This is a genomic window from Desulfocucumis palustris (assembly GCF_002933875.1).
Classification (GTDB): domain Bacteria; phylum Bacillota; class Desulfotomaculia; order Desulfotomaculales; family Desulfocucumaceae; genus Desulfocucumis; species Desulfocucumis palustris.
In genome coordinates this window covers 1-171,086 of sequence record NZ_BFAV01000150.1, presented here as the reverse complement: position 1 = coordinate 171,086, position 171,086 = coordinate 1, and the positions used below count along the sequence as shown (strand labels likewise).

General features: G+C 47.9%; 139 protein-coding genes, 1 other RNA gene, 6 pseudogenes and 1 riboswitch. Of the genes and pseudogenes, 88 read left to right on the top strand and 58 right to left on the bottom strand.

Annotation, left to right across the window (positions count from 1 at the left end):
- Positions 1-187: 187 nt before the first annotated feature.
- On the bottom strand, positions 188-958 hold the full coding sequence (gene ddpX, locus DCCM_RS14035) for a D-alanyl-D-alanine dipeptidase (protein WP_104373011.1): 771 nt from the start codon (positions 956-958) through the stop codon (positions 188-190).
- Positions 959-1,314: 356 nt separating this feature from the next.
- Between ddpX and DCCM_RS14030 the strand changes: the two are divergent.
- From DCCM_RS14030 to DCCM_RS14020, 3 genes and pseudogenes are all read left to right on the top strand, one after another.
- Positions 1,315-1,503 (top strand): annotated as a pseudogene (locus DCCM_RS14030) (SelT/SelW/SelH family protein); the annotation flags it as partial.
- A 409-nt stretch (positions 1,504-1,912) separates the two neighbouring features.
- Positions 1,913-2,089: pseudogene (locus DCCM_RS19325) on the top strand (transposase); the annotation flags it as partial.
- A gap of 156 nt (positions 2,090-2,245) precedes the next feature.
- Complete coding sequence (locus DCCM_RS14020) at positions 2,246-3,136, top strand: XAC2610-related protein (RefSeq protein WP_231702777.1); 891 nt, start codon at positions 2,246-2,248, stop codon at positions 3,134-3,136.
- Here the strand turns inward: DCCM_RS14020 and DCCM_RS14015 are convergent.
- The 3 genes from DCCM_RS14015 to DCCM_RS14005 form a co-directional block, all read right to left on the bottom strand.
- Entirely contained in the window at positions 3,103-3,954 is an 852-nt protein-coding gene (locus tag DCCM_RS14015; protein WP_104373008.1) for a putative Ig domain-containing protein, read from the bottom strand. The genes DCCM_RS14020 and DCCM_RS14015 overlap by 34 nt on opposite strands.
- A 68-nt stretch (positions 3,955-4,022) precedes the next feature.
- A complete protein-coding gene (locus DCCM_RS14010; RefSeq protein ID WP_104373007.1) occupies positions 4,023-5,651 on the bottom strand; it encodes a M56 family metallopeptidase in 1,629 nt (542 codons plus the stop codon).
- Positions 5,652-5,661: 10 nt separating this feature from the next.
- Complete coding sequence (locus DCCM_RS14005) at positions 5,662-6,021, bottom strand: BlaI/MecI/CopY family transcriptional regulator (RefSeq protein ID WP_104373006.1); 360 nt, start codon at positions 6,019-6,021, stop codon at positions 5,662-5,664.
- A 451-nt stretch (positions 6,022-6,472) separates the two neighbouring features.
- Here DCCM_RS14005 and DCCM_RS14000 point away from each other — a divergent pair, with 451 nt between their 5' ends.
- Both DCCM_RS14000 and DCCM_RS13995 read left to right on the top strand, forming a co-directional pair.
- A complete protein-coding gene (locus DCCM_RS14000) occupies positions 6,473-7,111 on the top strand; it encodes a nitroreductase family protein (protein WP_104373005.1) in 639 nt (212 codons plus the stop codon).
- Between the two features lie 264 nt (positions 7,112-7,375).
- On the top strand, positions 7,376-9,931 hold the full coding sequence (locus DCCM_RS13995) for an HD domain-containing phosphohydrolase (protein WP_104373004.1): 2,556 nt from the start codon (positions 7,376-7,378) through the stop codon (positions 9,929-9,931).
- Between the two features lie 205 nt (positions 9,932-10,136).
- Here DCCM_RS13995 and DCCM_RS13990 read toward each other — a convergent pair whose 3' ends face one another.
- Both DCCM_RS13990 and DCCM_RS13985 read right to left on the bottom strand, forming a co-directional pair.
- Complete coding sequence (locus DCCM_RS13990) at positions 10,137-10,373, bottom strand: YkoF family thiamine/hydroxymethylpyrimidine-binding protein (RefSeq protein ID WP_104373003.1); 237 nt, start codon at positions 10,371-10,373, stop codon at positions 10,137-10,139.
- Positions 10,374-10,729: 356 nt separating this feature from the next.
- Positions 10,730-11,368: an HAD-IA family hydrolase gene (locus DCCM_RS13985; RefSeq protein WP_104373002.1), complete on the bottom strand. Its 639-nt coding sequence runs from the start codon at positions 11,366-11,368 to the stop codon at positions 10,730-10,732.
- A gap of 222 nt (positions 11,369-11,590) precedes the next feature.
- Between DCCM_RS13985 and DCCM_RS13980 the strand changes: the two genes are divergently transcribed.
- A complete protein-coding gene (locus DCCM_RS13980) occupies positions 11,591-12,244 on the top strand; it encodes an HAD-IA family hydrolase (RefSeq protein ID WP_104373001.1) in 654 nt (217 codons plus the stop codon).
- Positions 12,245-12,380: 136 nt separating this feature from the next.
- Positions 12,381-12,767, top strand: a complete 387-nt coding sequence (locus DCCM_RS13975) for a hypothetical protein (protein WP_104373000.1) — start codon at positions 12,381-12,383, stop codon at positions 12,765-12,767.
- A gap of 139 nt (positions 12,768-12,906) precedes the next feature.
- Here the strand turns inward: DCCM_RS13975 and DCCM_RS19320 are convergent, their stop codons facing one another.
- Positions 12,907-15,138, bottom strand: a complete 2,232-nt coding sequence (locus DCCM_RS19320; protein WP_104372999.1) for an ATP-binding protein — start codon at positions 15,136-15,138, stop codon at positions 12,907-12,909.
- Positions 15,139-15,535: 397 nt separating this feature from the next.
- Here DCCM_RS19320 and DCCM_RS13965 point away from each other — a divergent pair, with 397 nt between their 5' ends.
- From DCCM_RS13965 to DCCM_RS13885, 17 genes are all read left to right on the top strand, one after another.
- Positions 15,536-16,054 (top strand): Pvc16 family protein, encoded by a 519-nt coding sequence (locus DCCM_RS13965; RefSeq protein ID WP_104372998.1) that lies wholly within the window; start codon positions 15,536-15,538, stop codon positions 16,052-16,054.
- An 8-nt stretch (positions 16,055-16,062) separates the two neighbouring features.
- Positions 16,063-16,869 carry a hypothetical protein gene (locus DCCM_RS13960; RefSeq protein ID WP_104372997.1) on the top strand — a complete coding sequence of 269 codons (807 nt, stop codon included), beginning with the start codon at positions 16,063-16,065 and terminating at the stop codon, positions 16,867-16,869.
- A 135-nt stretch (positions 16,870-17,004) separates the two neighbouring features.
- Positions 17,005-18,699, top strand: coding sequence for a phage tail sheath family protein (locus tag DCCM_RS13955; RefSeq protein WP_231702776.1), 1,695 nt, complete (start codon positions 17,005-17,007; stop codon positions 18,697-18,699).
- Between the two features lie 46 nt (positions 18,700-18,745).
- Positions 18,746-19,180 (top strand): phage tail protein, encoded by a 435-nt coding sequence (locus DCCM_RS13950; protein WP_104372995.1) that lies wholly within the window; start codon positions 18,746-18,748, stop codon positions 19,178-19,180.
- 163 nt (positions 19,181-19,343) lie between these two features.
- Positions 19,344-19,718 (top strand): hypothetical protein, encoded by a 375-nt coding sequence (locus DCCM_RS13945; protein ID WP_104373018.1) that lies wholly within the window; start codon positions 19,344-19,346, stop codon positions 19,716-19,718.
- Positions 19,676-19,906, top strand: a complete 231-nt coding sequence (locus DCCM_RS19605) for a DUF6760 family protein (RefSeq protein WP_307718819.1) — start codon at positions 19,676-19,678, stop codon at positions 19,904-19,906. Before DCCM_RS13945 ends, DCCM_RS19605 begins: the two co-directional genes overlap by 43 nt.
- A 10-nt stretch (positions 19,907-19,916) precedes the next feature.
- Positions 19,917-20,375, top strand: a complete 459-nt coding sequence (locus DCCM_RS13935; protein WP_104372993.1) for a phage tail protein — start codon at positions 19,917-19,919, stop codon at positions 20,373-20,375.
- A gap of 121 nt (positions 20,376-20,496) precedes the next feature.
- The gene (locus DCCM_RS13930) at positions 20,497-25,863 is read left to right on the top strand and encodes a hypothetical protein (RefSeq protein WP_104372992.1); all 5,367 of its coding nucleotides are present in this window, start codon (positions 20,497-20,499) and stop codon (positions 25,861-25,863) included.
- Positions 25,864-25,888: 25 nt separating this feature from the next.
- Complete coding sequence (locus tag DCCM_RS13925) at positions 25,889-26,518, top strand: CIS tube protein (RefSeq protein ID WP_104372991.1); 630 nt, start codon at positions 25,889-25,891, stop codon at positions 26,516-26,518.
- Positions 26,519-26,522: 4 nt separating this feature from the next.
- Complete coding sequence (locus tag DCCM_RS13920; RefSeq protein WP_104372990.1) at positions 26,523-27,626, top strand: phage late control D family protein; 1,104 nt, start codon at positions 26,523-26,525, stop codon at positions 27,624-27,626.
- Positions 27,623-28,351, top strand: a complete 729-nt coding sequence (locus DCCM_RS13915) for a phage baseplate assembly protein V (protein WP_104372989.1) — start codon at positions 27,623-27,625, stop codon at positions 28,349-28,351. The genes DCCM_RS13920 and DCCM_RS13915 overlap by 4 nt, the downstream gene beginning before the upstream one ends.
- 78 nt (positions 28,352-28,429) lie before the next feature.
- Positions 28,430-28,831 (top strand): GPW/gp25 family protein, encoded by a 402-nt coding sequence (locus DCCM_RS13910; RefSeq protein ID WP_104372988.1) that lies wholly within the window; start codon positions 28,430-28,432, stop codon positions 28,829-28,831.
- Positions 28,832-28,874: 43 nt separating this feature from the next.
- Entirely contained in the window at positions 28,875-31,919 is a 3,045-nt protein-coding gene (locus DCCM_RS13905) for a putative baseplate assembly protein (protein WP_128739156.1), read from the top strand.
- A 26-nt stretch (positions 31,920-31,945) separates the two neighbouring features.
- Positions 31,946-34,195, top strand: coding sequence for a putative baseplate assembly protein (locus tag DCCM_RS13900; RefSeq protein WP_104372986.1), 2,250 nt, complete (start codon positions 31,946-31,948; stop codon positions 34,193-34,195).
- A gap of 30 nt (positions 34,196-34,225) precedes the next feature.
- A complete protein-coding gene (locus DCCM_RS13895; protein WP_104372985.1) occupies positions 34,226-36,328 on the top strand; it encodes a phage tail protein in 2,103 nt (700 codons plus the stop codon).
- A 50-nt stretch (positions 36,329-36,378) separates the two neighbouring features.
- On the top strand, positions 36,379-37,908 hold the full coding sequence (locus DCCM_RS13890; RefSeq protein ID WP_104372984.1) for a hypothetical protein: 1,530 nt from the start codon (positions 36,379-36,381) through the stop codon (positions 37,906-37,908).
- Between the two features lie 45 nt (positions 37,909-37,953).
- Positions 37,954-40,794: an eCIS core domain-containing protein gene (locus tag DCCM_RS13885; protein ID WP_104372983.1), complete on the top strand. Its 2,841-nt coding sequence runs from the start codon at positions 37,954-37,956 to the stop codon at positions 40,792-40,794.
- A 132-nt stretch (positions 40,795-40,926) separates the two neighbouring features.
- Here the strand turns inward: DCCM_RS13885 and DCCM_RS13880 are convergent, their stop codons facing one another.
- Entirely contained in the window at positions 40,927-42,432 is a 1,506-nt protein-coding gene (locus tag DCCM_RS13880; RefSeq protein WP_104372982.1) for a hypothetical protein, read from the bottom strand.
- A 157-nt stretch (positions 42,433-42,589) separates the two neighbouring features.
- On the opposite strand from DCCM_RS13880, the gene DCCM_RS13875 reads away from it, so the two are divergent.
- The 3 genes from DCCM_RS13875 (at position 42,590) to DCCM_RS13865 (ending at position 49,072) form a co-directional block, all read left to right on the top strand.
- Positions 42,590-45,349: an adenylate/guanylate cyclase domain-containing protein gene (locus DCCM_RS13875; RefSeq protein WP_104372981.1), complete on the top strand. Its 2,760-nt coding sequence runs from the start codon at positions 42,590-42,592 to the stop codon at positions 45,347-45,349.
- Between the two features lie 127 nt (positions 45,350-45,476).
- Entirely contained in the window at positions 45,477-46,016 is a 540-nt protein-coding gene (locus DCCM_RS13870) for a GNAT family N-acetyltransferase (RefSeq protein ID WP_165792170.1), read from the top strand.
- 23 nt (positions 46,017-46,039) lie between these two features.
- Positions 46,040-49,072 carry an MFS transporter gene (locus DCCM_RS13865; RefSeq protein WP_104372979.1) on the top strand — a complete coding sequence of 1,011 codons (3,033 nt, stop codon included), beginning with the start codon at positions 46,040-46,042 and terminating at the stop codon, positions 49,070-49,072.
- Positions 49,073-49,213: 141 nt separating this feature from the next.
- On the opposite strand, the gene DCCM_RS13860 is transcribed toward DCCM_RS13865, so the two are convergent.
- Complete coding sequence (locus tag DCCM_RS13860; RefSeq protein ID WP_104372978.1) at positions 49,214-50,491, bottom strand: radical SAM protein; 1,278 nt, start codon at positions 50,489-50,491, stop codon at positions 49,214-49,216.
- A gap of 265 nt (positions 50,492-50,756) precedes the next feature.
- A complete protein-coding gene (locus tag DCCM_RS13855; RefSeq protein WP_104372977.1) occupies positions 50,757-51,653 on the bottom strand; it encodes a LysR family transcriptional regulator in 897 nt (298 codons plus the stop codon).
- Between the two features lie 143 nt (positions 51,654-51,796).
- Here DCCM_RS13855 and DCCM_RS13850 point away from each other — a divergent pair, with 143 nt between their 5' ends.
- From DCCM_RS13850 to DCCM_RS13825, 6 genes are all read left to right on the top strand, one after another.
- Positions 51,797-59,905, top strand: coding sequence for an SDR family NAD(P)-dependent oxidoreductase (locus tag DCCM_RS13850; protein WP_104372976.1), 8,109 nt, complete (start codon positions 51,797-51,799; stop codon positions 59,903-59,905).
- Positions 59,906-59,989: 84 nt separating this feature from the next.
- Complete coding sequence (locus tag DCCM_RS13845; protein ID WP_104372975.1) at positions 59,990-60,979, top strand: DUF6208 family protein; 990 nt, start codon at positions 59,990-59,992, stop codon at positions 60,977-60,979.
- A 72-nt stretch (positions 60,980-61,051) separates the two neighbouring features.
- Positions 61,052-61,708 carry an adenylyl-sulfate kinase gene (cysC, locus tag DCCM_RS13840; RefSeq protein ID WP_104372974.1) on the top strand — a complete coding sequence of 219 codons (657 nt, stop codon included), beginning with the start codon at positions 61,052-61,054 and terminating at the stop codon, positions 61,706-61,708.
- Between the two features lie 62 nt (positions 61,709-61,770).
- A complete protein-coding gene (locus DCCM_RS13835) occupies positions 61,771-62,718 on the top strand; it encodes an MBL fold metallo-hydrolase (protein WP_104372973.1) in 948 nt (315 codons plus the stop codon).
- A gap of 357 nt (positions 62,719-63,075) precedes the next feature.
- Positions 63,076-63,753 carry an MBL fold metallo-hydrolase gene (locus DCCM_RS13830; RefSeq protein WP_104372972.1) on the top strand — a complete coding sequence of 226 codons (678 nt, stop codon included), beginning with the start codon at positions 63,076-63,078 and terminating at the stop codon, positions 63,751-63,753.
- A gap of 35 nt (positions 63,754-63,788) precedes the next feature.
- Positions 63,789-64,904 (top strand): aldo/keto reductase, encoded by a 1,116-nt coding sequence (locus tag DCCM_RS13825; protein WP_104372971.1) that lies wholly within the window; start codon positions 63,789-63,791, stop codon positions 64,902-64,904.
- A gap of 297 nt (positions 64,905-65,201) precedes the next feature.
- Here DCCM_RS13825 and DCCM_RS13820 read toward each other — a convergent pair whose 3' ends face one another.
- From DCCM_RS13820 to DCCM_RS13810, 3 genes are all read right to left on the bottom strand, one after another.
- Positions 65,202-66,428 (bottom strand): hypothetical protein, encoded by a 1,227-nt coding sequence (locus DCCM_RS13820; RefSeq protein ID WP_104372970.1) that lies wholly within the window; start codon positions 66,426-66,428, stop codon positions 65,202-65,204.
- 209 nt (positions 66,429-66,637) lie between these two features.
- Complete coding sequence (locus tag DCCM_RS13815; protein WP_104372969.1) at positions 66,638-67,123, bottom strand: hypothetical protein; 486 nt, start codon at positions 67,121-67,123, stop codon at positions 66,638-66,640.
- A 178-nt stretch (positions 67,124-67,301) separates the two neighbouring features.
- Positions 67,302-67,958: a glycoside hydrolase family 25 protein gene (locus DCCM_RS13810; RefSeq protein WP_165792169.1), complete on the bottom strand. Its 657-nt coding sequence runs from the start codon at positions 67,956-67,958 to the stop codon at positions 67,302-67,304.
- 190 nt (positions 67,959-68,148) lie between these two features.
- Here DCCM_RS13810 and DCCM_RS13805 point away from each other — a divergent pair, with 190 nt between their 5' ends.
- Positions 68,149-68,781, top strand: a complete 633-nt coding sequence (locus DCCM_RS13805; protein ID WP_104372967.1) for a LysE family translocator — start codon at positions 68,149-68,151, stop codon at positions 68,779-68,781.
- Between the two features lie 53 nt (positions 68,782-68,834).
- On the opposite strand, the gene DCCM_RS13800 is transcribed toward DCCM_RS13805, so the two are convergent.
- Entirely contained in the window at positions 68,835-69,542 is a 708-nt protein-coding gene (locus tag DCCM_RS13800) for a DUF3298 and DUF4163 domain-containing protein (protein WP_165792168.1), read from the bottom strand.
- Positions 69,543-69,603: 61 nt separating this feature from the next.
- Between DCCM_RS13800 and DCCM_RS19845 the strand changes: the two are divergent.
- From DCCM_RS19845 to DCCM_RS13780, 6 genes and pseudogenes are all read left to right on the top strand, one after another.
- Positions 69,604-69,755, top strand: a pseudogene (locus tag DCCM_RS19845) (relaxase/mobilization nuclease domain-containing protein); the annotation flags it as partial.
- Between the two features lie 139 nt (positions 69,756-69,894).
- Positions 69,895-70,224 carry a PadR family transcriptional regulator gene (locus DCCM_RS13795; RefSeq protein WP_104372965.1) on the top strand — a complete coding sequence of 110 codons (330 nt, stop codon included), beginning with the start codon at positions 69,895-69,897 and terminating at the stop codon, positions 70,222-70,224.
- A gap of 21 nt (positions 70,225-70,245) precedes the next feature.
- Positions 70,246-71,097, top strand: coding sequence for a pentapeptide repeat-containing protein (locus DCCM_RS13790; protein WP_104372964.1), 852 nt, complete (start codon positions 70,246-70,248; stop codon positions 71,095-71,097).
- Positions 71,098-71,111: 14 nt separating this feature from the next.
- Positions 71,112-71,630: pseudogene (locus DCCM_RS19760) on the top strand (ATP-binding cassette domain-containing protein); the annotation flags it as partial.
- 3 nt (positions 71,631-71,633) lie between these two features.
- Positions 71,634-72,056, top strand: a complete 423-nt coding sequence (locus DCCM_RS19755; protein WP_373855475.1) for an ATP-binding protein DrrA1-3 family domain-containing protein — start codon at positions 71,634-71,636, stop codon at positions 72,054-72,056.
- Positions 72,056-72,838 carry an ABC transporter permease gene (locus tag DCCM_RS13780; RefSeq protein ID WP_104372963.1) on the top strand — a complete coding sequence of 261 codons (783 nt, stop codon included), beginning with the start codon at positions 72,056-72,058 and terminating at the stop codon, positions 72,836-72,838. Before DCCM_RS19755 ends, DCCM_RS13780 begins: the two co-directional genes overlap by 1 nt.
- A gap of 111 nt (positions 72,839-72,949) precedes the next feature.
- Here DCCM_RS13780 and DCCM_RS13775 read toward each other — a convergent pair whose 3' ends face one another.
- The 3 genes from DCCM_RS13775 to DCCM_RS13765 all read right to left on the bottom strand — a co-directional run bounded on the left by DCCM_RS13775 (position 72,950) and on the right by DCCM_RS13765 (position 75,489).
- Positions 72,950-73,885, bottom strand: coding sequence for a class I SAM-dependent methyltransferase (locus DCCM_RS13775; protein ID WP_104372962.1), 936 nt, complete (start codon positions 73,883-73,885; stop codon positions 72,950-72,952).
- Positions 73,886-74,015: 130 nt separating this feature from the next.
- Positions 74,016-74,735, bottom strand: coding sequence for an AAA family ATPase (locus tag DCCM_RS13770; protein WP_104372961.1), 720 nt, complete (start codon positions 74,733-74,735; stop codon positions 74,016-74,018).
- 139 nt (positions 74,736-74,874) lie between these two features.
- A complete protein-coding gene (locus tag DCCM_RS13765; protein ID WP_104372960.1) occupies positions 74,875-75,489 on the bottom strand; it encodes a YigZ family protein in 615 nt (204 codons plus the stop codon).
- 207 nt (positions 75,490-75,696) lie between these two features.
- Here DCCM_RS13765 and DCCM_RS13760 point away from each other — a divergent pair, with 207 nt between their 5' ends.
- The 8 genes from DCCM_RS13760 (at position 75,697) to DCCM_RS13725 (ending at position 84,770) form a co-directional block, all read left to right on the top strand.
- The gene (locus DCCM_RS13760; RefSeq protein ID WP_104372959.1) at positions 75,697-76,137 is read left to right on the top strand and encodes a DUF6917 domain-containing protein; all 441 of its coding nucleotides are present in this window, start codon (positions 75,697-75,699) and stop codon (positions 76,135-76,137) included.
- 18 nt (positions 76,138-76,155) lie between these two features.
- Positions 76,156-77,619 carry a hypothetical protein gene (locus tag DCCM_RS13755; RefSeq protein ID WP_104372958.1) on the top strand — a complete coding sequence of 488 codons (1,464 nt, stop codon included), beginning with the start codon at positions 76,156-76,158 and terminating at the stop codon, positions 77,617-77,619.
- Between the two features lie 85 nt (positions 77,620-77,704).
- Positions 77,705-78,988, top strand: coding sequence for an FAD-dependent oxidoreductase (locus DCCM_RS13750; RefSeq protein WP_104372957.1), 1,284 nt, complete (start codon positions 77,705-77,707; stop codon positions 78,986-78,988).
- Positions 78,989-79,122: 134 nt separating this feature from the next.
- The gene (locus tag DCCM_RS13745; RefSeq protein WP_104372956.1) at positions 79,123-79,371 is read left to right on the top strand and encodes a hypothetical protein; all 249 of its coding nucleotides are present in this window, start codon (positions 79,123-79,125) and stop codon (positions 79,369-79,371) included.
- Complete coding sequence (locus DCCM_RS13740; protein ID WP_104372955.1) at positions 79,368-81,188, top strand: cobalamin B12-binding domain-containing protein; 1,821 nt, start codon at positions 79,368-79,370, stop codon at positions 81,186-81,188. The genes DCCM_RS13745 and DCCM_RS13740 overlap by 4 nt, the downstream gene beginning before the upstream one ends.
- Positions 81,185-82,264: a lysine 5,6-aminomutase reactivase subunit KamB gene (gene kamB, locus DCCM_RS13735; protein ID WP_104372954.1), complete on the top strand. Its 1,080-nt coding sequence runs from the start codon at positions 81,185-81,187 to the stop codon at positions 82,262-82,264. The genes DCCM_RS13740 and kamB overlap by 4 nt, the downstream gene beginning before the upstream one ends.
- A gap of 136 nt (positions 82,265-82,400) precedes the next feature.
- Entirely contained in the window at positions 82,401-83,807 is a 1,407-nt protein-coding gene (locus DCCM_RS13730) for a hypothetical protein (protein WP_104372953.1), read from the top strand.
- 231 nt (positions 83,808-84,038) lie between these two features.
- Positions 84,039-84,770 (top strand): FCD domain-containing protein, encoded by a 732-nt coding sequence (locus DCCM_RS13725; RefSeq protein ID WP_104372952.1) that lies wholly within the window; start codon positions 84,039-84,041, stop codon positions 84,768-84,770.
- 23 nt (positions 84,771-84,793) lie between these two features.
- Here the strand turns inward: DCCM_RS13725 and DCCM_RS13720 are convergent, their stop codons facing one another.
- The 6 genes from DCCM_RS13720 to DCCM_RS13690 all read right to left on the bottom strand — a co-directional run bounded on the left by DCCM_RS13720 (position 84,794) and on the right by DCCM_RS13690 (position 90,203).
- The gene (locus tag DCCM_RS13720; protein ID WP_165792167.1) at positions 84,794-85,348 is read right to left on the bottom strand and encodes a 1-acyl-sn-glycerol-3-phosphate acyltransferase; all 555 of its coding nucleotides are present in this window, start codon (positions 85,346-85,348) and stop codon (positions 84,794-84,796) included.
- A 238-nt stretch (positions 85,349-85,586) separates the two neighbouring features.
- On the bottom strand, positions 85,587-87,542 hold the full coding sequence (locus tag DCCM_RS13715; protein ID WP_104372950.1) for an endonuclease MutS2: 1,956 nt from the start codon (positions 87,540-87,542) through the stop codon (positions 85,587-85,589).
- Between the two features lie 403 nt (positions 87,543-87,945).
- Positions 87,946-88,131, bottom strand: coding sequence for a hypothetical protein (locus DCCM_RS13705; protein ID WP_104372948.1), 186 nt, complete (start codon positions 88,129-88,131; stop codon positions 87,946-87,948).
- Positions 88,132-88,157: 26 nt separating this feature from the next.
- On the bottom strand, positions 88,158-88,877 hold the full coding sequence (locus DCCM_RS13700; protein WP_104372947.1) for a hypothetical protein: 720 nt from the start codon (positions 88,875-88,877) through the stop codon (positions 88,158-88,160).
- 7 nt (positions 88,878-88,884) lie between these two features.
- On the bottom strand, positions 88,885-89,559 hold the full coding sequence (locus DCCM_RS13695) for a PspA/IM30 family protein (RefSeq protein ID WP_104372946.1): 675 nt from the start codon (positions 89,557-89,559) through the stop codon (positions 88,885-88,887).
- 248 nt (positions 89,560-89,807) lie between these two features.
- A complete protein-coding gene (locus tag DCCM_RS13690; protein ID WP_231702775.1) occupies positions 89,808-90,203 on the bottom strand; it encodes a DUF350 domain-containing protein in 396 nt (131 codons plus the stop codon).
- A 313-nt stretch (positions 90,204-90,516) separates the two neighbouring features.
- Between DCCM_RS13690 and DCCM_RS13685 the strand changes: the two genes are divergently transcribed.
- Entirely contained in the window at positions 90,517-91,632 is a 1,116-nt protein-coding gene (locus DCCM_RS13685) for an FUSC family protein (protein ID WP_104372944.1), read from the top strand.
- A gap of 85 nt (positions 91,633-91,717) precedes the next feature.
- Here the strand turns inward: DCCM_RS13685 and DCCM_RS13680 are convergent, their stop codons facing one another.
- The 3 genes from DCCM_RS13680 to DCCM_RS13670 form a co-directional block, all read right to left on the bottom strand.
- A complete protein-coding gene (locus tag DCCM_RS13680) occupies positions 91,718-93,295 on the bottom strand; it encodes a methyl-accepting chemotaxis protein (RefSeq protein ID WP_231702779.1) in 1,578 nt (525 codons plus the stop codon).
- Between the two features lie 382 nt (positions 93,296-93,677).
- A complete protein-coding gene (locus DCCM_RS13675) occupies positions 93,678-94,316 on the bottom strand; it encodes a response regulator (protein WP_207655606.1) in 639 nt (212 codons plus the stop codon).
- Positions 94,317-94,336: 20 nt separating this feature from the next.
- Positions 94,337-95,461, bottom strand: a complete 1,125-nt coding sequence (locus DCCM_RS13670) for a sensor histidine kinase (protein ID WP_104372941.1) — start codon at positions 95,459-95,461, stop codon at positions 94,337-94,339.
- Between the two features lie 500 nt (positions 95,462-95,961).
- On the opposite strand from DCCM_RS13670, the gene DCCM_RS13665 reads away from it, so the two are divergent.
- The gene (locus tag DCCM_RS13665) at positions 95,962-97,134 is read left to right on the top strand and encodes an MFS transporter (protein WP_104372940.1); all 1,173 of its coding nucleotides are present in this window, start codon (positions 95,962-95,964) and stop codon (positions 97,132-97,134) included.
- 74 nt (positions 97,135-97,208) lie between these two features.
- Here the strand turns inward: DCCM_RS13665 and DCCM_RS13660 are convergent, their stop codons facing one another.
- From DCCM_RS13660 to DCCM_RS13640, 5 genes are all read right to left on the bottom strand, one after another.
- Positions 97,209-97,895, bottom strand: a complete 687-nt coding sequence (locus DCCM_RS13660; RefSeq protein ID WP_104372939.1) for a response regulator transcription factor — start codon at positions 97,893-97,895, stop codon at positions 97,209-97,211.
- Positions 97,892-99,073: a HAMP domain-containing sensor histidine kinase gene (locus tag DCCM_RS13655; RefSeq protein WP_104373017.1), complete on the bottom strand. Its 1,182-nt coding sequence runs from the start codon at positions 99,071-99,073 to the stop codon at positions 97,892-97,894. Before DCCM_RS13655 ends, DCCM_RS13660 begins: the two co-directional genes overlap by 4 nt.
- A gap of 116 nt (positions 99,074-99,189) precedes the next feature.
- Positions 99,190-99,651 carry a Fur family transcriptional regulator gene (locus DCCM_RS13650; RefSeq protein WP_104372938.1) on the bottom strand — a complete coding sequence of 154 codons (462 nt, stop codon included), beginning with the start codon at positions 99,649-99,651 and terminating at the stop codon, positions 99,190-99,192.
- A gap of 37 nt (positions 99,652-99,688) precedes the next feature.
- Positions 99,689-99,949 (bottom strand): 4Fe-4S dicluster domain-containing protein, encoded by a 261-nt coding sequence (locus tag DCCM_RS13645; protein WP_104372937.1) that lies wholly within the window; start codon positions 99,947-99,949, stop codon positions 99,689-99,691.
- A 47-nt stretch (positions 99,950-99,996) separates the two neighbouring features.
- Positions 99,997-100,683, bottom strand: a complete 687-nt coding sequence (locus DCCM_RS13640; RefSeq protein WP_104372936.1) for a hypothetical protein — start codon at positions 100,681-100,683, stop codon at positions 99,997-99,999.
- Positions 100,684-100,917: 234 nt separating this feature from the next.
- Here DCCM_RS13640 and DCCM_RS13635 point away from each other — a divergent pair, with 234 nt between their 5' ends.
- From DCCM_RS13635 to DCCM_RS19315, 4 genes are all read left to right on the top strand, one after another.
- Entirely contained in the window at positions 100,918-101,499 is a 582-nt protein-coding gene (locus DCCM_RS13635; RefSeq protein WP_104372935.1) for a biotin transporter BioY, read from the top strand.
- Between the two features lie 84 nt (positions 101,500-101,583).
- Positions 101,584-102,339, top strand: a complete 756-nt coding sequence (gene bioD, locus DCCM_RS13630; RefSeq protein ID WP_104372934.1) for a dethiobiotin synthase — start codon at positions 101,584-101,586, stop codon at positions 102,337-102,339.
- The gene (bioA, locus tag DCCM_RS13625; RefSeq protein WP_104372933.1) at positions 102,302-103,666 is read left to right on the top strand and encodes an adenosylmethionine--8-amino-7-oxononanoate transaminase; all 1,365 of its coding nucleotides are present in this window, start codon (positions 102,302-102,304) and stop codon (positions 103,664-103,666) included. The genes bioD and bioA overlap by 38 nt, the downstream gene beginning before the upstream one ends.
- A gap of 223 nt (positions 103,667-103,889) precedes the next feature.
- A complete protein-coding gene (locus tag DCCM_RS19315) occupies positions 103,890-105,176 on the top strand; it encodes a DUF4397 domain-containing protein (RefSeq protein WP_231702774.1) in 1,287 nt (428 codons plus the stop codon).
- A 4-nt stretch (positions 105,177-105,180) separates the two neighbouring features.
- Here the strand turns inward: DCCM_RS19315 and DCCM_RS13615 are convergent, their stop codons facing one another.
- Positions 105,181-105,897, bottom strand: a complete 717-nt coding sequence (locus DCCM_RS13615; RefSeq protein WP_104372932.1) for a zinc dependent phospholipase C family protein — start codon at positions 105,895-105,897, stop codon at positions 105,181-105,183.
- Between the two features lie 204 nt (positions 105,898-106,101).
- On the bottom strand, positions 106,102-106,818 hold the full coding sequence (locus tag DCCM_RS13610; protein ID WP_165792166.1) for a PHP-associated domain-containing protein: 717 nt from the start codon (positions 106,816-106,818) through the stop codon (positions 106,102-106,104).
- A 238-nt stretch (positions 106,819-107,056) separates the two neighbouring features.
- Here DCCM_RS13610 and DCCM_RS13605 point away from each other — a divergent pair, with 238 nt between their 5' ends.
- The 10 genes from DCCM_RS13605 to DCCM_RS13560 all read left to right on the top strand — a co-directional run bounded on the left by DCCM_RS13605 (position 107,057) and on the right by DCCM_RS13560 (position 117,734).
- The gene (locus DCCM_RS13605; protein WP_307718818.1) at positions 107,057-107,449 is read left to right on the top strand and encodes a response regulator; all 393 of its coding nucleotides are present in this window, start codon (positions 107,057-107,059) and stop codon (positions 107,447-107,449) included.
- Positions 107,442-108,329: a cyclic di-GMP-binding domain-containing protein, MshE-related gene (locus DCCM_RS13600; protein ID WP_104372930.1), complete on the top strand. Its 888-nt coding sequence runs from the start codon at positions 107,442-107,444 to the stop codon at positions 108,327-108,329. Before DCCM_RS13605 ends, DCCM_RS13600 begins: the two co-directional genes overlap by 8 nt.
- A 528-nt stretch (positions 108,330-108,857) precedes the next feature.
- Complete coding sequence (locus DCCM_RS13595) at positions 108,858-109,700, top strand: IclR family transcriptional regulator (RefSeq protein ID WP_165792165.1); 843 nt, start codon at positions 108,858-108,860, stop codon at positions 109,698-109,700.
- A gap of 81 nt (positions 109,701-109,781) precedes the next feature.
- On the top strand, positions 109,782-110,822 hold the full coding sequence (locus DCCM_RS13590; RefSeq protein ID WP_104372928.1) for a TAXI family TRAP transporter solute-binding subunit: 1,041 nt from the start codon (positions 109,782-109,784) through the stop codon (positions 110,820-110,822).
- A 78-nt stretch (positions 110,823-110,900) separates the two neighbouring features.
- On the top strand, positions 110,901-111,344 hold the full coding sequence (locus tag DCCM_RS13585; protein WP_165792164.1) for a DUF1850 domain-containing protein: 444 nt from the start codon (positions 110,901-110,903) through the stop codon (positions 111,342-111,344).
- A 15-nt stretch (positions 111,345-111,359) separates the two neighbouring features.
- Positions 111,360-113,276, top strand: a complete 1,917-nt coding sequence (locus DCCM_RS13580; RefSeq protein ID WP_104372926.1) for a TRAP transporter permease — start codon at positions 111,360-111,362, stop codon at positions 113,274-113,276.
- 43 nt (positions 113,277-113,319) lie between these two features.
- Positions 113,320-114,240: a CoA transferase subunit A gene (locus DCCM_RS13575; protein ID WP_104372925.1), complete on the top strand. Its 921-nt coding sequence runs from the start codon at positions 113,320-113,322 to the stop codon at positions 114,238-114,240.
- Positions 114,241-114,252: 12 nt separating this feature from the next.
- Complete coding sequence (locus DCCM_RS13570; protein WP_104372924.1) at positions 114,253-115,104, top strand: CoA-transferase subunit beta; 852 nt, start codon at positions 114,253-114,255, stop codon at positions 115,102-115,104.
- 182 nt (positions 115,105-115,286) lie between these two features.
- Positions 115,287-117,137 (top strand): methyl-accepting chemotaxis protein, encoded by a 1,851-nt coding sequence (locus tag DCCM_RS13565; protein ID WP_104372923.1) that lies wholly within the window; start codon positions 115,287-115,289, stop codon positions 117,135-117,137.
- Between the two features lie 117 nt (positions 117,138-117,254).
- Positions 117,255-117,734, top strand: a complete 480-nt coding sequence (locus DCCM_RS13560; protein WP_104372922.1) for a CBO0543 family protein — start codon at positions 117,255-117,257, stop codon at positions 117,732-117,734.
- Between the two features lie 4 nt (positions 117,735-117,738).
- Here DCCM_RS13560 and DCCM_RS13555 read toward each other — a convergent pair whose 3' ends face one another.
- The 3 genes from DCCM_RS13555 to DCCM_RS13545 all read right to left on the bottom strand — a co-directional run bounded on the left by DCCM_RS13555 (position 117,739) and on the right by DCCM_RS13545 (position 119,876).
- Complete coding sequence (locus DCCM_RS13555) at positions 117,739-118,113, bottom strand: helix-turn-helix domain-containing protein (RefSeq protein ID WP_165792163.1); 375 nt, start codon at positions 118,111-118,113, stop codon at positions 117,739-117,741.
- 116 nt (positions 118,114-118,229) lie between these two features.
- Positions 118,230-118,317: riboswitch (cyclic di-GMP riboswitch) on the bottom strand.
- A gap of 70 nt (positions 118,318-118,387) precedes the next feature.
- On the bottom strand, positions 118,388-119,521 hold the full coding sequence (locus tag DCCM_RS13550; RefSeq protein ID WP_104372920.1) for an acyl-CoA dehydrogenase family protein: 1,134 nt from the start codon (positions 119,519-119,521) through the stop codon (positions 118,388-118,390).
- Between the two features lie 4 nt (positions 119,522-119,525).
- The gene (locus DCCM_RS13545) at positions 119,526-119,876 is read right to left on the bottom strand and encodes a helix-turn-helix domain-containing protein (RefSeq protein WP_104372919.1); all 351 of its coding nucleotides are present in this window, start codon (positions 119,874-119,876) and stop codon (positions 119,526-119,528) included.
- A gap of 298 nt (positions 119,877-120,174) precedes the next feature.
- Between DCCM_RS13545 and DCCM_RS13540 the strand changes: the two genes are divergently transcribed.
- Complete coding sequence (locus DCCM_RS13540; RefSeq protein WP_104372918.1) at positions 120,175-121,764, top strand: acyl-CoA dehydrogenase family protein; 1,590 nt, start codon at positions 120,175-120,177, stop codon at positions 121,762-121,764.
- An 81-nt stretch (positions 121,765-121,845) separates the two neighbouring features.
- Positions 121,846-123,360, top strand: a complete 1,515-nt coding sequence (locus DCCM_RS13535; RefSeq protein WP_207655605.1) for a class I adenylate-forming enzyme family protein — start codon at positions 121,846-121,848, stop codon at positions 123,358-123,360.
- 99 nt (positions 123,361-123,459) lie between these two features.
- On the opposite strand, the gene DCCM_RS13530 is transcribed toward DCCM_RS13535, so the two are convergent.
- The 3 genes from DCCM_RS13530 to DCCM_RS13520 form a co-directional block, all read right to left on the bottom strand.
- Positions 123,460-123,783 (bottom strand): DUF3909 family protein, encoded by a 324-nt coding sequence (locus tag DCCM_RS13530; RefSeq protein ID WP_104372916.1) that lies wholly within the window; start codon positions 123,781-123,783, stop codon positions 123,460-123,462.
- Positions 123,784-123,984: 201 nt separating this feature from the next.
- Positions 123,985-124,884 carry a DMT family transporter gene (locus tag DCCM_RS13525; protein WP_104372915.1) on the bottom strand — a complete coding sequence of 300 codons (900 nt, stop codon included), beginning with the start codon at positions 124,882-124,884 and terminating at the stop codon, positions 123,985-123,987.
- Between the two features lie 96 nt (positions 124,885-124,980).
- Entirely contained in the window at positions 124,981-125,334 is a 354-nt protein-coding gene (locus DCCM_RS13520; RefSeq protein ID WP_104372914.1) for a DUF5658 family protein, read from the bottom strand.
- Positions 125,335-125,652: 318 nt separating this feature from the next.
- Between DCCM_RS13520 and DCCM_RS13515 the strand changes: the two genes are divergently transcribed.
- From DCCM_RS13515 to DCCM_RS13500, 3 genes are all read left to right on the top strand, one after another.
- A complete protein-coding gene (locus DCCM_RS13515) occupies positions 125,653-125,967 on the top strand; it encodes a demethoxyubiquinone hydroxylase family protein (RefSeq protein WP_104372913.1) in 315 nt (104 codons plus the stop codon).
- 881 nt (positions 125,968-126,848) lie between these two features.
- Positions 126,849-127,397 carry a SiaB family protein kinase gene (locus DCCM_RS13505; protein WP_104372911.1) on the top strand — a complete coding sequence of 183 codons (549 nt, stop codon included), beginning with the start codon at positions 126,849-126,851 and terminating at the stop codon, positions 127,395-127,397.
- A 13-nt stretch (positions 127,398-127,410) separates the two neighbouring features.
- The gene (locus DCCM_RS13500; RefSeq protein ID WP_104372910.1) at positions 127,411-127,800 is read left to right on the top strand and encodes a DUF1987 domain-containing protein; all 390 of its coding nucleotides are present in this window, start codon (positions 127,411-127,413) and stop codon (positions 127,798-127,800) included.
- A gap of 158 nt (positions 127,801-127,958) precedes the next feature.
- On the opposite strand, the gene DCCM_RS13495 is transcribed toward DCCM_RS13500, so the two are convergent.
- The 4 genes from DCCM_RS13495 to phnD all read right to left on the bottom strand — a co-directional run bounded on the left by DCCM_RS13495 (position 127,959) and on the right by phnD (position 132,932).
- The gene (locus tag DCCM_RS13495; RefSeq protein WP_128739153.1) at positions 127,959-128,585 is read right to left on the bottom strand and encodes a hypothetical protein; all 627 of its coding nucleotides are present in this window, start codon (positions 128,583-128,585) and stop codon (positions 127,959-127,961) included.
- An 82-nt stretch (positions 128,586-128,667) separates the two neighbouring features.
- Positions 128,668-129,375: a glycosyltransferase family 2 protein gene (locus DCCM_RS13490; RefSeq protein ID WP_165792162.1), complete on the bottom strand. Its 708-nt coding sequence runs from the start codon at positions 129,373-129,375 to the stop codon at positions 128,668-128,670.
- 144 nt (positions 129,376-129,519) lie between these two features.
- Complete coding sequence (locus DCCM_RS13485) at positions 129,520-132,015, bottom strand: bifunctional diguanylate cyclase/phosphodiesterase (protein ID WP_104372907.1); 2,496 nt, start codon at positions 132,013-132,015, stop codon at positions 129,520-129,522.
- A gap of 29 nt (positions 132,016-132,044) precedes the next feature.
- Positions 132,045-132,932 (bottom strand): phosphonate ABC transporter substrate-binding protein, encoded by an 888-nt coding sequence (phnD, locus tag DCCM_RS13480; protein WP_165792161.1) that lies wholly within the window; start codon positions 132,930-132,932, stop codon positions 132,045-132,047.
- 544 nt (positions 132,933-133,476) lie between these two features.
- On the opposite strand from phnD, the gene DCCM_RS19520 reads away from it, so the two are divergent.
- Both DCCM_RS19520 and DCCM_RS13470 read left to right on the top strand, forming a co-directional pair.
- Positions 133,477-134,310, top strand: a complete 834-nt coding sequence (locus DCCM_RS19520; protein WP_104372905.1) for a methyl-accepting chemotaxis protein — start codon at positions 133,477-133,479, stop codon at positions 134,308-134,310.
- A gap of 158 nt (positions 134,311-134,468) precedes the next feature.
- Positions 134,469-137,816, top strand: coding sequence for a UvrD-helicase domain-containing protein (locus tag DCCM_RS13470; RefSeq protein ID WP_373855467.1), 3,348 nt, complete (start codon positions 134,469-134,471; stop codon positions 137,814-137,816).
- 90 nt (positions 137,817-137,906) lie between these two features.
- Here the strand turns inward: DCCM_RS13470 and DCCM_RS13465 are convergent, their stop codons facing one another.
- Positions 137,907-138,116 (bottom strand): hypothetical protein, encoded by a 210-nt coding sequence (locus DCCM_RS13465; RefSeq protein WP_104372903.1) that lies wholly within the window; start codon positions 138,114-138,116, stop codon positions 137,907-137,909.
- Between the two features lie 384 nt (positions 138,117-138,500).
- Between DCCM_RS13465 and DCCM_RS13460 the strand changes: the two genes are divergently transcribed.
- Positions 138,501-139,871: a methyl-accepting chemotaxis protein gene (locus DCCM_RS13460; protein WP_165792160.1), complete on the top strand. Its 1,371-nt coding sequence runs from the start codon at positions 138,501-138,503 to the stop codon at positions 139,869-139,871.
- On the opposite strand, the gene DCCM_RS13455 is transcribed toward DCCM_RS13460, so the two are convergent.
- Positions 139,868-140,194, bottom strand: a complete 327-nt coding sequence (locus tag DCCM_RS13455) for a winged helix-turn-helix transcriptional regulator (protein ID WP_104372901.1) — start codon at positions 140,192-140,194, stop codon at positions 139,868-139,870. The two genes, DCCM_RS13460 and DCCM_RS13455, sit on opposite strands and share 4 nt — an antisense overlap.
- Before the next feature lie 120 nt (positions 140,195-140,314).
- Between DCCM_RS13455 and DCCM_RS13450 the strand changes: the two genes are divergently transcribed.
- From DCCM_RS13450 to DCCM_RS13435, 4 genes are all read left to right on the top strand, one after another.
- The gene (locus DCCM_RS13450) at positions 140,315-140,857 is read left to right on the top strand and encodes a nitroreductase family protein (protein WP_104372900.1); all 543 of its coding nucleotides are present in this window, start codon (positions 140,315-140,317) and stop codon (positions 140,855-140,857) included.
- A gap of 777 nt (positions 140,858-141,634) precedes the next feature.
- On the top strand, positions 141,635-144,283 hold the full coding sequence (locus DCCM_RS13445; protein ID WP_207655604.1) for a molybdopterin-dependent oxidoreductase: 2,649 nt from the start codon (positions 141,635-141,637) through the stop codon (positions 144,281-144,283).
- Position 144,284: 1 nt separating this feature from the next.
- Positions 144,285-144,659, top strand: a complete 375-nt coding sequence (locus DCCM_RS13440; protein ID WP_104372898.1) for a TusE/DsrC/DsvC family sulfur relay protein — start codon at positions 144,285-144,287, stop codon at positions 144,657-144,659.
- A 10-nt stretch (positions 144,660-144,669) separates the two neighbouring features.
- The gene (locus DCCM_RS13435; RefSeq protein WP_104372897.1) at positions 144,670-145,827 is read left to right on the top strand and encodes an aminotransferase class V-fold PLP-dependent enzyme; all 1,158 of its coding nucleotides are present in this window, start codon (positions 144,670-144,672) and stop codon (positions 145,825-145,827) included.
- Positions 145,828-145,918: 91 nt separating this feature from the next.
- On the opposite strand, the gene DCCM_RS13430 is transcribed toward DCCM_RS13435, so the two are convergent.
- The gene (locus DCCM_RS13430; RefSeq protein WP_104372896.1) at positions 145,919-146,482 is read right to left on the bottom strand and encodes a beta-class carbonic anhydrase; all 564 of its coding nucleotides are present in this window, start codon (positions 146,480-146,482) and stop codon (positions 145,919-145,921) included.
- Between the two features lie 140 nt (positions 146,483-146,622).
- The gene (locus tag DCCM_RS13425; RefSeq protein WP_104372895.1) at positions 146,623-147,552 is read right to left on the bottom strand and encodes a bifunctional helix-turn-helix transcriptional regulator/GNAT family N-acetyltransferase; all 930 of its coding nucleotides are present in this window, start codon (positions 147,550-147,552) and stop codon (positions 146,623-146,625) included.
- A 230-nt stretch (positions 147,553-147,782) separates the two neighbouring features.
- On the opposite strand from DCCM_RS13425, the gene DCCM_RS18730 reads away from it, so the two are divergent.
- Positions 147,783-147,929 (top strand): hypothetical protein, encoded by a 147-nt coding sequence (locus tag DCCM_RS18730; protein ID WP_165792159.1) that lies wholly within the window; start codon positions 147,783-147,785, stop codon positions 147,927-147,929.
- A 152-nt stretch (positions 147,930-148,081) separates the two neighbouring features.
- On the opposite strand, the gene DCCM_RS13415 is transcribed toward DCCM_RS18730, so the two are convergent.
- Together DCCM_RS13415 and DCCM_RS13410 are read right to left on the bottom strand one after the other, a co-directional pair.
- Entirely contained in the window at positions 148,082-148,519 is a 438-nt protein-coding gene (locus DCCM_RS13415; RefSeq protein ID WP_104373014.1) for a VOC family protein, read from the bottom strand.
- 20 nt (positions 148,520-148,539) lie between these two features.
- Entirely contained in the window at positions 148,540-149,019 is a 480-nt protein-coding gene (locus DCCM_RS13410) for a hypothetical protein (protein ID WP_104372893.1), read from the bottom strand.
- Between the two features lie 466 nt (positions 149,020-149,485).
- Between DCCM_RS13410 and kamA the strand changes: the two genes are divergently transcribed.
- The 3 genes from kamA to DCCM_RS13395 all read left to right on the top strand — a co-directional run bounded on the left by kamA (position 149,486) and on the right by DCCM_RS13395 (position 152,167).
- The gene (kamA, locus tag DCCM_RS13405; RefSeq protein WP_104372892.1) at positions 149,486-150,757 is read left to right on the top strand and encodes a lysine 2,3-aminomutase; all 1,272 of its coding nucleotides are present in this window, start codon (positions 149,486-149,488) and stop codon (positions 150,755-150,757) included.
- A gap of 12 nt (positions 150,758-150,769) precedes the next feature.
- The gene (gene ablB / locus DCCM_RS13400; RefSeq protein WP_104372891.1) at positions 150,770-151,657 is read left to right on the top strand and encodes a putative beta-lysine N-acetyltransferase; all 888 of its coding nucleotides are present in this window, start codon (positions 150,770-150,772) and stop codon (positions 151,655-151,657) included.
- A gap of 114 nt (positions 151,658-151,771) precedes the next feature.
- Positions 151,772-152,167: a hypothetical protein gene (locus DCCM_RS13395; RefSeq protein WP_104372890.1), complete on the top strand. Its 396-nt coding sequence runs from the start codon at positions 151,772-151,774 to the stop codon at positions 152,165-152,167.
- A 133-nt stretch (positions 152,168-152,300) separates the two neighbouring features.
- Here the strand turns inward: DCCM_RS13395 and DCCM_RS13390 are convergent, their stop codons facing one another.
- From DCCM_RS13390 to DCCM_RS13370, 3 genes are all read right to left on the bottom strand, one after another.
- Positions 152,301-153,221, bottom strand: coding sequence for an MBL fold metallo-hydrolase (locus DCCM_RS13390; protein ID WP_104372889.1), 921 nt, complete (start codon positions 153,219-153,221; stop codon positions 152,301-152,303).
- A gap of 1,030 nt (positions 153,222-154,251) precedes the next feature.
- The gene (locus DCCM_RS13375; protein ID WP_104373013.1) at positions 154,252-155,757 is read right to left on the bottom strand and encodes a sensor histidine kinase; all 1,506 of its coding nucleotides are present in this window, start codon (positions 155,755-155,757) and stop codon (positions 154,252-154,254) included.
- A 68-nt stretch (positions 155,758-155,825) separates the two neighbouring features.
- Positions 155,826-156,536 (bottom strand): response regulator, encoded by a 711-nt coding sequence (locus tag DCCM_RS13370; RefSeq protein WP_104372886.1) that lies wholly within the window; start codon positions 156,534-156,536, stop codon positions 155,826-155,828.
- Positions 156,537-157,737: 1,201 nt separating this feature from the next.
- Here DCCM_RS13370 and pgsB point away from each other — a divergent pair.
- From pgsB to DCCM_RS13345, 3 genes are all read left to right on the top strand, one after another.
- Positions 157,738-158,955 (top strand): poly-gamma-glutamate synthase PgsB, encoded by a 1,218-nt coding sequence (gene pgsB / locus DCCM_RS13360; protein ID WP_104372885.1) that lies wholly within the window; start codon positions 157,738-157,740, stop codon positions 158,953-158,955.
- Positions 158,956-159,140: 185 nt separating this feature from the next.
- Positions 159,141-159,593: a poly-gamma-glutamate biosynthesis protein PgsC gene (gene pgsC / locus DCCM_RS13355; RefSeq protein WP_104372884.1), complete on the top strand. Its 453-nt coding sequence runs from the start codon at positions 159,141-159,143 to the stop codon at positions 159,591-159,593.
- Positions 159,594-159,862: 269 nt separating this feature from the next.
- Positions 159,863-160,711, top strand: coding sequence for a poly-gamma-glutamate hydrolase family protein (locus tag DCCM_RS13345; protein ID WP_104372883.1), 849 nt, complete (start codon positions 159,863-159,865; stop codon positions 160,709-160,711).
- 80 nt (positions 160,712-160,791) lie between these two features.
- On the opposite strand, the gene DCCM_RS13340 is transcribed toward DCCM_RS13345, so the two are convergent.
- Together DCCM_RS13340 and DCCM_RS13330 are read right to left on the bottom strand one after the other, a co-directional pair.
- Entirely contained in the window at positions 160,792-161,532 is a 741-nt protein-coding gene (locus DCCM_RS13340; protein WP_104372882.1) for a poly-gamma-glutamate hydrolase family protein, read from the bottom strand.
- A 427-nt stretch (positions 161,533-161,959) separates the two neighbouring features.
- A complete protein-coding gene (locus DCCM_RS13330) occupies positions 161,960-163,957 on the bottom strand; it encodes a C40 family peptidase (protein ID WP_104372880.1) in 1,998 nt (665 codons plus the stop codon).
- 310 nt (positions 163,958-164,267) lie between these two features.
- On the opposite strand from DCCM_RS13330, the gene DCCM_RS13325 reads away from it, so the two are divergent.
- Complete coding sequence (locus DCCM_RS13325) at positions 164,268-164,555, top strand: hypothetical protein (RefSeq protein ID WP_104372879.1); 288 nt, start codon at positions 164,268-164,270, stop codon at positions 164,553-164,555.
- A gap of 295 nt (positions 164,556-164,850) precedes the next feature.
- Here DCCM_RS13325 and DCCM_RS13320 read toward each other — a convergent pair whose 3' ends face one another.
- Positions 164,851-165,174 carry a nucleotidyltransferase domain-containing protein gene (locus DCCM_RS13320; RefSeq protein WP_104372878.1) on the bottom strand — a complete coding sequence of 108 codons (324 nt, stop codon included), beginning with the start codon at positions 165,172-165,174 and terminating at the stop codon, positions 164,851-164,853.
- A 298-nt stretch (positions 165,175-165,472) separates the two neighbouring features.
- Between DCCM_RS13320 and DCCM_RS19750 the strand changes: the two are divergent.
- Positions 165,473-165,786 (top strand): annotated as a pseudogene (locus tag DCCM_RS19750) (DUF3375 family protein).
- A gap of 87 nt (positions 165,787-165,873) precedes the next feature.
- Here the strand turns inward: DCCM_RS19750 and DCCM_RS13310 are convergent.
- Entirely contained in the window at positions 165,874-166,344 is a 471-nt protein-coding gene (locus DCCM_RS13310; RefSeq protein ID WP_104372877.1) for a hypothetical protein, read from the bottom strand.
- Positions 166,345-167,140: 796 nt separating this feature from the next.
- On the opposite strand from DCCM_RS13310, the gene DCCM_RS13300 reads away from it, so the two are divergent.
- The 3 genes from DCCM_RS13300 (at position 167,141) to DCCM_RS13290 (ending at position 168,951) form a co-directional block, all read left to right on the top strand.
- Positions 167,141-167,968, top strand: coding sequence for a hypothetical protein (locus DCCM_RS13300; protein ID WP_104372875.1), 828 nt, complete (start codon positions 167,141-167,143; stop codon positions 167,966-167,968).
- Between the two features lie 71 nt (positions 167,969-168,039).
- The gene (locus tag DCCM_RS13295) at positions 168,040-168,465 is read left to right on the top strand and encodes a rhodanese-like domain-containing protein (protein WP_104372874.1); all 426 of its coding nucleotides are present in this window, start codon (positions 168,040-168,042) and stop codon (positions 168,463-168,465) included.
- Positions 168,466-168,519: 54 nt separating this feature from the next.
- The gene (locus DCCM_RS13290) at positions 168,520-168,951 is read left to right on the top strand and encodes a hypothetical protein (RefSeq protein WP_104372873.1); all 432 of its coding nucleotides are present in this window, start codon (positions 168,520-168,522) and stop codon (positions 168,949-168,951) included.
- Positions 168,952-169,866: 915 nt separating this feature from the next.
- On the opposite strand, the pseudogene DCCM_RS19305 reads toward DCCM_RS13290, so the two are convergent.
- Both DCCM_RS19305 and ssrA read right to left on the bottom strand, forming a co-directional pair.
- Positions 169,867-170,463 (bottom strand): annotated as a pseudogene (locus DCCM_RS19305) (tyrosine-type recombinase/integrase); the annotation flags it as partial.
- A gap of 527 nt (positions 170,464-170,990) precedes the next feature.
- Positions 170,991-171,086, bottom strand: a transfer-messenger RNA (tmRNA) gene (ssrA, locus tag DCCM_RS19840); the annotation flags it as partial.

Genomic DNA, 171,086 nt, shown 5'->3' with positions numbered 1-171,086 from the left:
ATGAGTACGCCTCCGCTTGAGGCCTTGCCGCGCCTTGCATCTGGAGCTTTTTGAACGGCCTCGGGCGGTAGTTTATCAACACGTTTATTGCTTTTTTAATGTGTTTTTCAACACTCTCCTAGGTAGCGCGCCGGATTGGGAATTAAGGTGTTGCCGCGGGGTTTAAAACCCGGCCGCCCCGTATTTTCTAAAAAGCCTCAAAGGGTATATCCAGAAGGGGATATTTCATGGCATCGGTATCTTCAAAATGCCACCATTCCGTGCTTATCCTCTTAAAGCCGTGCTTGAGCATTATATTAGCAAGCAATTCCCTGTTTTTTATTTGTTCGTCGGGGCAATTCCGGTAATTAATATGCGCCCTTTCGGTAAATTCGTCGAAACCCGAGGGCATTGCCAGTTCTTTGCCGTCATTGTCAACCAGGGTAATGTCCACCGCCGCTCCCCTGTTGTGTTTGGACCCCCTTTGGGGGCTTGCCAGATATGTTTTATCCCGGGCCGCGTCCCATAATTTTTTTTGAGCCGAGTACGGCCTGTAAGCATCGAATATTTTAATCCTGTAGCCAAGCTGCTTGAAATCATTATTGGCTTTTATGAGCTTCGCGGCGGTATTTTGGTGGATGATGCATTTGTTGAGGGTATATATTTTTTCGCCGGTGAAATTGTCTCTGCCGGCATATTTAAGATCTATCACAAAGGAGTCGTCCAGAGCCTTCAACTCCACCAGGCCATTAATTATCACGGGCTTTTCCGGAGGGTCTTTTGGGGTTTTGGCAATGCCGGTCTCAGTTGAAGCATTTCCCACCGGAGGTTTATGGGAGTATTCAATGCCTTTGGGCGGCGCGCCCGTCTTTTCCACCGGCAGGGTCGGGGGGGAATAGCCTTCAAATAACAATACCGCCAGAGAAATTATTCCCGCCAGTAAAACTGCGGCGGCTGACATGGGACCGTGTTTTTTCATTTTTACGCTCCTTTAAGCAGGGATAACGCTTTTTTGTTTTTGTGTTTACCGGCGCAGGTGCGGGCGTTACTCAAAATGTTTCCTAAAAATAATGCAAATATTTTACCAATTACTTCATAAATATTGCATCAAAATTTCTGTGGCCGCTGCTGTTTAATTATGCACCGGTAAAAAATGTTTGCGGGGACCGGTAATGCCCGGGGTATGAAGGTGTAATATTATTGATAAGTACAGCTTGTTATGTTAGAATAACCTGGAAAAAAACGAATTTCAAGCAAATCAGCACGGGGGTGTAAAGCATGCCGGTAGATGCCAGGGTGTCCATAACATATTGCACTTCTTGAGGGTACAGGGCAAAGGCGGCCGGTCTGGCCGATAGGATGAGGAGTGAGTTCGATATAACCGATATAACGCTGGTGCCTTCCAGCGGAGGGGTCTTTGAAGTAACTGTCAATGACCGGCTTTTGTTTTCCAAGCGTCAGACGGGCAGGTTTCCAAACGCCGGTGAGATTGAGGGAATGCTTGCCGAACTGGCAGGTTCATAAGTTTGGAATATGCCGGTACAAAAAAACCGCGCCGGGGAAAGGCACGGTTTAATAGGGAAACTTGTTGAACCATAACCCAAAACGACACGGAAAAGAGAGAAGTCACAGATTTGTGGCTTCTTTTCTTTGCCATATAGAGTAAAACAGGCTGAGAGAATTAGGCGGGGTATCATAGGGACAAAAAGTGAACCGGGTATAAATCCCTGTGATGGGCCGGACAGTTTCGGCTGTCCGCCCAGCTTTTTGCCTATGCTGGGAGATGATTTTCTCCGGTGAGGAGATGCTGGCAAAGATGATGATGGATTAAGGGGTAGTGCAGAAAAGATTGTGTAAACCCCCATTGTCAGATAAGATAAAACTGATGATGGGGGTATTAACATGGCAGGAAAAGAAAAGCAAGCTGCGGCAGATGATTGAGGAATACGGCATCAAAGACTTAAACGACGTGCACGAGTTTGTGAAGATGCTGACCGCCGAGACGATACAGGCGGCTCTTGACGCCGAGCTTGACAGCGAATTCGGGTATTCAAAATACGACTACAAGAACAAGCAGACGGACAACAGCCGGAATGGTTATTCAAAAAAGAATTGAGGAGTAAAAAATGGAAAATGAACAAACATCAATTCACGATTTTGACTTAAATTTAATTTGTGAATTACATGTAGGGTTGGAACGGCAAGGGCAGGAATTTGTCAGGCAGTTTTGAACTGCGAATTATTTATATAATGCAGGGTGATGGGCATGAAAAAAAGCATCTATGTTTTGACTTTGCTTATACTCTTTTTGGGTATAAGCGGCTGTAATGTTCCTCTGGCGGGCGACACGAAAAGTATATACAGTGCCTCAGGCGTCGAAGAAAGTAATATCGAATCGCCCACACCTCCCACGGTCTTAGAGCCGACGGATACGCCTGACCCCATGCCGGGACTACATACATACGAAATTCAGGCCCGTTTGCATGAGAGTATGCCTGAATATCGTTTTGTGGCGACAGGGGTGGTACAGGGACCGGATGAATGGATGTACGGCTTTGTTATGGGCCTTAATGTCTATGACGAAAACGGCGAATCCATCCTATCGGCGGATTTTTCGGAGATTTCAGATGGCAAGGTAGTCGGTTACCACGTCTACAATGGAATGATGGACACAATGGGACTTCACGTTACGGATGTGAACTTCGACGGATATAAGGATGTGATTATCCTGAACACGTTCGGGGGCGCACACAGCAATACATGGTATGACTGTTGGCTGTGGGATACGAAAACATCATCGTTTGTAGCGTCAAAATCATTTGCTGAAATTTGTAATCCCGCGCTTGATGCGGAGAAAAAGTGTATTTACTCAGCCGGAGGCTCAGGTGCAGCATATTGGGGTGGCAGGATTTATAAATTTATAGATGGTGAATACGTCGTTACGAATGAATTGGATACCGATTGGAACGGATTAGTGGAAAGGGAGCTTATAAACGGGAAAATGGAGATTGTCCGTGAAGTGTCCTACGGTGAGGACAATCAAATTCTTGAAAGAGAGCAGGAATACTATAGAAACAGCGAGCTGTGGCAATTAGACCATCCTCATTGGTATTGGCTCGGCGGTCACCACGCCGACCAATGGCTGGATGGAGTATAAACAGAATGGGAAACTGACAGAGCCTGGGTGTCATTACCTGAGGCGTTTGTCGCCGTGACACTGAAGTTGAACGTTCCCGGCACAGAGGGCGTGCCGGAAAGGTCGCCGTCGCTCTCGAGGTCAATACCGTCAGGCAGGCTGCCGCCGGATAACATCCAGACGATAGGCTCGTTGCCCGTCGCGGTGAGGGAATATTCGTACTCTAAGCCCAGCGTTCCATTCGGCAGGTTGACTGTGATAATGGCAGGTGCGATACTGGCTTCAATATTAATGGTGTCTGCACCGTCATACGTATACCCGTCCCAGGTTAAGTTGTCTTGAGGATAATAGAGGGTGAAGCCTGATTTGCAATTATCAAAAACGCTGTTCCCAAAGGAAGTGGGCCTGTCACCCAAAAACCACGCGTTGTCCAGGTTCGCGCAATCAGAAAACGCGCTGATTCCAATGGCTTGCACACTATTTCCAAGTATCAGTTTTCCATCAAGAGCGCTGTTGCAGAAAAATGCATAGTCGCCTATGGAGGTGACGGTGTATGTAATCGCATCCTGTGTCACCGTTTCGGGAATGGTGAGGCTGCCGGAACCGGTGCCGCTGATTGCCGGATTCCCGTACTCCCCTGCGCCCACCTGTCCGGGGGCTGCGGAGCATCCTTCGGAATCACCCGGACACTTTATTTTAACCGCGCCCTTAATCCCGCCGTTGGCGCAATAGCAGTTGAACATCCGGCCGGTAAGGCCCCGCATGTCCGCTGCTTCTTTAACACTGGCGCAAGCCGTCTCACACCCCGGACATGTGTTGTTATGCCTTTTATATTTCATTTTTAGGGAATTTTCAAGTATGCAAAAAATATTGTGGCCTTTTCAGGAATTGACTTAGCAGTGTGCTGTCAATATTTCACCGCCACGCTATTCAAGGTTATCTCATTATTACTCTCATTCATGGAAAAGGTTATGTCAATCGAGCGGGATGAAATTAGCTCTTTTGTATTTTGAGATTCAATTAAATCCGCAATAATTGCTTTGTTTTTCCAGTCACCGTTCTCCCATTGGCCCATGCCGCCCAGGATATGTGTATTTGACGTCAACCCGGGATCATCATTCGTACCTGTGGTTCCATAATTATACTGCAGCAATTCCGCACGATAATGATTACCTTTCGATAATTTTTCCAAAGCAACAACTTCGTAAGCACTGTTACCGGAATACGCTATTCCACCCGGGATGTACCTGTTGCCTGCCAGTGTAAAATCCTCTGTGCTTTGATGCGTAATAACAGCTTTTGTACCAAAAATGCTATGAATATTCTGCTCAACATCCTCTATTTTCATGGCACCGCCACGGCTATACCCGCTTTTGTACAGGTAAAGCAGTACATCATTCCAAGAAGCGAATACACCATTTTCAGCATACTGTGGAATAAAACGCAATTCATATTTACAACCCAAATCATTAAAAAACGTTAATATTTCACCGGAAATTTCAGATGTGTTTTTCAATATATTGGTGTTTGTTTTATTTAAGCTTTGTTGTGAACTGCCACTATTAGCCTGAGATACCCTGGAAGTTGCGAATATTATGACGGTACCCGCCACCAATAAAATTGCTGCCGCTATCATAATACGGGAAGATTTTTTTAGCTCCATAATCGACACAACCCTTTCCTCAATAGCATTTTTGCTAAAATTGTTCACAAGAGGGTTAAGACGGTTCTTCTTTTCCTCCAACCCGATCAGGGTCAGGGCATAAGCCGATTTTGTCGTTTCCCCGAATGTCCGCACCACCGTTTCATCACAGGATAATTCAATGTCGCGGTTCGCCAGCACATACATCACCCACACAAAGGGATTGAACCAATGCACACACACGATGGCGGTCAGCACCAGCTTTGTCAGCGTGTCAAAGCGCCGGATATGCACAAACTCATGGGTAAGGATGTATCGCAGCTTCGTTTCGGCTGTCCAATCGGTTTTCCTGGGAAGAAGTATTACAGGCCGGAATACCCCATAGGTCAGCGGAGCCTTGATACAGCCGCTTTGCCGTATTTGCACGGGCCGGCGCAAGGGGTGTTCCCGTAGCCAAAGGGCCGCAAAGTCGTTTTCAACAGGCAGGGACATTTTGAACTCCCTGCAGCACTTGATATACGCCACGATGAAAAACAACGCGCAGGCGCACATCCCAATAAGCCAGATAATTTCTACCGGTGAAACGGATACGGGTGCCGCGCCCATTCCAACACGTTCTCCCGCCTCGGGCATATTCACCATGTTGGGGATGCCGGTCATTTCCATAGGAAAAGATACGGCTGTTTTTCCCGCAAGCAGATGCTTTGCCATATCGACTCCCGTGTAAAAGCTGAAACGGGACGGAATGGAAAACGGTATGAGCAAACGGCAGATCACAACGCCCCACAAGACAAGAAACGTATTCTTGGGCAGCTTGCGCAGGGTAAGGGCACGGATAATCACAACTGCTACAATCAGGACGGACGCGGAAAGGCTTAATTGCAGGATGTCCATATCCACCGCCTCATTTCAGGCTGTCGACAATTTTCTTCAGCCTCTCGATTTCCCCGGCGGACAGGTTTTTCCTGTTCAACAGGGAAGCGAAAAGCAAATCCGCGGAACCGTCAAACACCTTGTTAATCAGCTCCGTTGTTTCCTGCTCCTGCACCTGCTCTTTTGGAATTAAGGCATGGCATAGAAAATTCGGTTCCCCGCGCTCAATCGCGCCTTTCGCAATACATCTTTTGATAAGCGTATAGGTGGTGTTCATATTCCAGCCTACCCGCTCTTTGAGAATATCCGAAATTTTCTTGGCCGTCATATCGCCCTCTTTCCAAAGAACATCCATGACCTTCAATTCTGAATCAAACAGTTTGATTTCCATGTCAACCTCCTAACTACTCTGGTAGTTTCATAGATATATTTATACTACCGCAGTCGTTTCAGGTTGTCAACACTACCTGAGTAGTTATTGTATCGCTTTAACCTCCAATACATTCGTAGCCACTGTTTCCAGCGTTTTTGCAATACCGTTTGTACAATGTCTATTTTGGGGCTGTGGCAAATAATATTGCTTTCTGGTTTTCATAGGCATAATAGTATTGTATAATAGGCGTACATATGTTCTGAATAGTGGAGCGGCTATGCTGAGAATAGCCGGCGAAGTATTCAAATAGGTACTTTCCTGTATGCTATCACGGCATTTGTGAACTCGGCCCCTGTGCCGGCTAATACTTTAAAGCCCTGCCATGCGGCATAATATTAACGCAGGTGACTTTACTGAAAATTATCCCCAATATAGACTCGATGAATTTTAAAATAATGGAGGGATTGTCATGTTTGAAGGTATTAACGAACAGCACGGCAGAGCATTGGACGATATTCTGAAAGCCCGGCGCACGGTAAGAGCGTTCAGTCCCAAGGCGCCGGGCAAAGAAGATATTGAAGCGGTAATCCGGGCGGGTCTAATAGCGCCTTTTGGAGCATTAGCCGTGGCCGGTAAGCCGGATTTCAGAAAAGTAATTGTAATTCCGAATTCTTCACCGGTTATTGTAACAGCGGCAAATATTATGAAAAACCGGGCAGGTCATTTTGCCGGCGAACTGGAAAAGAAAATAGGTTTAGCTCCTTTTGTTCAAAATCTTAAACGGGTTGCTCAACAAGGTGTTCCCGGTGTGGGTAACGCGCCCTACTATATTATTGTGGGTGAGAGAAAAGGGACTCCGCCCGTTGCGGCTCAATCCATTAGTTATTGCTTGCACAATATGTGGCTGAAAGCCACATCTCTGGGAATCGGCTTTCAGCTTGTTAGTGCGACTGCGCAAATGGATAGCGACCCCGAATTCTGTAAATTATTAGGCTTGCCCTGTGCAGAGTATGCGCTTGACGGATGTGCCTTAGGCTATCCGGCGGAGGGTTACCAGCCACCTCAGGTTGACTATCCGGATTATGATATTTCGGTAGCCTGGCTATAGGTTACTTGGAGAGGAGTAGGCTATTTGAAACGGTCTACTCCTCTTTTTACTATATTATCTCTGTTAGAGCGGTTTTTAGGTAAATAATGCAAAATGCGAAAAGAGCCTTTTTTGTGAATACATAATGCAAAAGTTTGCCGTTCCGGGGTTATGCACAAGGAATCCGGCCGGTTTTGTAGAAACAGACATGTGAAACATGGCACTATGTGTCGATTTATGTAGTAATCCGGATGGCCCCATCATTGAAACCGGAAGGTATTTACAATGAAAGGTTTTAATTTTTCAGGCATACGCTTTCGATTGTTGCTGCTGGTTGTGCTGGCGGTTTTACCCGCCTTCGCCCTGACTGTCTACACGGCGTCGGAGCAGCGTGAGCAGGCCAACTCAATGGCCCGGAGAGAGGCCCTGGGGCTGGTGCGCATGGCTTCGGGGGAGCAGGAGGAGCTGATTTCCGGCGCCCGTCAGCTGCTGGAACTAATGGTTCAGCTGCCCGATGTGCGCGGCGGGGACAACGCGGCCTGCAACAGGCTGTTTGAAAAAGTATTGTCCCAGCATCCCCACTATGTAGCTTTTGGATTGATTAAACCCGACGGCAGTGTTCTAAGCGTTCCGGTGGCGTCCGGGCCGCTGAATCTGGCGGACCGTAATTATTTCAAAAAAGCCGTTGCCATAAAACAATTTGCCATAGGGGATTATCAAATTAACCGTATTACGGGCAAACCGACACTTACCCTGGCCTGTCCGGTGGTGGACGGCGACCGGGCCATTGCCGTGCTTTTTACATCCATAGATTTGAATTGGCTGAACCGGCTGGCTTCAAAGACCGATTTACCCCCGGGTTCATCTATTGTCATGATAGACCGGAACGGCACCGTTTTATCCCGTTATCCAAACCCGGAAAAATGGGTGGGAAAAACAATGCCCGAGGTGTCCATAATTAAGACCGTGCTGAGCCTGCAGGAAGAGGGAACGGTAATGAGCACCGGCCTGGAGGGCACCCCCAAGCTTTATGCCTACAAGCCCCTGGAGGGAATCGGCAGGGACGCGGGGATATTCATATATACCGGCATACCCAAAGATATTATTTTTGCCGGCGCCAACCGCATATTGTATCGCAACCTTGCGGCCATGGGGCTGTTCGCCGCTATAGCGGCTTTTTTAGCCTGGTTTGGCGGGAAATTGTTTTTCCTGCAGCGCATAAAAGCCTTGCTGGAGACAACCCGGCGGCTGGCCCGGGGAGATCTGAACGCCCGGACCGAGCTGCCTTACGGCGGTGATGAACTGGGGCAGCTTTCCAGGGCCTTTGACGATATGGCCGTGGCGCTGGAGCAAAGGGATTTACAGCTGGGCGAGGCGAATGCCCGGTACCGGGCGCTGGTGGAGCAGATTCCCGCCATTACCTATATTTCCACCGCGGGCAGTGCCATAATAATAAGATATATCAGCCCGCAAATAGAAAAAATTTTGGGCTATAAAGCCGCTGAATTTATTGACAACCCGGGTATGTGGCTGGATAAAATTGTCCCGGAGGACCGCCGGCAGGTACTGGAGCAGAGGCAAACCTTCCACGCCAGCGGCAAACCGCTCAGCTCCGAGTACCGCATGCTGGCCAGCGACAACCGGGTGGTCTGGCTGCATGACGAGGCCCGGGCGGTAAGCGGCGCAAACGATGGACCTCAATTTATGCAGGGAGTTATACTGGATATAACCGGGCACAAAGAAGCCGTGAAGCATGCCCAGCTGCGCTATGAGAGGCTGCAGGCCCTGCGCAGCATAGACCTGGCCATTACCGGGAGCCTGGACCTGCGGGTCACATTTAACGTTATTCTTGATCAGGTTACCTCCCAGCTTGGTGTAGACGCTTCCTCCATCATGCTGTTAAACTCGTATACACAGTATTTGGAATTTGCCGCCGGGAGGGGATTCCGCACCGCCGGCATTAAAAATACTGTCCGGCGAATGGGAGAGGGGAATCCGGGCAATGTGGCGATGTTGAGGCAAAACATTCACATCCCCAATCTCCAGGAAGCCAGGCAATCTTTTAGCAGGTACGAACTTCTTCTGGGAGAGGAGTTTGTTGCTTATTATGGAGTCCCGCTTATCGCCAAGGGGCAGGTAAAGGGCGTGCTGGAGATATTTCACCGGTCTTCTTTGAGTCCCGACCAGGAATGGCTGGAATTTTTGAATACCCTGGCGGGGCAGGCCGCCATTGCCATAGAAAACGCCTCGCTGTTCAACGACCTGCAGCGCTCCAACATTGAGCTTACCCTGGCCTACGACGCCACAATCGAGGGGTGGGCCCGGGCTCTGGATTTAAGGGACAGGGAAACGAAAGGCCACTCCCGGAGGGTAACGGAAATGACGGTATGTCTGGGACAGGCCATGGGTATGAGTGAGGCGGCGCTGGCACACGTGCGCAGGGGAGCCCTTTTGCACGATATAGGCAAAATGGGTATTCCGGATCATATTCTGCTGAAGCCCGGGCCGTTAACGGATGAGGAATGGGAGGTCATGCGCCGTCATCCGGTTTACGCTTATGAAATGCTGTCCCCCATAGCTTACCTGCTGCCGGCGCTGGACATACCGTACTGCCATCATGAAAAATGGGACGGAAGCGGCTATCCCAGGGGGCTGCGGGGAGAGCAGATCCCCCTGCCGGCCCGAATTTTCGCCCTGGTTGACGTCTGGGACGCCCTCTGCTCGGATCGCCCCTACCGCAGGGCCTGGCCTAAGGAAAAGGCCAGGGAGCATATAAAATCTCTGGCCGGAACGCATTTTGACAGGGATGTGGTGGAGTTGTTTTTAACTATGGAGTGGTAGGATGTTAGAAAACGACTTACCAAAAAAATTCCTTTGAAATAATGAAATCAGCCGGTTTGGCCCGGCTGATTTCATTATTTGTGCTTACGGGTGCTAATGTGAAAGGGGAATATTTAATATTTTCCCTCCGGCGTAAAAGTTTACAATGTTTTATTATTTTGTGTGTTGTTATATTGTAAACTCCGGCGGGAAGGGTTTAGGAAAGCTATCCGGCCGAATTTGATATGGTTACCACCATATTTACTTCGCTGCGGCTGCCGGCCTGGTTAAACAAGGTCTTTAAACCGGCCCATACTTCTTCTTCCGTTCCTTGAAGCCTGGTGGAAATTGGGCCGGTGTTGGCATTCAGGCTGTGGCCGGCCAGTGCTTCCAGGGAGTCATTTATAATCTGGCTGGCGTTTGTTGTTTTTTGCGGGTATAATGATACTTCCGCGGTTATCACCGTTACGCACCTCCGTTAATTTACAGTATATTTATATTATGCTGGGTATTTCTGTTTTTATTTATTATCCATTGTGGAAAAAGATTATTATAATAGTTGTGGAGATGAATACACGGGATTGAACCCTGGAGTGCGGGTGTAATAGCGGCGAAGTGCCGGAACCGGAAATGTTGAAACTTTCCCCGGGCAATTCCGGACTGCCCGGGGGACTTTCGGCCAAACCATTTAAGGAATTGACAGGTAAATACCTGAAGGAGCCCTGGAGGGAGCTTGATAATTATATTGGGTACCGGGTCTTATACTGAAAAGTTGGCAATTTTGGTGAGATTATGGGGGTGCCCGAAATTATGCGGCATTCACTTGTTTTTTAAAGACTCAATTATACCTATAATGTCCAATGGCTTCTGAGCAAAAAAGTCGGGAACGGCTTTAAGCAATAACTCCCTGGAATCGTATCCCCAGGCTACGGCAATTATCTTGATGCCTGTTTTTTTGCAGGCCACAACATCCCTGTACTCGTCACCTATATATATTACTTCATTCTTTTTCAGGGCATATTTATTCAAAAAGTTTGACAGGGTTTTATCCTTGCCGAAAAGATTATTCGAAGAAAAAATGTTGTCAAACATTTTTATATTGTGGTTATTTAGAAAAAGATTGATATTGTCAACGGAATTTGAGGAAATAATGCTGATGCCATAGTCCGCTTCTTTCAGCTGCACAATTATATTGCCGATGCCTTCTATTAATCCAAAGTTGTTGATTATTTTACGGTAATCCTTGGTGAGCTCCAGTTTGAGCATGGGAATTTTGTAAAGGGGCAAATTTATTGCCTTGCATCTGTCCACGAAGGACAGTGTTCTTAAATATTCCAGCTTTTCTTTATTTATTTTTTGGTATTTATGTTTTTCAGCCAGTTCGTTAAGCAGTTTGACGGCTGAATCCTTTGAGTCGGCAATGGTTCCATCAAAATCAAAAATAATATGCTTTATCATGATAATTTACCCGGGTTGTTTTTATTTATTATATAACCACTATTTACTTGCAATAGTCCGGTAATCCTGGACAGCTTTCAAGGTTTGGAGAACAGGTTAATTATAACATTCCCTTCCGCTATAGTACATAGCCGGGGAGAGTGCCGAACCAGGTAAGGGCTATATTTTTTTACCGCTATTTATCTAAAAATTAACAATTTCTAAAACAGGGGGGAAAAGAAAATGGCTTTAAAAACATTGCTTTTCGATCTGGACGGTACCCTGATGGATTCAATACCGCTAATTACCATTACTTTCCGCAGGGTATTCGATTATTACGGTATTCCGTGGGAAAAGGGGGAAGTTTTGAGCACCATCGGTCTTCCCCTGAGAGAGGTGGCGGAGCGCTATTTGCCCGGGCGGGCAGGGGAGTTTATGGAGAAGTACACCCTGTTCCAGAAGGAAAAACAGATGGATTATATTAAACTGTTTCCCGGGGCGCTGGAAGCGCTGGAGACCGTTAAAGCATCCGGTTACAGTACCGGCGTGGTCACCTCCAAGCGCAGGATGCCTGCCCTGACCGGCCTGGAAGCAACCGGCCTGAATAAATATATGGATGTGGTGGTTACAGTTGATGATGTGTCAAAGCCCAAACCAAACCCCGAACCGGTTTTAAGGGCTTTGGAGCTGTTAAACAAAAAGCCGGAAAACGCGGTTTACGTGGGTGACAGCTGGTACGACATAAAGGCCGGTAAAGGGGCGGGCGTGATCACCATGGGGGTAACCTGGGGAATGGCCTCCCGGGAAAGGCTTATGGGCGAGGGGCCGGAATACATCGTCGATTCATTTGTGGAATTAATGAATACTTTAAAAGATATTGATTATAAAAGAAGTTGACTTAAAGCATCGGCCTGTTGGTATAATTCCGATGATGTGTCAGATAATAAGGAGAGGGGACACACCTTCTAAGGTTTCCTTGATTGACAATTCACGAAGGAACGTCCCCAATTTATATTACGGAGGTGGTAACCCAGTGCACCATTGCAATCCTTTTATTCAGCACGCCATGCATCATGGGCAGAGGTTTTTAAACGATACCGGCAAAGCGGTTGGTGTGTCCCAATCCCTGGTTTCCGCCTGTGACGAAATAATCCTTGCCATAAACTCCGGGAATACCCAGGGAGCTGTTGTGGCCGCGCAGAATGCCAGAAACATGGCGGTCCAGGTGGCCCAGTACACCCAGGAAGTAAGCCGGGCCATAAACGAGCGCATGAATATGGCCACATATGTCATGGGCAGGATTCAGCAGCATATTAATGAGATGTCGTCAGCTTTACAAAGCATGAGAATGGAATCGGGTTATTATGGAAATCCGGCGCAGGTTTCGTGCCAGTCCGCCATGTCTCCCTATATGGCCTAAAGAGTTTCTCCACTGGGCTATCGGAGTAATGACGGTAACCGGGAGGGAAAAAGCCGGCTTAACGCCGGCTTTTTCCCTCCCTTAACCCGGGGCACAAACCTGTCACGGCGTTAAAAGGTTCGCTCTTTAGGAGGGAATATTATAATAAGTAATTATAATATTCCCCAAGATCCTCTTTTAAAAAAATCTTGCCTATTTTGCGCAGTTCATATTTGGCCGCCCGGATTATATGTTTCATGCCGATGCGCTCGGAGGCTTCGGCAGCCAGAAACGCGGCGGACACCACTATATTTTTTATGTTGCCCCCGGCTATTTCAAACCTCCCGGCAATAAAGTCAAAGTCTATGTCGTCATCCAGAGGCGCTTCCGGAGGAAACATCGACCTCCATATTTTTTCCCTGTATTCGGCATCCGGAAAAGGAAACTCTATTACAAAGTTGATTCTTCGCATAAAGGCCTCGTCAATGTTCTGCTTGAAGTTGGTGGCCATTATGGTTATTCCGTCATACTCCTCCATCTTTTGCAGCAGAAACGCCGTTTCTATGTTGGCGTAGCGGTCATGGGAATCCTTTACCTCGGAACGTTTTCCGAATAAAGCGTCGGTTTCGTCAAAAAACAATATGGCGTTGCTCAAGTGGGCCTCGCGGAAAATCATTTGCAGGTTTTTTTCAGTCTCACCGATATATTTGCTTACCACCTGGGATAAATCAATTTTATAAAGCTCCATGTACAATTCCCTGGCCACCACCTGGGCCGACATGGTTTTTCCCGTTCCCGGCGGACCCGAAAAAAGCATGCTTAAACCCTTTCCATAAGAGAGCTTTCGCTGGAAGCCCCACTCTCCATAGACCACATGCCGGTATTTCATCTGATTGCAGGCGTCGTGGAGCAGTTCTTTTTGTTCGGGAGGCAGTATAACATCGTCCCAGGTGTATTTAGGCTGTATCCGGGACGCCCTTTTTTCCAGTTTATGCTGTGCCTGCATATAACAGGCCTTATATAACTCTTCGGTTTTAATGTGGCCGTCTTCCGTATGGCGCCAGTAGGAATTGTTTTGTGCCGTGATTAAGGCGTCCTTTATCTGCCCGGGGGTAAAGCGGAATTTGCCCGCCAGGGTTCCCCAGTCGACTCCGGCCTCAAACCGGAAGCCTTCGGAGAAGCGCTCCCATAGCCGCTTTCGTTCAGATTCTTCGGGGAGGCCCAGTTCAATATCAATTATCAGGTGTTCCCTGCCAAAATCCGACGGTTTCCAGGGGCTTTCGGACAACAGGAATACTATTCCCGCGAACGTCTTTATTATTTCAAATAATTCTTCAATTTTTTTGCGGGCCGCACCGTCCTCCTCCAGCAAAACATTAAAGTTGTCAAAGCAAAGCACCACCTGCTGTAAAATTGCCTCCCGGCCGATTGTTTCCATCAGGCGGGAAAAAGGCGACTCGGAGCCTGCCACCCTGGTCAGGTCGATGATCATCAAGGATTGGTTGAAATAACGGCAAAAATGTTTGACCTGCAGTTTTTTGCCCGCTCCGGAAGTGCCGTTGAGGTAAAAAACGATGTTTTTGTTTTCAGGGGCGTTATTACTGTCGAAATTTGTCTCAACAAATTTTCTGATTTGGTCCTGAATATCCCGGCCCAAAAGCAGCGGGTCAATTTCTTCCCCGGGATATGAGATTTTCGCGCAGGAGCTTATGGAGTCATCCACCTGGCCGGAGTTTAGAAAAAAATTCATGATGCGCTCGTCCAGTTTCAGTATTTTTGCAAGGGAGGTGCCGGCTGAAGGGAGGGCGTCCTCCTTTTTTAAAAAAAATCTGTTCAGTTTTCCCTTTGGGGCAAAGGACATCCGTGCCGCAAGCCTATCCCCGGGGGTGGCGCAGAGAAGTCTCATGGCCAGGTCGATGGTGGGATTTTTACATGTGACATCGTCCTGTAAATAGGCGTATAACTTTTCATATTTGCGGTGCAGTTCCACCGCCAGGCAAATTATTATGCACTGTTCCTCGAAGGAGGAAAGGTTAAAAATGTGCGACAGATAAGATAGCGGCAGAAATATCCCGCTTTCGGCGCTTAAACCGCGCCTTTTTTGTATATGCGATTCCAGCCGGGACAAATTTTCCACTAATTCATTGATTTCGGGATCGTTCCTGTTTTTATCCCCCGGGGCGTTTAATAGCTGATATACTTCTTCTTCGGGTATGACCAGACCCCTGAATTGTTCATACGGGTTTTCAGTCCGGTTTGATTGCTGTGAAAGCAGAAGCATATTTATTTTTATGTCCAGTAGTCTCAATTCGTCCGCAACATGTTCCCAGCCGTCGCCGTATGGCAGGTCGGGGGCTGGTTCTAGCGGGTCGTTAGCAAAGGTTTTTAACATTTTAACACCACGGTTTTTTGTTTTTGAGGATTTGACTTTAAGGCAGCAGCCGGCCCGGAAGGATAAAAAGCGTTTTTACGTATTCCTGCTATAAAAAAGTGGTACCACAACCATTTCAGCATTGTGCTCAATATTTCGACATCGTATTACTATTAACCTGTAAAATATTAATATTTATCCAGATTCCGATAAATTTTAGTAAAATTTAAACTTCTTTATTTTTTTTTATGATAAAATGTTGGTGACCGCATGTAAAGCACCTTATGGTTATAGCAGCACATAACCTTGGTGTATTCGTCGCGGTTTTGTTTTTTGCGGCCCGAATATTTCCCCTTTTCTTCTAAGGTGGTAGATTGCCATAGGCGGATATACGGTTATTGCCGATGTTGGCAATACAATGCTCAAACTTTTACGGGACAACATGGTTCCCGAGCCCGTTTCCAAACCGGAAATGATTGGCCTTTGCTCCCCGGCGGACAAGGGCGATTTTTTAATCACCCTGTATCCTTACAACATAGAGGAGAGCGGGGAGTCCCGGAATAACGACATGCGCAGTGTTGGAACGGGACAACTGCAATATCCTCCCCTGACAGTATATATTGACTATCTATGCACCACACACTCCATCGCGGACCTGAAATCCAGAATGCTTGACGAAAGCCGCATCTTAGGCAGGCTCATGCAGGTCTTTTATGATAACGCCATTATAAAAAGCGCGCTGCTGCAGGGAAGCCTGGCGGAAAAAAACGAGCAACTGCGGATTACTTTAAAAAAAATAAACGTGGACGAGATGAACAAAATATGGAATTTCCCCAATGTGCCCTATAAATTATCAGTGGGCTACAGGGTGGGCCCGGTCAACATCGACTCCACCCGGACCAGGGCCACCAGGCGTGTGATGGGAGTAGAATCGTAGGGGCCGACATGGAACATTATTATAGCTTGAAAATAAGCACCAGGGTTTCCCTGGTGGTTTGCACAGTGGATGATTATACCGCCGGACTGCGTTCCGGCGGAAATATAAGTGTTTTACTAAAGGAATATCCCCGTAAAAAGCCGGTTCGCAAACCCGGCGGTTATTACGTGTTTACTGATCTGCCGGGAGATTCGTACAGTGTTCTGGTTCGTTCGGATGTTTACCTGGAAGAGGAGCTTTTTATTAAGCCCGGAGAAATTGACCCGAACAACCCCAGGGCCTACATAATTCTTAAACCTTGTTCCCACTACCCCTTTCCGGAGGGAGCGACTTTAATCCGCGCTTCCCTGCGGGATGCGGATGGCCGGGTGCCACGGGACGCTGTGGTAAAGGCGTCCATGCTGTCCGAGAATTGCGCCAGGGCCAGATTATCCGGAGAAAAAGCCGGTAAAGGGGAAGAGGCCATTTTTCTGACTAATATTGCCGGCGGAATGTCGGCGGGTGATTTCTACCTGCTCAAGGATAAGGCCGACGGGCGGCAGGAATACTGCCGCATAGCCGCCCTGGAGGCTGATACCAGGCGCTGCCGGCTTTATGAGCCGCTACGGTTTTCTTATTCCCGGGGAGCGCTGCTGCTGCCGGTTTTTGAAACCCGCCCCGATGAGCGGGGAGAGGTTGTTATTTGCTTCAGGGAACCCTGCCCGGATAATTTTAAGGTGAAATTACAGTTTAACCACGGCAAAAATTTATTTGAAAAGGAGTTGGATATAGAAGGAGGAAAAACTACTGTTCTTGGCTTTATAAATTTGGGATGAGTCTTTACATGCCGGTTAGTTAACTACGAGAGGAGGGAACTGGTTTCGGTTTTTATGCGAATATATTAATTATATTTGTATGAACAAATTTGAAACCGGGTATACGTGCCTGAATATTTATCTCCTGGAGTTTACATGGAAGAGTTTGAAAGCGGCGGCAGGCCGCTGGAGGGGGTCAGCACCAGCACCGCCGGATTTATTGGCCTGGCGGAAAGGGGAGCAGTTGAGGGACTTCCGGAGCTGGTTACCAGTTTTGCTGATTTCCAGAGAAAATTCGGAGCTTATTTATCCGAAAACGCTTTTGGCGAATACCGTTTTCTTGCCTACGCGGTTGAGCATTTCTTTATTAACGGCGGCGGGCGCTGCTATGTGATGAGGGTTGCGCCCTCCGACGCGAAACCAGCGGCGTTCACAAACGATGTCTTATCGGTAACCGCGAAAAATCCCGGCGCCTGGGGGGACAAGCTCCGGGTAACCGTTGTTCCTTCCAGCAAGGCAAAAACACAGATTTATGAAATTGCGGGGGAAAACAAATATCGCGTTAAAAACAGCGCCGGCTTCAATCCCGGTGATGTGGTGGTATTTAACGACGGTGAGAACAAGCAGTACGGCCAGGTTGTTACAGCCCAGGATAATGTTGTAACTCTTACGAATAATTTGGACGGAGATGTGGTTGATACCGAACTGGTTCCCGTTAAGACTTTAACCACCTGCGAATTCAGCATGCAGGTGATTTACAAGGATGAGGCGGAGGTTTTCGAAAATGTCTCACTGAACGTCTCCGCGGCCAATTTTGTGGAAAAGATAATACCCCGCTCTAATCTGATCAGTGTTGGTTTTAAAGCGGCCGGCGCCGGTGAAGAGGAAAGCCCGGTAAAATCCCCCTTTGAATTAATATCAGGCATAAAAGAGGATAATGGTAGCTTTATTATTTCACTGACCGGGGGCAGCGACGGCTCCGTGTCCAGCATTACGGCAGCCGACTTCATGGGCGAGGACAAGGGTCCGGGCAAACGCACGGGCATCCAGGCCTTTATTGATAATGACGAGGTCAGCATTATGGCCGTTCCCGGGGTAACCATTCCCACGGTGCAGTTGGCCCTGGTGGCCCATTGCGAGAACACCGCCAGCAGGTTTGCCGTGCTGGATATCCCCCGGGAAAAGAAAAAAGTTGCGGATGTGGAGACCCATCGCAATATTTTCGACACCACCTATGCAGCCATGTATCATCCCTGGCTCCAGGTTTTCGATCCCCTGGAAAAAAGGAATATTTTCATACCTCCCTCGGGATCCATGATAGGCGTTTACTCCAGGTCGGACCAGACCAGGGGAGTGCACAAGGCGCCTGCCAACGAGGTGGTGCGCGCCTGCGTGGGGCTGGATTGCCAGTACAACAAGGGTGAACAGGACATATTGAATCCCAAGGGCGTAAATTTAATCCGCTATTTTACCGGGCAGGGTATCAGGGTTTGGGGCGCCAGAACCTGCAGCTCAAATACACTTTGGAAATACATAAATGTCAGAAGGCTGTTTATTTTCCTGGAGGAGTCCATCAAGCGGGGTACCAACTGGGTGGTATTCGAGCCCAACGATGATAAACTGTGGGCTAGGGTTCACAGAACCATTGACGCCTTTTTGACCAGGGTGTGGCGTGACGGGGCACTGATGGGCACCAGCGCCGGAGAGGCTTTCTATGTCAAGGTCGACCGCTCGACCATGACCCAGGACGATATCGACAACGGGCGGCTGATATGCATCATTGGAGTTGCGCCGGTGAAGCCCGCGGAATTTGTAATCTTTAGAATCACCCAGAAAACCAGCGAGCAATAACTGCTGGCTTAAAATCAGATAGTAATAGTTTGGAGGGATAAATCAGATGCCTGGTGAACGCAAAGACCCTTATAGGAATTTTCGTTTCAGGGTTGAGGTTGAGGGTATAGAGCAAGCTGGATTCAGCGAGGTGACGGGCTTTGACGCTTCCATAGATGTTATTGAATATCGTGAAGGCAATGAAGTGATTACACCCAGGAAACTCCCCGGCCTGGCAAAATACAGCAATATCACCCTGAAATGGGGCGTTACCGACTCCATGGATATGTACAACTGGATATCTTCAGCAATTGAAGGCACAGTTGAACGCAAAACCGTCACCATCATTGCCATAGACGAAGAAGGCAACGATGTGGCCACCTGGCAGGTAATTGAGGCCTGGCCGGCAAAATACACGGCCCCGGATTTCAACGGCACCGGTTCTGAAGTGGCCATCGAATCACTGGAACTTGCCCATGAGGGTATGACCAGGACTGCGTAAAACCAACGCATGCAAGAGGTAGGAATGGGAGCCATTGCCTTTGTCTCTTTTTTCTTACCTCTTGTTTTGCAAAAAGAACAAACATTTTACTTTCTCTATGGCAATAATAAGAATTAAATTTAAGAGCATAAATTATACCGGCATAATGATTGGGGGAAATGCTATGGCTTTTCAAACCGAATTTGAATTTGTGCTGCCCAGGGGTTATATAGACGAAAGCGGCAACCTGCACAAAAAGGGTATCATGAGGCTGGCAACGGCCGCGGATGAGATACTGCCCATGCGCGACCCCCGGGTCCAGCAGAATCCGGGCTATCTTACCATTATTCTGCTGACCAGGGTTATTACCAGGTTAGGTGACTTAAAAGCCCTGGATACAAAGGTTGTTGAGAAGTTTTTCACCTCCGACCTGGCTTTTTTACAGGACTTTTACCAGCGCATCAACGAAATGGAAGCTCCCCGGGTGAAAGCCGTGTGTCCCAAATGCGATCATGAATTCGAGACAGAAGTAAATTTTTTGGGAGAGACAAGGGAATAGCAGGCTATCCCGTCAAGCGCATATATGAGGAGGCTGCCTTTATAGCCTATTATTTCCATTGGTCTCATGATGAAATAATGTCCATGGAGCACCGGGAGCGCAGAAAATGGTGCGAGGAGATTTCAAAAATCAACCGCAAGCTTAACAGCGAGCCGGAAAACGTATTTGACGTGTTTAATAAGAGGTGACGGGCGCCTTATGAATCCGATAACTGCTGCATATTCATTGGTAACCGATCCCGCGGGGTCTTTCAGGTTCTGGGTGGAGATAGACGGATTGCTGGTTGCCGGATTTACGGAGGTTTCCGGCCTCCAGTCGGAGGTGGAAGTGGAGGAGTACCGTGAGGGCGGCGTGAATGAATACGTGCACGTGCTGCCCAGAATCACCAAGTATCCCAATATAGTATTAAAACGCGGGGTCACAAGCTCGGATAATCTCTGGGGTTGGTATGAAAAAGTCACCGAGGGCAGCATACAGCGCAAAAACGGCTCCATAATACTGCTCAGCCAACAGGGGCTTGAGCTGTGGAGATGGAACTTTTACGACGCCTATCCCACCAAATGGATTGGTCCGGAGTTGAATTCCTCCGGCAATGATGTTGCCGTGGAGACCCTGGAAATAACCCATAAAGGTTTGAAGGGTATAGCCAGCAGGTGACGGGAGCGGTGTTTCGGATACAGTTGGTAGGGCTTTTAAGGTAGAAATGTCTGTTTCAACAATTACAGGCTTTGGGGCCGGATATTGCCGGTTCCGGCACGGCGCAAGGGGATAATGAAGTGTGAGCACACCGTCAGGCATTTCATTTGCGGAAAAAATACTGAGCAAATACAGCACTGCCCGGAGAGACATCTGGAGCAGAGTCTCCCTGGTTTACAGGGAGGAACTCAACCATGCCCGGAATGAACAATCTCCTTTAAATCAACTGCTGTTAAATATCCGGCTCACATTAAGGCAGAAAGAAGAAAACACCGTTTTCCTCTCCAAAGGGTTCACTCTATATCAGCTAACCAAACTGATTAATAAACATTTGAGGCAATTTAATACCCTCGGGAGCAGATTAAAGCAGCCCCGGGAATATGACTTTTATATAAAAAGGATTGAATATAATTATCCGCTTGCGGCCGCCGGCATACTGCATGGTCAAAGGGATGGCAGGATTGACGGTTACCGGCCGGCTCCGGATGAATCAGGCGCGGATTTCCCGCCAGGGAGTATCAGGCGGAAACCAGCCGTTTTGAACAGGCCGGAACCGCCGGGAGGTTTTCAGCCGCCTGCGGGGAGAAGCCGCCCGGGAAGTGGTTATTTCCACAGCCCTTATGCCGGCCAGGCCGGTAAAACACTTCCGGCGGGCAGGAGTGTTCCGGAGGGAGTTCCGGTTTTGGGGATGCCGGGGGTATTGCGGTTTTATCATAGCTATGCTGACGTTTTAATGCTCCGGGGAACGGAAACCCGGTCCGGAGCAGGTTATGGAGAGCCGCTGGCCGGGGAAATTACGCCTGCGGGAGGGAATTTCGCGCCGGCAGCGGGTAAAATATTAAAATTTGTTAATTCAAACGCTATTATAAATAGTTTAATTCAGCTCCCTTTCACTGCGGGCCGGGAAGTTGTCCCGGGGCATGCCCTTTACCTGCGGGGCGCCGGGCGGCCCGGCGCTTTTCCGGAAACTGCGGGGCTGCCGGCATTGCCGGCGCCGGGCGGCGGTTTAATAATGTTTTCCGCCGGAAAGACCGTCAATAATCATAAGCGGGAGGGGGGCCCGCCCCGGCCGCTGTTCCATACAATGTCCGCCGCTGTGCTCATGTCTCACAGGGACAGCTTCCACCCCGGGCAGCCGGGTCAGGGTCCGGCGGAAGCCTGGCGGGGCGACGGCATAAAATTTGCCGGGAAGGCCGGGCCGGGCGGGAGCGGATTTACACCCGCCGGCCAGTATAAAACCGCCGGCTCTTTAATGGAAATCAAATTTGAAAAGCCGGAACCATTGTATGCGGCGATTGTCGCCGGTCTTAAAGCAATAAATGTATGCAAGGGCATTTTAAATAGAGCGCATCAAATGCAGGCAGGCCGGCAAGGGGCCGGGACCGCTGCTGAAACCGGAGCGACCGCCGGGGGTTCCGGGCCGCCTCCGGAAAACAGTCCGGGGGGGAGCGGCTGGCGCGGGATTTTGCTGTCAGCCCCGGTCCGGCAAAACAGGAGAATTTTTTTTCAGAGGTTTTTAACAGGTAATACAGGTAATAAAGGAGCACGGACAGCCGGCAGCCGGTTTTTTTATCCGCTCTCCTTGTCGATAAGGCCTCCGGGCGGGGCTGTAAAGGAAATAATCCCCGGACAGCCGGTAAAGCCGGTGTGGGAAAAATTTTCTTTAAAAACAGATGCTAAAGCTTTATACATATCCCGCATGGGAAAAAGATTATTTGCGCCGGGGAAAACGCTGAAAGACAGCCGCCGCGGCCACGGAACCATAGCTCTGCCCCGGTTCACACAGGTCAGCCGGCGTGGGGCGGTATTATTGCCGTTGGAGAGCGTGCCGGTTAAGGGAACCGGCAACCTGTGGGGTCTGGTGGAAGCAGCCCCGGGCGAGCCGGGGAGGGAAAAAACAGCCCTCGTATGGGCGGGTAGGGCATCCGGCGCGGGCATTGACGGAATAGCCGGTGTGCCGGGAGCCTCTTTTACCACCCATGTGCTGGAAATACTGCGCGGCTGGGCCGCAAATAATACCGTGCTCCGGCGGGCCATGCAGCCGGGGAGGGGAAAAACAGCCCTCGTATGGGCGGGTAAGGCATCCGGCGCGGGCATTGACGGAATAGCCGGCCGGCCGGGAGTCTTTTTAACCACCCATGTGCTGGAAATACTGCGCGGTAGGGCCGCAAATAATACCGTGCTCCGGCGGGCCATGCAGCCGGAGAGGGAAAAAACAGCCCTCGTATGGGCGGGTAAGGCGTCCGGCGCGGGCATTGACGGAATAACCGGCAGGCCGGGAGCCTTTTTAACCACCCATGTGCTGGAAATACTGCGCGGCAGGGCCGCAAATAATACCGTGCTCCGGCGGGTCATGCAGCCGGGGAGGGAAAAAACAGCCCTCGTATGGGCGGGTAAGGCGTCCGGCGCGAGTATAGATGGAATAACCGGTGTGCCGGGAGCCTCTTTTACCACCCATGTGCTGGAAATACTGCGCGGCAGGGCCGCAAATAATACCGTGCTCCGGCGGGTCATGCAGCCGGGGAGGAAAGAAACAGCTTCCGTATGGGCGGGTAAGGCATCCGGCGCGGGTATTGACGAAATAACCGGTATATCGGGAGTCCCTTTAACCGCTCCTATGCCGGAAATGCCGGGCGGCTGGGCCGCATATAATACCGTGCTCCGGCGGGTTATGCAGCCGGGGAGGGAAAAAACAGCCTCCGGAGGGGCAGGTAAGGTCCCCATCGCCGGCATCGACGGAATAACCGGCAAGCCGGGAGCCTTTTTTACCATCCTTATGCTGGAAATGCTCCGCGGCGGGCCTGTATATAAAACCATTCTGCGGCATATGTCAAGGCAGGAGTGGAAAGAAACGGCCCCGGGATTTTTTAAGATGGCAGACGGTCTTCCCGGACCGGCGAAGGCGCGGGCCGGCGTCACCCTCCAAAAATATCAAAAGCAATATCTGCTGCAAGGGCTTAATTACAATGGGACAGATAACGAACAAGGAGAAAATTATCTTCCCAATTACAAGACGCTGCCGGAATCCCGGGGGCGAAGGACGGTTTCACGGGGTGCCGGTGAAATTCCGGCTGAAAATACCCTTTTGGATAGATTTTTGAGCGGCTCATTGACAGGTGTCCTGCTCATTAACATATACAGACGGCTTCTGTTTAAAAATTACCGGACGCTAATAGCCGGGAAAGGCGCAACAGAAAGAAAAGGGGGCCGGGGTCGGCTTAATGCGCCCGGCTTGCCGGATACATTTACCGGTTACCCCTGGCCGGGAATAAACCGGCGTGAGGTTATAGAAGCAAAGCGGCATTACCTCGTTGAGAGATTTACGGTTCCAACGGCGGGCCGGCGGAGATTTCCCGCGTCGGCTGCCGGAACAAGGGTGGAAATAAACGGCGGCGTTCCGGAGCATTTTCTGCTGCTGCGGCAAGCCGCAGGTTCCGACGGAATCAGCCCGGAAAATAATTACCGGGAAAACCGGAGTTATCGGCTGGAAATTAATGCAACCCGGCATTTCCGGCAGAGCCTTATTAAAAAGTTAACTCTTTTGCGGCATAAAGTATTGTCCATATTGCGGGGCGGTTTGTCCGGGCAGTTAATGAAGGCCGCCGGCGGAGCAAGTGAGGACGGCGGCAGCCCCGGGGCAAAGGTCCGGTACGCGCCGGACAATACCGGATATAGTCTCCTCCGGACGGATAAGAGCCGGGAAAAAGGGGAGAAAGGGAGCGGCCCGTTTACGGTCCGGAGAGAAAAATACCGGTGGGAAGAAACAATAAAAGGTTTACTGCGGCTAAAATTCATGCCGTCTGTTCAGGAATTTATAAAAGCGGCGGATTTATCGCCATATAACAGGGTTGGCGGCTTGAAGGCCTATGAATACGGCTTTGGGCCTGACGGTGAATTGATGCCTGAATACCCGGCGTATTTTGACGGCGGTAAAGCCTTTAACACACCCGGGATATATATGAGCGGTTTCCCTGGTTTGACATTGCCTCAGTCCATGATACCGGACGGGAGGCGCTTTCCGATAGATAATTTTACTGCGGCAGCAGAAATCCTCAAAATATTCCCGGTGACAGCCACCGGAGCAAGAATGGAGAAAAATAGCGGCTATCCCGGCCTGTTCCTGCAATTGCGGCAAGGTTCCAGATTTTCCGGGAACAGCTTTGAAAATAATTTCCAGGCATACCGGGAATCCCGGGTGAAAATATTAACAGCCCGGCATTTCCGGGAGAGCCTTCTTAAACAGCCGGCTGCCGTACACCGCGAAGCCCGGGCTTTTCTAAGGCGCGGCCTGTCCGGGCATGGAATAAAGGCGGCTGGTGAAACACGTAAAGACTTCGGCAGCGCCGGGGCAAAAGCCCGGGACACTTTAGCTTATTCCGGATATGACCGCCGCCGGGCGGAAAAAACCTGGAAAAAAATAGAGAGATCAATAATGCCGGAGGAATTGCGGCCATATAAACGGATTGCCGGCTCCAGGCGGCAGGCGTCCCCTATTGGGCAGGCGGGTGTGACAGCGCTTCCATATGCGGGAAAGGCTATTGCCAGCGATATCATTAATATACCTGTAATATATGTGAATCCGGCCCGGCCGGAGGGGATAAGAAAGGAATCCGCCGGGTGGAGTCTGAAGCTGTATTTTAACCGCGGAGGCGGGACTTTTGAGTCAATCTTCCCTGGACAGAGGGACGCCGTCACCGGATTGCCGGATAAAGCGCCCGGCGGTCACACCGGAAGAGAGCGGGCAAAAGGCGGGATAAGGGGTATTAATGACGCCCTGCGGCGGGTGTTGTATAAAGCCCTGGCTTTTTACAGGGCAAAGACAAAACAAACGGAACTATTATACCGGAAAAAACAGCCGGCCGGCAATAATGCGCCCGGGACAGTTTTGTTTCCCGGTGAATATAAATTGGAATTTAACGCTCCGGCGGGATTAACCGCTGCTGCCGCCGGAATACCCCCGGCGGAGGAGGCCCGGCGGCTTGCCGAAGGCAGCCTGGCAAAAGGCGGGCCGGGGAGGTTCCTTTTCCCCGGCGGCACGGTAATGTCCGGCAGGAAATTTATCCTTAACCTTCGCCAGGGTATCAGTATCACCAAAACATACCATATGGAAAGGCGTTTCCATGTGCACACCGTGATGCGGAGAGTAAAAACAATCCGGGAAAATCCGGAAGTTTTCCGGGAACAAAGAGCGCCGCTGAGAGAAACCCTTTCTCCTTATACGGCCATGCCCAGTCTGGATTTCAGAAAACCATTGACAGCCGGGGAAAACAGCATTCCGGGGGATAGGGCACAAGCCCCGAAAAAACAGGTTCAAACAGAGGTATACATTGATAAGCCGAACATGCAGGCCGGTAAGGAAGCAAAGATAGATATCAATAAAATAGCTCAAAAGGTTTACCTGGAAATTGAGAAAAAATTTAAATCCGAGCGGCAGAGAAGAGGATTTTAAAAACTAGTCGGAGGAATGATGGCTGATGGCTCTGGAAAAGGCCACCATAATTGTTCATGAAGGCAGAAAAAAGGGAAGAATTACGGTTTTGTTCAATCCCGGCGAATATTCCCTAGAAGACAGCAACAACTTCGCCCTGGAATATCATATCGGCCAGCCGCTACCCGTGGCGCAGTTCATGGGGGGAACCGGCACCACCCTGACCATGGATTTGTTCTTTGACACCTACGAGGACAGAATTGATGTGAGGAATTACACAAATCAAATATCGGGGTTGCTGGACAGGGACAGCGATCTTCACCGGCCTCCCCTGGTGAGTTTTGCCTGGGGCTCGATGGACCCCTTTAAGGGAGTTGTGGAAAAGGTAACCCAGAAGTTTACAATGTTTCTGGATTCAGGCACGCCTGTAAGGGCGACGCTTTCGGTAACCTTCAGACAGTGCCAGAGCATTACCGAGCAAAATCAGGCTAGTCCGCTGCAATCCTCCGACCGCACCAAACAAAAAACCCTTAAACAGGGAGACCAGCTTTGGATGATTGCCGGCGAGGAGTACGAAAATCCCTCTTTATGGAGGGAAATAGCCAGGGCCAACGGAATTGACAACCCGAGAATGATTGAGGCCGGGAGGCACTTAATTATCCCCCCTCTGGAGTGAAGTGATGAGTGACTTAACCCTTGATACCCAAAGTTATTCCTTAAGTGATCTGGACAGAAAATACGGCAATTTCCAGGTGCCGGGCTTTGAAATAGTCCTTGAAGGGAGCAATCTGTCCAGGGAAGGTGTCGGAATTTCCTCCATAACGGTGGATACCAGCGTTGAAAAGGCGGATTCATTTTCTTTCACCGTGAGCAACGCTTTTGATGAAACAAACAGGACTTTTAATTGGCTGGATAAATACTTCCTGGTGGGCAAATATCTTAAAATCAATATGGGTTATATGGACAAGCTGGTTACCGTTTTTGACGGTTTGACAACTTCGGTGAAATTTGACTTTAACCCGGAGGAAAGCCCCAAGGTTATAGTATCGGGAATGGACAGGACATTTTTGTTGATGAAAGGCATAAAGTCCCGTTCCTTTAACGATAAAAAACACAGTGATGTTGTCAGTACCATAGCCGGGGAGCACGGTTTGAGCGTCGGCAAGGTGGATGACACGTCGGTTCAATATAAAATTATCGAGCAAAGCCGGTCCACCGATTACCAGTTTGTGTCATGGATGGCCCGGGAAAATAATTACGAATTTTTCGTGGTGGGCAAAAAACTATATTTCAGGAAATATACCGGCAGCACCCCGGTGGCAACCCTGGAATGGGGCAAAAACCTGCGCAGTCTGTCGGTGGAGATTGACATAGCGGACCAGATTGGTGCCGTTGAAGTCAGGGGCTGGGACGTTGCCCAAAAGAAAGAGATTGTAGGGCAGTCGGGCAGTGTAAGCAAGCTTGGCAGCGGGTCCGCCACGGGACCGGATGCGATTAAAAAGCTATGCGGCTCCGGCAGCAAGGAATATGAATATGACGGCACAGTGCCTTCCGCTGCCGCGGCCCAGCAAAAAGCCACGGCCATTTTAAACCAGCGGGCAATGAAGCTGGTTTCCGGAAGCGGGGAGATGATGGGGACTCCCGAAGTCCGGGCCGGCCGCTTTATCAAGGTGGCTCAATTGGGCAGCAAATTAAGCAATAACTACTATCTAACCTCGGTTAGCCATGTAATAGACGAGTCCGGATATATAACGTCTTTTACCATAGGGGGAAATGCTTTTTGAGTATATATGATTCCCTGTCGGGTCTCAACGTTCCTGCCAATAAAAAAGTATACGGGGTTATGGTTGGAGTGGTCACCAACAACAAGGACCCGGAGAAGCTGGGCAGGGTAAAGGTAAAACTTCCCCTGAGGGAGTGCCAGAATGAAACATTCTGGGCCAGGATGGCGACCCTGATGGCGGGCAACAATATGGGGAGTTTTTTTTTGCCGGAAGTAAACGATGAGGTTCTGGTGGCTTTTAACGAGGGAGATCTACACCAGCCCTTTGTAATAGGGATGCTTTGGAATAACAAGGATAAACCCCCGGAAACAAATGAAGACGGCAAAAACAATATCCGTAAAATAAAGTCACGCAGCGGGCATGAAATTATTTTCGGCGACGAGTCAAGTAAGGAAAGCATTACTATCAAAACCTCCAAGGGACACACGGTTACAATGGATGACTCGGGCACCGGCAAAATAGAAATTAAAGACAAAGACGGAAAAAATACTATAACCATAGCGTCCGGCACCAACGAAATCACCTTGAACAGCGACGCGAAAATTAATTTAAAAAGCAAGTCCAATTCCGTTCTTATCGACTCAATGCAAAACAGTGTCACCATCGAAAGCGCCATGCAGCTAAAAATAAAATCCCAGAAAATTGACATAGAAGCAGGCGGAATGATGACTGTTAAATCCGGAGGAATGTTGACTATTCAGGGCTCAATGGTGAAGATTAACTAGCCTGGTTGATTATGGCGGAACAGTTGACCCGGGGTGATTATCTCAAGGCTCACTTATATTCGAGAAGGTAGTGGTAACGTGCCAAAGAGTTTTTTAGGAAGAGGCTGGAAGTTTCCGGTGGAGGTCGACCCCAAAACAGGCAGGATTAAGCTTTCGGAGTACGAGGAAGACATTTCCGAGGCAATCCGGATTATTCTTGCCACTTCCAAGGGAGAGCGCGTGATGCGCCCGGATTTTGGCTGCGGGGTACAGAGCTTTGTTTTCGGCCTGACGGATACCACGACCCTGAAGCTTTTTGAAACCGAGGTGAAACAGGCCATCATGGCCTGGGAACCCAGGGTTCAGGAAGTGGAGGTTAAAATTGTCTTCGACCGGGACACTCCCGGTAAATTGCTCATTAATATACAGTACATTGTGCGGCTGACCAATAATTTGTTTAATCTGGTATATCCTTTTTATTTAAGTGAGGGTGTCAGTTAAAAATGTTATTTTTACGGGCCAATATAAAAGTGTGGGTGAGAATATGCAGCCTCCGTTAATGGATTCCAGGGACATAAATGCCTTGATTAACCACATGAAAAATATGTTTCCCTTTTACACGCCGGAATGGAGGTTTACTCCCGGGGACCCCGATCCGGGAACCGCGCTTTTTTTAATATTTGCCGATATGTTCCAGGAAAATATAAAACGGTTCAACAGGGTTCCACTGAAAAATTTTATAGCTTTTCTTAATATGTTCAACGTTTCGGTTATGCCCGCAAAGCCGGCCAGGAGCTTTGTATCCTTCCGGCTGAGCCCGGGGGCGGGAGAGCCGGTGTTTATCCCTGCGGGAACCCAGGTTTCGGCCGAAGGGCCCGAGGGCGAGGCCATTATATTTGAAACCGAAAAAAATATACTGGCCACCCCCTCCTCCATGGTGGCCGCGTTCAACACCGGCCCCGCCCTGGACAGTATATTTAAAATTAGCGAGGACTTTTTTGCCGTCCAGGAAAACGGCGAAAAGCCCGCCGTCGCCCTGTTTGACTTCTCCGGACCGGATAACCTGCAGGAGCACAGCCTGTATCTGGGGCACGCCGATTTGTTCAATATCAGGGAAACCGCCCTGGTGGAACTGGAAGTTAAAAATTCCTTTAAACGCTATAAGGAGCCTTCCATTTGCCAAAAGCTGGTCCAGGGTGAATATACGCAATGGTCCTATCGGAGCGGAGAAGGATGGCAGCCCTTTGACCAGGTTTTTTCCAGGGGCAACAAAATTATACTGAAGAAAGCGACCCCCGGGCTTATCGAAAAAAAGGAAGTACAGGACATTCAAAGCAGATGGATTCGCTGCCGGCTCAAAGATATGAAAATTCACCAGCTGTCGGAGATAGAAATTGACGGCCTGGGGCTGAGTGTTGATTATTGCGACTGTGAACAAAAGGGCGGCGTCACTCCCGACATGGCCTATTATAACGATGTGCCCAGAGATACCGGGGGGTTTTACCCGCTGGGCGAGTTCTTTGTTTTATACGACATGTTTTACCTGGCCAGCCAGGAGGTATTTTCCAAAAAAGGTTCGCTGGTTACAATTAAATTTATCCTTGGCCACCGGAATAACGTGATGAAGAATGACCCGCCCGGGGGTCCCGAATACAAAGACATTATGAAAACCAGGGACTTTGCGGAGCCCCAGCTGCCCGAGGTATCGGTATTGACCGTGTCATGGGAATACTGGAACGGAAATGGCTGGATTAAGCTTTTTTCCCGCAAGGAATACGAGGAGATATTCTACCACCCCCGTGACGGGGAAGTGGATCTAACCTTTAATTGCCCCCTGGACATGCAGGAGACTTACGTAAATGATCAGCTTAATTACTGGATCAGGGCCAGGGTGTTAAGTATCGAGAACGTTTACACAATTCCCTCGGTTTACCGCTCGCCCTGGATCGAGAATATCAAGCTTACGTACAGATACCATGAAGTCAAATGCCCGCTGGACTGCTGTATGCTCCATAACAACATGGAATACCGGGATATGACAGCCGCCGCGGGCAGCGGCGGACAGCTCTGGCAGCCCTTTTATTCCCTTGAAAATAAAAAGCCCGCCTTTTACCTGGGGTTTGACAGACCGCCGGTAAAAGGACCGCTGAGTCTGCTGTTTTCAATAAAACAGCAGAAAAATAACGGTGAAAAGCCCATTTTGGAATGGGAGTATTTGAGTGGCGCGGGCGGCCGCCTTGAATGGCTTCCGTTAAAGGTAACGGATGACACAAAAGCCTTTACCAGGAGCGGCACCGTTGTTTTTGCCGGGCCCCAGGATTTTGCCAGGAGCAGTATCTTTACCAGGGAGCTTTATTGGATTCGCATCGTGAATCTGGACGGCAGGTTTGAACTGAACGAAGCTTCCCAAAAACCTCTGGTTAATGGAATTTACATGAATTCCGCAGGGGTCGTGCAGCACCGGAGCATTAAAAATGAAATGATTGAGACCGTCGCCGGGCAGGATGACAGGGAATACCACCTGAGCATGTTTCCGGTAATTTCCGAGGAAGTATGGGTCAATGAGGCGGAGCATCCGGCCCTGGGCCAGCCGGATATTCCAACCGGCAAAACAGAGGGGGTTCAGGTTGTAAAAGACCCCATAGGAAATATTCTGGAACTCTGGGTCAAGTGGGACCCCGTGGAGGATTTCGGCGGCTCAGGCCCTGAGGACAGGCATTATATTATAAACCGCATCACCGGCGCCCTTCGTTTCGGGGACGGCAGGAACGGCAGGATCCCACCATGCCTGGGGAGGGACAACGTAAAAATAAACTATAAAATAGGCGGAGGCGCCCAGGGCAATGTGGGCTCCTTTGAAATAAACAGTCTTCAAAATTCCATAGTTTTTGTGGACCAGGTTATAAATCCGGAGCCCTCCGGGGGCGGGTGCGATACCGAGACCCTGGAAAGGGCCATGCAGCGCGGCCCCCAGTATTTGAGGCACCGGAACAGGGCGGTGACAGCGGAGGATTTCGAATGGCTGGCCAGGGAGGCTTCCCAGGATATTGCCAGGGTTAAATGCCTTCCCAATATTAATACCTGGGGTAAAAAAGAAAGCGGCTGTGTGGCTGTTGTGGTTGTTCCAAAAGGAGCGGGCAAAGGTTCCCCCTTTTTTCCCGCACTGAAGCGGCAGGTGGAAAGGTACCTTGTGGAAAGGTCGGCCGCCACGGTTAGCTTTCAAAATAAAATTCAGGTAATTGAACCTGTCTATCTGGAGATATCCGTTCACGCTCACCTCGCTGTGAATGAAGCGGATTACGTGGCCGTTACTGAAAAAGAGGCCCTGGAGAGGTTAAACAGCTTTCTGGACCCGCTAACGGGCAATTTTGAGGGCCAGGGCTGGGAAATAGGGCAATATCCTCACATATCGGTATTTTACACCCTGCTTAAAGCAGTGAAAAATGTTAATTTCATTGAAAATGTTTCAATCGTGGTGGATAAAGTGGAAGAAGGGGTACGTTCCGAAATTAATCCGGGTTCGCTGGGTGATTTGCCCCATGGCATGGTAATGAACGGAAGACATTTGGTAATTGTCAATATGTTATAGCTTTATTTGAATAGGAGGGGTTGCCGGTGCTGCCCTTGCCGGATTTGGACGACCGTTTTTTTAAACAGATTGTTGAAGAGTCCAGGAGAAAAATTCCCAGGCTGGCGCCCCAGTGGACGGATGAAAACTATCACGATCCCGGGATAACGCTGATAGAGCTGTTTGCCTGGCTGACGGAAATGCAGCAATATCATTTGAACCGCATTACCCTTAAGAGCGAGCTCAAATTTTTAAAACTTTTGGGGATGCGGCTTGGGGATGCGGCTCCGGCCAGGGCGGATGTCACCTTTGACGGCGTAACCGAGCCTGTGATGCTGCCCCGGGCCGCCAAACTGGAGGGCGCGGACAAGGTATTTGAAACTGAAGAGCCGCTGCTCCTGCTGCCCGCCAAAATTGAAAAGGTAATTGTTTACGATAATAATGATTCCTATGACTATACCTCCATCAACAGCCACAGGGGGGTTACATATTTTGCCTTCGGCCGGGAGGCGGCGGTGGGAAACAGGCTGTACATAGGCTTTGACAGGGCGCTGCCGTTAAACAGGGATATACGTTTGACCGTCAATCTTTTCGATGGCTATCCGGTATCCCTGGTTTGCGGCGGGGTGCCGGGTCAGGGCGTAATTCCTTCCGCCGCTGTGTCCTGGAAATATTACGGACAGGGCAGGGGACCGGAGGACGTCCCGGGCTGGTTTCACCTGCAGGTCACCGGGGATGGGACGGCGCATATGTCCCGCAGCGGCGGTATTACCTTCCGGGTTCCGGCGCCCATGCGGCCCGCGATAATCCACCCGGCCGGCGATGCCAGCCGTTTCTGGATATGTTGCACCGTTGAGGAGGGCGGATATGAGGTTGCTCCCAGAGTGGATGGTATAACTCTGAATGCGGTTTCCGCCGTTCAGCGGAATACCCTGAGCAGTGTTTTTGCCTTTTCCGGAAACGGAAAGCCCGGCCAGTCCTTTGAAGTGGAGCATTATCTGGCCTATTACGGTATTAACAGGGTGCAGGTCCGGGACGGCGAGGGCAACTGGCGCCACTGGAAAAGAGTGGAGGATTTATTCACGGCCTCTTCGGAAGCATTATGCTATACGCTGTCAAAAAATCCGGACAGCAAAAAAACGGTTTTGCTTTTTGGTTCCGGGGATAAGGGAGCCGTGCCCCCCCAGGGCGAAGGCAATATCAGAATGATTTCGTTTTTGCCCGGGTTTGCCGGCAAAAGGATTTTGGGCAGGAGCAACGGGCTGCCCAACCAGTCTTTTAATCTATATGAATACCCGGTGGCCGGGGAGAGCTTAATGATACAGGTGGCTGCAAAGCTGCCCGGTTCCGGAGAATTAGTATGGCGGGACTGGGAGCGGGTGGAGGATTTTGATCTTTCCGGCCCCGGGGACAGGCATTATATACTGGATCCCCCCACAGGAGAAATACAATTCGGAAACAATGAGCAAGGCGCCGTACCCGGGCCCGGGGAAGAGGACGACATATGTGTCATAGCCCTTCAAACCGGGGGCGGCGGCGATGGAAACCTAAAGGAACATGAAATCAATACAATTATTGAAAGGCCGGAAGAGTTAAGAGAGGTTGGGGTTACCAATCCGTTGCCCGGGTCAGGAGGGACTGACAGGGAAACCATTGATGACGCCAGGAGGCGGCTCCGGGCAGAATTTAAAAAACAGTACCGGGCTGTCACCTGTGAGGATTATGAAGAAATTGCCAGGTCCACCCCCGGGTTGAGGGTAGCCAGGGTAAAGGCGATACCTCTTTTTTCTCCGGGGTTAAAAGACTATCCCGACAACAAGGCGCCGGCCCAGGTAACGGTGGTGGTGGTTCCATACAGCGAGCAGAGGAAGCCGGCCCCCGGTAAAGGTTTTCTGCAAACGGTAAAAAGACACCTGGACAAACACAGAATGATTACCACCGAGCTGCACGTTATCCCTCCCGAATATATTAAAATTTCAGTGCACGCGGTGGTGGTTACCGCTTCGTACATAAAACTGGACCCCGGTAAAATTGTGGAGGAACTGGACCGGTTTCTGGACCCCCTGGATGAAAGCGACGGCTTTCGGGGCTGGGTTTTCGGCCGGACGGTATACAAGGGGGATATTTACGGGGTTATAAACCGTATAGAAGGCGTGGAGTATATAAAGGAACTGTGGCTTAACGCGGAAGGCGTGGGAATACGCAAGGAAATGAGCGGTGATATTAAAATTCCCCCCCACGGGCTGGTGTATTCCGGTGAGCATGAAGTTGAGACGGTGAGCCGGAGGGAAATGTAATAAACCACAGGAGTTTGAGGTGTTAAATAGGTGTATGGAGAGGTTAATTTCTTTTCAGTAAACAAAAAAAACGACTGGGAAAAGGGATGGGCCGACAATATCCATTTCGGGGATGAAGGCATATCATTGAAGACCGGACGGCAGTACGTGCTGTCAAGGTTCATCGGCTTAAGGAATTTAATGCCCCATACCGGGATAAATGATATGGCGGTGGAAAACAACGGTCTGTTTTATTTGCTGGATGACCGGGCCGGGCTGTGGGTTTACGATTATCGCAGCCGTCAGAACGATGCGCTGTTAAAGGAGGGCCACGGCTTATTCACCGGGCAGGCCATGGTAGCCCTGCTCGAGGATGTTGTGCTGGTGGCTGATCCCCTGTCGGAGCATAAACTGACTGCCTTTTCCCCGGCAAACGGGCAGATGCTCTGGAGTTTGGACAGCTTTGAGGATAATTCCATTTTCCCCCTGGGGATGGCCGGCGACGGGCGGAATAATCTTTACGTGGTAACGCCCCTGGGGATAAAAGCGGGCGGTTATGCTGAAATTTTTTCCGACAATCCCCCGGGAATATTAAAAATTGATTTATCCGGAAAAATAACGGATGTTTTTTCCCACCGGGAATTTTTGCTTCGCCGGCCGGCCACAGCCGCCCGGCGGGGGAACAGCCTTTTTACAGCGGTATCCGGGGACGGGTTTGTTTATATTCTGGATTCGGAGGCAAATTCGGTATATGTCTTTTCTCCCAAGGGCGAACTCAGCCTGCAGTTCCAGCCGGGCTTTTCCATAAAGTCCTCCGGCCTGGCATTGGACTCGGACAACAATATTTACCTGGGAGACGGGGACAGGTCCGGCCGGGAAGCCGAGGACGGGAGGTTTATACACAAATTTGACCGGGATGGCCGGTATATTGGAGTGGTGCCGGGCTTTAGAGGCGGTTCGGACAAACTCCTGACGGATGATAAAAACAACCTTTACGTATGGAACGGAGAAGACAGCTCCATCAGCATTCTGGAGCAGAGACAAAAGATACGCGGAAGCGGCTCGGGGCTTCCCCGGGGGACATATTTTTCCGCCTCCCTGGACAGCACCGTTGAGGAGATGCACTGGCACAAGCTTTTACTGGAAGCGGAACTGCCTGATAATACTCAAATTGTTGTTTCGCACTATTGTTCCGACAGCAAGAACATTTTATTTAACGAAAAAACAATCAACATGGATGATTTTATAAAGGACGGCTCAATATCCGCCCGGGAAAAGATTGCTCATCTTTCCGGCTGCTGGTCGCAGCCGGTGGTTAACCCCGGTGACGCGTTGTTTCACGGAGCCAGGGGACGTTATTTGTGGCTGAGAATCGAGCTTATAGGCAGCGGTGATAAGACCCCGGTTTTGAAAAAAGCAAGGGTTTATTATCCCAGGATGTCCTATCTAAGTTATTTGCCCGCGGTATACCAGGAAGACAATAATAGCCGGGATTTTCTGGAAAGATATCTGGCGATGTTTGAATCCTTTTTAATGGACATGGAGGAAAAAATAGAAGGGGTCGCAAAATACTTTGATCCTGACGCCGTGTCCGGACCTTTCTTGAAGTGGCTGGCCGCCTGGCTGGCAATCGTGCTGGACGACAGCTGGAGCGAGGAGCAGCTTCGCCTGTTTATCAAGAAATCACCGGAGTTGTACAAAAAGCGCGGCACAAAGCGGGCCATTGAGGAAATAATTGAAATATATACGGGGCAGAAACCGTTTATCATAGAATATTTTCAGTTCAAATATTTAAAAGACAAACCGGAAATGAAGGGACTGCTGGCAAATCTGTACGGCCTGGACCCATATTGTTTCACGGTGCTGATAAAAAAAGAATGCGTGGAAACGGAGCAGCGGCTGTTGGCGGTTCAAAAAATACTCGACCGGGAAAAACCGGCTTTTACGGAAGCCAGGCTTGTGGTGCTGCAGCCGTGGATCTACATGGATATGCACACTTACCTGGGCATTAACACTTACCTGTCCGAGTTGACCCTGCTGCGCCTTGATCAGAGGTCCGCAATACCGTTTAACACCGTGCTGGTGGATGTCGACATGGACAATCGCCTGGGATTGCATTCCCGCATGGAGATAGACGCGAAAGTAAAGTATTAAACCTGCGCCCATGTTAAATTTTGATAATTTGATTGCAGGAGGGAATTCCTATGAAAAATCCCCGTTATTACCCCTTTGAAAGGAACCGCTATTTTTACGGCAAACTGCTGACGGTCCGGGATTTTGAATCCGAACAGAAATATTTTAACGACAAACGGCGTTTGGTAAACAGGCTGCTTTTTGGAAGCGGAGTGGTTTGCGGATTGCAAGTGGTTGCCATCGACGATCAGACCATTTCCGTGGAAGCGGGGGTGGCCCTGGACTGCTCCGGCAGGGAAATAGTGGTCTCGTCGCCGGTTACCCAGAAGCTGTCCATGATCGACGGTTTTCTGAACAATGAATATGCCAAAAACGTATATCTGTGCATTGCCTATGACGAAAACGGAAAGGAGCCCGTGCACTCGGTGGCCGGGGCCTCAACCAGTTCCGAAGAGGTCAGCGAATATAACCGCATTCAGGAGAGTTACAAAATTTTCGTAAAGGAGGAGGCTCCGGACCCTTCCTCCATAGGACTGACCGATCTTGTGGAAGACAACCGCCTGATTTACCAGGACTCCCAGGTAAGGATCAGGCAGAAAACCCCCCGCTATGTCAATCCCGGTGAGGATCTTGAAATAACCCTTATTGTTGAGAAAACATTGCAGACCCCTCAAATTCAAGTTGAATACCAGGTGGAGTCGGAGCACTTTTACCCCGAACAGGGAGGCGTTCTCAATATATCCTTCACCGAACCGGAATACGGGCAAAAAACCGAGTATTCGGCCTCTTTCCAGGTAAAAGCCGGCGACTATTCGGATATTATCGGCAGAATCGCGGTGAAAGACCGCAGGGTTAACCTTAGAATTGGAGACAAGCAGCTGGATATTGAAACGGATTGCTCCAACGAGGTGCATATAGTTGAGGGTTCAATAAAAGAAAGAGTACTGCGCAGCTATTTTGACCTTCCACTGGAGCAGTGCCTCCAGTGCGCCGGGGAACAGTGCATTTACCTGGCTAAAATCAGCCTTTTGCATATGGGCCGCACTTATATTATAGAAAGGGTTGAAAACGTTCCCTTCGGGGAGTATGTTTACAATGCCTCCGTATTATACCGCCTGGGTTTACTGGAGACCGACCGGTATGGAGCGGATTTCTCCTCAAAGCTGGCAGCCACCTTGCTGGATGAGGACTTGCGGGACAACCAGTTAAATGTCCAGCCGGATACGGTGAGGGAGCAGCCCAAGGTTTTAGATATAAATACGGGTGTGGCGGTAATAGACCTGGAATCCAACGCCAAGGCGGGCAGAAGTTATTTTTCCGAAGAGATTGACCATGGGCTTGGTTTCGGCCCGGTGCTCATAGTAACCGGACTTGAGGAGCACGATAATATGCTGCTGGGGGTGGAGCAATACAAAGAGCAGATTTTTTACGGCGCAAGCGAGGTGTTTCAGAAGAGTTCCTTTGAGTCCACGCTGCCCCCGGTATCAATCGGCACCGTTGCTTTTCCCGGCACAGGCACCTTCCGGGTGGGGGTAAGGCTGCAGGCCGGCTCAAAGGTAACCAAAATTCCCGTCAGGTGGTGGGCGTACAGAAGACCTTAAATTTCAACATAGCCAATCATTTAGCAAAGGAGGTGTGAATATGTCATGGCGGGTCTAGCTGCCGGTGTAATGGACAGAGCCCCGGCTTTAAGCAAAAGCAAAAAACCATCCAGCCGGGAGAATACCGCGGCCACCAGACAGCCCACGGGCAATCATCCGGTTTTACAGCTCCAGGCGGCGGTGGGCAACCGGGCGGTGCTTCAGATGATGCGGTCCGGAACACTGGGTAATTCTATTTCAGGCAACGGTGTTGTCAGGAATATGCCGGCAGCGGTGCAGGCCAAAATGGAGAGCGCTTTCAACACGGATTTTTCCGGCGTTACCATTCATGAGGGAACCCGGGCCTCCTCCATCGGCGCCCAGGCCTATACCCAGGGCAGCGACATACATTTTGCCCCCGGTCAGTTCAATCCCGGCACCGCTTCAGGGCAAAGACTGCTGGGTCACGAACTTGCCCACGTGGTGCAGCAGCGGGAAGGACGGGTATCCGCCCCCCAGGGAAAAGGCCTGCCCATAGTGGCCAGCCCGGCGCTGGAGGCCGAAGCCGACAGGTCCGGGGAAAGGGCCGCCAGGGGACTTCCGGTGCAGGGCAGGCTGCCGGTGCAGCTGAAGCAGGATAGCGGGCATATGCGGGAAAAAAGCAGCTGTTCCTGCAATCCGGGGATCGGGGCGGCATTAAGGCAGGATTCCCGGACTCCCATTCAGGGCAACTGGTTTACAGACCTTTTCTCCCGTAAAAAGAAGGAGGAACAGGAAGACCAGCCCCGGAAGGAAGAAGGGCAGCAACAGGATGACCTGGAGCCCTCCCGGGAACAGCAGCAACAAAAGCCGCCGGAAAACAGCGAGCGAAAGAAAGAAGCCCCCGAAGGGTCTCAAAAGAATGAAGAGGAGTCCCAGCCGGTTATCGGAAAGCCCGAAAACGTGGTAATAGGCGGAGGTCATCAGCCGTCTTCGGACGATATAAAGCTTAAGGCGGATGAAATTGAAGACCCCGAGAAGGCCTTGGAGGGCTACCTGGATTACTCCGCGGAAAATGTAAAGCAAATGGGCAGGCATGAATTTAAAATTCACAGGTACAGGGATTACCTGGAGGGCGACCTGGACTTTGTTTTACCGGCCGTGGCACAGTTTAGAGCCCTGAATGAGCGCAAGGCAAAGCTGCAGCAGGAAACTTCCGGCTCATCAGGCCAGTCCGGGGGCGACAAGGAAAAGTCCGCCGGGCGGGAAACGGATAAACAGAAGTCTGAAGAACTCCGCAAAATTGACAAGGACCTGGAGACCATAAAGGATTCCCTATGCGGGTCAAGGGAAGTCGAGGACGAAAAAGGCGAGAAGAGCAAGGTGAGAGGCGAAGAGCCCGAGCAATCCGAGCTCAACGCCAGGAATAGATACGACCTGGCCCGCAGGGCCGAAGCGGTGGTGGATGCGGAAAACCCCGTGGTGGGTTATGCTTACGACAGAATTAAAGAATACAGGGATGAGATCAAAAATTTCAAAAAGACTGCCAAAAAAGCCAAGAGCGACATAGAGCGCCGGGGTATGAACAATAAAATAGCCACCCTGGCCAAAAGTTACAAAAAGGATGCCGCCAGGCTGGCGAAGCAGTCCAGTTTGAGTGAAAGCCACGTGGCGGTGAAGAGAAAGCAGCTTAAATTCGCCAAGGCAACCGTCAAGGGTGTGCTGGGCAGGGGATTGACCTTCTGGCAGTACATGAAATCAAAACTTTTCTACGGTATTTTATCCGCCGGTCTTTCCGCGGTCACACTGGGGGCTGTGGAAATTGACACCCAGAAGAGCAAGGGCGGATATGACAAAAAGTCAAAGGTTGTATTCAGTTACTGGAACAACTGGAAAAAGGACTATAATGAATTCAAGGCCATAGCAAAGGCCAAACCCTTTGGAAGCCTGACCACGGCCCACCTTTTCCTGAAGGGCGTGGGAGAACTGTTTATCAAGCCGCTGCGCAACCTCTTTACAGGGGTGGCCACCGTGGCGGGACTGCTGTCGCTGATTCCGCCTCTGGCTCCGGTTTGCGGGTCCATAGCGGCCGTGTGCACCACGGCGGCGGTTATACTGGCCATGGCCAAGGGAGCGCTGGACGTGCTGCTGACCACCTGGAATCTATTAACCCTGGCCATGAACAACAACCCCAGGAATACCGATCTGCTCAGGGCCCAGGCCACCAGCACCGCGGTTAACGTGCTTGTGGACTCAGCCCAGGTGGGGTCAGGCGTGGCGGGAGCCGCGGTGGGCAACGCCTTGGGAGGTAACTACAGCAACTCCTTTGACGTGATGCGCACAGGAAACCTGTCCCTGGGCGGTTCCGGCGACGGAGGCCTTTTATCAACAGCCCTGAGGTCCGGGACCAAGCAGGTAGCCACCCAGGGCACCAAAATGGCGGGTTCTGTTGGCTCCGGCCTCAGCCAGGTTGAAAGCATGGGGCCCGGCGCCAAGGCCAATTTCAAATTCAGTCAGGAATCCCAGCAGGAAAGGGAGCCGGGGCATTTGAGATACCACGCGCCCCAGGAGTCCGGGGACAATCCCGGCTGGATGAACGAAGAGATCAGGAAGGACAGGCAGATGCGGGACGAGGCCCAGCGCGGGCTGGCCAGGAAAGCGGGAATTCAGCTGGCGGGACTGCTGAACGACACCAACAGGGCCGCGGGCAAGTCCAGCAAGGCGGAGGCCGATGCCAACCTGGTGGACAGCAAGACCAGGTCCGAGGCCGGCAAGAAAGGCAACCCGTCCGACATACAGGATGCCGACAAGGATAATACCAAGGGCATGAAGGAAAGCGTCAGATCGGGCTCCGGGTCTTTGAAGGAGCTGGCTGACAATTTGAAGGACGGGATAAAACTGGCCCAGGAATTGGGAAAAGCCAGTTAGACCCAAAAAGGCCGGCAGGAAAAGCAATATCACAGCAATAAGCAAAGATAGCCGTTATAAACGTTAAAAGGGAGGAATACAGGGTTTGCCTGTATTCCTCCCTTTTTAGTGCGCCCGGCATGGGCGCGGTATTTACATTGATCCGGGAGTTTGCTCAGTTTTTTCAGGTACCGGCTCCTTTTCAGCCGTGCCGGTTTGCAGCGCCGGGGCCTGGCTGCCTGTGCCGGCCTCAGCGCCGGCTTCAGCGCCGCCGGTGGTGTCGCCGGTGGTATCGCCGGCGTCAGCCGCGGTTCCGGTGAACAAGCCGTTTTCAAAGGTCCCCTGGCACTGTACGGAGCCGTCCGGATTAAACAGGACCCCCTCCCCGCCATATTTCCCGGCCAGGAAAACACCCCTGTATTTTACATTGCCGTCGGGATAGTATTCCGTTCCTTCCCCGTTAAGATAACCGCCTTCAAAGGTTCCTTCGCATACAACCTGGTTGTTCCGGTCGAAAATTTTGCCGCTGCCCGCATAATCACCATTCTCAAACTGGCCCTGGTAATACAGCATTCCTTTATTATCACATAGTTTTCCCAGGCCGCAGTAATCACCGTTGGCAAATTCCCCCTGGTAAAAAAGAACTCCCTTTTCATCGTACAGTTTTCCCTGGCCGTTATAAACCCCGTTGCCGAATTGTCCGTCATATTTAATTTTTCCGCCGGGGTGGTACAATTTTCCCTGGCCGGAATAGGTGGCGTTCTCAAACTGGCCCTGGTACAACAGCACTCCTTTTTCATCGTATAATTTTCCCTGTCCGTGATAGTTGCCGTTGTTGAATTCTCCCTCGTATTTTATTTTTCCGTCGGGAAAATACAGGGTTCCCTGGCCTGAAAAGGCGGCATTGCTGAATTCACCCTGATATATCATATTGTTGTTTTGGTCGTATAGCTTTCCCTGACCGTTGTATATGCCGTTGTTAAACTGCCCTTCATACTTAATCTGTTCTTTTTTGGCATTTTCAGTGAGCAGGAATTCCTTGCCCTGCCCTGAATATGCCCCGCTGCTGAATTCACCGTAATAAACCGGTTTTCCCTTGTCGTCGAATAATTTGCCGTATCCGTTATAAACGCCGCCCAAAAAGCCGCCCTGGTATTTTATGGTCTGGTTTAAATTGTATAGTGTTCCGGAGCCGTTCATCAAACCCTTTTCAAATTGTCCCCGGTACACCAGCACGCCTTTTTCGCTGTATTGGCTTCCTGTGCCGTTATACAACCCGTCAGCCAGTTCGCCTTCATATACCAAAATATTGTTTTCATTGTACACCTTCGCTTTTCCGGTATGTTTGAGCTGTTCCTTCGCCTTCTGATATAGGATGGCCGGTTTATCCGTAAATACCCTGGGCAAAAATTTAACGCCGCAGAAAGTTAAAAATAATATTATGAGCACAATGAGCACAATGAACCTTTTTGAAACGTAATAAGAGCCTATTTTAAAATAATCTTTTATTGACGAGGGCTTTGTATCAATAAATTTTTTAATTCCCGTTTGCAGTGCTTTAGCTATTACTTTTGGTAAATTTTTTAATTTTCTCAGGGGCACTATTATTATTTTATTAATGATAGGTTGAACCAGGGACCTTAAAATCTTATCAATCAAAATAAATACACCTTCAATATACAAATTTATGCCCTAATTTTACAATAGGCAACAATCCTGAGCAATACACTTTGTTAAAATTTGTCTAAATTAATTGAAATACAGTAATTATAGCGGTAAAATAAATATCAAAAGGTTTGGAAACTGAGGTGCAATAATGAAGAAAAGCAAATTATTGCTGGGATTTGTATTATTGACAATTGTAATATTGAGCTTTTTACAGTTAAACTACAGGGATTTTTTTGAGGAATCGCCTTTTAAAAGGAAAATGACATTTGAGAATCTGTCGTTTATAATACCGGATTCCTTGAACAATATTTATACCATCGACAAATCGAGAAAGAGAATTTTAAAAATTGATAGTTCGGGAAAACTGGCCTATGCAATAGGCAGGGACAACAGATATAAAGACGCAGTGTGCCTTTATACGGAGCTGTCCGTGGACAGTAAAGGTTTTCTTTACGTGCTTGACACCAATCTGGACGCAAGCGGGCATTATGTAAATTCGGAAGAAATAGTTCGCTATACTCCTGAGGGGCGGTTTGACGGGGTGATTTACCGGGTGGATTACCCGGAGGCGAAAAGGCCCGTTCGCACGGGACTGCTGCAATCCCTGGCCATAATAGATGAAAATATTTACTTTTACAGTGTGGAAACCAATAATTTGTTGTTGAACAAGCTTAGCCTTGACGGCAAAAGAGTTGAAAATCTGTTTAACGTATCAATGACACGGGATATGTATTTATCCAACGTTACCGGTTACAGGGTCGGGTCAACCTTCTACAGCACCAAGAGGGGAGAAATATTCAGGGTTGAACCCTATGGAGAATCCGTTCTGCTGTATGCCGGCGGCGGTGATGGCGGCGCCTTCAGGTCCATACCCAAGTATCTTAACGCCGGGCCGGGAAACGTTATATATTTCGCGGACGTGGGAAAAAGGGAAATAAACAGGATAACCGCGGAGGGCATGAACGTCCGGGCGGACACATTGATTTCAGCCGACAGGCTTTCAGCGCAGGGTATCGACATTCCCTTTACCGGCCTGGCCAATGTTGCCGTGGCGAAGGACGGCTCCCTTTATACCGGGGCAGCCGACCAGGTTATTCATGCCCGGCCGGACGGCAGGGTGGAGCTTGTTCTGGATAGTTTTAAATATCCCGCAATGAGCATGGTGCTAAAGCTGCTTTTCTGGCTGCTGCCCCTGGTTACCGCCGGCCTTATCTGCTGGGGCGTCAGAATTCTTTATATTGACATTATGCAGCGGAGGGTTTCGCTGATAATTAAACAGATTGCCGTCTTTGTTCCCTTGATTGCCATTTCCCTGGCTCTGGTGGCGGGGGTGGTATACGTTAAATTTGCCCAAAAAATTGAAGATGAGCTTTTTGCCAAAATGAGCATACTGGCCAATATGGGGTCCAGAACCATTGCCGGGAATGAGCTGGAAAATATTACAATACCAGAGCACTTTATGAACGGGGATTACCAGGTGGTCAGGGAGCGGGTGCACTCCATGCTGGAAGAAAACTCCGGCAAAACAGCGGATGAATTTTATGGGGTGGTATACAAGGTTGAGGATGGCCGGGTGTTTGAAATTATGGTTTACGATGACAGTGTAAGTCCCTATTATCCCCTTGATTATGGGGCGCAGGATTATATAAAGGTGCTGGAAACCGGCAAGGTTGCCACCGTTATAACCAGCGACCCCGACGGAAGCTGGATGTTCGCCCTGAGTCCCCTGTATAATCCCCAGGGTAAGGCGGTGGGAGTATATGAAACCGGCATGGATTTAAACGGTTTCATTCAATATAAAAATAATTTGCTGTTGAGTATAGGCAAGACCATTGCCCTGGCTATTTTCATAATAGTTATCGCCTTTTTAATAATGACCTATTTGTTGCTCAAGTCAATCAGGGTTTTGCGTGACGGGGTCAACGAGGTGGCCGGCGGCAACTGGAATGTCGAGGTCACTGTGAACACCAGGGATGAAGTGGGAGATTTAAACGAGGGTTTCAACAAAATGTCCGAGCATATACGAAAATACATATCGGACATCACCCTGTTGAACGAATCTTATCTTCGTTTCGTACCCCAGCAGTTTCTAAGTTCTCTCAATAAGGAAAGCATAGTTGACGTTCAGCTGGGTGATCAGGTTAAACAGCAGATGTGCGTTTTGTTCACCAATATTCGTTCATTCTTTGTTATGGCAGATTCTTTAACGCCGGAAGAGAGTTTCAACTTTATAAACTCCTTTTTGAAAAGAATCGGCCCGGTAATACGAAATAACGGCGGATTTATAGGCAAATACCTGGGTGCCGGAATAATGGCGGTATTCCCCGGCGGGTCCCGGGATGCCATGAATGCCGCGGTGCAAATGAGAGCGGAGCTGGAATTGTTTAATGAACAGCGAAAAAGGTCGGGCTATAATCCCATAGATATCGGTATAGGTATCCATAAAGGGCCGCTGATGCTGGGTATTGTGGGGGAGGAAAAGCGGCTGGAGGGCGCGGTTATCTCCGATACGGTCAATTTGGCGGCCACCATAGAAAAACTTACGGAAAAGTTCGGCACTTCCATTCTGGTTACAGAGGACATGCTTGATGATACCGTAACGGAACAATTCCAGTATCGCTGGCTGGGACTTGTCCAGGTGGAGAACAAGGAAGAGCCGGTCAGGATTTACGATGTGTTCCAATGCGACCCCGGGGTGATCAGGAGGCTGAAACAGGAGACCAAGGAGCTGTTTGAAGAAGGGATTATGTTCTACCAGGACGGGCGATTTTATGATTCCCGAAGCAGGTTTGTGGAAGTTATCAGAAATAATCACTGGGATGAGGCGGCCAAGATATATTTCTTTTTATGCGACGAATATTTCAAAAAAGGCGCTCCGGAGGAATGGAGCGGCACTTTGACGGCTTAGACCGGACAGGTTTATATTTTTATTCCTGATAATTAATTGATCATCTAACAAATAATTGACGTAATTTTCTTTTAACTCCAAGCAGCATTTATTTGTTAATGATTTGGATTAAAAGGAGATGTGTCAAATGCATAACGCTTTAAACCTTAATACCTCTAAAGACACGGACAACTATTATATCTGCGAGGTTACCACCCCGGAGGAAGCTAAAAGGGCCTCCGACTTCCTGCTTTCCCAGGAATCCTTTGACGCCAGATTGACCCCGGGGGAGGAGGAAGACGCCAGAAACCACCCCCTGCTGAGCCTGCGGGAAGAAAAGAGCAGATACTGGTATATGGAAAACGAAAGGGGAGAAATTATTGCCGTTAACGGGGTGAAGGAGGATGAACATAAAAACAACGGGTACATTGGAGCATTCCTGGCTGTCTCTAAAAGATGCCGGAACAAGGGCATAGCCGCCAGGATGTTTGATATAATGCTGGATTTTATCAGGGATAAAGGAGGGCGATATCTTCTGATTGATACCTCTGACCGGGATGAGTACAAAACCATAAGATATTTCCTGAAAGCCAGGGGCTTTCAGCAGGTGGGCTATTTCCCCGAGTACTACTATCCGGGGGAAGGAACCTATTGGTATTATAAAAAAATGGATGACCTGGTATTGTAATTTTTTATCACCTGGAGGCTGTCATGAGTAGAAAAGCTTATGGTTATATAGCGTTGGTAGGCGCTTTTATTTTACTGCCTTTTTTAATGTACCAGATTAAAGATACTTATTTTCAAAACCCTTTCGATAAAAATCTGCATTTTGTCAATCCCTCTTTTATTACGGCGGATACGTCCCACAACATGTATATAATCGACCAGTCCATGAAGAGAATCGTGAAGACAACAGCCAACGGGGATGTGGTTTTTTCTATTGAAGGCGGCAATAGGGAGACAGGCAGTTTTTTTTATGCCAGTGAACTTGCTGTTGACCCGGCAGGCTATTTTTATGTTTTAAACCGGGTGCTGGATTCCGACGGGGCCTTTGTGGAAAAAGAGGAGATAATCCGGTTTAACTCAAAGGGTAAATATGCCGGCACAATATACAGCAGGGAATACCCCGAAGGCGGCAGACCCCTGCGGGAAGGCTGGATAAGTTCCCTGGAATGCCGTGACGGCAGCATCTACTGCTGTTTCAAGGGGCAGGGGGATGTGGAAATGTATACAATACCCCTGGACGGGAGCGGGAATGCAAAGGCAAAAAGAATCTTTTCCCTGGAAAATGCAAGGGTTATGCTGGTGGATGTCAAGTGTTCGGGACAGGAGGGCAAATGCGCCTATACCACCAAAAAGGGAGAAATATACACTGTGGACGGGAGCGGGAATTCCACCCTGCTTTATTCGGTGAGCGGCAGCGGAGAGGCGGGGGGAGCCTCTATTCCCTGGAAGTTAAATATGGACGGCGGGGAAAACCTGTGCTTTGCCGATTTGGGGGTAAGGAAAATACGCAGTATTGATGTCTCCTCCGGAGAAATCAGGGACCTGCTGTCCCCGGACATTCTGAAAAAACAGGGGTTTGAAGAAGAATGCCAGGCTTTTTACCAGTTTTACCATGGCGCGGACGGTTCACTTTTTACCATCAATAACGGCAGAATTATTTATCAGGGCGAAAACGGCGCCATAGTTTTCTACGGCGACAGCGCCGGTTATCCCGGGACGGTGGTGGCGGGGAGAATTTTGGCCTGGCTGCTGCCCCTGGCCTGGCTGTCTGTTGTGGTATTGATGCTCAGACGCCTATATATTGATGTGCTGAAAAGAAACTTTCCCAGAACCGCGGTTCAGATAGCTTTCATTTTTATTACCGTGACCCTTTCGGCGGGAATTGTTTCAGATATGCTTTTTAAAAGTTTTTTCACCCGTTACGAAAATAAAGTGCTGGATAATCTTGCACAAACGGTGCAGCTGGCGCCCTCGGTAATTGACGGCGATGCCATACAGAGGATTGATAATCTGGAGCAGTTCATGGGCTGGGATTATAACTCCGTAAGGAGACAGCTGTTTAAAATATTTAATGATAACCAGGACCCGTGGAACGCCGGGCAGTACGGCGCCTTGTACAAGGTGGCGGACAACAAGGTTTACGCCCTGATGTTCTATGACGACAGCATCGGCACTTATTACCCCATTGATTTTGATTATAAAAATTCGAAATACATGCCGGTTTATGACCGGGGTAAAATCATCACAATCAAGGAAAGCGACGCCGACGGCGACTGGATATACGCCCTGGGGCCCATTTATAATTCCCGGGGTGAAATCGTGGCCATGGTGGAGGTGGGCACGGACCTGTTCGGGTTTGTTGAAGAGAACAAAACCCTGGTCAAAAATATAGTTATAGACATGGCTACCATACTGGTGGTTTTAATATTCGTGCTCACCGAGCTGTCCATACTGGGGGGCATATTATCCGGGCGCAGGGCCGGCCCCGGGAAGGATACGGGGCCGGGAGCGCCGGGGCTTCCGGACGGGGGCGTGGATATAGTGCGCCCGCTGGGCTTTATAATGTTTACCGGAACCTTTATGTCGGTTTCCTTTATTCCGGTGCTGATGAAAGATTTGTACCAGCCGGTTTTGGGACTGCCGGAAAGCGTGGTGCTGGGACTGCCCATCTCGGCGGAAATGTTGTTCGTGGCGCTGTTTTCCGTATTGGCTGGCTATATGATTGACGCCAGGGGCTGGAAGCCGGCTTTTCTCACGGGCATGGTGGTGCTGGCGGCGGGCACGCTGCTGTCCGGCCTTACCCACAATCAGTTTGTGTTCATTTTTTCCAGGGCCGTGGTGGGTTCCGGTTTCGGCCTGGCCATAATAGCCCTGCAGACTTTTGCCATGTCCGGTTCCACCGAGGAGGAGAAAAATAAGGGAATCGCCTTTCTTACCTCCGGTGTCTTTTCCGGGATGAACGTGGGGGTCGTGGTGGGAGCGATGCTGGCCGAAAGGATGGGGTTTTCCAATGTGTTTTTCGCGGCATTTGGAATAATCGCCCTGGCAGGTATTTTTGCCTATAAAATGATTCCAAATTTAATTGTCTCCTCCCGGGAGGCTGTGGTGGAAAAGGTTTCCCTGGCCAAGGTGGGGCATTTTTTCAGCAACCTTAACGTGCTGGCCTTCTTTCTGCTGATTTTTATACCGGTTTCCATTTGCGGCATGTTTCTAATGTACTTTTTCCCGCTTTTCGCGGAAGAATCCGGCATATCGTCCTCCAACATAGGCCGCGCCTTTATGCTCAACGGACTGTGCATTATTTATCTGGGACCTTTTTTGACCAAATATATAGCCAAATACCTGGGTGCCATGAAGTCGGTGGTGGTTTACACCCTGCTGGTGGCCGGAGCCATGCTGCTGTTCGCCAACCAGGGGACGGTTACGGCCGCCTTTGTGGCCATAATAATACTGGGGATAGCCGACAGCTTCGGAATTGCCCTGCTTATAAACTACTTCGCGGGTCTCAGGGCTGCTTCCGAACTGGGCCAGGGCAAGGCAATGGGCTATTACAGCCTGGTGGAATACGTGGGCCAGATGCTTGGCCCCATAGCCCTGGGCTGGATGATGATTATGGGAGCGGAAAAGGGAGTGGGGATAGTGGGAATAGCCCTGTGCGCGGCATTACTGCTGTTCGTGCTGTTGTCCGGAAAGGAAAGAGCCGTCCGGTCCGGGGACAAAGACGGCATGGCGGCGTGACGGGATTGTGTGCTATTAATCTACCGGCTTTTTTGTTAATTCCCTGCGTATTGAATAGTCCAGGAAAAAATATGCCAATGTTTAGCCGGCAATCCCGTCATATTCCGGACAATATGAATTGGCGGCAACAATGTATTGTCATTAAAGCCGTTGGATCAAATAAATATAAACAGACATTTTGCTTTGTTCCTGCAGTTTATTGATCAAGGGCAGTAATTCGCGTTTTTTGGGGCTGTCTTTTAAGGGTGAAAGATATATCGTCCCTTTGCCCTGGGCGGCTACAGATGTGTCGCGAAGTAACGTTTTTAGGGATTGATAATGTTCATCGGACAATCCTTTTCCGATAAGAAAATTGGCAGTAACCTCAATATTTTTATAAGTGGCATTAATATCAAGCATCCTCTTGAAAGCTTCACAAACAGATGATTCATCCAGTGGTTTTCCAATGTATGCCAGAGTCGGCGTATCATTGGATTCCATCCCGATGTTGATGTAGGTATAAAAAGGGAGCTGATTCAGTTTTTCAAATAATCCATTTCCGGACTTAAGGAGCGAATGCACGCTCCCGAATAAAAAAAGCGAAGGTGTTATGTCCCCATACCTCCCAAGCCCGAAAGCGCTGTAGGCTTCAGAGGCGGAATCGCAAATCAGAGCTTCCCCGGCCGCAAGGGCATCATGATTGCCTAAGAAGAGCCCGCTATAGTTCTCAATGTTTCGGCCATAAAAAGCCTTTAATTCACCAATTTGTTTCATGATATTAAATCTGGAGCGCGGCTGAAAATTGCTCGCCGATTTAACACAACAGAAATTGCAGTGATAAAGGCATCCGTCCGCAATAATAAGCGGGATAATCTCATAGTCGACATGACGTGTGTCCGGAGGCAAAACCGACACCTTTTCACCAATGATCTGATTTAGCATCCGCGCTCTTTCGTACAGCACACCATCATGATTTTCTATGATGCGTTCTATCAATTCCTTAGCTTTTGTATATAGCCCGTCTCTGGTTGATACACATAGGTTGCTGTACAATTGAGCCCATGCGGCAATTGCATTCATAATCCTGGGATCCGACAAATAGTTGATCTCCCAGATTGAGTTGCTTGGATATGGAAGACAAGGCAAATAGTATTCTCCCAACCAAGAATTTATGCCATTGTTACCGCTACGATCACCGACGGTATAGTACACCCAGTCATTGCCGGCAGTTCGTTTTAACTGCTCCGCCGGATGAGGCCAGCTTGTATTAAGGCCTCTGATAAACTTAATTTCACCATTCAGATTGAACAGGAATTCGTATTCGGATGTAATTATCTCCGAGTACCTTCCGTATCGAAGCGGGAAACTCGCCTTTGAAATACGGGTGGGGCCTTGTTTTTCAACACTGATTGCAAGATTGTTAAGATGGAAAGGCTTCATATTTATACCCATTCCTTTCGCTTTGCCCAAGGCGCAAAACGGTAGGAAACGCCTTAAAGCCGTTGTCCCCGGGCTTGTTTTATATTAAACAGTATTGTTGGGAAATACAGGCATCTAAAAAACTAAACATTGCTGCAGGCTTTTGCTAAAAGTGAATTAATTATGAATGTTTTAACTCCCCGGGCGGGAGTTTTTTATTCTCAGGGCGGCTATACATGATAAATATATTCCAATAGTGTTAACGGCATCCCCAAAATAGTCGTCCTTAGCTCACCCTGTTGGCCAGTATCTCCCTGGAGTGCTTTAGAAAGGCTGAAAGGGCGGGTGAAATCCATTTATCCTTGTGATAAACAATCTGAGTATTCATATCAAAATCTGCGCCCTGCAATTGCAGGTCCGTCAGTTCGTTTCGGTTCAACTCCCCCTCTACGGCCATTCGTGGCAGCAATGTGATACCAAGCTGCTGGATAACACACTTTTTTATGGCTTCAATGCTATCGAACTCCAGAACTGTCCCCGGCTGAACCCCGGCTTTATACAAAACCTTTTCAAAGGCATCCCGGTAGCCGCAGCCTTCCTCGCATAAAATCAATGTCATTCCCTGAATATCCTGGATTGTTACTGGGATTTTTCCGGTAATAGGGTGGTGGGGGCTGGAAACCAGAGTCATTTGTTCAAATAAAAGTATTTCTGACACAATGTCGGGAAAGTTCATCTCACGCCCCAGGAAGAAGGCAACATCAATCTGGTTGTTTCTTAGTAAGGATGTTATTTCTTTTGGGTGGCATTTTTTTACGATCAATTCTACATTCAGATAGTGATTATGAAAATGGTGGATCAAAGGCGGCAGGCGAACGGCGGCTAGCGTTTCCGGCGACGCTATAATCATTGTTCCGCTGGGATTTAACAAATCTGATACCGCCTCTTTAGCATCGTAAGACAGATTTATAATTTTTTCAGCATATTTTATAAATCGTTGTCCTTTTTGTGTCAGGACCACTTGCCGGCCCAGTCTCTCAAAAAGCTTGATTCCCAGTTCGTTTTCCAGGGAACCCACCTGCCCTGTTATGCTTGATTGTGCATAATCCAATATTTCCGCAGCTTTGGTAAAGCTGCGTGTGCTTGCCACTGTGACAAATGCCTTTAATTGACGTGTATCCATTAATATCACTCCTACCTGCAAAATCGGAAAAACCAATTAATCCCATCGGAAATTCCGTGAAATTTATATTTATATATATGGTAATATTTCTTAAATAACTTGTCTATTACCATATAAAATAAATATTGTAAGGAGGGATAAGAGTGGAAGAAAAAATATACAATAAATTCGGACTTTGTCTTTTCGAGATCCTTAAGAATTGTAAACAATCTCCTGATAAAAAATTTTTTACTTATGAAGAGGAAAATGTCAAGAGCGAATTTCTTACTGGAGAAACACTTGTTCAAAAAACGGAAATCCTGGGCAGTATTCTGCAGCAACACGTAAAACCCCAGGGAAAAGCAATTCTGCTCCTTCCCCAAGGACTGGCATACATTTACGGTCTCACGGCCTGTTGGTATGCAAATATCGTGGCGATACCGTTTTCAGTTCACAGCAGGGTGCCCAAAGAGCAGGATATAGAAAATATCAGCCGCATTCTTAAGGATTCAAAAGCGGATTGCATTATAACGAACAGCAATTTTAAAGAATTTTTACATACAAAAGACGTTGCCGGTTTCGTTTCCATATTGAACGTTGATGAACTGCCGGATTGTTCCGGTGTTGTGGGCGCGAGGCTGCAGGGACCGGAAGACCTCGCCTTATTGTTATATACCTCGGGTTCCACGTCTCAGCCCAAAGGGGTTATGATAAATCATAGGACCTTAATGTATCAGGCCGCTTCACCTCGGTGGAGAGTAAATAGTAATAGTCGTGTTGTGGCATGGATATCGCAATCCCATGCTTTCGGCCTGAATTTTGCCATCCTGGGACCCCTATTGCACGGCGCCACCTGTGTGCTGCTATCACCAAGCAGTTTTCTGATGAACCCGGAATATTGGTTTCGAATGATTGATAAGTATAAAGCTACTCAAACCGGGGCCCCTAGCTTTGCTTTTGACTACTGTTGTTCTACAATAGACAGCTCGGCCGTTGAAAATATTTCGCTGCATTCCCTTCAAGCGATTGTATGTTCAGGAGAATTCATACGCAAGCAGACATACGAAAATTTCTTGGCAAAATTTGGAGCTTTGGGAATTGACGAGAGGATTTTTTGCCCTCTTTATGGACTTTCGGAATTATGTCCGGTTACCAGTAAAGCCCCGGGAGAATCTATCCGCTGTCTCTCTCTGGAGATTAACGGTTTAAAAGAAAATAAAATAAGGCACACAGACCTCGAAGATAGAAGATTTATAACCAGCTGTGGAGAGATCGAAGAGCCTAATAAAATAATAATTGTTAATCCGGAAACTTGTGAGCTTTGCGCACCGGATGAGATCGGTGAAATCTGGATCAAATCTCCCGCTAAAGCGTCGGGATATCTAAATCGTGAAAAGGAAACGGAAAGTACGTTTTGGGGTATCCTTAAAGATACAAAAGAGGAAGGATTCTTTCGATCGGGGGATCTTGGATTTATCGAAGATAACAATCTATACGTTGTCGGCCGTGAAAAGGAAGTTATTATTATCCATGGCAAGAATCATTATTCAGTTGATATTGAATCGACACTTAAAAAGCATCTCCCCGAGCTAACCTTGCCGGGCGCCGTATTCTCCTATGAAATAGATGACCAGGAAAGAGTAGTGGTATTTCAGGAAATCGATACATTAATTAGCGTAGACGAGTATAAAAAAATAACACAAAAAATGCTCGGAGCCGTATCTAAAATTCATGGGATTGAAATATACGAAATAGATTTGTTTAAAGAGGGAGACTTACCTCGTACAACCGGCGTTACGAAAGGCCAGAGAAAGGTTTGGCGCACTTTATATGCCAAACAGGAGTTGCGGCCAATCTTCAGGTATTGGCGTGGCAATTATGAGTTGCAGTCCCAGCCTAGGGAGCAAATTCCCCTTTCGGAAAATCAAAAAGGTTTTCATCCGGATTCCAGCGCTGAACTCGTCCAGAGAACGCGGCAGTACCTGGTGAAAATTTTCTCGGAGTTAATGGAAATATCCAGTAACCAGTTGGAATTGAACACTCCGCTGGAAAACTACGGCATCGATTCCTTGCTCATTACAAAACTCAATTTAAGAATCGCCAGGGATGTGGGCGATGTTTCGAAAACGCTGTTCTTTGAAGTCCGTACCCTGTCAGAGACCGCGTTATATCTGGTTGCGCACCATGCCCCCCGGTTGGAGGCCTTCTTCAGGGGGAGTGAAGTAGTGGAAGATTTTGCCTCCGCACCACCGGCTACATCCATGGCCTCATCCAGGCGCGATGGGGCAAATGTTCCGGGGGAGAGCGCGAAATATGATTATGGTGTTTGCGCCGATTTGGCACAGGGTGATGCGGAAATCGCAATCATCGGGCTAAGCGGCCGTTACCCGATGGCCAAAAATCCAGCTGAATTTTGGGACAACCTGGCGTTCGGAAGAGACTGCATCACTGAAATCCCCTCGGACAGATGGGATTACCGAAGAATTTATAACCCGGATATAAAAAAATCCGGGAGCAGTTATTGCAAGTGGGGAGGGTTTATCGAGGGCTTTGCCCAATTCGATCCCCTCTTTTTCAACATATCACCTAATGAGGCAGCCATGACCAATCCACAGGAGCGCCTCTTCCTGCAGATCGCCTGGGAAGTCATGGAAGACGCCGGATATACCCGAACTGCATTAAAGGAGAATTACCAGGGAAATGTCGGAGTATTCGTCGGAACCATGTATGCTGAGTACCAGTATTATGCGGTTGAGCGATCTTTGCGAGGAGAAAATATCGCTTTCAATACGTCTTATGGCTCCATTGCAAACCGTGTTTCCTATTTTCTTGATCTTAACGGTCCCAGTATGGCCATCGATACATTTTGCTCTTCATCCTTTACGGCGCTGCATCTGGCCGCCGAAAGCATCCGGAGAGGGGAATGCAAAATGGCTATTGTGGGCGGTGTAAACTTGAATCTTCATCCCAATAAATACCTCTGGATCTCCCAGTTGAAAATGGCTTCTGCTCAGGGATACTGCAAACCGTTCGGCAAAGGCGGCGACGGGTTCGTTCCCGGTGAGGGCGTTGGTGCGGTTCTACTCAAACCTTTGGATGTGGCCAGGGCGGATAATGACCATATTTACGCCGTAATCAAGTCCACAGCAATAAACCACAATGGAAAGACCAATGGGTACACAGTTCCAAGTCCTCAGCTGCAAGCCGATTTGATTCAGACCGCCCTTAAACGCGCCAGAATCGATACCCGCACCATTAGTTACGTCGAAGCACACGGCACTGGAACATCTCTGGGAGACCCCATTGAAATCGAGGGTCTAACCCGGGCCTTCAGGAAGCATACACAGGACCGTCAGTTTTGCGCAGTAGGATCAGTAAAATCAAACATCGGCCATCTGGAGGCCGCATCAGGGATTGCGGCACTGACCAAAGTACTGTTGCAAATGAAACATAAAAAGTTGGTACCTTCAATTCATACTGAAGAGTTAAATGAGAACATCAGGTTTGAGGATTCGCCTTTTTATGTGCAGAGAGAATTGGCGTCCTGGGAACGTCCCTTCGCGCAAGTAAATGGGGATCGCGTATTCTACCCCAGGAGAGCCGGCATTAGCTCCTTCGGCGCGGGTGGCGTCAACGCCCATATAATTATAGAGGAATATCAAAACCAGGCACCTGTCTCTGAAATTTGTCATCCAACCCCCCAGATCATCCTTCTCTCCGCCAAAAATGAAGCCCGCCTTACGGCCGGAGCTAATCAACTGTACGATTTTATTTGTAATAATGGCGACATTCGTTTGATTGACGTGGCTTATACCCTACAGGTGGGACGGGAGCCAATGGAAGAAAGACTGGCCTTATTGGCATCGGATTTAGAGGACCTGCGCAAAAAACTAAAAGCCTTCCGCCAGGGAAAGAAGGATATTGAGGACCTGTATTTGTGGAATTCCAGAAGTCATGTGGGCGATTATAGCTTTCTTCTTGAGGGGGCAGAGGGTGAGGCGTTTATTCGCCAGCTGATTCAAAACCGGAATCTCTTGAAACTTATCCAACTATGGGGAGCGGGGGTGCATATCGACTGGAAAGAGTTGCACTGGAATTGCCATCCCAGACGTGTTTCACTGCCAACTTATCCTTTTGAGACTAACCGCTACTGGCTCCCGGAAGTCGATAAAATCATTGCCAGCGATAAAAATAGAGCCAAATTACTTTTTGAACACGAAACCTTACCCAGGCTTTCGTCTGATTCTTCCCAGCCGGTAAAATCCCCGGAATCTTACCCGGACATTCAATATTATACAAGGGAATGGAAGGAAAAAACACCTGACAAGCTGGCTTCCAGAGAAATTGCAAATGAAAGGGACATTTTGATTTTCGGGGACGACGATGGTCTGTTCGACACGCTTCAGAGAAAGCTTTCCACATCAAGAATCGTCCGGGTGAAATCTGGCCGGTCATTTTGTTGTGAAAACGATGGCCTATTTCACATTGATCCTGCAAAACCGGAAGATTACGAAAGGTTATTCTCAGAACTTGAGAAATCAGGTATATCCCTAAGCAGCATTATCCATTACTGGTCGTCTGAGCGGTTCAACGGAAGTAATAAATCAGTTAAGCAGCAACTTACTCAGTCGGTTTATTCCATCTTTTGCATATGCCGCGCGCTATTTTCGCTTTCATTGGAAAAAGATGAAAAACGGGTCAGGCTGCTTTATGTATTTGAATCAGATCCCGATGGCGGACAGCCTTTCTATGAGGCTGTATGCGGTTTAGCCAGAAGTATTCAGCTGGAGACAACCAGGCTGAAGTTTCAAACCTTGGAGTTCGCTATCCCTAGAGATGCCTTAGGTACGCCAGTGGATGTATTGGCACAAGTCGTCTCTGAGAACCTGGGTTCCCCAGGAGAAGATTATAACGAACTGAAATATCTAAATGGAAAACTGCTCATTAGCGGATTGCGGGAGTGGACGCCAGGCTCGCTGAAAACCGGTGAGCGCAGTGAGTTCATTCCGTTCAGGGAAAATGGTCTTTACCTGGTGACAGGAGGCGCTGGCGGACTTGGGCTCATTTTCTCCCGCTATCTGATTCAGGAGCACCGGGCAAAAGTTGTGTTGGTGGGGCGCTCCGAAAAGAATTCTGCGATACTCGAAAAGCTGAACCGGATTGATCCGCACCAGGGCCAGGCAGTTTACTACCGTGCGGACATTTCCAGAGAAGAACAGGTTGAATCCCTTATCTCCGATATTAAAGCCCAATATGGAGAAATAAATGGCGTGTTTCATTGCGCCGGGGTAATTAAGGACGCCCTTGTTTACCGCAAAGGACTGGAGAATGTAAATGAAATCCTTGCACCCAAGGTTCAGGGGACTATCTATTTGGATAAATTCCTTTGGAAGGAAAATCTGGACTTTTTTATCCTGTTTTCTTCCGCAATCTCCCAATTAGGGAACATTGGACAGAGCGATTATGCCTATGCCAATAGTTTTTTAGACTCTTTTGCCAAATGGCGGGAATGGATGCGAAGCCAAGGGCGGCGACACGGACAAACGGTTTCCATCGGTTGGCCATTATGGGAGAACGGCGGGATCGCTGTGGATGAAAACTCCAGACTTCGCTTCAAACGGGCTTGGGGGATGTCGCCCCTCAGTACCGAAGACGGACTAAAGGCAGGGGAGACCATCATCAGGGAAGGTCTCTCCCAGGTGATGGTAATGGCCGGAGACAGCGCAAAGTTCCGTCAGTCACTGCCCTTGGCCGCAGTTCAACAGACCGGGCAGGAAATGACATCAAAAAAGCCGTTTTTGGCAACAGGCGAGAAAGAGACGGTTACACCCGCACCTTTTGATTTAAACGAAATAAACCAATTCCTGCGAGAGCAGGTCTCGGTGATTACCGGGATTGCTCTGGAGGAAGTAGATGATGAGGCGGAGTTCTGGGATATCGGCATCGACTCGATCCTAGCCATGCAAATACTCGAAGCCATTGCGGATAGATTTGGATTAAGACTTTATCCCACAGAGTTGCTGCGTTATAACACTATCAAAACACTGAGTGCATACACAGGGCAGGAGCTGGTCCGAAGCAAGGTAAACGAAGTGGCTGTCAGTAAAAGCGCAACCCCACGTCTATGCTTTATTCTGAGTACGCCGAGAGCAGGTTCGACATTACTTCGGGTTATGCTAATGGGACATTCACGTATATTCGCTCCTCCTGAACTACATTTATTACATTTTGATTCGCTGGGTGAACGAAAGAAAAACCTAACGCAATCCAATCAGGCTTTTCTTAGAGAAGGGCTGATCGAAACCATAAAAGTTTTGGAAGACATCGACACGGGGAAAGCCCTGGAAATAATGGAAGAACTGGAAAATAAGGACGTATCAATAGCGGAAACCTACCGCTATTTGACGGGCAAGGTGGGCGATCGGATCCTGGTGGACAAGTCCCCCACTTACGGTGAGCACTTGGACACCTTAAGAAAAGCGGAGACAATGGGATTTAAGCCTTTCTACATTTTTCTGGTTAGACACCCTCTCTCCATGATGGCATCCTTTGTGAACAACCGGTTCGATCGAATGCTGAATATCCGGGAAGAGCCGTGGCAATACTCGAAGCAACTTTGGGTGAAAATCAATGCGAATATCATCAGGTTTCTTACTGATATTCCAAATGACCGAAAAATGTTAATCCGGTTTGAGGATTTGGTCAGCGCATCCGAACAGACAATGAGAGAAATATGTAACAGGCTTGATTTGAGTTTTGAGAACGAGATGCTCAAACCTTATCAGGGTGAACGGATGACCCATGGGCTTCACCAACAGTCAATCACAATCGGCGATCCCGGATTTCTCAGGCACAAAGCCATTATGCCTGAACTGGCCGACGCCTGGAAATCTCACGCCAACAGACTAAAAGAATTGGAACTTGCAACGATTAAGTTGGCCCGGGAACTGGGCTACACTTTGGAGGCGGATGATTCCGGCGGCGCGGAGTTGCCGCTCTCACCAGCCCAGCAGTCCATCTTTAATCGTTTGGGGCCGCATCCCCACTGGGGGGTTGTGGAGCACTTGCGCATCAGGTTAAATGAACCGCTGGATTTGGCCCGGTTCAACGAGAGTCTGAAAAAGGTGGTTAAAAAGCATTCCGTATTGTCATACTCGTTTATTGAAAGAAATAAGACGTTCATTCAGTGTGCGCGGGAATCCGCCGAACTTTGCTTGGATTACAGGGAGCTCAGTTCGTGTGCCGCGGAAGATATAGGAACACGTTTGAAAGAAGCTGAATCTGAATTGATCGGGCGCCTGAGAATTGAAACAGCGCCTTTGATGGCAATCTGTGCCGCAGCCTTGGGTAATAATGAATATGCGGTGGTGGCGGTTTTTCACATGTTGATCGCGGACGGGCGGACGTGTGAAATCATTTTAGAGGATATATTCCGGTACTACTACGATTCCAAGGCCACAGTTTTACCTGTCGATACCAGGTTTGCAGATTATATGGCATGTATCGAAAAGATGAAAAAAGATCATGTGGAGGATAATTATTTGCAACTGTGGTTGGATGAGGTTAAAGGTGGTACAACAAGAATACCCTATGATTACAACGAAAAATCCATAAAAGGTGAGCCGGTGGAAATATACTACGAAACCTTTACCTTTGAAGAATTACTGATTAACAATCAGGTTGGTAAAGGAAAGGTGTTTCTTTACTTCTCAGTTGGTCTCTATCGTTATCTTTCGACGTTGACCGGCCAAATGAGGCCAATTATCACCCACCGTTTTCACCGCAGGAATTTAGCGGAAATAGGATCTTATTTTGATGTGGCCGGACGCTTTGCCGGTGATGTTCCGCTACGTTTGACGGTTTCTCCCAAGGGTTCCACGAAGACCCTGATAAGTAGTTTTCAGAAACGGTATAGTGAAATTCCACATCAAGGGCTGACATATGAAATACTCGCCAACGACGGCAAGGTACCGACCGCGGCAGAGTCGGCGCCGATTTTACTGAATTTTCAATACGGTTATCCGCGTATACCTTTAATGACTAAATGTAAATGGCATCAATACGAAGATGCTTCCGACGCACAGCCCTATGACATAGATTTGATTGTGAGAGTGCGTATGGACTCGATTAGAGTAATTGTCAAATATCCGGGTAAACGCTATAAGCACCAAACCATTGAAAAACACTTGAGATCCTGGATCGCCACCGTAAGGGATATTATTGCGGAAGATACTAATTATACAGTGCCCGATATGTTCGCGGATAATAGTTAGTTAAGCTTTTTTTCCAGGCACATATAATAAAATCCTCAAACATGAGTGACGCAAGGCAGTACAGGAGCTGTGAGGGGTGGTTATATGCGACGGATCGTAAATTGGTTCAGCATACCGTTTCAAATTGTAATTTCGGCGTGTTCTTATGGTTTTGTTTATGTTATGCGCTGGGTTCTGCGAAAGATTAACAAGGAAGGCGGCATAATGTTGCTGGGAAAGCATGAGTCTCTTTCCTGGCAGGGTTGGTCCAAAAGCCAGACAAGGACCTGGGGACTTCCCTATGTAATGATTGTCGCGCCCAGGTGGAATCCCCACTCGGTACAGCACCATGTGGGCCCCCTTGAGGTAAGCGGTGAAATCCTCATCCATGTGGAAACAGCCCGAAAGTCCGCCAAACAATGGATCATTTCCTTCTACAGGCATGGAAGAGAGGTTAGTACCCTGAGTTCGATGAAATGCACCAATCATGATTCATGGCAATCGGTCATGTTGACGCCGGGGACATATGCAATTTTTTTGCGCTATTACAATTGGGATAAAAATGGCGAATGTCCTGCTGTAAAAATCGACAACAAATTACAAATTCCACCCTGTCCGATAGAGCCTGAAATAGAAAGTTATGAAAAGTTTATGAGTGATCTGAAGCACCGTGGAAATGGCTTCTATTGTTTTTTGCATTATTACGTTTTAAAAACCCTACAATGGCACAAGCATTTGCCGGGCAAATTTGTGCGAAAAGCCTATTTGCCGTTCGGTAATGCGGGGACCATCTTTTACTATGGGCTTTTGGATAAGGGAGAGGTCCTGCAAATCGATTATCCTCAAAGTCTATCCGAAAAAGCCAGTGTATACCTGGTTGTACTTGATACATGCGGTTTTCCGGTATTCTGGCTTATGCTTGCAAAGACCCGGTTCGTATCCGATGAAATGCCACGAAATGGGACATATCTCATAAGAATTATCTACAACAAGTTTAAGGATTATCATGCTGCTGTGCGTAATATTGAATACTGCAATTTCCATGTAAAGGAGGGGAAATATAGAATTTTGAGCATAAAGGATAACGTTGGTTGATATTTTGGAAGGATGTCTGATACAGATAAAATAAAATCGATCTGGTGATTAAAGCGCTATGTGGAGGATGCTATGAACATTGTTAAAGCGATTAATGTTGTGTGGCACGATAATCATCTCGAGTGTGGAGAGCGGGAAAAGAGCCTCGGTCAACAAGGCTGTACTATTTGGCTAACCGGCCTTCCTTCATCCGGTAAGAGTACGATTTCCTTTCTCCTGGAGCGGGAACTCATAAAGCGCGGATATATAACCTATGTTTTGGATGGGGACAATATTCGGCATGGTTTAAATAAGAACCTCGGGTTCTCCAAGGAAGACCGCGAGGAGAATGTTAGGCGTGTGGGTGAGGTGGCAAAGCTTTTTGCCGACGCCGGATTAATAGTCGTAGCAAGTTTAATTTCACCTTATCAAATGCAGCGTAATTTTGTCCGGAATCTTCATGAGTCAGTGGGGCTTTCCTTCATTGAGGTATTTGTTGATGCGCCTCCTAATATTTGCGAATGTCGGGATCCTAAAGGTCTCTACAAGAAGGCGCGAATGGGAGAACTGAAAGGATTTACCGGAGTTGATGACCCATACGAGCCTCCTGTATACCCGGAAATCGTAGTGAAAACGGCCGAAAGTCCCCCCAACAAATGTGCGGATAAGATTATTACTTATCTGTTGGATAATGGATACCTTAAATCTGAATATAAATATGAAGCTAACCCACCAGGTATATTGGTGTGAATATTAGCGATAAGTAGCAGGTACTTATTCACGGGCATATTTTCAAAGGAGGTATAAAGAAAATGTTTAGACTGGGTATGAGCATGTTTAGGAAGTTATTTGTTGTACCGGTCATGATTGCAGTTTTGCTAATCACCTGTCAGGCAGCTTTTGCGCAAGATCTAGTAAAGGTTGCTGACAATGTTTACGCCTTTATTGCGCCGAGCGATGGACCCGCGGACAGTTATGGTGCTAATGCCGGGGTTGTCATCGGAAATAATGGAATCGCAGTGGTCGATACTCTAATGTCCGCAAAAAACGCAACACGGTTCATTAACGACATACGGTCTATTTCGGATAAACCAATCAAGTATGTGATTAATACCCATTATCACATGGATCACACGTTCGGCAATGCAGAGTTCGCTAAAATAGGAGCAACCATTATCTCACAAGAAAACGCCAGACAGAATATGGAAAAGTACTTACCCTATGAGTTGGCACATTTTCAGAATTTTGGATTAACACAAGATGAAGTGGAAGGAACGACTATCGCTTACCCCACCGTAACGTTTCAAAATAAAATGGGTTTAGATCTAGGCGATCAGGAAATCCAGTTAATTTATCCCGGACCATCTCACACCGATGGAAATATTCTGGTTTACGTGCCTAAGGCCAAAGTACTCTTTGCCGCGGATATTCTGGTTACAGATTACTATCCAATGTTAGGGGATGCCGATATCAATGAATGGGTTAAAGCACTCGACTTTATTAACACATTAAATGTTACCAGTATAATACCGGGCCATGGCCCTATATCCACCCCAAAGGATGTTACTGACATGAAGGAATTTCTGCTTGCTTTTGATCAGAATGCCAAAAAGTTGTGCGCGCGTTCAACGGATTCTGATTTCATTGCCAGTACTATACAGAATTTGTTACCGCTGAGACATCATTCCGCACTTTGGATCAAGCCAAGCATTGAAATAAAATATCTTAAGAATTCCAATAGTATAAATGTTAATGAGTAAGTTTATGTGACCGTCAAACTGTTACCTTCAGATTGGCGGTCACACCGCATAAAAACCGTGCCGTTTCGCATTTGATTGCTACTACCCCCAACCACCTTGTGCTGATAACCCATATCAGCCTCCTGATAAATCCAGACCTAGTACTAAGCACGTTAAAATCTCACCAACACAGTGTGTAGATTGGATTATGGGGTATATAATGCATAACTGATGCTTAAAGTCTGAATATAACGGTGGGCAATCCCTCTCTGGTTAAGGATTAGTGGTTTGTTAATACTGAAGCTATAATGTGACATGTTTTTAGGGCATACCCTTCCCAGAGGGGAAAATTATAAATACGTATAGGTGTGTTGTGTTATGAATAACAAATATGACTTGCATCAAATTAATACATTTCATTTTGGTTGGTCTAATTATTCTTATATTGTTTTTGATAACATGACTAGATCTGCTATGGTTGTCGATCCTGCATGGGATCTTAAAAAAATAACTGACATATTAAACCATTTAAACGCGGATTTGGTAGCAATTTTTTTAACTCATTCTCATTATGACCACACAAACCTGGTTGACCCTTTAATTAAAATGTTCAATCCTGCTGTTTATATGTCAAGAAAAGAAATTGATTACTATAAATACTGGTGTAGTAATCTGATTGCCTTAGATGATGAGGAGAAGATTAGCGTAGGAAGAATAGATGTTTTTTGCTTACTCACACCTGGACATACAGCCGGCGGGATGAGCTATTTGTTACCTTATAGCATGTTTACCGGAGATACCATTTTCGCCGAGGGGTGTGGCATTTGTAATTGTAACGGCAGCTCGGCAGCTCAAATGTTTGAAAGCATTCAAAAAATAAAATCCCAGGTACCGGATCATGTGCGGATTTATCCAGGGCATTCATATGGTAAAATTCCAGGACAATCCATGGGAAATCTTAAAAAGGAAAATTTTTATTTCAATATTGATAAGAAAGATTACTTCATTAATTTCCGAATGAGAGGAAATCAAAAGAGTTTATTTAATTTTCGATAGATACTTACAAATTATTGAGGCAGGAGAGGACTCAAATGATACAAAAAAATAACATGGATTTTATTGTGCCCAAGCGAGCATTCGGCAATACTGGAGTTAAAATATCGAAACTCTGTCTTGGTGGAGGATCCTTTGGAAACACAGACAGCCAAGCTTTGCTGGATGAAGCCTTGAGGCACGGCGTGGATTGCTGGGAGATTGTTTCATTTACAGGAAAAGTATATGCTGAATACTTCCGGAAAAATCCCGGGATACGAGAAAGAGTTTTTTTGTCTGGAAAAGTTTATTCAACAGATCCAGTTGTCATGCAGGAACAGTTGGACAAAGTTCTCAAAGAGAATGGAACGTCCTTTATAGACTTTTTAGCAATACATTCAGTGGATGACATCAAGACGCTCAATAATGATGTAAGAAAATGGGTTGAGAAAGTCAAAAAGGAAAAAAAGATTCGATTTTTCGGATTCTGCACCCATAAAAATATGGATAACTGCCTCATCGGCGCCTCTGAGCTCGGTTGGATAGATGGAATTCAAACGTTTTACAACTATAGGATGCAGAGTATTAAAAGCATGGAAGACGCTTTGCAAAAGTGCCATGGAAAAGGCATTGGCATATTTGCTGTTAAGTCCATGGGGTTCTGTGTTCAGAAAAAAACCGAGCTGCAGAAGCTTCCGGGCAAGGAAAAGATAGATTTATTATTGGCAGGCCATAATATATCCTTTGAGCAATCAAAACTAAGGGCGATTTGGCAGAATCCTTCTTTAACATCAATCTGCTCTCTCATGCCTAACTCAGCTATTTTACAATCAAATGTTTTGGCGGCTATAGATGAGAATCCACTAGACCCTGAGATTTTAAGATCGTTGGTGGATTATGCAAATGCCACCGGAAAATATTTCTGTAGGCGCTGTGGCGCATGCGAAACAACAAATACCGATAAGATACCTATATTTGACATTATGGAAATGCTCATGTATTTAAGAGGATATGGTATTATAGAGCGGATTGCTCAGAGGTTTGCACAGATACCAAGTGGGATTCAGAGTAAAATAGATAGTAGCGATTATTCGAGTGCCGAAAAAATATGTCCTCAGAAAATGCCGATAACACGACTCATGAAGGAAGCCTATCTGGAATTGCACAAAGAGTGATATAACGCGGTCATAAATTTAAACCATACGTTTCCGGGTGGTGACAGCTACGCTGGTATTGGTCTAAAGGAAAGGGGACGCACCTCTATCTAAGGTTAGGGGACACACCTCTATCTAAGGAAAGGGGACACACCTCTCTTTGGAGCATGGCTTTAAGGTCAGAGGAATGTCCCCAATGTATATGGCTTTAGGGTCAGAGGAATGTCCTCAATGTATATAACTTTCCTGGCCGGAGGAATGTCCCCAGCGTATGTCCGGTGGGGGGATAACCCCTTCCGAACCCAGGGCTTACTTATATTAAGCCGCGTCCCTGAATACGGGCTTTTGATCCATGGTTAATGTTTCCTCGCTGGTCCTGTAACCCTCTTTTTCAGCAGTTACCGTAAAGGTATATTTTTGGGAAATCCCCGGCGGGTATGTAAAGAACCAGGTGTACTTATCATTATCAACCACCGCCGGTGTTCCATTTACATAAACATTCGCCCCGGCGGTGGTAGTGCCCTTTATGGTCAGCTCCTGTTCACCGGATACCTGGTCCACGGTCAGGGCCAGTTTGGGCATCAGCCTGTTAACCGTTATGATTTGGGACGATTCTTTTTCTCCCGGCCGGCCTGCGCAGACAATTAAGGTGTTGGGTCCAAATTCCGGCAGGGGGGCTCTAATTCTGAAATTACCTGTATCATCCGCCGCTACGCTGCTGTCCTCCACACAGATATCCGCGCCCGGGGGCGCCTGGCCGGTAAGATATACGAACCCGGACTCGGTCTCCTCGGGTTGCGCCACGGTTAAATCAGTGACGGAAGAAATGCTTACATTAACAAGCTCCGAGGCTTCCTGCCCGTCCACATTCACAACCCTTATATTAACCGGTGTTTGAAATTCATCGGGAAAATCCGTGGATTCCTTTTCGGCCAGTTGCAATATTTTATAACTTCTCACATTCAAATTTTCTTTGCCGGTTCTGGTGTGGTAATTGCTTACCAATCCGTCTATATTGATTTTATTAAGGGGATCAGTAACAATAGAAAATATTTTCACCCTTTCGTTATTAATAACATTGTCCGCGACATTGACTTGCAAAGTTACCGGCAGCTTCGGTTTTTCCAGGGTATAGAAATAATTTTTGCTCAAGCCAACGGGAGATTTAACCTTAAAGTGAATTTTATTTTTTCCATATTTTAATTCGTTGGGGAGAATTTTAAATATCGCTTTACCAGTGGCATCCACGGCTTGTTCCTGATCATTGTTGGTGGTAACCAGGCTGTCCCCCTGGGCCACGGATTCTATCACGAAGGTTTTATCTTTGTACATTGTAACAGTGCTGCCCCTGACGGCTTTTGTTTCTATCTCAATCAATCTGCCCCCGGCATCCCCCGTAATTTTGTGAGTGGCGGCGAAGGTTGGCCGGTGATTGTATATGTATGCGGAAATGAAAATTGTCAATAAAAACAGGGCCGATAATAGTATTTTTTTTCTGTTTGTTTTAACCCAATTTATTCTTTCCGCGGTTAATATATTATTCAAGAAATAGACCTCCAGGTAGCCTTTTTAATATATATTAATAGGTTAAATTACCTCTGGCAACCGTTTAAAATTAAAATTAACCTTAATCTTTTATATGTGGACAATAATTTTAACCGGCACAATAAAATCCAGGCTGGAAAAGCCTGGATTTGAGATCCGGGGCAGCTCTTTTACAACCGGTAAGGGCGGTTTTGTAAAATTCCGGCCCTTCAAAAAGATAAATTAGCAATTCTGGGCTTCAGTCCATATACCGTTAAAAAATCCTCCGCCCACTTTTCCGCATCCAGTTCAATCAGCCGCATCTTACTGGGAAGGAATCTGGATAACCGGCTGTATTTTTTGTGCTCTCCGGTGTAGTACTGCCAGAAGTGCCTTAATTCATGCGCCAAAACATGGAGAACTTTCCTCTCGAAAAGCCTGCGGGAGAATTTGCATATTCGTGGCAACCTGATCCAATCTAAAAAATTTATCCAAAGCATGTTAAAAGGATATAGTATTATAACGGCTTCTTGTAATTGGGTTTTTTCATCATCTTTAAAAATAGCAAAGCACATTCCCAAAGCGTCATCATAAGATTCGGATATTTTAAATTTAAGGTAGCCGGGCTGTTCTTTAAAACCTAGCTTATTTAATATAACCGGGGTGTTTTTATTAATTATTTCAGATGTTAATGATAAAATATCTTTTTTAGTCATTTTATGGCCTCCTCCTATTGCTTATTTTTGGAATTGTGTTCAAACCATGTTTGCAACCATAAAATGGGGTATTACTGTTGAGATGCGCACTTCTATCATTATTAATACGCAATTTCGCGCTTGAGGTAACCGGTAATCCGCGATAAAGCAAAAACCGCCCTTGGGCGGTTGAATTTTTTTATGTGCGGCGGACCCTTTTGGCCAGGCATAGCCGGTTTAATTTAGCGGTGTCTCCGTGAAATTCGTTCATATCCACATTTCCCTCAATGCCGGAGACCCGTCCCTTGTCCGTAAATTGCAGGAAGAGCCATGATTTCCAGACCGGGGAATCCGGCGGCTGCCGGTGGTGGTAGTGGGCAAGCCACAAAGGAACATCACTTAAACCATGATCCAGGTAATCCTGGATAAAGTGCCAGTAGGAATATAAAATTGGCCCTGCTCCGGACTCTTCTTTTACTATATCAATCCAGACCCTTACGATATCCGAAATTTGTTTTTTGTTTAGCCCCTTATTTTGCTCTATGTCTATCACCGGGGGCAAATCCAGAACTCCAAAACCACCGTGCTTTTTGATGACGTCAATGAAATGCCTGGCTTCTTTAACGGCGTCCTCCGGATCCGACGGGGTGCAGAAATGATACGCCCCCGTAAGGATTCCCGCCTCTCCGGCCCCCCTCAGGTTTTGGGAAAATTTATTATCCTCGTAATCCACTCCTTCGGTGGCTTTAATAAAGGCGAAAGAGATTCCGTCCTTTTTTACCAGGCTCCAATTAATATCGCCCTGCCAGCGGGAAACATCGATTCCCCGGGAATTTTCAACACTTCTTTCCTGCATTGCGGCACCCCCCTGCCTGCGCTGTTTGTTAAATAGAATATGCCGGCAGACCGGGTTATGGCCATTCCAATTATTAGAGATTGGGGCAACTGTCAGGTACGAGTAGGGCTTTTTTAGAGTATAATTATTAAAATGGTCCATAAGAAAGCACCGGCACTGTTTAATTTTCACTAAGGAAGGGACTCATAAAATGTTCGGTATTGAAAATTACGGCGTTTTTCTCTTTTCCGGGATTCTGCTGAATCTTACCCCGGGTTCGGATACCATATACATTTTAGGCCGGAGCATGGGGCAGGGCAAAAAGGCGGGGGTAATATCCGCCCTGGGAATTTCATCGGGAGCTTTAATACATACATTGCTGGTGGCTTTGGGATTGTCGGTGATATTGGCCAGGTCGGCTATAGCCTTTAACCTGGTTAAATACCTGGGCGCCGGGTATTTAGTTTATCTGGGAATTAAAACACTGGCCTCAAAGAAAGAAATTGTTGTGGAAAAAGATGAGGAAAGCCGTGCCGGTCTAAAAAGGATATATTTTGAAGGTATTATAACAAATTTACTAAATCCCAAAGTGGCTCTGTTTTTTCTGGCGTTTTTACCCCAGTTTGTGGACCCTGCCAATAATTACGGCGCTACGCCCTTTCTGCTCCTGGGCCTTACTTTTATAACCACCGGAACAATATGGTGCGTATTATTGGCGGTCTTTTCATCCTTCATGACAGATAAGATAAGAGGAGAGAAAAGAATATCCATATTGTTAAACAAACTTGCAGGTATAATATTTATCGCATTAGGTATAAATCTATTACGCGCAAAAATTAATTAACAGCTCAATAACTTAGGTACCAGTTCCTAAGTTATTGAGCTGTTTTTTTGCTTTCACCCGGCCTGGGGATGGGCCGCCGGTATTTTAAACTCCGGCATGCCGGCCGCAAAGGGCGCAATTTCATAGAGCCCATAATAGACCACAATATGGTCGTCCCCACCTATATAAAAGGGCTGGTCCTGTTCAATCGGCTTGAGAGTATCCAGGGCGTCCGGGAAATACATGTCCCGGTTGGCTTCTATTTGCTTTTTGATTTCCTGTGTAACCAGCATCCGGTAATTTTCATCGGGTTTGAAGAAATCCCCTATTTGCAGTTTTTTGCCGGATTCCGTATCAATATTGAGTGTTTCCCGGTAGGTCATGCCGTGGGCCCCGCCGGTGTAGGTGCCGTATTCCACGTTAATGCTCAGTAACCCGTTCTTATTATAGGGCACTGTAAATGATGTAACCACCGAATAGGTGTGAAAGAGTTCTCCCTGATTTTTTTGATCCTCCCTGGCCTGGGCTTCCAGATTCTTTTTCAGTTCAAGTGCTTTTTGGGCAAATGTATCGTTTAATTCCGTCTGCAACGAGGTGTCCCGCAGGCCTGAAATAACCGGAATCTGCAGTGACACCTCAATCGCTTCCGATTTTTCCTGAACCTTTTGGGTTTCTACCTTAATCATGCCGGCTGCCGGCTGAGTTTTTTCATTGCCGCAGCCGGCCATTAAAGTTGCCGTTAACAGGGCCATGAGCAGTACGAACAGAATTTTCCTGGACATATTTTGACCTCCTCGCTGACTTGTCAGAAACAAATTATAGCATATACCGGGGTAAAATAACCATAACCACATTTACTACAATTCCACTTCAATAGATTATACCCGCAGGTTTCGTAACTTTGGGAACTCCACCTTTGCCTTGCGCCGGCTTTCCGACCGCATTTGCTTTGAAACGCCCTATCCGATATTGAAAATCCCAAGCCGCACAGCAAAATACAAGCAAGGCAATTGTATTGACACTTGCCTTGCTTGCCGTTATTGAATAGCTCCAAATTTACCGGGAAGAATATCCGTCATATTACCTTGACAGTCATGGTAATATGGTCTATAGTGTATTCAAAGAGGTGTAATAATGATTGATCCAAAGATCTCCTCAGATTTACTCAGAGGGCATACGGATACTATGATTTTGAAAATTTTGCAAAGCGGTGACCAGTACGGCTATGAAATCGTCAAACTGATCCAGCAAAATTCCGGCGGCGAGTATGAACTAAAGGAGGCCACCATGTATTCCAGCCTCAAGCGCTTGGAGAGTGACGGCAACATCACCTGGTATTGGGGTGACGAAACCCAGGGCGGCAGGAGGAAATACTATAAAATTACGGAGAAAGGCAAATTGACCTATGCCGAAAACAAAAAAAACTGGGAATACGCCAAGCGCGTATTGGACCAATTGCTATAACAGAAAGGTGGCAAAGTAAAAATGAACGAGAAATTAAATCAATATTTGAACGGCGTGTTTTCTCCCTACGAGGGGCTTCGCACCGTGGAAGAGCTAAAGGACGAGTTGCGCCGCGACCTTCAGGAGAAGCTGAACGACCTTAAAAAGCAAGGTTATGACGACGAAACGGCTTATGCCAAAACTATTGATTCCATTGGCGATATTGAGGAAACCATCCGGGATGTGGCCGATGAGGCGAGATCGCTGGAACGGAAAGTGCTGACGAAATTTTCGGCAACCAACCTCCCCGGTTCCGATTTCAGAAATGTAACGGTACATGGAGGCAATTTTAACTATAGCGCTCTGAAAGAGGCGGACTTCAGCGGCTCCGACCTTACGGGCAGCACGTTTCGGGCCAGCGATTTGAATGGCGCAATTTTTGACGGGGCGAACCTGACCGATGCAAACTTCACAATGGTGTCGTTGCAAAACGGAAGCTTCATCAACAGCATTCTTATCCGGGCGAATTTTGACAGTTCCAATCTCTGCGGCATAAAGCTTGATGGGGCTAACCTGACCGAAGCGAAGCTGACAAAGGTTGGATTAAAAGGTGCGAAGTTTCAAAACTGTGTGCTTCACGGTACGGATTTTACCTATTCCGATCTGAGCGAGGTTTGCTTTGACGGGTTTGTGCTAAACGGCACGGTTTTCAATAAAACCTACCTTGTGGGTACGTCCTTTCGGGGCGCGACACTGCGAAATGTCTCTTTTTATAACATCGGCAGAAAGTCGCTTCGCAAGGCGAGCTTTGACGGCGCGTCAATGGATAAGCTGACCTACGCCCTTCTGAAAAGCGGCGGCGAGGCGAATTTAACCAATGTTACAATCATATAAGGAGGAAAAGAAAAATGGTACAAACCAGTGCCGCAATTTGTGCCAATAGACTTGAGAAGTCCTATAAGAAACTAAGGGTACTCAAAAAGGTGGATTTCAAGGTGCAAAAGGGCAGCATTTTCGCCTTGCTGGGTTCCAATGGCGCGGGCAAAACCACCACAATTAAGATTCTGACAACCTTACTGAATCCAGACAGTGGAAATGCGCAGGTGGGTGGCTTCGATGTTGTTCGGTAGCCGGAGCGTGTACGGGAAGCAATCAGCCTGACCGGGCAATATGCCGCCGTGGATGAGATTTTGACCGGGCGGGAAAATCTGCGCATGATCGGAAAGCTGCGCCACCTGTCCGATGTCAACCATAAGGTGGATGAGTTGCTGAAACAGTTTGATTTGCTGGATGCCGCCGACCGGCCTGTTTCAACGTATTCCGGGGGTATGCGACGCAGGCTGGACCTGGCTATGAGCTTGATTGGTACTCCAGCCATCATCTTTCTAGACGAGCCGACTACGGGCTTAGACCCGCAAAGCCGCATCGCCATGTGGAAAAAAATCAGAGCCCTGGCTCTAGCCGGAACAACCGTATTTTTGACCACGCAATACTTGGAGGAGGCGGAGCAGCTTGTCGACCAAATCGCTATTCTCCATAAAGGAAAAATCATTGTGCAGGGAACAGCGGCGGAACTGAAAAAGCTGCTCCCCCACGGGTATATTGAGCTGCGCTTTCACCAGGAGAATGCCGCACAAACGGCGCTCAAAGTCCTGAACACATACCAGGCGAACTTTAATGAGGAAGCCATGGCCATTACAGTTACCACCGACGGCAGCGCAAGGCAGATGGCTGATGTCTTAAACCGGCTGGAGGACGCAAATGTTCCCGTTGCGGAGTTTTCACAAAAATTGCCGACCTTGGAGGATGTGTTCCTTGCACTTGTTGATAACAAACAGAAGGAGGCAAAATAATGGAAACCGCTGCAAAATCCAAACACTATTTCAATGATGTAGGTATTATGACAAATCGATGCATGTGCCACGCGTTTCGAAGCGTGGACACGATCATCACCGTAATCGCCATGCCGGTCATGTTTATGCTTTTGTTTGTCTATGTGTTCGGCGGGGCAATCAACATCGGTCCGCAAAACGGCAAATATATCGACTACATGCTGCCCGGCATCCTGCTCATGGCCATCAGCAGCGGCGTGGCTTATGCCGCTGTTCGCCTGAACAGCGACGTTACGAAAGGAATCTTTGAAAGGTTCCATTCCATGCCTATTGCCAAATCATCCTTGCTTTGGGGGCATGTGCTTACCTCGGTTGTATCCTGTGCCATTTCCTTAATTGTTATCGTATTGATTGCCCTGCTCATGGGTTTCCGGCCGTCAGCCGGAATTGGCGCCTGGCTGGTTGTCACGGGAATTTTGTTGCTGTTTACGCTTGCCACCACTTGGCTGGCGGTGGTATCCGGGTTATTGGCAAAAAGTGCGGAGGGCGCCGGTGTTTTCGCCTATCCGCTCATGTTCCTGCCATTTATCAGTTCGGCCTTTGTTCCCACTGAATCCATGCCGGGGCCTGTCCGGGCTTTTGCCGAAAACCAGCCGGTTACCTCCATCGTCGAGGCTGTACGCTCCCTGCTCATGGGGCAGCCGGTAAGCAATGAGCTTTGGATTGCGCTGGCATGGTGCCTGGGAATTCTTTTTGTAGCTTATATATTCGCAATGCGGGCTTACAGACATAAAGTAGCTTAATGTTCGCAAGTATTGCAGGTCCGCCCCGGCGATGGGCCAGCGCATAGGATAATGATACTTACGGTTTGAGCGCTTCACAGCATTGACCGTCGCGCCATCAGCATGGGGCGGCTATTTTTTAGTCGCTGTAATGACCTGTCTCTCAGCCACGGTATCCAGCCGGATATCGCCGAAGCCGGAATTTTCCAGCCAGCCGGTGAACTGTTCCATGGTCCAGGTGCCGCCGTTGCCGGTATTGACCAGCATATTCACGCCGAACACCGCTGCAAAGGGGCTGGCGCCCCGGACGAACTCCACTATGGCAATGCGCCCGCCGGGTTTTAAAACCCCCGCGGTTTTTCTGATCAATTCCTGGTTTTCCTCTTCACCCACCATGTGGTTGATATTGCCCAGATAAGCCAGATCAAAGGGACCTTCGGGCAAGGCCACGTTGAAATCCCCGGCTATCATTTCGATACCTGCGGCCGCTGCCTCTTTTCCCATCATGGACACCACTTCAGCCAGATCCAGCACGGTTACGGCGGCTCCCAAAGCGGTAAAAGCCCTGGCATAGAATAACGGGCCTCCTCCTATATCCAGTACCCGGGTATTCCGGGGGGAGCCGGACAGCAAAAATTCCCCCATGGGCCGGGCGCTGCGCCGGGCGCCTTCCTGCATGGCCGCCATAAAGTAAGCTGTGGTAACTGGAGTGCGTTTTCTGGGATGCGGTTTGCCGGTGGCTATTACCTCCGGAAGATGTATCCAGGATTTGAGCAGCTCGTAGCGGTGCATAAAGGAAAGACCCGTATAATTGGGGGCGCCGGGAGTGAAAATCATATTTCTGGCATCCCCGGAGAGGGCGTACGAATGGTCTTGCCTTGTAAGGTAACCCAGCGCCGCCATGGCCTCCAGCACTGTCCAGACAGCCCTCTGGTCCGCTGTTATTTCCGCCGCCAGTTCGGCGGCGGTCATCGGCCTTTTCTCCAGGGCGTTGATAATGCCGGTTTCCACCGCCGCTCCCATAATTAATAAATCAAAGGGGACTGCCATTATATTTTTGTCGGGCAAATTTATCCTACCTCCAGTCGGTTTAGTATTGTTGTCTTTATAATGTGATATTTCCTCCGGGCCGGCAAGGCTTATTATGTAGTTTTGTGAAATTCCATTTGTTGATATGCATGGTGAAATGCCGATTTGGTCAGAGATTATTTAAATATTTATCCCTGTTGTTTAGAAAATCCCTATAAACCAGGTAGTGCTCGGTTTTCTCATAGGGCACCTGTTTAACCGGGATATGATCGAAACTGTAGATCGTGGCTCCGGGGAGGGCAAGCAAAATTGGAGAGTGGGACGCGATTATAAACTGGGAATGTCCGGCCAGGCTCATTTCCTTTAATATTTTTAACAATTCCAGCTGTTTCCCGGGAGACAAGGCATTTTCCGGCTCGTCCAGCAGATAAAGACCTTTAATTCTGTATCTGCTTTTAAAAAATGCCATGTGATACTGGCCGTGAGATTTTGTCAGCAGGTTTTCTCCGCCGTAATACTTTAGAATGCCGGGGTCGGCCTTGGCCCACCGGTCTATATTATCGGCAAAATTACGGAAATATTCGGAGGCAAAAAAGGAGCCGGGCACTGTGCCGCCGGACCACACAATATCCATATATTTGTACAAATCCTCCGAATACCTTGTGTTATGGTTTTGGCCGCTGTCTTCATCTTTCCATATGTGAATATTGCAGGCCCGCGCCAAAGCCTTGAGCAAGGTGGACTTGCCGGAGCCGTTTTCTCCTATAAAAAAGGTTACCGGTGTGGTGAAAACTATTTTTCCGGTGGCATTAAATACATCCAGGCAAAAAGGATATTCCGCCCTGGAAGGATATTTTTCCTGTAAAAGGTTGATTTCCGTTAGATGCATTGTTGAGGACCCCTTGTTTCATTGATAATATGCTTTATTTTATCACTATATGGCAAATACATCCAGCAAGTAATATTTATCCGGCTGCCGGCCTGCAAGACCCGGTTCTCACTTATGTTCGACCGGCCCGGCTTTGCGGCTATAAATAAGCGAACCCCCCTGTATTAATCTCAGCCCGGGCCGAGGTCATATCCACAACCCTTTTGGATACCGCCTCAGCCTTTTCCGGCCGTATATGAAAATTTATATGAACTCTCTGGCCGTAATTAATATTAATATTTGTCGCTCCGGAGTTTTCCAGCTCATATTTGACAGGTCCCAGCCACTGGTAGTCCAGGTTTATAGCCACCTCCCTGTATAATAGTTTTTCAACCACCGCGGCCTTTTCTATGGCCTTTGAGGCGGCCTCGCTGTAAGCCCTGACAAGCCCTCCCGCTCCAAGCAGTATGCCTCCGAAATATCTTGTCACAACCAGGGCCGTACAGGTCAGCCCCTTGTACCTGATTACTTCCAGGATGGGCTTGCCCGCGGTTCCGCCGGGCTCGCCGTCATCGCTATACCGCTGTATCTGTTCATTGATTACATAGGCAAACACATTATGGTTGGCCCGGCTGTGTTCTTTTTTTACTTGATTTATACAGCCCATGGCCGCTTCTTCATTATCGACCGGAAACGCCGAAGCGATAAAACGGGATTTTTTAATAATGATTTCAATTTGAGCTGCCTTGCCAATGGCAACAAGCCTGTCTTTCATAATAATAAATCACCCTTTTCACCGGCTTTGGGCTGCCGGACTCTTGTCTTAACATTCTACATGACCAATCCCTCTAAAGCACTAAAAATTATGGAGCGGCCGGCCACGGTCCCCGAAAGATGGCAATAAAAACCACTATTAAAATAGTAAGAATAGATATATAATTTACCCACAAAACACTCATCAGTGATGAGGAGTTGATTTTGAATGGTGGAACCTTATCAGTCCGGTTTCTTTAAAAGCAATCCATACGCCGTGAAAAGGGAGGTGCAGGGCAGGCTTGCGGTGGTTTTACGGGGTAAGCTGGATAATCGCGGACTTAATTTAATTACCCCCATATCCAGGGCGGTTCAAAAAAATGAAATCCATGAGTTGATACTCACCGATGAAGAGGGAGCGGTTCCTGGAAGCAGGGTCGATGGCATAGCATACCTGGGTTTTGTGGAGATAATTACCGGCGGGGTTTTGGTGGCGGGTGACGAATTTATATGTAACGGTGAATTTCTGGGCAGAGTTGCCGGTTTTGATGAAACTCACCTCCCCAATCACCTGAATATAGTTATATCTTCTCATAAAAGAATTGACGGAATGGAACTGGAAGTCCCGCTGGAGGCCGTTATTGTGTTCAGGCAAAATCAGCGCGAATAAATTTCGGAGGTGCGCCAAATGGATAAACCAAAGTTCAAATTTCAGCTGTACAAACAGCTTCAGGCAAATATTCCGAATATTTACACAGAAGCCAAAAAAGCTGCGGATGAAATAGGCATACCCCAGGATATAAGAGGTAAATTCGGATTGACCGGCGCCATATCCGGGTGCCCCGCGCCCCTGCGGGAAGATATTATGAAAGCCGGAGAGAAAGGCGCTTTGGAAGTAATTCCCCTGGCCAAATTAATGGATGAAATAAGGGAAATTGTGAAGGATGTTTATGGGGATGAATACGACGCCGCCGCCACCAGCACCTGCGAGGCGGGTATCTGGGTGTGCTATGATGTGCTGTTTTCCCCTCCTCTGCTGGGCAGGGGCGATAACTACCGGGCCAGATATATAGCCCCCTATGAAAAGCACCTGCACCACCAGGGCAGTTACGGCCGGCCTTTTCCGCCGCGCTTCAAGGATATATTCGCGGACAGGGGCTCCACCGCCGGCGAACTGGGATTTTACGGCAAAAGGCAAAACAATCTGGATACCTTGATCGTGCCCCTGGCCGGGGCAAAATATGATGTTCACGGAATCAAATACCATCCGGTGCCCCTGCTTACCGGGGTGGACCCCCGGGCTTCCATAGAAAAAATAGCCTTCCATGCCGAAAGCCACAAAAGTATGCTCACCGGAATAACCTCCCTTGGATATGAAACACCTGGTTACGGTTACGGTGTTAAGGATGAGCAGGGCACTCCGGTGCTTCAAAAATTGTTGGGACAGCTGGCGCATAAATACGATATTCCTTACGTGGTGGACAACGCCTGGGGACTGCCCTTTGTTGGCTTCGATCCCAGAAAAACCGGGGCGGATGTGGTGGTATACAGCATGGACAAGGCCACCGGGGCCGCCACCAGCGGTTTGATTATAGGGAAAGAGGAATACATGGTTCCCATCCGGCGCGCCCTGGGCCTGCACGGCGACCGCTGGGGAACTACCGCCTCTTACGGCAAAGCCGCCTATGTTACTTTCGACCCGGGCAAAGAGGCGCTGCTGACACAGATACAGGCTTTAAAAGTGCTGAGGGACAATCCTGAAAAACTGACCGGGCCGGTGGACGAGCTGGAGAAAATAGTAAAAGAGGAATTTTCAAAGCTGCCTGCCGGGCTGCTGGAAGGAATAATAATTTCCAAGTCCTACAACTCCACGGCGGTGGAAATAAACTACGAGGGCACCTGGAAAAATGGGGCGGCGGGAATACCCATCTTTTCCATTGAGGATATGTATGCCGGGAGCAATATATTACAGTCCGGACTGGCGCAAATGGGTATCATTCCCACAGTGGCCTATGACGGCAATATATATATTTCCCCGGGGCTGGGCACCACGGACGAGGCTGGCGGGCTTTTGGACAGGGAGACCCGCTACGCCGTGCGGGGGCTGGTCCGGCTCATTGAAATAGTTTGCAAATATGCCGGAATATTATAGGCGGTGAAGGTGAGTCAGCGAGTCAAAGAACCGTCCCCTGACTCACCGACTCACACCCTGACATTAAAAAGGAGGCCTAAGTCATATGGTACACGTGGTGGTGGTCGGAGGCGGCTGGGCTGGCGCCGGCGCTGCCCTGGCGGCGGTCCGGGCGGGAGCCGGGGTAACTCTCCTGGAAAGAACCGATATGCTGCTGGGGACCGGTCTGGTGGGCGGAATAATGCGCAACAACGGCAGGTATACCGCAGCCGAGGAATCCATTTGCATGGGAGCCGGCGATATATTTGAGGTGGTGGACCGGGTGGCGAGGCATAAGAACGTTGACTTTCCCGGGCACAGGCATGCCACCCTGTACGATGTGGCAAGAATCGAGCCTGCCATAAAGGGTCTGCTTATTGGCAACGGCGTGGATGTGCGTCTCAAATGCAGGGTAAAGGATGTCAAACTGGACGGCGGGCGTATCCAGGGAGTTGTGCTTGACAACGGAGATGTGATAACCGGAGACGTGTTTGTGGAGGCCACCGGCAGCGCAGGGCCCATGAATAACTGCACAAAGTACGGAAATGGATGCGCCATGTGTGTTTTACGCTGCCCGACCTTCGGAGGCAGGGTGAGCATAGCCGCCAAGGCGGGGGTTAAAGAATTTATGGCCAGGAAGAGCGACGGTTCCATAGGGGCCATGAGCGGTTCCTGCAAACTCTTTAAAGAATCGTTAAGCCGTGAAATCACGGAACAGCTGGACCAAACCGGCGTGGTGGTGATACCTATTCCGGAAAATTTAAGAAAAGGCGAGGGGATACTGGCTAAAAAGGCCTGCCAGCAGTATGCCCTGGCGGACTTTGCCGAAAATGTTATTCTGCTGGATACGGGGCACGCAAAATTAATGGCTCCCTTTTACCCGCTGGAATTATTACGGCAGATCCCGGGTTTCGAATACGCCAGATATGAGGATCCCTACTCCGGGGGCATGGCCAACTCCATACGCTATCTGGCTCTTTCCCCCAGGAACAACGCCTTGCAGGTGGAGGGGGCGGACAACCTTTTCTGCGGCGGCGAGAAAGCAGGCCCGCTGGTGGGCCATACCGAGGCCATAATCACCGGCACACTGGCCGGGCACAACGCGGTGAGATACGCCATGGGGCTGGAACTGCTGGAAATCCCAACGGAGCTGGCCACAGGAGACGCCATTGCCTATGTCAACGAACAGGTGAGGGCCGGCCAGGGGCTGTCCATGAAGTATACATTTTCCGGCTCGGTTTACTTCCAGCGCATGGTGGATAAGGGTTTCTACACCACGGACATTGCTCTTATCAGGTCCAGGGTGAATCTGGCCGGCATGACCGACATATTTAAAAATAGGCTCAATTAAAGGCGTCCCCCCGGTTTTTCCCTTTAACGCGCCCCGGCGCCTTTAGATTTCCTGTTGCCGTGACTAGAGCTTTGCTCCCCGAAGTTTCATTAATATTGTTTTCGCGAATCGATTTTCCGGGAGGAGGAGCGCGTATGTCCCGCATACTGGACCGCGTTATGGACGGCATGGATATTGAGACCTTTATAATATGTGTGAGCGAGGATGAGGGACGCAGGCTGACTCTCCAAATGTTCAGGGAAATGGGTTTTACCGATGCCGATATAGTATTCATTCAATTCCAGGGACCCGGGGTGCGGGTCCGTGCCCGGGCCTATGTTCACCGCCCGGGCGACAACTACGGCTGGCTGAAAGCGGGCCCGGTAGAGGGGGATGTGAAATGACCCCCAGGACAATATTGCTGGCGCCCATTGACCCGGTTCATGACGTGGGATTAAAGATGATCAGGCGGGGACTGAAGGAAGCGGGACACAACACCATTTTGCTGCCTCCGGATTTGCCGCCGGAAGAAATTATCCAGGAAATTATAAATAAGCGGGCCGACACTGTTTTATTGAGCAGGACACTGGGCTACGGCGTGGCCGAAATTCTGGCCCGGTTTGTGGACCTGGCTGATGCGCTGGGGGTTAGGGAAAGGGTCAAACTCGGCATAGGCGGAATGGCCATCCGGCCGGAGCTGGCCGCCGAGCTTGGCTTCGACGCCGGCTTCGGCCCCGGCACCACGGTGGAGGAGGCCCTGGCCTTTGTGGAGGACAGGGAGTATGTTCCGGAGCAGGGTAAAAGGGACAAACAAAAAAGAGATTTAACCGCTTCCTATACTTACGCTTACGGGAACAGCGTCATAGCGGAACTGCTCGGGCAAATAACCGGCGGGATACTGGCATGGGTGCAAAACAAAACCTCCCCCGGGGTGCTCAGGGCCCGGGCCCGGGAGGAGTTATGGGATGTCCGGCGCTGGCGCGGCTATGGCAAAATGACTGAATTCCTGAAGGAATACCCCGGATTATGCGGTGAAATGACCCGTAATTTTTACCTGAAGGGTATCATGCATCCTAAAACCAGGCGTTTTACCAGGGAGGAAGTTGCCGCCCTGGAGAACTATGTAAGTAAGACCAAAGAGAGGATGACAGTGCCCGGACTTCAGCACAGTTTGAAAAAACCCATGGTTTTCAATCAGTATGGAACCGGCTGCCCCTTTATGGATACGGGGCATATCAAGGTCAGTGAGGCCTGGGGGGCCGACGGGGTAATTCATTTTGACCCTTCCTGGGGCGCCAGGACCGAGGGCTTCATGGACGGCTTCCTCACTCACCAGGAGGACGGCACAGTTATCACCCCGGCCAACCTCAACAGAATAAAACAATCCCTGGAGCCCGGCACCCTGTGGCAGATCCGCGCCCACAGGGGATTGAACACCCCGGAAACGGCGGTGCTGGCGGGGAAGTTCCAGGCGGACTTTACAAAGATCAATATTTGCTACGGAGCCCTGGGGGCCGGCACAGATCCGGCCAGGATGACGGTGGACGGCGTTGCCGCCATTAAATACGCCGCCAAATACGGCCTTCCCTTTGATATTGTAACCAACGAGGAGCTATGCGGGGTGCCCGCCCATAAGGCCTTCGCGGGAATGCTGATTAGTTGCGCCCTGGGGCTCAGGCTGGGTGGAAAACCTGTTCTCCAGCCGCTGTTCTGCTATTCTCCGGAAGTTATGGTGGAAGGGTGGATGAAGGATAATTACGTTGATTTCAACGTGGCCAAGGTGCTGGCGTTGCGACGGATTATTGACGCCCCCCTGTGGCCCGGAGCGCCCATAGGCTTTCTGACTCACACCGAGGACCGCATTCAGTCCTCCGCTTCCACCGCCTACCACGCCAGTCTTGCCGCCATGCTGGGGGTGGATGCCGTGACCATAGCCTCCTCGGACGAGGCGTATTCCGGGGGTCCCATCAGCGCGCCCTCCAAAGTGGACACTCTCCGGGCGGTGGGAGAGGGATTCAGGTTCTTCGGGAATATGAAGCTGGAGCCTTCCCCCCAGGCCCTGGAATGGAGCTGGCAAATTGAAGAGGATATAGCAAAGGTATTGCGGCAGGTATCGGAAAGGGGTGATTTCGTGGGGGCGCTGTATGACGGTATTTTGGGCAGCCGCGAGGATGGCGCTTACCCGGGCAGAAACGGAAAAGACACAGTGATGAACGTATGAAGCCGCTTACCATTGGCATTGCCGGGATCGCTAAAAATACCGGGAAGACCACCACCGCCAGGGCGCTGCTGGAGTATTTCCAGAACCGCGAAATCAGCCTGGGTGTAACCAGCATAGGTTATGACGGTGAAAGGACCGACAATATAACGGGCCTGCCCAAGCCGAGAGTATTTTTAAAAAAAGGGAATCTGGTGGCCGTATCGGAAAAATGCCTGTCCGTGAGCACCGCCAGGGTGAAAGTGATGAACCGGATGGATATTCCAACCCCGCTGGGCAGCATTGTCTCCGGCCGGGTTGTTGAAGAGGGTCTCCTGGTGCTGGCCGGACCCAATCAAAGCAGGTATTTGCGGACAATCCGGGACTGGATGTACAGGCACGGAGCGGAAATAGTCCTGGTTGACGGCGCCCTGAACAGAGTGGCCCCGATGGTGGAGACCGACGGATTTATACTTTGTACCGGGGCTTCATATGATACGGATATGGACAGGCTGGCCCTGGAGACGCGCGGTATCGAAGTTCTTTGCAATCTGCCGGGGACCGTGGAAATACCGCCGGCTGTTGCTGCCGGCGGAAAATCGGTTCTCTGGGATCAAAATGGCCGTATTTTGGCCGAACTGCCGGCTTTTCTTTGGGAGCCGGGGCCATTGGCAATTTTAAACGGTCTGCCGGCCCGGGCCGGGGGCTTTTACCTCCCGGGAGTGATATCCTCCGGCTGCCTGGAAGCTATCAGGCGGATGACCATACCCGCCGGTTTTAAATTTGTTTTTGAAAATCCGGTAAAGCTTCTGCTGGGCGGCAGCGTGGTGACGGCGCGACTTTTCGTGGAAGATGTGCTGGAAAGGGGGGGGAAGGTCTTTTACCGCCGTTCCCTGCCCCTAATCGCAGTCACGGTAAATCCTTTTTATCCGGGTTATAAAAATGAGACTTGCCGGTACCTGCCGGCCTTTGTTGACGGGGAGGTGCTGCTTTCTAAAATAAGGGAGTCAGTTGATGTTCCGGTTTTTAACGTGGTTAAGCAGGGTCCTGAAGAACTGGGCGGGCTACTGCTGGTTCTTGGCCGGCAAGCTGCTTGTTAAACAGCCGGATTGGCCGGTCAGGTGTTTTTTAATAAGTTGAGGTTTCTGAAAATTCTTTATATAACCATGGGATACCCCGTTTTGTTCAACTTTTTTAAAAAAAGCATAAATATAAACAACAGATGGGGGAAACAAAATGGCAGATTTGAATTTTACGGCGGTTCACTGGCTTTATATTTTTGGGGTGATAGTTGTTATTGCAACTATGGTTTTGAGAAAAAACGTTATAATACCGTGTATACTTTTTACCTTTGCCATAGGACTTGTTTATAAGGGAAGCGTAATCGGCGGCATAACAACCATTTTTAACGCCAGCATCACCGCCGCCACAGGACTTTTCAGCATATTTATGATTATCAGCGTGATGGTGGCGCTGCTGGCGGCGCTGGAGGTGACCGGGGCCGATAAGGTAATGGTTAAGCCCTTAAAGGGTCTGATGAAATCTCCGCTATCCGCTTACCTGGTGATTATTTTGGGCACTGCCTTTATTTCGCTTCTTTTCTGGCCCACGCCCGCCGTGCCGTTAATCGGGGCGCTGCTGATTCCGGTGGCCATGAGGTCCGGCCTTCCTCCCATCATGTGCGCGGTGGCCATTGCCCTGGCCGGTCAGGGCATGGCCCTGGGAGGAGACGTGGTGATTCAGGGGGCTCCCGGGCTTACGGCAAAATCCGCCGGGGTGGCGGTGGAGATGGTTACCTCCCGGGCGGGACTTTTAACTGCGGTCACGGGAATTGTGGCCATTACCGTGGCCTGGTTTATGAACAGAAATGAAATAAGGCTTTATGCCGAAAAGGTTAAAAACGACCAATCCTCGGGTTATAACATAGTTGAACAGGCCGGGGGCGTGGAAAAAACCTCCGATGGAGAGCGGTATGGAAATTTTGCCGCGGCCTTGATGGGTATTCTGGTAATAGGTGTGCTGGTTGCCCTTTTCGCCTTTAACATAAAGGGGGGAGACGCTTCAGCCCTGCTGGGGGGAGCGGCCCTGCTGGTGATAATAATTACCTCTCTGCTGGTTTATAAAGTTAAGGGAATGGATAGCGTATCCGATTTCCTGGGGGAAGGACTGGGTTTTGCCTTTAAGGTGATGGGACCTATTATTCCCATTGCGGGATTCTTCTTTATCGGAAGCCCTGATTCCGCTCCGGTAATCCTGGGGCAGGGGGCGCCGGGCTATCTTTTCGACGCCGGCAATGCCCTGGCCGCTGTGATAAGCCCCACAGGATTTTTAGCCGGTTTTGGCCTGTTGATACTGGGGGTGATTACCGGTCTTGACGGTTCGGGCTTTTCGGGCCTGCCCCTGGTGGGAACACTGGCGGCGGCTTTGGGAGGGGGCAATGCGAATGTTGCCGCCACCCTGGCGTCCATAGGGCAGATAGGCGCCATCTGGGCGGGCGGGGGCACCATTATCGCCTGGTCCTCCCTGGTTGCCGTGGCGGGCATAGTGGGGGTTCCGGCGCTGGATCTGGTGAGGAAAAATTTTATCCCCGTTTTGGCGGGAATGTTTGTTTCAACAATGGTGGCGGTACTCTTGATGCTCTAGAAGTAAGGGGACACGCTTTTGACTGCTTGTGCGCATGATGTTTATCGAACTCAAAGCGCCCCGGCACGGTCCGGGGCGCTTCTTCGCGGAATTCCCGCGGCCCCTGTTGACAGCCGTCCCTTTGACAATCCAGTTCGGTTCTGTTACAAAAACAAACACTGGTATATAATGTATCTTAAGCTTACAGCAAGAAATCCAGCATAATATTTGTAATAATTTGGAGTGATCTACATGCCGGCTGAAAGAGAAAAACAGGAGTTTGAAATATTATCCATACTTGAAGAAGCAGGGGAGCCGCTGGGCTCCGGCCAATTAAGCCAGCTCTTAAACGAAAGGGGCCTGGAGGTAAGCGAGGCCACGGTGGGGCGTATACTCAGCGAAATGGACAGGAAGCAGCTTACCATAAAGTTGGGTTTCCAGGGACGTGTAATATCCGCCGGCGGCAGGGACAAACTGCAGGAATTCAGGAGTGCCAGGCACCGTCAAAAATATGGCAACCGCTTTATAGAAACATTAAAAACAAAGAAAAAAGAAGATCTGATTGACATACTCGTGGCCCGGCGGGCGATTGAAAGGGAACTGGCCAGGCTGGCCGCCCTTCACGCCACTGACATGGAAATAAGCCTGCTGGAAGCTGTTTTACGGGAACAGGAGCAGTATACCGCCCAAAAGCAGATGACCGCCGAACAGGATGTCAGATTTCACAGGCTGGTGGCCATCGCGGCAAAAAACAGGGTTCTGGCCGCGGCCCTGGATTTAATCAGGCATGACGGCCAGCTCTCCCCCATACTGGAATACATCCGCACCCAGGTGGGGGGGAAATTGGCCGTGGGGCACGGCAAAGTTTTAAAGGCCATTAAGGAACGCGACCCGGATGAAGCCGAAAGGGCCATGATGGAGCATATAGAAAGCCTCATAGCAGACGTGCAGAAATATTGGAGTTCTCAGGAGGATAATATATAAAAGCTGTTGTGGTGAGCCTTTATTTATATTATTTCCAGATTGTAGTTCAGGGGATGTCTGGGAGTTATGTCCCTGTAGAATTCAAACACCGGCTGCATATCTTTGACCAAATCGCCTGTGGGATAAAGAACCGGACCGATACAGGCAATCTTCTTTTTATAGTCAAGATAACTTAAAATAATGGGCACGTCAGCGCCCAAAGCGGTATGATAAAAACCTGTTTTCCACTTTCGTACCGTTTTCCTGGTGCCTTCGGGCGAGATTAAAATTTTTAATTCCTTCGATTTGCTGAACAGTTCCACTATATCATTGACCATATTATTTGACTTTTTTCTATCCACCCCAAAGGCGCCGGTGGCTTTAAAAAAAAGCCCCAGGGGAAAAAACATCCAATCCTTTTTTATCAGGTAATGCACCTTAATGTTCATTTTATAACAGGCGGCCCTGGCAATATAAAAATCGTGATTGCTTGTGTGAGGCGCCGCCACAATAACGCATTTCTTAATTTCCGGCGGTATACCGCCGGTTGTTTGCCAGCCCATTATTTTCAGTAAAATACTTGAAATCAATTTTATCATAAATGAATTTACCTTAAGCTTGTTATTTGAGTCGAAGAGATTGAACACAAACATTTGACAATATTTTATTTAATTCGCTACATTCCGACATTTTCCTGTTTGAGAAATTTTTTATTGCAACTTAATTTACAAGCATAAAAACAGACCGCCATTTACGGCGGTCTGCCAGGTACTTTAGGAGGCCGGGAGCGGACTCGCCTCCAAAAAGAAATGACCCGGGAGTCGCCCGGAAAAGTATTCACCGGTTGTCTGTGGAAGTTATGGTCAGGCCTTTAACGTGCCTTTTGCTCATTATTTTACGTTTTTTCCTATTTTCTTTGGTTTCCAGCACGATGTCCAGATCATAGTTTTCGGGGTATAGCTTTTCGGCCTCCACATGCAGGGATAGTCTCTTATGGTTGACTTTCAGCTTTCGCTTCAGCACCATCACACCAACTTCCCCCTTGCTGTTGATCTCTTCATAAACTATTCCGGTGCGCCCCATGCCGCTGATAAAGACACAGTCCCCCACCTTAAAGGTACACATGGCTTTATGCTCTTTAAGCCGCCGGGCTTTTTCAATTTTGCCGCCCAGCTCCAGATGGCGGGGCTGCTCCGGTTTTTCCTGTTCCGGGGCTTCTTCTCCGGGGGCGGAAACGGACTGGACTGTCTGGTATTCCTTGCGCTCTTTATAAGTTATTTCATGGGCCCTTTCAATAAGTTTCCTGTCCATCCCCAGCCGCAGGGCTATCAGCAGCGCGTTGCTCTCCCCGGCCTGCCCCAGCCTGAGCCGGTATAGCGGCTGCAGGGTCTCAAGGTCGAATTCCATGCAGCCCAGGGTAAAGCCGGGTGTTTTCGCGGCGAAGGTTTTAATTTCACTGTAATGGGAAGTGACCAGCAGAGTGGCTCCGGCCTGGTGAAGACTTTCCAGCACAGTGATGGCGAGACCGGTGCCTTCCTGGGGATCCGTGCCCGCTCCCAGTTCGTCCAGCAGCACCAGGGTGCCTTTGCCGGCCTGCCGCAGAATGTTAATGATATTGCGTATATGGGACGAGAAGGTGCTGAGGGACTGTTCTATGCTCTGGCCGTCTCCTATATCCGCCAGAACATCTTCAAATATGCCGAATTCGCTGCCCTCCTCCACCGGCGGGTGCAGTCCGGCCTGCACCATCAGCGTCAGCAGTCCCACCGTTTTTAACGCCACGGTTTTTCCCCCGGTATTGGGGCCGGTGATTACCAGCGCCCGGTTTTCGCCTCCCAGGCTCACACTGAGCGGCACGGCGGAGGCGCCCAGGAGCGGGTGCCTGCCCCCAACAATGTTAATCGCCCTGTCATGGTTGACCTTGACCCTCTTTCCCCCCAGGGCCTTGCTCAATTTTCCCTTGGCAAAGGCGTAGTCCAGCTGCGCCATGGTTTCAAGGTTCACCGACAACTGCTGAAGGCAGCTGTTAACCAGCTCCGTTAAGGCGGACAGCACCCTGAAAACTTCTTTTTCCTCCTGCAGCCCCAGGAGATTGAGTTCATCCTGAAGCCGGGATACCTCCAGGGGCTCGATGTACACGGTGGAGCCGCTGGAGGATGTGTCCAGCACCTGGCCGCCGATATTCCTGCGGCACTCGCTTTTTACCGGGATCACATAACGCCCCTGCCGGATGCTGACCAGGCTTTCCTGCAGGAAGGGCCTGTAGGCGGGGGATTTAATAATGTCCTCCACCTTGCTTTTTATCCGGTCTTCAAGGATGGTTATCTTTTTACGGATTTTAGCCAGCTGGGGGCTGGCCTTATCATCCACCAGGCCGGCCCGGATGCACCGCCTTATTTCGTCCGCCAGGGCGGCCAGTTCGTCAATGGACAGGGAGTAGGAGCACACCATGGGGGCTATATGCTGTTTTTCTTTGAGAAAATATTTTAATCTTTTGCACTCTTCCAGAAAACCCCTGAGCAATTCCAGTTCTTCCGGGGCCAGGGTCATTCCCTTGCCCGGCTTTTCCAGCAGGGCTTCTATTCCCGTGAGGCTGTGCAGCGGTATGCTGGAGTACTGGTCCAGGATGGCCCGGGCCTCGGTGGTTTCCGCCTGCCGGTTTTCTATCACCGGTTTATAAATGGAGGGCTCCAGTTCTCCCAGCATTTTCTTTCCCCTGGCTGAGACCGCGAAGTCAGCCAGCTTTTCCTTAATTTTGTTAAATTCCAAGGTTGCCATGGATTCTTTGTGCATTTTATTAAATCCCCTTTCGAGTATTTGGATATAAAAAAGGCCATAAACGGATACACATCCGTTTATGGCCTTATAAAAAAGTCAACCTTTAAATACCTGTCAGCCTATTCCCTCCGGAAAGGAGAGGAAGGCGCAAAAATGCCGCGCCACACCGGCACGGCATTTCTATCCGCGTTAATTGACTTAAAGCCCGTGTATCCTTAACCAGCACCCGAAGAAACCCGCAACAAAACAAACCCTTGGGGGTTTTAGCATTTTCTTCAGGCCCGCCCCAGCGGTCCAATATAAAATTGGCTAGTTAAGAACAACCCCGGACATACTGTCAAACTCCCATTACCAATATTGTTGCTATTATATACAAAAGATCGGCGGCCTGCAAGGCGCCCCGGGAAAATTTTCGTCCTTACTTTAAAACCGCTATTTCCCTTTGCAAATCGGTATTCACCCAAATACCGTCAAATCCCACGGGGTCAGGGTCCGCCACCGCCACATATATCCACTTGCCCTTAATTTGGGTAACCACGCCGTCAAAGCCGTTTTCCTCACCGTCCCTGCGGATGAAGACACGCTTTCCATTTAAAAATTCCAATAAAGTTCACCTCCGGCCGGGGTAATTTAATTATGACGCAAAAGCCTTTTGTTTTTAATGAAAATGATTACACCGCCCACAACAAAAAGCAGTATTATCCAGCTAAGCAGCCTGGGGGCAAAGAAATGGTAGCCCCAGGGGGTGTAGTAATAGTTGGGCTGAAAGAATAAGTGTGCCATCCAGGGCAGCCCCCAGTAATAGTTGTGGTAATAATACGGCGGCCTGGGCGGCGAGCCGAAAATGCCCACCGGGGATTTGGACGGGTATTTATCCAGCCCGCCGGTGGAGTAGGTCTCCCTGTTCCAGCTGCCGGAATAGGAGCCGGTGCCGGTGCCATAGGAGGTTTTGCCTGTGGAATAGCCCTGCTTTCCCGTATTGTAATCACTGTACAGGGTAGGCGGGCTGTTTTGGCGGGGGGTGGAAAATCCCCCGCCTTCCGAAGTGGTATAACCTTTTCCGTATGAACTTGTGCCCCCTCCCGGGGAGTCAGCCGGGGCGGAGGGGGTTGTTTTTACTGCGCCATCCCCGGAGGCGCTGCCGGACGGCTTGCTGCCCTGGGAGAAGTCGCTGAAGAAGCCGCCGGATTTACTGCTGCTGGAGTATCCCTTGGCACTGCTGGAAAAGCTTTTTCGCCCCCCGCCGGAGAAGCCTCCCTTGGCCCCCTTGGCCAGCGCCGGACCGGCCAGCAGGGAAAGGATAAAAATTGATAATATGCACAGTGTGATTGACTTTTTAAATTTTAGCAAATCTCTATCAGTCCTTTTTAGACAGCTCTGCCTTCATTCTTGCAAGTTCGTCCTCCACAGACTGTTTTTGGGCTTCCTTTTTTAAATTCTCAAACTCGTCTTCCACGGTGTTGTTGAGAGACAGGCTGGTAGCCCTTGCCTCCGCCTCCATTCTTGCCACTTTGTCCTTCATCCGGTCAAAGTCGCCCAGGGCACTGCTGCTGGCAACTTCCTTTACCGCTTCCCCGGCCTGTTTCATGGCCTGGGCCCGGCGCTGCCGCATTATCAGGGCGTCCTTTTCAGCCCTGGCTTTACTTAGCTTTTCATCCAGCAGCCTGTAATTTTCCCGCAGTTCCGCAACGGCGGTTTGCTGTTCAGTTAATTGAATTTTAAGGTCTTCCAGGGTTTTTTCGGCGGTTTGCTTTCTGTCCAGGGCAATTTTGGCCAGATCATCCCTGTTTTGCTGGATTGCCACTTTGGCCTGGGTCATCCAGGAGGTGATTTCCTTTTCCGCGGCTTCCATCTTTTGTTTTAGCAGCAGCTCATCCGCAACTGCCCTGTTAACCTGTACGTTGAAATCCTTTAATTCCTCAGTAGCCTTTTCTATATACAGATTTAGCATTTTTTCGGGATCTTCGGCTTTATTGAGCAAATCGTTCAGGTTGGCCTCCAGCAGGTCCTTGAATTTTTTAATAAATCCCATTTAATCAATCTCCCCCTGTTTTTTATTTGCCCCGGCCGGGGAATCTGGTTGCGGTAATAATATATCTTACCCGGGTAAAACACAAACTCCGTGCCGGCCGCTTTCAGGTAACGCAGACCCGGGTTGATTTGCCTGGTCAGGGTAGTATTTTCGCTCTGCGAAAATAACGCTCAATCGCGATAAAGCTCCTTCTTTCAACTGCGACAGGGGACGGTTCTCGGCTGTCGCAAAAAACTCAGATTGGCCCCTTAAGATATGCTGGCGCCTATGACAAAACTGGCGGCCACCGAAAAAACCATGGACAACAGCCCCACGGCCGTATTGCCGGAAGCAATTTCCCGGTTGACGTTTAATTTGGGTGTTAACCACTCAAATAGCAAATATACAAGTATTAACAGCACCGAGCCGGTAAGTCCCCAGATAATAGTCTCAGCCGCGCCGGTGCTGCTGAGCACCGAGAAACGGATGATATTGGCCACGCCCAGCACTTTTCCCCCCAGGGCCAGGGCGGCGGCGGTATTGCCCTCCGCTATCTCTTTCCAGTCGTTGTATTTGGTGACCCGGGTGAAAATAAAAATGGTAAATAAAATAATCAATAAACCGGTTAAAAAACAGGTCAGGGAAGATTCCAGCTGAACCAGCAAAATTATACGCACCTCCCGCAGCATTTCTTTTAAGCGAGCATACCATGTGTATTATAACAGGAAATACCCGTGGGTTGCCACGTTTAAAAATTTAGATCGGCGGTATTATCTCGCTAACAGCCTGAATATTTATGCTTGCCATTATTTTTATGATTGGGTATTATATGATTTATTAAATTAACTGCCCGGTTAACGCCCTGTGGCGTGTTAAATACTACCGGACACAGGCAATGAAGCCTGCCTGAGCAGTTTTCAAGGAACTGTTCCCGGCGGCTTCTTTTATTATTCCTTATTACTTTGCGGGGGTCTGTAAATGAAAGTGGGAACCAGGATAATTAAAACTGGAATTGCGGTAATTATTACAATGTATTTATGTAAAATATTCAACCTGGAGCCGGCGCTTTTTGGGGCTGTGTCCGCGGTGGCCAATATGCAGCCAACGTTGTATTTAACCCTTAAAAAAGCTAAAGAGCAGGTTATTATCCATATCATAGGTGTTAGTCTGGGCCTTGCGGCCGGGTATGTTCTGGGGGCAAATCCTTTTATCATGGGTGCGGTGACAGTTTGCATAATAGTCCTATACACCAGACTCAAGCTGCAAGGCGGAATATTAATGGGCATAGTGGCGGCTTTATTTGTTTTAAGTTCCCCGGCCAGCCAGTTTTTAGAGCACGCTTACAGCAGGTCCTTTGTGATTTTTATCGGTCTTTTTGTGGCAATGACAGTTAACGCCATCCTGTGGCCGCCGAAATATGGTTATGCTTTTGTGGAAAAGTTACGCCGGTGCAACGAGAGCTCGGTGGATTATTTTTGCCGGGCCGTTCATGATTTTATAAGACTGGATAACGAAGAAATACCGCTTCCGGAACAAAAGAGAAAGGAGGTTGTCAAACTAAACGAAGAATGCCGGGTTATCGCGGAATATTATAGGAGCGAGAAGAAAAGTTTCGGGGACGGGTACGATTTAATCGATCCAAATGATTGGTTTGTTGTGGCGGAAAGATTATTAATTTATAATGACTCCCTCAGGGAAAAGGCCGATCAAATTTACCAATTATTGCCTTACAGGCTTGAAAGGCGCATAAAAGCCGGAGCCCCTCCCATTAGCGGCGAATATAATTATATGTTGGAGATTTTAAAAAATGGCTGTGCCACTATTGAAAGGGTAAATAAAAAGCTGCGGACTTCAATTTGCGAAAAAATTTCCGTGGACCAGGAGAGAATCAGCGAGGAGCTTTGGGAAGAACTGAGGGAGGCAATTGAGGAATGGCAGCCCAGGCTTGCCGGCAGCTATTATATTCACGCCTTGATAGAGATTTCCGTGGTGGCCAATGAAATCAGGTGGCTGGCCCGGGAGGGGAAGAAACTCCTGAAAATGTCGGCTGACTTGAATGCTTCGGGGGGTGCCGCGCCCCAATGGGTAAATTAAAGGGGATGCGGGAATTCCGCAGCCCCTTTAACTAAAGATGTTAGGGAATCAATTGCACGATGTAACCTGTTTCCCCGAATTCGGGCTATACCTTGAATTTACCCACCAGCTGGCTCAGTTCCTCGGCCAGAACGGACAAGGAATCCGCGGAGGCCGAAACCTCTTCCATGGCTGCTGTCTGTTCCTCTGTGGAGGCGGCCACGTTTTGCACCCCCGCCGACATTTGCTCCGTTCCCGAGGCCACTTCCTGGATTTGTGAGGTCAGATCCTGTACCGCGCTGATAATTTTTTTAAAGTTTTGCCCCACTTCCTGAACCACCCTGGTACCGGCCTCAACTTCCCTGCCGCCTTCGGACATGTTTTCAACAGCCCTCTGGGACTCCAGCTGGATGGCGCTGACCAGGCCGCTTATTTCTTTTGTGGCGCTGGCGGACTGCTCCGCCAGCTTTCTGACCTCTTCGGCCACCACGGCAAATCCCCGGCCCTGCTCTCCGGCCCTGGCAGCCTCGATGGCGGCGTTAAGGGCCAGTAGGTTGGTTTGGTCCGCAATGCCGGTAATCAGCTCGACTATTTGGTTGATCTCCCGGGTTTTTCCGTTTAATCCGTCGATAGCCCCGGAAACATCCCGGGTGGTGACGGCAATGGCCTGCATTTGCCGGGTAATGCCCTCAATGCCCCGGTTGCCTTCGCCGGCGTGCTCCTCTGTGGCCTCCGAGGCTTCTGATATTGACTGAACATTGGCGCTGACCTGTTCCACGGTGCCGGCTATTTCAGTCATGGTGGCGGCGTTTTCACTGGCCCCGGCGGAGGTTTGCTGGGCGCTGGAATTCAGCTGCTGGGCCGAGGCCGATACGGTAGCCGACTTTTCCGCTATATGCCGTACCAGCTCCCGCATTTGGTTAACCATGGTCTTAAAGGCGGTGGCCAGATTTCCTATTTCATCCCTGGAATTGACGGCTATTTCGGAGGTCAAATCCCCCGACGCCGCCACTTCGGCCACCCTGACCAGATCCGCCACCGGGCCGGTTATGCCCCGGGTAATAAAGAAGGCAACCAGCAGGCCCAGCAGTATGGCTGTCCCGCCCGTGGCCAGCATCTGCGTAAAGGCTTTTTTGTAACTCTCCTTTGCCTCGTCATAACGCATTTTGGTGCGGCCGTCGGCATAAGACTCCAGTTCCCGGAGGCCGTCCCTCCATTTTTGCATTTCCGGATCGGATTCGGCCATCAGCGCCGCTGTGGCCTCCGCCTGTTTGCCGGATACGGCCAGATCGACTATTTTGTTGTTTATTTCTCTGGTTCTTTCCTGGTACTCGCTGGTTTTAGCCAGAATTGCCCTGCCCTCATCAGTGGACACTAATTTTTCCAGCTCTGCCTCTGCCTGGTCGTATTGCTTTCTGGTCTCTTCAATTCTTGCCAGTTCCTGCTGTCTGGAAGCGTTGTCCTCCAGCAGGGTGATGGAGCGGATAACCCTGGAAACCACGTGAACCGAATCCATCATGTCATTTGCCAGATCCACTTGCAGGTTGTTTACGTTGACAATACGTTCCAGCTTGTCGTTGATTGCCCTCATTTGGACAACCCCGATGGCTATTATGACTGTCATGAGCGCGAATACCAGTGCAAAACCAAGTCCCAGGCGGACACCTATTCTCAAATTTCCCATTTTCAATGTGTAATCCTCCAATAATTATTATCCCGAATCCCGGCCACTTCAAAAAAGGTTTTAACAGATGAAAACTATCCGGTTTCAGCAGCGTTAAATCAATCTTTACGGCAGCCCCATCTGCCGTAAAAATTCCTGTTATCATGAGCGTTATTCCGACAAAAAACCCCTACATCCCCAAATATTTTACATCCAATGTAATACCGGGGAATATAGGGGTTTTCCTTATCTTTTTAACGTATAAAAGTACTAATTTTGCTTTTAATTCAGGCTTATTAATTCCTTTTAGATCCTTATTTTTGTCACCCGGATACCCCTGTTAACATATTTGCCGGTTTATGCCGGAAGTTGGAGATGAGTATAAACAGGCGGCTTGTTTACCCTAGATTGAGGTCAATCCCTCCCTGACGGCGTATTTAACCAGTTCGGGCAGATTATACAGGCCAAGCTTGTTCATTATTTGACTGCGGTGGGCTTCCACGGTTTTTTTGCTCAGGTTTAGCATTGAAGCGGTTTCAACGGTGGTTTTCCCTTCGGCGATGAGTTGAAGAACCTGGCGCTCCCTGGCTGTTAGTACCGAGCCTGTATAATCGCTGCTTTTTATTAAATGTATATATTCATTTATAACAGTTCTGGCTATGCCCGAACTTAAATAATAATTATTTGCTTTGACGGTATGCAATGCCTGAATGAGCTCGTCGTAGTTGCAATCCTTGGCAAGGTACCCGGAGGCTCCCGCCCGGAGCATTTTTTTCAAAGACCACTTGTCCGAGTACATGGTCAGGGCTATTACCTTTATGTTGGGGTTTTCAGAAGTTATTTTCCGTGTGGCGTCAACACCGTTTAGATTTGGCAGCGAGATATCCATTATAATAAAATCCGGGGAAAGTTCCCGGGCCAGTTGCACTGCCGTAATTCCATCCTCGGCTTCGGCAACGATTTCCACGTCTTTTTGTCTTTCTATCAGGGTGCGAAGTCCATCGCGCATTATTTTGTGATCATCCACCAGTATCAATCTCATAGCTATTACCTCTCAGGAAATTACTGTCGCCAGGCCTTAAGGGCGATGAGAGTGCCGTTTCCGCGGCTTGACTTTATTGTCATATGGCCGCCCAAATGATGCAATCTCTCCCGCACACTGAACAGGCCAAATCCGCCGGCTGACCCAAATTTCTTTTTTAATTGAGTGATATCAAAACCAACACCGTCGTCTTCCACGGTTATTTCATATTTTCCGACGGTTACCCTGGCTTTCCCGGCATTTGAATGCTTTACAATGTTATTAAGCAATTCGCGAACACATTTAAATAGAATAACCCTGGTTTCGTCTTTAATTGGAGCTATTTCCATCTGTTTTTCAAAGCTTATCGGTATGCGGTGTCGTTCCTGGAATTGATTGCACAACCATTCCAGGGCTTCTGAAAAGTCAACGTCATTGAGAGTGGGGAGGCTCAGGTTAGTTATCAGGGATTGGGTGTAATTTATCGCCTCATCTATGAACATAGCGATTTGATCAATGTTCCCGGTAACACCTAAGGGAAGCTGGGACTGTTTTAACAGTCCCAGCTTTATCTTGGCGGCGGCCAGGGACTGGCCGATATTGTCGTGAATGTCCGCTGCCACCGACCGGCGCTCCCGCTCTTCCACAATGGACAGTTCAGCCGCCAGGGACCGGAGCTCCTTTTGATAATTTTTTAATATTTTTTTGATATACTCCTGATCGGTTACGTCATGAAAAAGCTTTAACCTGGAAAAGCCCTTGCCGGTTACCACGGAAGTGTCATGAATGCTATAGGTTTTGTCTGTTTTGGCGGAGTGCCATTTCCAGTACACTGGCTCTCCGGCGAGCACATCATTGTTTCTGCACCATTGGCAGATCTCCCGGCCGCCGTTAAAATACTCGTAGCATTTTCTGCCGTTAACAGGGCCAAACTCTCTTTCCAATACCGGGTTGATGTATTCAATATCATAGTTGCCGCTTAACAAACAAACACCGTCATCCATGGCGTTCAGGATGCTTTTAAACTTATTCCATCCTGCCGCCAGCTCTTTTTTTATTCGCCGGCGCTTGGTGATTTTTCTGGTTTGTTTCGTTATACCCGCCTCCATTAATTCCACCATATTTGGAATACAGCGAAATATTCGCAGCTTTGCCGCACTTGCCATACCCCCATTCAAATAGAAAGTGTAACAGTTTTTTACCGTTCGGGTGCCGAATAAATAACAATATGGGAAAGTTGTTGTTGGTTGGGGTCTTGGCGGTGTATCGTATGGGGACGCTACACGGCAGGGTTTTGTAAAGGAAAGCCAGGCGCTCGACAAATATTTTAGATGGATAATAGATTAATTCCTGCTTTATGTTTAGTTAAATTTAACAAGTTTTAGCGGGACAGGTAAAATATATGAAAGATGGCAGAGTGTAAGCCTTACAGCCATAGCTGCCAAATTACCGAAAAAGTGGCGGGTTTTATTTTAATGGAGAGCAAGATTTTTAAATAACTGTTTCCGGGGATATAGCCCGGCATTCCAAACACAAGAAAGGAGGGCCTGAAGGTATATGGGCGCAAAAATATAAAAATTATAACATTGCGGATAGCCGGGAATTAGCTGTATAATTTGCCTGATTACTTTCTTTTGGGAATTATGTGCAAAGGGGGCAAACCGTGATGAGCGAGGAATTTCGTCTCTGGTCCAAAGATTTTGTTTTAATCTGCCTGGCTAATTTTTTTTATTTCGGAAGCTTTTACTTTTTAATTCCGACTTTGCCCCAGTATGTGGATATGATAGGCGGCTCTCCCGGCCAGGTCGGACTGGTAATGGGCCTGTTTACCCTGGCTTCCGTGATTGTCCGGCCCTATTTGGGGAATATGGCCGACCGGCATGGCCGTAAGATTTTGATGCTTCTGGGGAGCGGGTTCTTTATATTGTTTCCGGTAATTTATAATCAAGTCCAGTCCTTTGTTCCCCTTTATCTGGCGCGGATTGCCCACGGACTTGCCCACGCCAGCTTTCTGGCCGCTTCCATCGCCTATGTCGCGGATATGGCTCCGCCCCAAAGGCGGGGAGAGGTAATGGGCGTCTACGCCACCTCCAACGTGGTGGCCATGGCTCTTTTCCCCGCCCTGGGCACGGCTGTCATTGAAGATACAGGCAGCTTTCCATATCTGTTTACCCTCTCGGCCCTCACTGCCGCCGCCGGCTTTCTGGCGGTGGCTCTTCTGGGCGAAATACGCTCCCAGGCCGGCCGGGACATAAAGCAGGCGGGCATATGGGAGGTGGGCAGGCGGCGGGAAGTGCTGATACCATCCCTGGCGCTGTTCAGCGGGGCTACCTCTTACGGAGCGGTGATCACTTTTCTGCCGCTTTTTGCCCCCCAGAGAGGACTGGCTGATTTCGGCCTGTTTTTCACCGTTTATGCCGTCAGTACAATATTAAGCCGGGTGATGGTGGGAAAACTCTCCGACCGGATCGGCCGGCGCAAGGTGATCCTGCCCTTCATGGCGGTGCTGGCCCTGGCCGTGTTCCTTTTCCCCTTCCTGGGGAGCCTGTGGCTGCTGGCTCTTATCGGGGTTCTTTTCGGATTGGGATTCGGCGCCTTCATGCCGGCCCTTAACGCCCTGGTGGTGGATTATACCTCCCCCAGTGACAGGGGCAGCGCCCTTGGTTTCTTCACCGCCTTCATGGATGTCGGTATTACCACCGGCGCCATGATACTGGGACTGGTGGGGGGAAGGCTGGGTTACCCGGCCATGTTCAACCTCGGCGGAGCCATCATATTGGCCGGAATATTTGTCTTCGCGGTTTACATGAAGCCGGCTGAAAGAAGTGCCTCCCGGTAATTTAAACAACCCGGCTAAAAACATCCGGATACCGGTGAATGCGGCGGCGGATATCGGCCTGCCGCCGCCCAAAATTATGAATTAAATCTGTATCCCGTCCCCCATAACGTTTCTATGAATTCCGGGTTTGACGGGTCTTTTTCTATTTTCTTTCTTATCTTCTGGATGTGAACGGCCACGGTTGCCGTATCGCCATAATAATCATCTCCCCAGATGGTGGTGAGAATATGTTCCTTTGAAAAAACAATATCGGGATTGGAGGAAAGAAACAATAAAAGTTCGTATTCCTTGGTGGTCAGCTGGACTTCTTTGCCGTTAATGTAGACTTTATGGGCCGCTGAATTTATTTCCAGTCCCCTGTGGGCTATAACACCGGTGAAGACGCTGTTGCCTTTGAGACGCTGATATCTTTTAATATGGGATTTTATCCTGGCCACCAGTTCCCCGGGGCTGAAGGGTTTGGTTAAATAATCATCGGCGCCGTACTCCAGTCCCCTGATTTTATCGATATCTTCGCTCTTGGCGGAAACGACAATTACCGGGATGTCCAGCTTTTCCCTGACTTTTTGTATTATTTCATAGCCGCTCTTGTTGGGCAGCATCAGGTCCACAATGATAACGTCATAATTGCAGGAAAGAGCCTTAAGCAAACCCCGGGCTCCATCCTGCACAATATCCGCAACGTAGCCGTTTAATTGCAAATAGTCCCTTTCCAGTTCTGCAATATTAATGTCATCCTCAATGATCAATATGCGCTTCATTCATAAACACCTTCCCCATTCAATCCAGCCGGGAGCGTTATATTAAAGCAGGTGCCCAGGCCTTCCCGGCTGGAAACGGTAATTGTTCCCCCATGGGCCTCCACCAGTTCCCTGGCGATGGCCAGCCCCAGCCCGGTGCTCAGCAAATCCTTTGTGCGTTCATTGTCAATGCGGTAGAATCTGTTGAAAATGTAAGGAAGTTTGTCTTCTGAAATACCCGGGCCGTTGTCGTCCACGGCAATGCAAATATAATCTTCCTGTTTATATAACCGGGTTTTTATTATTAAACCTTCTTCCGGCCCGTATTTTAAAGCGTTGCCTATAATATTTCTGACGGCCTGGTGGATTCTCTTTCTGTCTATGCTAACAGGCAAATCCTGTTCCATTTCATCAGCATATGTGAATTGCAATTGCCTTTCTTCCAGTTCATATTTGAATTCTTCCATCAGGTCCTTCATAAAAGCCCTTATTGATACCTTTTCAAATTGAAAATTCAATTTCTGCATATCCAATTTAGAAAACAGGAACAGATCATCTATCAGTTTGTTGACGTAAACTATATTACGGTATATTATCTGGAGATATTTATCCTTATTTTTCGCCGGCAGGCCGTCACCCTCCACTATTGCTTCTATATAGCCCTGTATTGATGTAATGGGCGTCTTTAAATCATGGGAAATGCTGGCTATGAGCTCCTTCCTGTTTTCTTCGTATTCAGACTTTATTTTTTCGCTTTCCCGCAATTTTCGGGCCATATGGTTAAATGCGTCCACCAGGAGGCCAATTTCATTTCTCACGTTGCACTTTACTTCCACCTGGTAGTTGCCCCTGGCAATTTCCTCCACTCCATTTTTAAGCTCTTCAATGGGTTTAAAAATTCTTTTTTCCAAACGCAGAAGAAAGAAAATCTGTGCTACTTCCTTTGCTATAAGCATTATCGCAATAAAGATTATTATTGCTTTAAGGCCTCCCAGATTGATCAGCAAAAACAGTATTATCAGGTTAAACAACAGGGCGGCCGGGCGAAAATATTTAATGGATTTGTGCATCCGGTGAAATTCCCTGTGATATCTGCGGCGGCGCTCAATCTTATCAAAAAAATGATCAAAATCCTTCCGGTTTCCACGGCGGCGTTCAATCTCCGCGAAAAAATGCCGGTGTTTGTTTCCGTTATCCATATCAATCACCTGTTGTCTCTCTTATATAGCCTTATATCATTATATATCTCTTTGGAGCACGGCAGCCACACAATCCTTTTAATTGGCCCGGGGTTTAAAACAAGGAAGACCGGTGCTTAGCCGGTCTTCCTTGTTAATGTATTGGGCCTGCACCCTTCACAGAGTCCAAATATGTTAAGATGATGATTTCCCGTCTTGAATTTGTGCTCCTGGTTCAGCACGCTCTCCAGGGTGCCCGTCAAATCCCGGTCAACTTCAATAACCTTGCCGCAGCGGCTGCATATTAAATGGTGGTGCCGGCCGTCCGGCCCCGGGGGACAATATTCGTAACGCCTGCGGGCGTCCCCAAAATCAATGCTCTGAATTATACCGGAGAGTAGAAATATTTCCAGGGTCCGGTATACCGTGGCCAGCCCCGTATCCGGGGCTTTTTGTTTTACCAGGCGGTATATTTCCTCAGCGCTCAGGTGTTTATCCCTGTTTTCCAGCAGCACTGTCAAAATATGTTTTCTGCGGTCGGTTAATTTATATTCACCGGTTTTCAGCTTTTCTTCCGCATTGGAAATAAGGCTATTCATTATTCACCATCCCTCTTATTCCCAATATAACCAGATCCTAAAAAATATAGTATGGCGCCAGTTTGGACCCCTTTAGGGATATTATCGCCCCTGCCCGGCACGCTTTTTCGCATGCCAGGCAGCCGGCGCAATTTTTCGGGTTAACTATGCGGACATGTTTGTGAAAGATAAAATTGACTTTTCCCAAAACCCCCTTGGGGCAAACAGACACGCATTTCCAGCAGGCTTCACAAAGCCCGGTGTTTATTGCTATATAAGCAGTTGCGTTTTGTCTGTGTCCATGGTGAGGCCTCCTCATTTCACCGCCCCCGTTATTCACTGTTTACCTGGTGATTAATAGTCTTATCACCGGTTCAGGCGCAATTCCGCCTTTATATTCATAAGATGCACCTGATTTAGTTCACCTTTTTTTTCTCCGTCAAGGGTTAAAAGGATTTCTTCCACCTCGTTGTTCTTGTTAATCAAAATATTTAAGCTGCCAGTGGGATTTTCCAGGGCGGAAAATTCTTTCACGGCGCCGTGAAAGTCATGGTGACGGGCCATTTTTTCGTGCTGTAATTTTTCCTGGATAATATTTTTAATATCCTGGCGGATTTCATCAAAATTAAGGGAAAGTAAAATGTTTTTATTCTCCTGTTCCTCAACTTTCAGGCTGTTTAAAATATTTAACAATAATCCGATCCTGCTCAGCTTTTCCTTCATTCCGCAACGTTTTAAGCCTTCCATATGATTAAACTGGTGGCCGTGGCAGTGGTGAAAGCGCATGTGGCTCATAAAGCCGTGGTGGCAGCGTCCCGGTGTGTGCGTGTTAAATTCGGTGCTGCTTTCATGCTTTACTTTCTTTCCCTCATGTTCAAGCTCAAAATTGATTTTTGCCTTTGTCTGTCCATCGGTCATGTTTTTTTCAAACTCATTGTTAAAGTCCAGTATTTTAACCTGGTCCTTCCTTCCCTCCACGCTGATGGCGCCGCTGCAAGAATCCTTTTCTTTCATTGTCATAACCACATCGTACAGAAGCTTGATTTTATTCATTATAACGACCTCCTGTTTTGTTGATGAGGTCATTATAAGGGGTGGTTTTAAACCGGCTTTAAACCATTTATAAAAACTTTATAAAAAAAAATAAAATATTTATACCTATCCGGCGGGGCCGGCTCCCGGGTTTCCCCCGGGATAACATGATGGAAACCGGTGTATGTCATGGTTGACATACCGTAGCCGGTTAATTATATTTAATGTTAACCAGCTGGCCACTGATGGTTAACAATGGGGGTGAGTGATGTCAATTTAACAACAAAACAAATGGCACTGGTGTCCATGTTTGCCGCCCTGACCGCAGTGGGCGCTTTTATAAAGATACCGGTGCCATACATACCTTTTACCCTTCAGTTCTTTTTTGTGATCCTGGCCGGCCTTCTGCTGGGGTCCAGGCTGGGTTTATTGAGCCAGATCATATATATCGCGGTGGGATTATCGGGATTGCCGGTTTTTGCTTCCGGTGGCGGTATAGGTTATGTGGCGCAGCCTACCTTTGGCTACCTGCTTGGATTCGCGGCGGCGGCCTTTGTGGCCGGCCGGATAAATGAAAAGTATTCCAGGGACAGCGCGGCCTTTTACTTTGTTTGCTGCCTGGCGGGATTGGCGCTGGTATATGTTGTGGGGGCGTTGTATTTATATCTGGTTATGAATTACCTTGCCGGCACCGCTTTCACAGTAAAACAAACTCTCTGGTTCGGGGTTGTCATATGTCTGCCCGGGGATTTGCTGCTTTGCGCGGCGGCTTCCTCCCTGGTTCAAAAAGTGGCGAAAAGGGTGCGGCACATTTCCGGCGGGGCGGCATATAAGTGAGCCCCGGATTCGGAAGGGGTTATTCACAGACTTTCAAGGATGGCGTCTCGCAGGCTGTTAGCCGGATAAAGGAGGGAGCGTAAATTGGGCTCGGGGATATTTATAACCGGAACGGATACCGGGGTTGGTAAAACTGTGATTACAGCCGGGCTGATGACCGCCCTGCTAAAAGCGGGCATTGACGCGGCGGCCTTTAAACCGGTTCAAAGCGGAGCAAAGCGAACAGGAAAGGGCCTGGTGTCTCCGGATGCGGCATTTTATCTCAGGGCGGCCGGGGTATCCGCCCGGGAGTCGGATTATAGTCTTTACTGCCTGGAGCAGCCCCTGTCTCCGCACATTGCCGCCGAGCTGGATGGAATAACCATTGTAAAGGAGCCCATCATAAAAAGATGCAGGGAATATCTGGACAGGCACCGGGTGTTGCTGGTGGAGGGAGCGGGAGGGATTTGCGTCCCGCTGAACCGTTCCGGCTTTTTGATGGCCGATCTGGCCCGGGAACTGGATTTTCCCCTGCTGGTGGTGGCCAGGCCCTCCCTGGGCACCATCAACCATACTGTTCTGTCCATAAAATACGCGCAGATGACAGGTTTGAGGGTGGCGGGGTTTATTTTTAATAATTTGCGGCAAGGGGCCGGCTTGATGGAAAAGGATAATGCCGAGATGATTGAATTACTGACCGGTGTTCCCCTGCTGGGAATGGTGCCCCATTTGCCCGGACTGGATGTGGATGGCGGTATTGCCGGTCCCCTGGCGGATACAGTGGGCCAATATTTACAATTAACGGAAATAGGAGGATTGTTTGATGAATGTGCCGGCAGCACAGCTGGAAGAATGGGATAAGGAATATGTCTGGCATCCTTTTACCCAGATGAAGGCTTACCGGAAGGAAAAGCCTTTAATTGTGGAGCGGGGTGAGGGGAGTTATCTCTTTGACATAGAAGGCAACAGATACCTGGACGGCGTTTCCTCCCTCTGGGTCACGGTGCACGGACATAATAACGGCGAGCTTAATAAGGCTATCAAGGGACAGCTTGAAAGGGTGGCTCACAGTACATTGCTGGGGCTGGCCAACGTTCCCTCCATATTGCTTGCCAAAAGGCTGGTGGAGATTACCCCCGGCGGTTTAAATAAAGTTTTCTATTCCGACAGCGGCGCCACATCGGTGGAAATTGCCCTGAAGATGGCGTATCAGTACTGGCGGCAGCAGGGGAATGAGGAGAACCGGAATAAAAGGAAATTCATATCTCTGGTTGAGGCATATCATGGCGACACCATAGGCTCGGTCAGTGTGGGCGGCATGGATTTGTTTCACAGCACCTTCAAGGATCTTCTGTTTGAAACCGTCCATGCTCCGGCGCCCTATTGCTACCGCTGTTACCTTGGCAAACAAAGGGGCGGCTGCCGCCTGGAATGTATGGATGAGGTTGAAAAAATTGTACAAAGGCATCATCAGGAGGTGGCGGGTTTTATCATTGAGCCCCTGGTTCAGGGCGCAGCCGGCATGCTGGTGGCGCCGGAGGGATATTTGTCCGGGGTCAGCCGGTTGTGCAAACAGTATAATATTTTGCTTATTGCCGACGAGGTGGCCGTGGGGTTCGGGAGAACGGGGAAAATGTTCGCCTGCGGGCAGGAGGAGATAGAACCCGATATCCTGTGCCTGGCCAAGGGCATTACCGGGGGATATTTGCCCCTGGCGGTGACCATGACCACCGACCGGGTATATAACGCTTTCCTGGGAGAGATTGAGGAGTTTAAAACCTTTTATCACGGTCACACCTATACCGGAAATCCCCTGGCCTGCGCGGCGGCGCTGGCCAGCCTGGAACTGATGGAAAAGAATAATTTCATGGGCAGGCTCCGGGAAAAGATTGCATTTATTACCGAAAGACTAAAACATTTTTACTCACTGGAGCATGTCGGGGATATACGTCAGAGGGGAATGATGATAGGTATTGAGCTGGTTTTGGACCGGGCAACCAAGGAACCCTATCCTCCCGGCGCCGACCTGGGCCACCGGGTAATACTGGAGGCCAGGAAAAACGGGGTTATCATCAGGCCTTTGGGTAACGTGATTGTCCTTATGCCCGTGCTGTCCATGGGGATGCCGGAATTGGAAGAGCTATTGAATGTCACCTATAACGCCATTAAAAGTATAACCGAAGACTAAAACCTGTGATTTACATAATCCTGTTTAAGGAAGCTTTTGTGCCGGAATGATGAAATGCTCCCGGCACATTGATAATTTCAGCGGGGCAAAAAAAGACCGCGCTTTAATAGCTTGACGGGAACCGTGGATGATTTGTTATTAATAAAAGGTACGCCGGACCGGTGATGGCATATTATGTATTATGCAATACCAAAATCTGTATCGGAAAGGCGCTGATATCAGTATGTCATCCTACATTCGTGTACTGAATGCTTCTCCGGACGCACCTCCTTTGGATGTTTATGTTAATAACAAAGCTGTGGCCAGGGATCTGTCCTACCGGGATTTCACGGAATACTCGTCCTTCGGGCCCGGAGACTATGACGTTAAGGTTTATCGGGCCGGTTCGGAAGACACTCCCCTGGTGGACACGTCACTAAACCTGGCGGACAATTCCATTATTACCCTGGCAACCGCGGGAAAACTGGCCGACATTGAAGTGCTGCCCATTTCAGACAAGCCCGGGTCCATGAATTCGAACAGGGTTAATATTAAATTTGTCCATCTTTCCCCTGACGCCCCCGGCGTGGATGTTACCACTGGCAATGGAACCGTTTTGTTCAGAAATGTTTCTTTTAAAGATATCACTGAATATACCGCCATCAGCCCAGGCACCTACACCTTGCAGTTAAGGGAAGCCGGTTCAAATGATGTGCTATTGACTGTTCCAAACCAGTCATTCTCCGGCGGCAGGGCTTATAGCGCCTACGCCGTGGGGCTGGCCGAAGGAGAGCCTTCGCTGCAGATGCTGACACCCCTGGACGGCAGTTCATACCTGGTAACGGATGGAAACGGGCAGAACGAATCGGTGCTGGATTCCAAGCAGGCCGATGTTAACGGGGACGGGGTTTTGGACACTGTGTCCCTGACCGGAAATAAATCCGGCGGGGAAAGCTCCTTCGCGGACGACATCAGATTGTGCGTGCGGGATGGAAAAACAGGAGGTGATACCTGCGCCGCTCCCCCCTTTAACGCCGGTTATAACGCCAATTTGTTTTTGGGGGATTTTACGGGAGACGATATTTCCGATATTTTGGTCCGCATAGAATCCGGGGGCAGTGGAGGTTATTTGTACGGGTATGTTTATACCATGAGGAATAACAATCTTGTCAAGATTTTCGATAGTGAGGATTTTAATGCGGATAGTCGATATAATGCTGTTTTCAGGGATAATTACAAGGTGGAGGTCACCGGGGCCAATACAAATCAAACCTATACCATTGACCTGAGCGGCCGTAAAAGCGATTATTCCGACATATATGACCAGAATGGCAGATTAAAAAGGCCGGTTACCGGAGAGGTGCTTGGATTGGGCGGCCTCGAACCGGTGGATGTCGACAATAACGGAGATTTTGAGCTTGTCGCCTCTCAAAGGATAATCGGAAGAAATAATGCCGATACCCTGGGTTATCTAAAAACAACTTTGGATTGGAACGGTTCAAAATTTATTAAGAAAAGTGTGGACCCCTAAATTATTAAGCCGGCAGGCTGTCAAATTGAGGATTCCGTCCGTCCCGGCGTGGCGCTGAGGGATTTACTCCGGCACAGCTGAATAGGTTTCCGTCAATATCCGGGCACACATTGGCCTGGTTCAGAAAATACAGCCAAAAACCGGCTGTAATACGTTGGGTATAAGGAAGAAGGTATTCCGTGGCCTTATGGTAATGCAAATCGCTGCTCCTGTCGCTGACAAGGTCAAAAAGGCCGTAACTTACGGAGGCACACTCCTTTAGCCAGCTAATGGGCCGCAGGCCCTTGTTGTAAATTCCTCCTCCGGTTACCGGGTAATCATTCTTTCTTTTCTGAACCCACCTTTCATAGTGGGAATGTCCCAGCCCCACCGAACACCTGGCGTGATGAGGTTCGCAAATATCCTGGAGCAGATGGGTCACCGCCCCTAGAAAAAACATGGCCTTTCCGTAGTGACCCCGCCGCCACATTTTTAATGCCCGGGCGAAGAACCGTTCGAATATTACATTGGCGGCGGCAACACCCGGCAGGCCGGCGCCGGTTCTGACATTGTAAAAATGGTGCAGGCTGCTCCAGCCGCTGTCAGCCCAGCATACTCCAAGATCAATCTCCCTGCCGTAGGCCTCCAGCAGTGCCGATGCCGCGATGTGCCCGTCCGACTCCAGAATCAGCCGGGCTTGCCTGTTGCACATTACATGCGTGGTACAGAACCCCAGGTCCACTGTCAGGGTAATCCTTCCGGTTGCCAGAACATATTGGCATAAAAAATTCAGGGCTGATGTTATCCGTTGTGCGGCTGCCAGTTAAATCTCCCCCCTGTGGCGTAAATATTTAAGCCGGGGGTATCATAGCACGTTATTGTCAAATTTCTTCATTTTTTTCTTTAAAATTAGGTTCTTTTTTAGTTTGGAAAAATATTATGCTCCTTAATTGAAACGGCAGCAATTGAGAATCCGGCGGTGCAGGGCGCCGCCCCTGCACCAGGTTGTTTTTTTCTCTCTCACAGCCCTTTTTATTTTTTCAAAATCAGGGCCGTTCCCGGCGGGTATGATATTATATAGCCTTCCCAACTGCAGCCAGTGGTGGGCGTCGCTCCCGGCCACCACCGCAACCCCTGCCTCCCTGGCCTGATGGTGGACATAACCTGCTTTGGACAATTCTCCGGCATTGATTTCAAGGGCGTCAAGCCTCTTGAGAAGAGGCCCCATTTTCCACAATACCTTTTTGGCCCTGCAGGGATGCGCGCCGATACGTAAAAATCCCAGGTCCTCGCTGGCGTCCAGCAGATCCTTAAAGGGGGGAAGGTTATTCCCGTCCAGGCGGCCAAGCCTGCTTTCAAGCTGTTTAAGCCCTTGGGCGGAACCAATCAGTAAAATATCTCCCCCCTCGGCTATGGTCACTTCCGCTCCGGTCAGAAGGCGCATTCCTTTCCAGCAGAGATTGCCGGACCCGTTTAAGCCCAACTTTATGAGGCATTCCACAATATCCCAGAAATCGTGCGCGTCCATGTGCTCCGTAACGGCCAGCACATCGAGGCCCAGGCCTTTTGCGGCGTTCAGACGCCTGATAAGCTGCGGCCGCCTGAATTTTCCCCCGGCCAGCAGCTTAACGTGACAGTGAAACTCAGCCTTTAAAAAGTCCATTAAAACCCTCCGTAAATTTATCATCGGACAACGGGCGTCTACTAAATATATATAATGCCGGGATGTCAAAACAGTGTTATATTTATAATAAATGATTATTAAGACAATGGGTAAGGGTTGCAAATTTAACCCGGAGTGTAAAAAAAGATTAATCAGGCAACATTTAATATTTATTTTAACTATTGTTAAAAAGTATTTAAATTTAGCCCTATAAAATTATGACGAGGAGGTTGATATTTTGGACGCCAGGAGCTTTAAGATTATGTTGTGTGATGATTCGATACTTGTACGGAAAAAACTTAAAGAAAGCATTGAAAAATGCGGAAGTTTCACTATCCTGGAAGCTTCCGACGGGCAGGTCGCCGTGGATATGTACAGGGAACACCGGCCCCATTTGGTGTTTATGGACATAGTCATGCCTTCCCGGGACGGCATTGACGCCCTGCGGGAGATAAAGGAGTACGACGGCGAGGCCAGGGTTGTAATGCTTTCTTCCTCCGGCACAAGGTCCAACCTGGCCAAGGCCGTGGAAGCGGGAGCTTTGGATTTTATTCAAAAGCCCTGGGAGCAGGCACAGATTATTTCCATTATCGCCAGAGTCGTAAGGGAAAGAGAGGTCCAAAATGTTTAGCGGATATTTTGGCAATTATTTATTAAACCGGGGACTGCTCACCCTGGAGCAATTAAAGGACGCCCTTGATTTGCAAAACTCCGTTCACTTAAAACTGGGTGTGCTGGCCGTAAACGCCGGTTATATGACCCCCGCCCAGGTTTATGAAATACACCAATTACAGCAAAAGGCTGATAAAAAATTCGGTGAGCTGGCCATTCAGTCAGGTTATCTGGACGGGGAAAAACTTGAAAGCCTCCTGGCAACCCAGAAACAGGGGCACCTGCTACTGGGACAGGCCCTGGTGGATAGGAACTACCTTTCCCTGGAACAGCTTCTGGAAGCCTTTGAAGCTTATAAAAGGGATTGCAGGCTCTCGGACAAGCAGTTCCAGGCCCTGCTGCAGGGGGATACGGATGAGATTGTCAAAGCCCTGGTGGATTTAGGGGACTCCCCCCTGGGAAACGTTTATTCGGGCTACATTTCTTTACTGGTCAGAAATGTGGTCAGGTTTTTGGGGGAAAGCCCCAGGCTGCAGGACAACCCGACTTTGCCGGATTATTCGGATAAAATGCTTGCCTGCCAGGAAATAGGCGGTCCCTTTTATATGTTTACAGCCATGGCCGCCGGCAGAGATACATATCTGGATATTGCCGGAAGGTATGCCGGAGAAAAATTCGTGGATGACAGCGAACTTGCCCGGGCCTCCTTCGGGGAATTTCTAAATTTACATAATGGCATATTCCTGGTTAATATGTCCAACTGCGGTACCGAACTGGAAATGAAGCCCCAGGAAGTGCATAACGGACAGGTTCCAACGGGCCTGCGGGGAGGCCGGAGCATTTCATTGCACCTGTCGAAAGGAAAGTTTGAGCTCATACTGCACGGTAAAGGGCTATAATCAAAATTGCCACGGTTTAAAGTCCCGGCCCGGCGGCCTTGAAGCAATACCGGCGGCTCCAACAATATTATAATCCATAAACTGATTAAACCCGGCCAATATAAATGTTATATGGGCCGGGTTAACTTTTTGATTTTTGACCGGGGTCATCTTTTAACCGTTTCCGGCATTTTCGCCATACCTGCAGGAATAAATCCGGGATGAGTCTTACGAAGTTTTGCACTGTGAAATACGGGTTTTATTTTAATAAGAATCATGCCTTGTCCCAGGTTTGCTCCAGGGTGAAATTAATTGTCGAAAACTCGCGTTGGAAAAACCAGGAGTCATTTTTTTTAGCTGGTTTCCGGCAGGGGCAAGATTTCACGGGGTTCCGTGAGCATAATTTTCTTCGGCTTGGAAGTTGTTAAAATAAAAATTCAAAATTGAGTAAATATTTGAAGGATTTTTTATATTTCTGTTAAATACAATAAGTAGCAAATTATGAAAATATTGTTTCATCTGGTGAAACTTACTGGGGGGGTGATGCTGTTGAACGATTTGGAGTCATCAACGGGGGGCAAATATGCTTCAGGCGTGAGGGCGGTGGAGCGGGCCGCGGATATTTTGCTTGCCCTGGGAAAAGGAGATAAAACCCTGACTGAAATCAGCGCGGGTTTGAACCTGAATAAAACAACGGTGTACAGGCTCCTTGGCACGCTGCAAAAAAAGGATTTTGTCCTCAGGGACCCGGAAACCGGCAAATATTACCTGCACTGGGGCTTGATCGGACTGTTCAGCGCAGGACAGGAACAGGCCCAGGGGTTGGTGCAGAATGCCTTTCCCTTTATGGAAAAACTTTGGAAGCTGACCGGTGAAACGGTCACCCTGTACATCAAAAAGGGCTATGACCGGATATGTGTATCGGAAATAGTCAGCGAGCATCCGCTGAAGTTTTCAGTGGGAGTGGGAACGGTGGTGCCGATAAACGCCTATTCCGGTTCCCCTGGAAAATTGTTTCTGGCCTACATGACCAGGGAGGAAGTGACGGATATTTTAAATCATGAAAAGACAAGCCATGGTTTTAAAGTCACTGATCAGGGCTTGCTGCTAAAGGAACTGGGGGAAATAAAGCAAAGGGGGTGGGCTGTCAGTTACGGGGAAAGGATCAAAGGGGGCTCCAGCCTGTCTGTTCCCGTATGGAATGGATACGGGGATGTGATAGCTTCTCTGAACATACTGGGGCCCTATGCCAGGCTGAACGAAGATGTTTTATTAGGGTACCTTGACTTGTTGAAAGAGTGCGCCCGGGCCGCTTCCGTTCGACTTGGCGGTTCACCGGACAAAATCTGGGGAGGTGGTGAAGAGCATAACCTTTTTTATGTAAAGAGATAGACGTCTGTGAAATTACTGGGTTTGTATTGTTTAAAAAGCCAACTTTTTCGGGGGACAATATTTTATCGGGAGGGAACAATAATGTTTAGTGCAAGAAAGTTTAACCTTTGTGCCGTGGCGCTGCTTATTGCCCTGTTATCCCTGATCCTGGTCGCGGCGGGTTGCGGCGGAAGCGGCGGCCAAGGCGGAAGCGGTGAGCAAGGCGGAGCCGCCAAGGTTGAGAGAATTTCCGTTGCCACCGGCGGTACGGGCGGCACTTATTACCCCTATGGCGGGGGAATGGTGGGCATCATCAACAGCAAGGCCGAGAACGTTGAAGCCACCGCCGAGGTAACCGGGGCCTCTGTTGAAAACGCCAGGCTGCTGGACAGCGGAGAGGCGCAAATGGGCCTGTTGATGAACGACGTGGTGTACCAGGCCTACAAGGGTGAAAACCAGTTTGATAAACCCATTGAATTGCGCACCTTCATGGGCATGTACGCCAATATCATGCATGTTGTCACCCTTGCCGACGGCAGCGCCAAAAGTATTGCGGATATTAAGGGCAAAAAAGTTTCCGTGGGCGCTCCGGGCAGCGGCACCGAAAACATGTCCAACCAGATTTTTGAGTCCCTGGGCATTAAATACGACGACTTCCAGGTGATGCGGCTGTCCTTCTCGGAAAATACCGAAGCCCTGCGGGACCACGTAATTGACGTGGGCGTCTGGTCAGTGGGCGCTCCCACCTCCTCCATCATGGACCTGGCCACAACACATAAAATCCGCATCCTACCCTTCACCGATCAGGAAATGGCCAAGATTACCGAAAAATACCCCTACTATAATGCCACGGTTATTCCCGCCGGCACCTATTCCGGAATCGACCAGGACGTTCATACCCCCGCTGTTTGGAACAGCGTTGTGGTGCACAAGAGCATGTCCGAGGAACTGGCCTATAAACTGGCCAAAGCCCTGTTCGAAAATAACGCCGACCTGGTGGCCGTTTACGCCGGCGCCAAGGAAAGCACCCCTGAAAACACCATCGCCAGCGCCGTTGTGCCCCTGCACCCCGGTGTCATAAAGTACTTCAAGGAAAAGGGAATTGACGTTCCGGACAACCTGGTTCCTCCTGAAATGAAGTAAATGAAGAATGCTTTGCATTTAAACCGGCCTTCAGAAAAAAAGTGTTCTGGGCCGGTTCTCCTCCTTTTTTTGGTGGCGGTGATTTTAATTGTTACCGCGGTCCTGGCCCGGGGGATGTTGAGCCGGACAGTTCTGGTGGTCCGGGATGCCAAAACGGGCCAGTCCCTGGAAATAGGCCCCGTGGACCAGGGGGAATCCTTTGAACTTCATTACATTCACTCGGTGGATAAATTGCCCGTTCGCGATTTTTTCCTTTGTCGAAACGGCGGTCTGGTTTTGGAACAGACCAGGTGCCTTTCCTTCGGAGCGGGCCTGGGCTATGCCGGGCAAGGCGAACTGAAAGGCGAAAAGGGCTGGAATATTATAGACAATATGGATAGGAAGGTGGGAACCCTGCCCCTTCGGGTGGGCACCATAGCGGACCATAAAATAATATACAGGGGCAGGGAGTTTCATCTGGCGCAATTTTTTGCGCCCAAGTCACTGGTACTGATAGGTGTTGAACACAGATGGCGTTTTTAAGGGGGGGCATATACAATGACCAATGACATTGGCGGTAAAGCAAATGACGCGTCGCGCAATAAAAAACTCACCTCTGCCTTGATAGTAATTACTGCCCTGGCTTTGACCTTTTTCCACCTGTATACTGCCGGAGTTTCCATGTTTGGCGCCTGGATTCAGCGGGATATACATTTGACCCTGATTCTGGTGATAGTTTTTCTGCTTTTTCCCATGAGGCGCAGGGGAGACATGGAAAAAGCGTCTATAATCGACTACTGCCTGGTGGTTCTCGCCCTGGCGTCCGGGGCATATATTGTCCTTTTTTACCAGGATATAGTGATGAGGGCCGGCGCGGCCAGCACCACCGACATTGTTTTCGGCGGAATTATGATTCTGCTTATATTGGAGGCCACCCGCAGGGCCACGGGCTGGGTGCTGGTTTGCATAGCCGGCGTATTTTTGCTGTACAATTTTATCGGCCCTTACATACCGGGTCTGCTGGGGCACAAGGGCTACTCCCTGAGCCGCCTGATTTCCCAGCTGTATCTCACCACCGAGGGTATTTTCGGCGTGCCCCTGGGTGTGTCGGCAAGTTATATATTCCTGTTCATATTCCTTACTTCCATGCTGGAAAAGCTGGGGATGGGGCAGTTCCTGCTGCGCCTGGCCATGGCCTTAATGGGCAGGTTTACGGGCGGGCCGGCCAAGGTTGCGGTGCTGGCCAGCGGTTTCATGGGCTCCATTAACGGCAGCGCGGTGGCCAATGTGGTGGGTACGGGCACATTTACAATTCCCCTGATGAAAAGCAACGGTTATAAACCGCACTTCGCGGGAGCGGTGGAGGCCTGCGCTTCCTCCGGCGGGCAGCTGATGCCCCCCATAATGGGCGCCGCTGCGTTTATTATCGCGGAGTTTCTGGGTATTCCCTATATCAACGTGGTGGTTGCGGCAATTATCCCGGCGGCGCTTTATTACCTCTGTGTTCTTTTTGGAGTCCATTTTGAAGCCAGCAAACTTGGCCTGAGGGGGCTGCCCAGGAAGGAACTGCCCTCGGCCAGGGCGGTGCTGAAAGAGGGCTGGTATTTTCTGATTCCCCTAGGGGTGCTTATATTTTTCCTGGCGGTGTTGCAGTATACTCCCATCAGGTCAGGTTTTTACGCCATTATAAGTATGTTCCTGGTATCCCTTGTCAACAAGGACAGCCGTATCAACATCGAACGTTTTAAAGACGGCGCGGTGATAGCCGCCCACAACACCGTCACCGTGGCGCTGGCCTGTGCCGCCGCCGGACTGGTGATTGGCAGCATTAACCTCACGGGGGCGGGCCTGAAGATCTCAGCGGCCATTGTGGCGGCCTCCAGCGGCGTTCTCTGGCTGGCCCTGCTGCTGACCGCCCTGGTGGCGCTGCTCATGGGCATGGGGCTGCCCACAACCGCGGCGTATATTGTTACCGGAACCATGGCCGCTCCCGCCCTGGTAAACCTCGGGGTACTTCCGCTGGGAGCCCATATGTTTGTGTTCTACTTTGCCATCATATCCGCCATTACCCCCCCGGTGGCCCTGGCGGCATATGCGGCAGCGGGCATAGCCAAGGATGATCCCATGAGGATCGGCTTTACCTCCTGCAGGCTTGGCCTGTCGGCTTTCATCGTGCCCTTTTTGTTTGCCATGGAGCCCGCCCTGATTGGTGTGGGGGACACCATGCACATTGCCTGGTCCTTTACAACCGCGCTGATCGGCGTGATGGCGCTGGCGGGTGGCAATATCGGTTATGTTGTCACCAAAACATACTGGTGGGAAAGGGTTCTGCTGATTGGCGGGGCGCTGTTGTCCATGCACCCGGGGGTTTACACCGATATTGCCGGTATTTTAATGATAGCCGCAGCCCTGGCAGCCAACTTTACCAGGGGCAGAAAAGCAAATGCGGCGGTTCTGCCGGAGATTAACGGTTGATTGGCAGGGTCGAAAAGCTCATTTACAGGGGAGGATACGGGTTTTGACTGAAAATAATACCGGGAATAAACAGATGACCTTAAAAGACGCCATAGGGAAATTTGTGAAAGACGGCTGCAGCATCACTTTCGGAGGATTTATCGGCAGGGATTGCGTGGCCGCGGTGCATGAAATAATCAGGCAGGGCATTAAAGAGCTCACGGTTATTGATGACAGCAAAACCGATATGATGGATTTGCTGGTGGGCGCCGGGGTGGTAAAAAGATGGGAGGGAGCCTACCTTGGCTACGGGGCCATCGGATTGGCGCCCAATATCAGGCGGTCGGTGGAAGAAGGCATTCCCTCAAAGATTGAAGTGGAAGACTGGTCCAATGCGGGGGTCAGCATGCGCTATCTGGCCGGCAGCCTGAACGTGCCCTTTATGGCCACCAGGTCGATGCTGGGAACCGACATTATAAAGTACAACCGGCGGATTAAGGTCATTAACGATCCCTTTGAGGGAGAACCGGTGGCCCTGGTGCCGGCGGCTCATCCGGACGTGGCCGTTATTCATGTGCAGCGGGCGGACGCCATGGGCAACGCCCAGGTATGGGGTTTCACCGGTAATGATGAAAACAAGGCCCGGGCCGCCAGGCATACCATAATTACTTGTGAGGAAATGGTGTCCACGGATGAAATAAGACGCCGGGGCAACATGACATTGATTCCCTTTTATTGCGTGGATGCCGTGGTTCAGGTGCCTTACGGCTGTCATCCCCAGTCCTGTTACGGCTATTACGCTTACGATGTGCTGTTTTGCGGGGATTATCACCAGGCGGCCAAGGACAGGGAAGAATTTATGCGCTGGCTGGACCGTTACGTTTTTACTTCAAAAGACCATGCGGCTTACTGTGAAAAGGTTGGCTGGGGCCGGCTGCAAAGTCTGATGACAATGGAACGCCATTTCAACCGTATCCCGGGTTAAGGAGGTTGCAGAATGGATAATCAGAGATATACGGCTTCAGAACTGATGGCTATAATGACCGCCAAGGAATTCAGGGACTGGGAAGTGGCCTTCGTGGGAATAGGCATTCCCCTGGTAGCCGGCATAACCGCCAAGCGTTTTCACGCGCCAAACCTGAATATAGTCTATGAATCCGGCTGCATCGGGCCTCAAAAATACAGGGTTGATTTCAACGTGGGAGATTCCTCGGCTGCCGACGGGGCCCTTTGCCTTACCTCCGAATGGCGGGTTTTCAGCGACATGCAGTGCGGATATTATGACGTGGGCGTCCTGGGCGCCGCCCAGGTGGACAAGTTTGGCAACCTGAACACAACGGCAATTTTTGGAGACCGGGATTACTGCTTGCCCCTGGTTCGCCTGCCGGGCAGCGGCGGCGGCAACGATATAGGTTCCAATATCGGCCGGGTGGTGGTGATGCTCAGGCTGGAGCCCCTGCGTTTTGTGGAAAAGGTTGATTACATCACTACTCCGGGCTTTCTGGACGGGACGCCGGAGGCCAGGAAAAGGGCGGGCCTTCCGGGCAGCGGACCCGTGGCCGTGGTCACCGACAAGGCGCTTTTCAGATTTGATTCCTCAACCCGGGAAATGTACCTGGATACCATTTATCCGGGTGTGGACGCCGGTGAAGTAAAATCAATGGTGGGCTGGGAAATTAAAATAGCGGCGGAGCTCAAGGTGGCCCCGGAACCTGAAGACCGGGAGCTTGCCGCTGTGCGGGCGGCGGATCCCGCCAATCTGATCATGGGTGGCGCCGCGGCGCGCAAAAGCCTGGCCAGCCTCGACGAATACATTGATTTGACAATAAGAAATTCCGGTAGGTTCTGAAATAGTTACCATAGCAGGAAAATGACGAAATATGTCGATAAAATTTGCCACTAAATGCAGAAATTTGATTTTTTGTGGAGGAAATGCCGTTTTTTCATTGAAAAAAACAAAAAGGATGTGGAAATGAAAAACAATACGCAGGCGCGGCGGATATTGTCCCGCGCGCGGAAAGGTGTGATAGGGTGAACAGCATTAAAAGCAAGCTGATTGTCATTATTGTTGCGGTGCTGGTACTGGGGCTGGGGGGAATATCCCTGCTTAGCTATCAGAAGACCAAGGAGATTCTTTTGGGCAATGTTGAGCAGTCCATGGTTTCCCAGGCGATATCCTCCGGCAGTGAGATCAGCCTGTGGCTGGAGGCCCGGAAGTCCGAAGTGGCCATGCTGGCCAACTCCCCCATCATTTTAAAGGGCGGCAGGGAGGAAATCATTTCCTATATGGCGGGGGAGGTTAAAAGAAACAGTTATTATGAGACTCTTTATGTTTCGGATAAAACCGGAGCCTACTTTAACTCCAATGGAAAAACCTCCAGCGTGGCGGACAGGGATTATTTTAAGCAGGCAATGTCCACCGGGGAGATTGCTGTTTCGGATCCGGTAATATCCAAAACCACGGGCAGCACCATAGTGGTGGTGGCGGTTCCCATTATCAGGAACGGTGTGGCTGACGGAATTGTGGGCGGCACCGTGATGGTAAAAAGCCTGGTGGACAAAATCAATTCCATCAAGGTGGGTGAAACCGGCTACGCTTACATGATGCAAAAGGACGGGACAATTATCGCCCACCCGGACAAGGAACTGGTGATGAAATACAACCCCCTGAAGGAAGAAGGCGCGGATCCGAAGCTGGTGGAGGCCGCCCAAAGAATGACCGGGGGTGAAACGGGGATTATCCTTTATAATTACGATAATATGGATAAATTCACGGCCTTTGCCCCGGTGCCGGGGATGAACTGGTCCCTGGCGGTAACCGCCCCGGTGGCGGAGCTTTCGTCCCAGCTTGCCTCGCTGCCCGTCACCAGCGCGGTGACCGCCCTGGTGTTCATCGCGGTTATCGGGGCGTTCTCGGGTGTGCTGATGTCCAGGATGACCGGAAGTCTGCGCCAGCTGGCGGATGAGGCTGTCAGGATAGGCGACGGCGACCTTACCAGGGATATAGCAATAAAATCCGGTGATGAGATAGGGCAGTTGGCCGGCACTTTCAACACGATGCAGGAAAAACTCAAGAAAATCACCGGGCAGTTTCAGGAAAAATCCCGGGCGCTGGCCATGTCCTCCGGCGAACTTTCAACGGTGGCTGAAAATGTTACCGCCGGGGCCACCGAAACCGCCTCCACCGCGAGCGAGATGGCTGCCACGGTGGAGCATGTGGCCGCCAGCGTCCAGCAAATAGCCGACTCCTCGGTCCGGGCGGCGAGCTACGCGGAGGAGGGCAACAGGGGAATACAGGGCATCACCGAGCAAATGTCGGCCATACAGAAGGCCACCGCGGCCAGCGGAGAAATTATCAACGGGCTGAACGAATCTTCGGTGAAGATTTCCCAGATAGTGGAGCTGATTACCCAGATTGCCGAGCAGACCAACCTGCTGGCCCTAAACGCGGCCATTGAGGCGGCCAGGGCCGGGGAGCAGGGCCGCGGGTTCGCGGTGGTGGCCGAGGAGGTAAGGAAGCTGGCCGAGCAGTCCGCCGGGGCGGCAAAGGAGATTTACACCCTCATTACGGCCATACAGGAGGAGTCCGGGAGAGCCGTCCGGAGCATGAAAGAAGGTTCCGAGCAGGTGGAGGCCGGAACCACGGTGGTACGGGACGTGGGCGGTACGCTGGAAAAGATTATTACCGCCGTGCGGGAATTGGCCGGCGATATCCACTCCGTGGCCGAAGCGGCGGAGGAGATTTCCTCGGCTGTGCGGGACGTTGCCGCGGCGGCGGAGGAGCAGACCGCCACCATGGAAGAGGTATCCTCAATCACCCAGAGCCTGGCGGGATTATCCGACGAACTGGAGAATTTATCCAGGCAGTTTAGGTTGAAATAGTCATAAGGGAAAAAGCCGTTAAGTTATGACCGCCGGGTGAAGCCGGCGGTTTAATTTTTGCGCCGGTATGAAATTATATTGTAGTGGGCAAAATTACCGGGTAATGGAGGAGGGACTATGTCGCTGGAAGAATGGGTTCAATACGGGTCAATGGTAATAGCGGTCACGGCATTAATAATAAAAAGAACGGGTATGAAAGAATTCGTGCCTGTTGGGCTGTTTGCCAGCTTTTACGCCAATCTCTGGTGCATTGTGGCGGCAACGTATCACTTGTGGCATTTTCCGTCGAGAATAATTACGGCTTTGGAGGATATTTCCGTTCCGGCTAATTTCGTGGTTGTCCCCATTATGGCCATGTTTTGGGTGAGATATTGTCCGTTGCGTTTGAGGGAAAAACTATTATGGGCCTTCATAGCCACCGGCGTTTTAACTCTCACGGAGTTCTTATTAGAGAAATATAGCGATGTTTTAATGTACCAGGGAGGATATAACTGGTATCATTCTTATTTGTTGTGGTTTTTTAGCTGGTTTGTCTGGTATGGCTTCCACATATGGATAAATAATGGCAGGAGGGATATGGACAGCCTTTTTAAATGAAAATCTAAGAAGCGCCTACCGTGTTATTATTTGCGGGCTGCCCGTATAGCTTGTTAACAAGCCGGACCCACCAGGGACGGGAAACAACCGCAGGTTCCTCCATGGCCGGAGCATCCTGGGCCCATGTTTTTTCAGGCAGCAGTTCTGCCAGCGCATCTTTTTTTATTTCCAGAAAACGGGCGTAACTTCGAATAAAGTGTATTGCGTAAACAACTTCCATGAGTTCCTCAAGGCTGTTGTTTTCCATGGCCATCAGGTATTTAACCCTGATTTTTGTGATCTTCTCAACATCCTGGAAGGTCAGTCCTTTCTTTTCCCGCTCCTGCTTTAACAATGTTCCCGCGTTTATTGCAATCACCCCTTTAAAGTAAGGGTACACGCCTTCCCGGGTTGATATATTCCACCGATTTTAACAACTTGGCGAAGGAATGCCCCAAATTATTAAAGCCTTTCTTCCCATGATGAAAGAAAGGCTTTTTTGCATGCATAATATGTCACAGCAACCTGGCAGTCATAGCATAAAACAAGCCTTAGACCCATGGCTTTGCGTCCCCGTCTTTCGACGAGTTTGCCTTTTTTTCTTGTCCAAATAATATTATAACATAAAAATTTTGAATTAAAAGTCGTATTTTGGTTATTTTGTCAAAATCTTTTTACAATAATGATGCTATTATCATTTGCTGCACGTTATCAGTGCCTCCCACAATGCTGCATACCTTGGCATCCCGGAAATAGAGGCTCAGAAGGCTTTCCTCCGTGTATCCAAAAGCCCCCATGATATCTATGGCCCGGGCGGTAACCGACTGCCCGACTTGGCCGGCAAATAATTTGGCCATGGAAGAGGCCCTGGTGTAATCCCCTTCCTGATCTATCAGCGAACATGCCCTCCATACCATGAAGCGGGCGGCATCAATGGAAGTTGCCATTTGCGCCAGGGGAAAGGACACCCCCTGGTTGGAAAAGATGGGTCTGCCAAACTGCTGCCGCTCCTGGGCATAGGCCAGCACCAGCTCGTGAGCGGCCCGGGCTATGCCCACCTCGATGGCCCCGATCAGAGAGCGGCCCAGGTCCAGGGTATGGTTTAACAGCAGATAGGCGCTGTCCGCGTCTCCCACAATGTCGTCCCCGGACACCCGGGCATTTTGAAAGTGCAACTGAGCCGTGTTGGCATATCTGATTCCAAGGGTCTTCCGGTTTTTTACCAGGTCAATCTGCTCCCGGGGCACCACAAAAAACTGGCAGGCCGCCCCCCGGCTTTTGCCCGGGTTGGTGCATACCGTGACAAAATTGGCAACGGCGCCGTTAACAACATAATCTTTTGTGCCCTGGATGTAATAATACCCGTCCCTGAACTGCGCGGTGGTTTCCATTCTTTCAATGTCGGAGCCTCCCTTCGGCTCTGTCAGGGCAAAGGAGGCCAGAGCCGGTTTCTTTTCGGCGAACATTGGGAGAAGACGTCTTTTTTGCTCCTGGCTGCCTGCGATTATTATGGGCAGCAGGCCGTGCATTGTCCCCACCATGCAGGCCGCCAGCCCCGCGCAGGCCGCGGCGATTTCCTCGATTACCAGGGCGGTGCTTACGTAATCAAGTCCCAGCCCCCCGTATTCTTTGGGAAGCAAGGGGGCTATGAGGTTATGTCCGGCCAGCGTCCTGATATAGTTCCAATTAAAGGTATCATCGTTTTTCCGGTCCATTTTCAGAACGGTGGGACATATCTCCTCCCGCATTAAAGAACGCACCGATTCCACCAATTCCACCTGTTTTTGAGTCATCTCGAATTCTATCACAGGCTCACTCCTCTCTACGGGATTTTAGCCAGCGGATGTAGTCAATCACGGACTTGCGGTCTTCTTTGGGCAAATCGTTTAATTCCATCATGATCTGCAGCAATTCTTTGACCTCGTTGTACCCGGCTTCCGGAGGGTGTAAATCCATATCAATGGGCAGGGAAAAATAATCCATGGGTTTGCCCAGGGCATCGGCTATTTTTTGCAGCTGCGGAAGGTATACCCGGCGCTTGCCCTTTTCGTAATTGGAAAGGGTGGCCTGGGATATGCCCAGCATATCCGCCAGCTCCGTCTGGTTTAAGCCTGCTTCTTCTCTGGCAATGGTAATTCTGTACCCTATTTCCTTGTACTTCATACTGTTCTCCATTCAAAGAAATGTACATAGATTAGTATATATAATAAATATTACACTGAGTTCTATGCATTAACAAGCTGGAATTGTCCGGATGACCCGGGTAATGTGCGGGAACGCTTTGTAATATATATTAATAATCATTTCAGTTCCCGGGTGTTCCGGCCTGCCTGGTAAAAGGGGGCAAGGCCCGAAATAGCCTTGACTTGATAATGGCCCCACCCTATAATTAAATAAAGGTTAAGTAATAAATATAACTATTTATTACACGGAACTATTTCAATATTAGGAGGTCAAAATCATGTCATTTCCTGACAGAAATAATCCCTATAATTTCGACGAGTATCTTCAATGGCGGGAAAGTGTTGATTATTATGCCGATGACCCCTTTATCCAAAAGGTGGTCAAACACTTTACCGGTCCGGAATGGCAAATTGTGGACCGGGAGGCCCGCTCCGTTTCCCGCAAAGCTTCTTTTCGCTGGAGGAAAATGGCGGATGACATCGCCTGTCCTGAGAAGCGGCCTTACATGGTTCACTACGACGGTCATAAACACAGGATCGACCGCATTGTTCGCCCTGTGGAGACACAGATTATGGAAAAGGAAATTTTCTCCGAGGGCATTTTTTCCAGCAGCACGTCTCCATGGGTTAAACTGGTGAAAATGTATATAATCTACCAGAACGGAGAAGCCTGCGTAGCCTGCCCGCTTACCTGCACCGAGGGCATGGTGGAGATATTGAAAAAAAATGCCGGCACCGAGGAAACCCGGCAAATTCTCCGTCATTGCCGGGAAGGAATAGATGGAGACTTTGCCATCGGGGCGCAGTACCTTTCGGAAATTCAAGGCGGCTCGGATGTTCCGGCCAATGTGCTGGAGGCGGTTCAGGAGGAAGGACAGTGGAGGTTGTACGGGGGTAAGTTTTTCTGCTCCGCCACCCATGCCGACTACGCCATGGTTACCGCCAAGCCGGTTGGTTCGGAGAAGGTCGCTCTTTTCGTGGTGCCGTCCTGGCTGCCTGGAAACAAGGAAAAGGAAATTCGCAACGGCTACACCATTGACCGCATTAAGTGGAAAATGGGCACCAGCGAGCTGACCACCGCCGAACTCACTTTTAACGGCGCGCTGGCGTATCAGGTGGGACCCCTGGAACGGGGACTGGCCAATGTGGTAGGCGTGGTGCTGACCTATTCAAGGCTGACCGTGGGCCTTTCTGCGGCCGGTTTTATGACCCGGGCAACCAGGGAAGCCAAAAAATACGTGGAATTCCGTGAAGCCTTCGGCAGCAAAATAAGTCAGTTTCCATTGGTGGCCGGTCAGTTGCAAAAGATTGACCGTTTGACAAAACAGACTGTGGCCGGCGCCTTTAAAGTATATCATCAGTTTTTGCAATTGGAGGAGGAGTTGCGGGGAGGCCTGGCCGGTGATGACAGCGGGAAAAGAAGACAGTTCGATATCCGGGAGCTGATTATGCTGCAAAAGATTGCGGCCTCCTGGGATTGCACGGACGTCATCCGCCTGGCCATGTCCCTGTTCGGCGGCCACGGGGTTATGGAGGATTTTTCAGCCCTGCCCAGGCTATATCGTGATTCCGCGGTAAACGAGCTGTGGGAGGGTCCCCGTAATGTTCTGCTCATGCAGATATTTCGGGATCTTCAAAGGGCGGCCGGCTGGTACCGGCCCGGAGATTTTGTGGCCAATATACTAAAGGGCTCGGAAGAATCGGTTATTGAAAAATTCCAGGCGGAAATCAGCCAATTGCTGGCCTGTTCCCAGTCCCGGGCCGATGAACATTCCATGGAAATATATCAGCGCTGGGATAATTTCTGCCAGGATCTATTTCACCAGTATCAGTTAAACGCCCTCAATGAGGTGGAGCGGAGCCTTTAATGGCAGGGCCGGTCACTGTGGCAGGTAATTTTAAAATCTGTAATGCCGTGCGGGAACAACAGCTTAAAAGGAGGATTGCACGTGAATAGCAAAATTAACATCGGGGGTATGCTGGCCAACCGTGCTTATTTATCGCCCGAATTAGAGTGCTTTGTGGGGGAGGGAGTCCGCTATACCTTTAAACAGGCCAACCAGAGAGTCAATCAATTAACCCATTATCTAAAGGGCAAAGCAATTTATCCCGGGGACCGGGTGGCCATCCTTGGCAAAAACAGGCACCAGTACGTGACTTCTATTTTCGCCATAGCAAAGGCGGACGCCGTCACGGTGCCGCTGAACTGGAGGCTTCATCCCGCGGAGATGGAATACATACTGAACAATAGCGGAACGGCCTGCATTATTTATGATGAGGAATTCGCGCCGGTGATCGACCAACTCCGCTCCCAAACCGGGGTGCGTGAATTCATCCGCATCGGCGGCCGGGGCGGGGACACCGGCTTTGAGGAAGCCCTGGCCGGGAGTCCCGATGGCGAGCCTTTATTTGTATCCGGTGACCAGGATACGGCTATCATTATGTACACTTCCGGAACCACCGGCAAACCCAAGGGGGCTATGCTGACTCACAGCAACCTGTTTTTTGTCACGGCGGGACACTGTCATACCATCAACTGGAAATACAAGGACCGTTTTCTTTCCATCGCCCCGCTTTTTCACATCGGGGGACTTGCTCCAATGATAACCAATATACACTGCGGGACCACCACCGTATTTTTAGCTGATTTCGATCCGTTCAAGGTATGGGAACTGGTGGAAAAGGAGCGCATCACCCACATGATGACTGTGCCTCTAATGACTGCGGCCATGCTTAAGGTTCCCGGCCTGGGGCAAAAAAATCTGTCCTCGCTGGAGCATATTGTCTGCGGGGGCTCCATGGTGCCGGAGGGTATATTTACAGAATACCGCAAACTGGGAATAGAGGTGGAAAATGTGCTGGGCACCACCGAATATGCGGGCGCGGTGACATTCTGGACGCACGATATGGGCTGGGATAAGCACACCTCGGTGGGCAAACCGGTTTTTCACGGCGATGTAAAAATAGTTGACCCGGAAACCCGCATCGAATTGCCAAACGGTCAAATCGGCGAGATATGCATCATGGGGCCCCAGCTCTTTAAGGGATATTGGAACAACTCCGAAGCCACGGACGCTGTTCTGGCCGGCGGCTGCTACTATTCCGGCGACCTGGGGCTAAAGGATGAACAGGGATTTATTTATGTGGTTGACCGCCTTAAGGATATGATTATCAGCGGGGGAGAAAACATTTACCCCGCCGAACTGGAGGCCGTTATCGCCGGGCATCCCGGGGTTGCCGAGGTGGCTGTGGTGGGCAAAAAAGATCAAAAATGGGGAGAGATTCCCGTGGCCTTTGTGGTAAAATCAGCCGGGTCGGAGCTTACCGAAAATGACGTTATGGGAATTTGCCTGGACAGGCTGGCCAGGTTCAAGTCTGTAAAAGAGGTGGTTTTTCTGGACTCCCTCCCCAGGAACGGGGTGGGTAAATTGATGAAGCACATGCTCCGGGATCGTTTAAATTAAAGTTCGGCTGCCTCTCATACCCGGCCGCTCCCGTGGAACATGCCGGGCAAAAAACCGCCTCTATGGGCGGTTTTTTTAACAACAAAGGGCAGTGGAAAATTAACCAATTAACCCCAATTTTTTGGCCAGTCCGGCAACTCTTTCATTTTCAATGCTGTAAATAACCAGCACAATATCGTTTACTTCCAATTTTAATTTAATATAATCATTATTTACATGATCAAAGCCCATATAATACTGCAGATTGGTATAATTATCCCTTTTGGTATGGATAACCAAATCCCCGTTGGCATTGAGGCTATACTCAAAGTAGTAAAGTTTACAATTATAATTGTTTTTAAATTCAATCTTCTGTGCATCGGTCAGAGTTTGCAATTGAACGCCATTAATATATTCTTTAATTGTTTCAATTATAGCCTGCATTAGTTACCCCCCCAACATAAAAATCCTTATTATTATATGTAATAACTAAAAATTAATCAAGTGCGACAGGGGACGGTTCTTTGCTGTCGCATTTCCTGTGTTTTGCCGCTCATTTATGGGGATGACGGCCGGGCTGTTGATTCATTTGCAGGAATGGGTCCCGCCAAGGCTCAGGGCCTGGCCGGTATTTATGGGCCAGTTTCACGGCTCATTTTTTTCAGCGCGTACACTGCCTTGCCTTTCCGTTGCCACCACATACAGGGAGCTGAATATTACAAATAGACCACCTGTTACCTGCATCCCGGTCAACCGTTCAGAAAACAGCAGAGCTGAAAATGCAATTGTGACCAGTGGTTCAATCATACTTAATATTGACGCTTTTGTTGAGCCAATTATCTCTATACCCCGGAAAAAAGTAATAATGGCCAGGATAGTTGAAAATAGAGCAATTCCCATAATGGACATCCAGGCTTCCGGGGAAAGATTAAAATTAATGCCGGAGGCGGATAGTCCCATTATTAAAAATGACATTGAAGCAAATAGAGTGACAAAAGCGCTTGTTACCATGACCGGCAACTGTTTTACCACCCGGTTGCCCAATACTATGTAGGCGGAGTAAACCAATGCCGCGCCAAAGGCTAATATTGCCCCGGCAGGATTAATACTGTTGAAGGCGGTGCCCAACACCATGGTAAGTCCTATGGATGCAATGACAATGGAAACAAAAACATGTTTTGTCAACATCTCTTTAACAGCCAGGGATGAAAGCAGGGCCACAAATACCGGATAAGTATAAAATAACAGCACTGCCAGGGAAGCGGGTATTAATTTCACGGCTAAAAAATAAAAATTCGACTGGAGTGTATATAAAATGCCTCCAAGAATAAATAAATATAATATTTGCCTTTTGGTTAATATTATTTTTGTATTTGTCTTCAGAATATATAAAAAGAAGAACACCGTGGCAATTATAAAACGCAGGAAAAGCAGCGTGGTAACATTTGCCCCGCCTTTATAGGCATATATGGCAAAAACCGGTATTAATCCGAAACCCACGGCAGACAAAAAAATAAGACCGGAACCCCGGTAAAATTGATTCAAGGAGCTTCACCCGATTCTTGACTGATATGCCTATTTTATAACAACTGACTATAAATATAAAGAGCCGATAAATGGATGAAAAATATCCCTTCCGGGTCAGCAGCCGGTCATCCCCGGCGCGCCCGGGACCGGGAGTACCGCGGGATACTTTAAAATTGAATGGGGCGGCAGGCTGCCGGACGCAATAATGTGGCAGGCGATAACTCCAAGGTATAAAACCGCCACGCAGCGTAGTGCCCATTTAGCTGCCGCAGGAGTTTTCCCGGATAAAAAGTAAAGGAATACCAGCATCAGGAGTGTCCAGCCATTCTTAATTATAAAGGATACCCAGAAAGGCTGGGCCATGATAATGGCCATGAGCGGGTTTGCTTCCCCTCCGCCCCGGGATAAATACAGGGAAGTTAACAGATGGTCCAAAACACAGCTTACCATAATAATGGCATAGGGCATAAACATCACCGCTTTTATGGTAATGATAGATGCCGTTATTTAACATCATCCCCGCTGATGATTTAAATAGATGATTTTTAAAAATCATACCCTGGCGGGAACCGGGCAAATGATTTTGATTATAATGACCTTGTCCGGCATGATAAATTATTGAAATTAAAACACTATTATTGACATGGGCAAAGGAATTAAGACTCTGCAGCGGGAGTCCGGCGGGTGGAGCATGGTTTCGTAAGGGCGTATTTTCAACGGGCTGACAGCACATATTTTTAGCTTGAAGACAAATAATAGTAAAAAATATACGAGGTGAAATTGGAAATGGTGCAAATAGGAAATCCTTTTGTTGCAAATGTACCCAAACAATTGTCTGCGGAAGAGCTGGTCCAGGCCCTGCGTGTGGATTTGGCGGGGGAACTGGAGGCTATAATCGGATATGAAGCACATGCGATGGCCACAACGGACGAGAGGGTGAAAAAAGTTCTCTACCATATCGCCGATGAGGAGAGGCAGCATGTCGGCGAATTGCAACAATTAATTTATCTTTTGAATCCAAATGAGCAAAATCATGTGGAAAAAGGCAAGCAAGAAATTATAGAGCAGCAATCCCGGGGTTTTCAGCCGCCGATGCAGTGAATTACCGGCGCCCTGCCCACAAGGATATCAAGCAATTAGCTCACCGGAATTAAAAGCAACGAACCGCCTTCAGGCGGTTTGTTGCTTTTAATTCCGGTGATGCGGATTACTCTTTCCGGCTGGCATGGCGGAGGGGAAATCATTGTTCTTTTTTTTTATACCTGGTAAATATTAACAGACAACTTTGGCCTCTGCCCAGATACGGTTAAATATGTTATAATCTGTATATACGGCACCATGGAAGGACTGACAAAATATGCATCCCCATAATCTTTATGGTATAAAAAAGCAGCTTGTTAATTGGGGTTATCCGCAGCGCCTGGTTAATAAAATGAAACCGGTGAGGATCCTGAAATGCTACCAAAAAGAAAGGGAGCTTCAGGATTACCAAACTTTCAAGGAAAAGGAATATTATTTGCTCCAACTGCTAAAAAACCGGGCAGAGAGGAGCCCCACCCTTTGCTCTCGCTTCGCGGGTAAGGAAGGCTAAAATTGTGGGGACTTCAACGACGGGTATTAATATATTGATGCGGTCTTCGATAACCTTTTGGAAGACCGCGTTTTTTTCTAAAAGGCAAAATCCGCCATGACGTTAAGGAGCTTTGTCTCCGGGCGAAAGCCGACAAAATATATATTTTTAGCAAAACCCTAAAGGGGAAAAGTAACCAGCCTAGAATTTATAATTACCAAAATTCATTTTACAGGAAAGTTTAAGTCTGGAAAATATATGGTATATGCCCTGGTTGTTTTAATGATAATATCGATTTTAGTCATATGCGTCGCCTGGCTGGAACGGGCGGCTCCCGGGCAAGGGGCGGCGAGGCACGGAGGGATGATTTTACTTTATCCGGTTTAAGGCCATGAAAAAAGGAGGAGATTTAATGAGCTTTGATTTGCTTAATTTTTATGAAGAAATCAAGAAGGACGGCATTATGTTCTGCTATAGCGGCCCTATTTCACAATCCACCGTTGAAGGGATTGGTGAAACGCTTCGTATTAACATGAAATTGGAGGATGCGGGTATAACAACGGCCAACACGGTTTTTTCCATATTTGTTGAGCAAATGCATAATATATTAAATTATTCCGCAGAAAGGATAGGGCAGGACAGCGAGTCAAGACAGCAGCTCAGCCTTGGAGTATTGGTAATCGGGCGTGAAGAAAAGGACTTTTATGTTTTTTGCGGCAACCGGTTGCTAAATGAAGATGTGCCGAAGCTCAGAGAAAGAATTGAATCTATACGCTTCCTGGACAAGGATGAACTTAAAGCGATTTATAAACAGAAGCGCAGGGAGAGTTCTGATTCGGACAGCAAAGGGGCCGGTTTGGGCCTGATTGAAATGGCAAGAAAGGCAGAAAAGCCAATTGAATATGAATTCAGGCCATTAAATGAGATATATACATTTTTCAGCATTAAAGTTGTGGTTTAGGGGGGGTTGTTAAGTGGAAAAATTAATCATAGAGAAAACAAAATCATCGCCTTATATATTTTTTAATCCAGAGGAGCGCCTGCTGAAAATATATGGAGAATCTTTTCCCGAAAATGCGGCAAAGTTTTATGCTCCGGTATTAGACTGGGTAAAAGACTATCTTGAGCAGTTGGATGGGCAGGAGGTCAATGTTGAAATGGAAATTATCTATTTCAACAGCAGCACCTCAAAGGTCTTTATGAATTTTTTTCAAATGCTTGATGATGCGGCGGCAGAGGGAAACAAGATAACTATCAATTGGCGCTGCCACGAGGAGAATGAGGCAGCCATAGAATGTGGCGAGGAGTTCATGGAGGATTTGGAAAACGTACCCTTTAACATCATGGTCTTTAAAGGAGAATAATGGGTTTTGAACCGTTGCTGGGGGAGGACGGACAAATGCCCGGAGATGCTTATCCGGGCAGGGGATCACACTTAACAAATCTCGCCGGTTCCAATATCCGGTACGTTTTGCAGGCCTGCCATTCATGAATTCAGATACATCAGCCCATCAATAGCCCTTTACCTGGCTACGAACCTGGCTCCTTTTTTCAGCTTTTTGTTAATGGCCACGGGAATGCCTAAAAGTATATATCCCAGCCAGAGGGATATAAAAACCTTAAAGGCCATATGGTAAACAGACAACCAGGCATACAGGGGGAAAAGCGGATACCACAGTGCGTGCAGAAGGCCGCTCAGGGCAAATACGCCCGTGGTGGCCCAAAAAGGTCTATTGTCTCCTCCCAGGAAATTGTAAAGCGGCAATGTGAGCCGCTTACGGGTGGCGGGCCTTCTGCACGCCCACCAGAACTCGTAAGCGTCAAGCCAGCGTCTTTCTTCCAGCAGTCTTTGGATCCTCCGGCGGCGGCGCCCGGGGGGGATTTCCCGGGCTAAATAATCCCTGGCCGTCCGGGGCCAGGCGCTTAGATGGGGGTCGTAGCCGGGACATAGTCTACTTATCCAAAGCCTCAGGAACATTGGGAGACAGATCACCGGCAAATCCGCCAGCCTGTCAAGGAAAGGCAGCCTGACGGGAGTCAGTTCAATAAGGAGGGCAATCGAAGGGAACATTGAAAGATATTCAAGAATCGCCGCGTAAATCTCTCCGGCGGCCGGGGCGGGAGGACGACCTGGGACTGTGCGGGACATTTCGCTGCCTGCTGAATTTCCGCGACTTTCGCAGGTGTGCATGCACATGCAACTCCTTTTCACTGCGGCAGCCCCAGGCTGTCTAGCCCCAGTAACCCCAGTCCGAGTACAGCCAGCTTCGGGGCACAGCATGCTTCAGGTTAAGGTAAATCAATAAAGTGCGTGACATTATATGCCCGTACCTCCAGATTATCCCCCGGCGGAGCCGGCGGTGGTCGGTATTGTAGACCAGGAGGCCGGGTTCCCATCGAAAATTGTAATTCGCCCTGGCCAGACGGAAGACAAGGTCGGTATCCTCATTGCAGGAAAGGTTTATATCAAAACCGCCTATGTCCATAAAGACCTGCCGGCGCACAATCATGTTGGAGGCCGAGGCGGCCGGAATTCCCATTCTGGAAAACGCCACCTGGCCAAGGTAAAAGAGGTAATAGTACAGGTGCTTCTTGCCGGCGCTCAGCTTGGGACCGTATACGAGATCTCCTTTCAGGCTGTCTTTAAGTTTATGAAAATATTCAGGTGCGAATTGAATGTCGGCATCCGTAAAAAGCACCCAGTCGCTGCCGGCCAGTTCGGCCCCGCACTGCCGCTTGGCTGCCACTCCCGCGGACATTGTAATGATTCGCGTGTTTTGGGACCGGAGGGACCTGATAACAGCCTGGGTGCTGTCTGTGCTGTCGTCGAGAACAATGAGGGGGATGTCCGCAGGCAGCGAAGCGAGAAAACCCGGTATATTTTTTTCCTCGTTCTTGGTAGGCAAAACCACGGTAACATTTGCCGGAAAACCTGTCAATGCGCCAGCCTCCCCGGGAACAGTTTTAAAATATATATATCGGGAAAATGTCAAGACAGTATTATATTTTGAATAAATAATCATTAAAAAAGCATTGACTTGACAATGCTTCTAACTTGATATAACCAGGGCTGGCACCGGCTGTTACCAGTCCGTAAGGTATTGTTCCAGGCAGTTATTGGTTGTGAATTTTAAAAGTTTTAGCACTTCTCCCCTGGGAACCGGTTTGCTCATATAATATCCCTGGATAATGTCACATTTATATAAATTCAGGAAATTATATTGTTCCTCTCTTTCCACCCCCTCGGCGATGACCTTAAGGCCGATGTTGTGGGCAAGCTCAACTATAGTCGCGGTAATTCTTCCGTCCCTGTCTGAATTCAGCATGTTATCCACAAAAATCTTGTCTATTTTAACATAATCAATGGGTAAATTCTGAAGATAGTTTAAGGATGAATAGCCTGAGCCAAAATCATCCAGGTAAATATTGATTCCCAGCTTTTTAATTTCCTCAAGTTTTTTCTTGTTTGAAGCAAATGATTCCATCATTACTGTTTCAGTTATTTCAAGCCCTATGAAGCCGGGGTCGACACCCGCCTCAATTATACTATTCCACACGTTGCCCACAAAATCACTCTGCATAATATGAACCGGGGATATATTCACCGATATTTTTATATCTTTATCCGCTATTGCATTAATCTCCCTGGCAAAGGTAAAGGCATTTTTCATAACCCATTTTTCAATATCCACTATCATCCCTGTTTCCTCGGCGGCTTTGATAATATCCAGGGGCGCCCCCTGGTCAATGGAGGGGGAGTCCCATCTCAACAGGGCTTCCATGCCGTATATACTTTTATCCGGCGTATTGTATTGCGGTTGATAATATAGCGTAAATTGGTCGGCCTTTAATGCCTGTCGCATTTCATTTTCCAAATTTACCTTTAGTATTATTTCCGCATGCATGCTTTCATCAAACACCTGATAACAGTTTTTCCCCTTCTCCTTGGCCTTGTACATGGCCATATCCGCCTTTTTAAGAATTTCTTCAGCGGTGGATCCGTGCAAAGGGAAAAGGGCGACCCCAATGCTTGCTGTCAGGTTAAAACTTTTTGAGTCCGTTGCCAACGGTTCCTTAAAGATTTTTACCAGTTTATCGGCTACCTCCACAACAGTATCCATGGAGGTTATTCCGTTTATAAAAATAATAAACTCGTCCCCGCCAATGCGGGCCGTATAATTTTCATAATCAACCGTGTTGTTAAATCTCCTTGCGACCTCAATAAGGACTTTATCGCCAACGGTATGACCCATAGTATCATTGATTTTTTTGAAATTGTCCAGGTCTATGTATATAACCGCTCCGCTTGTGTTGATGTTTTCTTCGATAGCCTGTTTTAGTTTTTTAATTAATCTTTCTCTATTTGAAAGGCCTGTCAGGGAATCGTAATAGGCAAGATGTTTTATTCTTTCCTCACTTGCCTTTAATATCCTTTGGGATTGTTCCATTTCATTTAGATTGCACTTCAGTATTTCCTGGGTATTGGCCAATTCACTGTTTAATTCTTTAAGCGCTTTATCACGTTTTCTAATGCTGTCAATCATACTATTAAAGCTATTGGAAAGGCTGTTTATCTCATCATATGCTTTTATATTTGAGCGAACACCGTAGTCTCCATTTTGTGCCAGTTTCATTAAAGATACAAGCTTTTTTAGGGGCGCTATTGCCTTAAGGGTCAAAAAGTATGCGCCGACACAAAAGATAAATAAACAAGCGATGCCTGTGCTAAGTACAGGGAAAAATGCCTTAAACAGGTTATCATTAATTTCTGCTCTGCTTATGGCTGTTACAAGAATCATGCCATTTCTCCTAATGGTGTCAAACTTAAGGTGATATTGCAGGTTCTTAATGGTGTAGTCCAGCTCACCGTTATATTTTGAGTTTAACAGGTTCTGAAAATCCGCGCCAAAAATACGTTCTCCTATCATGTAGTCATCCTTATTGGCAATGACGGTTCCATTTCTGCTAAGGAGCATAACAAAGCCGTTCTCCCCTATTTGGGAATTGCTTATGACATTGCTAATGGTGTTTACATCAAAGTCTATGGCCAGCACCCCGGCAATATCGCCGGATGGAGTTGTGAATTGTCTTGCCGCGGTAATTATAATTCTTTGTGTCATATAGTCTAAATAAGGCTCTGACCAAACCACCGCCCCCTTTGCTTGCAGTGCCTGGATGTACCACTCTTTTTTCCTGGGGTCATAGCCCGGGGGGATTTGCATCCATGGTCCCATGTATACTTGGCCATCCTTCAGGCATATTTGCATCACCCTGCTGTTGGGCACGGTTTTTTGAAATCTCTCCAGCAGGGAATTTAATGATTGCTTATCTATCGCGGAATTAATTAATTTTAACTCCCCGGTTTCAGCAAGTATATTGAGAACCTTTTCGGTACTTTCAAATTGGTTTTGGAATGAAAGCAGGGTGTGCTTGAGTACCAGGGCAGATTCTTTATGGTATTTTTCCTCCAGATTTGCCATGGTGTTTATATATGTTAAGTAACTGAAGATAAAAATAGTTACCATGCCAAGTCCAAATATTAACGCGGTTGCTATAAATTTAATGCTGTTTAACCTCAAGATGATACCCCCTGCGGAAGGAACAACGGCTATTGATTCTTTTGCAAAAAGTGTTCATTGACGAATTCTTCTCCCAGAATATTGGCTATATTCCTTACGCCGTTATATATAGATTTGTCCGTGGCAACATATTTTTCAATGTTGCTGTCAAAATATTTGATGGCCTGGGGATCCTTTTCATGTATTAAAAGCATCGCTGTTATAAATTTTTCTTTAAGTGTATTGTCAAGATCGGCTCTTGCCACAATTGGAGACCCGGGAATGTCATCTGATTTCCATACGGCAATAAACTCTTCATTGCCAATTTTGGCATAATCCATTACTCTTCTTAGATTCATGTCGGCCACGGCGCCCGCATCCACTTTCTTGTTTAAAACATCCATCACCACTGAGTCATGGGAACCGGAGTATATTGTTTTACTGAAATATTGGTTAACATCTATATCCCTGCTTTTAAACAGGGCGGAGGGAATGATAAAGCCCGATGTTGACCCGGGGTCCACAAAGGCAAATTTTTTCCCTTTTAAATCCTCGATGGTCCTGATGCCGGCGTCCTTTCGTGCAATGATTAAAGAATGGTAACTTGTGCCGGTGTCCTTTCTGGCCGCAAAAAGCAGGGGTTCCAGATCTATTTGCTTTTCCGCCGTAACATAGGAAAAGGGACCCAAAAAGCCGATATCTACTTTATTCTGATTCATTGACTCAATCAACCCGAAATAATTATCAGGCACCGTAACTGTCACTGGAATTCCAATTTCTTTTTCCAGGTAAGCCCTGACGGGCTCAAAGTTATTCAACATTCTTTCAGGTTCCCTGGCCGGAATTATGCCAATGGATATTTTTTCAGGCGACCCGCTGCAACCCCATAGCAGTAACATAATAGAAAGCAAAAATATTAAAATATATTTATTCCTCATGTACATGCCCTCCTAACAGAGCTTTATCTCGCTAACAGGCTGTAAAGCCCGAACCCTAAAGGGAAAGTTCAGCTAACGAAATCAGAGATTTCGAGCTTTACTTTTAAGTTCGCCACAAGTATTTCGTAGGGGGATAACCCCCTTTGAACCCTTGGCTCACTTATATTTCAACATCCGAAGAGACAATTTCTGTGAATATACTACCATTTTAACTGACATACATCTACATATTTAACCATTATTTAACATCAAGGCTTAAAATGTTTCATTTTTCCGAAATTTTTTTATATAAATAGAAAATGCCTATCTTTATGACGGTGTAGCTTGCAGGACTTTCATTGGCTTTTGCCAATTCCACCTTATCCTGTGAATAAATGTCTTGAATGGAGAGCCGCAATACTCGCGGGACCGCTTGAAATCTGCATAACCCGACAAAATATAACCACAAAATACAAATATTATTAATTTATGTGAAAATTTGAGAGGAAATATTTTTTTTTTGTGTAAGTTATTATGTATTATTATTTTATAGAGGTGACTTAAATTGTCTGAAGCAAACTGGGAAGAATATGTAATTATGGCTAAAACAGCTAAAAATCTTTTGGGTAATGAAGCAGCAATTGCATTAAGTGACCGTGAAAAATATTACTATTATGAGCCTGGAGTTAGCCTTGATCATAAAGCAAAGGCCGGTGATCCGATTAAAACAGGAACTATAACACATCAGGTATTACAAACCGGCAAAAGGGTAACGGCAAAAGTACCGCTGGAAAAGTCACAATATGGAGTGGCATACATGGCGATGATAGCACCAATAATTGCTCCGGACGGAGAAGTAATAGGCACGCTTGGCGCATTTCAACCAACCTCTATCCAGGATGATTTAAGGGAAGATTCGGATAAATTGGAAAACTCCCTTGAAATGATTAGTCAGACCGTTTCAAATTTATCAGCCGGTTCCCAGCAATTAGCGGCGACTGCAACTAATCTATCCGGACAAACCAATGTTATTAGCGAAAACGTTAAGAAAACAGATATTATATTGAATCTGATTAAAGGCATTGCCAGCCAAACCCACCTGCTGGGATTAAACGCGGCCATTGAAGCCGCCAGAGCGGGGGATCAGGGAAGGGGCTTTAATGTTGTGGCGGAAGAAATACGCAAGCTTGCCAATAGCACTACAAATTCAGTGAAGGAAATTGCCGACACGCTTTCGTTGGTTACTATTTCGGTTAGTGAATTAAGTGAGCAAATTTATCAAATTGCTGCTGTGTCTGAAGAACAGTCAGCCTCGGTGGAGGAGATTTCATCTTCTGTAAACGACATTTTAAATATGTCAAAAGAGCTCAGCCTATTGGCGGAAAGGATATACAGCTAAAAAATGCCGCCGGTTTCCCCGCTCAATAAAGCATTAAGAGCATAAAATAATTGAAACAAATATTTGCTATAAAACAATGTTAATGGAGAGGCGGGCATCTTCTCTATTTTTTTTGAATTTTTTTTTCAGTCAAGTTCATCAAGATAAAGCGCAGGTGTATGTTTGTGTTTATTGCCGATTTTCATATCCATTCCAAATATTCAAGAGCGACCAGCCGCGAATGCGTGCCCGAGATTCTTGATCTGTGGGCGCGGCGAAAGGGTCTTGGCCTGATTGGCACGGGGGATTTCAGCCATCCCGCCTGGCGCCGGGAGCTCAGGGAGAAGCTCATCCCGTCTGAAGAAGGGCTTTATACGCTAAAAGATGATTTTCGCAAAGAGGACGATGTGATGGGTGCCGGTTTTAAGCCCCGGTTCATTGTTTCCGGCGAAATCAGTTCCATATACAAGAAAAACGGAAAAGTAAGAAAGGTCCACAACCTGCTCCTTCTTCCAAGTCTGGAACACGCCGAAGCCCTGTCGCACCGGCTCGAGGCCATAGGTAATCTGCATTCCGACGGCAGGCCGATCCTGGGCCTTGACAGCCGCGACCTTCTGGAGATCACCCTGGACGTATGCGCTGACGCCATATTTATTCCCGCTCATATATGGACCCCCCACTTCTCCCTGTTTGGCGCCTATTCCGGTTTTGACGATATCCGCGAGTGCTTCGGGGATTTAACGGATTATATCCATGCGCTGGAAACGGGGCTTTCTTCGGATCCGCCCATGAACTGGCGCCTTTCCGCGCTGGACAGGTTCACGCTGGTCTCGAATTCCGACGCCCACTCCCCGGGGAATCTGGGGAGGGAAGCCAACCTGTTCGATACCTCCCTTTCTTATCCGCACATAGCTCTGGCGCTTCAGGACCGGGATGCCGGGGGGTTTTATGGCACAATCGAATTTTTTCCAGAGGAAGGAAAATACCACTATGACGGGCACAGAAACTGCAAAGTGTGCTTAAAACCGGCGGATACCAATACCGCCTCGGGCATATGCCCCGTGTGCGGCGGCAGGCTCACGGTGGGAGTGTTGCACCGGGTGGAAGCGCTGGCGGACAGAGCCGAGGGGTTCGTTTCCCCGGCGGCAAAACACTTTGAAAGCCTCGTCCCCCTTCATGAGGTAATCGCCGCGTCAACCGGGCTCACCGCCGCAAGCGTGAAGGTCAGGAGAAAATACAACGAGCTAATGCGTGAGCTTGGACCGGAGTTCTTTATTCTTCGCCAGGCGCCTCTTGGCGACATCGAGCTTAAGGCGGGTCCCCTTGTGGCGGAGGGTATCCGCAGGCTGAGGCTCGGCAAAGTGGAAATAAAGCCCGGATACGACGGAGAATATGGAAAAATAAAGATTTTGGACAAAAGCGAAATCGGGCTGTTTTCCGGTCAGCTATGCCTTTTTAACGAAAAAAAGGATAAGGAGCAATTGATGCCCAAAGACGCCGGGGATAAAAAAGATCCGCTTGGTAAAGCCGTTCCCGGGCCGGTTTTGACGGATGCCCGCCCGCAGGAAAAAGATCTAAAAGCGGCCCCAAGGTTTTCTCCGGAAATTCCCCACGGGTTAAACAGGGAACAGCGGGAAGCAGTTTGCGCCGCCGCCCCGGCCGTTGCGGTAATTGCCGGCCCGGGAACGGGCAAAACAAAGACCCTTGTAAGCCGCGTCGCCCATCTCGTTGAAAACTGTGGCGTATCCCCCTCGGGGATAACTGCCGTCACCTTTACCAACAAGGCGGCGGGAGAGATGCGTGAGCGCCTGGCCAAGCACTTCGGGAACAGGCGGACCGTGAAAGCCATGAACATAGGCACCTTCCACTCCGTATGTCTGCAGATTTTATCAAGGCAGAACGGAAAAGAGAACATCACGGTGATCGACGAATATGACGCGCTGCCCATGGTCGGGGACATTTTAAAAAGCCTTGGTTTGAAAAATTCCCCCCGGGATGTTTTGAGAGGGATATCCCTTATAAAAAGCGGCGCCTGGCCCGGGGAGGCAAAAACGGATATGCCTTCAGGGGTGTATGAGCTGTACTGCGCGCAGCTTGAGCGATACGGCGTTTTGGATTACGACGATATTCTCCTGAATGTGCTCAGGCCGCTTGAGCGCGGGGATGCGGGCCGCATGGAGGATAAAAGCCTTCGGGACTCCTGGTCCCATCTACTGGTGGATGAGTTTCAGGATATAAATATGGTTCAATACCGCCTGATCAGGGAGTGGAGCAGAAACAGCGCAAGCATTTTTGTGATCGGGGACCCGGACCAATCCATTTATGGCTTCAGGGGAGCGGAGCCCCGCTGCTTTGAACGGTTTTTCAAGGATTTCCCCTGTGCCCGGCAGATCCGGCTGATCCAGAATTACCGCTCGACACCCGAGATCATCCGCTGCGCCCTGTCAGTCATCTCCAGGAAAACCGCCGGAGGGTCTGAGCCCGCTCTTGAGGCAAAGAGGGAGAGCGGTGTAAAGGCGCGCCTCCTGGAAGCGGAGGACGAGTTTGGGGAAGCGCGGTTTGTGGCCAGGGAGATCAGCCGCATGGTTGGCGGCATCGACATGCTGGATGCGCATTCCCCGTCGAAAAAAGCCGGCCCGAAAAGGCCCGCTTCAGGGTGCCAGCGGGGCTTTTCCGACATCGCCGTTTTGTATCGCACCAATCGCCAGTCGGAAATTTTGGAACAGTGCCTTTTGAAAGAGGGCATTCCGTATGTGGTCGCCGGCCGGGGCGAGTTTCTCGCCGAGCCGCAGATCCGCCGGGCGGTGGCCTTTTTCCGGTTTTTGCTCAACCCGCGGGCTCTTGTTTCCCTGCGGCTGTGCCTGAAGGCGTCGGTCAGCTGTCCCGCGGAGCTTGTGCGGGAAATTATCGAGAGTTACGCCGGGTCCGGGAAAAACGCAGCCGACCTTGCCGGTATCCTGGAAGGGCTTTTGCCGTCACATGACTCGGATAGCCTCCGAAAATTTATCGAGCTGCTTCGGAAATATGAGCCCCTGGTGTCCGGAGAAAGGCCGCAAAAGCTGATCGAATCCTGGATCAGCGACAACGCCCTGGGTGAATTAAAGTGCATGGAACTGTTTTTGCACACGGCTGTTTTGCACGAAAGCATGCCTTCCCTCCTGCAAAATCTCCTGCTCGGGCGCGAAAGCGACGTGACGCGAAGCGGCGGACGTAAGTACCGCCGGGACGCGGTTTCGCTCATGACCCTGCACGGAGCCAAGGGCCTTGAATTTCCCGCCGTATTCCTGTGTGGCGTAAAGGATGGTATGATTCCTCTCAAAAACAGCAGGGATGATAACAATCCTGAAGAGGAAAGACGACTTTTTTATGTCGGCCTGACAAGGGCGCGGGATGAACTCATCCTTTTGACATCCCGGCCCCGCTCTCCCTTTCTATCGGACATGTCCGAAGAGTGCCTTGTGACAGAAGACGCTCTTGCACGCAGACAGGCGCCTGCGGTTGAGCAGTTCAGGCTTTTTGACGTATAGTGGACATGTTATAATGTTGCCAAGAGTGCCGCCGGATGAGACACTATTTGCGAAGGAAATTGAACCGGGAATTACCCGCCATTGTAATTATTATAAAGCAAAAGAAGCTGCTAATGCGGCTTCTTTTGCTTTATTCTTACACTCTTTCTTAAGATACAAGCATGCATTGCCCAAATGAGACTTCATCTTTACTTTTTCTATCGCGTTTAATTTTTCAAGTGCGTTGTTGTCTTTTTGTTGTGTATTTTCACCTGTGACGTTCATTAAATAACACTGGGCAGTTTCAAATTGACCGGACAAAAATGTTAACCCAAATTTAATATTTATTGCAAAAGGATTATATATGGATCTGAAGAATAAAAGAATAAAGAATAATGGAATACAATAGGAGGGTCAATATTAATAGGGGGTTTTATAATGAATGACTGCGGGGCTTCGTTAGCAAAATTTACTCGTGGCCGATTAATCTCCAGTATATTTGTTATGAACGTGCCAATATTGTTACTTTCATTTCTTGCCATGATTTTTGCGGAAACTTTAACATTGAGCGATGTAACAGAGATAATAATTAGTCCTGTGTTCCTATGCTATATTGCTTTGTTTTTTGCTGTCACCTCGTTTTTTATTAATAATAAATATAATGTCGTAGTAAGGGCGGTACATAATACCGGTGACCAAGAGCTGGTGGAAAAAGCCCAGGCGGTAATTTTATCCTTCGCAAAAAGTGAAGTTTTATATGCGATTGTATTAATTGCGTTAATGCCCTTGATTGTAGTTTATGCGATTAAGCCGGACTCAAGCAACGCCTTGCTGCCCATGTATCTTCAACTGGTTTCAGTTGTGCCGCCGGGTATGGTTCTAACTACGCTCTACCTGGTACGGGCGGTAAACGAGCCATTATACCTGCTGCCCATAAAGAAAAAGAAGGCCGCGGTTAGTATTTCTTTTAAAATATTGGTGTGTTCTCTTGTTCTGCCGATGATGGGTTATGTTAATCTGCTGGTTATGTATTACAACAAATTTGGACACTTTACTATGAATAATATACTAATTTTTTTAACTGTTACCGTTTTTTTAATAATAGGGTATTTAGGGCTCAATAGAGAAATAGTGGAGAGAAGCAAAAATTACTCCAAGTATTTTGAGGAGTTGCAAAATAGTAAAGATTTATCGCAAAAAATACCATTAGCCGGCAGTGATGAATTGGCTATTTTGGCAATATCATGTAACGATTTTACGGAAAGTTTGAGAAAATATATTGAACTGGTCAAAGAGCAGGCAACCGGAATTGACAATTCTGTTGAAGGCGTGGCGGCTGTGGTGGAGAACACAGCCGAACATACTAACAACACGGTTGAAATTACTTCGCAAATAGCTGCATCCATTAGTGAAGTGGCGGACAGCACACAGGTAACCTCTGCTCTGTCAATGGAAATGATAAATGCGGCAAATGCCGGCAGCCAGGGCATTAACCAGGTTCTGGACCAGATGAACAGTATTACCCTGTCTTCGGAGGAAGTGCGTCAAGCTGTTGGCGCCTTGAGTGAAAAAGTGGACAGCGTGGGAAAAATGGTTGATCTTATTTACAACATAGCCGAGCAGACCAATTTATTGGCCTTGAACGCTGCCATAGAGGCGGCAAGGGCCGGCGAGCAGGGAAGGGGATTTGCCATAGTTGCCGACGAGGTGCGCAAACTGGCGGGACAGACCACCGAGACATCGGACAAGGTTGCTAAACTGATCAATGATATTATTAATGACTGCGCTGTTGCTGTTGATTCCATAAGTAGAAGCGTTGCGCAGGTACAGACCGGCGACCGGGATGTTAAAAATATTTCGGTAAGTTTCAATGAAATTATGCAGACCATTAATAAGCTGGGATTACGGGTTCAGGAAATTGCAGCTGCATCTGAGCAGGTTGCGGCCGGTGCCGAAACAGTTAACGATAACATGCAAAAGCACAGGGAAAGTATTGCCGATGTTTCAGCCGCATGTCACAGCCTTAGTAAAATATCCGCTGAATTAAGCAAATCATCAAAGTTGTTTAAAGTTTAAGAAGGTCTTTGATTTTGCATTTCATTAAAGGCTCTTATCCCCCAGGCGCCCAGCATCTCTAAGGACGGATGGATTGCTTTTCCCAATTCGGTTAATGAATATTCCACCCGGGGCGGAACCTCGTTATACTGTTTTCTGACAATAATTCTGTACTGCTCTAATTCATCAAGGTTCTTTGACAACATAAAACTTGAAATGCCTTTTAACCTTCTTTGCAGCTCATTAAACCGGATTTTCTCCTGCTGGTTTAATTCCCATACAATCTGGAGCTTCCATTTTCCGTTTAATATATTCAAGGCGTACTTCACAGGGCAGTCATTCATATGGCAACTTCCTTTACTTATTTCTTTATTAGTTACTTATATTATTTTCCGTACTTGATTTTATCTTACTGGATAAATACAATTATAGCACATCAAATAAAAAGTAAAGGTGGCTTTTTGATGAACGCGTTAGAAGCAATTAAAGCAAGAAAAAGCACTAGGCGGTATAAGCCAAATGCCGTGGAGGCGGAGAAAATTGAGCAGCTGATATCCGCGGCAAACAATGCCCCCAAGGCAGGAACCTTTCATATATCCGTTGTTGAAAACCAGGCTGTCCTGAAATCCCTTAACGACGCGGCTTTAACCTCCATGAAGAATTCAGGCAATGATTTCCTCATGAGCCGCGCCGCACTTGACGGGTATCAGCCTTTATACGGCGCCCCTGTGCTGTTCCTGCTTTCCGCTCCGGAAGGCGCGCCCTATAACCAGGCCAATGTCTCCTGCGCCGCGGCCAACATGACCGTTGCCGCAACTGCCCTTGGGCTTGGTTCCTGTTACGTGATTGCTCCGCTGTTGGGACTGCAGGCCAAGCCTGAATTAGTTGGAAAAATTGGCATTCCCCAAGGGTTCGTGCCGGTCTGCGGTGTTCTGACGGGATATTCCGACGGCAATGCCTTTGAAACAGCCAAATCCACCGGTAATAATGTAAATTACTGCAAATAGGCCGCCTATTATATGGGCCGGTGTCTTTAGGTTAAGCTCTTAAATCATTTGAATGCAATGTGAAAGCAGTCAAGTCAACCACAAATGATTGACCTGGCTGTTTTTTGTGGTTTTTGTGCCGGACAAATGTCTCCACAACCAATAGCCTCCCATCCCCGGAAACCTGCCGGCTAATCTCATGCAGCCCTTGATGAACGGGGAATTTCAGGCGGCGCCGGGCTTATACAGCTTTGATGGAAAATTTTTAAATTTTATTTTTTTATTAAAGGTTCTCTAAAAGCGGGGCGGCTATGCTGGAATTAAAATAAATTAATGCGCCGCGGCATTCAAACGATGCCGCGGCGCATTAAAACCCGTGCATAATACATATTGATTCTTTAAATGTTTTCTATTTATTATAGAATATATTTGATGCGGCACGGCATCTTAAATATATCCGGATATACAAATCTTACGGCGTTATTCACCTGGAAGCCGGGCCATCAAAAAGCGAAATTTTAGATTGTCCGGTATATGGCACTGTTTATGCTTGCTATATAAATTATTTGTATTGAAATGAGCTGTGATTGCTCTGGAAAACGGGATTTCAGAGAAGAATGCCGGCCAAATAAAGGCCGGGAGGTAACCGGGGAGGGCCACGCCGGGAGCCGGCGGGATTCTGTTCAGAAACAAAGTGCCGGTGGCGCCTGACGTGCCGGTTAAGGCCGGTGTTGTTGTTTCCTGTTTTTAGTTTGGCGCATTATTCCGGTCAAGCAGGTATATTGGAGGGAAATCATAATGAAAGTAAAGCTTAAAGTCAACGGAATATTACAGCAGGTGGTGGCGGATCCTGATTTAACGCTGCTGGATCTGCTCCGGGACGGGTTGAAATTGACCGGGGCCAAGCAATCCTGTGACAAGGTGGGCCAATGCGGCGCTTGCACGGTGATAGTAAACGGCAAAGCCCAAAGATCCTGTTTATTGAAAGTGGCAAAACTGGATGGCGCCGATATAATCACCGTCGAGGGCCTGGGCACCCCGGAAAACCCGCACCTGATTCAAGAAGCTATGGTATTGGCTGGAGCCGTTCAATGCGGCTTCTGCACCCCGGGTATAATAATGTCCGCGAAGGCCCTGCTGGACGTTAATCCTGATCCCGATACGGAAGAGATTAAAAAAGCCTTGCGTCACAACCTGTGCCGCTGCACAGGCTACGCCAAAATCATTGATGCCGTCAAATTAGCCGGCAGGTTCCTCCGGAAGGAAATTTCCCCCGGGGATGTCCGTCCCGCTCCCGACAGTCCCAAGTATGGCGTTTCTCACCCCCGTCCCTCGGGGCTGGCCAAGGCATGCGGCACAGCGCAATTTACGGCGGACATTATAGTTCCCGGCGCTTTGGAACTGGCGGCTGTGCGCAGCCCGCATCCCCACGCTTTGATTAAGAAGATAGACTTTTCAGCCGCTGAGCAAATGCCGGGGGTTGTTGGGGTTATGACGGCGAAGGATATTACGGGTACCAATCGATTGAAATACACCGTGGCCGACCGTCCTGTTCTCTGTGAAGATAAAGTTCGCTATATTGGCGACCCGGTGGCGGTTATCGCTGCAGTAACCAGGGAACAGGCCATAGAGGCGGCCAAGGCGGTGGAAGTGGAGTATGAACTGCTTCCGGTGCTGGGTTCGCCGGGAGAGGCGATGGCTGAGGGAGCTATTCAACTTCATGACGACAGGCCAAATCTGTGTTTTATCCAGCCCCAGATCAAGGGTGACGCGGAAAAGGGTTTAGCCGGGTCGCCGGCAGTTATTGAGGGGCACTTCATCACCCAGATTAACCACCAGGCCCCCCTGGAGCCGGAGGCGTGCGTAGCCTATTTCGAGGGCCGGGGCGAGGATGCGCAGCTGGTGGTTATTGGAAGAAGCATTAATATCCACAAGCATCTCAGTATGCTGCAAGAGGCTCTTGGCTGGGAAAATATGCGCTACGAGGAAGCCTACACCGGCGGGCAGTTCGGCATGAAATTGGAAATTTCCTCCGAGGGCATTGCCGCGGGAGCCGCATTGCACTTCAAGCGGCCGGTGCGTTATATTCCCGGCATAGCCGAGTCAATGCTGATGACGCCCAAGCGTCATCCCTTCGATATGAAAGTTAAGCTGGGTGCGGACGGCCAAGGGCGCATTACCGCCTATAAGATTGATATATTGGTGGACAACGGCGCCTATCACTCCAATGGTGATGTTATTGTCAACCGGGCAATGCAAATGCTTTCGGGCGCGTACAATATACCCGATGTTCACGCCGTCAGCAAATTAGTTTACACTAATAACCCCTGGGGCTCCGCAGCCCGGGGGGCCGGTCCGCCTCAGGTTAATTTCGCCCTTGAGTGTGCTGTTAACATGCTGGCGGATAAGCTGGGAATGGATCCGCTGGAATTCCGGATACTCAATTCACTGCGGCCCGGACAGTCAAAATCCACCGGCAGCGTGGTGGAACAGTGGCCCTTCCCCGAGCTTTGTGAAGCAATGCGTCCTCATTATGAGCGCAGTCTTCTTGATTCCCGGGAGCACAAAAAGGGAGTAATCCGGCGGGGTGTTGGCTTGGGTGCCGGCGCGTTTGGCATCGGAGGGCCCGGTGATCAGGCTATTGTCGCAATAGAGCTTGATCCTGACGACGGAGTGACCATCTATGCCGCTGTCGCCGATCCCGGCGAGGGTAACGATTCCATGCTTACCCAGTTGGCTGCCCACAGCCTGGGATTGCCCCTGGATAAAATTCGTCTAATGACGAAGGATACGGATCAAACCACCGCCACCGGACCCGCTGCCGGCAGCCGTATGACTTACATGGTGGGAGGGGCTTTGGTAAACGCCGTTGAGCAGTTGCAGCAGGCCATGCAAGATGCCGGGGCGACCACTTACCAGGAACTTAAAGAGGCCGGGCGCCCGGTCCGTTATACAGGAACCAAGACCACCCTGGAAGCCGGGCCGCTGGACCCGGAGACCGGCCAGGGGCCGTCCTTTGAATCAGTGGTGCACGCGCTGCAGCTGGCGGAAGTGGAGGTAAATACCGAAACCGGTGAGGTTAAGGTTATCAAGATGACCACCGCGGTGGACAGCGGGCCGGTGATTAACCCGTTAAACTTCGAAGGCCAGCTTGAAGGCGGGGCGGATATGGGTGTCGGCTTTGCCCTGCGCGAGCAGTATATCGCTGGCCAGACCAGGGACTGGATGACCTTCAAGTTTCCCAGTATTCGAACCGCCTTTGAAATGGAGTCCATCATCAGGGAAACTCCAAGGGTGCGGGGCACCGGGAAGGGGTCCACGGGGGTTGGCGAGATGACAATGGTTCCCACCGCCCCGGCGATCATCAGTGCCATTAAGGATGCCATCGGAGTTTGGATCTGCGATTTGCCGGCAACACCGGAAAAGATAAAGGCGGCTTTGCAATAACGTGGCTGATGATAACGGCATCCCGGTGAACAACTCCAAACAGCCTGCCGTTACCGGCCGCAGATACCGTCCTGTGGCCGGGCGTCAGGTACTGTTTGATGAAGAAGACTTCCTCTGGCACCCCGGCGACTGGAGTGAAGATATCGCCGAGGCCCTGGCCAGGGAGTGCGGCCTTGAACAGCTCAGCGCCGAACAGTGGAAGGTGCTCAGGTTTCTTCGGGATTTTTATTTCCAAAACGGCCGGGCGCCGTTAAACCGCCAGCTGGCGGCGGGCACGGAAATGAGCATGCGGGCCATTGAGGCGCTTTTTCCCGGCGGGATTAAACACGGAGCCCGCCGCCTTGCCGGTTTACCCAATCCGAAAGCCTGTTTATAGGTGTGATACCATGGACGATAAATTAATTTATTTGGATAACGCGGCCACATCGTTTCCCAAACCCCGGGAAGTAATGGACCGGATGGTTGATACCTATGCCCGGCTGGGTGTTTCACCCGGCCGGGGCAGCTATGATCTGTCCATGGAGGCTGCTGATCTCGTTTTTCAAACCAGGCGGAAAGTGGCCCGTTTTTTTGGGGCTCCCGACCCGGAAAGGGTCATTTTCGCGGCCAATGCCACGGATGCCCTTAACCTGGCAATTTTGGGCCTGGTTGGCCCGGGTGATCACGTGGTTGCCACCCGGCTGGAGCACAACTCCGTACTCCGGCCGCTGTTTCACCTGGCAAAGCAATGCGGGATAGAGTATGATCTGGTGGCCTTCGACGGGAGCGGGCATGTTGATCCGGAGGCGGTGGCAAGGGCTATACGGCCCGACACCAGGCTGGTAATCTGCACCCACGCTTCCAATGTGCTGGGAACTGTACAGCCTGTGCCGGACATAGCCCGGGTATGCGCCGGACGGGGAGTCCCTCTGTTAATAGACACGGCCCAGAGCGCGGGACATGTCCGTATTGACATGGCTAAATGGAACGTCAGCGCCGTGGCTTTTACCGGGCACAAGGCATTGCTGGGGCCCAGCGGCATCGGCGGCCTGGTTCTTTCCTCCCGGCTGGAAGTAAACTCCACCCGGTTTGGCGGAACAGGCATTGACTCCCGCAGTCTCCTTCACACCCAGGCGTTCCCTTACAGGCTTGAAGCCGGAACCCTTAATTTACTTGGTATTTTCGGTCTTTTGGCCGGGCTTGACTACCTGGAAAAGGAAGGCCTGGAGCACGTCCAGCAAAGGGAGATGGCCATGACAAGGCGGCTGTACGAAGGCTTAAGCGCAATTCCCCGGGTGGCGCTTCACAGTCCCAAGCCCACGGATAACGATGTGCCGGTGCTGACCTGCACTGTAAAGGGGGTAACCTCCGAGGATGCGGGGGCTATTTTGGACGGTGACTACGGGATCGCGGTCAGAACAGGTTTGCACTGCGCCCCTTTGGTGCACGCCGACCTGGGGACGGACGCCAGTGGCGCCATACGTTTCAGTATGGGACGGTTCAATACCGGCGAAGATATAGATCGGGCTCTGGAGGCAATGGAGGCTATTTCTTCAGGCAGGTAACGGTCAGGCCGGCCGGTTTCGCTAAATAACCCCAATAACAATCAATGCGGTTCCTTTCCCAGGTTCATATGATTCAGTTTTGTCTTCCCTTTCACGCCATTGATCCGTCAACAACCACTTCCAAACCACCTGTGCCCGGATTTATAACCAACCCGTGGACCAGTATGCCCCCGGGCATTAGTGGGTGGTTTTTTATAACATCGACGCTGTTTTGAACACTTTCATATATATTGTTAAATCCTTGCAGCCAATTGTTGAGGTTAAATCCGGCATATTCCAGGGCCGATATTATCTGTTTGGAGATACCCCTGTCAACAATTCTTTTTAGTGTTTTTTCAGGGTTTATATGAGCCATGCCGCAGTCACTGTGTCCCACAACATATACTTCCTCCGCCCCAAGCTCATAAATTGCAACTAGAATACTCCTCATTATGCTTCCCATTGGATGTGACACCAGTTCGCCGGCGTTTTTGATTATCTTTGCATCCCCGTTTTTAAGATTCATGGCCTTGGGAAGCAATTCCGTGAGCCGGGTATCCATGCATGTCAGAATAACCATCTTTTTATCAGGAAACTTTGTGGTCTGGAATTTTTCATATTCTTTTTGCTCAACGAACTTCCTATTATGGTTTAGAATTTCCTCTAAAAGGCTCATTGGGTTTTCCCCTTTCCATTTGAGTAGGCACTGGGTTATCATACAATACATGGCATCGGATGTGTCATGGCGCGAATCCGCTTTAATTTTTCCATGCATAATGATAAACAGCTAATTGGTATTGCCTGTACCCACGATGCTCAGAGGAGCAGTTCCCAGTTCTGGCCGACGAGGTCGTGCCCAAAACTGTGATGTGCTTCCTGGTCGACCAGGGTGAAGCCCGATTTCTGGTAGATCCGCCGGGCGTCCTCAAGTATGCTGTTGGTCCAGAGCGTCAGCTTTTTATAGCCTGTGCGCTTTGCAAAGCGAATGCACTCCCGGACAAGCCGGGAACCCAGACCCATCCCCCGGGCCTTGGGCTCAACCAGGAGCAGGCGCAACTTGGCAACTGTGTCGCTATCCCGCACTACGAACACGGACCCCACAATCTCACCGTTGATCTCCGCAATCCAGCAGCGCTCCCGCTCCGGTTTGTGGTTGTTGATGAAATCCGCCACAATCCGGGCTACCAGTGCCTCAAAGCGTTCATCCCAACCATACTCCTGCGCATACAAAACGCCGTGCCGGTGGGTAACCCAGCCCATATCACCAGGCTCATGAGGTCGCAAAAAGAAAGGTTCCGAAAACTTAAAACCTTTATCAATAATATTTTCGATGGTGTGCATGGCCTTCAGCAGACGCAACTGCTCCTCTTCGCAAAGGTCATTCAGCATTTCCGCCACTTCCTCCCGGGAGCGCCGGTCAAGGAGCGAAGAGGCGTTTTTGCCGTCCGGGGTGAGGCGCAAGAGACGTTGACGGCCATCATGTTCGGCGCGGACCTTTTCAAGCAGCCCTTGTTGTTCGAACCGGGCCAAAGTGCGGCTGAGATATCCGGCGTCCAGACCTAACGCACGGCCGAGATCGGAAGCGGTGGAATTTTCGCGGTGAGCGAGCTCAAACAGAATACGGCCTTCGGTGAGGGAGTAGGGGCTGTGCAGGAGTCCCTCGCGAAGCACACCTATCTGTCTGGTAAAAAAACGGTTAAAATGCCGTACGGCATCGATCCTCTCTTCAAAGTTTTCAATGGGCATAAGTGCACCTTCTTCTTGGCTTAATTAAAATATTATTTGCCATTTTAGACTATATACTTGCCTGTGTCAACTAGATGAGATATAGTTAGTAAAAAAGATAAATAATAACTGTTGTTATCATTTGGCACGGGTTATTTTGTATGCGCCGGGGGATGTCTTCTGTAATAAACGGGGGCATATATTTGCTCCGGTGTCGGGTGGCGCAAAGTAAACAAATGGGAAGTGTTTTAATGGAAGAGGTTTCCCTGCAACAGGTCGGAACCGATGAGCAAAAGGAGCAGGCCGGCGCACGCTTTCAAGCTGAACACCCAACCGGCCGTTCGCCTGGCAATAAAGCTCTCCTGCATCATCTGCTCACTCACGCTGAAAAACCATAGCTGAAGCCACAAGCAGCTCGGGCTTAAGAGAGCCCTTCCACATGTAATCCACGTCTAACCACATTTTCCCCAAATCAAAAAGCCGGCTCATAAAAGCCGACTTTTCCCTGGAATATTGGAAAGTTACAAAAGGCGCTTTCGGACACTGGGCATTACGTTAAATCTCTTTTTTCTTCCCAAAGTCGTTTGCGTTCTTCAAAGCTCACTTCCTTGTGAATTTGATGCAGCATCCATAGATGGCCGAAGGCGTCGCTAAATATGGCGTTGGACACCCCGTAATCAGGCAATTCGGTCACCGGCTGGACCTCTGCACAGCCCGCGCTGATCGCCTTTGAAAAGGTTGCCTTGATATCGGGGACGAGGATGTTAAACCAAATGGATTTGGGTTCATCCGGTGTTGGCGCTATCAACCGGAATTTCGGGTTTTCATCCAGCATGTGAAAGCGTGCCCCGTACAGGGTAAAAATGACTTCATTTTCACCTTTCGGAAAATCTGAAACCTCAACACGTTCGATATCAAATATTTTTTCATATAATTCCAATGCTTTCAAGCTGTCTGTAACAACTATATCAATTTCCACTCCGACCATTTTGAACACACTCACTCCTTTTATAGATTAGCTGAATATTTTGCTTCATTTCGCAGAAGCCGCCGTATACCTTCCACGTCCCCCGGGGTAATGTCTGCAAATAGAAAAAAGTGTCTGCACTTGGAATATGCTTTGCCGTCAATTGTGAATGAAATTGGCCCGGCGCAACCGCCGCCATGATTTTTACAATTCTTGGATGCGGAAAGCAATGAAGCTTTACAATGCTCCGTGCAGTTTTCTAAAACATCGGAGTACTCTGCTATGTGAAATAATTTTGCACGGATAGAAAACCGCTGCCCGGTTATACGCAAAATGTAAAGTACACGTTTCGGCTTTGTGGCGATATATTCACATTTCCAATCCTCAGGCTTCTTTCCCACAGGTGAAATCTTTGCCGTATATCCAAGGGAAAGTGCTGTTTCATGCAGGCTGTTTACAATAGATTTATCCTCTGCCGGTAATAAAGAAATTATTCGGGATAAAACATTCTTTGACTCCATAAAGTCCTCGCTTTCCCCGGTTCATGTCTTCTTCGGGCGGGGCGGCAGACCAAGCCCCCTATAGCCATAGTCGTTCCTTTTTACCCGGACATAAAAGCAAACCGCCCATTGTATAAAAAAATATAAACTCAATATATCAGAAGGACCGGTAAAAGTAAAAGAACTGAAACCACTAAAACCACGAGGGTTCAAGCCCTTCCGCTTCATCAACCTTGTAAACAATCACTTGGTTTTTTTGATGAACGCCTTGCGGTAGCCCCCTTTTTCCAAATGAACGTCATCACACCGTTCATACATAAGCGGATTGCTTTTCAAATAGCCGCAGCATTTCATCGGGGGAATTGGTAGTTTCGGGTGGAGGCGGGGGGAGTCGAACCGACCGTGCTTTAAGGTATATTACAATGTAAGCTTTCGAAATTTTGGGGCATAACTATCCCAGCGGAGCCAATTTGCGGAGGTGAAAAGTTTGGCCAGGCACTACCGGGAAATACCTAAATGGAAATCTGTTTCCAAGGAAGACTGGAACAATTGGAAGTGGCAATTGGCAAACCGAATCACGAACCTGGAAGAATTGAATGAGATTATTCCTCTCTCTGAAGAGGAAAAAGAAGGAATTGCCCGCTCCCTGGGAACTCTCCGGATGGCAATAACACCCTACTATGCTTTGCTCATGGATCCCCAGGCTCCCGATGACCCCATCCGAAAGCAGGCAATACCTGTTTCCCTGGAACTGCAGGATGGGGATTCCGATCTGGAGGACCCGCTGCATGAGGATGTGGACTCTCCGGTACCAGGCTTGACCCATCGTTACCCGGATCGAGTTTTATTGCTGGTCACCGACCAGTGTTCCATGTATTGCCGGCATTGTACCAGAAGAAGGTTTGCCGGAACTCATGATGAAGTACGACCCCGGGAACAAATTGAGAAAGCTCTGGATTACATCAGGGCGCATTCAAATATCCGGGACGTAATACTTTCCGGAGGGGACAGCTTGTGTATCTCAGATGACCAGTTGGAAATGACACTACAACAACTCCGGGAAATCCCCCATGTGGAAATTATTCGTATCGGAACACGAACACCGGTGGTCATGCCCCAGAGGATTACACCGGAGTTGTGCCGGGTCATTAAAAAGTATCACCCGATTTGGCTGAATACCCATTTTAACCACCCCAGGGAACTGACCCGGGAATCGAAAAAAGCATGTGCCATGCTGGCCGATGCCGGCATTCCGTTAGGCAACCAGACAGTGCTCCTGCGAGGCGTAAATGACTGCCCTTATGTAATAAAAGATTTGATGCACAGGCTTCTGGAAAACAGAATTCGCCCTTATTATATCTACCAGTGCGATCTTTCCACCGGAATTGAACATTTTCGCACTTCGGTAGCCAAGGGAATTGAAATCATAGAAGTATTAAGAGGGCACACCTCCGGCCTGGCGGTGCCAACCTATGTAATAGATGCCCCCGGAGGAGGGGGTAAAATACCTGTTATGCCTCAATATCTAATATCCCAGTCCGATCAAAAAGTAATTCTAAGGAATTATGAAGGAGTGATTTCCGCCTACACTGAACCACTCCACAAGGACGATCCCTGCGATAACTGCCAGGAATGTCCCCGACTGAGGGATAAGGATCCCATTGGGCTGGAGAAACTTCTCGGCGGGAAAAAAATCAGCCTGGTTCCGGTGGGAAATGTACGAGCCCGCCGTACAAAGAACTGGGGGAACTGTGTTTAGGGATGTGATATCTTGTACAGCCAGCAACAGGTTTGTCATGCCGGACCCATGGGGACGGAGAAAATACTTGAAGAAGATTTTCAAATAGAAATCGGTTTAGACTTTGCCAACCAGAGATTGAAGGTTTTATCCTACCAGGCTGGTGATTATTTTTTACTGGCCGAACGGATTAAGGAGCTTGCCCGGGAAAAAAAACTGGGAAAAGTTTTATTTAACTCCAGGAAGGAAGGTTGCCCGGAGTTGGAGAGGGCCGGATTCGTCCCGGAAGGTACAATACCCGGATTCTTTAATGGAAAGGATGCCTGTTGCTATTCATATTTTATTGACTCTGCCAGGTTTCGGAGCCGCCACCTGGAGGAAGAGGATGGAATTCTTAAGGAAGTAACCGGGAACAAGGCCCCGGTAAAAAGTGGAGTAAAACTCCCTTCAGGATATAACTTAAGGGAGATCCGGGAAGATGATGTGGAAGGATTGGTAAGTCTGTATAGAAATATTTTCGCCTCCTATCCGAGCCCGTTATTTAATCCCGGCTATATACTGGATGTCATGAGGCAGCGGGTCTATTTCCTGGCTGTCTTTAAAAATAATGTCCCGGTTAGCGCCGGTTCGGCTGAGATGGATTTAATCAATCGAAATGCGGAGATTACGGATTTAGCCACTCACCCCGGTGCCAGGGGTATGGGGCTGGTAACTGCTATCATGAAAGCTCTGGAAACCGAAATGCGTGAACGCAAGCTGAACTGCCTTTACAGCCTGTCCCGGGCGGGAGTTCCCGGGGTTAACCGGGCCTTATACAAACTGGGTTATTCCTATAAGGGGCGTTTAATTAACAACTGCCACATTGGCGGCCGGTTTGAGGATATGAATATATGGGTTAAATCATCCCATTGTGCAAATTAGCGGCAAGCCACCGGCTTGCGGCTTATCGCTGGCATATGTAAAAGGTATAAACCATACAAATATGCAAAAAATATACCGCAGTAAATTGAATCCGACCAGGGGTGAAACAAATCTGTGAACGACAGAATTATGAATGGTTTCGTTGCGGGGATGGTAAGCGGTTTAATTGCTATGTTGTTAGATTGGCTTCTTACCAGTACTTTAAACTTTGGTTCTGTTAAATTCTCTCACTTCTCTGGTGCTATAGCATATGGCAGATTTCCCCATAGCTCGGCAGAGTATTTATTTGCCAATTTAGTTGCACTATTATTTTTATCATCTATGGGTGTGCTATTTGTACTTTTAAACGGAAACAGAATTACTAATTATTTTACTTTTAAAGCTGTTTTATTCTCTGAAATAATATGGTTTTTAGTGTATGGCATATTTGTATTATTTAAAGTTCCAGGTTTAGTGAAAATATCCTTAAATATAAGGATAGAACCTGCTTTTTGCGACGCATTTCTCTAAACATATAGACACCTTGCAAAGGCTCCGGGCTTGCCGGAAATAAACCGGTTGGTAAACTCGGCGCCATTGTCGGTTTATATGCCGGGTATTCCGTAGGTTAATAATGCCCATTGCATTGCTGCCTCCGATATAATCATGCCTTTAGCCTGGCGACAAGTTTATCATGGTCCCGCAGCACCAGTGATTTCTCTATTAATTCATTCATTACGTCTTCGTAAACAGGCCTGTACTGTTTTTTGAAATAAAAATCAATAGTTTCCGGATACCAGAAAGTGCTCATTATATATTCGAAAAAATCTTCGTAGGTGTATTCTGGTTTCATCAACAGGGTGTAAAGGAATATTTTTTTCAACAGGTCGCGCCCTATACGCTCCGGCTGTTCCATGAAGTATTCCAAACGCTTTTGGCATTGATAAATAGCTTCCCCGGCGTTATAAATTATACTTCCGTGACCGGGGTAAATGGTGCAAATATCCAACTTGGCTAACTTTTTAAGAGATTGCTGTTGTAAAAAAGTGGCGATGCCGCCTTCCACTCTGGTTGTTATAACGCCAAAATCTCCGTTCCATACCGCATCCGAGGATATTAAAAAACGGTGTTGAGGTGAATATAGAGAAATCATCCCGGAAGCATGGCCGGGAGTATGAATCACAATCAGTTCCAGCCCGTCCAGCAGGATTACGTCGTTGTCCTCAAGGCTGCGGCTGACAGGGAAGAAATCGGCTTCCTGGTCGTAATAGCGCCACCAGGTGTTCCAGTCGTTTTTTCCCTCAATATTGTAACGGTCAATGGAATGCATTGCTATTGCACAGCCTGACAGGTCGTGGATGGCTTTGTTGCCACCAATGTGGTCACAGTGACAGTGGGTGGAGATAATTAATTCCACTTTGGCAGGATCAAGCCCGGTCTGCCTGATCAGGTGAAAAGTTTCATCAAGATGCTTTTTGTACCCCGTGTCGATGAGTACTTTATTATTGCCGTTGAAAACAAAGTGGTTAGCATTTAGCCAGCCGCGCTCTACGAAATAAAAGTTGTCGACAATATTTTTAATCACTAGCTATCCCCGCCTTAGCCGGTTTTCCACTAAAACTTTAAACCAATGTTTGGCATAATTATTGTCGGACCATTTTTCATGGCCTTCCTTCAATTGGGAAGTTGGGTAATATAGATGTAAATCTTTCTTTATTAGGATCCCACTGAAAATAGGTCTATTCAAAATCATGAAGCTTTTTTAAGACTGTCCGCGAACGGGTATGAAAAAATTTACATACAATTCACTGTAATTTAACCAAAGATGACTTTTTCATTTTTCCGGAATAGGCTAAAATTATTTTAATTTAAATTAAGTTTAAAGCTTTAATTCGAGATAAAATCCAAAGCATTGGTTTCTGTTCACTCTATGGTGATCAGTAGTAAAATTGAAGCGGTTTGGTTTGCTTCCTTAAATCTGAAAGGGAAGGGATTAATTTGGCAAAGTTGACGATTCTCGATAATGAATTTGCTACTTTATGGTATCATACAGATACAAAAATTGTCCATCATCAAATTAAAATATATATATGGAAATCAATTGCAAGAACTGCTTAATAAAGGAACCGAGACATTGCAGCAAAATAAAGCGCAAAAGTGGTTATCGGACGATAGGAACAATAACGCTTTGACTCTAAAGGATCAAGAATGGGCAAATAATATCTGGTTCCCTAATACGGCGAAAGTTGGCTGGAAATATTAGGCACTGGTCCAGCCGGAAAAAGCCACCGGACAGCTAAATATGAAAAAACAGGCCAATATTGTCACAAATGGCGGGGTGACTGTCTGTACCTTTAATGATCCGATTGAGGCCATGAATTGGTTGGTAAAACAGTGAATCATTACGGCTGCATTTTTATTATGCGATGGTTTAAATCTCTCCTGAACCGTTGGCATTTTTGAACAGCCTGCTTACAGCAAATGGGTCCGTTATCTCAAAAGGCCGTGGTAACAGGGGGCAGCCCCATAACCCCGTTGGGACGGGCGGACAGGGTCTTCTGCCCCCACAACTGGAATAAGGCAACCGTGCTCCGACCCCCGCAATCCCCAATCAATTATTTCTGGTTATAGGATGGGAAATTTATGTTAAAAATCGTTCCCTTCCCCAATTGACTCGTGACATCTATGCTGCCGCCTTGTAACTGAACCAGCTTTTTCACAATCACCAACCCCAGGCCGCTCCCTTTTTCCTGCAGGTAACCGCCGCGCTGGTTCTTCACCTGGTAAAACCTGTCCCAAATGTGCGACAGGTCTTCGGGTGCTATACCAATACCATCATCCTCAATGGTCAGTACCACTTCACCCTGACGAACCTCCACCCCAACCCTGACGGTACCGTTCTCGGTGGCCCGGACAGCATTCTTCAGCAAGTTCCTGATAATCTGTTCCATTCGGTCGACATCACCGAGCACCACCGCTTTTTCTGTTTTCTTCTCGAATAGAATCGAGGTATTCTTGTTGCCGGCCATTCCCTCCATGGATATGACCACACCCTGGGCCAAGGTGATCAAGTCCATCGGCAGTTTTTCCACGGTGATATTGCCGCTTTCCAGGCGGCTTAACGCCAATATGTCATCTACCAGCCTGGTGATATGAATCGTTTGAGAATAAATCGTATCCAAGTACCTGTTCAGCAAAGCTTCATCCTGGACCATACCGTCGCGGATAGCCTCAACAAATCCCTGAACAGCAGTCAGAGGGGTACGTAACTCATGCGATATCTCCGCAAACAACTGGGCTCTTTCTTCTTCCATCCTGCGGCTTTCGGCATGCATCTCCTGCAGTCTCATCGCCAATTGGTTGAGCTGGCCGGCAAGGGCTTTAATTTCCTCCAGAGGCCGCTCCCCGGCGCTCAAAACATAATTCCCCCGGTTAAGCTCCGCCACGGCGGTAGCCAAACGGGAAACCGGCCTGGATATGGATAGGGCCAGGTAAGCGGAAATAAACATAAAGATCACCAGTATGGCCATTCCCCCGATAACCAGATATAAACGCATTTGATTTAAAGCATGATCGAGATTAACCGGATTCGTTTCCAGCAGAATGCCGTTTTCAATGACATCTTTGTTGTCATTGTTACCCATGGGGACAACGGCGGCAAAAATGAGCTGACCCGTTTCCCGATCAACAGTCCGGGCAATCGCGGTTTCACCCTTGTTGAGCAATTTGACGAATTTTTCATCCACCCGGTTACCGGGCACCACTTCCTGCTCCGCCGAGGTGTCCATAATATTTCCTTGCCTGTCAAAGACCGTAATCCTGGTTTCGAAGATATCGGCCAAAAATTGCAGCATTTCCTGTCTATCCCCAGCCTGAGCATTTGTTTGCCAGGCAGGTGGGGGCCCCCATGCCTGGTCCTTCTGCTGGAGCAAGGCAAAGTTTACACGCTTGGCCTCGCGCAACAGCTCCTGTTGGACCTGATCATAGGCTATTTGTTTCACTACATAGCCGGAAAACATCGTCAGGGCAATCAGACTGAAAACAAAGGTTATTATATTGGTAAACAGTATCCTGGTATGAATATTTTTGTTAAATTGCTCCCGCAGCAAGCGCTTGAGCATAAGGAAGAGCCTGCCTGCAGCGCGGATCAACAAATGAAGACTTTCTCTGCCCTGTTGGAGATAAGAATTCACAATGTGGTCTCTCCCTCCTTGACAGGAGGTGTAAACTGGTATCCCACACCCCAGACAGTTGTCAGGTATTCATGGGGCAAGGATGCCAGCTTTGTCCTCAGCCTGCGAATATGTACATCAACCGTACGCTGGTCACCGAAGTAATCATATCCCCAGACAGCCGTTAACAGTTCTTGCCTGGTGAAAACCCGCCGGGGATTCTGAGCCAGGTAATAGAGCAAATCGAATTCTCTGGGAGTAACTTCCGTTTCTTTACCGTCAACCAATACACTCCTGATATCGGCCTGAATTTCCAGCCCCGGGTATTTCATTTTCCAGTTGGTTGACGTATCAACCGGTTGGGTACGGCGCAGTACCGCTTTTATTCTGGCTACCAGCTCCCTGGGGCTGAAAGGTTTGGCAACATAGTCATCAGCTCCCATTTCCAGTCCCAGAACACGGTCCGCTTCTTCTCCTTTGGCTGTAAGCATGATGATGGGAATCATGCGGATCGCCCTTAAATTGCGACATAGCGTAAGCCCGTCCTTACCCGGAAGCATGATATCCAGTATTACCACATCAGGATTCTCCCGGTCGAATGCGGGCAGGACCAGATCACCGTTGCTTATCCCGGTGATTTCAAAACCTTCCCTTTCACCATACAACTTGATAAGTTCCATTACGGTTTGGTCGTCATCAACTACCAAAACCTTGCCCAAATACGGCATTGTTTCCCCCTTAGCGATCTTTCAAATTTACTACTCGATGTCTGGTGAACAAGCTCACATTACTCACCAGGCGTCTTTTTGATTTCCCGCACCAATATGGTTGCCCGGCCCCACCGGAAGCTAAATAAGCTAAACAACAAACAACCCGCCAGAGAAGCGGGTATGTTAGACAGCAGCCGGTTAAACAATCGATGGAGCAGTTTATATTCAACATATTATCCAGCAACTTAATTTATTGTATAAAGTTGTTAGCCTTAATAATTATATCACACCAGACTGCCGGGGGCAAAAGAATTTCTTTTTTGGGCTTCACGCCTGTTTCCCCCCTCCCGGAGATTTCATCAAGCCATCCTTAATTATATTATAGGCAATTATACCGGAGGAATGCTAACTGGCTTTTAACAACCCTTACAATATATTACGAAAATATTACTAAGAGTTAATGGGTGCTTTGGGAAATTCTCTGTAATATTTATTAATATTCTCGAAAAATATTTAAATATCTCGCAAAAGTTAAGAGACATAAGCCATGGCCCCCGGCGGCTATTGCCATTGTGCGGACGGCCAACCCGGGAACTTCCAAGGCACCAAGTTTCCGCCGGCGAGTTCTGACACGCTTCCACTGCTTCCAAAGGCACATACGCAAGCGACGGCGAATCCATCCGTCATCTTTCCGCTCATTCACCCGCCCATGTCTACTGCCCTGACCTTGGCGGCTTTGGACTTCGTTGTGTCTTGGCAACTCATCCGGCCAGAACAGCCTCAAACTGGGTTCGTGCACCTCGGGTCAAGCGTTTGGTCTCAGGCTTCCTTCAGATTCCGCGACGGACCCCCTTGCCTTTGGCTAACGGTAGATGCTCGCCAGCCCCCGCTCAGGACCTTCACCCCAGAGATAACGCCCATGCCGGGTGTACAAGAAATACCAACGATTGCCGGCTATCCGGGAACCGTTGGTATTTTTATTGCCTGTAACAATTGTTCATAATCTCGCAAAACATGTTCATTTTTCAGCAAACATTGGGTCATATTCTTTCAGTATAATTAACCTGCAAGGAGGTGCATAGGTTAGACATATTTCATTATATGAACACGAAAGTGGACAAGCTTTTCTTTTAAATCTCATATTCGGCAAACTGACCGAAAGGCAATAGCATGGAGACTTAATGTAATGGATTTCTATTAAAGAAAGGATAGAATAAATGTGCAGTTTGCTATAGCATTAATTGTTTTTGTTTTTATCTTAGGTGTTTATGAACAAATAAATCATAATAAAAAATTAAACCTGATCAATCTTAGAATTAATATAAATGGCACAAGAGGTAAATCAACTGCAACAAGATTAATTACCGGTATTTTAAAGGAAGCAGGAGTTAAGGTTGTTGGAAAAACAACGGGAACCAGTGCGAGAATTATTTATTGGAACAAGGAGGAAGAAGAACCAATCAAACGAGGCCGTCTAGGCCCCAATATTATAGAACAAAAAGCTGTCGTTAAAAAAGCAGTCAAGCTTGGCGCATCTGCATTTGTAACAGAGTGTATGGCTGTAAATCCCGATTACCAGATTATTTTTCAGGAAAAGCTTGTTAAAGCAAATATAGGCGTTATTGTTAATGTTCGTGAAGACCATATGGATTTGTGCGGCCCGACTTTGGATTTTATTGCAGAGTCCTTTACAGCTACAATACCCAAAAACGGAACCCTTATTATTGATGATAGCAGTTATAATGACTATTTTGCTAAAGAAGCAAAAAAAAGAAACTGCCGGATATTAATTGCCAATAAAAAAGAAATCCCGGATGACTATTTGGAGAATTTTGGGTATGTGATTTTCCCGGAAAATGTAGCTATTGCGCTGGCTGTTGCTAAAGCAATAAACATTGACAAAGATACTGCGTTAAGGGGAATGCTAAACGCTAACCCTGATCCGGGAGCATTAATGATCCATTGCTTAGACAATAAAAGCCCTACATATTTTGTCAATGGCTTTGCCGCCAATGATCCAAATTCCACACGAATGATTTGGGATCATATAACAGCTCTTGGTTATCCAACAAAAAATCCCATGGTAATTGTAAATTGCAGGCCTGATAGGGTTGACAGGACATTACAGCTGGCAGAAGAGGTCTTACCAAACATGGATATTGATATTCTTGTTGCAATGGGTCAGACAGTAAATCCAGTCACCGAAGGAGTAAATAGTAAAAAAATATCTCCTCAGAAATACATAAATGCTGAAGGTTTGTCTCCCCATGAGGTTTATAAAACAATTAAGGATTCTTTTAAAAACAGAGTAATTTTTGGCATTGGAAACATTCACGGTGGTGGTGATGAATTGGTTGAATTGATAATTCACGACTTCCCCACTGAATTAAGAACTCGCTGCAATCTGAAAACGAATCAAGTGCCACAAGTAATTTAGCTGAATAAATTCGGAAACTCTATTTTAAAAATGTTGCCTTGCCATCGCGAGGGGTTGATAGCGACGTGGCGATTTCACAGGATAAAGTGGGGGTAACAGCCGGAGATTTCTTCGCTGACGCTCGCAATGACAATCCTTTGAAGTTTCCAAAATTACTCTGGCTATTATAAGAGGAGGGTGAATAGTTGCTTGTTACGGCTATTGGCACAGTTATAATTTTGGGTGTGATTTTGAGCCTGCTATTTACGGAAATTACCGGAATCTTACCTGCGGGTCTGGTCGTACCAGGATATTTAGTTTTACTTATAAAACTGCCCCAGGCTATATTTTTAACATTCTTTATTAGCATCTTGACTTATTTAATAGTGGATTTCGGAGTGAGCAAAATTACAATTCTATACGGCAAAAGAAAATTTGTAGCTATGATAGCGGTGGCAGTGGTGTTACAGCTTATTATGTATGCAATATTGCCCTTCGATTATCGTTATATCTCCGGATTGGCAGCAGTTGGTATTGTTGTGCCCGGATTGTTAGCAAACACAATTCAGCGTCAAGGTATAGCAACAACATTTTTAAGCACTGGATTGCTGTGTGCAATGACTTATGGTTGCACATTACTGTTAAAAGTCAATATATGAGAAAGGAGGTGTAAAATGAACACTTCATACGGGCTAATAAATAACAAACATTACATGAACACATCAGAACCTATCATAGAAAAGAGTAAGCATGAAGCTGTTACAGTTTTTAATACGCTAACGTTGAAAGAAAAATGCCTGTATCTCGTTAAGATCAGCAAGAGAAATACCAGTTATCAAGCACTTGGGCTAATGGGGTTAACTCTGCTGATTATTGCCGCGGATTATCTATTACTGTGATTCATTTAAGAAAGGAGCAGTAAAAAAGTATGAAAAAACAATCGTTCAAAATTCTGGCTTTGGTTATGTTGTTGACATTTGGAATTAGTATAAGCGCATATGCCTTCACAACAGGCTATCGTAGTTTTGTTGAATTAGCCGCAGCTGAAGACCCTTCAGACTATACTATTAAAACTAATGATATTGGAAGCGATACAACAATTTTAGCTATACATGGAGGCGGTATTGAAAGAGGCACTTCAGAATTAGTTGAGGCATTGAACGGATACGGTGAATATAACACTTATTCATTTGAAGGACTTAAAGCGGCTGATAATGGGAGCCTTTTTATGCGGGCTATCAATTTTGACGAGCCAACAGCTGTCAGTTTAGTTAATAAATCAGATTACACTGTTTCTGTTATCGGAGCTGCCGGCGATGACGAAGTTACTTATATTGGCGGTCAGAATAAGTTGCTGGCAGAATTAATCAGATTACATCTTACTGCCAAAGGATATAATGTAAAAACTTTAGGTATTTCTGATCGCATTGCCGGGGTTATGAACAGCAATATAGTGAATGAGAATAAATTGTTTAATGACAGTTATCAGCTTGGCGGCGTTCAGATCGCTATTTCCAAAGGTTTAAGAGATAAACTCGCAACTGATTCCAGTAGCCTAAACGGTTATTCAGGCGCCATCAATAACGCGCTAAGCGAAAGCTGGCCAACAATAGTTGAGCTCATGAAGAAAATTAATAATAATAAACCTGAAGGGTTTTTAAATAAGTTTAACCCTGAAAAGCGCAACTTCGATAAGAAAATCCAAAAAGTGTTAGAAAAAGGTGCAAAGAATCCCAAGGAATTAATTGAAGATGTTAAAGTAGTATCAGAAGAGTAACCTGAAAAAATACTGTTTATAAAGATAAAAGGCCGACAGGCTACTTTTGGTAGCTTGTCAGCCTTTTATTTTTATTATGTTTACATATTGTTGACTGCCTCACTTATTGCGAGAACATAGCTGTTCAAGCTATGCTTATTTGTCGACAAAAATTTTGTCCTTAAGCCCTCTGATATTTCTAGCTGTACTCCCCGTTCGTCTATATCTCTATTCACTATGTTATCTGGCGATATACCGGCCAGATCCTTCGGAGTATCTTTCACAGTAAAACCATGCTTAGTCAGAGATTCTTTTATTCTGTTTGCCAATTCAGTGTCCCGGCCTCCGATATATGTGAATTCTTTTTCACCGTCACACCCGTGGATTGATAATGTCTTTTTAGATTTAGAAACCATTTGCAATGCAACTGATTCACCGAATTTATCTGAAGGAACATGTAACGCAAAATTATCTGTGCTTTTTAAACCCAGAAATGAATAATAGTTGTAATTATTATGGGAAGCTAAGGCATAAGCTAATTCAGTGGTACCTTTTTCAATTTTACCTCCATGGATTGCCACGACTGTAACATTAGAATCTGTTTCATTAACTTCAATTTCATAATCAATAGCTTTTTGAGAATATAATAAATTTTTTAATTCATCAAGTTCATTTTTTTGTTCTTTTATATTTTCATTTGCAATATCTAATTGTTTTTTAAGTGTTTTATTCTGAGCTTCCAATTTTACGCCTTCGTATTTTACATAACTTGAATAACCTATCAATAAAAAGAATAATAAAGCAAATACCTTAATTATTGTAACATGCTTTCTTATGTTCATCTCTTTTCTCCTTTTAGTACTATTTTAACACCCACAGGTATCTGAGACTCGAAAGCTTTTTTAATTGTATCACACCAGGTAGGAAAAATATATCGAACCTTCCGTTGTATCCTGAGGATATGTAATGCTGTTGTTAGCGGTAAGATAAAATACAGCAAAGACGGCCACATAAAATATAGCAATTTCGTCCACTAATACAGCACCCTGGTCGGAAGAAATTACCGGCTTAAACATAGGGAACGGATATTTTAATAATAGAAAATAATTTCCAGTTATAAAGTTGGTCAAGTGATGTATTCCGAAAATGCTGTATTTTTATTGACCGCTAACAGCCGCTTAAAAATCATTATCGAGGGTAACAAGAGTCTCGCTTTAAAGAAAAAAGGCCCTTGTTAGAGGGCCTTCCTGGTCACTTTAATCCGACTACTCATTGATTTTCATATCGTCTTGCTCCAAAATAGCGTGGAGTCCAATAACTATCTGAGATATTAAGATCACGAATTGCTACGCCTTCAGATTTTGTTACGATGATAAACTGCCCATTTCCGATATACAATCCTGGTAGCAGTACCTTGCCGGAGCCTTGGAAGAATAGAACATCTCCAATTTTTAAATCTTCCCTTTCTATTTCTTTTCCTAAAGCCCATTGTTGAGATGAATATCTTGGTAGATCAATATCTAGACCTGCTTTCATAACGTATTGTATAAACTCGGAGTAATCAAAGCCTTCTTTTGTATTTCCTCCTGCTAAGTAAGGTACACCCAGGGTTTTATATGCCTCTTCAACGACTTTAGAATCCAGCCGCAAACTAAGCGAGTCAAAGCGCTTTACCACTGCAAGGCGGCCCAACCAATATGACCCTAAATAGCTGATTGTAGTCATACCTTCGTCGCCAGAGGCATGAATTATATAATTATTTCCTAGATAAATGGCAGCATGTGATATTCCTTCCTGTGATTCTCCTTTAAAATAAATCACGTCTCCCGGGTGCATGTTTTCAAAATCGATAGTTTCGCCTACTTCACATTGTTTATAAGTTATACGAGGTAAATAAATTTTTTTAGCATCTCTAAAAACTGTCTGGACTAAATAAGAACAGTCAAAACCATCAGTTGTCTCGCCGCCTAACAAATAAGGAGTTCCTATATATTTCATTGCTTCTCGAATAACTGAATTATCATTTTCTCTGTAATTTTCAGGCTGAGAATAATATATATCAGCCGCCGTTACTCGTTTTGCACCTACATATATATCTGACCAGTACTCACTCTCAATATCCCTTTCCGCAACTCCTTCTGTGGTCTGAACTATAAACATACCATTTCCTTTATAAATACCAGGTATAAGACTGCTTCCCTGGAAAAACACCAGGTCACCTGCCTGAAGCTCTTCTTTAGGAATGGATTCGCCTATTTCATAGATCCTATCGGAAAAGACAGATAGTTGTATGTTGAGGGTATCTTTAAAAACATAACGTACAAAACTAGTCGTATTAAAGCCTTCGGCTGGTAAATTCCCTTCCGGATTATAGGGTGTTCCAAGCAAATCCATAGCCTTTTCTACAATTGGATTACTTACGACACCTTCCTCAATAATATTGCTAGTGAACCGTCTTGCTCCCAGCAACCTGGATTTCCAATAATTACTTGTTTCGAGATCTACTATAGCAACCCCATTAGTTGTAACAATAACAAAAATACCATTGTCTATATAAATTCCTGGTAATCGTACACTGCTGCCTTGAAAGAATAGTACATCACCAGATTTAATATCAGCCGGATCCACTTCCATACCTACTTGCCATTGTTCGTTCGATGTTCTGGGAAAATCCAGTTTGTTTACTTCACTAAAAACGTATTGTACAAAGCCTGAATGATCAAAGCCATTTGTATCATTACCTCCAAGTTCATAAGGAGATCCTACTAATTCAAGGGCTTTTACGGCTACAGGATTTAATTCATCAGCTATATTTGTGTAGCGCCTTGCACTTTTATACCGATCCCTCCAATAGGAATCTTCTACTATATTCCGTTTTACTACGCCTTCATTAGTCGCTGCAACGATAATGATATTGTCGCCTTTATATATTGCCGGTATTAGGTTGTTGCTTCCAGTAAAGAAAAGAACATCTCCAGGCTGTATTTCACTACGTTCTATAGGTTCACCCAGTTTCCATAACTGTGAAGGCGAGCCAGGGAGGACTATATTTTCTCCCTCTCTAAATATATACTGAATAAACCCGGTGCTATTAAATCCTTCCTCCGGTGTATTTCCCCCTTGTTCAAAGGGTTCGCCTATTAAACTTTCTGCAAGTAAAACCGTTTGAATTTCTGTCTCATTATTATAACCATAGGACGGGCTTGTAACAGTTAACAGGATTAATAGGATTAACCATATTACATTTAATTTTTTAGATTGGTTCATTTTAAAATCCACCTACTTTATCTCGCTTGTCGCAGCTAAGACTCCCGCATCAAACATTACTTGCGCTGCAAGATCTTGTTGGTTTGGCATTTTATTGGTGTTTTTCATATTTAAAGCATTCGCGATTTCATTATTGAATTCCTCCTGTAAAACTTCCTGTATAAGCAATTTAAAACGCGAGATAATGCTTTTCATACCGGTTAATTATGGGGGCAGTGTTCATTTTTAAACCGGTGATTTTGTTCAATTTTAAACTGGTGTTGACAGCAATAAATTATAATGTAAAAAATGCCAGGGAAAGGGGTTTTACATGTTTAAAAGTTTGAAGGTCAGGCTGGGTTTTGCCATAGTGTCTTTATTAATTATCAGCGTAGGGATTACTACATTAATCACTGTTAAGGCTATGAACAAATTGGTAGAAAGTGGCACTAGTGCTATACAAAGCATTAGCTCCAGCCTGCAAAGTGTTGCCGCAGGTTCTCAGGAACAATCTGCGGCCGTTGAGGAGATAAGCAATGCATTTGAGCAAATGAAGCATATGGCGGATACCTTGGAAAGTTTTGTAGACGCCTTCAAAATCGAGTCTGTCAACAGCTAAGGCACTTTTATCTTCAGATGCATAGGGGGTCAGGCTTGAATGGATCTAGGCCTGGCAAATATCTGACGGTAAAATTGCCCTGATTCTTTGCTGACCCGACCGGTTTTTACCAGTGCTGCTTAAAGAGTGACCGGATACCGCTGTGCTTTTGGTGTCGAGGGGACGGGGTTGTTGACAATATCTCAATCTTAAAGCATTGATTAGCAAAAGCTTTGCAGCATAGCTGATAAAAATTAAAGAAAGCAGAGGTTATTACCCCCTGCTAAGCCTTTGCCATTCCTGTGAGCGTGTGCGGTTATCCATACAGCAACATTCCCTCTTGCGCTATTTGTCGCTCAAGGGTGGGGGTGGATTTGCGTTGATTAAACTTATTTCTTTTGCTGACGATCACATCCACAGGCATTGTTTTTTTATCACGAATTACTCTGTGGATCAACTTCATTGCATCAATTTCTCGAATATTTGCATTCTCCGGTATCACTATATAAATATCTAAGTCTGAATCAGCATGCGGTGTACCGTTTGCATAGGAACCGAACAGGAATATCTGCTCCACGGGAATGGTGTCCACTATGATATCTTTGAGGATGTTCAACTCATCCCGGATTCGTTTTTCCATATCGGCACCTCCATCTATTTTCAGTATATCCCGGCAGTTTCAGTATTACCACCTATCGTAGATATAACTATTATATCATAATTTTTGGAAAAAATTGAGGAATCCATTCGCATAAAAATTTTCTAAAATAATCCATCGTTCTCTGTGGCCCTGACTTGGCCGGAAAGCCTTACCCAGCGGGCCTTCGTCGGCACTTAGTCACTCTTTTGACAGTCTTCAGGCTACTACGACAGATAGTAGCTGGTAGCCAAGTCGACTCGCAGTTGCGCATCGAAGACCTACAACGGCAAAAAAGGAGATGGATGTAGAGATAAAGCGCATCCAGGACGGTGAAGAGCCCTTACTGGATGAGACGGCCCTGAAGGATCGCTTTCAGCAGTTAGCGACCACGGCCCGGGAGCTTTTGAGCGATTTCCGCGAAGTGGAGGAAAACTTCCGGTTGCCGGACCGCACCACACGGGACCAAGGGCGGATCTTTTGAAATCGGTTTTCGGCGAGCGCGATACCATCGCGGATTCCGACCAGGGCAAAAGTTTCCGCGCCTTCTGGGATTTCTTAATGGATCCGTATCGGCAGGATGAAACCCCGGCTCGCTACTCCTGCCATCCATAGAATGTCTTTTCCACCGCCGATTTGGCCTATTGACTTGACGGGTATATCCAGAAAAGCTGATAACCTCTCCCGCCACTGGTCCATAAGCTATTTTCTATGTACCAGTACAAGGGTATTTACTTTACGGGCGGCAATTATCCAGGTAGCAGCAACTGCTTTACCAAAGGCTGTTGTGGCAGACAGGATACCATTGTCATGAGCCAGCAATGCTTTGACAGCAGCTTGCTGAAATGGGTTTAGTTCCCCATTGAAGACCGCGTCAATTGTAACACCCTGATAGCGTTCATCTCTCATTTTTAACTTTACTTTGAGGCCTTTTAATAACTCCTCTATATCATCAAGACATCCCCTGGGTAATCCAATATACTTAGGATAATCTTCAGCACATCCAATTACCCTGGGTTTTCCGAATGTAGGCAAGCGCATGGCCTGGGCTTTATAGAACTCGGGATTCTGAAAGGCGGCTAATCGTGTTAGGCGGTTGATTAAGGCCGGAGGAAGTTTGTCTTTTTCAATATAAATCAGATTGCTAGTGACAATTGATACTGCTTTAGGCAAAGGCCCAGTAATAGGTCTTTCTATCTTTTTTCCAGAAGGCGGGACGGTCCATGGGTCTTCCCCATATATAGAGACAGTAATCACTTTATGACGGTAATTTTTCGTTGAAAAATTTTTATAAAAACACTGAATCGTTTATCTCCTGGAAGAGTCTTACTATTAGGAGAAAGTTTTTAGGCAGTATAAATAAGCTGCATGTTTTGAGTAAACTGAAGAGTCTTACTGGGGGGTGCGTTATAGTTTATGAGTAATAAAAACCAGCTAGCAGCCTGAACATTTATTAACAGGTAATCCCAATTTCAGCTATATGCCGGTTTTACTGTATGTTGCAACACCAATATATTGTGGTATCTGCATGTCAAAAAGTAATTCTCAGACAGACTGCTAGTGACAAAGACTAAATAGGATCTATTGCCATTCTAGTTAGGATCATGTCGAGTATTAATGAATATTGTCGTAATGTTTTTATTTGCTTTACTTAGTTAATATGATATTATATGTAAACATAATTAGACATATATGGATGATACAAGTGTAATTGGTATATAAAGTCTTAAAATATTTAATGTTTGATTAGATTCTATGAGAGGAGATGAGACCATTGAGCCAATTATCCCGCGATCCCCTGCAAAAAAGTAATAGTGGATTTGGCAGACAACCGGGTACAGAGCTGACAACCGCGTACCCCGTGTATTTGCTGCCCATAACCACTATTACAAGTCTATTTAATCATTTTTTTTGGTATTTATCAATTTCAAAAAAAGATTTTAATAAAAATTAAAGGAGCAAAAATATTATGTTTAAAAGTAAGCTGTTAATATTTGTAGTTTTTATTTTGATTGCTGCATTATTTATTACTCCTGCATCTATGGCCGCCTCTGATTCTAATGGTGTGAGTTTGAAATTAGACAAAGATGAAGTCTTAGTTTTCCAAGCAGATGAAATAACAGACGATAGTATACTTCTTGAACGCGCCAAAAACGGAATTTGTGATGGTCCTGCATTTGATGCTAAGGCTACTTTAACAAAAGATGGGGTTGAGAAAAATTCCGATAAAATCAAAGTTTATTTTACAGTCCAAAAATTACAATCAAAAAAGAATTCAAAAACTGATAAAACTACAGATTTATATAAACAGACTTCTTATGCTATAATTCCCCTCTCAGCATTAGCTTACGATCCTGATACTGATTCTGATTGGGATCAAACAGGTGCGATCAAGGCAACCAGTTCTATCTATTATGAAGGAAGTAGCTGCTATCTTGATTCAAAGACAAGAAACGGCTTCAGGATAACGAAAATTGCTGGTGTCTGGAATAGATATGACAGTACCGTAACCTGGAAAAACTCTAAAATTGGATTCTGGCAACAAGCTTTTTATTCTTTTAAGTCGGATTGTAGTTCCAATCTTTCACGAACATTAGGTTATGATGAAGCTAAACCTTCGAGTGGAATTCCAACAAGTGGTACTACTTATAATATGAATCCCTCTAATCCCAATGGATACTATTTTACTAATGATTCAGGAGACCAAAATAGGGCTAATATGAAAATTGATCTTGTTCGTAGTGGTAATACATGGAACTTTATGTTTGCAAATTTTTTACGAGATAGTCAACCGTAAGATACACTTTTTTGCACCCTGGTCTATCCCAGGGTGCTGTTTCATAATAAAAATTATAGAGGATAAGTTTTATGTATAATATTCTTTTATCTGCCATATTTAGTATTTTACTATTATCACCTTCTTCCAGTACAGACATAATAATGCATATAAATACAAATCTAGACACCCATAATAGAATTATAGTATCGAAAGAATTAACAGATATTATAAAAAATAACAGAGATAATCTATATATATTAGATATAAGGAAATCAGAAGATTTTCAAGCGGGTCATATTCCTGGAGCAATTAATCATTTATGGAATGGCATTGAAACTACTCAAAAAACATTGCCAAAAGATAAAATAATAGTAGTATATTGCTACACTGGAAAAACAGCAAATAAGCTGGTAGAGATTCTATCTAATCAAGGTTACAATGTTTTTTCTTTAGAGGGAGGGTGGTTAAAAGGATGGATACCTTTCATCTATAACACCAATTGCAAACATACTTGAAGAACCAAAGCAAAAAGCTAGTTTAGCTTTTAAAATTTCAAGGGAGAGTTGTAATTGAATAATAAAAAAATAATAAGTTATATGTTTGGATTTATTTTTATGAATTTTATAATTGTTAGTACATATATTGGTGCATATTTTGATGCATGGCTTTTTAAATATAGTGGTGCAACATACACAATCTATCCATATTCTGTCTATAAAGTCATGTATACAATAATAATTGGGCTACTATTAGGTATGCCAGGTTTTTTGGGTTTGGTGCGCACGGATGGTATGTGGAGTTATGATTGGCTAAAGCTAATTTTTTATGGTGCACCTTTATTTTATGTTGCAATCAGTCCACTTGTATTTATTATTCCGTATCTAAAATATCCATTTGGCTTAGCTATTTTTAATTATTCATTGGTACAACAGTTGAGTGGTGTTATATTAGGGTATTTGGCAATAAGTCTTATTAAAAAAAGGCAAAGAGATTTAGAATAGTTAAGTTCCTACTTTGTCTAAGGAATCCCTAGTTATCTTTGTTACACATTTGTAGAATGATTTAAATGCATATAACGACGGATATATCTTTGGATTTGATTTCTGCTGCACTAAGATTCAACTCCTTGACTATCTCCTCCATCTTTCTGTTTTATACCAAAACGGAAAAAAAGTAGGGTTTAATTATCCAGGCGGACTACATGTTTATTTGCCATTCTGGCTGCCGGTCGGTTGCTGGTAAATAGCTAATCCGTAATAAAAAAGTTGTCCGGGGTGATCTGGCTATGGCCATCGGCTATATAGTAATAACTGTATAAACGTAATAATGTCTTTACTGTTATTATTGCTTAGAATGTTTATTAATGCTTTATCTATATATAAGATTACCGATTATGTATATACGTGGGTTACACTTAGCCATATTATGTAAAGCAAATAGGTAATGGAGCGGAGAATTGTTCATTAGCTGGAAATGTCTTGCTATTTGGTGGCTGGTTGTCGGAGATAAACTAAAGTGTGCAAGGTGTATACATGGTGGCTGTTAAAATCCTATTAGGCTGGATCTATGCCGTCTGAAGGCAGAGAGGTTTGAAGATCGGTATGATTCTGCCTATGGATAATATCTCTTCTCTAAGGGTTGTTCCTGGCTGTGTGGAGGTTTGTGTTATGCTTTGCTTGTCCGATAACTTTAAGGTAGCTAAAGAAGATTATAGGTAATTTATACCTAAACGTAATAGCATTAATAGCAATTATAACTGTTATTACTATTATCACTGCTTAGAATGCATATTAATGTTTTATATGTCTATATAGTATTTCCGATTGTGTGTATACGGGGTATGCAATTAGCCAATTTTTAGTAGAATGGATAATAAAAAATGCCGGGGCGAATTGCTGCTCCGGCATTTATTGGTTTTATCGTACAAAGTAGGGGAGGGGTTTAGATTTTTTTTGTTTCAGCTTAATAACCCGCTTATTCTGTTGAACGAGCTTCGAAACGGGGGAGGCTTTTAAATGCTGCTCTTTAATATCTTCATCTGCCATAGCCACATACCTTTTTGTCATGTTCATATCAGCGTGGCCAAGGGTTTTCTGTAAAGCAAAGGAATTTCCACCATTTCTTAAAAATTCTAATGCAAAAGTATGCCGTAGCTGATAAGGGTAAAAGTTAACACCCAATTTTTCACCATATTTGCTAACCCGTTTATACCACCCATTGCCATTTAGTTTCTGTCCGTCACAGGTGCAGAAAACCGGAATATTTTCACTCCATACTGGCGACCTGTTGTTTAATAGTTTTTGTATTGCTTTAGCGGTGAGAGGGCTAATGGGCAATGTACGGGCAATTCTTGTTTTTGCGTTCTCGGCTCTGATGTAAACCTCTAATGAATCTAAGTTTATGTCGGAAATGAGTAATGATAAAGCCTCTTTCGGCCTTATACCCGTATCAAGCTGGATTAGCAGCAGGGCGTAATCTCGCAGTCCGGGAAAAGTTTTCTGGTTAGGCATAGATAATAATTTTCTAAGAGCATTTCAGTCTATCTGCACAATCCGTTCATCAGCCTTCCGCCTTTTAAAGCTTTTCATGGGATTTTCTGCTAGAATTCCCTCATTAACACACCATTCAAAAAAAGTTTTCAAGTATACGAGCTTGTTGTTGTAATAAGCTGGCTTTACGTCTAAAGACATGTGCTCAATAATATTTTTTTTGAAGCTTCTAAGATTAGAAAAAGATGAATCCGGAAAACGCTTAAAAAAAAGTCTTATATGGTTGCTGTAATCCCTAATCGTTCGCTCTGATCGACCTTCCGCTTTTTTCCATAGCAAGTATTCCTTTAGATAATTTTCCCAGGTCATTTTTTTGTGTGAAACTAATTTAACAACTCTTTTCCGGCAATTAACCGACATGAAAAAACACCCCTTGTTTTTTACTTAACAGAGGTGTTCGAATGACAAAATATTGTGGTTTTGGGTCATACGAACACAGCATTTTTTACTGTGCCAAAAAACCCTGAAACCCTTGGTATTACTGAATATTTTGGTGGAGGCGGGGGGAGTCGAACCCACCGTCCGAAAGAACGACCACAGGAGTCTCTCCGAGCGCAGACTATGCTTTAAATTTCGCCCCGTTGGCG

What these genes read in the sequence shown, in the direction of transcription:
- DCCM_RS13680 (WP_231702779.1), bottom strand. Translation starts at nt 93,295, where the DNA reads ATGGGAAATTTGAGAATAGGTGTCCGCCTGGGACTTGGTTTTGCACTG.
- DCCM_RS13520 (WP_104372914.1), bottom strand. Translation starts at nt 125,334, where the DNA reads ATGCCCTATGCCATTATTATGGTAAGCTGTGTTTTGGACCATCTGTTA.
- DCCM_RS13830 (WP_104372972.1), top strand. Translation starts at nt 63,076, where the DNA reads ATGAATAACAAATATGACTTGCATCAAATTAATACATTTCATTTTGGT.
- DCCM_RS13495 (WP_128739153.1), bottom strand. Translation starts at nt 128,585, where the DNA reads ATGTCCCGCACAGTCCCAGGTCGTCCTCCCGCCCCGGCCGCCGGAGAG.
- DCCM_RS19315 (WP_231702774.1), top strand. Translation starts at nt 103,890, where the DNA reads ATGTCATCCTACATTCGTGTACTGAATGCTTCTCCGGACGCACCTCCT.
- DCCM_RS13810 (WP_165792169.1), bottom strand. Translation starts at nt 67,958, where the DNA reads ATGCAGGAAAGAAGTGTTGAAAATTCCCGGGGAATCGATGTTTCCCGC.
- DCCM_RS13865 (WP_104372979.1), top strand. Translation starts at nt 46,040, where the DNA reads ATGAGTAGAAAAGCTTATGGTTATATAGCGTTGGTAGGCGCTTTTATT.
- DCCM_RS13875 (WP_104372981.1), top strand. Translation starts at nt 42,590, where the DNA reads ATGAAGAAAAGCAAATTATTGCTGGGATTTGTATTATTGACAATTGTA.
- DCCM_RS13695 (WP_104372946.1), bottom strand. Translation starts at nt 89,559, where the DNA reads ATGGGATTTATTAAAAAATTCAAGGACCTGCTGGAGGCCAACCTGAAC.
- DCCM_RS13790 (WP_104372964.1), top strand. Translation starts at nt 70,246, where the DNA reads ATGAACGAGAAATTAAATCAATATTTGAACGGCGTGTTTTCTCCCTAC.
- DCCM_RS13515 (WP_104372913.1), top strand. Translation starts at nt 125,653, where the DNA reads ATGGTGCAAATAGGAAATCCTTTTGTTGCAAATGTACCCAAACAATTG.
- DCCM_RS13505 (WP_104372911.1), top strand. Translation starts at nt 126,849, where the DNA reads ATGAGCTTTGATTTGCTTAATTTTTATGAAGAAATCAAGAAGGACGGC.
- DCCM_RS13725 (WP_104372952.1), top strand. Translation starts at nt 84,039, where the DNA reads ATGCCGGCTGAAAGAGAAAAACAGGAGTTTGAAATATTATCCATACTT.
- DCCM_RS13530 (WP_104372916.1), bottom strand. Translation starts at nt 123,783, where the DNA reads ATGCAGGCTATAATTGAAACAATTAAAGAATATATTAATGGCGTTCAA.
- DCCM_RS13645 (WP_104372937.1), bottom strand. Translation starts at nt 99,949, where the DNA reads ATGAGGAGGCCTCACCATGGACACAGACAAAACGCAACTGCTTATATA.
- DCCM_RS13980 (WP_104373001.1), top strand. Translation starts at nt 11,591, where the DNA reads ATGGCTTTAAAAACATTGCTTTTCGATCTGGACGGTACCCTGATGGAT.
- DCCM_RS13985 (WP_104373002.1), bottom strand. Translation starts at nt 11,368, where the DNA reads ATGATAAAGCATATTATTTTTGATTTTGATGGAACCATTGCCGACTCA.
- DCCM_RS13740 (WP_104372955.1), top strand. Translation starts at nt 79,368, where the DNA reads ATGACCCCCAGGACAATATTGCTGGCGCCCATTGACCCGGTTCATGAC.
- DCCM_RS13765 (WP_104372960.1), bottom strand. Translation starts at nt 75,489, where the DNA reads ATGAAAGACAGGCTTGTTGCCATTGGCAAGGCAGCTCAAATTGAAATC.
- DCCM_RS13345 (WP_104372883.1), top strand. Translation starts at nt 159,863, where the DNA reads ATGAAAAAACAATCGTTCAAAATTCTGGCTTTGGTTATGTTGTTGACA.
- DCCM_RS19320 (WP_104372999.1), bottom strand. Translation starts at nt 15,138, where the DNA reads ATGTTAAAAACCTTTGCTAACGACCCGCTAGAACCAGCCCCCGACCTG.
- DCCM_RS13330 (WP_104372880.1), bottom strand. Translation starts at nt 163,957, where the DNA reads ATGAACCAATCTAAAAAATTAAATGTAATATGGTTAATCCTATTAATC.
- DCCM_RS13320 (WP_104372878.1), bottom strand. Translation starts at nt 165,174, where the DNA reads ATGGAAAAACGAATCCGGGATGAGTTGAACATCCTCAAAGATATCATA.
- DCCM_RS14000 (WP_104373005.1), top strand. Translation starts at nt 6,473, where the DNA reads ATGTTTGAAGGTATTAACGAACAGCACGGCAGAGCATTGGACGATATT.
- DCCM_RS13855 (WP_104372977.1), bottom strand. Translation starts at nt 51,653, where the DNA reads ATGGATACACGTCAATTAAAGGCATTTGTCACAGTGGCAAGCACACGC.
- kamB (WP_104372954.1), top strand. Translation starts at nt 81,185, where the DNA reads ATGAAGCCGCTTACCATTGGCATTGCCGGGATCGCTAAAAATACCGGG.
- DCCM_RS13755 (WP_104372958.1), top strand. Translation starts at nt 76,156, where the DNA reads ATGGATAAACCAAAGTTCAAATTTCAGCTGTACAAACAGCTTCAGGCA.
- DCCM_RS13845 (WP_104372975.1), top strand. Translation starts at nt 59,990, where the DNA reads ATGCGACGGATCGTAAATTGGTTCAGCATACCGTTTCAAATTGTAATT.
- DCCM_RS14015 (WP_104373008.1), bottom strand. Translation starts at nt 3,954, where the DNA reads ATGAAATATAAAAGGCATAACAACACATGTCCGGGGTGTGAGACGGCT.
- phnD (WP_165792161.1), bottom strand. Translation starts at nt 132,932, where the DNA reads ATGAGGAATAAATATATTTTAATATTTTTGCTTTCTATTATGTTACTG.
- DCCM_RS13410 (WP_104372893.1), bottom strand. Translation starts at nt 149,019, where the DNA reads ATGGAGTCAAAGAATGTTTTATCCCGAATAATTTCTTTATTACCGGCA.
- DCCM_RS13640 (WP_104372936.1), bottom strand. Translation starts at nt 100,683, where the DNA reads ATGAATAAAATCAAGCTTCTGTACGATGTGGTTATGACAATGAAAGAA.
- DCCM_RS13795 (WP_104372965.1), top strand. Translation starts at nt 69,895, where the DNA reads ATGATTGATCCAAAGATCTCCTCAGATTTACTCAGAGGGCATACGGAT.
- DCCM_RS13670 (WP_104372941.1), bottom strand. Translation starts at nt 95,461, where the DNA reads ATGGCAAGTGCGGCAAAGCTGCGAATATTTCGCTGTATTCCAAATATG.
- DCCM_RS13715 (WP_104372950.1), bottom strand. Translation starts at nt 87,542, where the DNA reads ATGCACAAAGAATCCATGGCAACCTTGGAATTTAACAAAATTAAGGAA.
- DCCM_RS13430 (WP_104372896.1), bottom strand. Translation starts at nt 146,482, where the DNA reads ATGAGCCTTTTAGAGGAAATTCTAAACCATAATAGGAAGTTCGTTGAG.
- DCCM_RS13935 (WP_104372993.1), top strand. Translation starts at nt 19,917, where the DNA reads ATGAATCCGATAACTGCTGCATATTCATTGGTAACCGATCCCGCGGGG.
- DCCM_RS13295 (WP_104372874.1), top strand. Translation starts at nt 168,040, where the DNA reads ATGTATAATATTCTTTTATCTGCCATATTTAGTATTTTACTATTATCA.
- DCCM_RS18730 (WP_165792159.1), top strand. Translation starts at nt 147,783, where the DNA reads ATGGAAGAGGTTTCCCTGCAACAGGTCGGAACCGATGAGCAAAAGGAG.
- DCCM_RS13815 (WP_104372969.1), bottom strand. Translation starts at nt 67,123, where the DNA reads ATGACTAAAAAAGATATTTTATCATTAACATCTGAAATAATTAATAAA.
- DCCM_RS13750 (WP_104372957.1), top strand. Translation starts at nt 77,705, where the DNA reads ATGGTACACGTGGTGGTGGTCGGAGGCGGCTGGGCTGGCGCCGGCGCT.
- DCCM_RS13745 (WP_104372956.1), top strand. Translation starts at nt 79,123, where the DNA reads ATGTCCCGCATACTGGACCGCGTTATGGACGGCATGGATATTGAGACC.
- DCCM_RS13415 (WP_104373014.1), bottom strand. Translation starts at nt 148,519, where the DNA reads ATGGTCGGAGTGGAAATTGATATAGTTGTTACAGACAGCTTGAAAGCA.
- DCCM_RS13860 (WP_104372978.1), bottom strand. Translation starts at nt 50,491, where the DNA reads ATGAAGCCTTTCCATCTTAACAATCTTGCAATCAGTGTTGAAAAACAA.
- DCCM_RS13300 (WP_104372875.1), top strand. Translation starts at nt 167,141, where the DNA reads ATGTTTAAAAGTAAGCTGTTAATATTTGTAGTTTTTATTTTGATTGCT.
- DCCM_RS13655 (WP_104373017.1), bottom strand. Translation starts at nt 99,073, where the DNA reads ATGGATAACGGAAACAAACACCGGCATTTTTTCGCGGAGATTGAACGC.
- DCCM_RS13580 (WP_104372926.1), top strand. Translation starts at nt 111,360, where the DNA reads ATGACCAATGACATTGGCGGTAAAGCAAATGACGCGTCGCGCAATAAA.
- ddpX (WP_104373011.1), bottom strand. Translation starts at nt 958, where the DNA reads ATGAAAAAACACGGTCCCATGTCAGCCGCCGCAGTTTTACTGGCGGGA.
- DCCM_RS13730 (WP_104372953.1), top strand. Translation starts at nt 82,401, where the DNA reads ATGGCAGATTTGAATTTTACGGCGGTTCACTGGCTTTATATTTTTGGG.
- DCCM_RS13955 (WP_231702776.1), top strand. Translation starts at nt 17,005, where the DNA reads ATGGAAGAGTTTGAAAGCGGCGGCAGGCCGCTGGAGGGGGTCAGCACC.
- DCCM_RS13675 (WP_207655606.1), bottom strand. Translation starts at nt 94,316, where the DNA reads ATGAGATTGATACTGGTGGATGATCACAAAATAATGCGCGATGGACTT.
- DCCM_RS13445 (WP_207655604.1), top strand. Translation starts at nt 141,635, where the DNA reads ATGAAAGTAAAGCTTAAAGTCAACGGAATATTACAGCAGGTGGTGGCG.
- DCCM_RS13950 (WP_104372995.1), top strand. Translation starts at nt 18,746, where the DNA reads ATGCCTGGTGAACGCAAAGACCCTTATAGGAATTTTCGTTTCAGGGTT.
- bioA (WP_104372933.1), top strand. Translation starts at nt 102,302, where the DNA reads ATGAATGTGCCGGCAGCACAGCTGGAAGAATGGGATAAGGAATATGTC.
- DCCM_RS13965 (WP_104372998.1), top strand. Translation starts at nt 15,536, where the DNA reads ATGCTCAAACTTTTACGGGACAACATGGTTCCCGAGCCCGTTTCCAAA.
- DCCM_RS13590 (WP_104372928.1), top strand. Translation starts at nt 109,782, where the DNA reads ATGTTTAGTGCAAGAAAGTTTAACCTTTGTGCCGTGGCGCTGCTTATT.
- DCCM_RS13610 (WP_165792166.1), bottom strand. Translation starts at nt 106,818, where the DNA reads ATGGACTTTTTAAAGGCTGAGTTTCACTGTCACGTTAAGCTGCTGGCC.
- DCCM_RS14010 (WP_104373007.1), bottom strand. Translation starts at nt 5,651, where the DNA reads ATGGACATCCTGCAATTAAGCCTTTCCGCGTCCGTCCTGATTGTAGCA.
- DCCM_RS13905 (WP_128739156.1), top strand. Translation starts at nt 28,875, where the DNA reads ATGCAGCCTCCGTTAATGGATTCCAGGGACATAAATGCCTTGATTAAC.
- DCCM_RS13665 (WP_104372940.1), top strand. Translation starts at nt 95,962, where the DNA reads ATGAGCGAGGAATTTCGTCTCTGGTCCAAAGATTTTGTTTTAATCTGC.
- DCCM_RS13660 (WP_104372939.1), bottom strand. Translation starts at nt 97,895, where the DNA reads ATGAAGCGCATATTGATCATTGAGGATGACATTAATATTGCAGAACTG.
- DCCM_RS13470 (WP_373855467.1), top strand. Translation starts at nt 134,469, where the DNA reads ATGTTTGTGTTTATTGCCGATTTTCATATCCATTCCAAATATTCAAGA.
- DCCM_RS13425 (WP_104372895.1), bottom strand. Translation starts at nt 147,552, where the DNA reads ATGCCCATTGAAAACTTTGAAGAGAGGATCGATGCCGTACGGCATTTT.
- DCCM_RS13370 (WP_104372886.1), bottom strand. Translation starts at nt 156,536, where the DNA reads ATGCCGTATTTGGGCAAGGTTTTGGTAGTTGATGACGACCAAACCGTA.
- DCCM_RS13780 (WP_104372963.1), top strand. Translation starts at nt 72,056, where the DNA reads ATGGAAACCGCTGCAAAATCCAAACACTATTTCAATGATGTAGGTATT.
- DCCM_RS13800 (WP_165792168.1), bottom strand. Translation starts at nt 69,542, where the DNA reads ATGTCCAGGAAAATTCTGTTCGTACTGCTCATGGCCCTGTTAACGGCA.
- DCCM_RS13455 (WP_104372901.1), bottom strand. Translation starts at nt 140,194, where the DNA reads ATGAATGACTGCCCTGTGAAGTACGCCTTGAATATATTAAACGGAAAA.
- DCCM_RS13920 (WP_104372990.1), top strand. Translation starts at nt 26,523, where the DNA reads ATGAGTGACTTAACCCTTGATACCCAAAGTTATTCCTTAAGTGATCTG.
- DCCM_RS13545 (WP_104372919.1), bottom strand. Translation starts at nt 119,876, where the DNA reads ATGAAGTACAAGGAAATAGGGTACAGAATTACCATTGCCAGAGAAGAA.
- DCCM_RS13760 (WP_104372959.1), top strand. Translation starts at nt 75,697, where the DNA reads ATGGTGGAACCTTATCAGTCCGGTTTCTTTAAAAGCAATCCATACGCC.
- DCCM_RS13945 (WP_104373018.1), top strand. Translation starts at nt 19,344, where the DNA reads ATGGCTTTTCAAACCGAATTTGAATTTGTGCTGCCCAGGGGTTATATA.
- DCCM_RS13685 (WP_104372944.1), top strand. Translation starts at nt 90,517, where the DNA reads ATGAAAGTGGGAACCAGGATAATTAAAACTGGAATTGCGGTAATTATT.
- DCCM_RS13325 (WP_104372879.1), top strand. Translation starts at nt 164,268, where the DNA reads ATGTTTAAAAGTTTGAAGGTCAGGCTGGGTTTTGCCATAGTGTCTTTA.
- DCCM_RS13540 (WP_104372918.1), top strand. Translation starts at nt 120,175, where the DNA reads ATGTCATTTCCTGACAGAAATAATCCCTATAATTTCGACGAGTATCTT.
- DCCM_RS13825 (WP_104372971.1), top strand. Translation starts at nt 63,789, where the DNA reads ATGATACAAAAAAATAACATGGATTTTATTGTGCCCAAGCGAGCATTC.
- DCCM_RS13925 (WP_104372991.1), top strand. Translation starts at nt 25,889, where the DNA reads ATGGCTCTGGAAAAGGCCACCATAATTGTTCATGAAGGCAGAAAAAAG.
- DCCM_RS19755 (WP_373855475.1), top strand. Translation starts at nt 71,634, where the DNA reads ATGTGGAAAAAAATCAGAGCCCTGGCTCTAGCCGGAACAACCGTATTT.
- DCCM_RS13375 (WP_104373013.1), bottom strand. Translation starts at nt 155,757, where the DNA reads ATGCTCAAGCGCTTGCTGCGGGAGCAATTTAACAAAAATATTCATACC.
- DCCM_RS13770 (WP_104372961.1), bottom strand. Translation starts at nt 74,735, where the DNA reads ATGCATCTAACGGAAATCAACCTTTTACAGGAAAAATATCCTTCCAGG.
- DCCM_RS13340 (WP_104372882.1), bottom strand. Translation starts at nt 161,532, where the DNA reads ATGAACATAAGAAAGCATGTTACAATAATTAAGGTATTTGCTTTATTA.
- DCCM_RS14005 (WP_104373006.1), bottom strand. Translation starts at nt 6,021, where the DNA reads ATGGAAATCAAACTGTTTGATTCAGAATTGAAGGTCATGGATGTTCTT.
- DCCM_RS13870 (WP_165792170.1), top strand. Translation starts at nt 45,477, where the DNA reads ATGCATAACGCTTTAAACCTTAATACCTCTAAAGACACGGACAACTAT.
- DCCM_RS13995 (WP_104373004.1), top strand. Translation starts at nt 7,376, where the DNA reads ATGAAAGGTTTTAATTTTTCAGGCATACGCTTTCGATTGTTGCTGCTG.
- DCCM_RS13570 (WP_104372924.1), top strand. Translation starts at nt 114,253, where the DNA reads ATGGATAATCAGAGATATACGGCTTCAGAACTGATGGCTATAATGACC.
- DCCM_RS13835 (WP_104372973.1), top strand. Translation starts at nt 61,771, where the DNA reads ATGTTTAGACTGGGTATGAGCATGTTTAGGAAGTTATTTGTTGTACCG.
- DCCM_RS14020 (WP_231702777.1), top strand. Translation starts at nt 2,246, where the DNA reads ATGAAAAAAAGCATCTATGTTTTGACTTTGCTTATACTCTTTTTGGGT.
- DCCM_RS13720 (WP_165792167.1), bottom strand. Translation starts at nt 85,348, where the DNA reads ATGATAAAATTGATTTCAAGTATTTTACTGAAAATAATGGGCTGGCAA.
- DCCM_RS13650 (WP_104372938.1), bottom strand. Translation starts at nt 99,651, where the DNA reads ATGAATAGCCTTATTTCCAATGCGGAAGAAAAGCTGAAAACCGGTGAA.
- DCCM_RS13435 (WP_104372897.1), top strand. Translation starts at nt 144,670, where the DNA reads ATGGACGATAAATTAATTTATTTGGATAACGCGGCCACATCGTTTCCC.
- DCCM_RS13560 (WP_104372922.1), top strand. Translation starts at nt 117,255, where the DNA reads ATGTCGCTGGAAGAATGGGTTCAATACGGGTCAATGGTAATAGCGGTC.
- DCCM_RS13885 (WP_104372983.1), top strand. Translation starts at nt 37,954, where the DNA reads ATGGCGGGTCTAGCTGCCGGTGTAATGGACAGAGCCCCGGCTTTAAGC.
- DCCM_RS13805 (WP_104372967.1), top strand. Translation starts at nt 68,149, where the DNA reads ATGTTCGGTATTGAAAATTACGGCGTTTTTCTCTTTTCCGGGATTCTG.
- cysC (WP_104372974.1), top strand. Translation starts at nt 61,052, where the DNA reads ATGAACATTGTTAAAGCGATTAATGTTGTGTGGCACGATAATCATCTC.
- DCCM_RS13600 (WP_104372930.1), top strand. Translation starts at nt 107,442, where the DNA reads ATGTTTAGCGGATATTTTGGCAATTATTTATTAAACCGGGGACTGCTC.
- DCCM_RS13635 (WP_104372935.1), top strand. Translation starts at nt 100,918, where the DNA reads ATGGGGGTGAGTGATGTCAATTTAACAACAAAACAAATGGCACTGGTG.
- DCCM_RS13890 (WP_104372984.1), top strand. Translation starts at nt 36,379, where the DNA reads ATGAAAAATCCCCGTTATTACCCCTTTGAAAGGAACCGCTATTTTTAC.
- DCCM_RS13960 (WP_104372997.1), top strand. Translation starts at nt 16,063, where the DNA reads ATGGAACATTATTATAGCTTGAAAATAAGCACCAGGGTTTCCCTGGTG.
- DCCM_RS13450 (WP_104372900.1), top strand. Translation starts at nt 140,315, where the DNA reads ATGAACGCGTTAGAAGCAATTAAAGCAAGAAAAAGCACTAGGCGGTAT.